Origin of the sequence: Exilibacterium tricleocarpae (assembly GCF_007004655.1) — a bacterium.
Taxonomy (GTDB): domain Bacteria; phylum Pseudomonadota; class Gammaproteobacteria; order Pseudomonadales; family Cellvibrionaceae; genus Exilibacterium; species Exilibacterium tricleocarpae.
In genome coordinates, this window is record NZ_ML660088.1 from 202,840 (window position 1) to 433,525 (window position 230,686).

The following is a 230,686-nucleotide window of genomic DNA, read 5'->3' on the forward strand; positions in this document are numbered from 1 at the left end:
GGGTTGGTGTTTTTTCATTCTTCCCCCTTCTTTTTTCTCAAAAAAAAACCCCCCCCCCCGACCCCTTCGAAGGGTACCACTCCCCTGTACCAATGGCACCGACAACCGCCGGCAAGCTGCCAATCAGCCCTGAAACAACTCAAACACTAAACAGCGCTTCGCCGTTGAGCCCCTGCTTCTCGAGAATATCCCGCAGTCGTTTCAATGCTTCGACCTGAATCTGCCGCACCCGCTCGCGGGTCAGGCCAATTTCCCGGCCCACCTCCTCCAGCGTGCTCATCTCGTAACCGCGCAGGCCAAAACGCCGGGCCACCACCTCGCGCTGCTTTTCAGTCAGCTCCGATAACCAGTCGTTGATACTGGCGCTTAAGTCACTGTCTTGCAGCAGTGCCGCCGGATCGGAAACATGTTGGTCGGGAATGGTGTCGACCAGCGCTTTCTCGGATGAGGGACCGATAGGCACATCGACGGACGCTACCCGTTCGTTGAGGCCGAGCATTTTTTCCACGTCCTCGACCGGCCTTTCCAGCAGGGTGGCGATATCGTCCGGCGTGGGTTCATGGTCGAGTTTCTGCGCCAGTTCCCGCGCGGCACGCAGATACACATTCAGCTCTTTCACCACGTGAATCGGCAGCCGGATGGTGCGCGTCTGGTTCATGATGGCCCGCTCGATAGTCTGGCGAATCCACCAAGTGGCATAGGTGGAGAACCGAAAACCCCGCTCCGGGTCAAACTTCTCCACCGCCCTGATCAAACCCAGGTTGCCCTCTTCAATCAGGTCCAACAGCGCCAGCCCGCGATTGACATAGCGGCGGGCAATTTTCACCACCAGCCGCAGATTACTTTCAATCATGCGTTTGCGGGCAGCCTCTTCACCGCGCAGTGCTTTACGGGCAAAGAAAACCTCTTCTTCGGCACTCAACAACGGCGAGAAGCCGATTTCGTTTAAGTAGAGCTGGGTGGCGTCGAGCGTTTTCTGAAACTTATCAGTCTCAATACGGCTGTTGCCGGGTTTAGGTTTGGCTCTGGTTTTTGCCTTGGGTTGCGGGGCGGGTCGTGCGGCGGCTTGTGCAGATGATTCAATTGCATCGGGGTCCACATCCTGATCCGTGCTTACTTCCACATCTAATTCCTGTACCAGGAACTTTTCTTCTATCTGGCTGTTGCTCTCTTCCCTACGTAATACTGCCATGTTGCTAGCCCTTTGAGTTATCGGTTGTGTGTCAATCCGGACCGGCAAACACGCCAGTCCAAATGCCGTACACCCTCTGTGGACCACTACTTTTTGATCGCTGCAGCAGTAGCAACTGCATGTAGTTTTTTATTGTGCGATCAACAACTCCATTTCTTGTTTCTTATCGTTTTGGCAGGTATTTAAGTGGATCAACCGGTTTACCATTACGACGTATCTCAAAATGCAGTTTGTTCCTGTCAGTGCCACTTGAACCTATTTCGGCAATTTTCTGTCCCGCTTTAACGCGGTCACCCTCTCTCACGAGTATTCTGCGACTGTGAGCGTAAGCACTCAGATACCGCTGGTTGTGCTTGACGATGAGTAAGTTGCCGTAACCGCGAACCCCGTTGCCGGCGTAAACCACCATTCCCGGAGCCGCTGAAAGTACAGGCTGGCCTAAATTTCCGACAATATCAATCCCTTTATTGAGGCCATTGTTAGGGGAGAAGCGCTGCAGTATTTTGCCCTGTACAGGCCATCGCCACCGCAATTGATTGTTTGACGGTTGCGGCGCCGGAACCACCGGCGCGGATTTCGTTTGACTTTTTGAACGCAATTTCGGTTTCGCCGGCGGCGGCTTTGCAACCGGTTTGAGTCTTACGTCCAGCGCCAGGCGCTGGCCGGGATAGATTCTGTACTCAGCGTCAATACCGTTGCGGCGCGCTAGGGCCTTGTAATCAAGACCATACCTCCAGGCGATCGAAAATAATGTGTCGCCCCGGGTCACCGTGTGGTGGGTCAGCTTCTGTGACGGCGGCGGTGAAAGGTCCTGAACGGGCGCTTCCTGCGGTGAACTACTACAGGCTGCAAGCCATAAAAGCGTGCTCAATATTTTGAACACCCCAGCCAGCCTACCGGCGGCTACTCGGGTAAATGTCCGCATGCCGACAACCTGGTTAATGTGAGTAAATGTTAGCAACCAATATGTACTTTTGTGCTTAATACCAAAAACTTATTAGAAATTTGTCTAACCTGCCCTACAAATTTTTACGAAAAAATCATTGCCAATTAGAAATTTCCGATTTTTTGTACTCTACCAATAGTAATAGCCTTTACAATTATAGGTCTTTAGACTGTCTATTTTCGCCGCCAGCAAGCCTCTCAAAACCCAAAACCACGACCATGCCCAATAATGCCAGCATTAGCGCCCAGCCGGTATGGGCGGCAAGGCCGGTGAGTTCGCTGTAGGTGGCGGGCCAGAGGTTTGACTGCACCAGCGGCACTTCTTCTCCGTGGCGATTCAGAGTCGTCTGCAAGGTCTGCTTCCAGGGCCAGATAATATTCAGGGAACCGACTAAGAACCCGGTCAGGAACGACAGCGTCAGGGTGTAAAAACGCCGCAGCAGCCACGACAGCACATGGGAAAACGCCAGTAGGCCACAGGCACAGCCAACACCGAAACTGGCCAACAACAACCAATCCAGGTCTTCGATGGCCCTCAGGATGGCACTGTACATACCCATCAACAGCAAAATAAAACTGCCAGATATGCCTGGCAGTATCATCGCGCAGATGGCAACACTACCGGCCAGCAACGCCATCCACCACTCGCCCGGCAGGGCGGCGGGTTTGGCCATGGAGATAGCCAGGGCAATGCCCGTGCCCAGCACCAGGGCCAGCAGTTCGCGCCGGTGCCAGGCACCGGTCTGGCGCACCATGTAGAAGATCGAAGCCAGAATCAGCCCGAAGAAAAACGACCACACATGGATCGGGTAATGGGTCAGGCAGTAATTGATCACCCGGGCAAGGGTCACCAGGCTAATGGCGATACCGGTAAACAGGGCCAGCAGGAAGTTGCCGTTAATGACTTGCCAGCAGGCCCCGATGCCGCGGCGGCGCAGCGTCTGCAAGGCCTCGAGATTGATGCTTCTGAGCGAGTCAATCAACTCTGAGTAGATACCCGAGATAAACGCAATGGTGCCGCCGGATACCCCGGGCACCACATCGGCGGCTCCCATGGCCATCCCCTTCAATACTAAAACCGGGTAGCGTGAACGCCCCATGGTCAACTCTCTCCTAGTGTTTTGTCCGGATGACTTGCATGATTTCGGAGCCCTTGGGAAAGGCCGCACAAAATGAAAGGTCGCACAAAACAATATGAGTTGCGCGGATAGCATTCGCTATATTGCCGAGGGAGACACCCAACGTGAGCGCGGCGCGGCGTATCAGCGCCGGCGGAGCACGCCAGCCAGGGCCGCCGGAGACCTTGTAATTGCCGGTGGTCGGTGAGGCAAGACCTGCCACCGGTGTTGGATGTTGCGTTGAAAGGATGCGCATCAAGCGGAGCGGACACTAGCGTGTGGTCCCGGATAACAGCGGCACGAATTTTACCGACTCGAGGGTTTGGGTAATGAAATTGTCCGTATCGTCCTCGCGCAGAATCAAGCGCAATTCCTGCGCGCCGGCCCCCACCGGAATCACCAATGCGCCGCCCGGCGCCAGCTGCGCCAGTAGCTCCCGCGGCACTTCGCGGGGCGCGGCGGTGCTCAAAATACCGTTAAACGGCCCCATCTCCGGCCAGCCGAGACCACCGTCGGCATGGCGCAGTTGCACATTGCGCAACCCCAGCCGCCGCAACCGATCACGGGCTTTGTCCTGCAGGGGTTTGATGCGCTCGACACTGAACACCTGCTCCACCATTTGCGCCAGTATAGCGGTCTGGTAACCGGAGCCGGTCCCCACCTCCAGCACCTTGTCCAACCGCCCGGCCGCACCGATCAGGACCTCGGTCATACGGGCGACGATATAGGGCTGGGAGAGTGTCTGGCCGTGGCCGATAGGCAGCGCCGTGTCTTCATAGGCGCGGTGGGAGAGCGCCTCGTCCAGAAAAATATGCCGGGGGGTATTGCCGATGATATCGAGCACCTGCAGGTCCGCCACGCCCTGCTCCTGCAGACGCTGAACCAGGCGTTCGCGCGTGCGCTGGGACGTCATGCCGACGCCCTCTAAATTTATACGGTTCACACCCTTCCCCCAAACAACAGCTACGGCTCCCGGATTAAAAAGCGCCAACTATATCACAGGAAACCCGCCCACCCGTCAACTCTCCAGCACCGCTATTTCCCGCAACAGCGAGGTCGCAAACTCACCCGGCGCCAGCGCGAACTCGAGCTGCAAGTCCGCCTCCAGCCAACGCCAGCGAAACTGTTGCGGTCGCAACACCGTGACACGCCGCGCCTGTTTTAACCCGGTGTGCTCCAGGCCGTGGCACCAGCCGTGCCAATCCGCCAGCGCCCGCTGTTCCAGCGCCGATGCGGCGCCGGTCGCCGGCGCGCGCCCCCGCCCCCACAGCGGTGCGGTGGGCTGGCCGTCGACGGCAGCCTCCCCATCGAGCAGGATGTTCCAACTGCCGTCACTGACCCGCTGTGCCAACACCAGATTAAACAAATAAGCGCGCGCCGCAGACAACAGCAGCCCACGCTGATGACGATCGCGCCCGGCCGCGGCCCGATCGACCAGTAGCCGCTCGGCCCGGCGCAGGTTATCGCCCTGGCGGCCAAAGCGCTGCTCGCCGAAATAGTTGGGGCAGCCGTCGTCGGCCAGGTGCCGCAGGCGCGCTTCCAGCGCCTGCGTTTCCCCCCGCAACTGGCGCAGGCACACCACAAAATGATTGCGCCGGTGCTGGCCGCGCCGCAATTTACTGCGGTGGCGGGTCTGTGCCAACACGGTCAAGCCCGCCGGCAGGTCGTGCCACCGGGGCTCGGCGGCAGCGGCAAGATAGACACTGAACCACTGCCGGGTGACCGCATGCCTGTCCTTCAAACCGCAGTAACCGACATCCAGACCGCGCACGCCCGCCAACTCGGCAAGCCGGGCCGCCACCCAGGCAGTATTCGCACCGCGCTTTTCGATATGCAGATAGGCATGTTCGCCACTGCCGTCGGGTTCCCAACCGAGCTCCTCGTCGACCCAGAAGTCCTCGGGCCGAGCCCGAAACACGGCCCGCACCGGCGGCTCGCCGCCAATGCGGGGAAAGTCCAGGAAAAAGTCATTCATCAGGGTGCGTCGGTCAACAGCACGACGGCATGAGCGGCAATTCCCTCCCGGCGACCGGTAAAACCGAGTCGCTCGGTGGTGGTGGCCTTGACGTTGACCTGGTCCACTTGCGCCTCCAGGTCGGCCGCTATATTGGCTGACATATGGGGGATATAAGTCGCCATTCTCGGCGCCTCGGCCACCAGGGTCAGGTCGGCGTTACCGAGCCGCAGGCCGGCGGCCTTCACCTTGGTAAACACCAGGCGCAGCAGCGTGCGGCTGTCGGCGTTGCGGTACTGCGGGTCGGAATCGGGAAAGTGCCGGCCGATATCACCGGCGGCTATGGCCCCGAGCAGTGCGTCGCAGAGCGCGTGCAAGAGCACATCGCCGTCAGAATGAGCAATCAGCCCCTGCGAATGGGGTATCACCACGCCGCCGATAACGATCTTATCACCGGCACCGAAGGCGTGAACGTCGTAACCGTGTCCGATTCTCACCGGCCGTTTTCCTCACCTGGCTGGAGCGCCTCACCCTGCTGGCGGGACAAAATCATGGCGGCCAGCGCCAAATCCTCCGGCCGGGTAATTTTTATATTGTCGCGACTCCCCTCCACCATCCGCGGGCAATAACCCAGGGCTTCCAGCGCCGAGGCTTCATCGGTCACCGCCCGTTTGTTCGCCGCCGCCTCTTCGAGCGCCTGGCGCAACAGGCCGTAGCGAAACATTTGCGGGGTCTGGGCGTACCAGAGCGCACGTCGATCCAGCGTCGCCTGGATACCGTAGTGTTCGTCGAGTCGCTTCAGTGTGTCGCTGACCGGCACGCCGAGAATACCGCCGACCAGGTGTTCGCGCAGCGCTTCACAGAGCGTGTGAATGGTCTCGGCACGCACGCAGGGTCGCGCCGCGTCGTGAACCAGCACCCAGTCCAGTTTGTGTGCCCGGGGCGCCAGTTGCCGCAGCCCGTTCAACACCGAGTCACAGCGCTCGTGGCCGCCGTCCACCGACTCGATTCTTGGGTCTTGGGCCAACGGCAACGCCGGCCACAGGTCATCGAAGGGGTGAATGGCAACCACCAAGCCCTCGATACCGGCCAGGCTCAGCAGGCGCTGCAACGTGTGCTCGAGCACTGTCTGCCCGAGCAGCGAGAGATATTGTTTGGGCTTGTCGGCACCCATGCGGGTACCGATACCCGCCGCCGGCACCACGACCCAGAATTTGGGCGCACCGGCGGCACTGGACTGATCAGGCAAGATGGCGGGTCCCGGTGTTATTGTTTATCGTCATCGACAACCATGTAGAAAGTCTCCCCGTTTTTGATCATCCCCATATCCTCACGGGCGCGGGCCTCGACACTGTCGAGCCCCGCTTTCAACTCTCCCACCTCGATCGCCAGTACCCGATTGCGCTCGCGCAGGCGATCGTTTTCGACGTGTTGCTGGCGAATTTCGCGCTCCAGGCGCGTCACTTCCGCAAAGCTGCCATCTCCCACCCAGAGCCGATACTGCAGCCCGAGCAGCAGCAAGAGTAAAATGCCAACAATCCACTTCATAGTCTGTCCCCGGTCCGCCGGCGGGTATCAGGCCTTAAACTCGGCGCGGCCGCGATAGGGTGCCTGCGCGCCCAGCTCCGCCTCGATACGCAAGAGCCGATTGTACTTGGCAACCCGGTCGGAGCGACACAGCGAACCGGTCTTGATCTGACCGGCGGCAGTCGCCACCGCCAGGTCGGCGATGGTGGTATCTTCGGTCTCGCCGGAGCGGTGGGAGATAACCGCGGTGAAGCCGGCATCTTTCGCCATCTTTATGGCATCGAGGGTCTCCGACAGCGAGCCGATCTGGTTGAACTTGATCAGGATCGAATTGGCGGTATTACTGTCTATACCGCGCTTGAGTATTTTGGTGTTGGTGACAAACAAGTCATCGCCCACGAGTTGCACTTTATCACCCAGCTTCGCCGTCAATGTCGCCCAACCGTCCCAATCGCTCTCATCCATACCGTCTTCAATCGACAGAACCGGGTAGCGGGCCGCCAGCTCAGCGAGGTAGTCGGCAAACTCCGCGGCAGAATACACCTTACCTTCGCCGGCCAGATCGTACTTGCCGTTTTTGTAAAACTCCGAAGCGGCGCAGTCCATGGCCAGGGTGATATCGTCACCGAGTGTGTAGCCGGCGTTGGCAACGGCTTCGGCAATCACCTCGAGCGCGGCTTCATTGGACGGCAGGTCCGGGGCAAACCCTCCTTCGTCGCCGACCGCGGTGCTGAGCCCGCGCTCCTGCAGCACTTTTTTCAGGGCGTGAAAAATTTCCGCGCCCTGGCGCAGGGCCTCGGCAAAGCTGTCGACCTTGACCGGTTGAATCATAAACTCCTGGATGTCGACGTTGTTGTCGGCGTGTTCGCCGCCATTGAGAATATTCATCATCGGCACCGGCAGGGTGTAGTGGCCGGCGCTGCCGTTGATCTCGGCAATGTGCTGGTACAGCGGTATTCCCTTGTCGGCCGCCGCGGCTTTCGCCGCCGCCAGGGAGACGGCCAACACGGCATTGGCGCCGAGTACGGATTTGTTTTCCGTACCGTCCGCCTCGATCATGGCGCGATCGAGGCCGCGTTGATCTGCCGCGTCCTTACCTACCAACAATTCTCTGATGGTGGTGTTGATGTTGGCCACCGCTTTCAACACGCCTTTGCCCAGGTAACGGCTCTTGTCGCCGTCGCGCAACTCCAGTGCTTCGCGCGAACCGGTGGAGGCGCCGGAGGGCGCGCAGGCGGAACCGACAACCCCCGACTCCAGCACGACGTCGGCATTGACGGTGGGATTGCCGCGGCTGTCGAGAACCTCAAAGGCTTTGATATCAACGATCTTACTCATGTTAAAAATAGCTCCAGGGTTGGTCTTGCTTGTCTTGTTTTATCTTGGTGTGCGACCTCCGCGCCGCCCCGGCGCCAGATCATCACGTAATCTCCAGCGGCGGCAAACACTTGACCATATCATCGACCGCTTTCATCTGTGCCAGGAAAGGTTCGAGTTGGTGCAGAGGCAGGGCGCTGGGACCATCACAGAGCGCCTGATCGGGGGACGGGTGCGCCTCCAAAAACAACCCCGCCAAACCCACCGCCATACCGGCGCGACCCAACTCCGCCACCTGCCGGCGGCGGCCGCCGGACGCCGCACCCAGGGGATCGCGACACTGCAGCGCATGGGTCACGTCGAAGATCAGGGGCGCGCCGCCGCTGGCCTCCGCCATGGTGCGAAACCCCAGCATATCCACCACCAGGTTATCGTAGCCGAAACAACTGCCGCGCTCGCACAACAGTAGCCGATCGTTGCCACATTCGCGAAATTTTTCCACGATATTACCCATCTGGGCGGGGCTGATAAACTGCGGCTTCTTGATATTGATCGCCGCACCGGTGCGGGCCATGGCCGCCACCAGGTCGGTCTGCCGGGCCAGGAAGGCCGGCAATTGAATCACATCGGCAACCTCCGCCACCGGCGCGGCTTGCTGCGGCTCGTGCAGATCGGTGATGACCGGCACCCCGAAAGTCGCCTTTATCTCTTCGAAAATCTTTAACCCCGCTTCTATACCGGGCCCGCGGTAAGAATGCACCGAGGAGCGATTAGCCTTGTCAAACGAGGCTTTGAAGATATAACCGATGCCCAGTTTGTCGGTGACTTCCTTATAAGCTTCAGCGGTCTGCAAGGCCAGGTCGCGGGACTCCAGCACATTCATACCTCCGAACAGCACAAACGGCCGGTCGTTGGCGATATCCATATTCCCGACAGTAACGGTTCTACACTGCATACCTAAACTCTCAATAACACTTTTAATGGAAGTTTCAATAAAGGGCCGACAACCTGTCTGCTGACATCACCGCGCCTGCACCGTTTATGCGCCGCGGTAATCAATGGCGGCCTTGACAAAAGAAATGAACAACGGGTGGCCATCGCGCGGGGTGGAGGTGAACTCCGGATGAAACTGACAGGCGACAAACCAGGGGTGATCGACAACCTCCACCACTTCCACCAGGGTGTCGTCGGCCGACCAGCCACCGACACGCAACCCCGCCTGTTGCAGCCGGTCGACGTAATTATTGTTGACTTCAAAGCGGTGGCGATGCCGTTCCACAATCACATCAGCACCGTAGATGGCGCGGGTATTGGCGCCGCTGACCAGACGGCACTCCTGGCCGCCCAGGCGCATGGTGCCGCCGAGATCGGAGCTTTCGTCCCGGGTTTCGACACTGCCCTCGGCAGTGGTCCACTCGGTAATCAAACCGATCACCGGGTGCGGGGTGCGCCGGTCGAACTCGGTGCTGTTGGCGGCCTCGAGCTTCAACACATTGCGGGCAAATTCAATCACCGCCGTCTGCATACCCAGGCAGATACCCAGGTAGGGCACCTTGTTTTCGCGGGCGTAGCGCACCGACATCAGTTTGCCGTCGAGCCCGCGCTCGCCGAAACCGCCGGGGACGAGGATGGCATCGGCGTCGGCGAGAATATCCACCCCCTGCTCTTCGACCTGTTCGGCGTTGATGTACCTGATATTGACCCGGGTCCGGGTATGGATACCGGCGTGCACCAGTGACTCATTCAGGGACTTGTAGGCGTCGAGCAAATCCATATATTTGCCCACCATGGCGATGGTGATATCGCGCTCCGGGTTCAGTTCACCGTCAACAACCCGGTCCCATGCCGATAAATCCGCCGGCGGCGCCTCGAGACCGAATTTATCCAACACAATCTGATCCAGGTCGTGTTCTTTCAGCAGCCGCGGTATGGCGTAGATAGTATCGGCATCGGGCAGCGGTACCACCGCGCGTTCCTCGACATTGGTAAACAGGGCGATCTTGCGCCGCGAATCCTCCGGCACCACCTGCTCGGAACGGCACAACAGCACATCCGGTTGCAGGCCGATAGAGCGCAGCTCCTTGACGGAGTGCTGGGTCGGCTTGGTCTTGGTTTCGCCGGCGGTGGCGATATAGGGCACCAGGGTCAGGTGAATCAACTGTGCCCGCTGCGCGCCCATTTCCACCTTCAACTGGCGTACCGCCTCCAGAAACGGTTGCGATTCGATATCGCCTACGGTGCCGCCGATTTCCACCAGCGCCACCTCCGCATCGCGGCCGCCCTCGACGATCCGGCGTTTAATTTCATCGGTAATGTGGGGAATGACCTGCACCGTACCGCCCAGATAGTCGCCGCGTCGCTCTTTTCGCAACACCGTCTCGTAGACCCGGCCGGTGGTAAAGTTGTTGCGGCGGGTCATCTTCGCGTGCAGAAAACGCTCGTAGTGCCCGAGATCGAGGTCGGTCTCGGCGCCGTCCTCAGTGACATAGACCTCGCCGTGCTGGAACGGGCTCATGGTCCCCGGGTCCACGTTGATATAGGGGTCCAGCTTTAAAATGGTGACGTTTAGCCCGCGGGCCTCCAAAATAGCACCGAGCGAGGCGGAAGCAATGCCTTTGCCCAATGAGGACACAACACCGCCGGTAACGAAAATATATCGCGTCATGTATAACCTTGCTGGTCAACAGATGTTTAATCGGAGCAGGTGGCAAGGATGTCGGCCAGGGGAAATAGGCAATTGACCCAGTCATGTTGACACGCGCTTTTGCCGGCACTCATATCCGCACTTTTACCCGAGCTTTTACCCGCACATTTGCTGGCGCTGCAGCTGGAACTTTTGCTAATAAATCAAAAACTTTCGCCGCTTTTGCAACTCGTTTCGAAACCCTGGCCGGGGTCCTCGAGATGGGGCGCCAGATTACCAGAAAGTCGGCTGCGCCTCAATCCAATGTGGTGACTGGCCGGAGCCACCCTGACAGTCGGCGCCGGCCGGCGACGGCTGCGGCAACCTAGTCAAAGCGCCAGTCAAGTTCGAGCCCGGGCTCACCGGCCTCTGCCACAAACCCGCGGCAAACCCACAGATCGCCCACCGCCGCCAACTTGCCGTCGACGTATATCAGCGGCACCCGATCCCGCAGCCAGGGCTCCAGCCGGCGTTCCTGGAGCAGTTTTTTCAGGGTCTGGGAGTGCCCGCGATCGTGGGGACGGCAGCGCTCACCACCGCGGCGCCGGCGCACCTCGACCCGGCTCACCGGGCGCAAGCGCCCGGCTCCGCCGGTCGCGCTCGACGCCGCCAGCAGCCCCCCGTCCGGCAGTAATAACACCGTGTCGGGACACCATTGCAGCACCCTGTCAGCGGGGGCCGGCAAGGACGGCAAACAATACAGGCGCTCGCCATAGCTGCGCACCTCCAGTTCACCCCAGGCCACGGCAGCTGCGGCGCTGGCGCGGACGTCCAGCAACTGCTGCTCGACTTGCTGAAGATGCACCAGGGCGGGTGTCGAGAGTTGCTGCGAGGCAAACCAGTGGCGCAGCACATTGTGGCGCCGATAGCCGGGCCAGGCACGCAATTGCGGCAGATCGATACTCTGCCCCAGACGCTCCCCACGCGGTTGCAGCGCGGCCAGATCCGCCTCCGCCTGGTCGCGGTTCAAGCGCTCTGTGGCGGCACACAGAGCCGCTGTCTGGTCCAGGCGCTGGCGGTAGTCGGGCCAGCGCGCGGCCAGCAGCGGCAACACTGAGTGGCGCAGGTAGTTGCGGTCAAAACGGGTATCGGCGTTGCTGCCGTCCTCAATCCAATCCAGGCCCCGCTCGCGGGCATAGTCGTGCAACTGGTCACGGCGCCAGGCCAGCAGCGGCCGCAGCAGCGTCCCCCGCCCCAGGTTCCGCTGCGGCCGTATACCCGCCAGCCCGCGCGGACCGCTGCCACGCAGTAGCCGCAACAACAGGGTCTCGGCTTGATCATCGAGATGATGGGCCTGCAGCAGGCAGTCGCCCGCCTGCAGAAACTGCTCGAAAGCCGCGTAGCGGGCATGTCGCGCCGCCGCCTCGGGACCCTCGCCGGCAGGCGTCACCGCCACGGTAACGGCGAAAAAGTCGATCCGCCAGCGGGCACAGGCGGCCGCGCAGTGTTGCTGCCACTGATCACTCTGCGCCGCCAGGCGGTGATTGATATGCAGGGCACAGCACGGAATGGCCGGCGCCAGTTGCGCGAGGGCGTGCAGGAGTACGCTGGAATCCAGGCCGCCGCTGTAGGCGACGACCCAGCGTCGCGGCGCCGGCTGTTGCTGCAGAGCGGCGGCGAGACTATCGGGTGAGAACGACAAAGACATTGGCCATGTGTAGAGAGTGCCTGGGGTCACAAGTACTTGGTTTAGAGAGTACCTCGATTAGAGAGTACCTGGAACAACAAGTATCCGAAAATGAGAAAGTACCTGGATCCAGAAAGCGTCTGGAGTAGAAAATGCCCGGGGTCGGCAAGGTCCGCAACATGCTTGCCGGGTCAGGCATTGCCGGGGGTAAATCGCCTGAGGAAACGGGCCGACGGCCGAAAACATCAAGGTCGCAATATCGGTCAGGGTACGCAAGGAAACCGCCGGGGTAAATTGCCGCAGCCCCGTCGAGCCGGCACCGCTGGTACCAATACCATTTAAGTCTGCCGCCGATGCTGCTAACTTTGTCCTTTTACCCCGCCACCCGGAAGGATACCCGCAAGCCCAATGAGTAAAATAACCGCCCCCTATGGTAGCTGGCCCTCTGCGGTTACCACTGAGTTGTTGACCGCCAAGTCTGTGCGCTTGTCGGAGCCGCAGCTGGACGGGACCGATCTCTATTGGATCGAATCCCGGCCCCTGGAAAAAGGGCGCAACGCCATTGTCCACCGCGACGCCGGTGGCATCACCCGCGATGTGCTTCCGCACCCTCTCAACGCCCGCTCGCGCGTACACGAATACGGCGGCGGCAGCTTTTGCGTCGACCGGGGTGTGCTGTATTTCGTCTTGTTCGACGACCAGCGCATCTACCGGCTCGACACCCGCCAATCAACACCCCTGCCGCAACCGCTGACACCGCTGGGCGCCTATCGCCACGCCGATCTGTGCCTGGACCGCCAACGCCGGCGCCTGATCTGTGTACGTGAAGATCACAGCGTCGATAAAGCGGAGCCGCGCAACACCCTGGTAGCGGTGCCGCTCGACGGCGAGCCGGCGGTCCAGGTTTTGGTACAGGGCGACGACTTCTACGCCAACCCGCGACTGTCGCCCGCCGGTGATCAGCTGAGCTGGCTGTGCTGGAATCACCCCGATATGCCGTGGGACAGCAGCGAGTGTCGCCTGGCATCCCTGGATACGACCGGCCGGCCCGGCCCGGCGCGCACCATCGCCGGTGGCGATGGCGAATCGGTATTTCAGCCGCAGTGGTCACCACAAGGACATCTCTATCTGGTCTCGGACCGCAGCAACTGGTGGAATCTTTACCGCTATATACCGGCAGCGGGGCCGGTGCGACTGGAACCGGTTGCGCCGCTGGCGGCGGAATTCGCTACCCCGCAGTGGAGCTTCGGCATGTCGACCTACGGCTTTCTGGGACAGGGCCGTGTATTGTGCTGCTACACCGCCGCCGGGCGCTGGCAGTTGGCTACGCTCGACCCGGTGGCCGGAGAGCTGACACGGATGGCCGAAGAATTGAGCGATATCTCGGCACTGTGCTGCAACCCGGAAGCCGCCGACGACCAGCCTCAGGCACTGTTCCTGGGCGCCTCGGCCACCTGCGGCGAGAGCCTCTGGCAGTGGCAAACCGACGGCGGCCTGCAACAGATCGCCACCGCCGGCGATGCCGCCCTGGAACCCGAGGATATCGCTGTCCCCCGCGCAGTTACCTTTGCCAGCGGCACCGCCCTTGCCCACGGTTTCTACTACCCGCCCACCAACGCGCGCTATCAGGGCCCGGCTCCTGAAAAACCACCGCTGTTGGTGTTTTGTCACGGCGGCCCCACCGGCGCCACAGAGTCTTCGCTGAACCTGAAGATCCAGTACTGGACCAGCCGCGGCTTTGCGGTACTGGATGTGAATTATCGCGGCAGCACCGGCTACGGCCGCGATTACCGCCGCCAACTCTACGGCAACTGGGGCATAACCGATGTTGAAGACGTCTGCGCCGGCGCTGCGCACCTGGTCGAGGAGGGTCTGGCTGACCCGGACCGGCTGGCGATCCGGGGCAGTAGTGCCGGCGGCTACACCGTGCTGGCGGCGCTGGCGTTTGCCGATACCTTTGCCGCCGGCGCCAGCCTCTATGGCATCGGCGATCTGGAAACCCTCGCGCGGGACACACACAAATTTGAAGCCCGCTACATGGACCGCCTGGTGGGTTCCTATCCGGCCGAGCGCGCACTTTATCGCACCCGCTCACCGGTTCATCACGGCGCGCGCCTCAATTGTCCGGTCATCTTTTTTCAGGGCTTGGACGATAAAGTGGTGCCGCCCAACCAGGCCGAGACCATGGTGGACATGCTGCGCCGGAGAGGCGTGCCGGTAAGCTATATTACTTTTGCCGGCGAGGGACACGGTTTTCGCCAGGCCGCCTCCATCAAGCGCGCCCTGGAGAGCGAACTGTCGTTCTACAGCCAATTGTTCGGCTTTACCCCCGCCGATGCGATAGAGGCGGTAACCGTGGTCGGGTTGGCGGCGGACTAAAGAATGAGGTTCATCGCTTGCGCACACCACTGATTACCCGGCAAGGCTACGAAAGCCTTCGCCAAGAACTTGACCAGTTATGGCGGATCGAACGCCCTGAGGTGACCAACAAGGTCGCCTGGGCGGCAAGCCTTGGCGATCGCAGCGAAAATGCCGACTATCAATACAACAAGAAAAGGCTGCGCGAGATAGACCGCCGGGTTCGCTACCTGCGCAAATGTCTCGAAAACCTCAAAATAGTGGACTACCGGTCCGAGCAAGAGGGTAAGGTTTTTTTTGGTGCCTGGGTGGAGGTCGAGAACGAGGCCGGCACTACGCTGAAGTTCCGGATTGTGGGCTACGATGAGATATTCAGCCGCAAAGACTACATCTCGATAGACTCTCCCATGGCCAGGGCTTTGTTGAAAAAAGAAGTCGACGACGAAGCCGTGGTAAAAACGGAAGCCGGCACTATCACCTGGTGCATCAACTCTATCGAATACGAAAAGTAATCTATTCACTGTGCCAACAAAAATAACTCGAACTATCCGCGTGCAGCGTCCGCCAGTCGAGTCTTGATTGGCCCGGCCCTGTCATTCAGACATACCAGTGAAGCAAAAGTGAGCACAATGACTACGGAGAATATCCGCAAACTTTTCGCGCCTTTAGCATCGTAGCTCTCCCGCCAAGCACCCCTTAAAAGAAAAGCGAACGTGTAAGTAGCCACGGATTTATGCACTAATTTCACGCCCATGCACGCAAGATACCTCGCTACCGCCAGCCTCAAAACAGTAAGGCAGACGGTACATTCTCGGCGTTCCGCCCAGGCCCTCTCAACCTTTACAAAATGTTAACAATATCCTAGCTTTTACAAATTAGTAACAAATAGGATATGTGTCAAATGCTAGTATTCCGCGCAACTATAAACTACCTGACTTATCTCTTGAAGGGGCAGCTAATGGACTACAATAAACGCCGTGGTGGCGTTTTCTCTTTAGTACTATTGATCAGTGCATTACTTTTCCAAAGTTCTACAACAATCGCCTCAACAAAAAACGAAAAAATGGTGGCGAGCCAGCTCAGCAAAATTGAGAGAACTTTTGACCGGCTGCAGAAAGCTACCGATAGCGCTGTAGTGGGAGTACCACTCACCGAACGGGAGCTGAAACGCACGCAAGGCTATCTGGATAATATCCTGAGATATAAGTCACGAATAGAAAAAATTGATCCCACTTATGACCTGAACGAAATCACTTCACGCTACGATTCCTTTATCACTTTCTTTGAGAACAAGAAAAAAGAGCCGGCTGGCAAACCCGCCGCAAAGGTGGCAGCCACGCCGGCACAAAAAACAGACGCAAAGACCGTCAATAAAAAGGTCGGCAGCGGCTCCGGTGCCGCACCAAAGGCGCTTTCCGCAGGCCAGGCAAAAATACTACAGGGGCAGGTCGACAAATTCGAAAGCAACCTTACCCGACTCGAGAAAATCGTTGACGCCAGCATAGTCGGCGTGCCGTTGACAGACAAAGAAATAAAGAACTCTGACAACTACTTCAAGAGAATCAGCGGTTATATCAAGAAGATCAAAAACATGGACCCCAGCTACAACCTGGATGAGCTTATTGCCCGCAAAGAATCCTTTGAGTCCTACTTAGATCACAAAAAACAAGAACCAGCCAGCACGGCCGCCGAAGAAATTAAATCCATATACACCACCTTGGCGAGTATCGAAAAAGGTGCGAGATTCAGAGCAAGACCTCAGTTTAGCTCCGATACCGATGTCACGAAAACCTCTTATTATTTCCTGTCGTCGACTTTTGTCACCGCCAAACAAAAAGACCCGAATTATGACTATTCGCAAATAATCGAAAGGTTTCAACCCCATGCCCGTGCCTTTGTCGAAGTAACGGGCCGCTTACTGCCGCATATGCCCGGCAGCGACGCAGAGGTCCGCGCCCTGGCAGCATTGGAACCGGCGATTAAACTTTCCCGGTGGCTGAGGAACGCCATGTGGGAATCCGGCGACGGCACTATGCCGGCGGCCGAAAAAGCGAAACTGGATCAGTATCTGGCAACCGCCGAAAAAGAACTCAAAGCAGCCAAATCTGCGGCACCGGAATACTACAAGCCACAACAAGCCCAAAACAGCATAGAGGCACTAAAGTATTTCTCAGTCGCCAGCACCCGCAATGAGTTTGAGTCGTACGATAAACAGGACACCGCCTGCCAAAAAGCCATAGTCGGAAAGGTTGCCTTCAGCAATGAAACTCTGGGTATAGAGTGTAGCGAAAAGGACTTTATATCCGCCTACGAACTGGGTCAGCCGCTGAATATTCGCGCCGGTTTCGCCAACTCGGCCGTCAACGAATATATCAAGATGCGCAACCATGAAAAGACATTGGGCGTCCCCGGAAGTATCGAAATCAAAGTGGTCTATGAGCTGGACGGCAAGAAAGTGTTTTCCTTTTCCCCGCGCAGCTTTATCAGCACCCAGCCGTACATCTACGTTGGCTTGCAAACAAAATATTTCCCCCAAACCAACCTGGACTACTATCAGGGCTTCAGGGATATCGTCTTGAAAATGGTCGATGAGAATATCCGCAAAGCGACATTCGGTATAAAAATCTATGCCCATAACAGTCACCAGGAAGTCGACCCGCAGTTAACGCAGGGGCCGCTGTTGGCACAGGGTCAGATACCGATCGACGCCTCCACGAAAGCGGCCAAACAGTTTATTTTAAAAGGGCAGGTCGGGGTTCCCGACCCCGGTCCGCTACACGGGCGATTTGCCAAAAACGCACAACGCGCAATGCAACGCAGCGAAATCCCCTTCGATGTGCTGCACATGACCAGCAGTGAAGCGACGGTGGTCAAAAACGGCCTGGGCCTTCCGTTGAAAATAGTCATGGCGGGGGTTGTGGCCAGTAAGCATGAAGACAACACCTGCTCATCTTACGTTCAGTGGTTTAAGCAGACCTACACCGGCGGTGGCAACTACTCGGCCGGCCTGTCGCTGGATAAAAAAGAAATCACAAGAACAGTACCCTGCATAGCGGTAGAACAGTATTTGTAGCAAGTTGCGCCGACTATAGATCGTATCGCCAAATACGGCCGCGGGCACTGAATACACAAAGTATCCGCGGTCACCACCTCGACCTAGTGCCTTCAACGAAAAGCACTGAGGCTTCACGGTTTGACTGGAACAGCCTTTAGAAAACTCACAACCTGAGCTACAGGCATTTACCCCACATGGATAAAATTGCACTTTTCATTTGTTTGGGCATAAGCTTTGCGCCGATAATTGGCCTGGCCGCGGGCAGTGACGATAAACAAGCGCAGTGGCAGGAGAAGCAGGCTCACTGGCAGGAGCAAAAAACGGAGCGTGCGTTCTCATCGCTGCGCAAGACACTCGTCACATTGGAAGTGTACCGCAAGCAGGCAATACCACAAGTACCGCTGCGGGGCGAAGTCCGAACCGTTGCACCCAGAGGGCTGAAACTGATCGCCTCAAGACTGCATATATTGCAAAACACAGACCTTCCTCAACCGCAAAAGCAGGAGATCGAACAGTTTCGCTTACGCTACGAAGCGCTCAAAACATTTTTTCAAGAGAAACAAGACGAAACACCGAGCCCGGCTCATCACCATATCCGGTTTCTGCACAGTGAACTGTATATGCTTGAACAACCCGACTACACATCCAGTAAATTTTTACTCGATCGGCGCCTGTCCATTATCCAGAGCCTCGGCTACAGGGCAGCAAGGATTCGCGAACAGGACCCGGATTATCAGCTCACCCCCCTGCTCGAACGCATGGAACCGCTGGCAAAAGAGTATGTCATCGCCAAACAGCGGTTGCTGGAGATTCAACCCGGTTACCGGGAGCTGGGCCGGGCGATGACTTACCTGCATTCAGCGGAAAGTCTGATAGGCTCACAGGCACCACCCCGTCACGAGCTTCTCAACACCAATGTCAAAAAAGCCGCGACTTATGCGGCTGCAGCAAAAAAGCTGGCGCCGGACTACTTCAATCCCACCCGCATGGAAAAAAGATTAGCCTGGGTACTCAAATACACAAAACAAGACAACGGTAGCGGGACGGCGGCACAAAACGCACCGGCAGATACCGGCGCAAAATCAGCGTCGCCGAACACCTAGACGACACAGGGCACCCGACAAGGCCCGGACAAAGACTGATGCCGTTGACCATGGCACTCGCTTATCGGGCCTGCATCCGGATACCGCCATCGAGCCGCAGGGTCTCGCCGTTGAGATAAGTGTTGCTGGCTATATGCACCACCAGGCTGCCGAATTCCGCCGGCAATCCCATCCGTTTCGGAAACTGTATGGCGGCAACCAGATTATCCTGCACCTGTTGCGGCGCGGCGCGCATCAACGGCGTTCCCATAATGCCCGGCGCTATGGTGTTGACGCGAATCCCCAGCGTCGCCAGGTCCCGCGCCATCGGCAGCGTCAGGCCGACGATACCGCCCTTGCTGGCGGCGTAGGCACACTGCCCCATCTGTCCCTCGTAGGCGGCAATCGAGGCGGTGTTAATAATCACCCCCCGCTCCCCCGCCTCGCCCTGGGGCGGGTTTTTTGCCATTTGCGCCGCCGCCAGCCGGGCGACATTAAATGTGCCGGTCAGATTGACAGCCAGCGTTTTCTCAAACGCCGCCAGCGGCAGCGGTTCGTTATCGCGGTTCAGCACTTTACCGGCGCTGCCGATACCGGCACAGTTGACACACAGGTGAATGGCACCGAACACATCGACAGTGTCGGCAATTGCTGTGGCCACCGACTGCTCATCGCTGACATCGACCCGCTGGTAACGAACTTTATCCGGCCCCAGCGCCTGCACCGCCTCCTGTGCCAGCTCCTCGTTGAGATCGAAGATGGCGACCTTGACACCCGCCGCCGCCAACTGATCACAGGCGGCCCGACCCAGACCGGACGCGCCGCCGGTTACCACGGCGACTTTGTTCTGTAATTCCATAGAATATCCTCAGCTTCTAAATGACACTCGCTGCATGCGCCTAATGTTGGCTCTTAAGAGGATTTGCACAATTTATCAAACCTCACTTTTTGCCGATCTTAATGAATAGTACCGGGGTAGGTCTGCCCCATCAACGCCGGCATCACAGCCGACACTGGGTTCAAATTAGAAACAGTTTACGGGTAATTGATTTCACTCAAAAGCTGGCGCGCAATGATAATACGCTGCACCTCGCTGGTACCTTCATAGATGGTGGTGATCCGGGCATCGCGGGCCAGGCGCTCGAGCGGATACTCCTTGATATACCCATAGCCCCCCAACATCTGCAGCGCGGCGTAACAGGCCCGGTTGGCTTTTTCCGAGGCAAACAACTTGGCCATCGAAGCCTGTTTGGCAAACGGCAGCCCGCCCTCTTTCAACGCCGCCGCGTTCAGCAACAGCAACCGCGCCGCCTCCATATCGGTGTAGTGGTCCGCCAGCATCCACTGCAACCCCTGAAACTCAGCCAGTGGCTGGCCAAACTGGCGGCGCTCGGTGAGATAGTGTCGGGCATAGTCCAGCGCCGCCCCGCCGAGGCCGAGCGCCAGCGACCCGATGCCGATACGCCCGCCGGCCAATTCGCCCACGGCGATTCGAAACCCCTGCTCCGGCGCGCCGAGCAGCCCCGAAATGGGCACCAGGCAATCCTCGAAATGCACGGTATTGGTGGTCGAAGCTTTCTGACCCATTTTTTCCTCGGCCTTGCCGATCCGCAATCCGGGCGTATCCCGATCGACGAGAAAACAGGAGATGCCTTTACCTTTACGCGCGCTCGGGTCAGTCACCGCCCAGACCACAAAGACGCCGGCATAGGCCGCGCTGGTAATAAACATCTTGCTGCCGTTAAGCCGGTAGTGATCGCCCTCGCACACAGCCGTGGTTTTCATGGCCGCCGGATCACTGCCCGCGTCAGCTTCTGTGAGACAAAAACTACCGGCCGGATATTCACCGCTGCACAGGCGCGGCAAGAACTGTTGCTTCTGGGCGGCATTGCCCACCGCCTGAATCACCTCCGCCACCATGTTGGTCACCGAGACGGTCACCGCGGTGGAGGCACAACCCCGCGCCAGCTCCGTGATGGCGAGGCTGAACGCAATACTGCCCGCCTCGGCACCGCCATAGTCGGCGTCGATGGCCAATCCCATAAAACCCAGCTCAGCCAGTTTGCGCAGATTGCCGGTAAACGCCGTCGGGTTTTCACCGCGATCGAAGCTGGCGGCCAGTGGTTCCAGTTCGGCTGCCGCAAACTGCCGCGCCGTGTCCTGGATCATCTGCTGTTCAGATGTCAGTGTGAAATCCATGTGGTTATCGCTCCTAACGCTTCCATCGATAAAGGTTTTTACCTAAAACGGAATTTGGTGCCCTTGGTCGACACGGTCTCAATCAGGGGGGCGCCTAGCCTACAGTCCTTCGGGACTCGCCGTGAATACCCGCAAGCGGGCCCAGCCCGAAATCATAGATTTCGGGCGTTCCGCGGGGCAAAGCAGCGCTTCGCTGTTTCCCGCTCCACCCCTGTAGGCTCCTCGCCAGCATCCATGCTGGCGAAGGTCCCGAAGGACTGTAGGCTAGGCGCCCCCCTGATCGAGACCTGAGTGCCACCGACGTGAAAATCTTTACAGGTCGAAGCACTACCTTCATCCAAACATCACCCTCAAGCAAAACTACCGCCTTTGAGGTTAGTAAACCCGTCGCACCGGCAGTTCACAAGACCGACATCACCGCACCGGTGACACGGTCGAGGTTGTGCCGACTCAGTCCGGCGATATTGATACGGCTGGAGCTGAGCATATATATGCTAGAAGCCTCCCGTATTTTCTGCACCTGCTCCGGTGCAATACCCAAAAATGAAAACATACCCTGCTGCCTGGCGATAAAATCGAAACGCCCTTCGGCCCCCTTTCGATTGAAGCTCTCTACCAGTTGGCGCCGCAGTTCGTTGATACGATCGCGCATTGCACCAAGCTCATCGGTCCACTGCCGGCGCAGCTCGACGTCGTTCAGGATAATATCCACAATGGCACCGCCGTGGGACGGCGGCATGGAATAGATACCGCGGATAACGCTGATCAACTGGCTGCGGGCGGCGCTCGCCTGCTGCGTATCGCTCGCCACCAGGGTGACCGATCCCACCCGCTCCCGGTAGAGACCGAAATTCTTCGAACAGGAACTGGCGACAAACAACTCCGGCACGGTGTCCGCGCACACGCGAATACCATCGGCGTCCTCGTCGAGCCCCCGGGCAAAACCCTGGTAGGCGATGTCGATAAACGGGGTAAGACCGCGTTTGACGGCCAGGGTCGCCACCGCCTGCCACTGCTCCGGCGTCAGGTCGGCGCCGCAGGGGTTGTGGCAGCAGCCGTGCAGCAACACCAGGTCGCCGGCCTCGGCCCGCTCCAGGGTAGCCATCATCTCATCGAAACGAATGCTGTTGGTGTTGCGATCGTAATAAGGATATTCGCGAATGGTAATTCCGGCATCCCCCAACAGGGGCACGTGATTGGCCCAGGTGGGATCGCTGACCCAGATGGTGGCGGCATCATTGCAGCGGCCGATCAATTCCGCGGCCACCCGCAGCGCGCCACAACCGCCAGGTGTCTGTACCGTGACCACCCGCCCGTCCCGCACTGCAGCGTGCTCCGATCCGAACAGCAGCGTCTGGGTGGCACTGACAAACCCCTCGGTGCCGGCGGGACCAATGTAGGCCTTGGTCGCCTCGGCTTCATGGTGGCGCTGTTGCGCCGCCTTGACACTGGCGAGTATCGGGGTGCGCCCCTGCTCGTCGCGATAGACACCGACGCCGAGGTCGACTTTGTTCGGGTTGGGGTCCTGCTGATGGAGCGCCATCAGACCGAGAATGGGATCGGCGGGCAGCACGTCTAACTGTTCGAACATATCGGGTCCTCTTGCTGTTCTCTTTTTACTGATCTCTGCAATGGGTTTGGGATACCGGGCAGGTCAGCGATTATAGCGCCGAATTTAGCTGACATGTAATTTAATTACCCGCTCCCGCACCGGCGGCAACCGCCTCAGCCGATAGTTGCGCTTTTTTGGAAATGCCGGCTAAGATTAGGATACAACCCTCACAATACTTGAGATATTTAGGATGAAATCCCCTGTTGAGCTGGACGAATTCGACCGCAAAATTCTGCGTGCCCTGCAGGACAGTGCCGACTATTCCATGGCCGAGTTGGGAGAGAAAGTCGGCCTCTCCCACACACCCTGCTGGCGGCGCATCAAGCGCCTGGAGGCCGAAGGCGTCATCCAGGGCAGGGTCACCCTGCTGAGCCCGGCAAAACTCAACCTCGGGGTGTCGGTACATGCTTACGTTACGATTAAAAGCCACGACGAAGCGTCGCTCAACGCGTTCGAGTCAGCGGTACACAACATCGATGAAATTGTCGAGTGCTACTCCACCACGGGGGAGCGCGACTATATGCTGCGCATCGTGGTCGACAGTGTCGACCAGTATGAAAAGCTGTTGAAGGGCACCATCGTCCACCTGCCCAACGTAGCCTCGGTGAATTCGACTTTCGCGCTGAAACAGGTCAAATATACGACCCAGTTGCCGCTGTAGTTGCGGGCAGTTACCGACCTCTTTCCGGCGTTATCAGAAACGGGCAAGCGCCCGGATAATCTCACCGATAATTCGCTCCGGCGTCTTGTCGTGACAGTCGACGACAATATCGGCGTGCTGTAGATACAGCGTCCGGCGCTCGGCGAACAGCGCCTCAAACGTCTGCCCCGGCCGCCGCGCGATGCCGCGCTCGGCGTAGTTGTGAATGCGCCGCTGCAAATCCGCCAGCGGCAGGTCCAGAAACACCGCCACACCATACTGCTTCAAATGCTGCATGCCCGCGTCGCTGTATACCGCGCTGCCGCCGGTGGCCACCACGTGAGCGGGCAAATGGGCGTCGAGCAGCGCCGCCTCCTCAATCTGGCGCAAATGCAGATAGTCTGCGCCGTCCATAATACTCTGCAGGGTCCGACCCTCGCGCACCTGAATCAGCACATCCGTATCGACAAAGTCTTTGGCCAATTCCTTGGCCAACATCACCCCAATGGTGCTCTTGCCCGCACCCGGCATGCCGATTAACACCACGCTACCCGCTGTTTTCTCTGCGCCTTTTGCCGCCATAACCGCTTTGCTACCCCCGATTGTTGCCAACTGCCTCTGCCACCCGTGCCCTTACGTCTCGCGCCGGGCAATATCAATCCACTGTTTGTGCAGGCGGCTATAGTGCTTGGGGGAGCGCCGCGCGGTCAACTTGATATCCTCGAAAAGGCTGGCGGCCAAGCTCAACTTACCCTGCCTCTTCAACAACAGCGCATAACGGCACTTGGCCTCGGGGCCGGGGTAGTACTGGGCCAGCGTCTCGTACTCGTGCAGGGCGCGGTCCACTTCGCCGAGGGACTCCTGCGCCCGCGCGTACAACAGGTGGCCGTCGGCGGATTTGAATTCCGGGTGCTGTTCGATCAATTGGTCCAGCGTGGTTACCGTATCGGCGAAGTGACTCGCGGCAAACTGGGCGCGCGCCAGGCCCAGCATCAATTTGGGGTCGAACTCGAACAGCCCGTGCATGGCGTCGCGGTAGGCCTGTATCGCCTCGTCATAGTGGCCCTTTTCCACACACTGTTCGGCAAACTCGATGACATTGTCGACATTGTTGGAAACCTGCAGGCGGTCGGTGGATTCACGCAACTGGCGATCGGGGTCGAGCTTATCGATCACAAACCGGTTGGCCCGGCGTGCAGTCCGGGAGTGGCGCAGTTCCGGCAATACCTCCGCCAGAATATAGGCCACACAGCCAATCATGGGCGCCAGCACGATAAAGTACAGCCATTTATTATCGCGTCCGGTTCTGACCGCGTGCACGGCGCAGGCGACTTGTAAGACAATCGTTAAAATAAATAATGGCATATCCCTATCACCTTTATCATCGCGCTGGCCGGAGCGGGATATTGTAGAGGGAGTCTGTATGGAAAACTACCGTCCGGCCGAGAATGGTGCCAGGAACACGTTATTCCCCTCTGCCATTGCCCCCTCCCTGGCAACGCAGATAGACTCGCGCTACCCTTGCCAAGATAGGGCTTTTTGCCGCCAGACCCTAAAAGAATTCAAGAGCCGTGAATCCAAACACCACCCCCACCGCGTCATAACCCAATGACTCGAGCCGCCCTCACGTTTTGACCAGCGGAATATAGACTTATGCAGCGATTGAAGACCTTTCTCACCACCACCACCCTGTATCTGCTACTGGCCCTGGCGACGGCCGGCCAGGCGGCGGCAGACGGTGCCAATAACGACCCCGATAACAGCGAGACAGTGACCTTGAGGGTCATGGAGAAATTACAGCAGCGGGGGCTGGTGGATGCACAGCAAGTCGAGGCCGCCAGGGAACAGGCGCGGAAAACCGCCGCCAGCCAGCCACCGGAGAGCACGGCGGACAGCGCCGCCGCACTCTACGCCATTGCCGCCGAATACAGACTCGAAGCCATTCTCGCCGCCATCACCGTGGTCGCGCTACTCAGTACGCCGGTATTGATCGTGGGGCTGGTCAGCATCAACCAGCACCGGCGCCGCAAACTGCTACACGACAATATCAACAAGATGATCGAAAAGGGCAGAGAGCTGCCGCCGGAACTGTTCGACCATCTGGAAAGCCGCCCCAGGCACCGGGAAACCGGCGTGAAATATATGGCCGTGGGACTCGGCACCGCTATCAGCTTGGCGATTATCGATGACCTCGCACTCGGCAGCCTGGGGCTGATTCCGCTGTTTCTCGGACTGGCCCACCTGCTGATCTGGAAGCTGAATCAACCGCCAGCCGGCACCGCACCCTGACACCCATGACAGTCAGTGACCTGGACCTGGTGCGACGCACGCAGCAACACCGCGACCACTACGCCTACTCGCAACTGGTGCGCCGCTATCAGTCGCGCCTGCGCACGTCGCTGCGGGGCTGGTGTCGCGGCGATCACGCCCTGGCGGAGGACCTGGCGCAGGAGGCATTTATCAAAGCTTACCAGGCGCTCGGGAATTTCCGCGGCGAGGCACAGTTCGGCACCTGGCTCTATCGCATCGCCTACAATGTGATGGTGAGTCAGCGCCGCAAACAGGCAACCGGCACCGGCGACACGGCCAGTGAGTTGCCCGAGGTACCCACCGAACCGCAGCGGGCCGATATCGCCCGCGATCTGGACACGGCCATGGCACAGTTGTCAGAACCCCAGCGGGTGGCCATCCATCTTTGCCTGCAGCGGGGTTTTTCACACCAGGAGGCGGCGCAAATCATGGACATTCCGCTCGGTTCGGTAAAAACTCACGTATTGAGAGGCAAGCAGAAACTGCAATCATTATTGGCTCCCTGGCGGGAGGTTGAATCCCATGTCTGAAAACGAAAAGTTTGAGAACAAACAGCCTGAAACCGAGAAGCTGGAAAATGAAAAAACCGAAAACGAACCCTGTAGCCGTGAGATACCCGCCGATGCGGCTTTCGATCGGTGGCTCGGCGACCAGTTGGAGCGCGGCGAAACCTATCTCGACGACAACGGCTTTACCGATACCGTCATGGCCCGCCTGCCCGGTGCGCGCCTGGGTGATAAAGCCGCGGCATTGATTCTCACCCTGACGCTGTTGATCACCTCGGCCGCGGTGCTATGGCAGTTACCGGTCCTGGGTATCCTGATCGATATCGGCATATCCCTGTCATTGCTGAGCGACACCTTCACCATCGGCGGCACACTGGCTTTTATCCTGCTCAGCAGTGGTCTGGGTATCTGGGCGCTAAAGCGAGACAGCGCGTAAGCCGGACTTTTTTTTCATCGGGTGAATCCAAATGCAAGTCCACCGGCGTCTATCCTGACACCAACACAACGATTCACTCTATTGAAAGGACTACTACCATGGCCTCGACCAATACTTCCCATTGCGGGTGGCAACGCATTTTACTGGCAGCGTTGACCCTTGCCTTCACCACGCTGTTCGCCCACGCATCCACCACCGAAACCCGTGACCTGAGCGGATTTACCGCCGTCAAAATGCTGGCCGCGGGCAACGTCAGCGTCAACGAGGGCGCGAATTTCGAAGTCACCGTGACCGGCCCCGCCGAGTTGCTGGACAGCGTCAAAACCCAGGTGCGGAACAAAACCCTGGATATTGCCATCGACAACAACGGGTCCGGCAACAAAAACATCGACGACTTACACATTGATGTCACCATGCCGCGCATCGATGGTATTCATTTGACCGGCGCCGGCGATATCGCGGTGGGACCGCTGGTCACCGTCGATCTCTCGGTGTCCATTACCGGCTCCGGTGACATCGTCATGGAAAGTGTCACCGCCCAGAATTTGTCCGTGGCCATCAAGGGATCGGGCGATATTGACATCGCCCAAGTCGAGGCCATCAACTCGGCCGCCACCATCAGCGGCAGCGGCGACATTGGGGTGAGCGGCGAAGTAAAGAACCAGCAAATCAATATTGCCGGTTCCGGCAGCTTCGACGGCGCCAACCTGAGCGCGAAAAACGTGAGGGGCTCCATCATGGGATCGGGGGACATAGAGATGGGTCGGGCCGAGCGGCGCGATATTCGCAAAACCGGCTCGGGCAGGGTAAGCTTCAGCAGCGATGGCGAAACCCTGTCGAGCCTGAGCCGCGATCACTACCTATTTGCCCTGCCGGAGGGGCGGCGCTTGCTCCGGTAAATTGTCTGGTGCTTCGACCAGAGAATACTCTCCCTCGTTGGCACTGAGGTCTCGATCCGGGGGGGGCCTAGCCCGTATCCCGAGGGGCTAGCCCCCCCGGATCGAGACCGTGTCAGCTAAGGAAACCAAAACCCGTTTTAGGTGAAAAACTTTATTTGTCGAAGCACTAGCGGTTGAACACTACCGTTTTATTACCGTTTAACAACACCCGGTGCTCGGCGTGCCAGCGCACGGCGCGGTTGAGTACCACAGCCTCGGTGTCCCGGCCGATTTCCACCAGCTCCTGCGGCGTATCGGCATGGGATACCCGCTCCACCGCCTGCTCGATAATCGGGCCTTCATCCAACTCCGCCGTCACATAATGGGCCGTTGCGCCGATCAGTTTCACCCCGCGATCAAAGGCCTGATGGTAAGGTTTGGCCCCTTTGAACCCCGGCAGAAAAGAGTGATGAATGTTAATGGCACGACCGGCGAGCTGCTGGCATAAACCGTTGGAGAGAATCTGCATGTAGCGCGCCAGCACCAGGAAATCACTGCCGGTGCGCTCCAGCAGTGCCAGCACCTGCGCTTCCTGCTCAGCCTTGTTGGCAGCCGTAACCGGCAGGTGGTGAAACGGTACGCCGTACCACTCGGTCAGCGAGCGCATATCCTGGTGATTGGAAAACACCCCCACCAGTTCCACCGGCAGGGTGCCGCGCTTCCAACTGTTTAACAGATTATTGAGACAGTGCCCCCACTGCGACACAGCAACCAGCATACGCGGCTTGTATACCCGGTCGTAGAGTTCCCAGTTCATGCCATAACGCTCGGCCACCGACAAAAATGCCGCTTTCACGGCTGCCAGTTGTTTCGGTCCCTCGACCGACTCCAGCACCGTGCGCATAAAAAAGCGGCCGGTCGACACATCTTCATACTGGGAGGATTCACGGATATTGAAACCCTGCAAGGTAAACAGACCGGCCACGGCAGCGACGATACCCGGCTGATCCCGGCAACTGAATTTCAGCACCAAATCGCTGACACCTGACATACTCGACCCACGCAGCTCGCCAAAAAGGCGCTATCTTACACCATTACGGGGTTCGAATAATGGCCTCAGGCGCGCCCACCATGGCCCGGTAAACATCCGCGTAGCTGTTGGCCACCGGTGTGTCCGCCAGCACTCCCTTGGCAGTCAGGAAGCGGTGCAGCGCCGCCAGCCGGTAGGGAGGCACCCCGGGCGCCCAGTGGTGTTCCATATGATAGTTGACGTGGTTGGGGGCAAACGTCAGCCGCTCCAGCCAATTCACATGGGTGGTACGGGCGTGCAGGCGCGGGTCGCGATCCAGCAGATCGGGGACATTGGCGTGCTCGGCGGCATTGCGCATACGCGCGAAAAACATGAACAACGTCAGATAGGCCAGCACCCACAAGCCGAAGAGATAGCCGTGCCCGGTGCTGTACAGCAGAACCCAGAGCCCGACATTGACCAGCACCGGCGCCCACAGGTTGCGCGCTAAATTGCCCATAATCGCCAGCGGTCCCGGCCGTTTGCGGGCACGGTGATGCTGGTAGGACATATCGTACTCGAGCAACCCCGCGTGCATTAACAGCACTGCATAAAACGTCTTCAACCCCGTATAGCCCACCAGGTCGCGCAACGTTTTGCGCACTACACTCATTTTGGTGACGGGGTAATTCTTGTAGTTGGGATAATCGGGATCGGCCGTGGTGCCGGCGTCGCGGTGGTGGCGCATGTGGTAGCGCCGGTAGCCGTCGAGATCGGCAAACACCGGGGCGGCACACAGCCACTTGCCCACCCACTGGTTCAGGCCGCGGGAGCGAAACAGCGCCTGGTGTGAGCAGTCGTGCATCAGTACGCTGATACCGAGTTGGCGGTTAGCCAGCACAATCACAGCCACCAGACAGGTCAGCAGGTTGGGCCAGAATGCGACCAGTGCAAACGCGGCGGCAATCAAGCCCCAGTTGCACACCAGCAGCCACAGGCCCCAGGCATCGGACTTCTGCAGGAAAGGCTCAAGCTCTTCCCGCGTCAGCAGCTTACGAAAGTCCATGTTCATCGCCCCTTATCGGTTATTTGCCGTCAATTACTTGTCGATATGCTAGATCAGAACGCCGCGACGGGTTAGCCCGTATCAGCCATTCGCTCTACACTTTCGGCCAGGTAGCGGTCAGGGATAGCACTCGGGCGGTATCGGGCTCATCCAATCGAAGCGGTCACTGCCGCGGCCCTCCTGGATATCCAGCAGCGCCTGGCGCAACTGCCGGGCCACGGGTCCCGGGGTGTCGGGCAGTTCGTAGACCTGGCCGTCGGCATCGCCGAGAACGCTGATGGGACTGACAATGGTGGCCGTGCCGCAGGCAAAAGCCTCGGTGCAGGTGCCGGACTTTATCAGCGCCAGCAGATCGTCAATGTCCATCGGGCGTTCGTGTACGGTGATATCGAGTGCCCGCGCGAGCTGTATCAGCGAATCGCGGGTGACGCCCGGCAGAATCGACCCGCTCAGGGCGGGCGTGTGCAGCTCGCCTTCCATCACCGCAAAAAAATTCATTCCCGACAACTCTTCGATATGGCGGCGATCGGAGGGATGCAGCCACAGGGTCTGGTCAAACCCCTTGGCCAGTGTGGCCTGCACCGACTGCAGCGACGCCGCGTAGTTGCCGCCGACTTTCTCCGCCCCGGTGCCGCCCACCGCAGCCCGGGAGTCGTTGCGCTCGACCAGTACCCGCATACTGCCGCTGTGGTAGACCTCCGACGGACTGGCGATTACCAAAAAGCTGTAGCTGTTGGCGGCGGCCACCGATAAATCCGGCTGGGTGCCGAACATAAACGGCCGCAGATACAGCGACTGCCCGCTGTTGCGCGGAATGAAGTCTTCACAGTAGGCGGTAACCGTCTGCACCGCCTGCATAAAAATATCACGCGGAATATCCGGCATACACAGGCGCCGGGCCGACAAATTCATCCGCTCCCAGTTCATTTGCGGTCGAAACAGGGCAGCCCGGTCGCGATCGACCCGATAGGCCTTCAGGCCCTCGAAAATCTCCTGTGCGTAATGTAAGACCTTGGCTGCGGGGTCTATTTGCAGCGGACCGTAAGGCATCAGCTCGGCGTCCCACCAGCGGCCGTCCTGGTATTGACAGCGGTACATGACCGGCGCCATCAAGACACCGAAACCGAGCCGTTGCGGCATTTCGAATGCGGCCAGGGCATCTGCAACACCGGTGTCAACGTGAATACTTCTCATTTTTCTCTCCTTTATCTTCTCTTTCTGAGATGGCGCTTGTTACAACATTCTGTGCGCCTAAAAACAATAGACGAACCTGTTAGTGTCGGCTCAAGCCGACCAATCTTTTCGCTATAAGCCAATCGCCACCCGACCTCGGGAACAGCGGAATCTCTATACTGATTTGCGATATCCAAATTCATTCTTATCTTCTTTTCATCTAATTAATATCAGGCAATTCCACAAGCTGGCCTGCGGTAACACCAAACCTTCGCAGCGGCGCACCACCCGGCACAGTTTTCGTCCCGCCGGAGCGGCAGCGGCCGGAAAAGCGGGAATCTGACACAGCATAATCGAAGCGGACTTGGCTATACTTGATGACATCGTTTTCTGTTGCGTGTCCATGTGTTTGCCTTGTGTCTAGGGCGCCGGTGGGGCGCCGGGCCGCCAGTCCCGGTTATTTCGCCAAACCGCTATTTTTGCTCGTCAAACTGTCAAACATGGCACGTATATTGAGTCTCTGTACGCTGGACCTATAGGCTATTTTCAGCCTGACGGGGCCATTGTAGAGTGCCGATCACGCAGTGTAGAGTGTCAATCTTGTAGAGTATCCATATAGGCATTCAATATGGCTGGCCAACCTGGGTAAGATAGACCGGAGACCCGGCAGATATATTGGCGAGCGCAACGGCAGAACAGAGACAGCAGTACTGGAGCAGGTCTTGGAGACAGTACCGCACACAGCACCGGAAATTTATGAGTTGTAAGGCAGCGTTCGTCCCAATTTATTGAGTTAACTGCAACCTTATCAGTCTTATACAGTATCAGGGTATGGGGACGCAGAGCCTGACCAAAGGGCGAATGTCAGTCTAAGTGAGTTTTCACTAACATCGAACCAGTTTATTGCCGGCACGCAGGGCAGTTGGAAGTACAGGGCGTGCAGGTGTCAAGGAGGCAAGGAACCCAGCGCATAGAATGGGCTCTAACCTTAGTTGTTGGGTCTTGTGTGTCAATCACTGAATAAAAACGCGGTTCAACTGTGCATACTCTAAATTGTTGTCGTTACTTCGATCGGGCTTACGCTGACATCAAGCACCTGGGTCGTAGCTGTTTGGGTCACAGGTTCCGGGGTAACAGGCTCCCCCAACCCAGCTATGGAAATCTCCACGACGCCTCCCGCGAAAACTCGGCCCCCGGCCGACAGCGGACCAAATCCTATACCGCTATCTGTCTGATTGCCGGACTTCCCCTTATGGCCGGCGCCCAGTCCCAGGGATCGGCGGTCACAGACTATCTGATCAGCCCCGGCGAAAAGGGCGAGGGCAGCAGCATCGCACGTATCGTCAGCGAGGAGGATACGAGGCCCAAAGTTCGCTCCACCAACGACTATCAGCTCGAAATCGATCGGGTCGAGACCGAACAGGGTGCCTATGGCAGCCAGTTGTCGGAACACCTGGTGGGCCTGGGTATCACCTATCAGACCGAGGGCGAACACGACGATGCCATCGAGGCGTTTAAGCGCGCCATGCATGTCAACCGGGTCAACGAAGGACTCTACAGCCTCAGCCAGGTACCCATCCTGGAGCGCCTGATCGAGAGCCACGTGGCGCGCGGTCAGTGGAGCGAGGCTAACGACCGCCATCAATACCTCTACTGGCTGCACCGCCGCAACTTCGGTACCGAGGACCCGCGCATGCTGCCGGTGATCGACAAATTGAGCGCCTGGCACCTGAATGCCTACGCCCTGGATATGGGGGCGGGCCTGTTCAACCATCTGATCAGCGCCCACAAGTTGTTCAATCTGGCGGTGGACATCATCGACACCAACTACGGCAAAAATGACCTGCGGCTGATCGACGCACTGCGCGGCATCACCGTCTCCAATTATTACCTTGCCACCTACAAGGGCGAAACCGAACCCAGCTTTCAACTGCGCGCCGGCAGCGAACCCACCAGCGCCGAGCAGAAAGCGCGCCTCGACCAGTACATTACCAACAGCTACAACAGCGGCAAGCGGGCCATCAGCCGCATGGTAAATGTCTACGCCAACAACCCCGACTCCCCGCCCTGGGCCGAGGCCAAAGCCAAGGTGGAACTCGGCGACTGGTACCTGTTGTTCAACAAGTGGCAGTCGGCGCTGGCAATTTACCAGGAGTCCCACGATGCGCTCAGGGACGGCAATATCGACCAGACCCAGATCGACCTGTTGTTCGGACAACCGGTGGCATTGCCCGACTTGCCCTTGGTCGATTCCTCAGTAGTGGAGGAGGATGAAGAGAACCAACCCTATGTCTTGGTGTCATTTGATGTAACCCCTTACGGCAGAGCACGAAATGTGGCCATAATAGAATCTATGCCGGAAGACAATGTGCGTATTCGCTCACGGGTACGCAAGGCACTGAAGTTGGCAAAATTTCGACCCCGATTTGAAAACGGGTCACCGACGCTGACGACGGGAATGACCCACAGATACTTATTTGCCGACGACTGACAACCACCCCAGGCGAGGGATTACCGGGGTTGAAGGGTCGGCTGACCATTAGAGACGCAACACTCTAAGGAAGGTGGAAAGATGAAGACCGTAAAAGTGATACCCCTGGTAGCGGCCCTGGCACTGTCGGCGGCGGCCCTGCAAGGCTGCAAGACACAACAGACGCAGCAGCAGAGCATGCCGCAGCCACCCTCGCCGTCGAGTTCCAGCTCGTCTTCCAGCAGCTCGTCCTCGAGTAGTTCTTCGTCCAGCAGTTCTTCGTCCAGCAGTTCTTCGTCCAGCAGTTCTTCGTCGAGCAGTTCAGGCCAGCAGTCCGGGTCTCCGAGTTCGGGCATGCCCTCTTCCGGTATGCCATCTTCGGGCATGCCCTCCACCGGCGGCCTGCCGAGTGCCGGCCTGCCCTCTTCCGGCATGCCCGGTATGCCGAGTATTCCGAGCGGTTCGTCACGGGGCGAGCAGGGCGACAGCCGCGCCGACGGGCGCCGCTCCGGCGAGCGTGACCGCGGCCGCACCGCCGATGGCGGCGCCACCGCCGAAAGCGGTGAACGCAGCGATGGCGAGCAGGTCTCCTACGGCGACTCGAATCAACCTTCCGAAGACATCAGCAGCGGCGAGCAGGGCCGCGACAGCGGCGATATCGATTTCTCTGAGGAGGAGTCCGGTGGCGGCCAGAGCAGCGCCAGCGATCAGTCCCAGGGCGGCCAATCCGGCGGCTCCCTTCCCAACGAAGCTGCCGCCACCGCGGCTGAGCGGGCCGCCGAACTGGAAGGCGAACTGGACGATTCCATCGCCAGCTACGACGGTATGATCCTGCGCGAGCGCGGCTATATCCTCAATCGCGGCAACCAGCAGGGCAGCGAAGAAGACCTGGAGCCGGCCGGCGGCGGCGGGGTCCCCTACGATGAGGGCGGCGACGGCGATCAGCCCCCGTTTGGCGGCGGCGCACCGGGCGGTGCTCCGCCCCGCTACGACTCCGACTCCGCCGGCGGCGGCTACGGCCCGGACTCGGCCCCCAAACGCTCGGGCGACTACCAGCACGACAATCAAACCGCGCCGCCACCACCGGACATCCCGGACGGTAGCGATGACGATGTCGTGGCCCGGCAGATTCGCGAGGCGGCCATGCGCGAGACCGATCCGGTGTTGAGGGAAAAACTCTGGGAGGAATACCGCAAATACAAGAATCAAAGCCAATAGGATTGATACCGATGAGACAACTGAACTTCGGCTACCTACTCTTCCTCGCAATGGCGCTGAGCCTGGCGGGTTGCTCCAGCCAGGTGGTCAAGACCACGGCCAACGTGCCCGTCATGCAGGAGACCGGTGAGATCGCGGAAGATCAACTGCTCGATGTGGGTATCATGACATTCGATGCCGGCCTCGACGACGCCGCCGACAGTGACGACGTGGTGATATTCCCGGAAATCCGCAAGGCGGAATCCCGCTTTATCGCCGTGCACCTGATGGAGACCATGCAGAGCAGCGCCGCCTGGGGTGCGGTGCGGGTCATACCCAACGAGCAGAGCGCTGTCGACGTCACCGTCGACGGTGTCATCCTGCAATCCGACGGCGAGTCGCTGGTGGTGGAGGTGACGGTGCGCGACGCCACCGGGCGGGAGTGGTTTCAAAAAGAATACCGCGAGCTGGCCAGCCGCTATGCCTACGACCCCAAGCGCACGATAAAGATCGAGCCGTTCCAGAATCTGTATAACAAAATAGCCAACGATATCCTTATTCACCGCCGCACGCTGGAGGCGGCGGATATCAGGAATGTGAGACTGGTCTCCGAACTGAAGTTCGCCCGCAGTTTTTCACCGGACGCCTTCGGCGATCACCTCGGTCAGGACAAGCAGGGGCAATTGCAGATCAAGCGCCTGCCCTCAGAGAACGACCCGATGCTGGACCGCATCCGCAGTATCCGCGAGCGCGATTATCTGTTTGTCGACACGCTGCAGGACTATTACGGCACCTTCGTCAAAGAGATGGCAGAACCCTACAAAGAATGGCGCCGCCTCAGCTACAGAGAAGTGATGGCGGTGCGGGACCTGAAAAAAGAGGCGCGCGCCCAGACCATCGCCGGGGTGGTGGCTATTCTCGGCGGAATCGCCGCGGCCGGCAGCGATAACCGCTCGGCCCGATCGGCCGGTACCATCGCCGTCGCCGGCGGCGGCTACCTGATCAAAGGCGGCTTTGACAAGCGCGCCGAGGCTCAAATTCACGTCGAGGCGCTGCAGGAACTCGGCGACTCGCTGGAGGCCGATATCGAGCCCCAGGTCATCGAGTTGGAAGATCGCACCATCACGCTGTCGGGCAGCGTCGAGAACCAGTACAACCAATGGCGCGAACTGCTGCGCGACCTCTATCGCCTCGACACCGGCGGTGTCGACCCGAGTGCCGGGGAACAAGACCCGGAAAAATAAATCAATGAGTACAGGACGCCGAGCCATGCCAGCGCGTGGCGGCATCCTGTTGACTTAACGACTCGGAGTGGCAACATAATTACTCCCATTGATCTGACGCCATCCGGAGCAAGAGGCGAGACCCAGCGTATATGAGCGACCCAACGGAAAAACAGTCCGGCCCTGAAGACGGCGCAGCGCCCGCTCCGAGCCCGGCAACCACTTCCCCTCCGGCCCCCGGCTCGCCGAACTCAGCGGCGGCGGCGCTGCCCTGGTGGCAGCACAAGCGCAACCAGGGCATTGCCTTTGCGGCCTTGATGCTGCTGGTGGTGGCGGTGGTATTCTGGCTGCCGAACGTGGTCGAACCCCCGCCCCCGCCGGCCGCCGGGGAGAGCAGCGCGCCGGTACCGCCGCCCAGCAAACCCATCGAGTCCCCCTGGAGTGATGCCCAACTGGCCAAAGAGCGCCGCGCCGCCCAGGACATACTGTCCGACATGCTGAAAAAACAGGAACAACTTGAAGATATGTCGGTTTCCCAATGGGCCGCCGCCGAATACCAGCAGGCGCTGGAGACGGCGACGGCGGGGGACACCTACTACCGCCAGCGCAAATTCGAGCAGGCCAGGGAGAACTACGAGAGTGGCCAGGCGCAGTTTGATCGACTGCTGCAGCAATCCGCGACTGTCTTCGACACCGCCCTCGAAGCCGGCACTGCGGCGCTGGAGGCAGGCCGGGCCGACGACGCCCTCGCCCAGTTCGGCCTCGCCGGCGCCATCCGACCGGACGACGACACCGCCCAACAGGGCCTGGCCAGGGCCCAGGTGCTGGAGCAGGTACTGGCGCTGCTGCAGTCGGCCACCGGGTTAAAGCGAGAACAGCAGCTGGAAGCGGCCCTCGAGGCCGTCGAGCAAGCGCTGGCGCTGGACGCGGCATCGTCGCCGGCGCAGACGGCACTGGCCGCTATCAAACAGGCGATTCAGGACCGCGACTTCTCCCAGGCCATGTCCGAGGGTTATGCCGCGCTCTACAGCAAACGCTTCACCCAGGCCAAACGGTCGTTCCAACAGGCGCTGACCATCCGGCCCGGCGCCGCCGAAGCCAACAACGCCCTGACCCAGGCCCGCAACCAGCACACCCAGACCCGTATCCAGGCGGCCTTGGCCGAGGCCGAGCGCCTCGAGCAAAAAGAACAGTGGGCGGCGGCCAATGACAGCTACGGCAAGGCGCTGGCACTGGACAGCAGCCTGGTCGCCGGCCGCATCGGCCAGATTCGCAGCAGTGCCCGGGCGACACTGGACACCACCGTTGAGAAACTGCTGGCCGATCCCCTGCGCCTGTCCGACCCGGCCGTGCACCGGCAGGGCCGCGCGACCCTCGGCGATATGCAGGCCATCGCCAACCCCGGCAGCCGCCTGCAGCAACAGACACAGCGCCTGTCTGCCCTGCTCACCGAAGCACAGCAGCCGGTGACCATCACTTTACAATCGGACAACCAGACCCAGGTCACCGTTTACCGGGTGGGCAATCTGGGTCGCTTCACCAACCGGGAGCTGTCGCTGAAGCCGGGCCGCTACACGGCCGTGGGTATTCGCGAGGGTTACCGCGACGTGCGCCGGGAGTTTTCGGTGACCCCCGGCGGCCAGACCGAGACCATCGTTATCCAGTCTGTGGAGAAGATATCACTGGATGGATAAGCAGCCCCTGACACCGCCGCCTGTCGAGCCCGGCGCCGCCGGGACCGGCCAGCCCGATGCGGGCAATATCATTCAACCGACGGCATTTACCCCGGCAAGCGGCGAGACGCGCCGGTCCCGCCTCGCCATCCGGCCGGTAACGGTGATACTCGGCAGCCTGCTGTTGGTATGCAGCCTGATCGCCTGGTTCCTGTTTACCGCCAAGTCCGTGTTGATCAACACCACCCCGGCCACCGCGCAGATAGACGTGTCCGACAAGCTCAACTTCAGGCTCGGCGAACACTATCTTATGCGCCCCGGCAGCGCCGGACTGACGCTGTCGGCACCGGGCTACTATCCACTGCAGACCGAACTGCAAATCTCCGCACAGCAAAACCAGACTTTTGACTATGTCCTGGAAAAACTGCCGGGCCACCTGACTGTCACCACCACCCCGGAGACCAACGCCCAGGTATCGATCGACGGCGAGGTAGTCGGCAGCGCCGGCAGCAAAATATCCGACATCAGCGCCGGCGAACACCTGCTCGAAGTTCGGGCCGAACGTTATCGGACGCACAGCCAGCCGCTGGTGATCGAAGGGCTCGATACCCACCAGCAACTGGCGCTCACGCTGGAGCCGGCCTGGGCCGAGGTCAGCCTCAGCAGCACCCCGGCCGGCGCCCGGTTACTGGTGGACGGCGAAGCAGCGGGCAGCACGCCGCTGACGGCGGAAATTCTCGAAGGAAAGCGGGACCTGATGGTTAAACTCGCCGGCTATAAGGCCTGGCAGACACAACTTGAGATCACCGCCGGCAACCCGGTGGAACTGCCTCCCATCGCCCTGGAAAAAGCCGACGGACTGGTGCTTTTGAGGTCCCGGCCCCAGGGGGCCGGGGTGACGGTCAACGGCCAATACCGGGGCCAGACACCACTGGAACTGACCCTGCCGCCGGGCCAGGATTACAAGTTCACCCTCTACAAAGACGGTTTTCAGCCCGCTCACCGGCAGTTGCAAGTGGTCTCCGGCGCAGACCAGAACCTGGATATCACCCTGCAGGCGCAACTGGGCCAGGTCGACATTCGCGCGCCACACGCCGATGCCCTGGTCTATATCGACGACCGTCTGATGGGGCGCGCCAACCAGGTGTTCTCCCTGCCCGCGCGCCAGCATCGGGTAGTGGTCAGGAAAGAGGGGTTTGTCGACTACCAGACCAGAATCCTGCCGCGCCCGGGGCTGGAACAGGTGGTGGTGGCAAAGCTCAGGACCGAGGAGGAAGCCAAGTGGGAGAATATAAAAACCGAAATCACCACCGCCGCCGGCCAGAAGCTCAAGCTGTTCAAACCCAACGAGGACTTTACTATGGGCGCCTCGCGCCGGGAGCAGGGACGCCGCGCCAACGAGGCGCAGCGACAGGTCGCCCTGACCCGGCCGTTTTATCTCGGGCTGACGCACGTCACCAACGCCGAGTTCCGCCGCTTCAGCAAATTTCACTCCTCCGGCCACGTCAAGGGCAACAGCCTCAACAACGACCGCCATCCGGTGGTCAACGTGTCCTGGCAACAGGCGGCCCTGTACAGTAACTGGTTGTCGGAACAGGAAAAACTGCCGCTGTTTTACCAGGTCGAAGGCGGCAAGGTGACGGGCTTCAACCCAGCGGCCAGCGGCTATCGGCTGCCCACCGAAACCGAGTGGGCCTGGGCGGCCCGCCGCCGGCAAAACACTATGCTGAAATACCCCTGGGGCAACAACCTGCCGCCGTCGAAAAACGCCGGCAACTATGCCGATCGCAACGCCGCCCCCCTGGTCGGCAATATCCTGGCCGACTACGACGACGGCTTCGCCGTCACCGCGCCGGTCGCCAGCTTTGCCGCAAACCCCAGGGGCCTGTACGACCTCGGCGGCAACGCGGCGGAATGGCTCAACGATTTTTACGGCATCAAAACCGGACTGTCACTGCAGAAAGAAGTGGACCCGATGGGTCCCGAAACCGGCGACTTTCACGTTATCCGCGGTTCCAGTTGGGCCCACGGTACGGTAACCGACCTGCGCCTGTCGTTTCGCGACTACGGCACCGAGGCCCGCAATGACGTGGGTTTTCGCCTGGCGCGTTTCGTCGATTGAGCAGGACCTAGGCCGAGAAGCGCACAAACTTGGGAGACTGAGCTATGGGCTATGTAAAGAGAATCAGACTATTGAGCGCAAGCCTGGCACTGGCGCTCGCCGCCGGCGCCGTGTCGCTGGCCGCCCAGGAGGATAAACCGGCCGCCGGCAAAGATGAAAAACAGGGCCAGGCCGAGGTGGCCCAGCCCCCTGCCGCAGCGCAGCAGGGCGAGGAGCAGGCCCAGAGCAGCGAGGACTTTATTCCGAGCGAGGAGATTTCAGAGGACCTGTCGGTATCGTTTCCGATTGATATCTAGCCGGCACTGCTTGCGACGCTTGTTCACGTTACTTGTTTACGGCTCTTGTTAACGACTTTTTTCATGACACAGGTTCATGACACAGGGCCACCCTACTAACAATAAAGGTCATTTATGAAACGCAGTTCAGGCTCAGATTTTATTTTCCAGGTATTCGCCCTGATTTTATCTTTCATTATCGTCCACGCCATCTACGTTGCCCTGATCCGCCCCAACGCCGACGCGCTGCTAAAGGAACAACTCGAGCGCCAGGCCGCCGGCGAAGCGTATATCGTACAGCGCTCGCTCTATATCGTTATGCGCGACTACGAGCAGGAGGCCTGTTTCGTACTGATGCTCTGGGCCATGGCCATTATGGGCTATAAGGCCAGGCGCTCGCTGCAGGAGCGGCGGATGCTGGACCAGTCCTTTCTCAACATCACCGAGGGCACCAGTATCCTGCCCGAGGACGCCCGGGAGTTTTCCCGCCCCCTGCAGGCACTGCCCGAACCCCAGCAGAACCTGCTGGTGCCGCGCACCCTGCTGACGGTGTTGCAGCGCTTCGGCTCCACCCGCAATGTCGCCGATGCCTCGGCTACGGTGAAGGAAGTTTGTGACACCGAGTCGGACCGGCTCGACAGCGAACTGGCGATGGTGCGCTATATCGCCTGGGCGATACCGTCGATCGGCTTTATCGGCACCGTGCGCGGTATCGGCGAGGCCCTGGGACAGGCCCACCGCGCCGTGGAGGGCGATATCGCCGGAGTCACGGTCAGCCTCGGGGTCGCGTTTAACTCGACATTTATCGCCCTGGTAATCAGTATTGTGATTATGTTCCTGACCCATCAACTGCAACTGCTGCAGGAGCGGCTGGTACTCGACACCCATACCTACTGCGACAACAACCTGCTGCGGCACTTGAATGTACATACTTAATTCGCCGGCATTATTGTAGGACCTAAGCGCGCGGCCAGGGGTCAAAGGGGCAGTGAGGGATGGCACTTCCTTAAGTAAAAATGTGCCAATTGACCGGTCTGCGGGCGGGTGGGGCTTTCAGAAACACGGACTAGGCGTCCCCCTGATGAACCCGTCCCTGGGAGCTTCCCGACAGCATCCCTGCTGTCGAGAGTTTCTGAAAGCCCCACCCGCCCGCAGACCTACCTCCGGTATCTTGATCGAGAAAGACTAACAGGCATGACAGTAGCAGTTATCGAATTAAACGACGCAGATGTGCGACTGTCGCGCGACGGCAAATTGCTGGCGCGCCAGCCCGGCTATGCCCAGATCAACGCCGGCGGGCTGCTGCTCGGGGAGGCCGCCCGGGAACAGGCGCGCATCCATCCCCTGCAAACCAACAACCAGTTCTGGCACCAGCTCAACCTGGATGATATCGCATCGCCCAACCCCAAGGTGAGACACCACGGGGACCTGGCCCATTTGCAACTGGACCAGTTGTGCGAAGGCCAGTCGCTTGCCGACGTCGTTTTCGCGGTGCCGGGCAGTTTCACCGGTGCCCAGCTGTCACTGCTGCTGGGTATCGCCCACCAGAGCCCGTTTACCACTGTCGGTATGGTGGACAGCGCCGTGGCGATCGCCGCCCAATGTGCGCCGCCGGGTCAGTTCACCGTCCTGGACATGCAACTGCACCAAACCGTCGTCACCCGGGTTGAGGTTGGCGACACAGTGGTGCGCAGGGACGTCGACAGCGTCGCCAATGCCGGCCTGCTGGCCTGTTATGAGCGCCTGGCAACGCTGGTGGCGGACCAGTTTATCCGCTTTACCCGCTTCAACCCGCGCCATGACGCCGCCACCGAGCAAACCCTGTTTAACCAATTGCCCGACTGGCTGACTCACTGCCGTACCGACAGCGACTACGAATTCGAGCTGGAGGGCAAATCGGTACAACTGTCGAGAAATCTGTTGCTGGAGTGCGTGGCGCCGGTGTACGAACTGTTGCGCCGGCGCGTGCAAAGCGCCGGCGACGGCATCCTGATGAATCCGGCGGCGGGTTCGCTGCCGGGGCTGGCCGAATCCTGGCCGGCCACCCACAGCGTTGACACCACCGCCGTCGCCACCGCCTGCCACCAGCTCCTGCCCCATATCCGCCAGGCGGCCGCCGGCATCAGTTTCGCCACCGAACTGCCGGCGACCCGGGCCCCGGTTACCCTGCAGCGTCATCGGGCCGGCGATCGGGCCACCCACCTGCTGCACAGGCACCGCGCCTATCCCCTGAGCCGGGGGACGCTCTATGTGGGCGGCGGCGAGCAGCCGGTGGTGGGTCCCCGGTTGAGCGCCGACAGCCGCTACGCCATCGCCGCGGCTGCCGGACAGTGGCACCTGCAGTTGATCGACGGCTATACGCCCCTGGTCAACGATAAACCGGGCACCGAGGGCGCTGTTTTACAGGTGGGCGACACCCTGCGGTCAGCGCGCGACGAGACCGCGATGACGGTCATCAGTGTGTTGCCCGATAGCGGCTATCTAAACGGGGGCTAGAGGCAGACCGACATGGCACGCAAACGCGGTTTCAGTACCTTCAGTCTATCGTTTCTCGACATCATGTCCTGTGGTTTCGGTGCGGTTGCGTTGATTTTTCTGATTATCAAACACGAGACCGACAACCAGGTCAAAGAGACCAACTTCGAACTGCAGGCCGAGGTGAACCTGCTGCAGGAAGAGGTGAACGACGGCGAAGAGCACCTCGTCAGGTTGCGCAATACCCTGTCGGCGCTGGACCAGCAGTTAGTCGACGCCCAGGGGCTGGCGCGGCGCATCAACGAGGATATCGAGGCGACCCGCAAGCGCATTGAAGACCTGTCTGACAGCGATGCCGACCAGGAGATTCGCGATCTGCAGGAAAAACTCCGCAGCCTCGACGAAGAGCGCCAGCGCATCGAGGATGAAAACGAGGAGCGCCGCAACGATGTGCGCCGCATCCTCGGCCAGGGCGACCGCCAATACCTGACCGGCCTGAAACTCGGCGGCAGCCACGTGTTGATACTGCTGGACAGCTCCGCCAGTATGCTCGACAACAGCCTGGTCAATGTGATCCGGCGGCGCAATATGTCCGACTCGGTCAAGCGCGCCTCGAAAAAGTGGCAGCGCTCCCTGGCCACGGTGGAGTGGCTGGTCGCCAAGTTGCCCCAGGGTGTCAACTACCAGATTTACACCTTCAACACCGAGGTCAAACCGGCGTTGAAAAACAGCCTGGCGCAGTGGCAAAATCTGGGCGATGCGGACAAACTGGATGAGAGCATTGCCAACCTGCGCCAGGTCATCCCCGCCGGCGGCACCAATCTGGAGCGGGCGTTTCGCGCCGTGCAGGGCCTGGACCCGATGCCGGACAACGTGTTCCTGATTACCGACGGCCTGCCGACCCAGGGCGCCAAGCCCGCCAAGCGCAATACCGTAAGCGGCACCGAGAGGCTCAGGTTGTTTGACCAGGCGGTGAAAATACTGCCGCGCAGTATTCCGGTCAATGTGATCCTCGCACCCATGGAGGGCGACCCCCTGGCCGCCGCCAAGTTCTGGCGGCTGGCACAAATCAGCCGGGGCTCGTTTCTCAGCCCCTCGGAGGACTGGCCATGAAACGTAAACGTCGCAACTCCGAAGAATTCAATATCTCTTTTCTCGATGTGATCTGCTGTGGTTTCGGGGCCATCGTGCTGCTGCTGATGATCACCAAAACTCTGGAGCCGATCATCCTCGAGAACAGCGCCGTGAACCTGGACGGACAGGTGGCGGATTTGCAAAAGAAACTGTTCGAGATTCGCGGTGAAACCAATATCCTCAACCGCGACCTAAACGCCAAGCACGAACAGATATCGCTCGAGACCCAGCGCATCGCCATCCTCAAGACCCGCAGTGATACGGTGGAGTCGGTCTATGCGGAGCTGGCCGCCGCCTCGGCCATCGACTCAACGCTGCAGGGCAAACTGGAGCTGGCACTGCAACAGCTCACCGAGGAGATGCAACGCCTGCTCGGCGAGGGCTTCCAGCGCAACAACGACCTGGTCGGCGGTATTCCGGTCGACAGTGAATACATTGTCTTCATTATCGACACCTCCGGCAGCATGTTCGACTACGCTTGGGACAGGGTCGTGGACGAATTGGTGGCGACGCTGGAAATCTACCCGCAGGTCAAGGGCATCCAGGTCATGAACGATATGGGCGATTACATGTTCTCCAACTACCGCGGCCAGTGGATACCCGATACCCCGGGCCGCCGCAGCGCCGTGATCCGGCGGCTGCGGACCTGGAACCCGTTCAGCAACAGCAGCCCGGTCGAAGGTATCCAACGCGCCGTGAGAACCTTCTACGATCCCAACAAGAAAATCAGCCTCTATGTCTTCGGCGACGACTTCCGCGGCCGCTCCATCCGCGAGGTGGTGAAAACCGTCGACCGGCTCAACCGCGAGCGCAAACCCGGCGAGCGAATGGTGCGTATTCACGCCGTGGGTTTTCCGGTACAGTTTACCCTGCCGCTGCATTTGCAGACCACCGGCTTTCGTTTCGCGGCACTGATGCGGGAGCTGGCTTACCGCAACGGCGGCACCTTTGTGGGGCTCAACGACTACCGGCCGCAACGCTGATCGAACCAGAACAACCAGACAGGCTAAGGCATGACTCACTATCTACGACCCGGCATTGTGCTTCCAACCCCGCTGCGGATAATGGTCCCGGCCCTGCTCCTGCTGCTGGGCGGCTGTACCAATACGCTGGTCGTGCAGGGCGAATTTCCCTCGCCGCAGGTCAACCAACTGCCTATCACCCTGGCCGTACACTACGACGAGGCATTTCGCGGGCACACCTACGAAGAGAAGAGCAAGGACCGGTCAAAATGGGTCATCACCAGCGGTCCGGCCCAGATGCAACTGTTTAACCGAGTACTGCCGCAAATGTTCGAGGCGGTGGTGGAAGTGAGCGAAATACCCCCGGCCGAGGCCGAGGTGGACCTGATCCTGGCGCCGGCAATCAAGGAATTCCAGTATGCGGTGCCTCGCGAAACCAAGGTCAATGTCTTCGAGGTCTGGATCAAGTTCAATATGCAGGTGTTCGACAAAAACGGCGAGCTGATCGCCGACTGGATACTGCCCGCCTACGGCAAGACGCCCACGGCTTTCTTAAAATCCAAGGAAGAGGCCATGAATGAAGCCGTGGTGGTGGCCCTGCGCGATATCGGCGCCAGCCTGTCCCTCGGCTTTACCCGGGTGCCGGAAATCAGAGCCTGGTTGGAACAGCACCAGCGCGCTATGCTTTAGTCAGGCCGGCGATCGGATTGAGCCGGCGATGGGATTGAATCAGGGATCGGATTGAATCAGCGATCGGATTGAATCAGCGATCGGATTAAAGGTTTATAAAACTACACAGAAGGTTATGAACGCGGCCGGGCTTGTAGTATCCTGGACCGCCAGACAATCGGCTGGCTCCTTAAAACCGCCGGCTATAAAGCGGGGTATACATCCACAGGCATAATGCATATCGGCCCTGTCTGTCCATCCCGTGACCCTGGAGACCGCCATGGTTACCCGCAACAACGACGTTACCTGCACTATCAAAACGGTTTTATTGCGCGTCCTCCTCCACCGTGTGTGGTTGCTCGGCGCCCTGCTGCTGGGCCTGCAGGCCTGTACCTCCGTTGTCATTGATGAAGACCGGCGCGGCACCACCGATCTGCAAGGCGATGAGTCGGTGGTGGTGTTGGGTCGGCGCCACGCCAGCGACTATGAAACCGAACCGGAACTCATCAGCTGCATCGGCAACACCCTGGCCGGCGGCGGCAGGGGTATCAATGTTATTTCCGAAGACGATTTTGTCGATCAGCTCTATCCCTGGTTCGAGCCACGCACAGCACCTATGAAGGTCAAGGACCTCGACCGCCTGTTGAAACAGGAGTATCTGGCCAAAGCCGTCGAGGACTATAAGGTACGCTACATTATCTGGGTCGACGGCAATACGGAAACCACCAACAGCGCCGGCTCCATCGGCTGTTCCATCGGCACCGGCGGCGCCGGCTGCTTCGGCTTCGGCACCTGGGACAAGGAGTCCGACTACGAGGTGACCGTCTGGGACTACAAAAACCTCAAAACCATGGGCAAAATCAGCGCCGATGCCTCCGGCACCTCCTACATGCCGGCGGTCGTGATTCCCATTCCGATCATCGCCCGCGTCCAGGCCAGTGCCTGTAAGGGTATCGGCCAGCAGTTGCGCTCCTTTCTGCAGCCGGAGGTGGCATCCACAGGGAAGTAAGTCCCCGCCAGCGCCTGCCCCGCTATGCAGAAAATTTCGGTTTTGGTTGTCTAACCCGCAAACTGTATCAGCAAAAAACGGCCTAACCTGAAAATAACACGAGGATGGAATTGTGCATGCCGCTCGGATAACCCTTATCGCCAGCCTGCTTGTGTCGGGGTTCTTACTGAATTCATGTGCTATCAACCCGGCTACGGGCACACCGAACCTGGTCCTTATGTCAGAAGCCCAGGAGATCAAAATCGGCAAGGAGATGCACGAGAAAATTCTCGAAACCACGCCCATCTACCAGGACGAAGCCCTGCAGGCCTATGTCGACAGCATCGGCCAGAAAGTGGCGGCCAACAGCGACCGACCCGACCTGAAATACTACTTCACTATCATTGACGAACCCAATATCAACGCCTTTGCCCTGCCCGGCGGCTATATATACATCAATCGCGGTCTGATGGGCTACCTCAACTCTGAGGCGCAACTGGCGGCGGTACTCGCCCATGAGGTGGGTCATGTCACCGCCCGTCATACTGTGCGGCAGAAGACCGCTGCGGCCGGTGCCGGGGTGCTGTCGGTGCTATCGGTGCTCGCCACCGGCAGCACCGTGGTCGGCGACGTCACCAATCTTTGGAGCAGTGCGGCGGTGGTGGGCTACGGTCGCGAGATGGAGCTGGAGGCCGACGGTTTTGGCGCCCAGTATCTCTACAACAGCGGCTACGACCCCAATGCCATGGCGGAGGTCATCGGCGTGCTGAAAGACCAGGAGAAATACGCACGGCGCAAGGCTCGCGAGGAAGGGAGAGAGATCAGGACCTACCACGGCGTCTTCTCCACCCACCCGCGCAACGACAAGCGCCTGAAAGAGGTCATCGCCAAAGCCGGTACTCTGCCGGAAAGCGAGCAGGCAGTGACTAACGAGGATGTGTTCCGCGAGAAGATCAACGGTCTCGTCTACGGGATCAACGTCCAGCCTGTTGCCGGCAAGCCCGGGGACAGCAACCGCTACACCCACAACAAACTGGGTTTTACCCTGGTGTTTCCGGAAGCCTGGAAAGTCGAAAATACCCGCACCGCCATTATCGGCGCCCCGGAAGATAAAAGTGCGGAGCTGCGTTTGGGGGTCGGCCGGGTCCAGGCGCAAACGCGGCCGGATCAATATATCCGCGACACCATGGGTATTCCCCTGCTGACCCAGTCCGAGCCCTTCGCCCAGGCGGGCCTGATCGGCCATATGGGCATCAGGCCCGCCGACAGCAAGCACCCGCACCCGAGCCGGATCGCCGTGCTCCTGCAGGGCAGCCGGGCCTATACCTTCGAGGGCCTGGTCACGGAACCCCAGGAAGACGTGAATTACGACACCCTGTTCGTCGATGCCATTCGCACCTTTCGCCCGGCCCGCAGCGTCCGCAACCGGCCCACCAAGGTGCGCAAGATAGAGTACGTCCGCGCCAACCAAAGCACCACCTACGCGGCGCTGGCGAAATATATCGGTATGGGCAACCAGGGCGAACAACAACTGCGCCTGCTCAACGGACACTATCCCCGCGGCGAACCCAAACCCGGGGACTGGATCAAGATCGTTCGCTAACCGCGGCGACCGGGACTGTCAGTGCCTGCCGCCGGTACTGACGGTAAACCCGGCAGCCTCTGTGCCAGCCCGCCTATTGCCAGGGTGTCGGGTCAATCGGTCTGTCGCTGCCGCCGGTCAACCCGGCAGCAGTTGCGCCAGAGTCTGGGCCATGGAGCCGGCACCCGCCTGGGCCCAACCGCCGTCAACCGGGATGACCGTGCCGCTGATATAACCGGCCAGCGGCGAGGCGAGAAACAGGCAGGCATTGCCGATATCATCCACCTCACCGAGCCGCCGCAGCGGCACGCTGGCCAGGGTCAGGGCCCGAATCTCCTCGGTAGGCGCCAGGCGTTTCATCCCCTCAGTGTTATCGATCGGACCGGGTGTCACCGAATTCACACGAATGCCCTCGGGGCCCCACTCCAGCGCCAGGCAGCGGGTGACCATATCCACGCCGGCTTTGGCGGCACAGACATGGGACTGGGCCTCCATGGCAATAAACGCCTGGGGGGCGGAGATGTTCACTACGCTGGCACCGGGCTTGCGCAGATAGGGATGGGCCGCCTGTAAGACGTGAAACGTACCCAGCAGATCGATATCCACCACGGCGCGGAAACCGTTCGGGGACATGCCCATGGCGCGAGCCGGAAAATTGCCCGCCGCGCCGGACACCAGCACATCGAAGTCGCCGAAGCGTTCATGGACGCCCTGAAGGCCGGCCTTTACCGCCGCCGCGTCCCGCACATCGGCGGCGAACCCGACCGCCTCGGCGCCCAGTTGCCGCAGTGCGGCAAGGGTGTCGTCCACTTTCTCCTGCGAGCGGCTGGCCACCGCCACCTGGGCACCGTGACGGGCAAACAGTTCGGCAATACCGCGGTTGATGCCGCTGGTGCCGCCGACCACGACGACGGTTTTAGCGGAAAAATCAAGTGTGATACTCATGGAATCATCTCCTGCCGGGACAGCGGCTTGAAAAACGCCCGCACCCTGGCGACATAGTTGGAAAAACCCGCAATATCATTGTGATAACTGACCAAACTGCACCACACGCAGTGATGATGGCAACCAGGCGAGAACCGCGGGCCCGTCACTGGGGCCGGGAATCGGGATCACGCAGGGGATTGCCGAACCAGGCGCCGAGCAGCTTGACACAGGCCAGCACCACAGCACCCGCCACAATCCCGCCCAGGGCGCTCAGCAGTGTCGGCGTCAGCGCCGCCAGCACTGCCCCGATAGCCGCCAGTTCCCGCACGCTGTCGGCCGCCTGCTGCAACAGCGCCTCGGCCCCGGGAATACCGTGCACCAGGATACCACCGCCGACCATAAACATGGCGGCGGTGCCGACCACCGACAGGGTTTTCATCAGGTAGGGGGCAAAGCGCAGAATACCGCGGCCCAGGCGGCGCTGCGCGGCACCCCAAAAACTGGCGGTGGAGACCCTGGCCAGATACAACCCGCCGTCATCCAGCTTGACGATCGCCGCTACCAGGCTGTATACCCCAAGGGTCATGATGGCGGCAATACTGATCACCGTCGCCACCTGCATAGTAAAGGCGGCCTCTTTCACGGTGCCCAGCGCAATCACGATAATTTCCGCCGACAAAATAAAATCGGTGCGTACAGCGCCTTTGATTTTCTCTTTTTCAAAGGCCACCAGATCCACCGCCGGATCGCTCAGGGCCTTGAGCTTGGCGGTGTGCTCGGCGCGATCCTGCGCCTCGCTGTGCAGGAATTTATGGGCGAGTTTTTCAAAGCCCTCGTAGCACAAAAAGGCGCCGCCCACCATCAGCAGCGGCGTGATCATCCAGGGCAGGACGGCGCTGATAGCCAGCGCCGCCGGCACCAGGATCAGCTTGTTTTTCGCCGATCCCTTGGCCACCGCCCATACCACCGGCAACTCCCGCTCGGCCCGCACGCCGGAAACCTGTTCGGCGTTGAGGGCCAGATCATCACCCAGCACACCGGCGGTTTTCTTGGCCGCCACTTTGGTCATTGCCGCAACGTCGTCAAGTACGCTGGCGATATCGTCGAGCAGCGCTAACAGACTGGTACCGGCCATACTGTCACTCCCTGATAATCGTATTCAACACGATCGAGGCCTCGGCAATAACCGGGCTAGGCCACCGTCAATAAAATGGGCTGGCCTTTGGTAATCACCATCGTGTGTTCAAACTGCGCCGTTAGATTGCCCCGTCCCGTCACCAGGGTCCAGCCGTCGTCGGCTTCCACCGCACAGGTGCTCTTGCTGGATAAAAACGGTTCGATGGTAATCACCAGTCCGTTGTGCAGTTGTCTGCGGTCACGCGGTTCATAGTACCCGGTGATCTCCGCCGGCTCTTCATGGAGTTGCCGGCCGACGCCGTGGCTGCAAAGATTCTTGACGATTTTTAGGCCGCTCTTTTTCGCCACCGTCTGAATCGCCTTGCCGATACCATTTAGCGGTTGTCCGGCCCGCGCCCTGCCGCAGGCCTCCCGCAAGGCCAGTCGGGTCGAGTGCAGGAGTCTCGCTTTCAACGGCGAGCCCGGCGGCACGACAAAGGAGCCGCCAGTATCGGCAAAATACCCGTTTTTTTCCGCCGACACATCGATATTGACCATATCACCGGCTTTGATGACCCGTGGCCCGGGCACGCCGTGGGCGGCCTCTTCATTGATACTGATACAGGTGTAGCCCGGAAATCCATAAGTGAGCCGCGGCGCCGAGTTGGCTTCGAATTTTTCCAGCAGCACCCGGCCGATGTCATCCAGCTCCGCCGTTGTCATCCCCGGCTCGGTCCGCGCGATCATTTCTTTCAGAACCCGGGCGACAATACCGCCGATCCCCTTTAACGCCTGCAAATCCCCTTCAGTTTCTATTGTCACGAGAATACCTATCCTCCATAAATTCTGGCATCCACATCATACGCTAACAGGCACACAAGCTGCACCTGTCAACACGATGATGCGGGCGCCGCCACACCGCCGTCGCCGATATGCCGAACAAAATTCGACCGGGACAGCAGGACCATGGCGGCGCCGGCAGCCCGCCAGACAGGGTCTTGACTTCCGCCACTCTTGGTAATAACGTCGCCACAACAAATAGTTAAAGGGAGTTAGCTATGCCCAGGATACGCCTTTCCATTCCATCTTGTTCCTCCAACCCGAGCCTGGCACCGGCCGCTTGGCGCCCCTGTGTCGGCGCGCCGGACACGCCGCCCGACCACTGAAATGCCGGCGATTGAAATACCAGCTATTGAAACATCAGCCACTGGAATAAGAGTAACCATGGAAGACACCGGCAACAACACCAACCAACTCGACTGGCGCTGCTATATCAACGCTGACAACTGGCTTGAACACCTGGATATGCTGTTTGAACAATTACTGGAAGTCGGCGACCGGCCCAGTTTTGCCGCCATCGCCACCGCCGTCGATATCTGGCTCGAACTTATGGGACTGATCACCGACCTGGCACCCCAAGAGCAGGAATTAGTCCAAGCGCAACTGGCACTTTTCCTGCCGCCGGAATGGCGCACCTGGGTGGACTTCACCCTCGATGCCACGACCCTGACCCAACCGGGTCTGACGCCCTTTGTGTGCAGCAAAACCCCGGTGCATTAACGCGCTGGCAGAACAGGGGAAGGCACTACTTACTAGCTGAAACGGGAAAAGTCCGCCGGCCGTTTCTCGAAAAACGCCGCTGCGGCCTCGGCAAATTCATCGGATTGCAGACCGCTGGAAAAATACGCCATCTCCCGCCGGATCGCCTGCTGACCCTGTTCCCCCAGCACCTCTTTCATCAGGCGCTTGGTATTGCGCACTGCGGCTGGAGGCAGCTGGGCGAGTTGATGGCAGCGCTGGCGAGCGTAGTCGAGCAGTTCAGCGGCGGCCACCTCCCGATTGACAATGCCGCAGGCGGCCGCCTCGGCGGCGCTGAAAGGCTCGCCCAACAGCAGCAACTCCGCCGCCTTTACATGCCCCATAATGCGCGGCAGGATCATGCTGGAGGCGTATTCGGGGCACAGGCCCAGCTTGACAAACGGCATCTGAAATCTGGCGTTATCGGCGGCGTAAACCAGATCGCAGTGCAGGAGCAAGGTGGTGCCGATTCCCACCGCATGGCCGTGTACGGCGGCGGCGACAGGTTTTTCCGTGTGGTAGAGCGCCTGCATAAAACGGGCGACGGGGCTGTCCTCGCCGGCCGGCGGGTTATTGACAAAATCCTCGAGGTCATTGCCGCCGGTAAAACCATCACCGGCACCACTGAGCAGAATCACCCGCACACCGGCGCCGGCACCGTCGATAGCAGCCGCCAGCGCCGAGTACATGGCCATCGTCAGGGCATTCTTGCGCTCCGGTCGATTGATGATCAGGTGTAATACACCGCCCTGTTCCTGCCGCACCTCGATTTGGTCGCTACCGGACATCAACTTCTCTCCCCTCATGCTGATTAAACAAACGCTCGTTTGATAGGGATTATAGGCGTTCGCCAGGGAAACAGAAGTGCCAAACAGGACAGGCGGGTCATATTCGACCGCTGCACAGCCGACGGCGTCCGGCCGGCAATGGCATTGGCCTTGCATCTGGCGCGCGCCAGGCTACAATCCCGCTACTTTGTTATTTGCCGGGTTGAAGTCCCGATACGGTCTGTCTATGAATATTCGCAAACTGCTGAGCGCCAAGGTGCAAGCGGCAATGGCGGCGGTCGGGATTCCCCCGGCCTGCGCCGCCCAGGTAGTGCCCAGTAAAAAGCCGGGGTTTGGCGACTACCAGGCCAATGGCGCCATGGGTGCCGCCAAAGCGATGAAAACCAACCCCCGGGAACTGGCGCAGGCCATCGTCGGGCAACTGTCGCAGGTCAGGGCACTGGAGGACATCGCCGAGAAAGTGGAAATCGCCGGGCCCGGCTTTATCAATATTCACCTGGCCCCCGCCTGGCTGGGACAGCAGGCGGGCCAGGTATTGGCAGCCGCGCGCCTGGGCATCGATGCCCAACAACCGCAGACAGTGATAGTGGATTACTCCTCGCCCAACCTGGCCAAGGAAATGCACGTCGGGCACCTGCGTTCCACCATTATTGGCGACGCCCAGGCGCGTATTCTCGAATTCCTGGGCCACCGGGTCATTCGCCAGAACCATGTCGGCGACTGGGGCACCCAGTTCGGTATGTTGATCGCGGAACTGGAGGAGCACCTGGGCAGCGGCGAGGCGGCGGACTTTGCGCTACAGGACCTGGAGACATTCTATCGCCAGGCGAAACAACACTTCGACAGCGACCCCGACTTTGCCGATCGCGCCCGCGACTATGTGGTAAAACTGCAGGCGGGGGACACCGATATCCTCGCCCTGTGGCAGCAGTTCCGCGAGGTGTCCCTGCACCACAGCGAAGCCATCTACCGGCGCCTGAACGTGACCCTGGCGCGCGACCACGTATGCGGCGAAAGCGCCTACAATGCCGATTTGCCGGTGTTGTTGGAAGACTTGCAGCAGCGCGGCCTGGTGATCGAAGACCAGGGTGCCCAGGTGATGTTTCTGCCGGAGCTGGCCGATAAGGAGGGCAACCCCTGCCCGGTCATTATGCAAAAGCGCGGCGGCGGCTATCTCTATGCCACCACCGATATGGCCGCTATGCGCCACCGGGTGACGACGCTGAAGGCAGATCGCATCCTCTATTTTATCGACGCCCGCCAATCGCTGCATATGCAACAGGTGTTTGCCGCCGCGCGCCGGGCGGGTTATGTCGGCGAGCAGGTCAGCCTCGAACACCACGCCTTCGGTACCATGATGGGGGAGGACGGCACGCCGTTTAAAACCCGCAGTGGCGACACCGTTAAACTGGCAGGCCTGCTGGCGGAAGCCGAACAGCGGGCCGCCGCCCTGCTGAGCGGCAAAGCCTCGGAGTTGACGCCCGCCGAACAGGCGGAGGTATCACGCAAGGTCGGTATAGGTGCGGTGAAGTACGCCGATTTATCCAAGACCCGTACCCACGATTACATTTTCAGTTGGGACGCCATGTTAAGCATGGACGGCAATACGGCACCCTATCTGCAATATGCCTATACGCGGGTGAAGAGTATCTTTCGCAACGCGGGTGTCGATCCGGCCTCGCTGGCGGGCGATATCGTCGTCAGCGCGCCGGCGGAAACGGCACTCGTCCTCAAACTGTTGCAGTTTTCTGAAGCCGTCGAACAGGTCGCCCGCGAGGCCTACCCGCATATTTTGTGCACTTACCTCTACGAGGTGGCCAGTCTGTATATGCGCTTTTACGAGGCCTGTCCAATCTTGAAAGAGGGGGTGGATGAGAAGACCCGGGCGAGTCGACTGCGTCTGTGTGACCTGGTGGCACAGACCCTGAATACCGGCTTGGATTTACTCGGCATTGAAACCATGGAAAGGATGTAGGCGCGCCACGGCGGATACTGCCGTGGAATCACCAACCTAAGAAGCCATTTCTACCCGCAGGCCTATGTCGGTATGATGCGGCTTGTGTGGCGTGTCACTCAGACAGTAAACAATGCCGGCAAGTATGATAATCTTGTCCGTGTTCTAATCGGCTATTCGATATTGTTCGGGCAGCTCGCTTCTTGCGTACAGTAGTACGTCGCAACCGCGGCGGCCAACCAACGGCTTGCCACCCTTCGTGGCGCCTTAGCTACCGCTGTTATCGACTTGCGTTGTCAATCAAACGGCGAGGATTTTAGTAAACGCCGCAAATTATAAATAAGGGAGTATCCAATGAAAAAAGTCGCACCTTTAGCGTTTATAGTAGTGGCTGTACTGGCAGGATGTATGGCAAACCAAAAACACCACATACGAGACCAACCCGCGACTGGGAGTAAAATTCCCCGCAAAGCAGTTACAGGGCCGATTCCTTTCAATAAGAATTATGAGGAACTGACAGATTCTGAGAAAAAGGCATTCACTCTAGTTTACGAAAACTTTCCCCCGCAAGATGAGCCGCCCTTTCCAATAGGAGGCTTAGAGGTTATCAGCAAGCCGATTCATAAAGCACAGGAAAAGCGTCTTGCGAGAGGCTCGCTCAGCATAATTGCAGTTGTCGATGAGCAGGGCGTCGTGAGGAAAGCTGAAGTTTATGAAAGCCCGGATAAGTACATAAGCAAGGTGGCCACCGCCGTGCTGTTCAGTACGAAATTCAAACCAGGCAAGTGCTCCGGCACGCCGTGTGTTATGGAATTTCCATTTTTTTTTAATTTTCTCGTCAAGTAGATCGACAAAGAAGCAAAAGCCATGGATCACTTCGAACCCGTCTCTTCGGGCGCTGTATATCGAACTCCGTGGCTTTAGCAGGGTAAATGGCCGGCATTACTTCTTCCCCATAGCTATCCATAGGCAACTGTTGCAGCTTGTAGTGCTATGACCATGAAATCCTTTCACCCGAAACAGATTTTCGTTTCCTTAAACAGCCCGAGTTCGATGCGGAAATCGCCCTTCGGGACCCGCCGTATATACCCGCAGGCGGGCCCGGCCCGAGATCATGGATTTCGGTCGTTCCGCGGAGCGAAGCAGTGCTTCGCTGGTGCCCGCTCCACCCCTGTAGGCTCTGCGCCGGCATCCCTGTAGGCGAAGGTTCCGAAAGGCGATTCCCGTAACGAGCTCTAAGTGCCAGCCAGGTAAGTATATTTTCTGGTCAAAGCAGTAGCGCAAACGGCATAGTCCTTTTGACAGATTGTCCCGCCAAGCAGTCCACAATATAGTCGCTATTAAAAGGCGGCAAATTTTTTATTTGCGACTACAAAAGGCAATGCTACCTGGGTCTTAAAATACGGCTTATGAAAATTAGACGCGGCGAGACAGAAATGCACTGGTACCGGGCCGACCGGTTTTTCAGTACCAGCGACGGTTGGTTTTTTCTGACACGAGAAGGGGAAAACGTCGGCCCCTTTGAAAATCGCCAGGAAGCTGAAAGGGCCGTAGTGCTGTACATCAGGTACTCCTCGAACGACCAGTTGAGCCACGACTATAGTGTGAAGTTGGCGAAACAAGGCATCTGGGCGCTAACACTGTTTCGATAGAGAATGCAACGGCAGTTGTCCTCGCTGTAGTCAGCACACTCATTGCAACTATTGCCATGGCGACTGACACCACCCGCAAACCGGTTTTTATACAAGCATCCTGGGGGAACAACGCCGGCCTCACCCGCCGGGCCGGACGGAGACGTCGATACGCAATTGCGGACCGCCCATCTGTACTCCCCCCGATAACGGATAAATCAAGGCAGTGAGAACCGCGATCGCACAAAAATATCCCGTTCACCGTTGACGTCGTTGTCAATCAAATTTGTCGCCTCTGAATCAAACGTTACACTGAAGCCGATCCAGTCGATGACCGGCCGGTTAAACACCGAAACAATACCGTCTTCCAGGCGCGTGACTATACCACTGCCAGCATCACCTTGGGTGCCATCTGCGGCCGTGCTCACGCGTTTGGTTTTACCCAAGAGGCGGTCGCGGACAAAAACGTCACTTACCGCATTGGTATCGCCGCCTACCAGATTATCCGCCTGCGAGCGAAAGACGACAAAACGCCCGCCGAAGGATATGGAGGCATAGGCACTGGCCGCATTACCCTCACCGCCATTAGCGGCGATACTGACCCGCTCAGTCTTATCCAGAACCAGATCGCGAACGAAAACATCGGTCTGTTCGTTGCTATCACCGACGACAAGGTTGGCGGCTTTCGAACTGAAGATCACGTAGCGCCCCGCCGGCGGCAGGCTTGCATCAAACACCAGGGACGTGGGGGCAACACCCGGCGGCAACTGTGCCTGCAAACCGTCATCGGCCGATATCGATGCCTGGCGGCTCTGCGAGCCAATAAACTGGCGGTTACTTTCATCCAAACTCACCCGTTTTATATCGGCACCGGCCTGCGCATACACGGCTGTTAGCAGACCCCAGGCGCCGGCTAACACGGTCTGTTTGATGCCGGCTGACAATCGGTAAAGTATTTCTTTCATGGCCTCCTCCGAGAGGTGTAGAGGTACTCTTGACTACCATACTCAGGCGATAACCAGCGCAACCTTTGAATTCGAGTAAATACCGACTGTATAAAAGGAAAGCACGAGTTATCGGCAAAACAATATGTAACGCTTAAATGAAGTTATAAAGACTTTTATTCAAATAGATCGAATATAGGCACTATAAACATTCTCTTTATTTTCGAGCCCTTTTTCACCGAACACCATGCGAGTACACCAAGCATCGTGCGAGTGCAATTATGACCGCCACCAGCCATCGTCAAAGAAATGTGTTTGCCCAAAAAAAGACAGATTGCTCGGCACTGTAAGGTTGGCTACTATCCCGTGGGACTGGCGCATCTGCCAACCGGCACTGCCTTTTGCTTTGCAAATCAGCTGAGGCGCTATGCCCTGGTGGCAAAAAAACTCGATAGTTGCCAGGTCGCACGGGGCGCCGGTTTCAGTTTCTCTGCGGCGATGCCGTGACCGCAGCGCGACCCGGTGGCGAATGTTCGCTGCAGTAAGGAAATTTGAGCTTGAGGACGAATTTACCGGTAGAAATATCTGTCCACATCGCGCACCAGTTGATCATTATCCGGTTGTAGGAAGATATTCACATCCAGGGGACCGGTTGCCGACATGGGTTTTAGTTTATAGCCATTGACAGCGGCCAGGGCCTCCATGGCATTTCTCGCAATGGCCATATTGCCCCCCTGGTACATATGGCTGCCCACAGTGAGCACCCCTACGCGAAGTATGGCCTCCTTTCGCTCCCGATCGCTTTTACTGTGGTCAATCGCCACCTGAAAGGCTTCTTCTATGCCTTTCTGAACTTTCACTATGTCGGCCAGTTTTGTGTTAAATCCCCAGTAAACCTCACCGCCGCTGCGGTTGACTGAGGTGGAAATCAAGGGTGTGACTTCGCCGGCAATGGTAATGGTGTTGTCGACCTTGGAGCTACCGCCTTCGGCGGCGGGAAAGGACTGGATAAATCTCGATGTATAAGCGGGATAGCGGGTGTTCAAAGACGTGCCCATCCCCCAACGACCTCAACGCTTTGGCAGAGCTGGGCGGGTGCGATGCGGGTGCCGCCGGTGCTTGTCTGACATCAATGGCCATAAAACTTTTCCCACAACCTTGAGCAACAGATTACAGGATTTGTTGATACTGCCAATATAGCGTAAGCCATAGTACCAACAGGCGATCCTTGCAATAGCCGATCTAACGCCCACCACCGAGAATACGATCAATACTCTCCAGCCTTTTGATCAGAACCCGGGAGTTTAATCCCATACCATTGAAATACTCCTGCGCCATCGGGGCAATGCCGCACTTGCGTGGCAAATCGAGTTCTTCATCTACCAACACATACATACGCGGCAGGAAAATAAACTGTAACCACTGCACAAACGTCAGGGTATCGATACAAAACGGCTGCACGCTGCTGAGTGCCTCGGCAGACGGCGGCTCGTCCTGCCACAACATAAGCTCGCGCAGTTCCTTTTCGATGTCCATCAGCACCGCGGCGATTTGCAGATGTCTATCACTCATGGCTCGCTCCCGGTTGGCGTCGAGTGCCGGCTTTTACCCTCGGCATTTGACGCCAGCCTTTGATTCTAACCTTCAGTTCTGATTTCTAACCGCAAGCTTCCAACCTCAGCTTTTTATCAAAGCTGTAAGCCGGGCCTATAAACCACAGTCATAAACCCGGCCCCTCAACCAAAATCCCGCTGGAACGGCGGCAGTGAGTTGAGAATGGCTTTGCCATAGCGGCGCGTCAACAAGCGCTTATCGAGTAAACTGATGGTCCCGGTATCGGCCTCGGTGCGCAACAGGCGGCCGCTGGCCTGGATCATTTTCAGCGCCGCATCGGGCACGGTGATTTCCATAAACGCATTGCCGCCGCGAGACTCCACCCATTCGGACAGGGCCGCCTCCACCGGGTCGTCGGGCACGGCGAAGGGAATCTTTGCCATCACCACATGGCGGCAGTAGGCACCGGGTAAATCCAAACCCTCGGCAAAACTCGCCAGGCCGAACAGCACACTGCCCTCCCCTTCATCGATGCGCTGCCGGTGCGCATTCAGGGTTTCCTGCTTGGAGCGCTCGCCCTGCAGGAGAATTTTCTCCTGCCACGCCGGCGCCAGCCCGTCGTACACATCGAGCATCTGCCGGCGCGAGGCAAACAGCACCAGGCTGCCCTGCTTCGCGTCGAGAATCTCCGGCAACAGCGTCACCAGTGACCGCGTGTGGGCGGCGGCATCGCCGGCATCCACCGCCGCCGCGGGAATGCGCACCACCGCTTTGCTGTAGTCGAAGGGACTGGGCACCACCTGGTACACACTGTCGGGCGGCGTCCCGGCGCGCATCTGGTAACGGTCGAATTTGCCGAGAGCGGTGAGAGTGGCGGAGGTCACCACAGCACTGCAGCAGTGACGCCAGAGGCTTTGCTCCAGCGTATTCGCGGCCAGTATAGGACTGGAGCAGACTTCAAAGTCCAGCGGCCCGGTCTGGTCCACCAGGGTCACCCAACGCGCCTTGGGCGGACCCCGATCGCCGTCCGGCGTGGCATAACTGACCCAGAGTGCGCGGTTGGCCTCAGCCCGGGCCAGCCAGGTGCCGATCACCGGATACCAGTTTTCCATATCGGCCCGGGGCACGCCGCAGTGGCGGTCTTCTATGGCCTCGTCCAGCTCCGCGGTGATCTTGCCGTACAGATCGGCGAGACGATCAAAACACTGTGCCAGTTCCTGCGCCAGGGCCTTTAGCCCGGACGGCACCAGCCCTCGCTCAAACCGGTAGCGTTGCGGCGGCTCCGCTTCACCGCCGGCATCCATCAGGGTTTCGACCAGCGGAAACGCCAGTTCGATGCGCTGTTTCACCGCGCCGATGGCGGCGGGCAACTGTTCGGTGTAGTGGTCGATATTGCCGGCACCACTCAACTGGCCGGACAGCGACGGCAGGGCTTTATTACACTGATCCAACCATTTGTTGGTGGCCAGCAAGCGGCTGTGATGGGCAAAATGATTCAGCGCCTTGGCCGGCAGGTGGTGGCCTTCGTCGAAAATATAAATGGTATCGGCGGGGGCGGGCAGAATGGCGCCGCCGCCCAGCGCCAGGTCGGCCAGCACCAGATCGTGGTTGGTCACCACGCAATCCACCGCGCCGAGATTGTCGCGGGACTTAAAAAAGCTGCAAGAAGAGACATTGGAACAGCGCCGGCCGGTGCACTGGCGGTGATCGGTGGTCACACGGCTCCAGGCCTCATTGTCGATGGCATCGGGCCAGTTGTCGCGGTCGCCGTCCCAACGGTTGGCCGCCAGTGCCTCCACCATGGTGTTGTAGATTTTTATGGATGTCTCACCCACCTGCGGCAGTTCGTCCTCGTAGAGCGGTCGGGTGGGATTCTGGGCGCTCTCGTGTTCCATCAGCAGCCGGTCGAGCTTCGACAGGCACAGGTAACGACCGCGCCCCTTGGCAAGCGCAAAGCTGAACTGCAGGCCGCTGTGCTCGCGCAGCTCCGGCAAATCCTTGTTGACGATCTGCTCTTGCAACGCCACGGTGGCCGTGGAAATCACCAGTTTCTTGCCCAGTGCCCGGGCTATGGGCAGGGCGGCAATCAGATAGGCCACGGTCTTACCGGTGCCGGTACCCGCCTCCACCACGCAGACATGCCCGTCGCTGAGTCGGGCGCCGTCATCCCCCAGGGTCAGGCCGCCAAGGGTTTTGGCCACCTCGGCAATCATCAGTTTCTGGCCTAAACGGGGCTTGAGCCCGCGGCTGTCGAGAAACTGGCTGTAGGCCTGTTGAATGGTCTGCTTGAGGTCGTCGGTGAGCATCGAGAATCCGCTGGGGAAAAGCCGCAATTCTAGCGGGATTCGGCCGCAAGTGCAGCTCTGTCGCAAGCGGATTTACGAGCCTTGATGGCACTCGCTTCAGGGGTCTATCTTTGGTGGAGCTTAAACGTAGGCGTGCCAATTGACCGGTCTGCCCCTGGAGGGGGCTTTCAGAAACACGTCGTGAACCCGTCCCTGGGGACTTCCCGACAGCATCCCTGCTGTCGAGAGTTTCTGAAAGCCCCCTCCAGAGGCAGACCTACCCTCAGTATTCTTAATCAAGACCAATAGAACCGGGGCAGTGATTAGTAAATTGGCGCAGAACCCTCTAAGCAACACTACCAAAAGTAGGCGCTCTAAGCGCAAGCAGGCACCTGAGACGAGTGCCATTATTTACAGCCCCTGAAATGAAAAGTTGATGCCCACGGCGACAAAAAACGGAATACCCTCCTCGTCGTCGGCCAGTACCGTGCCGGCACCACGTAGCGGGTATCGGCGCCGGGCCGCGTTTTCCCGATCGACCACATTGAGTATATCCACGTAATAGAGCACCTCGCCGAAACCGTATTGCGAGGTTTTCTCAACGCGAATATCGAGTCTGCTGTAGTCGCCCAGCCTCTCGCTGAAAGGCTCCCCAAACAGCGGCAGCGGTGCGCCGGTGTCCGGATCCGCCGTCATACCGGCCAGCGGCGTAAACGGATCGCCGCTCTGGAAACGGTATTTGGCGCCGAGCTTCCAGCCGTGGTCGAAGGCATAGGTGGCGGCAACGGTGGCGCTGACCGGCGGCGCGAATCGATTGTCAACCTCCAGACCCCGGCTCCGATCCGACACCGAGCCGTCGCTGAACGACAGTGCCGCCCAGCCGTAAAAGCGCGAGCCAATCGGTCTGGCCAGGAGTATATCAAGGCCGTAAGTTTCACCTTCAAACGCGCGCTGTAAGCCCGTGCCAATCAATTCGGTGCGCTCGAAATCTTTGAACCAGATTTCCGTCTGCAGGCGCCAGCCGTCGGCCCGGTCCCAGCGCTGTCCGATCAAAGCCTGAGTAGAGCGCTCACTTTGCTGCCGGTCAGCAAGTAAATTGAGAATCAACAATTCCTGCGGCTGTGGCGCCACATGGTGTTGCCCGGCCCGCGCGTAGAGTTCCCATTGATGGGTGGCGCGGTAGAAAACGTCGGCTCTCGGTTCAATAAAACGCTGGTCCAGAAAGTGGTCCTCGGCGGCGTGTAAACCCAGCCCCAGGTGCAGCCGATCGCTGATGGCAATACGGTCACCGGCATAGAGCTCAGTGTTTCGCAAGGTGGCATCGAAACGCGCCGGGACGGCGGCGAAGACGCCACCGCAGTTTTGCTCCAGGCGATCGCAGAGCGGAACCGAGCCGCGAAAATCGAGACGGTTATCCCCTCGAGCCAGGTTGACACCGGCGGCCAGTTGATGGCGCCCGGCGGTGTGAGACAGCTCGCTGCGCAGGGCGAGGACCTGCGCCTGCCGCCGGATAAAACTGCCGTTGACCTGGCGCCGGTGTGTATCGATATCGGAGTGGGACAGGGTAACGGCAAGCTCGGTGTGCTCAGACAGCTGCGAACGAAAACCCACTGCCCGGGCGTCCAGTTGCCGGGTTTCCTCTTCGCCCAGCACAGCAGACAAGTTCGACTCCCTGGCCACCTCCTCAGTGCGATCCCAAGCGCCGAGCGCCGTCAGCGTCAGGGCCGTGTGATTGCCGCGCCAGATAAGGCGACCGCTGTAGTCGTCGCTCCTCGGCATGCGAAACACAAGGGCATCGTTGCCCCGCTCGAATTCCTCGAGAAACAGATGCGCCAGGTTGCGCCGGTAGCTGCCGTAGACGGCAACGCTGTCCGTTACCGGGGTCTCCAGCAACAGGCCTGATTTCAACTGGCCCAGGTCGAGCTTGAGATGGCGCTCGGACGCGCTCGGATCGCGCAGCCCGATATCGATAACCCCGCCGGTGACATTGCCGTAGCGCGGCGCAAAGGCCGCAGCGTGCAGGTCGAACGTGCGAATGACATTCGGGCTGACAATCGAGTCGCTGAGTTCGTGAAACAGGTTCTCGACCGGAATACCGTCGATCAGAAACAGGTTGTCTGCCGGTCCACTGCCGCGCACCACCGGCGCATCGAGGTCGCCGCCGCCAAAAGTGATGCCGGGCAGCGCCAGCAGCGCTTTCAGCGGATCGTTGACATCGCCGGGCGTCGCCAGCAGGGACGCCGCGTCGGGGGCCATCAGCGAAGCATCCGCAGTGGTCTCGACCGCGGTGACAATGATTTCCTCAAGCTGTGGTGCCGTCGCCCCGGCGGCCACCGGCAGACTGCCACCACTCAGAGACAAAAGCAGTCCGGCGCAGCTCAGCGCCGTGCGGCGGCTGTTCTGGTTCATACTGTGATTCCTGTTTGGATGCTAAGCCGGCGGCGCTGCGGATTCAGTCTTCATCGGGTGTATCCTGAACAAACTCGAGGATATCGCCCGGCTGGCACTCAAGCACCTGGCAAATCTTGGCCAGGGTTGCAAAACGCACCCCCTTCACCTTGTTGGTTTTAATGGTCGACAGCGCCTGCTCGGTCAACCCGATCGCCGCCGCCAGTTCTTTCAGCCGCATTTTGCGCTTGGCGAGCATCACATCGAGATTGACAACAATCTTCACAGGCTCTCCGAGCGCCTACAAAAACGCGGCGTTTTCATCTTTTGCCTGCTTGCCCTCCGCAAAGACATGGGCGACGAACACCAACAACAGCCCCATAAAGAGAGCCTGTAATTCCTCACTGCCAAGGCGAATATCGAGGGTTCCTTGATGGGTTGGGTCACTCAACGAAAAGATGACAATCCAGCCCGTGCGCTGAACAATGCCGATAAATACCATCGCCAGAGTGACCCAGGCAAAACGTCGAAAACCGTTGACGGCGCGCGCCGACAGCGATCTGCCGGCCACCGCCTCCTGAAACGTCTGACGCAACCCCAACAGGCCGTAAGCCTGCACTACAGCCCCGAGCAGAGCCAGCGCAAACCCCGCCAGCCGTGCGCCGACACCGAGATGGGTGAGGTCGAAGGCATAGCCGAGGTTACCGGCGGCAAATGGCGCCAGTTTTGTCCAGAACAGCCAGATTGCCGCCGCTGACAACGGCAGGGCAATGGCCGCCAGGAGCGTTATTAAAGCGAGAAATTCGGCTAGACGATAACGAGCGACAGGCATAGACTTAACCTTGGTTTTACTTTTAAAAATTAAAGTAACACTTTAATTATTTAAACTCAAGAGTTAATTTTCTTGAAGCACTTTAGATCGCACCCAGCGCTGCACCGCCGCCATCAGCGAAGGCGGTACCCTAGTCGGGTGGTGCAGTGGATGGCGCCGGGCGTAAACACCACAAGCAAGCCTTGATTAAAAAAGTGCCGGACGAACGAACGGTTTTTTGACGAAGCAGTGCCAGCCGCGAAGGATCATTCAGAACCCTCACGGGACGCCTGCAACTTTGCTACTTGAGAGCACATTGCCGGGCTGGCACAACGCGGCAAATTTTAAGTAAGTTGCTAAATTGCAGGCGTCCCTCAAGACTGGGGGGAGGGCCATCCGGCACCACCCCGTCCCTGGTTGGGCAGATGCTGCAAGCTGGGATGTCGAAGCCCCCAAATAGTAGTGGCGCGGTGTAGGATCAACGCGCCCAGAGTTTACACTCCCTGTTACGGTTTTCTCGATACGAAACAAAATATGCAGGAGGTAAGGCCCGGCGAAGCACCAGGCCTTACGGCTCCGGTTCACAACTGAACATGGGCGGGTCGATACGCGTACTTTTACACTGTGGGCACTTGCCCGGCTTTTTTACCCGATGCCGCGATTCAAACACGTAACCACATTTGAGACACTGCGCCGGAATCACCTGCAGCGACTTGTACTTTTTCAAGCTCTCGAGATGATCGTACAGCTCCGCCTCGGATTTACCCATCTGTTTGGACAACTCACCAATCGTGAGTTCGCGGCCACCCAGCAGATTCACAATCTCCTGCCTGAGGGTTTCGCGCCGCTCCGGCGGCGCCTTTTCTCTATCGGCCACGCACCTAGGTTTCCCGCAAAGCCAGCGCCACCGGCATGCGCGCGGCTCGCACAGCCGGGAGGAGTCCCCCCAGCAGACCGATCAGCATGGCGACCATGACGCCCTGCACCACCAGTTCGCCGGTCACCGCAAAATCAAAGACCACCTGGCTGAAGCTGGCGCCGTTGATGGTCGATACCGTGTAGCCGTTAAAGATGACATACACCGCCGCCGCGCCCAGCCCGCCGCCGATCAGTGCCAGAATCAGGGATTCAATCAACGTCGATATCGCCACCGGGACGGCACCAAAACCCAACGCCCGCAAGGTGGCAATTTCCCGGGTGCGGGCCGACACCGAGGCGTACATGGTATTGATAGCGCCAAACACCGCACCGAGACTCATCAGCACCGCCAGCGGATAGCCCAGCACGCGGATAAACTTGCTCAGCGGCTCGGACTGCTCCGCCGAATACTCCGACTCCAGCTTGATATCCACATCCAATTGCGGATTCGCGGCCAGTGCCCGCTTCAGGGTCGGCAGCGCATCCGTGTCCGCCAGTTTTACCCGCACGCTCTGAAAAGAGTTGCCGCGGCGATAGGCCGGTTGCAAAACGCGCACATCGCACCACAACTCCGATTCGTTGACGCCACCGCCCGCTTCAAACACTCCCACCACCTGCCAGTCAAGCTGGCCGAAGGTAACCGTGGAGCCCACCTCGAGATTGGCAAACTGAGCCTGGGCACCCTTGCCCACAATCAGTTCATGACGGCCCGGTTCAAAATTGCGGCCCTCGATGATTTTCACATTCTCACGCACCGCAAAGGCACCCGGCTGCACACCGCGCAGAGGTACATTGGCAGAGGTGTTGGTCGCGCGTTTGGGAATATCGACGATAACGAACAGTTCCGCCGAGGTTATCGCGCGGCCGTCCTCGCGCAAAATGCCCGGGGCGTCGGCAATAAGTTGAGTTTGATCATAACCGAGACCGCTGTTGAGTTCCGCGGTGGCACCGGAGCGCATCACCAGTGCCACGTCGTCCGCCGTGGCACTGAGCATGGTTTTTTCAAAACCGGCCGCCATGGACAAAACCGCCACAAAAACACCGACCACACCGGCCACGCCGAACACCGCCACCGACGAGGCCCCCAGGCGCTGGCGAATATTGCCCAGATTCATCAGCGACATAACAACTAATTGAGATATCCAGTTAAACATGGCAATCAACGCCTCCCCAGTGCGCTGACGATACTCAAGCGCATTCCCTGTAACGCGGGAAATATTCCCGTGACAAAACCCAGCGCTACGCTCAACAGCGCACCGCTGAAAACAATAGAGGTGGGCATGGCAAAGCCCGGCAAAAACGCCTGCAGATTGGCCTGGGCACCGGAGATAAACAGCCAGGCCAGACCGACCCCGGTGAGACCGCCCGCCACCGCCAGCAGGATGGACTCCGCCAGCACCATCAGCAGGATGGAGGCACCCGAAAAGCCGATGGTCTTCATTACCGCCAGCTCCGGTATCCGCTCGCGCACCGACTGCGCCATGGTATTGCCCGCCACCAGCAACATGGTAAAGAACACCGCCGCCAGGATGGCGCTGACGATAGCACCGATATCGCCGAACTGCTTGGCAAACGATTCCACAAACACTTTTTCGGTGCTGGTTTTGGTCTCCGCCGAGGAGTTGGCAAACAGCATATCGATTTCATCGGCTACCCGGTTGGCCACCTCCGGGCTGTCCACCCGCAGGATAAGCCAGCCGACCGTGCCTTCGCCGAACGCCCGCGCCTCATCGAAATAGTCGTAGTGGAAAAACATGGTGCTGGTATCGACCACCTGCCCTTCCCTGGCCTCGTAGATACCCTCGATCACAAACTCCCAGACCCGCTCGCCGTCTTTTTTGTCGTAGAGCGCTTTGAGGGGAACCCGGTCTCCCACTTTCCAACCAAAGCGCTCCACCAGCGAGCGGCCCACCACCGCGCCGAGCCGGTTTTTGCGCCAGGCTTCCATCTGCTCCGGCGGCAATACAACCGTGTCGTACATGGCGAAGTACTCCTCCGCCACCACCGGAAATTGTGGAAACTGGTTTTTCGGGTCCTGGTAATAGCCGCCGAACCAGGTGGCGTGGGTGACATCGGCGACCCCCTCGACCGACCTCACCTTGTTGACATAACTGTAGGGCAACTGTTGTATCAGTGAGGTCTTGTGAATAGTGATCAGGCGGTCGGCGCCGGCCAGGTCCACACCCATGCTAAACGCGTAGTTCAGCGTCCCCAGGGCGGCATAGAGTATAAATGCCACCACGATCGACAATACAGTTAACAGTGTTCTGGTTTTTTTGCGCAGCAGATTGCGCCAAACAAAATATAAGTAAGCCATTTTTCTCCCTCCCCCGGCACTCGGTTTGAACGCGCGCCGCTGGCACGGCAGCCGTCAAACCGATTATCGGCTATCAGTGTTCCAGCGCGCCTTTGTTCAAATTGAGCGTGTGCTTGGCATGATCCGCCGCCTTGGGATCGTGGGTGACCATTATGATGGTCTTGTTTTGCTGTTCGTTCAAATCCCGCAGCAGGTCCAGAATTTCATCGGCCGTGGCGCGGTCCAGATCGCCCGTCGGCTCGTCGCACAACAGCAACGTGGGATCGGAGACGATGGCGCGGGCGATGGCCACCCGTTGCTCCTGGCCGCCGGACAACTCCGACGGATAGTGTTTGGCCCGATCCTGTAACCCCACCAGCGCCAAGGCCGTATCCACATGCTGTCTGCGCTGCTTCTTTGAGAGCTTGGTCAACAACAGCGGCAGCTCCACGTTGCGCTCGGTGGTCAACACCGGCATCAGATTGTAAAACTGGAAGATAAACCCGACATGTCGGGCGCGCCAGCGGGTGAGCTGACCCTGGCTGAGTTTGTCGATCTGATCACCGTCGATTCTGAGACTTCCCGAGGTCGGGCTGTCGAGGCCGCCGAGTAAATTCAGCAGTGTCGATTTACCGGAGCCGGAGGGCCCCATCAGGGCGAGGAAATCGCCGCGTTTTATTTCCAAATCCAGGCCCGACAGTACCTTCACTGTCTCTTTACCTTTGCGATAAGATTTTTCAATCTGCTTGAGGTCGACCAGAATATCCTGTTCCATGTTCACACCTTTTTTGCATCTGTTTTAATTTTGGTAAAGCCGCTCGTTCGCGACGCAGCTCTTTCAATAAGGCAGCCCTCCCGACGAGGCAACTGTGCCGTGCCGCCGTCAGTTTGGCGCCACCGCAGCGCCGTCATAAAGCGCCTCGGGTACTTCGACGACATAGCTCTCGCCGGGCTGCAATCCGGATAGCACCTGGCGCCGCCTGCCGTTGCGATCGCCGACGGTCACGGCGCGGCGTTCGGCCACATTCGCGCTCACCACATAGATCGCGTAACCGTCATCGTCGGTTACCAGCGCCGAGTCCGGCACCTGGATACCCTCGGGTTTGGCCGCCGGTGTCGCGGCACCGGCCGGCGCTGCCGGCTGGCTGCCGCGAAACGCCACCCTTACGCCCATATCCGGCAAAATACGCGGGTCCAACTGATCGAAACCGATGCGCACCCGCACCGTGGCCTTCTGCCGATCGGCGGTGGGGACAATGGCGATGACCTTGGCTGGAATTTTCCAATCGGGATAGGCCTCGAGGCTGGCCTCCACCACCTGCTTGGGAAATACCCGCTGAATGTATGCCTCGTTGACATCCACCTCGATTTCCAAAGAATCCATATCCACAATGCTGCAAATACCGGTGCGGGTAAAACCGCCGCCGGCGGACACCGGCGATATCATCTCGCCGGGTTGGGCGTTTTTGGTCACCACCACACCGGCAAACGGGGCCCGCAACATCAGGTCGTCGAGGTCTTGCTGTCGCAGCGCCACTTCCCGTTCAGCGGTGACAACCTCCGCCCGCCGCGTGGCCAACTGCGCATTGAGTGAATCGTATTGAGCCTGAGCGGCGTCGAGTTCTGCCTGGCTGGTCAGTTTGCGGCGGGTCAACTCCGCCACCCGGCGCAGGTTGAGCTGTGCTTCGGTGGCCCGGGCCCGCGCTTCCAACACCCGGGTCTTGGCCGTTGCCAGACTGGCGGTCGCCAGATCGAACCGGCGGCGCAGATTGACATCGTCGAGCCGGGCAACCACCTGTCCCTCCTCCACGGCCATGCCCTCTTCCACCAACACCTCCAGCACTTTGCCGGTGACTTTTGAGGAGACGGTAGCCTGGCGCCTGGCGGTGACATAGCCGGTAGCATCCAGCACACTGTTGCCACCGGTCTGTAACAGAGATACCCGCGCCATCTCGACATTCACCGCAATGACCTGCGGTCCGGAAAAAAACCAGTAGAGCAGTCCCGCCAGGACCAGCGCCAATCCGACCAGTCCTCCCCAGAGGCCATAGCGGGGGGAATCGGTTTCCGCGACGTCGCGATTGATGCGCAACTGAGAAAGCAACTCCGCGTTGTTATTCGCCATTACCAAACCATCTCCATAGGTAGCATTTTTTTACAACGTATCCCTGGCAAGCTTCCGCAGTAATCGTTCAGACTTGAATCGCACCTCTTTAACCAAATATGTGCGAATTGATCGGTCTGGCCTCCATGGGGACAATAACGCCGCCACGGCGCGCCCTGGCGACTCACACCAACCCGAGCAGATGGTAACGAAAGTACTGCACAAAGCAATACGTTTAACCTTTATTAACAGACTCACCGGCAACAGATTAGCGGTTTAACAGACCAGCGGTTACCCGCCCACTCCGTCAAGCCGGAATCACCCGGTAATACCCGTCGCGCTCAAGGACCCGCAGCGGCGTGCGGTACAACTCACTGAGTACGGCATCGGTCAATACATCCCGCTTACGGCCGCGCTCAACTACCTTACCCCCGGCCACCAAAACCACCGTGTCGACCTCGGGAATAATCTCTTCAATATGATGGGTCGCCAGCACCAGCGCGGTACCCGTGTCACTGAGCCGGCGCAGCGTGCGCAACAATTCGAATGCCGCGCCGATATCCAGACTCGCCGTCGGCTCGTCGAGAATCAGCGTTTGCGGTTCGTGGATCAGCGCCCGGGCCAGCAGCAACCGGCGCTGTTGGCCGGTGGACAGATGCATGAACATGCGCTCCCTCAGCGCGACCAGCCCCAGGCGTTCAAGCAGCGCCTCGACCCGCTGCAACTGCTCGGCACTCGGTTGCAAATGCCGGTACATACCCACCGATCCGAAAAAACCCGACACCACCACATCGAAGCCGGTTGCACAAGCCAGGTAGCCGGCTTGCAGATCATGGGAGACAAGACCGATGACTGAGCGCAGCCTACGGATGTCGATCAGTTCGCGACCCAGCACCCGGATATGGGAATCGGGCTGCACCACAGGGTAAACTTCCCGGGTGATCAGCTTCAACAACGTGCTTTTACCGGCGCCGTTGGGGCCCATGATAGCAACGTTTTCCCCCCGCTCAATATCCAGCGAGAGCCGCTCAAATACCCGGGTTTCACCCCGGTAAACAGTGGCGTTGACTATCTCCAATAACTTGTCGCTGTGCATGGGCGCCGCCCTCGTTGATCGCCGGTTTTGCGCGGCGTTTGAACCGTCCCTATTGTGACCAGGGGAATGAATAGGGTACTCTTTTACTCACCGCCCCTGTCACCCTGGAAGGATATAAGGGCAGCCTTATGAGGATTGAGTTTTTTAACCGCATCGCCTTCAAACTGATGCGTTCAAGCCTGGCTATCGCCCTGACCCTGGGGGTCATCGTTGCCCTGGTACAGGTCTACATGGACCTGAGCGACCAGCGCCACGCCATCGACAACAACATTCAGGAAATTTTTCGCGTTACCGAAAATCCCGCACAGCGGGCTGTTCATCTTTTGGACAGCACGCTGGCCGGCGAAGTCGTCAAGGGACTGGAATACTACAACTTCCTCACCTACGCCGCCATTCTCGATGATAAGAACCAAATCATGGCCGAACACCGCCGGGAGCCGGGCCCCTCAGGTACGCTGTGGCTCACGCAACTGCTGATGGACGAAATCAAACAGTATGAACTCGACCTGATTTATAGCGATGGCACCTACGAGGGACGCATTGTACTGCGTATCAGCAACGACCTGGCGCTGGCGCCTTTCTACGCCCGCTCCACCACTATTTTCATCTCCGGACTGCTGCGCAATATGAGCCTGGCGCTGGTGCTTATGGTGCTCTACCACTACGCGTTGACCCGCCCGTTGATCCAGATTTCCAACAAGTTCTCCACCATCCGCCCGGACCACACCGAGGGCCGGCGCATCGACCACGTCAAAGGTCACAAGTCGGACGAACTCGGGCAGATTGTAGAGGCCGCCAATGCCTTTATCGCCACCCTCGAGGAGCGCCAGACCGGACTGACCCAGAGCGAGCAGCAGTTGCGCATTATCCTGGACGCCAGTCCGAACCAGATCTTTGCCGTCAATAAAAGCGGCGAGTTTGTGTTCCTGAATATCGCCACCGAGAGGTTCTACGGCCAGGCGCACGGCAAACTGATCGGCAAAAACTACTACGGTATTCACAAGGCCATCAGTGACAAGGAGGCCAATGCGATCCTGATCAACATCAAGCGAGCCGATTCGGACAAGCGCAAAAGTCTCGACATGGAGCAACGCCTCACCGATGCCAAGGGCGTCGTCTTCGCCATGCAGATGTCGTATATCCCCTTCGACTTTTACGGCGAATCCTGCGTGCTGGTGATCGGTGCGGATATCACCGGGCGGGTCGAAGCGGAGGAACGGGTGGAACACCTGGCCTACTTCGACACCCTCACCGACCTGCCCAACCGCAATATGCTCTACGACCATTTGAAAATGGATATTTCCCGCTGCCGCCGCACCGGCTCCTACGGCGCGCTGCTGTTTATCGACCTGGACGACTTCAAGCGTATCAACGATACCCTCGGGCATTCGCTCGGCGATCAGTTACTGCTGCAGTTGTCGCAACAGATGCAGTCACAAAAACGCCAGACCGACACCCTGGCGCGGCTCGGCGGCGATGAGTTCATTCTCAGTCTGCCTGATTTGCACAACGATATCGATTTTGCCAAGCAGCAGGCGACGGAGCTGGCCAAGCGGCTACTGGACAGGATCAGCACCCCGATCACACTGGAAAACCGCGAGTTCATTATCAGCGCCAGCATCGGCATCGTCATCTATCCCTACGGCGAGAGCGACACGGAATCACTGCTGCGCTTCGCCGACACCGCCATGTACAAAGCCAAACAAAGCGGCCGCAATTGCTGCCAGATTTTCGAGGAGTCCATGGCCACCGAGGCCAACAACCTGGTGCAGTTGGAATCTGAACTGCGCACCGCCATTCAGAGCCAGCAGTTTGTGTTGCGGGTACAACCGATCATCGACGGCCAGTCCGGTAAGCTGGCGGCGGCCGAGGCGCTGATCCGCTGGAACCACCCCGAGCGGGGGATGGTGTCGCCGCTGGAGTTTATCGGCTTTCTCGAAAGCTCGGGCATGATCAGGGAAGTGGATCAACTCGTTTTTGTAGAGGTGTGCCAGTACATTCACGCCCTGCGCAGTACCGGTGAAATGCCCGAGGAGTTTCGCTTTTCGGTCAACCTCAGCGCCAGCACGCTGCACCGCTCCGATTTCGTGCAGCGGGTGGAATCCACGCTGGCGCAATACAACCTGCCGGGTACCTGCATCGAGTTCGAGATTACCGAGGGCGCCGCGCTGCAGCGACTCGATGAAGTCATCCAAAAACTGAAAGTCCTGCAACTGCAGGGCCTCACCTTTGCGCTGGATGATTTCGGCACCGGCTACAGTTCACTCAGCTATCTCAAGCGCCTGCCCATCAACAAAATCAAAATCGACAAGTCCTTCATCAAAGACCTGATCTTCGATCCCCAGGACGAGGCGCTGGTGGCGTCGGTCATCGCCATCGCCGATACGCTCAACCTGCGCGTGGTGGCCGAGGGCGTGGAGTCAGAGGATCAAGCCGCCTGGCTGAATTGTTACAGCGATATCTGGTACCAGGGCTACCTGTTCGACAGGCCGCTGCACCCGGAGGCGTTCAGGGAAAAATACCTGCAGCCGCAGCAAACCCCCAGGCTGGTGACCGATAACGTGCTCAAATACTGAGAATACCGAGCCGGCATTCGCATCAAAAATGATAACTCAGGCGCAGCCCCCACTCCCGCGGGCGGGCATAGTGGCCTTCAGAACCGCCGGATGCCGCCAGTTCGGTGGAGCCGCTCAACAGGTAGGTTTTGTCGGTGAGGTTGGTGACGAACACCTCCGCGCCCAGGCGCCCGCCCGCATCCTGCCAGCCGAGTGCGGTATTGACGAGTGTGAGGCCGCCCTGGGCGATCGCCTCGACATTGGTCGGGTCGTGGTAGACCTTGCTTTTATAGCTCGCATCCAGGGAGAACTGCACCGAGCCGTACTCACCCAGACCCCAACGGTAGCGCCCGCTCATGTAGATATTCCAGCGCGGGGTGCGCACCAGTTCCTTATTCCTGTCCACCGCCACACCCGGGTCCAGTTCTGTGTAACGTCCGTCCAGATAACCGGCGCCGGCCTGCACTGCCAACCCGCGGGAATTTTGCAGCGCAAGTTTTAACTCGGCGCCGGTAATGCGCGCCCTGGCAGCATTGTTAATCACCGGGATCAGCACACCGGTATCGCCGGACAAGACCGTAAACTGCATATCCTCGTAATTGCTGTCAAACAGCGCCGCCTCCAGCACCAGCCCGCTGTACCCGAGCCGGGCTTTGAAGCCCAATTCCAAGCTGGTGACAGATTCGGGGTCGAACTGGTCCACCGGACCGGGAAAGATCTGCCGCCCATTGTAGCCGCCGCTCTTAAAACCGCGGCTGGCACTCAGGTAGACCAGGGTATTGTCATTCCACTGATAGTCCAGACTCAACATGGGTGAAGTGTTAGTCCAACGATCGGAGACTTTAACGGGGCCGACAAACTGCACACCGGAAGCCAGGGCAAAGTTGTCGACCCGGAACACCTTTTTCTCGGTCATGGCGCGCAGTCCGCCGGTGAGACTGGCCCGGTCCGTCAACTGCCAGCTCAACTGCGAAAACAGCGCGCGGCTGTCGGTAACCTGATCATTGTTGACCTTAAAATCAAAATCCAGATCGGGTCTGCCGGTCGCCTGAAACAATCCGGAAAACAGAAAACCCTCCGTCAGGTTGACGCCGTGCTCGCGCAGGTAATAGGCGCCCGCCAGCCACTGCAGACGCCGCTCGAACGCCGCACCCGCCAGCCGCAACTCCTGTGAGAACTGCCTGTGGTCGTCGCGGTTGATGCTGTGGCCGTAGCGCAGCGGCGAATTATCCGGGTCTCTGGCGTAGTCGGCGTTGAGGCGCCGGTAACCGCTGACAGCGCTCAGTTGAGCCCAGTCCAAATCGTAATCCAGCGCCAGTGACAGACCCGTTATATCCAGGTCATCCCGGCTCGGTCCGGTCTGGAAAGTCGTGAACGGATCGCCGGTGAGCCAGCGCGCATCCCAGGCGGTGCCGAGGGGCGCGGCCACCACCGCATTGTAGAGGTCCTTCAACGGGGTGGAATCCACCACCGCCAGGAGACTTTGGGCAATGGCCTCCTGGCGCTGGTGAGTGTGGTCGATAAACAAACGGATATCGGCGCGTGCGGACGGTTGGTAGGCAAGACCGGCACGCAGGGTCCGGCGGTCGATATCGCCCAGGTCGGCGCCGCCCAGCAGGCGCTTTACATAACCGTCGCGGTGCTCCGACAACACACTCAGGCGACCCTGCAGATTATCAGCCAGGGCGCCCTCGACGGCGGCGTTGAAGTCCAGTCGATTGGCCTCACCGGAGATCAGTGACAAGTGCCCGCCCGCCTCAATGCCGGGGACCCGCGAATGGACGGAGATCGCCCCGCCGATGGTGTTTTTACCAAATAACGTGCCCTGCGGCCCGCTCAGCACCTCGACCCGATCGATGTCCACCAGTTCCAGCACACCGCCAATGGCGCGCGAGATATAGACGCCGTCGAGATAGATACCCACACCCGGATCTGTGGTCAGCAAAAAGTCATTCTGTCCGACGCCGCGAATAAAGACGGTGGCCGCATTGCTGCTGCCGGCCAGCGGCGCGGTAGCTGTAAAATCCATATTGGGAGTAAGTGCTCCCAAACCGGCAATATCATCCAGAGTCGGTGCCGCCAGTTGTTCACGGGTAAAAATGGTGAGCGCGACAGGCACCGCCAGCGGCTGCTCCTCGCGCTTGCGCGCGGTGACCACGACTTCCTCCAGCGCAGCAGCCGGTGGCGCACTGCGCGAGGCGTGGGAGGGCAACGGGACCGGCAGCAGCGCAAGACAGCAGACGCAGTAAGACGCAGCGAATACACTTTTTATTATCATGGCCATTTTTATCTATCACCCGCCCGGCATGGCGTCGGCAGAAGCATCGGGAGGTCGCTACGTTAGCACAGTATCGGCGGTGGGCCCATCATATTCCCCGCACGCGATCCCGACACCAGCCGCGCCAATGGATTTTTGGAAACACAAAAACGCTTTTTTCACAGTGAAGTTTTTCGCAATGTATAGGCTATCTTTATATTATTTAAGAATATAAAAACATTTTTTAATTTCATAAACGACGAAATGATTTTGATAATAGTAAGCGCTTACATTCCACGCCGGCCAAACCTAAAAAGGGGTATTGAAAATAAGTGCACTCAGCGGGTCACTGTGCCCCATGCAGATACTTAAAGGTAGCAGCTCGATCAACCCCAATGGCCACTTCGGACGGTGGCATGAAAAACAACATTAGTCTATATTTCGCGCTTTCCGCACCCAACGCGAAGGAACCCTCCTCTTCGAAGGCGTAAAAGCCATGCTGAAACCCGTTAAACACCCCCAAACCCCAACCCCGCAACGGCGGTCCGTTGTCACCAGACTGGAGCCTCAGGCAACGCCGGCCGCCGACGAAAGTACCTATGCCGACATGATTGTGGAGTATCTCGAACGGCTGCATATCGATACCGTTTTTGGCGTTCCCGGCGGCGCCATCGAACCCTTCCTGAATGCCCTGGCCCGCTCCGAGCGGCGCGGCGGGCCCAGACTGGTCGTCGCCCGGCACGAGTGCGGCGCGGCTTTTATGGCCGACGGCTACTACCGCGAAACCGGCAAACTGGGCGTAGTCTGTGCAACCACCGGTCCGGGGGCAACCAATTTAATCACCGGTATCAGCTCGGCGCTGGCCGATGAGGTACCGATACTGGCCATCACCGCGCAGACCCCGCTGCCCAAGTTCGGCAAGCGGGCGCTACAAGAATCCAGTTGTACCGCCATCGATACCGTGGCGCTGTTTCGTCACTGTACCCAGTTCAATACCCTGATCTCCCATCACGAACAGTTCGAGAGCAAACTGGTATCGGCCATCATGGCGGCCCACCGGCTCCCCAGGGGACCGGTCCATATCAGCATTCCATCGGACATCCTGCGCACACCGGCCCAGATCAGGCCCCACATACACTCAGATTTGCTGGTCCACGACTTTTCCGTCTCGGATGAAACAGCGATCGACCGCCTGTGCGAGAAGCTCGGCCAAGTGGACACCATCGCCATGTATATCGGCAGTGGCGCCGGCGCCGCCAGCAACCAGATCATGGCGTTTATAGAACTCACCGGCGCCGCCTTCGCCACCGGCCCCATGGGCAAAACCTGGGTCGATGAGACCCACCCGCAGTATCGCGGCGTCTACGGTTTTGCCGGCCACGACAGCGCCAAAAGACTGTTTCAAGATCACGAAGTCGACCTGGTTCTGGCAGTGGGGGCGGCGCTGGACGAACTGGGCACCAGCGGCTGGAACAGCGATCTGCTCAACACCAAGTTGGTACACATCGATTCGTCGGTCGAACACTTTACCCGCTCGCCCATGGCCAACCTGCACGTGTTCGGCAATCTCGATACGATTTTTTCACGGTTGCTTGAGAATGTCGCCACTGCGCGTCGCTGGGGTCGCACCTGGCGCACCTCGGCGGGCAGCGGCGAGGCAAACCTGCTGGGCAACTTCGTGACTCTGAAAGAGGCGGAAAAATGCCTGAGCGACGCAGTACCGGTTAAACCGCAACGCCTGATGTCGTATCTGACATTCAACCTGCCGACCCAGGCACGGGTGTTTGTCGACGCCGGCAATGCCTGGTCGTGGGCGACGCATTACCTGACCAGCCCCAGCAACCAGGGTTTTTACCGCCTGGCCATGGGCTATGGCTCCATGGCCTGGGCCATCGGCGCCGCCGTCGGCAGCGCCGCCGGTAATCCGAAGGCCCCGACTCTGTGCCTGGTGGGCGACGGTTCATACCTGATGGGTGCGCAGGAGATCACCGTGGCGGCACAACACAAGTTGGCGGTGGTGTTTATGGTGCTGAACGACGCCGCCCTCGGTATGGTGATGCACGGCCAGAACATGGGCGGCCAGGAATCCATCGGCTGGCAACTGAACCGCATCGACTATGCCGCCATGGCCGAGGCGATGGGCATTGAAGGTATTGTCGTCAACACCCCCCATGAACTGGAATCCCTGGATATCCATCGGCTGTTTGCAAAAAAAGGCCCGACCCTGATCGATGTGCGTATCGACAGAGACGAACAACCACCGATGGGTGATCGCATCAAAGGCCTGGCGGTAAACGGTTCGGCCACGCCGGGGGGATAAGTAAAAAGATGTCTTCGACTTCCGCCAATGTGCGCAGCCGCGGTGAAAAATTTACACCGCGTATCGAAACCAAAATCACCCGCGAAATACCCGCTGCTCACAACCCGTATCTGGTCCGGCAGTCCCGCCTTCACGGCTATGACCACCTCGAACTGATGCGCGATCACGAACTGTCCGACGTCATCTTTCTGCTGTTTCGCGGCGAGCTGCCCGATCACCACGAGCGCCAGCTGTTCCGGCGATTGATGATCGGACTGATCAATCCCGGTCCGCGCCATCCGGCCACCCAGGCGAGTATCACCGCCGGTGTCGGCAAGACCATGAGTGTCAATGTGCTGCCGATAGCGCTGTCCATTTTCGGCGGTGAATTTGACGGCGCGGCAACAGTGGAGGACGCAATGCGCTTTTTGCGCCGCGCCAGTCGCAAACCTGCACGCGACTGTGCTGAGTCAGATGCGACACAGCTGCCGGGCTTCGGTACTCTCTACGGCGACCCGGACCCCTACGCGGAAAAACTGCTTTACACGCTGGTCGATGAACAGGCGGGCAAAATACTCCGCTGGGCGGCGCAACTTCACGAAGCACTGCGATCGGGCCACCTCGGCATTTTGAAAAGCGGCCTGTGCGCGGCGGTGTTGGCAGACCTGGGCTTTCAGCCGCGCCAGGGCAATGGCCTGATGCAATTGATGGCCGCCCCGGGCCTGCTGGCTCACGGTGTGGAGTTCGCCAACAAGCCGCTGACCAGTATGCTGTTCGAGCCGGACGACTGCTACGAGGTTGCGTATGCGTGCACGCCTGCGCGCCAGTCCGCGGAGCCGACCTCGTGAATTATCAATCGTGGCAGCAACTGCGGGGCAGGATCAAAAGCAAGAAGGGTATGTGGCGCATCGGCGCGGGGGTGGAAAGCCACGGCTACGACCTGATCAATGAACTGGTCGGCCACTACTCCTATATGCAGGTGGTGGTGCTCAACGCCACCGGGCGCATGCCGAGTAAAGGGCTCGCCGACTGGTTCGAGGCGGTGCATATCTGCCTGAGCTGGCCCGATCCGCGCATCTGGTGCAACCGCATCGGCGCCCTAGGCGGGGCGAGCGGCGCCAGCGTGGTCGCCGCCACCAGCGCCGGCATTATGGCGAGCGACTCCCGCGCTTACGGTATACGACCCATTGTCGAGGGCATAGAGTTTATCCAGCGGGCCCGTCGCGAGGTGTCGGCACCGGCGTTGAGCGCGGCCGAGTTCGTGGCCCGGGAGGTAAAGAAACACAATGGTAAACCCTACTTAATGGGTTATGCCCGTCCGGTGGCCAAGGGTGACGAACGCATCCCTGCGCTCGAGCGGGTTGCCCGACAGCATCACTTCGAAACCGGTCCCCATCTGCGGCTGGCCTACGAAATCGAGGCACTTCTGAGCGCGCAGTTTGACGAGTCAATGAATATCAACGGCTATGTATCGGCGTTTTTATCCGATCTCGATTTCAGTGCGCAGGAGGTTTATCGCATTTTTTCCGCCGTGGTGTTCAGTGGTATCACCGCCTGCTATGTCGACACCGCCGATCGGGAACCGGGGCACTTCGCACCTCTGCAAGTGGCGGACATCGAGTACACGGGAAAAGAGGATCGGGAACTTGGCTGACCCGGCACCGGCGTGGTGATATCGCCGCTAAAGTACAACCTCGACATGCGGCCCCAGAATGTTACGCAGCTCGCCGGACTTTTTCAGTCTTTCGAGATACTGATCAAACTGCGCCACAAATCTGCGCGTCACCGGGCTCTCGTGACAAATAAGTGATGCGCCCTCATCGCGAAACAGCGCCAGTGATTCGTCGTAATGGGGTGGGGCCAGGGCCAGGGCATCGGCCGCCAGCAACACATCCGGCGTAAAACCCAGGATGGCATCGATGCGGCCCGCCTCCAGCATCCGCACACGGACTTCCTCGCTGGGTGTGGTTTCCACTTTGACGGTGAGCCCCTGCAAAAAAATCTCCGGATCGAGGCCGTTCCACAACGCCACCCGCCTGCCGTTTAACTGTTGGAGGTCGGTTATTTTGCCGGCCCCGGCACGGGTAAAAACTCTGAGACTGATCTGATCGACCGGCGCCGAAGCCACCAACGGCATGGACGCAAGGTGCGGCACCGCCATTTTTATCGCATTCATCGACGTCGGGAAAAAGCAACCGGAACCCTCGGCAAAGCGGCGCATTACCCGGGTCAGTGGCCGCACCACCAGTTCAAACTCCAGGCCCATGGCCGCCAATTGGTGGAACAATTTATTGTACTGCTCCTCGCCTCGTTCCTGAAGGCGATAGTTCAATGCGTGGCCGTAGATGCGCACCTTCGCTGCAGCCGCCTCGTTCGCCCCATGTACCTCACCTGTGTCCGGATTAACATCCGCATGCGCGGATCGAACAGCGGCAAGGCTGCAGACCAGAACCATCGCCATGGTCACGCTGAGGTATTTTATGGGCGTACGCTCTTGTGTGTACGACAAACTCACCACCGCTGAATTAAAATCGATCGATTTAGCTCGAAGAATCTACCGATCCCGTCTCAATAAATCAAATGACATTTCTTTTCTTAACACTGCAGTGCTGCACCCGTGATCGGTCCCGTCACCGCCATGTTCACCTGCGCGATGCCGGCTCAAACAACGGGCGACACGCCTGCGGGTGACCGTCTGTTTACCGCACCACTGGTGTAAACACGAACGGCGGTTTACTGAAGTCGCCCGAGCACCATTACCTCAGGGGTAATTGAGGCAACGCCAAAGTTTTATACCATTACCATTTCCAGCCTAAGCTCAATTAAAGGAACACCACTATGACCCGACGCAAATGGTTACTCGCAATCACCGGTGCCGCCAGCATACTGTTCGGCCTGTTCTCACTCACACTGCCGGGCAATCTGGCGGCAACGCTGCAACTCCAACCCCTGGCGCCGCCGGCTTTTATCGAGCTGCGCGCTGCCTATGGCGGCATGTTCCTGGGCCTGGGCCTGTTCTATCTGTGCGCGGCCTATCGCGCCCACTACCAACTGCCGGCGCTGTGGTCCGCCGCGGCGCTGATCGGCGGCCTGGCGGCGGGACGCGTGATCGGTTTTATCGCCGACGGCAGTCCGGACGCAGTGCAGTACGGGGCACTGGTTTTCGAAATAGTAGTGCTCAGTGTTATCGCCTGGAGCATGCGCGGCGATACCGCCGGCGACGGACACCACAGTGGCAACAGCCGCCGTGCTGTTACCACCTGAGCGCGGGGACACCGGCGTCGGGCTGGCCGGTAGCGGCAACACCCGACGCCTGAAACCAGACCCAAAGCCACGCCCGTAACAGTCGCCAAACCCTCAGCGGCAAATGATTTTTGCGCCACCCACCCGATCGGCGCCACTCGTCGCCGCCGTTCATTCTGAACTTCGGTGCTTTTTTATCTTGGTCTGCGCCGGCAAAACGCATAAACTGGACTACATATCGACAAAAATTTCCGCGCGTCCTGAATGAACGGATGGTCCGCTAACCGATAAATTGAGGTGTTTTGTTGCAACACTCCACCCACCTGTTGTTCCTCACATCCACCCGGTTTTGGGTGCGGTTGTCACTCCCGTTGGGCCTCGCCCTGTTGCTCAGCCTGAGCGGTTGCGTCACCAGCGGGCACGAGCGCGTGTCGTTTTTCCGGGCCGTCTCCACCCACGACGGCTACACACTGAGGGAATTGCAGGGTGAGGTCGAAATGGCCATTGAGGAAATCGGCTATGCGCCAGGCAGCGGCGGCAAATGGAAAAGCCGCGGCGGCGGCAACTACATTGTGCTGGAACGGGAAAACGCCCTGCAGCCGACTATCGATATTGCCGTCTATGCCGAGTCCCCCACCACCGGCCTGCGCGAAGTGCTGACAGAGGAGGTGTCGCTGGCCCTGACCACCAAGCTCGGCCGCCGCATGAAGCGCGGCGAAGTCAAAATACTGAAAGGCTTCAATAACACTTTTTCCAGTATTTGATTGCCAGATCTGCTATGGTCAATAGAGGTTCCATGCACCGTGGGACCTCCGTCCCACCCACTCAGGGAGGCATGCGACCCAGCATCATTGAAGGATGTTCGACCTAACCCCCAGACAGGCTGAGGAAATTCGTCATCAGCAGGTCCGCATACTGTATGACCGTTTCCCGCAAGCGCTTATCGCCACGGTCATTAACTCAGGACTGATCTCCGTCGCACTCTGGCAAGTTATCGCGCACCCGGTTTTGATCGGCTGGCTGCTGGGTCTGCTGGCGACCACACTCCTACGCCTGTTGCTATACCTGCAGTATAAAAAGCAACAACCGGCGGCATCCGCCGCCGTTGTTTGGGAACGGCGTTTTTTAATCGGCGTGATCGCCAGCGCCGTCATCTGGAGCAGCGCCGGCGTTTTGTTGTTTGCCCAGCACTCGGTATTACACCAGGTTTTTCTCGCCTTCGTGGTGGGCGGTATGAGCGTCGGCTCTGTAACCAGCCTGTCGTCCCGCTGGCCGATGGCACTGTTGTTTATTCTTCTGGCCACGACCCCGATCAGTATCCAGTTTCTGAACACCGATGACCGGGTATTGATCGTTATGGGTTTTATCTATGCAATTTTTTTCCTGTTGATTCTGCGCCTGGCGCGCGACTTTCACCTCAACACCAAAGAAAACATCACCTTGCAGGTACTCAGCACCGACCGCGCCCGGCAACTGGAAGTGGCAAAACAAAACGCCGAAGAAGCCAGCCAGGCGAAATCGACTTTTCTCTCACAAATGAGCCACGAATTCAGAACACCCCTGAACGCCATCATGGGTTTTGCCCAAATTATACAACTGGCCGCAGCCGACGATGAAAAACAGCGAGCGCGGCGCGAGCGGGCGGCCAAAGAAATACTGGTGGCCGGCGAATACCTGGAGCGCCTTATCGAAGACGTGCTCGACCTCGCCGCCGTAGAGAAACATCGGATTAAGGTGCAACTGGAACCGGTGGAGGCCTGCGCGCTGGTGCAGGAGTGCGCCGGCTTACTGGCACCGCTGGCGGAGGAGCACGGCGTGACGCTGATCGTCAACGAGTGCCCCGGCGTCGTGATGGCCGATCCGACCCGCGCGCGCCAGATACTGCTCAACCTGATCATCAATGCCATTCAATACAATCGAGATCAGGGTAGCGTTACCCTGCACACCCACTTCCTGGCAGATAAAAAAATCCGCTTCAGCGTCGCCGACAACGGCCCGGGTATTGAAGCTGCAGCCCAGGACAACCTGTTCGAGTCTTTTCAACACCTGGGAAAATCCGGGGCCAAGAGCATAGGCATCGGCCTGACCATAGCCAAATCCCTGACCGAACTGATGCATGGCAGCATCGGCGTCGATTCCACTGAGGGCCGGGGCAGCACCTTCTGGATCGATCTGCCGAGTGCCTCGATTGACTATTAGCGCCGGCCCCGGTAATCGAGTATTTCAAACCGCAGCGGCGGTTACCACCTCGAGCGCTTTATCCTGTAGCATAAAACACTATGAGTGAACTAAAGATTTGGGTAGATGCCGACGCCTGCCCCAAGCCCGTCAAAGAAATACTGTTTCGCGCCGCCGCCCGGGTAAAGGTGCTGACCACTCTGGTGGCCAACCAACCCCTGGCGATACCGAAGTCACCGTATATCCGCGCGCTGCAGGTCGGCAGCGGTTTCGATGTCGCGGACAACCTGATCGTGCAGGAAGTCGAGCCCGGCGACGTGGTGATTACTGCGGATATTCCCCTGGCGGCGGAGGTGGTCGAAAAAGGCGCGGTAGCGCTGAACCCCCGGGGCGAACGCTACACCAGCGAAAATATTCGCCAGCGGCTGCAAATGCGTGACTTTATGGAAGAGATGCGCAGTGCCGGACAGGTCTCCGGCGGGCCGCCGCCCTACGGCCAGACGGAGCGCCAGGCCTTTGCCAATGCCCTGGACCGACTGCTGGCGACCCGTATCAAAAGAAAAAATGCCTGATCGCCTGCAACACCAGCAGCAGCGCTATCAATGGCAGGATATACCGGCTCATTTTGCTGATATCGGCATCGGACTGCTTACCCCCGAAACGCTCGATCAAAGGCACCGCCACTATCAGCAACAAAAACAGAACCCCCAGAATAATCAGTAAATTTCCCATACGGTGTAATACTCCTGTGTTTTTGGTCCGCGCACTGGTACCAATAGTACCAGACCGATCGCATCCGGCGGCGCCGGCAGACCTGATACAACGATCAAATATAAAGGTATACCAATAGATCATTTATAGCGATAATCGCATAGTGGCTATCCGGCAGTTGGCTTTTGCCCGCCGGGCGGGCATGCTTGACGAAAAAAACAACTGACCGGCGCGGGCCGGCACCCGGTATCGCGATGGACACAAAAGTCGTATTGATCACCTTGGTGATCTACAAACTGGTACTTATCACCATTGGCCTCTGGGCGCAGCGCCGCACCAAAAGCCAGGAAGACTTCTTTTTGGGGGGGCGGGCCCTGGGGCCGGTAGTGGCCTCGATCAGTTATGCCGCCAGCGCCGCCTCCGCCTGGACCCTGCTGGGTATGAGCGGGGCCGCCTATATGCTGGGTCTTTCGGCCCTGTGGATTGCACTGGGTGTGGTGATCGGCTGCGCCATCAACTGGTGGTGGCTGGCGCCGCGCATGATGCGCTACAGTCACCGGCATCGGGTGCTGACGCTGACTGAATTCCTGGTTCACACCGCCACGCCGGACCGCAACCCCTTTCGCCCGCTCACCGTCAGGGTGGCTTCCCTGATCCTGCTGGTCTCCTTTCTTTTTTATATCGCCTCCCAATTCCAGGGTGCCGGCAACACCTTTGCCACCACTTTCGATCTGGGCATGGCCGACAGTATCCTCCTCGGCGGACTGATCATTATGATCTACACGTTGCTCGGGGGCTTTTGGGCGGTGAGTCTGACCGATACGTTACAGGGCCTGTTGATGGTGACGGCCGCCATCCTGTTGCCCTTGAGCGCACTGCTCGCCGTGGGTGGCTTCGAGGGTTTCGGCGCGGGCCTGGCCCGGTTCAGCAGCGCCGACCAGTTGAGTTGGACCGGCCGCCATACGGGGCTGCTGGCCATAGGTATCGTAGTGGGTTCACTGGCCACCGGCACCGGTACCTTCGGGCAACCGCACCTGCTCACCCGTTTTATGGCGCTGCGCGACGAGCGCGCCTGGCGCCAGGCGCGGCTGTTGGCGGTAGGCTGGTATGCCACAGTCTTTGCCGGCATGTGCTTTCTCGGCCTGGCGGGCCGGGTGCTGGTACCGGCAATCGACAACCCCGAAACCATTTTCATCCATCTCACCAGTGAATTGTTTCCGCCCCTGGTAAGCGCGATCGTGCTGGCGGCGGTACTGTCAGCCATTATGTCCACCGCCGACAGCATGCTACTGGTGGCCGCCTCCGCGGTATCCTACGACCTGGGTTTGAGCAAAGTCTTTCCCAACCGGCGCCTGTTGATCTCGCGCCTGGCCATCGGGGTACTGTGCCTGCTCGCGATAGTGGTGGCGATCGCCTTGCCGGCCAGTATTTTCGACCGCGTCCTGTTTGCCTGGATCGCCATAGGGGCGGCGTTTGGACCCCCCGTGTTTTTCCGCCTGGCCGGTGTCGAGGTAAAACCCGGGGCTGTCTTCGCCGCCATGTTGACCGGTTTCACATTGGCGGTGGTTTTCTATCTGTTGCCCAATACTCCGGGGGATATCGCCGAGCGTTTGTTGCCGTTTTGCGCCGGGCTGCTGGTGTTGTGGTTTGGGCGCCAGACGCCCGGGATGAAGCCTGCGGTCACAGACAATTTGGTGTCCACTAAGTAAATTGCGAATGCCCGGTAGCACTCAAAATGTATTGGGCCCGTGTTAGGCGGCACTCCCACTCGTTAAAAAACAATCATGATCGCGCCACTGCACGCAGCAGAGCGTATCGGTTATTTGACTCCGATACCGGATTGATGGCACCTTGCCGCCTGAACAATCTCTAACGCAGACGCTTATTCTATGCAGGCAAAAAAGAATCCTGAAACCACCCCCTCCACACCGAATACACCACTGGCAGGCTTTCGCGTGCTCGATATGAGCCGCGTACTGGCAGGTCCCTGGACGGGGCAGATACTCGCCGACCTCGGAGCCGAAGTGATTAAAGTGGAGCGCCCGCAAACCGGTGACGACACCCGCCAGTGGGGACCGCCGTTTCTCGACAACCAGCACGGCGACGACACCGAATCCGCCTACTACCTGGCCGCCAACCGCGGCAAGAAGTCCATCACCATCGATATCACCCAACCCGAGGGACAGGCACTGATCCGCCAGCTCGCCGGAAAGGTGGATGTACTGGTGGAAAACTTCAAAGTCGGCGGCCTGGAAAAATACGGCCTCGACTACCCGTCGCTGCAACCGCTCAACCCGCAACTGGTGTACTGCTCGATCACCGGCTTCGGCCAGACCGGTCCCTACGCCCGGCGCCCGGGCTACGACTTCCTGATCCAGGCCATGGGCGGCCTGATGAGCATCACCGGCCAACCCGACGGCAGCCCCGGCGCCGAGCCGGTCAAAGTCGGTGTCGCCATCACCGACCTGGTCACCGGCCTGTATGCAGCCATCGCGATTCAGGGCGCTCTGCTGGAACGGGTGCAATCGGGCCTGGGCCAACATATCGACCTGGCGCTGCTGGACACATCGGCAGCCATCCTCGCCAACCAGGCCACCAACTACCTGGTCGGCCATCAGGTGCCGCGACGACTCGGCAATGCCCACCCGAATATCGTGCCCTACCAGGCCTTTGCCACCGCCGATGGCCATATCATCATCGCGGTAGGTAACGACAAACAGTTTGCCAACCTGTGCCGGCTGTTAGGCATTCCCGAGTTGGCCACAGACCCCCGTGCCAACACCAACCCGCAGCGGGTGAAACACCGCGAATTCGTTATCGAGCAACTGGCGCCGGCGATGCAGCAACATACCAGCGAGGCACTGCTGAGTGCCTGCGAACAGGCTGATGTGCCCTGCGGCCCCATCAACACTATTGAGCAAACGTTCGACGATCCCTCAATCCTGGCGCGAGGTATGCGGCTGTCGCTGCAACACCCCCACAACGACGATCTGCAACTGCCGGGCAACCCCATTAAGATGAGTCGCAACCAACTGGTACAGAATCACCCGCCGCCTTTGTTAGGACAACATACCCGGGAAGTCTTGAGAACACTGCTCGACTGCGATGCCGAAACCCTGCAGAAGCTGGCAGACAAGCAAGTCATTTGACACCAGCATCATCACAGGCGCCGGGATTACACGCCGTTCTCCGATTTTTCGCGTCCTTTCCAGGCGGCATCATCACGGATTCCGGGATTACACACCACCGGCCCCACTATTGATGAAAGTGTCAATAGCCATGCCCGCCGGTTTGCCTTATCATAGCCCGGCACCAAGAGCTGTTCCGAAAACCCGCGCCAAACCGTCACGAAAACCTGCAACAGAGCACCGCATGCTGCAAACGACAGTTCGTCTGATCAGCCCTGCTATTCTGACATTGGTTGTACTCAGTAGTATCTGCGCCGCGGCGGCAACCGCAGCTCGACCGCTGTACGCCGTACCCGGCGCCGACGCACCGGAATTGGCTCACCGCGGCGAGTTCGCGGTGGGCGTGCGCCGGCTGGTACTGGTGAACCCGGATCAGGTGGACATCGCGCAAATTGACCGCGAGACCATGGCGGCACCAAAATCAGACCGCCGTCTTCCGGTACAACTCTGGTATCCCGCCATAAAAAATAAACCGGGACAGCGGGAGGAAACCACTTACCCGGGGACGTTTCCCCGCATATCGCCAACCGCTATGGCGTGGACCTGCACTACCCGACTCGGGCTCGAACTTCACCACCTGGCCCCCGGCGCCGGGAAAAAACCTTAACTGGAGCGCTGGGAGGCGACTATGACCTGGTTGTTCTTGCTGTTTGCACTGGCTTGCGGCTGGCTGAGCTACAACCTCTACCACCCGGTTTACCGGCACACCTACGGCGCTTCGGTGAGTTTTGTATTCGGCCTGTTGGCCGGTGAGCTCGCACCCCACGTGATAGCGTTGCAGGTGTTGATCACCGCGCTGTTTGCCGCCTTCGGCGCCCTGTCCGGCCTCGCGGGCACTGTGGGTCTGGTGGTAATGCTGGCGGCCTGGACGGCCATGGCCGTTCACTACGGCAGCAGCATGCGTCTGCCCGGACTGCTGCGCAACAGCTTGGAGCGGGACCTGGGCCCGAACTACCGCGACGCGATAACCCAGCCGCCGCGCAACACCATCGACCGGCGGGCCCTGCTGCGGCCGCTGGCCTCGATGATTAAAAGCACCGAATACCACCCCGAGGTGGAGTGCCTGAAAAATATCATTTTTCACCGCAGCAACGGTTTGAACCTGAAGCTGGATATACGCCGGCCCCGGTCCGTCACCTCGCCCCGGCCGGTGTTGTTACAGATTCACGGCGGTGCCTGGACGTATAAACTCGGCAGCAAAGACCGCCAGGCGCTGCCGCTGATGAACCACCTGGCCGCCCACGGCTGGGTGTGCGTGGCCATCTCCTACCGTTTAAGTCCGCTGGCGACTTTTCCGGACCATATTATCGACTGCAAACGCGCCCTGGCCTGGGTGAAAACCCATATCGCCGAGTACGGTGGCGACCCGGACTTTATTCTGGCCACCGGCGGCTCGGCCGGCGGCCACCTGAGCGCGCTGCTGGCGCTGACACCGAACCAAACACAGTGGCAACCGGGCTTCGAAGGCGCCGACACCCGCGTGCAGGGGTGCATACCCTTCTACGGCATCTACGATTTTTGCAACAGCAACCGGCAGCAGTTGAACAACGGACTGGAGAGCTGGCTGGAGCGCATGGTCATCAAGTCGCCGACGCAAGAGTCACCCGATACCTACCGGCTGGCCTCGCCGATCGTGCACGTGCACCCCCAGGCGCCGCCGTTTTTTGTGATCCAAGGCGATACCGACACCCTGGTGCCGGCGGCCGAGGGTCGCCACTTCGTCGATGCCCTGCGCGCGGTCTCAAAGCAGCCGGTCGTCTACGCCGAAATACCCCGGGCCCAACACGCATTCGATCTGTTCCCGTCGCTGCGCACCCAGCGGGTGGTGCACGCCGTCGAGGAGTTTGCCGATTGGGTCTACGCCGGCCACCGGCGCGAGACCGGCGCCGGGACCCGGACCTGACTCTATTCGCCCATTGCATTTGGGAGTAAAGTAACCAACCTGACCGATGAGGAGACGACCTATGTTGGAAAAACTATTTGACCTGTCCGGACGCACGGCGCTGGTGACCGGAGGGTCCCGCGGCATTGGCGAGATGATCGCCAGAGGCCTGGTGGAAAGCGGCGTTAAAACCTATATCTCCTCGCGCAAAGGCGACGCCTGTGCCAGCCTGGCCGATGAACTCAGCGCCTCGGGCGAGTGCATCGCACTGCCGGCGGACCTGTCACAAATGAGTGAGATAGACCGGCTCGCGGCCGCACTCGGCGAGCGCGAGCAGCAACTGGACATTCTGGTCAACAATGCCGGCGCCGCCTGGGGCGAACCCTACGACGAGTTCAGCGAAGGCGGCTGGGACAAGGTGATGAACCTGAACCTGAAGTCGGTGTTCTTTTTGACCCAGAAGTGCACGCCGTTGTTGCGGGCCGCAGCGACGGCCGAGCGGCCTGCCAAGGTGATCAATATCGCCTCCATCGACGGTATTCGCGTACCGGACCTCGAAACCTATTCCTACTCGGCCAGCAAGTCCGGCCTGATCCATCTCACCCGGCGCCTGGCGAAGCGTCTGATCGAGGACCGTATCATCGTCACCGGTATCGCCCCGGGCGCGTTCGCTTCATCGATGAACAAGATGGCCCGCGATCAGGCCGACGAAGTCAGCCAGTGGGTGCCGGCAAAACGTATCGGCACGCCGGAGGATATGGCGGGCACGGTGATCTTCCTCGCCTCGCGCGCCGGCGACTATGTTGTCGGTTCCACCATTGCCGTGGACGGCGGCGTAGCCTATGCCATGTGACAACCGTGGAGCAACACCATGTAGTAAAATCATGTAGCGAAAACATGCCAGCAAACAAGGTAACGAAACCCGCTAACGAAACTCACGCACACAGAGAGGCTCGGCGTTATGACCGCTAAACGGGCAAGTTTCAAAAATTTCAAAGACAGCACAGCGGAGGACTGGCAGCTTATCGCCGCTGAGTACATAGAGTTTGCCGCCCGCCTGCCGCAGCGGGTGCTGGACCACTTGCGGTTGCTGGAAGGCGACTACGGCGGTTTTCCGGTGGACCGCCTGGAACACTGCCTGCAAACGGCAACCCTGGCCCATCGGGGCGGTGAAGACGAGGAATATGTGGTCTGCGCGTTGCTTCACGATATCGGCGATACACTGGGTTCATACAACCACGCCGATGTCGCCGCGGCTATTCTGCAACCCTTTATCAGCGAGGAAAACCACTGGCTGATCAAACACCACCAGATTTTCCAGGGCTACGATTACTTTCACCACCTGGGCATGGACCGCAACGCCCGCGACCGCTTTAAAGATCACCCCTGCTACGAACGCACCAAACGCTTCTGCGATCTCTATGACGGCCCGGCCTTCGACCCCGAGTTTGAATCGCTGCCGCTGGAATTTTTCGAACCGATGGTAAAGCGGGTATTGGCCAGCCCCAAACACGGCTTCCTGGCACAGCGAGACTAGCGGGAATTTCACAACTGCCGGGTACTGCCGCGCACCACCAGTTCGTGCGGCAGTATATAGCGCGTTTTCTCCAGGGTCTCGCCGTTCATCACTTTCAGCAGCAGCTCCACACAGTAGGTGCCGATGGCCTCCACGGGCTGTGCGACAGTGGTAAGTGGCGGGGAAAAGTGCCGCGCGTAGCGAATATCGTCAAAACCCATCACCGACATATCGGCGGGCACGCGAAAACCGTGTTCCTGCAGCGAGGAATAGCAACCCAGTGCTATTTCATCGCTAAAACAGAAGATGGCGCTGGGCCGGTCGCGGCGCAACAACAACTGATTAGTACTGGCCTGGCCGTTCTCGACCGTGTATGCGCCGTGGATAACATGGCGTTCGTTGATCGCCAGCCCGGCCGCCTGCATGGCCTGGCGAAAACCCAGCAGACGATCCTGGCTGCTGGGACTTTCCATATCGCCGGTAATCACCGAGATATTCCTGTGCCCATAGCCGATCAAATGGTCGACCGCCTCGCGGGCGGCGGCCACATTGTCGATGGTGACCGTGGGAATACCGGGCACCGCCACCGGCTCGCAGGAATTCACCAGCGGCGGCATTTGTTGCGCGGCCGGCTGTTGCGGATCGATATCAAACGGCAGGTGTTGGGAAAATAAAATCACACCATCGGCGTGGCGCGATCGCACCATCTCCGCATAGGCCCGCTCGCGCTCCTGGGAGCCGTGGGTATCGCCCAACAGCACCGAATAGCCGTGGTTGTTGGCCGCTTTTTCGATGGCGCGGATAACACCGAAGTTAAACGAATCACCGACATCGGGAATAATGGCGACAATATTGCCGGACTTTGCCGTGCGCAGGCTGACCCCGAGTTTATTGGGTGTGTAGCCGGCCTCGCTGACCGCGGCCAGGACGCGCTCGCGCGTCGCCTTCGACACCCGCCCCGGATTGCGCAGCGCGCGGGACACCGTAGTGATGGAAACTCCGGCTATCGCGGCAACGTCTTTAATACCGATGGACGACATACCTCAGGTTTACACTCCCGTTTGACTTCGACTATCAACCTCGATTATCAACCTCGACTATCGACCCCGACCATCGACCTCGACCATCGACCTCGACTACCGAGCCGCCGCGTTGATGGCCTAGTATAAACCAAAACCCGAGAAGAAAACCCCCGGCGGAGATACTCCGCCGGGGGAAAACCTCACACTTGCGAGGCGAGAGAAGCTCGTTCCCGGTCCCGGGGCCAGACAGCGGGCGTCGACATCGGCACCATCGTTTACAACGCCGGATGGTCGATGGTCAAAAACTGGTCCGCCGGTATGTCGTTGAGCAGCGTATCGGGTGCCGGATCGCTGCCGATAACCCGCGGCCACACCACCCTGACCTGATCGATGGTAGCCGCCTGCCCCAGGCCGAAATGCTGTTCGACGGGATTGTTGGAGGCGTAGTTACCACCTAGCATCACCTCCCGCATTTGGGTTTCCTGCCCGAGGGTGATATAGATACGCGCACCCACCGCCGCGCGGTTGGGATCGATACCGTTCAGGCGCACACCCAGGTAGTGGTTATCGCTGTCCTCGGAATCGTTGCGGTAGTAGACCACGGAGTTTTGGCCATCAGGGTTGTTATTGGTAATCAGAATGTCGACATCGCCATCCACGTCGAAATCCGCACAGACCACGCCGCGCCCGTGACCGGTATCGTCCAGGCCCACCCGAGACGCAACCTCGCGGTAACTGCCGTCGCCTTCCGCTAAAAACAGCCGCACCTGATCAGTTTCGTAGTTATCGCCGTCGGCTTCGTTGTCCCAACCGTTGGTATGGAACAAATCCAGCAGGCCGTCGTTATCGAAGTCGGCCATACAGGCGGCCCAACCCCAGCCGCCCCGATCGACACCGGCGGGGGTAACGGTAACATCAGTAAACTCGCCGTTGCCGAGGTTTTTATAAAGCCGGTTGCCGATACTGAGCACATTGCCGCCGTCGGTGACATTGAAAATGGCGGTCACAAACCAGTCCAGGTCGCCGTCGTTATCGATATCACCGATGGCGCTGCCCATACCGTTCCTGTCTTTGATCACATCATTGGTGACATTGCGAAACGTGCCGTCCTGATTGTTGAGAAAAACCTGGGTCTGGGAAAAATCGGAGACCATCGCCAGATCCGGAAAGCCGTCGTTGTTCAAATCCGCAAATGTGGGGGTAAAGCTGTAGTCGATATCGTCATCGCCGAGAACACCGTTCTGAGACTCGCCGACGATAGTCGCGGCAATACCGGTGGCAACGCTGGCGCTGGCGAAGGTGATGGCCCCGCCGCCGCTGGTGTTTTCCCAGATATGCTGGGTATCGGCCTGTTTTTGTGCGCCCCAATGAGCCAGCGCCAAGTCCAGGTCGCCGTCGAGATCATAGTCGCCGCAGGCGGCAGAAATCGTATTGGCCACGGTAACCGTCAATCCCGACGTGGCGGTCACATCGTTAAATGTATCGTTGCCGGCGTTTTGCAACAGGTAATTCGGATCGCCCTCGACGCCACCGACAAAAATATCCTCCAGACCGTCGCCGTCGAAGTCACAGAAGATAGGCCCGCTGCCTTTCATAACCAGGCTGTCGATGCCGGTGATCTCGACGAAGCGATTGTCACCTTGATTGCGAAACAGGCGGTTGGCTTCGGTATCGCCGGCGGCAAAATACAAATCCGTCAAACCGTCGTTATCGAAGTCCCCCGCCCCCACACCGCCGGCAAACATTTCCGGCATGGAGTTGGCGGTGGGATTCTCGATGCCCCAAGCATGCATTAGACCGGTATCGGCCGACATATCGGTAAAGCTGAACCGCAACTCTCCTCCACTGTCCACATTGTTGCCGTTATCGACCGCGGTACCGCCGCCCCCACCGCCGCCACAGGCGGCGAGGCAAAAAACACAAACCGGTAAAATAAACGTCAGTAGTGATTTCACGGGAAAGTCCAACCTGGTTAGTTACGTCGTCAGAAGTTTAATGAAGTCAAAGTTCTACTGACCTCACGCCCGTGACACAGGGGCCCGGCACGGACCCCTGCGCCTGTCACCGCTTATTCAAAAGCGGCTTTGAAGGTGACGCCTGCAGTGCGCGGCGGCAACAACTGCCCCACCAGGCCGTCGGGAGTCACGAAGCCGCCGGCATCGGTGCGGACCACCTCATCGGAGGCATTCTTCACCCAGGCTTCAATGCCCCAACCGCGATCGGACTCGTAGCGCAGACTCAAGTCCCACATTTCGTAGCTCTCCTGAATGGACAGGTTTCTCGCTCCCGCCGCCTGGCCGAATTCACCGGCATCGATATCGCCGCGGTTGAAATCATCGAGAAAGTAATCATCCACCACCCGCAGCGTCACCTGCGGCGTCAGGGTGCCGCCGGCCAGCTCGATATCGTGGGACACGATAGTGGTAAATTCAAAGTCGGGCGCGCGCTTGGGTGTATTGCCGTTGAGATTGTTCGACGTCAGGTCCGGGATCGGATTACCGTTGTTGTCCAACAGCGGCACGCTCGGGTTGAAGCGGTCGCCAAACTGGCCGTCCGATCTGATATAATCGCCGAACTCCGCATCCATGATATTGCCGACCAATTGCAGGCGTGTGGCATCGGTAATGGCCCAGAGAAATTCGAACTCGAAGCCCATCACATCCAGGTCCGAGGCGTTCAATATCTGCTGGCTGCCCTGGGAGTCGACAATGCCGTCACCATCGGTATCGACCAGATTCGTGGTAGCCACCTGATAGCCTTCGTAGTCCATCGTATAAAACGCGGTATTCAAACGCATGGCACCGCCGAAAAAGTCCGTCTTCATCCCCACCTCCAGGGACTCGACCTCTTCAGGATCGGCAATATTAAACTCGTCCTGGATGTGGCCCGATTTAAACCCGGTGCCGGCGGAGGCATAGGCCATGAAGTCACCGCTCAAATCCATCTCGTAGCGCAGCAGCCAGGTGACCTTGTCCCAGTCGGCTTCCTTGTCATTGACCTGCCGCACCCAACAGGGCTCGCCGTTATTGCCGGCGTTGGTGCCGTTGTCATAGGGCAGTCCGGCAGCGATGGCCGCCGCGGCGCCGGCGTCGGCAAAGATCTGGCTGGGCAGCGGGCGCGTCGCATTGAGCGCATTGTTCCTGTCGGGCACCCGACCAAACAACTCACAGTTGATCGAGCGGCCGCCGCTGTCGGATTTTTCGTCCTCCAGATATCTGAGACCCACCGTCAACCGATTCGAATCGTTGATATCGTAGGTGCCCTGGGCGAAGGCGGCAGTGGAACTCAATTCCCGCTGTGGCTGAATAAAATAGGCGGCGCCGGCACCGCCGTTGGCACCGCCGCCGATCCAGCCGCTGGTATTGCCGTCCTCGTCGAAGGCGGCAAAATCGATCACAAAATTGATTTCGTTATCTTCCTCATTGTTGAAAAATCCCAACAACCAGCGAAAGCGGGCATCGTCGGAGTTCTTCAACTGGAACTCGTTCATGTAAGACTCAAAATTCGACGACTCGGTACGGTTTTCCTGAAAGCTGTTGGAGGTGCCGCCGTCGGCGTCAAAGACCTGGCTGCGCTGCATTTCCGAATAGCCGAATACGTGGGAAAAGGTCAGGTCGTTGCCGAAGGTATAGTCGATACGCGACCGGTAAGTGGTGGTGGTCAAATCGGTAAAAATATTCGAATCGATCACCTGCACCCGATCCCCCCTGTCGGCCAGAAACGGGTCCAGTTGCGGGCTGCCGGTGCTGTTGTCCTCATAGCGTTCGGCACTTAAAAACCAACTGAGATTTTCATTCGGCTGCCACAGGCCGCTGAGACGCCAGGACTGGCGATCATCGGACTCGGGCCCCTCGCCGGTATAGGTCGAGAACTGTGTTTCCGGGGTGAGATCGGCCACGGTGGCGCCGTAGTGGGGGCCGCGGCCGGCGTAATTGCCAATAACCTTGGTGTAACCGCCGCGATTGACATTGATACCCGCCACCCGCAGGGCCAGGGTATCGGAAACCGGCAGATTCACAGCCCCTTTTACCTCGGTCAAGTCATAGGTGCCGGTGGTAACGGACAGGTTGCCGTTGTACTCGCCGATTTCCGGCTTGTTCGTATGGATATTGATACTGCCGACGGTGGCGTTGCGGCCAAACAATGTGCCCTGGGGTCCGCGCAGCACCTCTACCCGATCGACGTCGTACATCAGGGTGGCAGCCCCCTGCACGCGCGGGGCATAGACGCCGTCGACGTGAAAGGCGACGGTGGGGTCGGCGAGTTCGGTGTTACTGTTGCCACCGATTCCGCGCAGGGTGACGAACAGCGCTGCCGAATCGGAGTGGTTCGAGACCATCAGCGACGGCACCAGGTCGGTCAACCCGCGTAAATCCTTGATTTGATGCCGATCGAGCGCGTCCTGGCTGAACGCCGACACGGCGATCGGGGTGTCCTGCAGATTGGTCGCGCGCTTGGTGGCGGTGACCACCACCTCCTCCAGCACAGCGCTGCCATCCTGGGCCAGGGCGACCTGACTGCAGACAACGGCGCCTATGACTAGCGAAAGACAAGACCTGTTTAACATACATCCTCCCATCCGACTGACTTAGTGTTGTGTGTTTATTGCTTGGTGGTAAATGCTTTTCAGTAACCAAACGCCTGAACAGCAAACCCGCGGGATATAAAAACTGCCGCGACGGCAAACCGGCGCGAGCGGCAACCCCTGGATCAACAATCACTTGATCGGCAACTCGCTGGCCGCACTGGACAGCGGCCGATATTTCCAAGCAAATGGAAATCGTTTTCCATCAAAAGGAAAATTTTTCCCCTCCGGTTGTATCGCAAGCAGTCAAAATCTCGACAATGATACTGACTGCACTGTTTCCGTCGATAAAACACGGGGCTATGCAGCAGCCAGACACTGGCTAGCTCACCGGCCATGCTCGTTTTTATCAAATCCGGCCAAATCGCTGACTATCTGTGGGTTAGCTGTTCGCTAATGGTCGACTGCATCATCACTTGGTAATTATTTATAAATCTTTTATAGAAAACGTTTTCCAATTTCGCCGATTATTCAAAAAAAACTTGAAAGCGTCAACAGCAAAACCGGGCCAATCTTTAAATATATGCCAAAAATATCTTTATCTACTTGTTTTTAAAGAATTTTCAACCTAAAAAAAATCAAATAATTATTTGTGATAACACGTTATCGTCAAATTACTCAACGTTTATGATGATTCTGATGAGTTAACTTTTTAGAATACAAAAATCATTACCTGCTTGTTTTTATTGAAATTATTCTACTGCCACGACTGAATTTCGTGCCCTGGCCGGGCAAACTCTGCTCAAGTATCTTTACAAACCAAATGGAAAACGTTTACCATTCTTGAGTAGTTACCTAAGAGCCTCAGCCCCCTGAATCAGGAACCTCAGCGCCCTGAATCAGGAGCCTCAGCCCGGTAACCATAGAACGGTACAGTGCCAGCTACGAACAGCCCGGCCCACGGTATCGGCACGCTGGCAGCGCACGAAACCGCACCAGTAAAACCACAGCATGAGAAGTAGTAAGACCCTAAAAAGTAAGACCCTAAAAAAACAAAACCATAAAATATACGGCAACCCAGAATAATACTTACCGAAGAGCGTGGCGATGCAACTTCACACTATAGACCTGTGCATTATCGGGCTTTACCTGCTGTCGACCGTGATAGTGGGCCTGGCCCTCAAACGCCGGGCCGGCAAAAACCTCAAGTCCTACTTTCAGGGCGGTAAACGCCTGCCGTGGTATATGCTGGGGCTGTCCAACGCCTCGGGCATGTTCGATATTTCCGGCACCATGTGGCTGGTGACCCTGTGTTTCGTCTACGGCATGAAAAGTATCTGGATTCCGTGGCTGTGGCCGGTGTTCAATCAGGTATTCCTCGCCGTGTTCCTCTCGATCTGGCTGCGTCGCTCCAACGTGCTGACCGGTGCCGAGTGGATACGAACCCGCTTCGGCGATGGCCCGGGCGGCCGCCTGTCCCATATCGTGGTGGTGGTTTTCGCCGTTATCAGTGTGCTCGGCTTTCTCTCCTACGGTTTTGTCGGGGTCGGCAAATTTATGGAGATTTTCATTCCCTGGGAAGTGGTCAGTCCCTACCTGCCGTTCAGCGTTGCGCCGCAGTACATACCTCATGTGTACGGCATCTTCTTTACGCTGATTGCCACCTTCTACGTGGTGATGGGCGGTATGCTCAGTATCGTCTGGACCGATGTTATTCAATTTACCATCATGACCGCCTCGGCTGTCGCCATCGGCCTGATCGCCATGAACAACGTCAGCCATGCCGATCTCCAGGCCGCGACGCCGCAGGGCTGGAGCAATCCGTTTTTCGGCTGGACGCTGGACCTCGACTGGGAGGCGCTGATTGCCGAGGTCAATACCAAAATAGTCGCCGACGGTTACTCGCTGTTCAGCATCGTCTTTATGATGATGCTGTTCAAAGGCATTCTGATCAGCGCCGCGGGGCCGGCGCCCAACTACGATATGCAGAAAATTCTCGCCACCCGCTCGCCCCGCGAAGGCGCGCTGATGAGCGCATTCGTCTCCGTCGCGCTGATGCCGATTCGCTATTTTATGATCGCCGGGTTTGCGGTGCTGGCGGTGGTCTACTACGAGCGGCTGGATTTAATGTCGGGCGGCCGCCTGGATTTTGAAAACATACTGCCGTCGGCCATTCTGCAGTTCGCGCCTACCGGTATTCTGGGTCTGTTGCTGGCGGGTCTGCTGGCGGCGTTTATGTCCACCTTCGCCTCCACCGTCAATGCCGCGCCCGCCTACCTGGTCAACGATATCTACCGGCGCTATATCAACCCGCAGGCGAGCAACAGGCGCCTGATTTACGCCAGTTACCTGGTCTCCTTCCTGGTGGTGGTTATCAGCACCTCAATCGGCTTTTTCGTACAGAGCATCAACAGTGTGCTGTTGTGGCTGGTGTCGGGGCTCTGGGGCGGTTATGTGGTTTCCAATGTGTTGAAATGGTACTGGTGGCGGTTGAACGGCTATGGTTTTTTCTGGGGTATGGCGGCGGGGATTATCGGCGCCCTGTCGTTCCCGGCTGTTTTTTCCGGGCTGCTGCCGGGGGTGGCCTCCGATATTCTGCCGCTGTACCTGTTTCCGGTGTTGCTGCTGTTCTCCGGCACCGTCTGCGTGGTGACCAGTCTCACCACCGAGCCCGATGACGAGGCGGTATTGAAGCACTTCTATCGCACGGTCAGGCCCTGGGGCTTCTGGCGGCCCATCCACGACAAAGTGGTGGCCGAACACCCCGAGTTTGAGGCCAACCCGCATTTTAAACGGGATATGGTCAACGTCCTGGTAGGCACTATCGCCCAGACCACCCTGGTCGCGCTGCCCATATTTATTGTTATTCGGGAATCCAATTCCGTGATCGCCACCGCCTGCATCCTGGTGGTCAGTGCGGTGTTCCTGAAGAAAAACTGGTACGACAACCTGGACAGCGAACCGGCTGGCCAGACCGATGCACCGTTCACCGCTGTAGATGGTAACAATGAAAATTACTACTTCGAAAAAGATGCCAGAGAAGCCGCCAAATAAGCAGACCGAATTCGGGTATTTCGACGATGAGCATAAGGAATATGTCATCATCGATCCGAAAACGCCTTACCCCTGGATCAACTACCTGGGTAACGACGGTTTCTACTCGCTGATATCGAACACCACCGGCGGCTATACGTTTTACAAGGATGCAAAATTTCGCCGCCTCACCCGCTATCGCTACAACAATGTGCCAGTCGATTCCGGCGGCAAGTACTTTTATATCAGAGAAGGGGGGTGTGTCTGGTCACCCGGCTGGAAACCGGCGCAGGCGCCGCTGGATCAGTACCAGTGCCGCCACGGGCTGGGGTACAGTCGGTTTTTGAGCAGCAAACGCCAGGTGCACTGTGACCTGACCTGCTTCGTGCCGCTCGGCACCCGCGCTGAAGTCCAGCGCCTGCGCCTGAGCAACCGCACGGAAGCACCGAAAAAACTCCAGCTCTATTCCCTGCTCGAGTGGTGTCTGTGGAACGCCGAAGATGATATGACCAACTTTCAGCGCAACTTCTCCACCGGCGAGGTGGAGGTGGACGGTTCGCATATCTATCATAAAACCGAGTACCGCGAGCGCCGCGATCACTATGCGTTCTATTCGGTCAACAGCGAGATTCAGGGTTTCGACACCGACCGCGAAGCCTTTTTGGGCCTGTACAACGGTTTCGAAGCGCCGGAGGCGGTCACCCGGGGCCGCGCCGGCAACAGTATCGCCCACGGCTGGTCACCGATTGCCTCGCACTTCCTCGAGTTCGAACTCGGCCCGGGGGAAACCAAAGAATGGATTTTTGTTTTGGGCTATGTCGAAAATCCCGCTGGCGAAAAATGGACGGCCGACGGCGGCCTCAACAAAACCCGCGCGCTGCAGATGGCGGCGGATTTTGACAGCGGTGAAAAAGTCACTCGGGCACTGGCGGCACTGGCGGACTATTGGCAAAACCTGCTCGACGCCTACCAGATCAGCGGCCCGGACACTCGCCTGAACCGCATGGTGAACATCTGGAACCAATACCAGTGCATGGTCACCTTCAACTTTTCCCGCAGCGCGTCTTTCTTCGAGTCCGGCATCGGCCGCGGCATGGGGTTTCGCGACTCCAACCAGGACCTGTTGGGCGTGGTGCATATGATTCCGGAACGGGCCCGCGAGCGCATTCTCGATATCGCCGCCACCCAGTTCGAGGACGGCTCGGCCTATCACCAGTATCAACCGCTGACCAAGCGCGGCAACGCCGCCATCGGCAAGAATTTCAACGACGATCCGCTGTGGTTGATCCAATCGACGCTGGCCTATATCAAAGAAACCGGTGACTTCGACATTCTCGAGGAATCCGTGCCTTTTGATAACGATCCCGCCAAGGCCAACAGCCTGTTCGCGCACCTGACCGCCTCTTTCGACCATGTGGTAAATAACCTGGGTCCGCACGGCTTGCCATTGATCGGCCGCGCCGACTGGAACGACTGCCTGAACCTCAACTGCTTTTCCCAGGACCCCAACGAATCTTTCCAAACCACTGAAAACCGCGCCGGCGAGGTTGCCGAATCCGTTATGATCGCCGGCATGTTCATCGCGTTTGGCCGCGACTACGTCGCTCTGTGTCGCCATCGGGGACACACAGAGGAAGCCGAGCGGGCCGAGCGACACCTGCAGGCTATGGCGACCGCCATCGACCGCCACGGCTGGGACGGCGACTGGTTTCTGCGCGCTTACGACGCCGCCGGCAAACCCATCGGCAGCCACGCCAACCGCCAGGGCCGGATTTTTATCGAGCCCCAGGGTTTTTGTATAATGGCCGGTGTCGGCCTGGACGACGGCCGGGCCCGGACCGCGCTCGATTCGGTCAACAAGCTGCTTGCCTACGAACACGGTATCGTCCTCAACTACCCGGCCTATACCCAATACCACCCCGAGTACGGCGAGATTTCCACCTATCCCCAGGGTTACAAGGAAAACGGCGGCGTTTTTTGCCACAGCAACCCCTGGATCATGATCGCCGAAACCCTGGTCGGCAACGGCGACCGCGCGTTCGACTACTACACCCGGCTGGCACCGGCATTTCGCGAAAAGCACGCGGCGCTGCACAAAACCGAACCCTACGTCTACGCACAGATGATTGCCGGCAAGGAGGCCGCCACCCCGGGCCAGGCCAAGAACTCCTGGCTGACCGGCACCGCCGCCTGGAACTACTACGCCGTCACCCAGTTTATTCTGGGTGTGCGACCGACGTTCGACGGCCTGCTGATCGATCCCTGCATTCCCGCGGCGATGAAAGGGTTTCAGATTACCCGCAAGTTTCGCGGCGCCACTTATGAAATCAGCGTCGCCAACCCCGCCGGGGTCAGCCGGGGCGTCCAGCAGATGTGGGTGGACGGCACCGCGGTAGCGGGCAATCTGTTGCCGGTATTTGCCCCGCGGTCTTATCACCGGGTGGAAGTTTTATTGGGGTGAGTTTTCCTGCGCTGTCCCCTCAAGTCGCCCTGCCGGCAATGGGGCCGGTGCCGGACTGTAGCGTTCTCGGAAACGGGGCCCGCGCGGAGCTGTAGGACTTTCGGCAACCAGCCCGTGTAGAACTGCAGCTCTTTTGGCAAATAGGGCCCGTGTGGGGCTAACGGCTGTCAGGCCTTTGTCCAGCCGGTAATCCATAGGCCTGCTGCCCCCTTTGCCCTTTGTATTAAACCTCTACTGTTTCGAGTGGCACGCAGTTTGGGCGCCACTCTCCCATTAGATGCTTGTTTTTGTTTAAAGGCGCTTAGCGTTGATGGTAGTCGTGCTTGAACGGATCAGTGCCAATCGATCCGGTCCTAACCCGGTGTGGGGGTTCGAGACACGTTGCAAGTACGTCCCTGTAAACTTCCCGACAGCATCCCTGCTGTCGAGAGTCTCGAACCCCCACACCGGGTTAGCACCTACCACCGCGGTACTATCGATATTAATTAAGAATACCGAAGGGAGGCCTGTCTCTGGGCGGAGCTTTCAGAAACTCTCGACAGCAGGGATGCTGTCGGGAAGTCCCCAGGGATGGGTTCACGACGTGTTTCTGAAAGCTCCGCCCAGAGACAGGCCGGTCAATTGGCACTTTTTAGATACTACTACCATCAACGCTAAGCGCCTTTAAACAAAAACAGGCACCCAAAGCAAGTGCCATTCCAGCCCGGCATCTCTTTACCCCCAACCATCGGCTGCTAACCCCCGACCATGGACACGTTGTATACTTGAGGCCCTACGCCTGACAATCGTCATAGCTGCACAGTTTTGACCTCGCGGTTCAGTGCACTTTCTCAACCGTTCACTGTCATTTTCTTAAGGCTTACAAAAGACAGCCTGACCTGATAAGAACAGACAACCGGGCCCGCTACCTATGAACCTGACCCGCACCTCCATCGACAACCCCGCCGCCATCGCCGTGCTGGTGGCCCTGGTGCTGACTTTCGGTGTCGTCAGTATCACTAAACTGCCGGTGCAGTTGCTGCCGGATATCGAACGCCCGCAAATCACCATATCCACCGGCTGGCGGGCCGCAGCGCCGGAAGAAATGGAAGCGGTCATTATCGAACCCCAGGAAAACGTGCTGAAAAACATCAGCGGCATTTCCCAGATCACCACCGAGATTCAGCCCGGACGCGGCTTTATCAACCTCACCTTTGAAATCGGCACCGATATGCAGGAGGCACTGCTGGCGGTCATCAACAACCTCAACCAGACCCCGCCGCTGCCCCTGGATGCCGATGAGCCGCAGGTCACCGCCGGCGGCGGCGGTGGTGGTGGCGGCCGCGACACCGCCGCCTCACTGCTGGTCAAGGCCATGCCCGATAGCGGCATCGAGGATATCGCGCCCTACCAGGACATCATTGAGGATATCGTCGAGCCCCGCCTGAGTCGCATCTCGGGGGTCGCCAGGGTCAACCTCAACAGCCGCCGGCCACAGGAGCTGCGGATTGACTTCGACCCCTACCGCACCGCGGCGCTGGGCCTGCAACTGGGCGATATCAGCAGTGCCATCGCCCGCGCCACCGACGCCTCCGGCGGTTTCGCCGATGTCGGCAGGCGCCAGTACACGGTCCGGTTCGCCGGCCAGTACGATGTCGGCAGCCTGGAGCAGATGATTATCGGCTGGAGCGACGAACGGCCCATCCACCTGCAGGACGTGGCGACGGTGGCAGTCACCTTCGCCGATTCCACCGCCTTCAACCTGCGCAACGGCGACCCCGCCTACTACATCACCATCAGCCGCGCCAACAAAGCCAATACCGTGGAGCTGCTGGATGCCATCAACCTGGCACTGCGCGAACTGAATGAGGAGGTCCTCAACCCCCTGGGGCTGGAGATCGATCTCAGTTTCGACGCCTCGGTGCATATCCGCAATGCGGTTGCCATGGTGCAGAGCAACCTCGGCCTCGGGGTCATCCTGGCGCTGTCCATTCTCTGGTTCTTTTTGCGCGGCTTGCGCCCGACACTGATTATCGCCAGCACCATCCCGCTCTCGATTATGGTCGCGTTTATCGCCCTCAGTGCCTTCGGCCGCAGCCTGAATGTCATCTCCCTGGCGGGCCTGGCATTTGCCGTGGGCATGGTGCTGGATGCCGCTATCATTGTGCAGGAGAATATCGTGCGCCTGCGCCTGGAGGGCATGGCCAATCGCAAAGCCATTTTCAAAGGCACACTACAGGTCACCGGCGCGCTGTTCACCTCCACAGTGACCAGCGTCGCCATTTTCCTGCCCATCCTGTTTATGGAGGGGGTCGAGGCGCAACTGTTCTCCGACCTGGCCATCGCCCTGTCGATCGCGGTGATTGCCTCGATGGTGGTGGCCATCACCGTGCTGCCGGTGGCGAGTCAGTTCTGGCTGCGCGACGAAAAACGCGAGGATGCCTTCGGCGCCTACTGGGACCGACTCACCGGCTTCGTGATGCGTCTGACCGACACCCCGGCGCGGCGCCTGCTGTGGGCCGGCGGCCTGCTCGGCGGTGCGGTGCTGATTACGGCGCTGTTGATGCCAAAAGCGGACTTTCTGCCGCGGGTCCCCACCGACGGCTTTTTCTTCTCCCTCGACCTGCCGCCCGGCGGCAACCTGGCGTTTGTCAAACAGGAGATTGCCGAGCGGGTCAAGGAACGCATCGAGCCCTTTATGCATGGCGACAGTGAGCCCCCTATCAAAAGCTACAACTTCTTCAGCTCCCGCGGCAACACCGGCGGTTTTATCTACTCGGCGGACCCGCAGCGCACTGCGGAGCTGATGGCGGTGGCCCGGGAAGAAATCTTTGCCGGCATCCCCGATTCCATTCTCTACATGTTTCGCGGCTCCATGCTCGGTTTCTCCGGCGGCGGAGGCCGGGTTATCTCTGTTGATCTGCAAGGGCCCGATATCGAGGCCCTGATCAATGCCGCCAATACCGGTATGGATGCCTTTGCCCGCGCCATGCCCGAGGCGATGGTGCAGCCGCATCCGGGCCTGAGTCTGGCGGAACCGGAACTGCGCCTGGTACCGGACGACCGGCGTATCACCCAGGCCGGCCTCGACCGTCGCACCGTAGCCAACGCCGTGCGCGCCATGACCGACGGGCTGTTTGTCAGCGAGTATTTTGACGGCAACGAACGTATCAACGTGATACTGCGAGGCAGCGACTGGCAGACCCCGGAGGAACTGGCCGATCTGCCGCTACACACACCGCTGGCCGGCGTACAGCACCTCGGTGAATTGACCAGCATTCAGCGGGTCGTCGGTCCCAGCCAGTTGCGTCGCGTCAACGGCAAACGCACTATCACCCTCGAGGTGACGCCACCGGCCACCATGCCCATGCAGGTCGCTATGGATATCATCAAAAACCAGGTCGGCCCGGTAGTCCAGGCGGCGCTGCCGGGGGATTCCGGTATGCAGATGAGCGGTCGGGCCGATCAGTTGGCGGGGGCGATCACCGATATGGCGCTGAATTTCGTCATGGCACTGCTGATTCTGTTCCTGATCATGACCGCCCTGTTCAAGTCGCCGAAAGACAGTCTGCTGGTGCTGCTGGTGATGCCACTGGCGCTGGCCGGCGGTATGATATCGCTGGCACTGTTGAACCTGGTCACGTTCCAGTCACTCGATCTGCTGACCATGATCGGTTTTATCATTTTGCTGGGTCTGGTGGTCAATAACGCCATTTTGCTGGTAGACCAGACCCGCAGCGCCGAGCGCGCCGGCCTCGACCGCTGCGCGGCGGTGGCCCAGGCGGTGCGCATTCGCGCGCGGCCGGTCTATATGAGCACCCTGACCAGCCTGTTCGGTATGCTGCCGCTGATGCTGGTACCGGGGATCGGCTCCGAAATATACCGGGGCCTGGCCACGGTGATCGTCGGTGGCATGGCGGTCAGCGCCACCTTCACCCTGGTGCTGCTGCCAAGCCTGCTGCGGATGGGGGAACCTCGGCACCGCGAACCAGTCACAGACAATGTTATCGACCTGGCCTTCGAAAAAAGCGCCGCCGGGCACCAGGACTAAAGGGAGTACAGTATGCAAACAAGCGGGAGAAGCAGCGCCACCCTGTCATCACGACAACGACTTCAACTGACGGCCGGCATCGTCCTCGCGGCGGTCATCTACGCCGTGTCGACCACACCCGCCCGGGCCCAGACCGAGCCGGCGGCGGTGCAGGTCCAGATCGACCGCGTCAAGGAATTCTCCGTCCAGCCGAAGGTCAAGGTCGCCGGCACCCTGCACAGCCGCAACCGGGTGGCGATAAACGCCGGTATCGACGGCCAACTGGAATGGGTGGCCGAGCCGGGCACGGCCATTGCGCAGGGACAGAATATCGTCAAGTTCAACGCCCGACCGCTGGCGCTGCAACTGGCGGAACAACAGGCCATTATCAAGCGCAACCAGGTGCAATTGCAGTACCTCGGGCGCGAAGCAAAGCGCATCGAGGCCCTGAGACAGAACAATAATGCCTCTCTCGATGAGCTGGAACGCATCCAGTCGCGGCGCGATCTGGCGGCCGGAGATCTGGCAATCGCCCGCGCCCGGGTCGAGCAGATCAAGGAGCGGCTCGAGCGCACCGAGATCAAAGCGCCGTTCAACGGCACCGTTACCGAACGCCTCCATCGCGGCGGCGAGGAAGTCAATCGCAAGGACCTGATCGCCCGCTTTCTCGACACCGATCACCTGGAACTGCGGGTGTTCGTGCCGGTAAAACATTTTTCACAGGTGGCAGTGGGCGACACGCTGACGTTGAGCAGCGGCGACACCACCTATGACGGTCACAACGTGGTGTTCGAGGGCAAGGTGCGGGTGATCGTGCCCAACGCCGATGTCCGTTCCCAGACCTTCGAGGTGCGCATCGACGTTCCCGTACCCGCCACTCGCCACTGGACCGCCGGGCAACTGGTGGAAACCGCGATCCCGCTGAAGTACGGGAAAAACGCGCTGGCGGTGCCGCGCGACGCCCTGCTGCTGCGCCGCGACGGCACCTACGTGGTGTTGATCGACAACCAAAACAAGGCCCACCGCGTAAAAGTGACGGTCGGCAATGCGCAGGACCAGTGGGTATCGGTCTCGGGTCGGCTCGCCAAAGGCGACCGGGTGGCGGTGCGCGGCGCGGAACGCCTGAAAGAAGGGGATAAGGTTACTGTTACGGAACCGGCGGCCTGAATCGGATCAGTTTGAGTTGCCTGATGAGATCGCAAGCAGCACGATAGAGTTTAAGGCCGATCCAACGGCGGCACGGTGCGGGGACGTAACTTTAGTTGCGTCCCCTTCGAGGAGAACCACGCCACCCTCAAACCGCACCGCCTCCGGCGGCACAGTGCCGCAAAAAGCATCATCACTTGCTCACAACATCACTGGGAAACAAAAGAAAACCGCAGTACACCGGGCAGGTGTTCTTAAGGAAGGGGAGTGGCACCATTCTAAGGGGACGCAACTAAAGTTACGTCCCCGCACCGTGCCACCGGAAGTGGTGCCTACTGCCCAAGGACACATCAACCTTACTTGCGTATGCCTTCAACCGTCAAAAACAATTCGACCTGGCCGGACTCCGGCCCCAACTGCTCGATCATCTTGATACCGAATTCGTCGGGCATAATAACCGCACGGCCTTCAAAACCATGGCGGTAGCCACCCCAGGGATCGACGCCGCCGCCGATGTGCTCCACCGCAATAGTAACCGGCCGGGTCACCCCATGCAGCGTCAGGTTACCGGTGAGTTCGCCGGTACTTTTGCCGGTCGGTTTGTAGGCGGTGCTTTTGAACGTCGCTTTGGGAAATTTATCGGTGTTGAGAAAATCCGACGAGCGCAGGTGCTTGTCCCGCTCGGCATGGTTGGAATCCACACTGGAAGTGTCTATCTCCAGCGAAATCCTGCTGGCTTCGGGTCGCTTCGGGTCGTACCTGAAATCGCCGGAGAATTTGTTGAAGCGGCCGTACAGCCAACTGTACCCCAGGTGTTTGACGCGAAACTGGACGAACGCGTGCATGCCCTTGGTGTCGATCACATAATTGTCCGCCTGTGCGCCGGCGCTCAGCAGAACAGCCCCTGACAAGGCCATGACGGTCGTCAAAATACCCGCTAGCTTTTTCATAGTTACTCTCCGTTACTTCCATCACTCAAAGATCGGGGAACAAGCATACGCAACAACGTGTTGTCGCGGTCAATGAAATGGTGCTTTAACGCCGCCAGACCATGGGCTGCACCCAGCCCGATAACAGTAAATGCCAGTATCTCGTGCACATCGCCGGCGATATCCTCCAAGTTGTCTATTCCGGTAATGGTGGCCGGCAGGATAAACCAGTCGAAGACCGATATCCCCTGGCCTTTCGCCGTGGTAATCAGATAGCCGCTGGCGAACATCGCCAACAGCAGAATATAAAACAGTGCGTGGACCCCGCGGGCAACAGCTTGCTCCCAGACGCGATGGCTCGGCAACGGCGTTGGTCGCGGGTTGCCGAGACGCCACAGCAAACGCAGAATGACCACGGCAGCCAGCAGCACACCAATGCTGCGGTGCAGGTCCGGACCCCGCTGATACCAGGCATCATAGTAGGTCAAGTCCACCATCCACAGCCCCAGCGCGAACAGACCGACAACGGTTAGTGCGGTCAGCCAGTGGAGGACAATGGCTACCGAGCCATAGGCCGTTGGCGTGTTTTTCAACATGAAACTGAACACATCCCCCTGTTCACACCTGCCGGCAACAGGCTTTAACCGATACCAAGCTGCAATACTACAGCACTGAGGGCGCTTAGGAAAAAGCATGACGCCTGGGTCATCCGTGATATCGGCGCGGCGGGATGGGTATACACAAAAAAACCACCCCGGCGTTGCCGGGGTGGTTACAAGGCCAACACTGGTGAGAGCGCTGGTATACTTCCGGATCGGTGGGTTTACTTCTTCTCGGCGGTCTTCGCCTCGGCCAGCTTGGCCACGATCTCGGTCAGGGCGTCGACTTTAGCGCTCAATTCATCCAGTTTGGTGGCTTCTTCGCTCTCGCTGAGACCCAATTTGCTGCGTACCTGGTTGACACTGCTTTCAAACGCCTGGGTGGACTGCACGCGCGCCTCTTCCAGCTTGGTGCGGGTCACGGCTTCTATCTCAGCGCCCTTATCCACCAACTCGCCGAACAGTTGTGATGTCTTTTCGTTGATTTGCTTGTACTGGTCCAACGCCTCGTCAAAACTGCGACCGTAGGCCCCCAGACCTGCCAGCCAGATTTTCTTGGCCAGTGATTCTTTCGCTTCGGTGCTAGTTTCCGCTTGTGCTTCTTTCGCCGCCATAGTAGCCTCCGGGACTGTAGTAAAAAGTAAGTTAAAGAAATAAACTCAACAAATTAGAAAAATTCAAAAAATACCAATAAAAATACACGATAAGAACTGCCGCTGAATCTGGTGAGAACGATACCGATAAAAATTAGAAACCGCTTACTAATACTCGGCAACACATAGACACATATCGAATATTAGCGGCGCCAGTAAGAATCTTCCGAAATATGGTAGTTCGTACTAGAGATCGTATCGCCCTGACCGCCCGCGAATTGTTCAACCTGGAAGGCGAACAGAATGTCGCGATGGTGGACATCGCCATGGCGATGGATATCAGCCCGGGCAACCTTTACTACCACTACCGCGGCAAAGAGCAACTGATACCGGCACTGGTCGACCTGTTCGAGCGGGAAATCGAGCAACTGCTGCACGCGCCACTGGACAACCTCGACTCCCTGGGCGACCACTGGAGCTATCTTTACCTGCTGCTCGAAGCGATTCACAACAACCGCTTTATCTACAACAATCTGACCGACATCAGCCAGAGAGATAAATCCCTGGCGCGCCGCTTCGCCCGCACTCTCGCCCTGAAACGCAAAACAGTCGGGGCACTTTGCACTAAACTTTCCAAACAGGGACACATAACGCTGGACGCCCCGAGCCGCGATAACCTGCTAGATACGCTGGTGCTGACGCTGACCTACTGGCTCAACTACGCCGCACTGCAGTACCCGAATGAGGACTTATCGATCCGGCTGCACCGGGGGGTATATCGACTGGCCACGCTGTTGGCGCCGTATATGAATGACCGGCAGGCATTTGCCGAGCACTGCCGGCTACTCTACCAATCGCAGTTACCGATAAAACCGACCGGCGCCATAGCGCCGGCCTAGAATAACAAGCGCATTGAGGCGAGGAGGGAAACATCATGTCAGATGACAGTTCCGCAAAACAAAACAACCGGGAGCTGATAGATAAACTGTTGGGCACCGTCAAAGAACTCGATGCCGCCATCAAATACCTCGACGCCGACGTCGCCAAGGAGGTGCGGGATAAACTGGGACACCTGGTCGCCGGCAACAAGCCCCACAATACCCAAAAGGAGGCCGGCGAAAGGGCCACTGAGGCGATCCTCGGCCCCAACCCCATGGTCGGCCTGAGCGGTCGCGACATCGGCAATGCCGCGGTGGACGTCGCCAAACAGGCGCTGGCCAATCCCGGCAAAACCCTGCGCAGCGCCGGTCGCCTGGGCCGGGAAGTGCTCACAATCCTGGCCGGCAAATCGCAGCTCAAGCCGGAGCGCGGCGACAAGCGCTTCCTCGACCCGACCTGGACCCAAAACCCGGTGTACCGGCGCCTGATGCAGGCCTACCTGGCCTGGACCCGACAGATGCAGGCACTGTGCGACGACATCATGGAAATGGAGGACGATAAAAAGCGGGCGCGCTTTATCATGGCGTTGCTGACCGACACTTTCTCGCCCACCAACACGCTCGCCAACCCGGCTGCCATCAAGCGGCTGCTGGAGACCGGCGGCATCAGCCTGGTCAAAGGCTTTCAACATTTTCTCGACGACATGCGCAACAACGGCGGCCTGCCGTCCCAGGTGGATACCTCGGCGTTTGAGGTGGGCGAGAATATCGCCACCTCCGCCGGCGCCGTGGTGTTTCGCAACGAGTTGCTGGAGTTGATCCAGTATGCGCCAACGACCGACAAGGTGTACAAGCGCCCGCTGCTCACCATCCCGCCGCAGATCAATAAATTCTATGTACTCGACCTCACCCCCGACAAAAGCATGGTGAAGTTTCTCACCGACAGCGGCTTTCAGTATTTCGTCATCAGTTGGCGCAACCCCACGGTGCGCCATCGCGACTGCGGCATGAATGAATATGTAGCCGCCGTGATTGAGGCAATGGATGTCGTGCGCGAGATTACCGGCGCCAAGGATATCAATATCACCGGGGCCTGCTCGGGCGGTATCACCGCGGTGATTAGCCTGGCCCACCTGGCCGCCAAAAAACAAAAAAAAGTGCACACCGCGACGCTGATGGTCAGTATGCTGGATACCGTAACCGAAGCCGAGGCGGCCCTGTTCGCCACCGAGTCCACGGTGGAATTCGCCAAACAGCGCTCCCACAAAAAGGGCTACGTCGACAGCCGCGAGATGGCCAATGCCTTTGCCTGGCTCAGGCCCAACGACCTGATTTGGAACTATTGGGTCAACAACTATCTGATGGGCAACAATCCGCCGGCGTTCGATATCCTCTACTGGAACAACGACGCCACCCGTCTCTCGGCGGCGCTGCACCGGGACTTCATCGATATTTTCGCCCAGAACGCCCTGGTGGAAGACCAGGGCCTGGAGATACTGGGCACTCCCATCGACTTAAACGCTATCGCAGTCGATTACTACTGCGTCGCAGGCATCACCGACCATATCACTCCCTGGAAAACCTGTTACCGCTCGCAAAAACTGCTCGGCGGCAAGGGCACTTTCGTGCTCGCCAACAGCGGCCACATCCAAAGTCTGGTGAATCCGCCGCTCAACCCCAAAGCCAAGTTTTTCAGCAACGACGATCTGAGTCTGGAGCCGAACGCCTGGCTCGAGGCCGCCAGCCTCCAGCAAGGCTCCTGGTGGGTGCACTGGGGCGAATGGCTGGCACAGAAATCCGGCAACCAGGTCGCGGCGCCGGCGAACCTGGGCAGTGCGACCCACGAGGTTCTGATGGAGGCCCCCGGGCGCTATGTGTTTGAATAGGTTTCAGTTACGAGAGGTAGTGGCAGTCAATGCGTTATTTTACATTGGAAATCGATGCTCAACAGTTGCGGGTCGGCGTCAAAGCGGGTAGCGGCGGCCAAACACCGCTGTTGCTGTTCAACGGTATCGGCGCCAATCTGGAGCTGCTGGAACCCTTTACCCTGTCGCCGGAGATGGCGGACACTGAAATCATCACCTTCGATATTCCCGGCACCGGCGGTTCGCCAAACCCCAGCAAGCCCTACCGTTTTCCGGGTATGGCAAAAATGGCGTCGCGCCTGCTCGACCAGTTGTCCTACGGCCAGGTGGATGTGCTGGGTCTTTCCTGGGGCGGCGCACTGGCACAACAATACGCCAAGGATCATCCCGACCGCTGCCGGCGCCTGGTGCTGGCCGCCACCAGCACCGGCATGATTGCGGTGCCGCCCAAGCTCGGCGTACTGCTGCGCATGGCCACGCCGCGGCGCTACCTGCAGACGTCTTATATGCAGCGCATCGCCCCTTCCATTTACGGCGGACGGTTCCGCCGCGACCAAAAAAGCATCACCGAGCACCGTAAAAAAGTTATCGCACCGTCGATGATGGGCTATGCATGCCAACTGTTTGCCGGCTATGGCTGGACCAGCCTTCCCTGGCTGCGCCGGATCAGGCAACCGACACTGATCATGTCCGGCGACGATGATCCGCTGATTCCGCTCGCCAATGCGAAAATCCTGCACCGCCTGATCCGCAACAGCCGCCTGGAAATCATGCCCTGCGGACACCTGTTTATGTTGACCATGGCCGCCCAGACCGCGGAGCTGGTGCGCGAGTTCTGTGCCGAACAAAATCACGGTGTACTGCGCCCGTCACGAGCTGCCAGTGGCCAAACCGGGTAACGCCGAAAATAAAAACCGATAACGATGGACGACGACAGCAACCAGCGCTTCGACAAATGAAGATTTTCACCCAAAGTGGGTTTTGATGTCCTAGCCGACACGGTCTCGATCCGGGCCGAGCCCTTCGGGACACGGACTAGGCGTCCCCCCGGTACATACATCCCTGTAGGCTCTACGCCAGCATCCCTGCTGGCGAAGGTCCCGAAGGGCTCGGCCCGGATCGAGACCTCAGTGCCACCGAAGTGACAATGTTTTCTGGTCGAAGTACTGGATAGCAACAGCCGTTGGCAGTAATCGACAGCAACAACAGTTTGCAATGACATATTAGGCACAAAACATAGGCTGACTCGACGCAGGAGAAAACATCATGCAACAGCTCTCGGGGATGGACGCATCCTTTCTCTATTTTGAAACCGCAAACATGCCGATGCATATCGGCGGCCTGCAGATTTATGATCAGTCGACGGCGCCGGACGGCCAAGTGGGTTTCAAAGACATACTGCGTTTTTTCGAAAGCCGCCTGCACAAAGCACCGAGTTTTCGCCGGCGCGCGGTACGGGTGCCGCTGGGTGCCGACCACCCCTACTGGATCGAGGACCCGGAGTTCGACCTGGAATTTCACGTGCGCCACGTCGCTCTGCCCAGGCCCGGCGACTGGCGCCAGTTGTGCATCGAAACCTCGCGCCTGCTGTCGCGGCCGCTGGATGAACGCAAACCGCTGTGGGAGGCATACATTATCGAGGGGTTGGACAACGTGGAAGGCATGCCGAAGGGTGCGTTTGCCATGCTGACCAAAATTCACCACGCCTGCGTCGACGGCCTGTCGGGGGCGGAGATTGCCAAGGCCATCCACGACACCGCCCCCGGGGTGACGGTGGAGCCGCCACAGCGACCCTGGGTGGCCGAGCGCCTGCCCACCGGCATGGAGCTGTTCGGTCGCACACTGGTGAGCGGCATCAAGCGTCCGTTCCAGTTTGCCCGCCTGGTGGGCACCAGTATTCCGGTGGTGAAAAACGTCGCCGAGGGTTTTATCAAGCGGGAGTTGAAGCTGAATCTGCGGGTACCGCGCACGCGTTTTAACGAAGCCGTGTCGCCGCACCGGGTCTTCGACGGGCGCAGCTTCGACCTCGAGGAAATCCGCGCGATCAAGACCGCCGTTGCCGGCGCCACCGTCAATGACGTCGCCGTCGCCGTGTGCGGCGGCGCTCTGCGCAAATACCTGCAGGCAAAGAATGAACTGCCGGCGCAAACCTGTGTCGCCATGGCGCCGATCTCGGTGCGTACCGAAGCCCAGCGCCACGATGCCGGCAACCTGGTGTCGGCCATGAGTTTGCCGATTCGCTCCGATATCGAAGACCCGCTGGAGCGGTTGCGGGCGGTGCACGAGGAATCGCAACAGGCGAAAAAGCTGGCCGCCACCGTGGGCGGACAAATGGCGGTGGAGGCGGCGCAGTTCCTGCCGGCGGCGGTGGTACCACTGGCGGTGCGCGCCTACGAACGCAGCGGTTTGAACAAGCGTGTGCCGGCACTGGTGAACTGCATCATCACCAATGTGCCGAGCGCCAACTTTCCTCTTTACTCCATGGGCTGTGAAATGGTGGCCCACTTCGGCCTCGGCCCCATCACCCACGGTGTCGGTCTGTTCCAGCCGATCGTCAGCTACAACGGCCGGGTCACCATCAGCGCTGTCTCCTGTCGCGATATGATGCCCGACCCGGCATTCTATATGGAGTGTCTGGAGGCGGCTTACGATGAACTCAAGCTTGCCGCCATCGGAGAGCCTGAAGTTGCGGCGGAGAAAAAAAGCGCGCCGAAGAAAAGAGCGGCGCGCAGGCCGACAAAAAAATCGGACCCGGCGCCTTAGGAGATCACTTCAACAGCGTCGAGGCCCAGAAGCCGTGCTTTGCCAGTCTGGCCCCGTAGGTACCGCTGCCGGATTCGTTGTTGGTGTATTTGATATAGAGTTTCACCGCGGTCTCCGCAACGCTGCGGGACACAAACGGCCCGACGTTTTCGCCTTCGCGGGTGGAAAAAAACCAGCCGTCGCTGGTATTGTAAAACCGATCGAACCGATACCACCGCTGTTCGACTTCGCCAACTCTGCATTTCATAGACTTTAACTTCTCCTCTGCCGGTGCGGTCGGCGACCGCACCGGCACCGGACATTGAGCCCTCCCCCGGTGTGCCGCGCCGGCAATAACGGGGGAGTGCAGTTAACCTTGGACTCTGCGTCAATTTTCCGTCGACCAGAGTCCGGTAAAACCAGGTCCCTTGTGCAAGTTCCCTTGATGTAGTTCCTTTTAATAAAGTTTCCTTGTCTAACTTCCCTTGGGTAAGAACACAGGCGATTTTCGTACCAACATAAAAATTTCTTTTAAAAACAGAAAGTTATGTTTAGGAGTTAACTATCATGTAAAAAATTGCGACAAAAATACGTCAGAATCACCGGTGGCACTTCTCGCGGTGGCACGGTGCGGGGACGTAACTTCAGTTGCGTCCCCTTCGAGCGGGACCACGCCACCCTCAAACGGCACCTCTACCAGTGGCACGGTGCAGGTAACAACATCGGCGGAACTATTTTGCGGCGAAAAGTATCGTCACTCGCTCAAAACTCAGAGGGAGAGATAAAAAAGAAACCGCAGCACACCGGAAAGGTGCCCTAATAGAGGGGAGCGGCACCCCGACCCCACACCGTGCCGAAGGAGGAGGTGCCGATAACAATCCGAGAGGATTTCGGCAGGTCGCAGCCCCTACACGGTTTTTAATATTTCACTGTACAACCATAAGCCCGCGTCACAGGCTTACTGATAACGGCACCGGCCAGCAGCTCAGTCATGCCCTGCTCCACATAATTGGTGGCCCGCTCGATATCGGCCACATTCGCGGAATTGATACTGTCAATAGCCCCCATATACCGCAAAGTTCCCTTACTATCGATAATGTACATGTGCGGCGTGGTCTTGGCCGCATAGAGACGCCCCACTGTTCCCGCCGCATCCATCAACACCCGCGAAGGTTTGGCCGCGCGGCTGGTCGTCAGGCGATCAGCTTCTTGCGCACTGACATGCCCCTGCTTGCCCGGCGCCGAAGAAATCACCGACAGCCACACTACCCCCTCCCCGGTATACTTCTCCTGCAGGGCCTGCATATTGCCACTGGCGTAGTGCTTTTCCACAAACGGACACAGGTGATTGGTCCACTCCAGAATCACCACCTTGCCGGCATAGTCGTCCAGACTGACCTGGTTACCACGGGTATCGGCGACAGAAAAAGACGGCGCCGGCTGACCGATAACCGGCTTGGCACTGCTCAAACCGCTACCGATAACAGCGGCCACTACCACGATCCACAACGTCAGGGTTTTCATAATATAAGGCTCTCCAGAAGTCCATCCATCAGGGTTTGAATTTGACCAGCCAGGCCCGGCGCCGGTCGACGACCAACAACCCCTCGACACTGTCCGGCAAACGGGTAAACGTCAGGGCCCGGGGCTGCTCGATACTCAACCGGTTTTTCTTCCAGCGCAGCTTGGCGGGCTCCCCGTACTCCACCAGGTCTTCGGTGGCGGGAATAAACTCCACCCGCTGCGCCCCGTCGAAGACCGGCTGGGTGGCATAGATATCAATGGCGATCGCCTCACCGCCCGCCACCGCCGAGGCGCCCAGCAGACCCAGTGGTTGGGGTTGGCGCTCGCGGGCGCGGCGAAACAGCGGCGCCACCTGCGCGTCGACCACAGCGGCGCCCGCCCGTACCGGCAGCGTCAACTCGAGCCGCGCTGAACCCGGCACACAGGTCTCCTTACACACCAGCCAACTGGCTTGCGCGACCAGCGACACCGGACCCGCCGGCACCGACTCGGCAACCCGGACCGCCACCGGCAACAGCACCTGGTCGTGGTAGCCGAAGTTCATCAAATGTTGTACCGGTATGGGTTGCGGGAACGGCCATTGAATGGCACCCATATCGATACCGGCAGGCGTATCCCAGTTCAATCGGGGCGGCATACCTGAATCGCCCGGGTTGCGCCAATAGACGTGCCAGTCCGGATCGGGTTGTAACAACAGCCCGACGGTTACTGTCCCGCCGGGTATCAGACTGTCGACCTCACTGACCAGGCTGGCGCGGATATGGGGCTGGCGCACCGGTTCGGTGGTCAGCGCCTGCAGCGGCAGCGACAGGCAGGCGATCGCCAGCCATCCCATCCAGCGCCAGTATCCCCCTTTACCATCGCCCATTGCGGCTCCCACTCATTTTTTGTCAACGGCAAGTTTGGACCGGCGAATGGCCGGCGAGTTCGCCCCTGTTGTTCGATATCTTCATCTGCCCGGCTTCCCACCCCTACTCCCATCGAGCAAAACCCCCTAAGATTGGCCGTTCGCAGTTACCAGCGGGAGTAAACCCATGATTTTCAGGGCTTTGAGCGCCACCTGTCCTGCGGGGGCGGGCCTGTTGTCGGCGGTGACAGTCTCGATGGTGATAATGGCAATCGACGCCCGCGCAACCGCCGCCGACTACACCACACTGCTCGCGGATATCGATACTATCCGCAAAAACTACGGCGTGCCCGCAGTGGGCTTCAGTCTCACCGATAAGAATCGAGTACTGTGGTCCGGCGCCCTGGGCGTAACCGATATCAAAACCCGCCGGCCGGTAACCCCGCAAACGCGATTTCGCATCGGCTCCATCACCAAAGCGTTTACCGGCCTGGCGGCACTGGCGCTGCAGGAGGACGGCAAGCTGCGCCTGTCCGACCCGATCGCCCGCTGGGTACCCGCCGGTCTCTACCACAATCCCTGGGCGCAGACACACCCGATCCGCGTCGCACACCTGCTGGAACATACCGCGGGCTTTACCGATATGTCGCCGGCAGAGTTTGACCACAACATTCCCATCGCCGCCTTGCCGGCGCTGGCGTTGCACCCGCAATCGCGCCGGGCGCGCTGGCCGCCGGGGTATCACGCCTCCTACTCCAACTCCGGCGCCGGTCTGGCCGGCCTGATTATCGAGCAGTTGGCGGACCAGTCCTATGAAACCTTTGTAGAGCGACGGTTACTGCAACCGCTGGCGATGGCAAACACCGGGTTTTCCCCGCACCGGCAACTGGCCCAGGGCTATCAGGCCGACGGCATCGAGCCGATTCCCTACTGGCACATTTTGTTTCGCCCCGCCGGGGCCATCAACAGCACCCCGCGGGATATGGCGGCATTTGTCAGACTGCTGCTCAACAATGGCCGCCACCGCGGCCGCCAGCTGCTGGCGCCGGCCTCCGTCGCCCGAATGGAAAAACCCGCCACCACCCTGGCCGCCAAGTCCGGCCTCAACCACGGTTACGGACTCGGTGTTTACCAATGGCTGCACAATGGCTTTCGCTTCCATGGCCACGGCGGCGACGGCGACGGTTATCTCGCCCACTTCGGCTACAACCGCGACAGTGGTCTCGGTTACTTCGTCGTGGTGACGGTTTTCAATCACCGGCCGTTGCGGGAGATTCGCACTAAAATCGAAGATCATATTGTGCGCAACCTGCCCGCGCCGGTAAAACCGATAGCTGCCGACAGTGCTGTTCCACTCAAACGCTATGAAGGCAGCTACCACCCGGTCACCTATCGTTTCGGCGAGCGACCCGAGCGCGACGAAAAGCTAAAGGTATTTTTGCGCGACGGCAAACTGCACACCCGGATCAATAAGCGCCGCAGCCGGCCGTTGATTGCCGTCAACGGCGGCCACTTTCGCCGCCCGGGTGACACCGTCGCCACTATGGCTTTTGTGGAGGCGCAAGGAGAAATGTATCTGCAGGCGGATTTCGGCAACTACCGGCGGGAGCGATAGCCCGCATATTGCCCGGGTGTCGAACCAGGAACAGCGGGCAACCTGCAACAAATAAATTTGCGTATAACAGTTCATTATTCGTCTTCAGGTGTGGAGAGGGACAGGTGCTATAAGCAAGCTCAAAAAAGTACCAAGGCAGAGCGTTGCACACCATCAGTACACAAACGCAATAGGAACTTCCAATGACCATCAGAGAGTTATTCATCATAATAACCGCCGCAGCCTTATTGACAGCCTGCTCCGATAACGGCCGGCAGGTGGCGAGCGAAACCCAGACCGCGCCTCAGGCCACCGTCACCCGCGCCGAGATAGATACCCTGGTAGACACCCACACACTGGCATTTATGCAATCACAACCGGTGTTATCGACATTGCTGGATATCGATGAGAAGCTGGTCGGCGGTAAGTACAACCACCGCCTGCCGGACTATTCGCCGGACGGTATGAACGCCGTACAAAGCGCTATGGCAGCCGCCGCCGCGCAGTTGGACGCGGTCAACCGCGACGGGCTGTCCGCCAAAGACCGGCTGCACCTGGATGTAGTTGCCGTCATCGACCGCTACTACGCCGGCCACCAGCCTTTCAGCGCCGGTTATATCGATACCTGGGGCGGACATCTGCCCTACATCGTCAACCAGATCGCCGGGCCGCTGATCGATATTCCCAAAGCCATGCAGGTCCAGCAGCGCATTGCCAGCCTCGAGGATGCGCGGGACTATCTGGCGCGCCTGCAGGCCTTTGCGCCGTTTACCGAGCAGGTGCTCGCCAAGCTCAAAGCCGATGAAAGCGCCGGTGTAATCCTGCCGAAAAAACTGTTCGGCAAAACCCTGACTTACTTCGACAACTTCCTGGCCGCCACGCCCGCCGAGCACGCCCTGGTAACCACCTTCAGCACACGGCTGGAGAAAGTCGACGCCCTCTCCGCCGCACAACGCCAGCAGTTAACCCAGCAGGCAATCGATAACGTCAACGCTGTGGTTTACCCGGGTTACCAAAAGATTGCGGCTTTTATGCGCGAACAGGAACAGCGCGCGCCCTCAAACGACGGCATCTGGGCCCAGCCCGGCGGCGCGGATTACTATCTCCACGCCATTCAATTCCTTGGGGACTCCGCCCTCAGTGCCGCCGCCATTCACACCACCGGTGTCAATGAAGTGCAGCGCATCACCACCGAGATGGACGGCATTCTCAAAGCCAACGGCTTGACCGACGGCAGCGTCGGCGAGCGGATGATGGCGCTGAACAGCGATCCGCGTTTTCTCTATGAGGACTCCGATGCCGGGCGGGCGCAGCTACTGGCCGATCTCAACACTCAGGTGGAAGAAGTGATGGCAAAGGCGCCGGCCATGTTTGCCACTTTACCCGACGCCGATATAGAGGTCAGGCGCATCCCGGTGGTCTCCCAGGCCGGTGAGGCGGGCGGATTCTATACCGCCCCCTCCCTGGACGGCAGCCGGCCCGGTATCTATTGGATCAATCTGCGCGACATGAAGGCCAACCCCAGCTATAGCCTCAAGACGCTCACTTACCACGAAGCCGTACCCGGACACCATTTTCAAATCGCTTTGAATATGGCCCAGACCGATATCGGTCTGTTGCGCCAAAATGCGCCGTTCAATGCCTACGTCGAGGGCTGGGCGCTGTATTCGGAACTGCTGGCAAAAGAAATGGGCATGTACCAGGACGACCCCTGGGGAGACCTGGGTCGTTTGCAGGCGGAACTGTATCGCGCCGTACGCCTGGTGGTGGATACCGGTCTGCACGCCAAGCAGTGGACCCGGGAACAGGCCATCGATTACTTTTACCAGACCACCGGCAACCCCATCACCGATGTGATCGCCGAAATCGAGCGCTATATGGCCTGGCCGGGCCAGGCACTCGGTTACAAACTGGGTATGCTGCAATTTGTGGAGCTGCGGGCCAAAGCCCAGACGGCTCTCGGCGAGGCCTTCGATCTGCGGGAATTCCACGACCTGATTCTGCTGCCCGGCGCGCGCCCGATGGCTGCGGTGCAACGGGATGTGACCGCCTGGATCGCCGCCAAACAAAGCGGCTAGCCGCTGCCGGTTTCTTCACCTACACTGAAAGAAGCCGGGGAGCAGGATGGACGAGGGGCCGGATCAGACGCCGGTACACCATGCAGCAAATCGACGTAATCAAGATATACAGCACCAAAAAGTGCCTGATCATCGATGACTTCACAGAGGTGCGCGGTTCCCTCAAACGCATGTTGAAGGCATTTGGCGCCTCTCATATCGACACCGCCGCCAGCGGCAGGGATGCCATCCACATGTGCCAGGCGCGCACCTACGATATCGTCCTGTGCGACTACAACCTGGGTACCGGTAAAGACGGCCAACAGATTCTCGAGGAGCTGCGCTACCTGCGCGCACTGACCAACACCAGCCTGTTTGTGATGATCACCGCCGAGTCCTCCCGGCAGATGGTGCTCGGCGCCCTCGAATGCCAGCCCGACGACTACATCACCAAGCCGATTACCCAGGCCTCCCTGCGCCTGCGCCTGGACAAGGCGTTGATCAAGCACCAGGTTTTTTTCGATATCAAACAGGCCATCGACAACCGCGACTACCACCGCGGCCTGGCATTGTGCGACCAGGTCATGGACGGGCACAGAAGATACGCCGCCGACTGTTTGCGGATAAAGGCGCAACTCCACTACCTGCTGAACCAGCACGAAGAGGCCATCACCCTCTATCGGGAGACACTGGCGGAGAAGCCTCACACCTGGGCCAAACTGGGACTGGGGAAAACCCTGCTGGCCACCGGTGAACTCGATGAGGCGGAGGCGTTGCTGCTGGCTGTGATCGAGGAAGACACCCGCTATGTGGAAGCCCACGATTTACTGGCCGAACTCTACGCGGCGAGAAACGATACCCTGACCGCCCAGGCGTACACAACCCAGGCCACGGAGGTGTCGCCAAGATCGGTGGTGCGCCACCGTCAGCTGGCCGCGCTGGCCGAGCAAAACCACGATGACGACGTCTGTATCGGCTCTCACCAAAACGCCATCAAATGGGGGTTGGACTCCTGCCATGAATCTGCGCAGGACACGTTTAACTACGCCCGAAAAATCGCCGAGGTGGTCAACGGCGACACCTCGGCCGAGGGCAGGGCGAAAGCCAAGCAGGCCATGAAAAGCCTCGACCGGGTGGTGAAGCGCTTTGCCGAGGACAGTGCGGTAGCCCTGCAGGCCAAGCTGGTGGAGACCCAGGTGCACGCCAGCCAGAAAGACACCGAGGCGGCGGCTGCAGCCGCCGCGCAGGCGCACGCCCTCTATGAAGAAACAGAGGACCCCGCAATCGAGACCAGCCTCGATTGCGCCCGCGCCCTGCTGGCAACCGGTCGCCACAGGGAAGCCCAGATACTGCTGGTGCGCCTGGCGCGGGAACACCCGGACGATGCCGACCTGATCGCCAAGATCGACGCCCTGGCACAGGAGCCGGTCAGTGAGCCCGGCAAAAAACTCGCCGGCGATCTGACCCGCCAGGGTATCAGCCAGTATGAGGCAAAACAGTACCGCGAGGCGATCGACACGTTTACCGAGGCGATCGGCCTGTACCCGAAGCATATCGGCCTGAACCTCAATCTGGTCCAGGTAATACTGGCTGAGGCCAAGGCCAGGCAAAACCTGGGCGAATACACCAGCCTCTACCGCCGCTGCCTGCGCCAGGTGACGGGTATCGGCGCCAATCACCCGCAGTTCGAGCGTTTCAGCTACCTGCAGCGACAGATAAAAAAGCTCGAAGCCGCCACCACTAGCGACTCATCCACAACCACTGCCCAACTACCAGAATAAACAACAGTGCGGTCACCAATTGCCAGAAGCGAGTCGGGTTGCGCTCCAGCAAGGGCGCGCTTTCACTGCGCTCGAGCGCAGCCCGATTGGGGGTGCACAGGTCCTGCAAAAACTCTGATAACGCCTGGTAGCGGCGCGCCGGCTGGGGCCGGGTGGCACGGCGCAGCGCCAGGTCAACCCACACAGGCAGGGCCGGGCACACCAGGCGCGCTGAACGGTAGTGCCACTGATCGAAGCGCACCGGCGGGCGCCGGTGCACATTCGACATCGCAAAAGGCACTCTGCCGGTCAGCATTTCGTAGACGACAACACCCAGCGAAAAGATATCGGACTGATGGGTGCCGCGCTGCCCGAGCAGGTATTCCGGCGCGATATAGTCGACCGAGCCCACCGGATACTGCTCGTGCAACGGTGCCGCGATTTCCTCCAGGCCGCCCACCTGCACAGTGCCAAAATCAATTAGTTTGATCTGGCCGGTCGCCGTGACCATGATGTTTTCCGGTTTCAAATCGCGGTGCACCATGCCCATACGTTGAAACACCCGCAGCGCTGTGATCACACCACGGGTCACATCCCTCACCTCGGTCAGCGATGGTTGCGGATGATCAAACATCCACTGTCGCAGCGTTTGTCCTTCAATATATTCACACAAATGGTAGAGAAACGGGCTGGCCGGCGGCGCATACATTTTCATCACCCCGCGGTGATCGATCCGCTGCCCGACCCAGCGCTCGCGGATAAAACTTTCCAGGTATTGCGGATCGTCAGCAAAATTCGGCGACGGCGCCTTCAGCACTTTGAGGTCGTCACCGGCGGGGTCCCGAACCAGATAAACGTGGCTGCGGGTGCCGTTGTGCAGCACCCGCAAGACCTCGTAACCATCCAACTTCATGCCCTCCTCCAGCGCCGGCGGAATAGCCAGTTGGGTGAGCTTGCGGTGCACTTCGTCGATATCTTCAAGCGGCACCTGGTTGACGCGCACCAACAGACAGCTGAGATTGTCATCACTGCCGCGGGCCAGCGCCCGCTCGACAACCCGGGTCGCCAGCGCTTCCAGGTTCGCATCCGGGTCGCCGAGCCCCGCCCGCAACAAGTCGCCGAGTGCCTTGAGTGGCAACACACCGTGCACACCGTCGGAGGTCAATATCAATATATCTCCGGACTGCACCTCCTCGCCGTGATAGTCCACTTCTAAATGGGTATCCATACCCAGGGCGCGGATCAGGCAACCGGCATCTTCCGCGCGGGTGTGATCGCGGGTCAGCAGTTCGAGCGTCGAGCCGCGCAAGCGGTAGATACGACTGTCACCGACATGCAGCAGGTGCGCGGTGTTGGATTTGACGATAGCGGCGCTGAACGTCGTCACCAGACTGTTGTGCGGCAGCGTCTGCTGGCGCCCGTGGTGATAGAGCCAGGCATTGAGAGCCGCCAGCACCCGCGCTGCCGCGGTTTTTACCGGCCAGGTGTCAGGGGTGCTGTAGTAGTCCTCGATAAAGTGGGTCACGCTGGTCTGGCTGGCCAGTTGAGCGTTGTCGCTGCTGCTGACCCCATCGGCGATACAGGCGACGACACCTTTTAACTGCCGCGCACCGGCAGCCGGCTGGTGGGCGGCAAAGGCATCCTGGTTCTCCGCCTTGCGCCCCGCTGCCGTGTAGCCGCCGAACTCCACGTCCAACCGCCTCTGACTCTGTGCGGCGGTGCCGGTTGGCACCATATCGACCGGGCGTTTGTGGTCAACCCACATTGATCAGTTCCACGGAACCGTCTTCGCGCACTTCGGCTATATGACCCTCGGGTTCTTCCATAAACAACAACGTGATAAATCCCAATACCGCGGTGGCGGCAATAACCAGAAAGAAAGTAGCGTAGTCAACAAACGACAACACCGTCAGGTAAGTCACCGCACCCACATTGCCGTAAGCACCGGTCATACCGGCAATCTGCCCGGTGAGACGGCGTTTGATCAGCGGCACCACCGCAAACACCGCGCCCTCGCCGGACTGCACGAAAAAAGAACAGACCATAGCTGCCAGCACCGCCGCCCAGAGCGCCCACTGGCTGTCGACCAGCGACATGGTGAAGTACCCCAGGGCCAGGCCGCCGGTCAAAATCAACAACGTGGGTTTGCGGCCGCACTTATCGGAAATCCAGCCGCCGGCCGGGCGCGACATCAGATTCATAAAGGCGTAAGCAGAGGCCACCATGCCCGCCATCACCGCACTCAGTTCAAAGGTTTCAGCAAAAAACAGTGGCAACATCGACACCACGGCCAACTCCGAACCAAACGTGGCGAAATACAACACGTTCAGCACAGCCACCTGTTTGAACGGGTAGCGATGCAGCGGGGCCACCGGTTTGACGAAAATATTGCGGTTGACTTTCCAGACCTGGGACACCTCGTACAGGTACAGTGCTGCCAAACCCAGATAAATTCCGTAAACCGCGCCCTGGCTGACCATATCGACACCGGCGGGCGACAGCTTCCAGGCCAAGCAAGCGAGGGCCGCGTACATGGGAATCTTCATCAACAGCAGAAAGAAAAAATCGCCCTTGCTGGTCACCTCCATAGCCATGCTGTTTTTGGGTTTAAAATACGTGGAGCCTTTGGGCGTATCCGTAACATTGGCATAGTAGATAAACGAAAACCCCAGGCTCAGCAAACCGGTGACGCCGATCGCATAGCGCCAGCCGTTCTCGCCACCAAACAGCAGCGCCAGCGTCGGCAACGTAAAAGCCGCCGCCGCCGAACCGAAGTTACCCCAGCCGCCGTAGATGCCCTCGGCCGTACCCAGTTCGCCGGCCGGAAACCACTCGGAGACCATGCGGATACCGATAACAAAACCGGCGCCGATAAAGCCGAGCAAAAAGCGGGAAATGGCCAGTTGGGTAAAGTCATCGGCCAGCGCAAACATAAAACAGGGTACCGACCCCAGCGCCAGCAGCGCGGAGTAAACCAGGCGCGGGCCGTAGCGATCGGTCAACATGCCGATCACGATACGCGCCGGTATCGTCAGGGCCACGTTGAGAATCAGCAGTGTTTTAACCTGGTCGGCTTGCAGTCCGAGGCTGGCGGCTATCGCCTGCAGCATGGGAGCGTGGTTGAACCACACTACAAACGTAATAAAAAACGCGATCCAACTGAGGTGCAGCACCTTCATTTTTCCTGTAAAGGACAGCAGGTTGAACTTTTCCACAGACATAGTCGTCCCCTCGATGCTCAGGCATCTTCATTAGTCATAGAATTGAAAAAAACGGGCGGACGTGCCGCCCTGCTTAGGGCCTGTTAACCCTCTTTCAGTTAGCTCTGTTGGGCCTGACAAAGCGCCAATCTAGGCGCGAGGAGCGTGGTTTGGTACAACCAAATGAGTGACGAGCAACGACGAGTGGCGCTTTGTCAGGCCCAACCCGAAGGGCCGGGGCTGTATTGCCGCCCAGCGGCGTTATCAGTCGCTCATTTGGTTGTACCAAACCACGCTCCTTCTGCCTTGCTGGGCGGCAATACAGCCCCGGCAGAGCTAACTGAAAGAGGGTTAACAGGCCCGAGTGCAGAGAACAACTAAAAAACGGTTTGCACCTGAATCTCTCCATCGTGTATGCGCACCGGATAAATTTTTAGCCGATGTTCGGCCTGTTCCAGGCAGGCGCCGGTCAGCAGGCTGAAGTGCTGTTTATAAAGCGGTGAGGCGACCACCACTTCATCGTCAATCGACCCCAGGATGCCGCGCGACAGGACATTCGCCCCGCCAATAGGGTCGTAGTTGGATATCGCGTAGACGCTGCGGGAGCGGCTCTCATTAAAAATCGCCACCTGTTCGCCATTTACCAGGGCGCAGACTCCGGTATCCGGTGCCAAATCCGCCGCCCGGCATACACTGACCCATTGATCTCTGGCCGGCGCCGGTTGCTGCCGGCGCTGCCGCATTACTGCTTCGCTCATATTGACTCTCTATAACACGTTTATTGTTTTAATCGACTCTTCTCGATCTGCCGGCCGGCGCTGGCCGCGCTCCTGCACATAGGCGAGCTTGTCGTCGGTGGCACCGGAGTTGATAAAGTGGCTGAAGCGCTTGAGTTTGCGGGGATTGCCGAGTGTGGTTTTCCACTCGCATTGATAGGTACCCACCACCTTGGTCATTTCAGCTTCCAGTTCTTCGCAAATACCGAGTGTGTCGGCAATCACAACCTCGCGCAGGTACTCAAGGCCGCCCTCGAGCTTCTCCAGCCAGACCGATGTACGCTGCAGGCGATCGGCGGTGCGGACATAAAACATCAGCAATCGGTCGATATAGCGCACCAGGGTTTCATCGTCGAGATCGATGGCAAATAAATCCCCGTGCCGCGGCCGCATACCGCCGTTGCCGCAGACATAAAGGTTCCAGCCTCTCTCCGTGGCAATTACCCCGACATCTTTCGACTGGGCCTCGGCACACTCGCGGGTACACCCCGACACCGCCATCTTGAGTTTGTGGGGCGAACGCAAACCCTTGTAGCGGTTTTCAAGCGCAATTGCCATGGCGACGCTGTCCTGCACACCGTAGCGACACCAGGTGCTGCCGACACAGGATTTCACCGTGCGCAGCGCTTTACCGTAGGCGTGACCGGTCTCAAAACCGGCATCGATCAATTTGCCCCAGATCGCGGGCAGCTCGTGCAACTGGGCGCCGAACAGGTCCACCCGCTGCGCGCCGGTAATTTTGGTGTAGAGTTTGTACTCATCGGCCACCTGACCCAGGGCAATCAGTTTCTGTGGCGTGATCTCACCGCCGGGCACACGCGGCACCACCGAGTAGGTGCCGTCTTTCTGCATATTGGCGAGAAAAATATCGTTGGTGTCCTGCAGGCCGATATGATCGTCCGTTAACACATACTCGTTTTCATAAGACGCCAGGATGGATGCCACCGCCGGCTTACAGATATCGCAGCCCAGACCGCTGCCGCACTGATCCAGCAACTGTCCGAACGTGGCCAGTTTTTTCACTCTGACGATATCGGCCAGTTCGCGACGCGAATAGGCGAAGTGTTCGCAGAGATGGTTGTTCACTGCCACCCCCAGACTTGCCAGCTCGCTGTCCATAACCTGTTTGGCCAGTGCCGCACAACCGCCGCAGCCGGTGGAGGCACTGGTTTGCGCCTTGAGTGCGCCCATATCTGCACAGCCGTTTTGCACGGCGCCGCAGATATCGCCTTTGCTGACGTCGAAACAGGAACAGATCTGTGCGGTGGCGGGCAGCGCATCCACACCCTCGGCAGCGACGGCCCCTGGTGATACCGGCAGAATCAGTCCCTCGGGATTGTCCGGCAAGGCCATATCGTTGAGTTTGAGTTGCAGCAAGTTGCCGTAGGCTTCAACATCGCCGACCAGTACCGCCCCCAACAGCCGGCTGCCGTCTGCGGAGACAATCAAGCGCTTGTAAAGCTGTTCGACCTCGTCGATATAGGTATAGCTTTTCGCACCCGGGGTCTGAGCCCGGGCATCGCCGATACTGGCGACGTCGACACCCAACAGCTTCAACTTGGTGCTCATATCCGCACCGGTAAAGCTGGCATCCGCGCCGGCTATATGCGCCGCCGCCACCTTCGCCATCTGGTAGCCGGGCGCTACCAGGCCGAAGATCCGACCGTCCCAGAGCGCGCACTCGCCAATGGCGTAAACCGCGTCTGCGGAAGTCCGGCAGTAATTATCGATAACAATACCACCGCGCTCGCCCACCGCCAGCCCGTGCCGGCGCGCCAGTTCGTCCCGCGGGCGAATACCGGCGGAAAACAAAACCATATCCGTTTCCAGATGGGAACCGTCGGCAAAGTTCATGCGATAGCGGTGGCGGTCGCCGGCGACAATGGCCCGGGTGTTTTTTTCTGTGTGCACCTCGACACCCAGCGCCTCGATCTTGCGGCGCAGCAGTTCGCCGCCATCGGCGTCCAGTTGTACCGCCATCAGGCGCGGTGCAAATTCAACCACATGGGTTTTTAAACCGAGTTCTTTTAACGCGTTGGCCGCTTCCAGACCAAGCAGCCCGCCGCCGACCACAACACCCACCGCGCTGTCCCGGGCCGACGCCGTAATAGCCTCCAGGTCCTCAATGGTGCGGTAGACCAGGCAGTGAGGTCGGTCGGCACCCGCTATCGGCGGCACGAATGGCGACGATCCGGTTGCCAGTACCAGCTTGTCGTAGGTGGCGCGGCGCCCGGCGGTGGTGGTCACCACCCGTGCTTGCACATCGATCTGCTCCACCTTGTCGTCGAGCACATAGTTGACGCCGCTGTTGCGGTAAGTATCCGTATCTGCCAGCGCCAGATCGGCGGCGGTGGAACCGGCAAAGTAGGTACTCAATTGGACCCGGTCATAGGCCAGCCGCGGTTCCTCGGAAAAGGTGGTAATGTCATAGCCGTCGCCCGACTGCAACAACGTCTCGATAAACCGATGCCCCACCATCCCGTTACCGACGACGACAATGCGTTGTTTACTCATATAAACGGCTCCTTCCCCAATCCCTGACTAGGCTGATAATTGTTTTAATACAGTGGCGGAGAAGAGTTCTCCGCCATCGGGTTCACATTGCCCGAACCAATGCAGTTGATCCGCGAGCGCCACGACGTCCCCCACCACGATCAGCGCCGGTGAACGCACAGCCTCGCGCTGTACCAGCGACGCCAGTTCATCCAACCGGCCGCGCACAACGCGCTGCCCCGCGCGACAACCGTTTTCGATCAGCGCCACCGGCACCTGCGCTGACATCCCGGCGTTGCGCAACTGCGTGCTGATCAAGCCGGCCTTGCTGAGACCCATATAAAACACCAGGGTGTGGCCCGCTTGCGCCAGGCTGGTCCAGTTGACCGACAATGCTTTCTCGCCATGTGCCGTCACCAGCGTGCAGCCCTGAGATACACCGCGATGAGTCAGTGGGATGCCCGCATAACTGGTGCAACCGGAAGCGGCAGTAATACCCGGCACCACCTCGACGGCGATACCCGCCTGGCGCAACGCCAACATTTCCTCGCCGCCGCGGCCGAATACAAATGCATCTCCACCTTTCAGCCGGCAGACGTTAAACCCCCGCAGCGCTTTGGCGATCAGCAGCCGATTGAGCCGGTCCTGGGGCACGCTGTGGCAACCTTTGGCTTTGCCGACATAAAGGGCCCGGGTGCGCGGGGGAAACAACGCGCGGATCTCCGCGCTGACCAACCGATCAAACAAAATCAAATCCGCCATTTGAATGCAGCGCAACGCCTTTACCGTCAACAGCTCCGGATCGCCGGGTCCCGCTCCCACCAGAGCGACACGGCCGCGACCGGCGGTGTTGGAGCAGGCGGGTAAAGGGGTCACGCTCATAACGGCTACCTCAATCAAATACGTTCGACTAAAAAAATCTGCTGCAATCGACAACCCCCGCGGGCACCAGGCATAAACAGTTGCCGACAAGGGCTGGTGACAGCAAGGACGGTGCCAGCTTTCCCGCAATCTGAACATTGCTATGAAAATCAACAGGATAAATATAAGAAGCGCCATTAAAGTGCACGCGTCTCGATAAAAAACGCACGCCGTTAACGCACAACCGGGCAACTGAGAACCACATCGGCGCACAAACAATCAAAAACAACAGCTCCGCTATCGCGAAAAAACACCGGCGAGTCTCACCAAAATAGTGCACAAAATATTAACTGTTTGTTTTCAAGACGCTTTTCCGGCTCGGTGGTAAATCGGTTGGGACCTTGGTTTGATTATTGCTGAGGTTTAGGCGCTGGAGAGATTTAGTGATTACCGGAGTTTGCTTACCGGTGACGCTCAACAGACGTTTACCAACAGGTAAAGTTTCACCACTACCGGTGTCGAAACGGGCGCGGTCGCCGCAGCCGCCCCGATCATCGCCACCCATTACACAGGCAACGTTATGCTATTTGGTCGCAACGATCGCAAACCGATCGTCATACCACAAAAAAAAGTCAAACAGTGGAAGTACACCACCTGTAACTATTGCTCGACCGGTTGCGCTATCCAGATCGGCCTCGACGCGGCCGGTCGGGTCGTGACCAGCCGCGGCCACGCCGGAGCGGACGTCAATCGCGGCAAACTCTGTATCAAGGGTATTCTGGAACACGAGCTGTTCGACTCGCCGGGCCGCGGCGCCGAGCCGCTGTGGCGGGACAAACTTCACCAGCCCTGGCAACCGGTCGATTGGGATACCGCGCTGGATCACACCGCCGCGCGCATCAAAGCCATCCAGGCCGAGCACGGCCGCGACAGCTTCGCGGTGGTCTCCACCGGCCAGTTGTTAACCGAAGAATTCTATACCCTGGGCAAACTGGTGCGCGGCTGTATCGGCACCAATAACTACGACGGCAACACCACCTTGTGTATGGCCTCCGCGGTCTCCGGCTACAAGCGTTCGTTCGGTGCCGACGGTCCGCCCGGCTGTTACGACGATTTCGAGCACACCGATTGCCTGATCGCGTTCGGCTCCAACCTGCCGGAACAGCACCCGATCATTTACTGGCGCCTGAAAGAGGCGCGCGAGCGGCGGCGCTTCCCGATGATCGTGGTGGACCCCAGGGTCACCATGCTGGCCCAGTTCGCCGATATTCACCTGCCCATCACCCCGGGCACCGACTGCGTGCTGATCAACGCCATGCTGCATGTAATTTTCGCCGAAGGTCTGGAAGACCGCGCTTACCTGCAGGCCCACACCAATAACCTGCCGCAACTGCAGGCGCTGGTTGCGGAATATGATCCGCAAAGTGCCCAGCACATCTGCGGTATCGACGAGGATATGATTCGCACCGTGGCCCGGCTCTATGCCGGCGCCGGCACGGCCATGAGTATCTGGACCATGGGCATCAACCAGAGCACCCACGGCTCGGACGGGGTCGCCAATATCAATAACCTCAACCTGGTGACCGGCAATATCGGCAAGCCCGGCGGCACCAGTCTGTCGATCACCGGCCAGTGCAACGCCATGGGCACCCGCGAGTGGTCCTCCTGTTCGGGCCTGCCCGGTTACCGCCAACTGGAAAACCCCGAGCACCGCCGCCAGGTCGCCGACTACTGGGGCGTAGACCCGGACTTCTTTCCCGAGCGGCGCGGCCTTACCCAGACCGATATTTTTCCGGCCATCGAAACCGGGGCCATCAAAGGGCTGTGGTTGGTCGCCACCAATCCGCTCACATCGATGCCGAACCAGCCGCGCATTCGCAAGGCGATGGAGAAACTCGATTTCCTGGTGGTGCAGGATGTCTACGAGGATGTTGAAACCAACCAGTATTCACACGTCTATCTGCCGGCTGCGGTGTGGGCGGAAAAAGAAGGCTGTCACACCAACACCGAACGCCGCGTCAATCTGGTTCGCAACGTGGTGCAGCCGTACGGCAATGCCAAACCCGACTTCTGGATCTTCCGGAAGCTGGCCGAGCGCTTTACCGGCAACAGTGGAATCAGCTTTGCCGAAACGCCGGAACAGACCTTCGAGGAAATGAAACAACTGTCGACCGGCGCCGGGCGCACGCTCGATATTTCGGGTATGACTTACGCCAATATCGAAGCGGCCCGCGGCATTCAGTGGCCGTTTACGCAGGCGCATGCGCAGCGTCCAGCTACCGACCCCGACTATTTAAAAGGCGAACCCCGCCTGTATACGGACGGCAGGTTTCAGACTCCGGACGGCAAAGCCAACCTGATCCCGGTGCGTTTCGTCAACAACAACGAATGCCCGGACGACGACTACCCGTTTTGGCTCAACAGCGGCCGCGTGGTGGAGCATTTTCACACCCGCACCCGCACCGGCAAGATCGGCAACTGCAATAAATTCAGCCCGACCCCCTATATGGAAATGAACCCGGACGCCGCCGCCGAGCAGGGCGTGCAACACCAGCAGTACGTGCGCCTGACCTCGCGCCGCGGCGACGCCGTGGTAATGGTGCAACTCACCCACCGGGTGCCGCGCAATATGGTGTTTATCCCGTTTCATTTTTACGACTGTGTGAATCGTTTAACGCTTGGGTTGCTGGACCCGTACTCACGCCAGCCGGCGTTTAAGCAGAGCGCCGTGAGGATTGAAGCGGTGGATCAGCAGGAGGCGGCGCGGATTAATGCTGAGAGGCGGGCTTATTGATTGTGTTTTAAGGGCGGTGGCAACCGATCCGGTTTGACTTGCGGTAAAGCCGCTGGAAACACGGACTGGGCGTCCCCCCGATAAACCCATCCATGGGGGCTTGCCTGCCGCATCCCTGCGGCAGACAGTTTCCAGCGGCTTTACCGCAAGTCAAACCTACCATTGCAGTTTCTAAAGGAGCTTCGGAACTACGGTATTAGGTCTTTGTTCAGTGCAAAGTAGTCGAGACTGTCTGTCGCTGGATGATAGCAGACAATTTCCAGCAAGTTTGCTGCAAGCTAAACCCACCACGGCAGTTTCTAAACTGACTTTAGGACTGCGATGGTAGGTTCTTGTTCGGTGCAGAGTGGTCGAGACTGTCTGTCGCAGGGATGCGACAGGCAAGCCCCCAGGGGTGGAGCGGAAACAGCGAAGTACGGCTTCGCTCCGCGGCACGCCCGAAATCTATGATTTCGGGTTGGACCCGCTTGCGGGGGTTTATCGGGGGGACGCCCGGTCCGTGTCTCGACCACTCTGCACCGAACAAGAACCGGATCGGATAGCACCAACCAGATCAATGCAAAAAGTGAAACCAAAAACCAAACCAAGAGCCGTCGGAACAACACCTATGCTTAAACCAAGCCAAACACTGCACAATCACCTCGAAAAAATCCCCGGCGACGATCTTAACGGCGTAAAAACCTTCGACCCCGTTGTCGACCGCGCCGCCGCCGAACAGAGTACACTCTGGGAAGTACGCACCGAAGAACAACCCTACGCCTTTCTAAGCGATCCCACAGTCGAAGAAAAAAACCGCTATGGACAAAAAATCGATCTGCTCGACCTGAGCGGCCTGCCCGCCGAGCGCTCGCTCTATATCAACGACAACCCCGAGGTCGGTGCCAATCCCAACCGCAATAAGCAGCACGGTTTCTTTTTCACCGCCGACAACTGCATCGGCTGTCACGCCTGTGAAGCGGCCTGCGCCGAGAAAAACGAAACCCCCGCCCACCTCGCCTTTCGCTCGGTGGGCTATGTGGAAGGCGGCAGCTTTCCCGATTACCAGCGCCTGAATATCTCCATGGCCTGCAACCACTGCGACGATCCGGTCTGCCTCAAAGGCTGCCCCACCCGCGCCTATACCAAACACGCCGAATACGGGGCGGTACTGCAGGACCCGGATACCTGTTTCGGCTGCGGTTACTGTACCTGGGTCTGCCCCTATAACGCGCCGCAACTGGACCCCATCGAAGGCCAGGTATCCAAGTGCAATATGTGTGTCGACCGCCTGGAGGTGGGATTAAAACCCGCCTGTGTATCCGCCTGCGTCGGCAATGCGCTGGATTTCGGGGTTATCGAAAATGTACCTCACAACCGCGAACAGGCCGAGGCCTCCATTCCCGGTTTTCCCGACCCGACCATCACCCACCCCAATATCCGTTTCCAGCAGACGCGGGGACTGCCGGACGAGATGAAACGCACCGATAGCGCTCCGGTCAAATACCGCAAGGCGGCATCCGGCCGCTATGAACCGGTGGTGGACAGGAGCAAAGACGCGACGACAGGCGGCTCCACCCGTCACTGGAACCTGGCGCGCTTGAGTTCCCGGGAGAACCCGCTGGTACTGTTCACCCTCGCCACCCAGGCCGCCGTCGGCACCTTTGCGCTGGCGTTTCTGGGGGACCAGTTCGGCATCGAGGCGCTGGTGCGTTTCAATCAAGGCCCGGCCTACGTGCTGCTGGCCACGCTGAGTTGGCTGCTGGCCGCCGGCGGGCTGTTTATGTCGACCCTGCACCTGGGCAAGCCGCTGCGCTTCTATCGCGGCTTCAATAACCTGCGCCACTCGCCGGTTTGTCGCGAAGGTCTGGGCATCGCCTTATTTCTCGGCGCGCTGGCACTGCACATACTGTTTTCACTACCGGCCAACGGCTGGATACAAAGTCTTTACGCCGGCCTTTTCGGCGCCGCCATCAACACGCTGATCGCGCCTGCCACGGCGGCCGCCATTGCCGCTGCCTGGGGCGCGCTCGCCATTGCCGGAGGACTGGCGGGGCTGTACTACATGAACCGCTGCTACCGTATCAAGGCCCGGCCGTTCTGGGATCACTGGCAGGTAGCCAGCAGTTTTTTCGGTACCGCCCTGTCTCTCGGGGCGCTGCTCGGTGGTGCTGTGATGATAGCCGCCCTCGCCCTGGAGGGCGCTGCCTATAGCGAGATTATCCTGCTGGCCGGCACAGTGCTGAGTCTCGGACTGGCCATCGAGGGGCTGGGCCTGCTGGCCCATGCGCGCGCCATGAATGCGGCGCAGCACGAGGGCGCAGCGTCCCACTACGTCCAGCGCACCACTTTCGGCAACACCTATCGGCTGCGCAACCTGCTGCTCGGCACCGGTCTGCTGGCGGCTGTGGCCCTGGTGATCAGCGGCGCCAGCAGTCCCTGGGCGCTGGCGGCCTGGGGGGTACTGGGAGCGGCACTGCTCGCCGCCAGCGCCATCGGCCGCGCCCTCTTCTACGTACTGGTGATCCCGACCACCATGCCCGGCGCTTTCTTCTGGAAAAACAAAGGCTTTGAGGAACACGCCCGCGCAATCGGACTGGCTGCCATGCCCCAGGTCGGTGTAGTGCCCCAGGGTCATTGAAACGAGCGGCGCCGATATCAAAACGGCGGGTTTTCTGGTAACTTTGGTCATCCAAATCCGGTGAGCACAGTTGCCTATGTTGAAAGACGGTTTCGGGTTGAAAGACGGTTTCGGGTTGAAAGACGGTTTCGGGCGCGAAATCACTTACCTGCGGCTGTCGGTTACCGACCGCTGCGATTTCCGCTGCGTTTACTGTATGGCAGAGGAGATGACATTCCTGCCCCGGGCCAAACTCCTGACCCTGGAGGAACTGACCACGGTGGCCGCGGCTTTTGTCGACCTGGGTGTCAAAAAAATACGGGTCACCGGCGGTGAGCCCCTGATCCGGCGCAATATCATGGCGCTGTTCGAGCAGTTGGGACGCCTGCCGGGCCTGGAAGAACTGACGCTCACCACCAACGCTTCACGACTGGCGGACTTGGCCAAACCCCTGCGCGAGGCGGGGGTCAAGCGTATCAATGTCAGTCTCGACAGCCTCAACCCGGCGCGCTTTCGCGAACTTACCCGTCACGGCGACCTGCACCAGGTGCTGCGCGGCATTGAGGCCGCCCGCAGTGCCGGTATCGAACGTATCAAACTCAACAGCGTAGTGTTGAAAAACCGCAATGCCGATGAGGTTGAAGACCTGGTCGCCTTTGCCCTCGGCCACGACCTGGATATCAGTTTTATCGAGGAAATGCCCCTTGGCGCCATCAGCGAACACTGCCGCGACGAGGAATTTGTCAGCAGTGCCGAGCTGCGCCGGCAACTGGCGCAGCGCTACTCCCTGCAACCCCTGGAAGTGGAAACCGCCGGCCCCTCCCGCTATTGGGGTATCGCCGGGCAGCGCTCGCGCATCGGCTTTATCTCACCTCACAGCGAAAACTTTTGCGGCACCTGCAACCGCGTGCGCCTGAGTGCCGAGGGCCGCCTGTTGCTGTGCCTGGGCAACGAACACGCCGCCGACCTGCGCGCTGTGGTGCGCAACCACCCCAATGACGGTGAACGCCTGCGCCGGGCCATTGTCGAGGCCATGACCCTGAAACCCGAACGCCACCATTTCGATCTCGCCGCAGAACCGCAGATAGTGCGTTTTATGAACGCCACGGGTGGCTGAAACCACTCCCAAACAGATAGGCAGAAGATGAAAGTTTTCGGCATTACCGGATGGAAAAACAGCGGTAAAACCACGCTGGTGGCAGACCTGGTGACGCGGTTCAGGCAGCGGGGGCTCAGCGTCTCCACCGTCAAGCACGCCCATCACAATTTTGATATCGACAAGCCCGGCACCGATAGTTACAAACACCGCCAGGCCGGCGCCAAAGAGGTATTGATCAGCTCCGCCAACCGCTGGGCCCTGATGCACGAAACCGTCGGCGACCGCGAACCGGAGCTGGAAGCGCTGCTGGCAAGGTTGTCGCCGGTGGACCTGGTGCTGGTGGAGGGCTTTAAGCGCAGTGATCACCCGAAGCTGCAGGTGATTCGTGCCGGCAACAATACGGAGCCGCTGCCTGCCAGTGCGCAACCGCTGGTGGCGATCGTCAGTGATGGGGATTTGAATCCGTCGGACTACAATTGCAAAGGGCCGTTACTGCCGTTGGAGGATACGCAGAAGATTGCTGATTTTATTCTTGCGTATTCTGGGTTGGAAAAAGAGGTTGTGTAGCGAGGCGGGTGATAAATGGCGCTTGTTTTTGGTGATGGTTGTACTTAACAAGTTCTCGACCGCTGCTAGAAAGAACTTTCAGTATTGGCCCCTGTCCCAGTGGCACGGTGCGGGGACGTAACTTCAGTTGCGTCCCCCTCGAGGGGAACCACTCCCCGTTAACGAGGGCACCTCTCCCGGCGACACGGTGCGGGGACTGAGCGCCTGAATTTTGACCAGGCTTTTTCTGGTCTAAATTCAGGCACTCTGTCCCCCTCGAGGGGAACCACTCCCGGTCAACGAAGGCCTCTTTTCCGGTGGCAAGTGGTGCCATAAAAAAGTGAAGTGGCACCATTCTAAGGGGACGCAACTGAAGTTACGTCCCCGCACCGTGCCACCGGTGGTGGTGCCTTAAGAAAAGGGAGTGGCACCATTCTAGGGGGACGCAACTGAAGTTACGTCCCCGCACCGTGCCACCGGTGGTGGTGCCTTAAGAAAAGGGAGTGGCACCATTCTAAGGGGACGCAACTGAAGTTACGTCCCCGCACCGTGCCGCCGGAGGATCGACCCCGGCTGACACCGTGCCGGCATTGGTTAAGAAATCAGCCAGCACCGTTTTCAAAAATACCTCCCTACTATAGATTGACACCAACATAGACCGACACCAACCAGAGATTCCACAATGAGCAAAGAGTTTACAGCCCTCAACTGCGCCGTGCTGACCGTATCCGATACCCGCACAGAAACCACCGACAAATCCGGCGCCTTACTGGCAGAAGCACTGCAGGAAGCCGGCCACCGGCTGGCGGAAAAACACATCGTCAAAGACGATGTCTACCAGATTCGCGCCGTCGTCTCGCGCTGGATTGCCGACCCTGAAGTACAGGCAATCGTACTGACCGGGGGCACCGGTTTTGCCGGCCGCGACAGTACCCCCGAGGCCGTGGCCCCCCTGTTCGACAAAGAAGTGGTGGGCTTTGGCGAGCTGTTCCGGCATATCTCCATCGAGCAGATCGGCAACGCCACGGTACAATCCCGCGCGCTGGCCGGGCTCGCCAATAAAACCGTGATCTTCGCCCTGCCCGGCTCCACCAATGCCTGCCGCACCGCCTGGGACGGTATTCTGCGCGACCAACTCGACAGCCGCCACCAGCCCTGTAACTTCGTCGAATTACTCGTCTAACCTGAGTTGATGACCATGTTGACCGTTGCCCAAGCCCGGCAAAAAATACTCGCCGCACTGCCGGCACCACTATCGGAAACCGAGACGCTGCCGCTGCAGGAATGCCCCGGCAGAGTACTGGCCGAACCGCAAAACGCCGGCGTCGATGTGCCCCCCGCCGACAACAGCGCCATGGACGGCTACGCCGTCGACACCGCCAGCCTCACGGCCGGCGAGGAGACCTGGCTGCCGGTGTCGCAGCGCCTGCCCGCCGGCATCGCCCCGCAACCGCTACAGCCACACACCGCGGCGCGGATTTTTACCGGCGCGGAAATTCCCCCCAATGCCAACGCCGTGGTTATGCAGGAAAAATGCGAAACCGACGGCGAGCAGGTGCGACTGCCGGCGGATGTCGCGCCGCAACAGAACATTCGCCTCCGCGGCCAGGACATCCACAGCGGGCAACAAATCCTGGCCGCGGGCCAGTTGCTGCAGCCCCAGGATATCGGTCTGCTGGCATCGGTAGGTATCGCCGAAGTCAACGTGTTGCGCCGCCTGCGCATCGCGGTTATCTCAACCGGCGACGAGTTGGTCAACCCGGGCCAGCCCCTGGCGCCGGGGCAGATCTACAATTCCAACCGTTTCCAGCTCAGCGCCCTGCTGCAAAAACTGAATATGCAAACCGTCGATCTCGGCAATATCGCCGACGATCCGGCCTCCACCCGGGCGGCGCTGATTGCCGCAGCGGCACAGGCCGACTGCATTCTCACCACCGGGGGCGTATCCGTCGGCGAGGAAGACTATGTCAAACAGGCGGTGGCGGACCTGGGCCGGCTCGAGCTGTGGCGGCTGGCGCTGAAACCGGGCAAGCCCCTGGCGTTCGGCGACGTGCAGGGCACACCGGTGTTCGGGCTGCCGGGCAATCCGGTATCGACGTTTGTGACATTTATGATTTTCGTGCGCCCCTACCTTTTGCAAATGCAGGGACTGGACTACCAGGAGCCCCGGCCCGAACAACGGCGGATCAACTTCGCGGTAACAAAAGCCAGTTTTCGCCAGGAGTACAAACGGGTGCGCATCAACGACGCCGGCACCCTGGACGCCTACGCCAATCAAAGCTCCGGCGTACTGTCTTCCATTGCCTGGGCCAACGCCTTTGCCGTAATTCCCCCCGACACCACCCTGGCACCGGGAGATGAGGTCGCCACCTTGCCTTTTGCCAGCCTGTTTTTATAGGGTGAGTATGATAGATTTGTCTTTGACATCAATGACACTTACCTTTAGCGAAGAAGTGCTAATTGACCGGTCTGCCTCTGGATGGGGCTTTCAGAAACACGGACTAGGCGTCCCCTCGATAAACCCCTCCCTGGGGACTTCCCGACAGCATCCCTGCTGTCGAGAGTTTCTGAAAGCCCCATCCAGAGGCAGACCTACCCTCGGTATTCTTAACCAAGATCGGTAAAGATAGCGTGAAGGTCGTTAAATTGTGCAAATCTTCTTGAGAAAGTGCCATTTATCCCTGACACCACGTTTTCGAGAACCACTATGGACCAGCAAACCCGCACCGAACTTGAAGCCGCCACCTTCCGCCGCCTGCTCCAGCACCTGGATCAGCGCAAGGACCTGCAAAATATCGACCTGATGAACCTGGCGGGCTTTTGCCGCAACTGCCTCGGCAAGTGGTATCAGGCCGCAGCGGCGGAACAAGGGCTCGAACTCGACCGCGACCAGGCCCGCGAGATCATTTACGGCATGCCCTACGAACAGTGGAAAGCCAAGTATCAAACGCCGGCAACACCGGAAAAGCTACAACAGTTCGAACACAACAAGCCGGAATAAAACCCGCGCCTCGATAACAACCCGACACAGAAAAGGCCCAGCAGGTGAGTGACACAGTAACCGTAACCGGTTTATACATTTACCCCGTCAAATCGCTCCGCGGCATAGCGGTAAACCACCACCGCCTGCTACCCACCGGCCTGGAATTCGATCGCCGGTGGATGCTGGTAATGCCCAACGGCCGCTTTGTAACCCAGCGGCAGATGCCCAAAATGGCCACCATCACCACCGAGTTAACCGATGAATCTCTGGTGCTCAGCGCCGCCGGCCACGGCTCCATAAAAATTTCCAAAGACGCCGCTGAAAATGAGGATATTTGCGATGTCACCATCTGGCGCGATGACTGTGAGGCCACAGAGGCAGGCGCAGAGGTATCGGCCTGGCTGACCGCAGCGCTCGAGAGTCCGAAACCCCTGCGCCTGGTGCGGTTGCGCCCCGACTTCAGCCGCCCCCAGTCAAAACCGGAATTGATGGGGCCGGCCACCACGACCCACTTTGCCGACGCCGCACCCTATCTGGTGGTCAACCAGGCATCGATCGACCAACTCAACCGGGAGCTGCTGGACAGGGGCCTGGCACAGGTCGACCACCGCCGCTTTCGCCCCAATATCCTGGTGACCGGCCCGGCGCCGTTCGCCGAACACAGCAGCGCCGGCCTGTCCGAGATCGACGGCCGCTACCGGCTCAAACACTGCTATCCCTGCGAACGCTGCATCATGACCACCATCGACCAGGATCACGGCACCCGCGACCCCGATATGCAGCCGTTTAAAACGCTGATCGCGCTAAACGAAATGCCGGGCAACCCCCAGGCGCCGGCGTTCGGTGAGAACACCACCTTGACCGAAGGCAGCGGTAACCGTATTGCACTCGGCGATCGGCTGCACATAGTGCCGGCGGCGGCCGGCTAAACTGGATAGTGCGTCCATGTCCAATGGCATTACCTTAGGCGTATTTACATCGGTTTATCGGTCACCGCTTCATTCACATCGGCTTCGATTAAGCGTACTGAGGGGAGGTCTGGCTCCGGCCGTGTCAAAAAGGCCAGACCAACGGCACCAGCAGCACGGTTACCACACCCACCGCCACCGTCAACGGCAAGCCGATTTTTAAAAAATCCACAAACCGGTAACCGCCCGGGCCGTAGACCATCAGGTTGGTTTGATAACCGATAGGCGTGGCGAAACAGGCGGAGGCGGCCACCATCAGGGTGACCGCAAACGGTGTGACATCGACCCCCAGTTGTTGGGCCGCCGACAGCGCCACCGGAAACAACAGCACTGCCGCTGCCAGATTGGAAATGATCGCAGAAAAACCCGCCGTCAATGTAAACAACAACGCCAGCGTCAGCCAGGGCGAAGCGCCGCCCAGGCCGATCAGGGACTGGGCGATCGTCTGCGCCGCGCCGGTCTTCTGCAAAGCGCCCCCGAGCGCGATGGCGGCGGCGATTACCAGCAAGACCTGCCAGTCGATACTGCGCCTGGCCGCCTGTACCCCCAGGCAGCGTCCCACGATCATGGCGCCGGCGGCCAGGATCGCCGCCTCGAACATGGTGGTCAGGCCGGCGGCGACGGCGGCGACCATGGCCAACATAATCGCCGCCGCCAGCAGGCGCCTCCTGTGGCGCAGCGGCTCTGAGTTTTCTATGCGGCTGACCAGTAAAAAATCTCTCGAGTAGCTCTGCTGGTCCACAAATTCCTCGTGGCACTCCAGCAACAGCGTATCGCCGGGTCGCAGGACCATATCGCCGATCCGGGATTTTATGCGCTCGCCGCCCCGCGCCATGGCGATAATCACTGCACCGTAATGCTTGCGAAAACCCATATCGCGGACGGTTTTCCCCAGTCCCGGAAAGTTGGGTGACACCACCACTTCCACCAGGCAGCGTGAGTACTCGCTTTCCGACAGTTTGAAAACCTGGTCTTCAGAGACGCGCAACCCGTGAATATTTTTCAGGTCGACCACCGACCGCACATCGCCGGCAAACACCAGGTGATCGCCGGCCACCAGTTTTTCGGTGGGCGCCACGGCGGTCATCAAGTGGCCGTCGCGCTCAACTTCAATCAGAAACACACCGGGCAACTGCCGCAGTCCGGCCTTTTCTATCGACAGCCCCTCGAGCGGGCTGTCTTCCTCCACCTCCATCTCGAGAATATACTGGCGCGCATCTTCAAACCGGCTCCCCTGCAGCTCCGTGCGATTCGGCAACAACCAGCGACTGGCGATGACGACAAAGACCATTACCACGAGTACGCAGGGAATACCGACCCAGGCCAAATCAAACATCGACAACCCCGGACCCGTCGTGGCCTCGATCAGCATACCGTTGACCACCAGGTTGGTGCTGCTGCCCACCAGCGTGCAGGTACCGCCTACCACCGCGGCGTAACTGAGTGGAATCATCAACTGCGACACGGAGAAGCCGATGCGTTTGGCCCAGTTCTCCACCGCCGGCACCATCATCGCCACCACCGGTGTATTGTTCAGCACCGTGCTGAGGGCCGCCACCGGCGCCATCAGTCGCAACTGGGCACCGGCCACCGAGCCGGGCCGCCCCAGCAGCGTCTGGGCAATCCAGCCCACCACGCCGGTATCCACCAGCCCCCGCGCCACGATAAACAGGACGCCGACGGTCGCCATGCCTTCGTTGGCCAGACCGGCCAGCGCTTCGGGTGCGGTGATCACGCCGAGCAACAACAACAGGGCAACGCCGCCCACCAGCACCAGATCGGCCGGGAGTCGCGAAAAAACCAACAGGGAAAAACACAGGGCAATAGTGGCGAACGTCAGCCAGGCGTCGGGGCTAAACATCATAGGGGCTTGAAGCTTTATCTGCAGTTGGCGACGATCATAGCAAACCCTGACCAAAAATAGTGCCGTCCCCTTGGTCAAGTTCACACTAAGCGTTAAAATGCACGCCCCGACAGGCCGCCGCTGCCCCTTTACCATGATTCCAAGACTCCGCGAAACCACCGCCGTGCAAGCCCGCTACCTCGATTTTATCGAGGCGCTGAAGGCCGGCGGTTTCGAGGGCGACCTCAACCCCGATTACGCCAATCGCACGGTGTTGGCGACGGATAACTCGATTTACCAGGTGCTGCCCCAGGGCGTGGTCTATCCGCGCCACCACGCCGACCTGCAGCGGCTGGCGGAATTGAGCAACAGCAAACCGTTCGCGGATATCGTGCTGAGCCCCCGCGGCGGCGGTACCGGCACCAACGGCCAGTCACTGACCGATGGCCTGGTGGTCGATCTGTCCAGGCATATGAATCAAATCCTGGAAATCAACGCGCAACAGCGCTGGGTCAGGGTGCAGACCGGGGTGGTCAAGGACCAGTTGAATGCGGCGCTGAAACCGCACGGCCTGTTTTTCGCGCCGGACCTGTCCACCAGCAACCGCGCCACTATCGGCGGCATGATCAACACCGATGCCTCCGGCCAGGGCTCCTGCCGCTACGGCAAAACCCGCGATCATGTGCTGGAGCTGCGCACCGTGCTGCTCGACGGCAGCGAATGGACGTCGCGGCCGCTGACCGGGGAGGAACTGGCGGCGGCCTGCGAACGGCAGGATCGGGCCGGCCTGATTCACCGCCTGGTCGACAATATCCAAAAAGAACACGCCGGGACCATAGCCGCCACCTTTCCACCCCTGAACCGCTGCCTGACCGGCTACGACCTCGCCCATATCCGCGACGAACAGGGCCGTTTTGATCTCAACAGTATTCTCTGCGGCAGCGAGGGCACCCTCGGTTTTATCACCGAGGCCAAGCTCAACGTACTGCCGATTCCCAAGTGCACGGCCCTGGTCAACGTCCTCTACCGCGACTTCGATACCGCCCTGCGCGATGCCACCGACCTGATGACCGCGCAGCCGACATCGATAGAGACAGTCGACTCCAAGGTGCTGGGGCTGGCCAAGCGCGATATCGTCTGGCATTCGGTAGCGGAATTTTTTCCCGCCGACGGCGGTGGTGAGATTGCCGGTGTCAACCTGGTCGAATACACCGCCGACGACGAGCCCACTCTGCAGGCCGAGGTGCAAAAACTGCGCGACCATCTGGACGGGGTACAGGGCCGGGACGGCAAGTCGGTGGGCTATACGGTAGCCTGGGGTCGCGCGGCGGTCGAGCGCATCTGGGGCATGCGCAAAAAATCTGTCGGCCTGCTGGGCAACACCCGGGGCGAGGCGCGGCCGATTCCGTTCGTGGAGGATACGGCGGTGCCGCCGCAGCACCTGGCCGACTTTATTCGGGACTTTCGTCAAATCCTCGACAGCGAGGGCCTGGAGTACGGCATGTTCGGCCATGTCGATGCCGGCGTGTTGCACGTGCGCCCGGCGCTCGATATGAAGGACCCCGAGCAGGAGAAATTTATCCGGCCCATTACCGACCGCGTTGTCGCCCTGGTGCAGCGCTATAACGGCCTGCTCTGGGGCGAGCACGGCAAGGGCGTGCGATCGGAGTATGCACCGGCGTTTTTCGGCGATCTCTATCCGCAACTGCAGCGAATCAAGGCGTGCTTCGATCCCCGCAACCAGCTCAATCCCGGCAAGATCGCCTCGACCGGCGCGCACACGGAACTACTTAAAATCGATGCGGTACCGACCCGCGGACAACAGGACCGGCAGATACCGGCGCAGGTCTGGGACGGTTATGCCGAGGGCGTCCACTGCAACGGTAACGGCCTGTGCCACAACTGGAATTACGACGACCCCATGTGCCCGAGTTGGAAGGGGACCCGCGAGCGCATCCACTCACCCAAGGGGCGGGCCTCACTGATGCGCGAGTGGCTGCGGCAACTGAGCCGCCGCGGCGTCGACCCGGTGGCGGAGCAGCGGCGGCTGGGTACTGTTTCTTTTCGTCAGACGCTGTTGCCGCGCCTGCGCAACAGTTGGCGCAAACTGCGCGGCGAGTACGACTTTTCCCACGAGGTGCACAACGCCATGAGCGGCTGCCTGGCGTGCAAGTCCTGTGCGGGACAGTGTCCGATCAAAGTGGATGTGCCGGAGTTTCGCAGCAAGTTCCTGGCGTTGTACTACAGCCGTTACCTGCGGCCGCTGAAAGATTATTTCATCGGCGGCCTGGAGTTTATACTGCCGAGCCTGGCCAAAGTGCCGCGTCTCTATAACGGGTTGCTGCGACCGCGCTTTATGCAGCAGTTGCTCGGCGCCACCACCGGCATGGTCGACAGCCCGCTGCTGAGTGGCGTGACGCTGGACCAGGCCCTGCCGGATATGGGTATCCGCTACGCGACCCCCGACGCTTTGCAAAGCCTGAGCGAAACGGAAAAACAACGCGCCGTAATTGTGGTACAGGATGCTTTTACCAGTTACTTCGATACCCAAGTGGTTATCGATCTGCTGCAACTATTGCAGAAGCTGGACTTTGTGCCGCTGGTAACGCCGTTCAAACCCAACGGCAAACCCCTGCACGTGCACGGTTTTCTGGCGCGTTTTGCCGACACCGCCCGCGACAATGCCCGGATGCTCAACGCCGTCGCCGCCAGCGGCGTACCGCTGATCGGCGTCGACCCCTCCATGACCCTGACCTACCGGAGCGAGTACCGCAAACTGCTGGGCGAGGAGGCGCCGGCGGTGGAACTGATGCAGGAATGGCTGGCCAGGCAGACACAGCACCTGGAGCAGCATCGCTACCTGTTCCAAAGAGGCGCCTACAAACTGCTCGGGCACTGCACGGAAAAAACCAACGCCGCCCCGGCGATGCAAGCCTGGCAGACGGTGTTCGAGCAACTGGAACTGGAATTGACACAGGTGGAGACAGGCTGCTGTGGTATGGCCGGTACCTACGGTCACGAAGCCGCTAATCTCGCCACCTCAAAAACCATCTACGCGCAGTCCTGGGGCCCGGCAATCGCCGCCGGGGTTGGCGGCGAACGGTTGATGGCAACCGGCTACTCCTGCCGCTGCCAGGTAAAACGTATCGACGGACAGCAGTTACCGCATCCGGTGCAGGCGCTGCTGCAGGCGACCTCCGGCAAGCTGGCTGGCGGCTGACTCGAGTGGCACTCGCTATAAGCACCTACTTTCGGTACATAAAAAATTTGCACTAAGTTATCGATTCCCGCCCAGTCGTGTCGGTATTGATTAAGAATACTGTGGTTAGGTCTGTCTCTGGGTGAGGCTTTCAGAAACTCTCGACAGCAGGGATGCTGTCGGGACCACCAAGAGTAGGCGCCTTAAGCGAAAGTAGGCGCTTTAGGCGAGCCCCCATGGACGGGTTCACGGCGTGTTTCTGAAAGCCCCATCCAGAGATAGACCGGCCATTTAGCACGCCTTCGCCTACGTAAGTGCCGTCAGCAGTTTCCCCCGATAGTGCCAGAGCGACGCAGGGCAATGAATCTGAAACCTCTCTCGTAACAGGAACCGCCCTCACGGCTTTCCCCAGCCTTCACGTCAGCCAGTCGAGAAACGGAATTGGCACTTTTGCAGCCACCGGGTTTACCGACGTGCGGCAAGCGTGGAGGCTATAGATCAGTCCTCCACAATACTCACAATAAACAACAAATCACCACTGGATACCTGTTGGCCGTTGGTATTGTTAACCCGCTCGATCCGATAACGCTTATCAGCGGGATATAACTCCACATCCGCGCGATTGAAGTCGCTGAGGTTGACCTGGCGAAACATTTTCATCGCTTCCATCACCGCCAGGGTCTGGGTGGAGGTGACGATATCGCCGGGCTTGACGAAATCCGGGTCGGCCGGCGACGAGGCGGTATAAAATATGCCGGCACTGTCGGCAAAGACTTTCAATTCGTGACTGTCGTCGACCCGAATCGCCTCCTTGCTCAAGCCCTGACTGGCACTGCTGGCGGCCGCTTCGGTCTCGGCAATCAAGGCGCCGGCATCCAGCGTCGCCATAAAGGCCGGCAGATAGTTGGTATCGTAGTTGCCTTTATTGAAGGTCTCGTCTTTTAAAATGCGTTTGAGCAGTGGAATATTGGTGGCAATGCCCTCTATCACCACCGAATCCAGGTAGCGGTAGAGTTTCTCGATAACATCGTCGCGACTGCTGCCGCGGCAGATAATCTGCGCGATCAGGCTGTCGTAAAACGGCGACACCTCGATATCGGAGGCGGCGATGGAAATCACCTCCACGTCCTCGCGCTCGGGCATCTCGCAATGCGTAATCAACCCCGGGTTGGGCGCCAACTGCATAACACCGTCGCTGTCGAGCACGATTTTTTCCGCCGTGACCCGCACCTCTATGGCGTACCCCTGTTCCCGCGGTTGCAGTTGCTCGATGCTGGCGCCGGCGGCTATTTCAAACTGGGTTTTGACGATATCCACACCCGATGTCGCCTCGGTTACCGGGTGCTCAACCTGCAGGCGGGTATTCATTTCCATAAAGTAGACGGCGTTGGCGTCCAGGTCGTAGATAAACTCCACCGTGCCCGCCCCCGTGTAATCCACCGCATCGGCAATCGCGAGGGTGTAGTCGAAGACTTTTTGCTGCAGCTCTTTTGGCAGCAAGGTCGAGCCCGATTCCTCCACCACTTTTTGATTGTTGCGCTGCACGGAGCAGTCGCGCAGTCCCAACACCCGGCTGTTGCCCAGGCTGTCGCGCAGCAACTGCACTTCGATATGGCGCATCGATGTTACGAACTTCTCGAGGTACAAGTCACCGTTGCCGAATGCCGAGCGCGCCTCGGTGCTGATCTGGGTGTAGTAGTGAAACATCTCCTCGCGCGAGCCCACCACCTGGATGCCCTTGCCACCACCGCCGTGCACCGCTTTGAGCAGCACCGGATAGCCGATCTCCTCGGCGATATCAACCGCCTGGTCGACGCTGGCGAGAATACCGTGACTGCCCGGCACCACCGGCACCCGGCATTCCTGGACGGTCTGGATCGCATTGGATTTGTTGCCCATGGTCATCATGCTGTGCGCACTGGGGCCGATAAAGTTAATCCCGTTATTGACACAGAGGCTGGCAAACTGCGGTGTCTCCGACAAAAAGCCGATGCCCGGATGCAGCGCGCCGACGTTTTCATACTCGGCAATCTTCAACACCGACTGGGCATTCAAATAACTTTCGTCAGACGAGTTGCCGCCCAGGCATACCAGCTTGTCACTGGACCGCAACATCAACGCCGGCACCGCTTTCATATCCGGGTCCGATGCCACCAGCACGACATTGATACCGCTTTCATGCGCCTTGCGGATAAGTTTGACCGCGGTACAACCGCGGGCGTGGACCAGGACCTTTTGTATCGGCCGCATCAGCGACTTGGGATCGGTGTGCCGGGTAGTGGTCTCCGCCGGATAGCTCGGCACGACACTGGACAGCGCCTGGGCGATGACCTGCTGCACCGTGGTATCCGGCAGGGGGATGCGGGCGTCGATATCGCGCAGTTTGACGTCCAGTTCCGGCGCAAACGGATGCTTGACCAGGCCGTCCATGGAGCCGGCCACTACCGACAGGTAATTGGATAACGTGGACGTCGAAGGCAGGTAGGACGGCACCACCATCTGACCGGCAAACGGCATATTGGTGCCGGAAAAATAGTAGGTCTGCACCAGCGGATGGGTGACAAAACTGGCCTGGGCACCGCCGGTGCAATCGCCGAAACCGAAGACCACCACCGGCAGTTCGTTATCGCGCACAAAACGGGTCAGGCGGTCATTGACCACCGCCATGGAAAACAGTGCGGCCGCCCCCTCTTTGGTCTGCATGCCGCCGGAGCTGATAAAGCAGACCACCGGCAGGCGCTGCTTGGCGGCCTCCACCAGTAAGCGGCAAAACTTTTCCGCACTGGCCATATCGAAGGCACCGGCCTGAAAATTCATATTCGACACCGCCAGGGCCACACGCCTGACGCCGGCGTTTTCCGCCGGGTTTTCAACACCGGCGTCACTGAGATCGATGGCACCGATGCCGGTCACCAGCCCGCAGGCACGGATTCCCTGTTCGAGCGCCTGCTCGATGGACTGGCGAAAGCCCGGAAATTCCACCGGGTTGGCGCTGGTCTTATCGGCATCCAACTCGTTAAACTCAGTGCACAGTGCGGCGATCATGGCATCGGGGCCGGTGCGGTTACTCTTCTTTTCACCGGCCAGCAGTCGCTGAATCAACAGGTCGCGGTAACCCATGGTCAGGCGATTCCAGAAGTCTTTGCGCCGGCCGATGCGAAACGGGTTGATCGCACCTTTGAAACTGCCGGAATCCTCGCTCTCGAAATAGGCCGGCAGCAGGCGCTCGAAATAGTAAGTCAGTATGACAAACAAACTGTCATTCATCTGTGGAAAGCCGATGCTCTTCCACTGTTCAACCTTGACCAGCAGCACGCCCCGATGTCCCTGGGCGAGAAAATAGCGCAACCAGGGCTCAAAACCGGCATCGGTTTGCTCGCCCTGTTGGTCCTGTTCACTTTGCCGGTCCCGTTCCCCCTGCGGGTCCTGCTCACCCTGTAGATCCGTGGCCGGCAGCCCGCCGGCCTTACCGTCGCCAAACTTCTTCATCACCGACCCGAGGGAGCTGTCGAGCAGCGCGGCGACCGATTCCCGCGACAGGGCTTTGTGATCCATCGCCTCTTTGGCGATGGAGGCCAGGTTGGCGATAACATTGTCGTAGAGCGCATCGAAGATAAGGACATTGCGACACTGGGTAATAAACGGCTCGCGCAGCTCTTGATGCTGCACCACATCGATCACCGTCACTTGACTGGTGGCGGGCCAGGTCGTGGTGACCGGACACTTTTTTTCGTCTTTCAACAGCCGGATCAAGGCGTCAAAATTATGCACGGCGGTGTTCTTCCAGCGGTTGTAGAGTGAAAAACTCAACTCGAACAGCAGCGAATGGACCGCCTTATCGTAGTTCTCTTTGGGCTCGCCCAGAATAAAGCGGGTCAGCGAATTGCGCTCCGTGTCAACCTCCTCGCGCTTGGCCAGAAAGTGCTTCCAGGCTTTTGCCAGGCGTTCCTCGTAAACCAGTTTGTCGGGATTGTCGAGCCAGTTGTCAAACGCTTTGGACTGCTCGTGCCGCAGCCGCTCCTGCAAGTCTCCCTGCGGTTGTGTCAGTTTGGAGAGCCGCCCGATTTCCCCGACCGCCACCGAGTGAATCCGACCGCGCAACGTCAGATACCGCATGTAGCGGTAACACAAACCGAAGATATTCGGGTGCGCGGTGGGTGTGCTGGACAAGTTCATGGCCGAGTGGTTCTGCAGCGCCCGCTGGTAGTCGGTGGGCTCGATATAGCGGGCCAGGCTGCGCTGGTAGTGTTCCATCAAATCCGGCGTCTGTTTGACAAAATCGACCGCGGCCCTCTCCACCGCCTCGATACTCGACACTATGGCTTTTTGCAGGTTGAGTTGGCTGCCTTCACTGTCCATGGGCGAATAGTCGATAATACCGTCCAGGCAACCCTGGGCACACAATTCTTCGGGGGAGACGCCAACCCCCTTGGCGCACTCCTGCCACGACAGGTTGAACTTGCGGGCAATGCTCTGCAGGCCGTGGGGTTGAATGGTATTGAAAATACCGTCCCTTACTGAAAGCAGTATATTGGCGGTGGCGAGCGGTATTGCCCCGCCCGAATAGCCCACCCCGATAACAATCCCCACCGTCGGCACATCGACGTTGGCACTTTCGGCAATCATTTTGGAAATACTGTGGGCCTGGTTGGTGCTGTTGGCCTCTTCCCCGGCGTCGGCGCCGGGGGTATCGATCAGGTAGACGATCGGCAACGACAACTCGGTAAACCGGTCCAGGGCCAGACAAGCCAGCTCGTGATGCTCCGGCATCCAGGTGCCGTTGGCGGCACTGCGCTCCTGGGCGATGATGCCGATCCGGCGCGGCCCCGCGGGAAACGCCAGTTCGAGTTCAGCGCTGAAAAAAGGTCCTTTTTCTTCACTGTTAAGTATGCGCCCATTCAGCGTCGCCACTATGGCTTTGGCACCCGGTCGCCGGGTGTGCTGGGCGGGCAGTACAGTCTGTTCAATATACGCGTCTACGTCCAGTTTTCGAATGGTTTTGAGCCGTGCCGCAATGGCACTATCGTCCATCAGGCCCTGTAGCTGTTCGGCGACGGAGAGGACCTTTTGTGTAGAAAACCTTTTTCCCGAATGCTTTTCACCGGAAAACACCGAAAAATCCGCCGCCAGTTGCTCGGCCTGTAAAAACAGTGGATCGACGTCGGCGGTGCTTCCCAAATTCGGTTTTGCTGTCATAATTCACTCACCCGGGGGTTGGTTTATTGTCATCGGTTTGTTCTGGTTGGATTTCTTCCAGGGTGGGACATTATCGCGATTCCCCGCAACAAGGGTACCCTCGCGGCTCGAACGCTCCGTTTCATTTGTGCAACGCTCAGCGCAACCGAGCAAATGACCGGATATGATGGAGGTACAGACACCAGTGATAGACCTGAACGCGATGATCATGTTCGCCAAGGTGGTGGAGGCACAGAGCTACACCCAGGCGGCGCGGGAGCTGGGGATCCCCAAATCCACGATCAGCCGCAAAATCTCCCAGATAGAGGAACAGCTGGGTGTGCGTTTGTTGCAGCGCAACTCACGCAGCCTCAGCTTGACGGAACTTGGTTCCCGGGTTTACGAGAACTGCGTCACCATTCTGCACGAAATGGAATCGGTTCAGGCAACGATTGAAAATTCGCGGCAACAGGTATCCGGCGCGTTAAAAGTCGCCGTGCCCATCTCGCTCAACCAGGACGTTATCGCCACTCTGTGCGCCGGTTTTTTGAAAAAACATCCCAAGGTCGATCTGGATATTCAGTTCAGTGACGGCAATGTCGATTTGATTCGCAGCGGCTACGATATCGCGGTGATGTTCGGCCCCCTGACCAGTTCCGATCTGGTGGCGCGGCTGCTGTTCGAGCGGGCTATGATCCTGGTGGCGAGCCCGGCCTACCTGCGCACCCGGGGCCGCCCCCATGCGCCGCAGGAACTGAGTCAACACCAGGGCATTCTGCTGGGCAGTCACAGCAGCGCCCCCATCTGGCCGCTCGGGACGGGCAATCAGAAGAGCCTGGTCAGTTTCCGGGCCAAGGTTTGCGCCAACTCCTCCACCACGGTCAAGCAGATGGCGGTAGCGGGGCTGGGTATCGCGATGATGACCGAGGCCCAGTGTCGCCGGGAACTGCAAAACGGCACCCTGGTGCAGGTCTTAAAGGAGTGCCCGATTGAACCGCTGAAAGCCTACGGACTCTACTCCAGCCGCTATCAACTGGCACCCAAGATAACCGTGTTCCTGGACTATTTCGCCCGCCATATCGACAACCACGAGTCCCAACAGCCGGTGCAGTTGACCCCGGTGCGGGCGGTCCCGCGACCTTAGAGGGACTAAAACGTCAGTACCCCGGAGGCCTCGCCGATACCCGCTTCGGTAACCTGCACCCGCACCGGCTCGCTGATCACCGACATATAAACCGGAAAGCCCACCACGTAGGAGGTGCGGTAGTAATAGGTGCCGGGGGGTTTTGAGAATTCCATAAACGCCGGCGCATTGGCAAAGCTGCTGATCACCTGCCAGTTGATCCCGTCGGTGCTCTCCTGCAGATAGTACAGATTCCAGCTCACGGTGTAATTGCCGTTGCTGATGGCGGGCGCCGAGGGCGGCGGCCCCTCGATCTGTGCAGTTGCGGCCGCAGCCAGCAGCAAGGCGGCAACGATGATGACAATTCGGGATAAGATGGATCGATTTACCAGGCCCATGACACTCTCCTGCCCAATGATATTGTTAAACACTTGTTTGGTCCCGACGACAATGGCGACTGCAGTTTAACCCGGCCGCTGCCCGGCAGCGATGGCCGAAACGCCAAGAGCGGCATTGGTTCACAAACCGACTGACGGCACAGAACACCGCTATTATGACGCGCAAGTTTGCCTTAGGCCATACTTTTAACCCCTAGCTGAGGCTAATATTTGCCGCGGTGACGACATCCACTGCGAATGAATGGTGCGCCTGGGGATTTTCCGGGGCTCTGGCGGCTGTAACTGCCGGTGACGATTGGCACTAGGCTCAGGCGGCTACTTTCTCCTCGGGGTACCTCCTTCTGGTGGTGGTACTTAGTAGGGGCAGTGCCAATCGATTCGGTCTTAACCCGGTGTAGGGGTTCGAGACACGTTGCAAGTACATCCCTGTAAACTCGCCTAAAGCGCCTACTTTTGGTCCCGACAGCATCCCTGCTGTCGAGAGTCTCGAACCCCTACACCGGGTTAGGACCTACCACCGCAGTACTGTCTATATTGATTAAGAATACCGAAGGGAGGTCTGCCTCTAGGCGGAGCTTTCAGAAACTCTCGACAGCAGGGATGCTGTCGGGAAGTCCCCAGGGATGGGTTCACGACGTGTTTCTGAAAGCTCCGCCTAGAGGCAGACCGGTTTATCGGCACGCTCTCGCTTAAGCACCACCACCAGAAGGAGGTACCCCGAGGAGAAAGTAGCCGCCTGAGGCAAGTGCTATTACTTTTCATGACCGATTAACGCTTTCTAGTCCCGCCTGACACGCAGAAAGCTCGCAAACCGAGGCACTCCGTTTTTGCTGGTGCCGTAGAATTTGTAGGTAATCACACTGCCCACCGGCGGCGGCCGGCGGCGCTCGGCATCGGAAAACCCGCTGCCCACGGCAAACCGCACACCCGCCGGCGTCTCCACCACCAGGGCTCCCAGCATACCGGCATATTTACCGCGGCCGGGCGTATGGGCAATAACTGTCGCCTCGGCGTCGGTGTGGCGTTTCAGCTTCAACAGATCATCCGAGCGACCGCCAGCATACAGGGAGTCACCCCGATGCAACATCAACCCTTCCCCGCCGCCGTCCACAACCCGCTCAAGCAGGATCATAAGCTCAGCGTGATCGGCAACCCGGCGCTGCGCCACGGCGTCGATATAAGGTGACTCCAAACCCTCGAGCAGTCGCTTCAAGCGCAGCAGGCGCCGGTCGAAAGTGCCGGCGGCCGCGGGCAGGTCGAAGACCATATACCGGATTCGGCGCCACTGGCGGTCATCGGGAATCTGGCGCCGCACGGCGCCGGACAGCTCCGCAAAGGTGTCGCGCCCCATCCACAACTCACCGTCCAGCGGCGTGGCCGGGAACCCATCGGTAAACCAGGCCGGCGCCGCAAAGACGTTGCCCCGCCTGGACAGCAGTTGGCGACCATCCCAGTAGGCCCGCACGCCGTCGAGTTTTTCGCTGACCCAGTAATCCTCGAGCGCGATGCCGCGTTCATAAACATTGGCGAGCAGCAACCCGGGGGCAGGCGTTTTGGCCTGGCTTGTGGCCAGGTAGAGAAAAGAACCGATAAGGGAGAGAAAAACGACGGACAGCAGGGAAACAATAAAACGCGGCATGATTTATCCTCCTTGATAAAACCGAGCCGGCAAAGTCTATTAAATCGAAGAGGTTGTTTCAAGAACCGGCGATGCGACTCTGGCTGATCAAGCAGTACAATGGCCAATATGAAGATCGGGGTTGGGTCGGGCTTTCCCAGACCGTGTGCGGCAGGGATGCTGCGCTCGAGCCCCCAGGGGTGGAGCGGGAAACAGCGAAGCACTGCTTCGCCCCGTGGAACGCCCGAAATCTATGATTTCGGGCTGGGCCCGCTGGCGGGGGTTGAGGGGGGGCGCCTAGTCCGGGTCTGGGAAAGCCCGACCCAACCTCGAGCGCCCCGCTCTCAAACAGAATAGTGCTCTAAAACAAACCATTGTGGGAATTAGAGAGCCTTACACTCCGGCCACCCGCCGCACCCTCAACCGGTATTGGCACCTGGAGGCGTTCGCTTCACTTCGCGATGACCGGCCCGCTTGGGGTCGCGCAATGAAAACCTATCCGGCTGTCTATCCATATGGGGGAAAAACTTGGTGTCTTTGTAGGGCAGCTTCATAAAGCCCGATACCCCAAGGCCGCGAATCAGGTGCAGGTTTTCGAGTATGGCGTCGAGACAGCCCTGAAATTCGTCCCGGCGCGCCGGGTCCAGCAGTTTCAGGTAGTTGTGTATCTTCAGGTCGTACTCCAGGCTCTCGAAAATAATACAGCCGGTGTGGTGAATGGCGTTCATGGTGGCCAGGGTATCGCGGATGACGTTCGGCAGTTCCAGCATTTCGTCGGGATCGTCACCGTCTTCAAAATACGAGTGCAGGCGGCTCTCGTCCTCGAGCACCGGTGCTTCGCTGATCTCAAACGGAATCCGCATCTCAGCGGTCACCGCAAACGCTTGGTCCTGGTGGGCGCGCTCCACATGCAGCGTCTTGCGGGCATCGAACATACAGCTTTTGAATACCCCGGTTTTGCAAATCGCCTGGCCCAGGTAAACCATGTTGTTGACCGCGCTCACGAAGGCCGGCAACAAACTCTTGTCGTATAGATTCAAACTGGAATCGATATAAATACCGCCGTGATCCCAGTGAATCGCCAGGCCGCCAACCACCGGATAATCCCCCAGGCGACTGACCGCCGTGATGAACGCTTTTTCGGTATCGCCCATGCCGCTGAGATAGTTTTTGTAGTAGCGGTCCAACTCGGTGGCATCGATATCGGCAAAGACTTTTTCGTCCATCTCGCGGCGTAAGAACGATTTGCGCGAGCTGTAAACCACGGTATCCAACGCCTGGTATTCGGCACTGAGCCAGACCGGAATCAGCGGCACGGCGTCGTTGCGTTCCTCAGACCCGGTAACGATATGGCGCATATAGCGCATATTTTTGAGGAAGTAATCACCGGCCTCCTCGCGCCGTTTTTTGTCTTCCGCCAGCATGCCGGACAACGTCTTGGCAAACTCCACCGGCAGTCTCAGGGAATTGGCGGTGATAACCTTGCTGCCAAAGCGACTCGATTGTGCAGAGGCCAGCGCATAGAGCGTGCCCGCCACCCCCTGCTCGTCGAAACGCGGCGTCGACAAACCGCCCTGCAACTGGTCGGCACCGATAAAATAGATATCCCCCAATTTGGCATTGGTCTGGTAAAGGTCGTTCGACAGCGTGTTGAGACCGGCGGCGGCGTAGTGCTGGCCCCGCTCATCTATCTGTGCAAACACCGCCGCGCCCCAGTCGATCAGGCCGATGCGTTCGGTCTGCGGATTGAATACGATATTGGAGGGTTTGATATCACCGTGCACTACCGGCGCGCGCCCGGCAGCCCGCGCAGCGGCCCGCACCTGCAACAGAATATCGGCCAGCTGCGCGGCGATCTTCAACAACAGCCGCGCCGGCAGGCGGCCCCGCTCGCGGGACAGTTGTTCCAGGTTGATCCCGCTGACCCGCTCCATCATCAGGATCGATTGACCCCGCACACACTGGAATTCAATAAAAGCCGGAATGTTGGAATGCGGCACCTGGGACAGCATATAACCCTCTTCCTCCAGGCGTTCCTGAACATGCCTGGGCAGGGTTATGCGGGAAAACTTGAACACATACTCGCAGCCGTTGGCGGCATTGGCGGCAAATACAAAGGCGTAGGCGCCCTTGCCGATCAGCTCGATATCGCTGTAGCCGAGCCGCGCCAGTTGCGCCTCGCAGAGATCGAGCCAGTCCTTGAGTTTCTGCGCATCGCGGTGGCTCAGCAGATAGATGGACTGCTCTTCATTGATGTAGAAATGGTGAAGATGCCGACTTTCCATACTAGACCTCAGTGGCACTCGCTTCAGGGGTCTGCTTTCGTTTAAAGCGCCCCTACTCTCGCTTTAGGCGCCTACTTTAAGGCGCCTGGATAGTTTAGCGTTCTAAACTTTTTATGTGCCACTCCACGACCCGGCGGGGGTGCGCGGTCCCGATCGGGCGCAAGCTTGCCTGTCGCCCCGGCGGCTGCGGAACTCAACAGCAGTGTTGAGGGACGCCTGCAACTTAGCAACCAACTAAAATTTGCTGCGTTGTGCCACCCCGACGATGCACACTTAAGTAGCAAAGTTGCAGGCGTCCCCCGAGGGCGGACGCAAACCGGCCCTTGTCTTCAGCTCATGGCAACCAGCATCGATGCCGGCTGTTCCAGATACTCCTTCCACTGGTTGCAAAAACGCGCAATAGTACCGCCATCGATAACCCGGTGATCGCCGGACCAGCTAACAGTCATAATCTTGCGGGCCACCACTTGCCCGGCGGCATCGAAACGCGGCAACTCCTGCACCTTACCGAGGGCAACAATAGCCACCTCCGGTTTCGTGATCAGCGGGGTGGCCGCAGTGCCGCCAATCGCCCCCACATTGGAGATGGTAATGGTGCCGCCCTTTAAGTCTTCCGGGCTGACCCTACCGGCCCTGGCCACTTCGGTCAACCGCGTGACTTCGGCAGCTATCTCCAATATTGACAGGTTTTGTACATTTTTTACGTTGGGTACCAACAGGCCAACTTTAGCATCTACCGCCATTCCAATATTGTGGCTGGCCTTGTAATACAGTTCGGTAAACGCTTCATTGACCTGGCTGTTGATGATCGGGTATTCCTTCAGCGCCAGGGACAGCGCTTTCATAAACAGCGGCATCATCGTCAGTTTGATGCCCTCGGCGGCGTATTTTTCTTTCAATTGTAACCGCAGCGCCACCAACTCTGTGATATCCACTTCATCGACATAGGTGAAATGGGGAATCGTCGATACCGACTCCACCATGCGTTTCGCCATCACCGCCTTGATGCGCTGAATCGGCTCCACCCGGTCCCGTGCCTGATCCGTCACCGGGGTTGCCACCTCCGGCTCGAGCGGCGCCGTGCCGGCACCGGCGGCTGCCGGGGTGCCGGCGCCAGCGATATAGTTCAACACATCTTCTTTTAGAATCCGGCCGTTTTTGCCGGTGCCGGGTACCAGACTCAGGGTAATGGCGTTTTCCCGGGCGATACGCCGCACGGCGGGTGTGGTCAGGACCTTGTCCCCACCGGCAGCCGACTGCTGGTGCGCCGCCGCGGGCTTGTCGATCGCCGTCGCCGGCTGCGCGACCGCGGCCGCCTGCGGCGCCTCGGCAACAGCAGCAGCACCCTCGCCGCCGCTTCCGTTGCCGCCTTTGTCGCCGTTGCCACCCTCGTCGATATCGATGGCAAACAGCGGCGAATGCACCTTGGCGATATCGCCCTGCTCGTAATAGAGCTTGACCACCCGACCGTTGTGCATGGAGGGAATTTCAACCACCGCCTTATCGGTGCTGACATCGGCTACCGGTTGATCCTCTTCAATCAGGTCGCCCTCTTTCACCCGCCACTCGATAATTTCACATTCGACGATGCCCTCGCCGATATCGGGTAAGATAAAGTCTTTACTCATTATGTCCTCTCCTCACTGCGCCAACGGTTGCAGCAACCATCACCACCGCCTCGTTCAGTAGGAAACCGTCGCCTTGATGGCTTCATAGACTTTCAGCTGATCGGGCAGATATTCTTTTTCGTGTACCAGCGGAAACGGGGTGTCGAGACCGGTGACCCGGCAGATGGGCGCCTCCAGCGACAAAAAGCAGCGCTCTTGAATCGCCGCACATATCTCACCGGCGAAGCCGCCGGTGCGCGGCGCCTCATGGCTGACAATCAGACGCCCGGTTTTGCTGACCGAGGCGGCCAGGGTTTCTTCGTCCCAGGGCAGCAGGGTGCGCAAATCGATCAGCTCGCAGGAGATACCGTCGGCCTCGGCCAGTTCCGCCGCCTGGCGCAGGTAGTCCATCTGGGCGCCCCAGGCGACCAGGGTGATATCGTCTCCCTCGCGCACAACTTCGGCACGCCCCAGGGGCAATTCGTAATCGTCCTCCGGCACCTCGCCCTGCGCTGCCCGGTACAGGCGCTTGGGTTCGAAGAACAGAATCGGGTTGGGGTCCCTGATGGCCGCCAGCAGTAACCCCTTGGCCTGGTAGGGCGTGCTGGGCACCACCACTTTGAGACCGGGGGTGTGGCAGAAGTAGGACTCCGGCGACTGGGAATGGTAGAGCCCGCCGGCAATACCGCCGCCGTAGGGAGTGCGGATGGTCAACCCCGCCACATTGAATTCGTTGCCCGAGCGATAGCGAAACTTTGCCGCCTCGTTGACGAGTTGATCGAAGGCCGGAAAGATATAATCGGCGAACTGAATTTCCGCCACCGGCACTGAACCCTGGGCGGCCAGGCCAATGGCAAAACCCGCAATGCCCTGTTCGGTCAGCGGTGTATTGAAACAGCGTTCGCGGCCGTACTTTTCCTGCAGGTGGCTGGTGGCCCGGAAGACGCCGCCGAACTTGCCCACATCCTCGCCCAGGCAGATCACCCGCCGGTTGTCGGCCATGGCGATATCCAGCGCGTTGTTGACAGCCTGTAACAAATTCATCGTCGCCATCGTCTACGCCCCCCGACTGGCCGGATAGTGATCCGGGTACTTGCGCAGGTGTTCACCGAGACTGTCGTACTGGGCCTGCAAATGGGCCGGCACCTGATCGTAGACGTCGGTAATCAGCTCTTCAAGGGCCGGCGGCGACAGTTTTTCCTGGCGCTTCAAGGTGTCCAGGACTTCTTTGCGGTAGGCCTCGAGGCTGCGGGTGTCTTCTTCCTCAGACCACCACTGCTGCTTGATCAGCCAGTTTTTCATGCGCTCGATCGGGTCCTGCTCGCGCCACTTGTCCTCCTCTTCCCGACTGCGGTAGCCGCTGGGATCGTCGGAGGTGGAATGGGCCCCGAGCCGGTAGCTCATGGTTTCGATCAACACCGGCTCGTTGGTTTCTATGACAATTTTTCTCGCTTCCACCGTCGCCGCGTAGACCGCCAGCAGGTCGTTGCCGTCGACCCGGATACTCTGCATGCCGTAACCCACCCCCCGCGAGGCGATACCGTCGCCGGCGAACTGTTCCTCGGTGGGCGTGGAAATCGCATAGCCGTTATTGCGGCATACGAAGATCACCGGCGCCTTTAACACCGCGGCCATATTCAGGCCGGCGTGAAAGTCGCCCTCCGATGCCGCGCCTTCGCCAAAGTAGCAGAGGGTGCAGGCCTGTTCACCGTCGAGTTTTTGCCCGTAGGCATAGCCGGCCGCCTGGGGGATTTGGGTCGCCAGCGGTGAGCTGATGGTCATGTAGTTGAGTGCGCGGGTGCCGTAGTGAATGGGCATCTGCCGGCCCTTGCCCAGATCTTTTTCGTTGCTAAGCATCTGGTTCATAAACTGCTCGGTGGTAAAGCCGCGAAAGCGCAGGGCACCCTGCTCCCGGTACTGCCCCATAATCATATCCGCCGGCTCGCAGGCCGCGGCGGCGCCGATAACTGCCGCCTCTTCGCCGGTGCAGGTGAGGTAAAAGCTCAGTCGCCCCTGGCGCTGGGCGGCCACCATGCGTTCATCGAGCACGCGAATATAGATCATGGTCTGGTAAATTTTGCGGGCCAACGCCTGCTCGAGCGCCGGTGGCGCCGCCCCCGCGTGCAGGGTGCCGTCGGCTTTGAGAATCTCCAGTGTCGGTATCGGTAGCTGCTTCGCGGCGATAAACCCGGGTTTGTGTACTTTGTTGTTATTCAGGTCGTTACTGATGTTGTTATTGATAGCGTTATTCGCGTTCATCACGTCGCCTCTGCGCCAGCTCCGGCCCTTGTCACGGCCCTGTTTGGATTCGTCTGCGGTTACGGAAAATTAGCATAAGCGGCACCAAGAAATCCTACCAAACTGGCAGCGCCCAAACAGCCAAAACGAGCATTTATTGCTCTATGATAGAATTTATTAGCGATTTATTGTGTGTTTTCGAAAAAAGGACGAAATTACACCAATTTGTGACGGTTACTTGGCACTACACTTTACAAGCGCAGACGAATTCGCCAATCTTGCGGCACAGGCGCCACCACAGACGGCTACCCCACGACAACTACACCACAACAACTACGCCACGGCCACCTGGCCACAGCGACCGGACCCCGGATAAGCCCTATGACAGAATTCAAGCTGGATGCCATCGACCGCAAAATCCTGGAGATTCTGCAGGCCGATGCCGGCACTCCCAATATCGAGCTGGCCGAGCGGGTGGCGCTGTCGCCTTCACCCTGCTCGCGGCGGGTGAAAAACCTGGAGGACCAGGGCTATATCAGTCGCCGGGTCACGCTGCTGGACCCCGGCAAAGTGGGACTGCCGGTCAGTGTCTTTATCCAGGTGACTCTCAACCACCAGATCAAGAAGCAGCTCGAGGGCTTTGAGCGCGAGATCGCCAAGTGGCCGGAGGTCATGGAGTGTTACCTGATGGCGGGAGACGTGGATTACCTGATTCGCCTGGTGGTGCCGGACCTGCACGCCTACCAGGAGTTCCTCGACCAGAAGCTGACCCAGCTGGAAGGCATTGACCATATCAAAAGCAGCTTTTCCCTAAAGCAGGTCAGGTACAAAACGGAGTTTCCACTGGACCATCTGGCACCGGACTAACGGCTTATTAAATTACCCGCCAGTCCAGCACAGCCACTGTGGATCGACCTTGACGCACATCAACCTGCCGCCGCCGTTTTTCTTTTAAACTGTACGCCTTTAAAGATAAAAACGGTATAACGACAATGGCAATCGGCGGCAGCTCGGCCCACGAGCTCTACAATAAAAATGGTCATGAATGTCTGGTGTTTACCAGCCTGGTGGAGGGACACGGCATACAGTCCAATCAGTTCCTGCTAATCGATGGCGACCACGCCGCGGTTATCGATCCCGGCGGCGACCTGACCTACACGGCACTGTCAATCGAACTCAGCAAACACATCGATATCAGCAGCCTCGACTATGTGTTTGCGAGTCACCAGGACCCGGACATTATCGCCTCGCTGCCGCGCTGGCTGATGCACACCCGCTGCCATGTGGTTACCTCGCGACTGTGGGGGCGCTTCCTGCCCCACCTGGCCTCCAGTTTCGTCACCAACAAATTTTCCAGCGATATGGAAGAGCGCATTATCGAGGTGCCCGATGAGGGGATGTCCATCGCTTTCGGCACCTCCACCATCAGGGCGGTGCCGGCGCACTTTCTGCACTCGGTGGGCAATTTCCATTTCTACGACCCGGTCAGCAAGATTCTGTTTTGCGGCGATATGGGGGCGTCGATGGTAGACGACCACGCCGACGAGCCGGTGACCGATTTCGCCGCCCATATTCCCTATATGGAGGGCTTTCACAAGCGCTATATGGGCAGCAACAGGGCCTGCCGTCTGTGGGCCAATATGGTCAGTAAAATGGACGTGGAAATGCTGGTGCCGCAACACGGAAAACCGTTTGTGGGCAAGCCGATGGTAGCAGAATTTTTAAAATGGATAGCCAGCCTGCAGTGCGGTATAGATTTGCTGTCGGAGAAGGACTTCAGCTTCCGCTAGCCTGGAGATTGCCGCGGTATCGGGCCGCCCGGGTGGCGCGAAGGTAACGGGTCTAAAATGCCATTCAATCCACACTACAAACAACAAACACCAATTTTGGCGCGCACTAATTCAATCCCCGAGCCAGCTCGGGGATTGCCGGGATGTCGGACTAACCCATTGCCTGTCATTGCGCGTTGAATTCGCACTTGTCGGTGCGGTGGGACGGGCGGACCAAAGTGGCCGCCGGCATAACCACAGCTAAAGCGGCGCGGGACCGCATGCCGGTGCAGTAACCGCGTTGACCGGCGGTCCCGGTTTAACGCAACCGGAACCGCTCCTCCGCCATCCGATCTGCCACGACACTGGTCGGTAATTGGTCCCGTTCGCTGCGCTGAAAAATTTCCAACAAGGTCTGTTCGATGGTTTCCACATGCGCCTTTAGCTGCTCTGCGGAACCGCCGTGGCGCTGGTAGTAGGCGTCCATAATGCCGCCGGCGTTGATCACATAGTCGGGCGCATAGAGTATTTCTTTTTGCCGCAGCATATCGCCATGTGCCTCACTGGCGAGCTGGTTATTGGCCGCCCCGGCAACGATCGGCGCCCGCAGCCGTTCGATGGTGGTATCGTTGATTACCGCCCCCAGGGCGCAGGGCGCAAACACATCGACGTCGAGGTCCCACAGCCCCTCCTCGCTCACCGCCGTGGCACCCAGCTCGGTGACGGCTCTGTCGACATTTTGCGCAAAGATATCCGTTACATAAAGTTCGGCGCCGGCGTCGCGGAGGTGTTGCGCCAACCGGAAACCGACATTGCCGACCCCCTGCACCGCCACCTTGAGACCACTCAGGTCACTTTTGCCGAAGCGGTGTTCGACCGCCGCCTGTAAACCGACAAACACGCCGTAAGCGGTGGTCGGCGACGGGTCGCCGCCGTGCTCGCTGCCCTGTACCAGTCCGGAGATATGCGCGGTGCGTTCGGCTATCTTGGCGATATCGGCCACCTTGGTGCCGGAGTCCTCTGCCGTGATGTAGCGCCCGCCCAGGCTCTCGATAAAATCGCCCATGGCGTGCAGGAGGGCATCGGTTTTCCCGCTGCGCGGATCGCCGATAATCACCGCTTTGCCACCGCCGAGCTTGAGGTTGGCGATGGCGGATTTATAGGTCATACCCCGCGACAGGCGCAGCACATCGCGCAGCGCTTCCTCGTCACTGGCATAAGGCCACATGCGACAGCCGCCCAGCGCCGGCCCAAGCTGGGTATTGTGGATGGCTATAATGGCTTTCAAACCGCTGCTGCGGTCGTAGTGAAAGGCTACATGCTGGTGGTCGCGGTACTCGGGATGGGAGAAGACTGACATCGCCTGGCCTCTGTCTTGTTATCGTAAGACCGATATTCTACTGCCGCTATCCCCATTAAAAATTGCAAATTACGACGCGGTTTGCGCCGGTCAGGCATTTTTTCACCAATATTTCGCCTCAAAGTTACCAGTTATGCCAAGGACTCCATTTACACAAGCAACGCCCGGCTATCGCTGAAAGCTATCGGCCGGATTTCAACTTTGCCGGCCTGGATATGGGGGATGCGCTCGGCATAGTCGATCGCCTGCTCCAGGGTATCGCACTGAAAGACGTAAAAGCCGGCCAGCACTTCTTTGGTCTCCGAGAAAGGACCATCGGTGACCGTCACCTTGCCGCCCTCCTTGTTGACGGTGATCGCGGTGGCCGAAGGCGTCAACTTGACTGCTGCGCCGAAAGTCCCCTGCTGTTTGGTGTGCTCCTGCAACGCGCCGTGCTTACCCAGCAGCGCTTCCTGCTCCGCGGCTGACAACGCCTCCCAAAGCCCCTCTGCCTGATATATCAATAGTGCGTAATGCATGGTTCTCCCCCCGTGGTAGTTGATCTGTTAAAGGTGTCGATAAAATTAGTGTGGCGTTGAAACTCAGAGTATCACTGCAATTCCTGGTTGTAGCGGAATCAAGACTGCCCCCCACGACCGGCGGCTTTGCGCAACTGCCGCTCGAGGTAATCCCTTTCAACCTGGTTGCTGGACAATTGAATGGCGCTTTTATAGGCCTCGATGGCCGCTTCAGTAGCGCCGACCCGCTTCAACATATCCGCCCGCGCCGCGTGATAGGGCTGGTAGCGGTGCAGCTCTGTCTGCAATTGCTCCAGCGCCCGCAGTCCCGCCGCCGCACCGCGGTGAAACGAATGGGCCACCGCGGCGTTGAGTTTGATAACCGGCGACGGCTGCAACTCGTACAGCTTGTCGTAGAGCAAGGTAATCTCGTGCCAGTCGGTGTCGGCGAAGGCCGCCGCCCGGGCGTGGACGGCGCTGATGGCAGCCTGAATCTGGTAGGGACCGGGGCGGCGTAAAGACAGCGCCGTATCGAGGTAGGTGATACCGGCGCGAATCCGCCCCCGATCCCAGCGGTCGCGATCCTGTTGCTCCAGGGTCAGGTAGCCGCCGTGGCCGTCGACCCGGGCCTCGCGCCGGGAGTCGTGCAACAGCATCAGCGCCAGCAGGCCGGCCGCTTCCGGCTCGCCCTGTAACAGCCGGGTCAGCAGTTGCCCCAGTCGTATCGCCTCACCACACAGTTCCTCCCGGGTCAGGCTGCCGCCTTGGGTCGCGGTATAACCCTCGTTGAAAATCAGGTAGATAACCGCCAGCACCGAACTCAGGCGTTCCTGCCACTGATCCGGGTCCGGTACCTTGTAGGGAATATTGGCGGCTTTGATTTTGCGTTTGGCCCGCACCAGGCGCTGAGCCAGGGTGGTCTCCGGCAACAGGAACGCCCGCGCTATCTCGGTGGTGGTCAATCCGCCCAGGGTTCTCAGGGTCAGTGCCACCCGCGCCTGTTCGCCCAGCGCCGGGTGACAGCAGGTAAACACCAGTTTCAGCCGCTCGTCGGGGAAGGTATCGTCGGTAGTCATTTCCCCCTCCTGCCGCTCGAGTTCCAGCAGCACCTCCAACTCGGCAGCTTTGGCGGCAAAGTTGCGCCGCCGGCGGATACGGTCGATGGCCTTGCGCCGCGCCGTTTGCAGCAGCCAGGCGCGGGGGGATGCCGGCACCCCCTCCCCGGGCCAGTGTTCGAGCGCGGCGACCAGCGCCTCCTGCAGGACCTCCTCGGCGAGATCGAAGTCATTGAGGTACTTCACCAGACTCGCGTAGAGGCGGCCCCATTCGTGCTTTACGGTCTGTGCGATAACGGCTTGTGCCGGGTCCACTATAACCACCCCGCCGCCGGCGCCAACCCTCTGTGTGGCCGGCGCCTAGTCAAATACCATAACCGGCCTGATCTCGATCGAGCCCAACTCGGCGGCGGGAATTTTGGCGGCATATTCAATGGCTTGGTCCAGGTCCTTACAATCCAGCAGATAATACCCCCCCAGTACCTCCTTGGTTTCGGCAAAGGGCCCGTCGGTGGTGTCCACCTCGTTTTTTCGCACCCGGACCGTGGTTGCGGTGTTTACCTTCTCCAGGGCATCGCCGGCTACGAACAATCCCTTGTCTTTAACCTCCTGGGTAAATTCCATGTAACGCTGCATATAGGTGCCGAATTCCGCGGTGCCCGGGGCCGGCTCAGTGGTATCGTCGGTATAGATTAATAGCATATATTGCATAACGCATCTCCTAATGTAGTCGTGCCGAAATAACAGTGGTTTCGGTGCCTGCTTATCCAGACTCCACTATAGAGACGATCGGGGGATTGGCAAATCGACAACCGGCAAAAAATACCGGGGGCAGGCCGGCCCGCTAGGCCAGCCTGCGTTTGAGACCGCGCTCCCGGCGGGCCAGTGAGCGGCGCGAGCGACGTCGATACCAGACGCTGATACCGGTTATCGCCAGCACCAGCGGTGCGAGCCCGGCCAGGCACCAGAGAATACGGGTGAACAGGCCGCCGAAGGTGCCGAAGTGCAAGTGCCGGAAGCTATCCACGGTCTTGGTCCAGAGACCGGCGTCGCGGATATCTGCCGCGCTCAACAACTCGCCCTTGAACGGGCTGAAGGTCACATAACTGGCATACTGACTCAACAAAATATTGCCGGTGGGAACCTGGCCGAAGAAGGTCATAGGGCCATCAGGCTCGTGGGGAAAGGAAATGTAGCGCGGTACAAAGCCATCAATCCGCGCTGCCGCGCGCGCGCTCAGCGTCTCCAGCGACACTGTATCGCTGTACATACGCTCCGCCATAACGAAGGATGCGTGGGCGGCGGTATGCTCGAACTCTTCGTGCACAAAATGGACAATGTTCCAGTAAGCACCGGTGATACCCACCAGCAAAAACACCGGTGTGAACACAACCCCGACCATCTTGTGCAGATCGGTAAAAAAGACCGTCATGCGACTGTTCCAGCGCAGTGTGAAAAAACGTTTCCAGAACTTGCGGTAAATAACCAGGCCGCTGATCCCGAGCAGGCACAGCACCGTGGAGACCAGGCTGGCCAGCAGCAGCCCGGCGTGATCCAGCAATAGCGTAGCGTGCAGGTCGAGCAGCCAGTCGGTCAGGTAGTGGCCCAGGGGATAGGCATCGGCGAGAACAGCACCCGAGTAAGGGTTCAGAAACGTATACGACCACGCCTGGCTGCCGCGCGCCATCAAAAACACTACATCGGCGCGCTGCGGGTCGGCGAACAGCGTCCAGCCCACGACTTCATAACGGTCGAAGCGCGCATTGACTGCCTCCAGCAGGTTATCCAGACTGCGCCGCTCGCCGGCGGCATCCACCGCCACCCGGTCCGCGATCAACAGCGCGTCGATTTCGTGTTTGAACACCAGCAGACTGCCGGTCAGGCAGATCAGCAACAGCGGCACCGCCAGCACCAGCGCCAGCCAGGTATGCACTTTGACAAGTGTTTTATTCATCGGTTAAACCAGCGCTAACGCAAACATCAAAAGTTGTAACGCACGCCGGCCGTTACCGTGCGTCTTTCACCGATAAAGCAATCGCCGCGGGAGAGGCAGGTGGAGATATATTCCCGGTCACTCAGGTTGCGCAGATTCAGAGCGAAATCCCAGTTTGCCATTTCGTAACCGATCATCAGGTCGGCCAGGGTATACGAGGGCGTCGTCAGGGAATCGGTGCCGTTGTTGCTCTCGCCGACATAGCGCAGACCCAGTCCGGCCTTGAACCCCTGCCAGACCCGGCTGGGTCGATAGCCGATCCAGGTCGAGGCCTGCAGTTCAGGCACACTGGCAAACTGGTAGCCGTTGGCGTTCTCCGTGTCGAGGTAGCTGAGGTTCGCCTCGACGGTAAAATCAGCCAGGGTCGCCACCCCCTCGATCTCAGCTCCTTTCACCTTGGCGACACCCTTCTGCTGTCCGAAACTTCCCCCCACAGCGTCGGGGTCGGCCAGATTGGTCTGCTCGATATCGAAATAGGCGAAGGTCACGAACGCCGACGAGCCGGGCGGTTGATACTTGACCCCCACCTCGTATTGCCGGCCTTCCTGGGGGTCCAGCAATTCGTCTTCGTTGGTGCCGACCACCGGCTGAAATGACTCGGCAAAGCTGGCGTAGGGAGACAGACCGTTTTCGAATTGATAGAGCACCCCCACACTGGTGCTGACGGCATCGTCGTCCTGGTCCTTCACGCCGTTATCGCTGCTGACATCGTCGACCCGGACACCGAGGGTGAAACGCCAGTCGGCGTAACTGATCTGGTTGCTGATGTAAAGTCCGCGATCCTTGGTGTTGGCCGGTAAGCCATCGCGCAGGAACCGGTCGATAATCTCCTGCGGTGGCACCCTGCCGTAAACGGGATTGAAGATATCGATCCAATAGGTATCGCCCAAGATATTATCGGGGCGTCCGGTTTCCAGGTCATAACCCAGGGCATAGGCATAGGCGCGATCATCTTCGGTGGTAACGTCCTGGTACTGCGCTCCCACCAGCACCTGGTGCTCGACGGCACCGGTGTCGAAATTTGCCCGCAGGCGCACATCCACCGCCTGTTGCTCGGAGGTCGCAAAGCTGTCGTAGAAACTGCGCGGTACGCGCCCGCCTTCATAGAGAGAACCGTCGTCGTTATAGACAAACCGGTCGCCGCCAATCAGCGCCGTCCAGGCCTGCTGGTAATCGGCCTCGCCATCGGTGTAGCGGGCCGTTGCCTCAAGGCTCCAGGTATCATTCAGTTGGTGATCGGCCAGCAGGGTCAACGAGGTCGTCTTGGTATCGTAGCGGTTGAACGAGGGTTCCCCGGCATAAAAGTCGAAGTCGATCCGGCGGCCGTTGGGCGCCCGGTTCAGGGTTCCCGCGATAGGCAGAAACTGGGCGCCGGCATCGCTTTCGGTTTCCTGGTAGCTCGCCAGCAGGGTGATATTGCTGAGCTCGGTCGGCCGCCAGGTCAGGGAGGGGGCAAACAGGCGGGTATTGTCTTCGATAAAGTCCACTTGGGTGTCGCTGTCGCGGTAGACGCCGATAAGGCGGTACAACCAGCGCCCGCTGTCGTCAATGGACCCGGTGAGGTCGGCGGCCACCTGGGTGCGATCGAAATTGCCGTACTCCAGCACCAGCTCTCTCTCGGTGCGCTCTTGCGGGCGCTTACTGACGATATTCACCAGACCGCCCGGAGACCCCTGGCCATACAAGACGGAAGCCGGCCCCTTGAGGATTTCCACCTGCTCGACGGTGTAGATTTCCGGGCGCGTGTTGTTGTAGTTGCTGAACAGCGCCTGCAGGCTGTCGCGGTACTCCGGCACATCGAGGCCGCGCACCCGCAGCCAGTCGCCGCGGGTGGCGAAGCCAAACGCCTCCCCGGTGACACCCGCGGAGTAGACGTAAGTGTCAGCCAGGTTGAGCGCGCCTTTATCAATGATTTGTTGCAGTGTCTCGATGGAGACGGAGCGCGCGGTTTCCAGGATTGGGGTATCGGACTTGGTGGCTGAATAGCGCGTCAGATGGCCTTGTACCAGGACCTCTTCCAGGATATCGGCACTATCAGCGGTACTCTCAGCGGTACTCTCAGCGGCACTCTGCCCGGCATCCGGTTCGGCCGCCGCTACCGGCAGTGACAATGCCATAACCAGCCCGCCGAGGTAGTGATACAGGCGTTTTAGCCGAGCACCGCCGGCGTCTTGAGGCAGTGTTGCAGTCATGTTCTCCCCTTTTATTGTTTGGCTTTATCAAATAATCGAGCGGCGCCGCCCGGTTTGGGTCCAGCACCGGCCTCATCTATGAAAAGCGAAATATATACTAAATGCAAATAATTTGCATTTAGATTAGCAAAAAAAATACTTCACCTGGGTGGATTGATTGGTTTCCGGGCCGGGTTTTACCTGGATTCACTGTATCCCTGTCTTCCGGATGACAAGTTTATGCTCGCGCAGCGATTGGACCAGGAGCGTCAGGACGAGCATCACCGGCATCAAAGCCAGCACGCCGGCTGCCTGCAACTGCTGGTAGCCCAGCCACCCCATTCCCCAGCAGATCAACACCCACTGAATCACATACAGGGAGGTCACCCGCTTACTGCAATAGCAAAGGCAGTCAAACAGCCGGTTGGGGCCCACGGCTTCCGCCAGCCTGTGGATGGCCCACAGGCCCATCAGGTTGAGACCGGCCAGATACAGGGCGCCGCCCGGTCCCAGATGAAAGAAATTGCCAAAATGGTAGTCGGCGTTCCACAGGCACAGGGCACCGCCAAGCACGGCAAACCCCGCGCCGAGGGGTAACATCCCGCCGAACACATGACCATAACGACGGCGCTGCTCGCCGAACCAGGCACCGAGAAACATACCCAGCAGAATAAAAGCAAGCCACGGAAATACCGGAAAGTAAACCTGGTAACTCTCGCTCCAGAAGAGCCGGAGAACATAATCCAGGACGGCATTATCGTTCTCTACGGCGCCGGCCAGCCGCGCCGAGAACATCACCACCACAGCACCGGCCAACAACCCATACTTGTTTTTCACATAATGGCGAACCACGGCCAACACGATCAAAGAAAGCCCCGCCAACTGCAGGATATCCCCTGTCAGCACCAGGTACAGCAATTGCCCGGACGTCAACGGAAAATCCCAGCCGTAGGCGGCGGCGAACTCCGGCGGCATGGTTCCGAACACGCTTATGGGTACCAAAAACTTCAGTGTGTTCATAGCATAACCCAGCGCCAGCACCCCTATCCCGCGCCGCACTGCGCCGGCCACGCTTTGATCGCGCGAGAGCATAAACGATATGCCCATCGCAACCAGAAACACCGGCGTTCCCTTGCCAATCATATGCACGGCGGTACCCAACAGCGACTCGGTTTGGGTCTCTACATCGGCATACATCCAAAGTGTGTGAACGGTGACCATCAGTACCACACTGAGCCCGCGCGCCAGGTCCACCGCTAAAATTCTGTCGGCATCAACACTCATGCTTTACCCTTTCCTTTCTGTCAATCGCCTTGTCGACTCAATAACACTGGCCGGCGACAGGCGCTTACGGCGGGGTCGTCAGGAACCGGTGGCTGGCGCCGATACGGAGTCGCCGTACCTGTAACCCGCAATCGGGTTGGTCAGGTTACCGGCAAACTTAAGATTTTTGGCCGGATCGGCAAGGTCAACCATCTGCCGGTTATTGCTCAGTTGCAGCCGGTTCAGACAGGAGAGCAGAAATTCATCGGCAAACAGATCGTGGCGATCAAACTTGTCCTGCAAATGTGGATTGGCGGCCTGGTAAGCGTTTATACACTGGGCAACCAGGCGCCAAAACGCTTCCTGGGAATAGTCGGCCCGGGCCACAAGTATCTGCACCAGGAAACGAAAGAAACAGTCGAAGACATCGGTAAAAATCGACAAAATCTCGAGTTCCTCCGGCATGGCAACTGCTATTCTGCGTACCGACTGCGGCAGCTCGAGATCGCTGTTGAGCAGGCAGACCTCCTCCCCGATATCTTTCATGATCGCCTTTACCGGCACGTAGTTTTCCAGCACCAGTATCACGTTTTCACCGTGGGGCATAAAAACCAGGCTGTGCCGGTAGTAACAGTGCAGCAGTGGGCTCAAGTAGCAGTCAAGGTAGCGCGACAACCACTCGGTGGCACTTAAGCCCGAGGCCGCAATCAATGCCGGCAGCACGGCCTCGCCCTCCCGATCGCTATGCAGCAGGGCCGCCATAGTCATCAGGGTTTGTCCCGGTTTCAACAAGTTGACCGGGCTTTCACGCCACAGGGCGGCCAGCATTTTCCTGTGAGGGCCGTCGGCCATTGCTGCGGTGTCGTAGTGGGGATTGCTGTAACCCACCGCCGCCACTTCGCGAAGAATACTGAAACCTTTTTCGCGGAGATAGGCGTCGCCTTGCACGAGATCATTGACCCAGTCGTTGATCGCCGGCGTAGTGCGCATATAGTAGGCGGACAACCCCCGCACAAAACCCATATTCAGGATCGACAGCGCCGTTTTCACGTAGTGTTTGTGCGGGTGACTGATATTGAAGAAGGTGCGAATCGACTGTTGGGCCAGATAAGCATCGTCGCCATAGCCGAGACACACCAGATCACGGGCGGCGATGTCCGCCGCAAAAATACTCGCCAACTTGTTGAACCACTGCCAGGGGTGAACCGGTATCAAAAGGTAGTCTTGTGGCGCCAGGCCCTGCTGCTGTAATTTCCGGGTAAACGAGACACGGGTTGTCGGGTCTATCTCCCCGCGCAGAAGCGCATCGTATTCCAAATCCGTGGTGGCGGAAAATGACGCCCGCCGTTTGTGTGCCGCCAGCCAGATAAGTTTCACCGGACAGCCCGCCTCCGGCGCATAGGCGCGGTAGTCAATCGCGTCGAACCCAATACGACCGTTATTGGCGATAAAACACGGGTGGCCCTCCGCCATGGCGATTTCCACCTCCTGAAAACCGGCATCGATCAATTGCCGGGCACTCAACGAAGGCCGCGTATCTTTGTAGGCACTGCCGTAGAGCGTGCTGGCGATTTCCTCTAGATAGGTCGGCAGCATGTGCGAATCGATGCCCAGGCGGCCGCTGAATTCAATCACAAACTTGATGGAATCAAGCGGCTCGAGACGATTGTTGTCGAACTTCAACATCGAGTCCGGGTCGATAAACCAGTGCTGCAAACTCAGAATCCGGGCTCGAAAGCGATATTCGACGCCGGTCTGCTCCGCACGTAACGCATAATTGCCCCAGACCCCATCGCGATTTTTCAGCTCCGGTTCAATTAATCGCTCGTGAGCCAACTCGCTAACGGCCTTGCAAAGATGCAACCTGTTGACCCGGGTCCAGGTATCAGGCTGAAGTGCTTCGACGGCCGTCTCCGGTTGTGTCGACCGGCCGGCAACAAGATTGCTCTCCCATTTGCAGGCGATCTCATAACGCTCCCTGTCGCAGAACGCCAGGTAAGCAGCCTTGTCGTCGATTTGTATCACTTGTTCGTGCCGAAAGCCCGCGCGCCGGTTCAGCCGATGTATCTTGACATTGCGGCGATCCGGCTCGACGACGATGCGTCGCACATGCGTGTCGTCGAATAAAAAGTCCATTGCCACGGTAAAAACGGCATAGGTAAAGTTTGCCAATTGGCGATCGGCAGGCGCGACGAGTAGGTGCATACCGCGATCACCCTGCTCCACAGCATAGTGTTTGCCGACGGCGGCCTGGCGCGGATCGTAGTGTTCGAGCAAAAAGACCGCCTGCCCCTGATAAAAACCGAGACACGCTTCGGTATGGCCGCTGTCCTGCAACTCGGTATAGAAATCTTTCACAGCATCCAGAGAGTGGTTCTGCATTCCCCAAAACCTGGCATATGGGCGACTGACCCAACTGTGGACCACCGCAGCATCTTCCGGCATCCGCAGCCGGCGCAGGCAGAACTCCCCCAGACCGGGTACCTGCTTGGCAAAACGGGTGGTCAATGTCTCCACTGTTCTTTGCTTACTCTTCATTTGTTTTCAACTCTTTTGTTCTTGAAAGCTGTGTTCCATTTGCCAGGCACAACAGTGCGCAGCCGAGTGGTAAACAGCGCCGCTGCCACCCCTTGGGTATGAGCAGTTGCTAGCCTCTTCCCGCCATCAGATCACTACCGGCAACAGCATCGCCTGTTCCATCGGCTTCGGCCGGCAACAGGCGGTAAAACAACAGCGCGGTGACAAGCAACCCGAGACAGGCAAACACAAAGGGGAGCTGCAGGCCGAAAGCGGCCACAATCGCGCCACCGGCAAAAGCGGAAAGCAATACGCCAATATTCTGGAACAGGTGTATTTTGCTGAAGTCGGTGGCATAGGACTCGGGCGTGCTGATATTGAACAGCAAAACCTCCAACCGCACTGTCGCCTGAAACATGGCCCAACCGAACAGACAACGCCCTGCCAATACGATCAGCTCCTGTTGGGTGCCTTGCAGAAACAAACCCAGAACACCCAACAGAAAAGCAGACATAATGTGCCGCTGTCGCGGCGTGGCACGGGTCGACCGGCTATTCAGCCACAACCCTGCCAAAGCGGCCCAGGCCGGAATCGAGTAGACAAATCCGGTCAGTATTTCCCCGCCGAGGTCGGATATGGATTCCCAATACAGCGAAAAAAACGGACGGATCAAAAAAGCGCTGAAGTAAAATACCGCCGTCACCAAACCCAGCCGGTACACCAAAGATCCGAACGGGTGGCGTGGTCGCCGCGGTAAAGCCGGGTCCGGCGCGACGTCGCCCGGCTCACGCTTGGCGGGCACTTGGTGCCTTTTGATCAGATAAAGACAGACGAGCACCTGTAACGCATCGCCGGCGGCCATAATCAGATAGACATCGCGCGGTTCAAATACCTGCAATGTCAAGCCGCCCAACAAGGCACCGCCAATACCGCCAAAGTGCATCAACACGGAAAACAGGCCGACCATCCCCAGGTGTTTGTCCTTTTCTTCCAGCCTCATAACAAACGGATAAATCAGCAGGTAACTGGCCTTGAAAACCAGCATGGTTTGCGAAATTACCCAAAAGGCGGGCAACGACGTTGCGAAAAAGCAACCGATACCCAAAATACCGGCGGCAATCTGGGTGTACACCCACAGATGTAACTCGTGCACGCTTTTCGCCACTCGCGCCCAAACGGGAAAAGCCAACATAACAGTGATGCAACAGGCGGCAATATACATCCCCACATGGCGCGGATCATCCTGCCCGAACGTCTCGGCAAAGAACTGCGGGTAAAACGGCAACAGCAAAGTATCGCAAACCACCGAAACCACCGTGAGCAAAATAAGCGCGTGTTTTATCTTCATACCGAGGCCGGGGCAGTGCTGTTTAATGTCGCCAACGGTGCGGCAAACCGTTGGAAGGCGATGCGCTGCTCGAGCGGGTAGTGCTCCACGCCGGTTATCTCCCTGATGATATAAGCGTTGCGGTAACACGCCATACCCAAGTCCGGGGTGACGAAGCCATGGGTGTGCAACTCGGCGTTCTGGACAAATATTTCACAGCCGTCGCGGTCGATGGTGTAGTTTCTGTGGGTATCAAAACGACCGTTGCTATCCCAGCGGATACGCCGGTTTATCCCCGCGAGAAAGTCCGGCAGCCGGTAGGTATAACCGGTGGCCAATACAAGACCCGCGGTGCTGATACGGTAGTTATCGCCCTGCTCCCGCTGTTGAAACGTCAGATCAAACAGGCACTCGCGCGCGCGGTACTCGGCCTGTATCAGCTCTGAATTGGTGAGGAGATTGGCGCGCAACTCGCCGTGCAGACGCTTCACATACATCAGGTCATAGATCTCATTAATCAGGCTGCTGTTAATGCCTTTGTACAGAGACTTCTGGCTGTGAACGAGTTGAGTCCGTTGTGCGGCGGGAAGACTGTAGAAATAATCAACATACTCCGGTGAGGTCATCTCCAATGTCAGCTTGCTGTACTCAAGCGGAAAGTAACGTGGCGAGCGGGTGACCCAGTTCAGCTCATAACCGCAGTCATGAATATCCTGCAACAGATCATAGTAGATCTCGGCGGCGCTCTGTCCGCTTCCCAAGATGGTAACCGACCGCTTCTCCTGTAACCGTTTTTTATTGGCGAGATAGTCGGAGGAATGCGTGGCGTACTCCAGCAACGGCTGGCAACACTCAGGCACGTAGGGTACCGGACCGGTACCCAGCACCAGCTTTTTCGCTCTATAGGTTTTAACAGCGCCGCCGGCCGCACAAGTGGCCCGCACAATGTAAACTCGCTCACGCTCGCAATAGTCAATGTGATCAACGCAGGTACCAAACTCAATCGTCGACAGCTTATCGGCAGCCCATTGACAGTATTGGTTGTATTCGCTGCGCACCAGGAAGAAATCTTCCCTGATATAAAACGAGTAGATCCTGCCCTGCTGCTTTATATAATTCAGGAAACTCAACGGATGGGTGGGGTCGGCCAGGGTTACCAGGTCGGACAGAAAAGGCGTCTGCAAAGTGGCCCGCTCAAGCATCATGCCCGGATGCCAATCGAACCTCTCGTGACGCTCGAGAAACACCCCGTTAACCGCATCGATAGGCTCGGTCAGACAAGCCAGCCCCAGGTTAAACGGACCCAGGCCAATCGCCACAAAATCGTATACGCTCTCACTCATTGTCTGCTCCCCGTTGTGTTTGCACGGACGGTGTCGACTCAGGCTGCGCCAGGTATTGCCGTCCATAGGCTATAATCAACTCCACAACCGCTTCGATGTCGGCAAGCGTGGTGGCAGGATTGAGTATGGTGAATTTCAGGTATCGACGAGCGCCGACCTTGGTGCTGGCAATAACCGCTTGCCCCGACCGAAAAATCGCCTTGCGAATAAATTCGTTGGCCGCATCGATCTCCGATGCCGAGTGGCTTTCATTGGGCCGGTAACGAAATACCAGCGTGCTCAACTCGGGTCGGTGAAGGACATCAATACTGCTCTGTGCATCGAGCAGGCAATAGGCCTGGCGGGCCAGCGCCGTCACCCGCTCAAAAACGTCGCCCAGTTTCCCGGGGCCCATGATGCGCAGGGTGAGCCACAGCTTCAGGGCGTCGAAGCGCCGGGTGGTCTGGATACTTTTATCAACCAGGTTCGGTGTGCCTTCCCGGCGTTGACTCAAGGGATTTAGATACTCGGCATGATGCGTTACCAGCGCCAGATCGGCCCCGTCCTTGACAAAAAAAGCACCGCAGCTAACCGGTTGGAAAAACGACTTGTGGTAGTCGACAGTTACCGAATCCGCCCGCTCGATGCCGCCCAGCAGATAACGTAGGTTCTGCGCCACCAACAGGCCACACCCGTAAGCGGCGTCCGCATGCAGCCACAGGCCGTACTCCTCGCAAAGGTCGGCAATCTCATCCAGTGGGTCGATACTGCCGAAATCCGTAGTGCCGGCGGTGGCGACCACGGCCATGGGTATATGCCCGTCTCCCAGGCAGGCGACAATGGCCCGGCGCAATTGGGCGATATCCATTTTGAAGCGCCGATCACAACTTACCGGCACCACCGCGTTGTGCCCCAAGCCTAAAATAGCCGCGGACTTTTGTACGCTGAAGTGACTGACTTGAGAGGTAAAAATCCGAAACCGGTGCGCCTCTTGCGGCAAGCCGTCTGTCTTGTTGCTATGGCCCGCACAGCGAGCAGTGCTGAGACTGTCGCGCGCCAGCAACAGTGCCATCAGGTTGGACTGGGTACCGCCACTGGTAAACACGCCGTCCGCCGCCGCGCCGTAGCCGATTTTATCGGCACACCAGTCAATCAACTTTTGCTCGATAAGCGTGGCGCCGGCGCTTTGATCCCAGGTGTCGAGAGACGAGTTGACGCTACAGAGAATTAACTCAGCCAGAATGGCCGGGTATACAATCGGACAATTCAGGTGAGCGAGATACTTAGGATGGTGGAAATAGATGGCATGGTCGAGATACAAGCGCTCAACTTCGCTGAGCACCTCTTGCATCGACCCGAGAGGGCGGTCGAGATCGATAGGCGCAAACGCCTGTGCCAGTTCGCCGGGTGACACGCCACTGTGAGGACGTGCCACCTCGGCAAGTTTGCGCTGGAGCAGATCAATGCTTTGCTGCAAGCCGACTGCAAAGGCCGGCAGATTATGAGAATTGAACAGGAAACCGTCGCCCCGCTCCCTCGCGCCTGCTGCCGCCGTTACGGCGGGTTCCAAATCCGGATCTTTCAGCATAACTACACCCTTGATGTCATCTCTTTATTGTTCACGGTCCCTGCGTGGTTGGCGTCGGAATAAAGCCTGTCAGTCGACAACAACCGCATGGGCTTATGGCGGGCTCAACGCACAGATGCAAATATAAATGATTATGATTATCATTTCTATATTGAATAAGATGATATACCGGCCAGTAAGTCGATAAACAGGACAATTTCGCAACTTTAAGCCGCTAGGCTCACCGGATACGGGGACAGGTCGGATTGAGTAGACAGGAAACTGTAAACCGCAGGCCGCCCAATAATCGGGCCCGCGGCTTTTTTGCAGGAGTCCGGCAGACGCAACCTTGCGCCTGCTGTCGGGTAGACCGGTCTGATAGACAGTCAGCTATCGGATCGATCAACTGGCAGGTCAATCAGGTTTTCGGCAAAGTGACGCCCGTTTGTCCGAGGTACTTGCCGCCGCGGTCTTTGTAAGACGTCTCGCACACCTCGTCGGACTCGAAAAACAACATCTGCGCCACCCCTTCATTGGCATAGATCTTCGCCGGCAGCGGTGTGGTATTGGAGAATTCCAGTGTCACATGACCCTCCCACTCCGGCTCCAGGGGCGTGACGTTGACGATAATACCGCAACGGGCATAAGTGGATTTGCCCAGGCACATGGTCAACACATTGCGCGGAATCCGAAAGTACTCCACGGTACGCGCCAGGGCAAAAGAGTTCGGCGGGATAATACAGACATCGTTGGTCACGTCGACGAAACTGTCCTGATCGAAATTCTTCGGGTCCACCGTAGGAGAGTGTACATTGGTAAAAATCTTAAACTCATTAGCGCAACGCACATCGTAGCCGTAGCTGGAGGTACCGTAAGACACCAGGCGCTCACCGCCCTCGTTATAGCGCACCTGACCCGCCTCGAACGGCTCGATCATGCCCGCCTCCTGCGCCATACGGCGAATCCATTTATCGGCTTTGATGCTCATGCTGCTCCCCGCAATTTTCTGTGTGACATCAGTCGCTTGATATAAAGGGGCGCATAATAATCGTTTTACCGCCGGGAGTCTCTAGCCTCGACCGGGCCGCCGCGTCAATCGTCGGTAATGACAATATCCGGCCCGGCGGTCCGACTGCCCTGGAGCCAGAGGGTTGCTGCCATGCGGCGGGCAATCTCGCGGTACTGCCGGCTGACGGGCGACTCGGGGTCGGCCGCCACCGAGGGATTGCCGCCGTCGGCCTGCTCGCGAATACTGAGCGCCAAAGGCAGTGAGCCCAACAGTTGGGTGTCGTACTCCCGGGCGATACGCTCGCCGCCGCCGGCGCCGAAAATGGGCTCCTGGTGACCACAATTCGAGCAGATATGGGTGGCCATATTTTCCACCACCCCGAGAATGGGAATATTGACTTTGCGAAACATTTCAATGCCTTTCTTGGCATCGAGCAGCGCAATGTCCTGGGGGGTGGTGACAATGACCGCGCCGCTGACCGGCACCTTTTGCGACAGGGTCAGTTGAATATCGCCGGTGCCCGGCGGCATGTCGACGATCAGGTAGTCGACGTCCTGCCAGCGGGTCTGGGTCAGCAACTGTTGCAGCGCGCCGCTGACCATGGGGCCGCGCCACACCATGGGTGTCTGTTCAGTGACCAGATAGCCCATGGAGATGGACTGCACGCCGTGGGATTCCACCGGCAGCATAAACTGATTGTTCTCCACTTCCGGCCGGCGGTTGGCCACACCCAGCATCTGCGGCTGGCTCGGGCCGTAGATATCCGCGTCCAACACCCCGACCCGGGCGCCCTCCGCTGCCAGAGCCAGGGCCAGATTGACGGCGGTGGTGGACTTACCGACACCGCCCTTACCGGACGCCACTGCAATAATATTTTTTACGCCGGCGATCGCATCGCTGCCGGTGCTGGCTTTGCCCCCGGCGATCAGCCAGCCGATATCCACAGAAACGGCGTCGACGCCGGGCAGGTCCTTGAGCGCCCGCCAGACCTCGCCGCTGATGGTTTCCTGTAAACCGGCCGCCGGGTAGCCCAGTACCAGCACCACATCGATCTTGCCGCCATCGATACGGATGTCGTCCACTGCGCCAAGGCTGACCAAATCCCTGCCGGTGGTAGGGTCGGACACTTGGGCTAAGGTTTGCTTGAGGGCTTCGGGAGTGAGAGTGGACATAGGGGCTCCTTAAACTGGTCAGTCAACACGGCAAAGACCCATAATAGTGGCATTGAGCAAAAAACCAAGCATTTCACTAAGGTATTTCCTTCCGATGGCGCTACCGGCACCTCTTCCGGCGGCACAGTGCGCCCCTCGAAGGGGTCGGGGTGCTTGCATTTTAACCAGAAAAGGCCTGGTCAAAATGCAAGCACCCCGACCCCGCACCGTGGACCCGGCACCGCGACCCCGCACCGCGCCGCCGGAGGCGGTGCCAATCCAACAGAACCTTCAGCAAACCCGCCGAAGTGCCTGATATACCTATGAAAAAATGCTATAGTTGCGCGCCTGTCCCGGGCCCCGCGCCAACTGATGCCAGAGGCCCCGACAGCTAATTGCTACCAACTTCCAGAGAGTATCCACAACCCCCTATGACTGAACGCCGTAATATCCTGGTCACCAGCGCCCTGCCCTACGCCAACGGCGCCATCCATCTCGGGCACCTGGTGGAATACATTCAAACGGATATCTGGGTCCGCTTCCAAAAAGAACGCGGCCACGAATGCACCTATGTCTGCGCCGACGACGCCCACGGTACCGCTATCATGCTCAAGGCGGAACAACTGGGCCTCACACCGGAGCAGCAGATAGCGGCAGTCAAACAAGAACACGAAACCGATTTTGCCGGCTTTTTCGTTGCCTTCGACAACTTCCACTCGACCCACTCCGAGGAAAACCGGGTGCTGAGCGAGATGATCTACAACCGCCTGCTGGCCAAAGACAAGATCGCCCGCCGCACCATCACCCAGGCCTACGATCCGGAGAAACAACTGTTTCTCGCCGATCGCTATATCAAGGGCTCCTGCCCGCGCTGCAAAGCGGAGGATCAATACGGGGATAACTGCGAAGTCTGCGGCGCCACCTATGCGCCGACGGAGCTTATCGACGCGAAATCTGTACTCTCCGGGGCAACACCGGTAGCCAAGGAGTCAGAGCACTTCTTTTTCAAGCTGCCGGAGTTTGAAGATTTCCTGCGGCACTGGACCCGCGCCGGACACCTGCAGGAAGAGGTTGCCAACAAACTGGCCGAATGGCTCGACACCGGGCTGCAGGAATGGGATATTTCCCGCGACGCTCCCTATTTCGGCTTTGAAATCCCCGGCGAACCCGGCAAGTTTTTTTACGTCTGGCTGGATGCCCCCATCGGTTATATCGCCAGCTTTAGACACTATTGCGAATCGCCGGCCGGGCGCGCCCGCGGTCTGGATTGGGAGAACTATTGGCGCAAGGACTCCGACACGGAGGTGTATCATTTTATCGGCAAGGACATCGTCAACTTTCACGCGCTGTTTTGGCCCGCCATTCTCGCCTGTGCCGACCTGCGCACGCCGACGCAGGTCTGCGTGCACGGCTTTCTCACCGTCAACGGCAAAAAAATGTCGAAGTCCCGCGGTACGTTTATCAACGCCCGCACCTATCTGGACCACCTGGACCCGGAGTACCTGCGCTACTACTTCGCCGCCAAACTGACCGGCGGGGTCGACGATCTGGATTTGAACCTGGATGATTTCGTCCAGCGGGTCAATGCCGACCTGGTGGGCAAGGTCGTCAATATCGCCAGCCGCACGGCAAAATTCGTTGCCAAACACGGCGGTGTGCTGGCGCCGGCGCCGGCCGACGAGACACTTTGGCAAGGTTTCACAGAGCGTGGCGACACCATCGCCGCACACTATGAAAACCGCGATTTCAGTAAGGCCATGCGCGAAATCATGGCGCTGGCCGACGCCGCCAACGAGTATATCGCCGCACAGGCACCCTGGACCCTGGCCAAGCAGCCCGGCAACGAACAACAGGTGTTGGATATCTGCTCGCTCGGTATTAATATGTTCCGCGCGTTGATGACGTACCTGAAACCGGTGCTGCCGCAGATGGCCGCGAAGGCTGAAGCCTTCCTCGGCGAAACGCTGAGTTGGGCAGAGCCTGTCGCCTACCGGGGCGGTGTTGCCATCAATAAGTTTGAACCACTGCTGCAACGGGTGGATAAAGACAAGGTCGAAGCCATGGTGGCAGACAGCCGCGAAGAGACCGCGCAAGCCGCTGCTGCATCGCAGGCGACTGTTTCGAGTGCTGGTGCTGGAGCATCGAGTACTGAAAAATCGGGTACTGGAGAGTCGGGCACTAGAGAGTCGAGTGCTAAAAAACCGAGTGCTGACGAGTCCGCAGCTGAAGGACCCGCTATCGCAGAACCGATAGCCCCGGAGATAGGCATTGACGACTTTACAAAAGTCGACCTGCGGGTCGCCAGGATTATCAAGGCCGATACCGTGACGGGAGCGGACAAGCTGTTAAAACTCACCCTGGACCTCGGCGGCGAAACCCGCAGTGTCTTCTCCGGCATAAAAGGCGCCTATAAGCCACAGGACCTGGAGGGCAGACTAACGGTGATGGTCGCCAATCTGAAGGCCCGCAAGATGAAGTTCGGTGTCTCCCAGGGCATGGTGCTGGCGGCGGGCCCGGGCGGCAAGGAGATTTACCTGCTCGACCCCGATGCCGGCGCACAACCCGGCATGCGGGTGATGTAAACGGCCGGCGGTTGCCTGCGGGCCGCGAGAGGTTTTGCTATGACTGACTTTGCCGTTATCCTGATCGGCACGATCTTGGTCAACAATTTTGTCCTGGTGCAGTTTCTGGGGCTGTGCCCGTTTATGGGCGTCTCCAACAAACTGGAGACCGCCATTGGTATGAGCGGCGCCACCACCTTTGTGTTGACGCTGGCGTCGATCTGCAGTTACCTGGTTCATACCTGGATTCTGGCACCGCTCGGACTCGAGTACCTGCGCACCATCTCGTTCATCCTGGTAATTGCCGTCGTCGTGCAGTTTGCCAAGATGTTTATCGAAAAAACCAGCCCGCTGCTGTATCGCGTGCTCGGCGTATTCCTGCCGTTGATCACCACTAACTGCGCCGTGCTGGGCGTGGCCCTGCAGAACACCACCAAGGCCCATTCGTTTTTCGAGTCCACCCTCTACGGCTTCGGCGCGGCGCTGGGCTTTTCCCTGGTGCTGGTCTTGTTTTCAGCCATGCGCGAGCGCCTGGCCGCCGCCGATGTGCCGGCGCCGTTCAGAGGCGCCGCCATCGGCATGATCACCGCCGGTCTGATGTCGCTCGCTTTTATGGGCTTTGGCGGTCTGGTCTAAGATGCTGGAATTTTTCACTCAATACCCGATTGCCGGTGCCGTCATCGCGCTGGGCTCACTGTCTCTGGTGTTCGGCGCCATCCTCGGTTTCGCCGCCATCCGCTTCAAGGTGGAAGGCGACCCGGTGGTCGAGCAACTGGACGCGCTGCTGCCCCAGACCCAGTGCGGGCAGTGCGGCTACCCCGGCTGCCGCCCCTATGCCCAGGCCATCGCCAACGGCGACGCTATCAATAAATGCCCGCCCGGCGGCCAGGCCACCATCAACGCCATTGCCGATCTGCTGGATGTCGAGGCGCCAACGCTCGATGCTGAACACGGCGAAGAATCCGAAGTAAAGAAGGTGGCCTATATTCGCGAGGACGAGTGCATCGGCTGTACCAAATGTATTCAAGCCTGCCCCGTGGACGCCATTCTCGGCGCCGCCAAACAAATGCATACCGTCATTATCGACGAATGTACAGGTTGCGATCTCTGTGTTGAGCCCTGTCCGGTCGACTGTATCGATATGGTGCCGGTAGCGGCCACCGTGGAACACTGGAAATGGGATACGCCAGCGGCTTCGGGTGCGCCGGCCATGGAGCTGATCGCCACCGATAAAGACCCGGCGCCCGACACAAAACCGCCGTCTCAATCCGACCGGGGAGAAGCGGCGTGAGGAAAACCTGGGACATACCCGGCGGTGTCCACCCACCGGAGAACAAAAGCCAGTCGCTGCAACAGCCGCTCGGTGAAGTGGGTCTGCCGGCGGAGCTGGTGCTGCCGCTGAATCAGCATATCGGCGCGGCGGCCGAGCCGGTGGTGGCGGTGGGCGATCACGTGCTTGCCGGCCAACAGATCGCCGCCGCCATCGGCCTGGTCAGCGCACCGGTGCACGCCTCCACCTCCGGTCACATCGTCGCTATCGAGGAGCGCCCGATACCCCACCCGTCCGGCATGCAGGACTTGTGCATCGTGCTGCGCCCGGACGGGAAAGACCGCTGGATCGAGTTGGAGCCCTGCGAAAACTACACGCAACTTTCTCACGCGGCACTGCTCGAGAAAATTCGCGCTGCGGGCATTGCCGGGATGGGTGGCGCCGGCTTTCCCACCGCGGTCAAGCTCAACCCGCGGGCCAACTACGATATCGATACGCTGATCATCAACGGTACCGAGTGCGAACCCTATATCACCGCCGACGATATCCTGATGCAAACCAGCCCCGCGGAAGTGATTGCCGGAACCCGACTGCTGGCCTACCTGCTCAACCAACCCAAGCAGGTGTTGATCGGTATCGAGGACAATAAACCGGATGCCATAGCGGCACTTGAGCGAGCAGTCGCCGAACTGAACGACGACGATTGCCGCATCGAAATCTGCACCTTCCCAACCAAGTATCCGTCCGGCGGCGAAAAGCAGTTGATCCAAATCCTGACCGGCCGTGAGGTACCCAGCGGCGAGCTGCCGGCCGCCGTGGGCGTGATCAGCCAAAATGTCGGCACCGCCGTTGCCGCCTGGCGGGCGGTGCGCTACGGAGAGCCGCTGCTGTCGCGCATCACTACCGTCGTCGGCACGGCGCTGGCCACACAGCGCAATGTCCGGGTGCGCCTGGGCACCCCCATCGAACATGTATTGACGCAGCACGGCTTTGACCCCCAGCGCTGCCCGCGCCTGGTGATGGGTGGTCCCATGATGGGGTTTACGCTGCCCTCAGCACAGGTGCCGGTGATAAAAACCACCAACTGTATCCTCGCGCCCAGCCGCGAGGAATTGCCGCCACCGCCGCCGGCCCAGGCCTGTATTCGCTGCGGCCTGTGCGCCGAAGCCTGCCCGGCGAGCCTGTTGCCGCAGCAACTCTACTGGTACGCCCGGGCGGAGGACTATGAAAGACTGACAGCCCACAGCCTTACCGATTGCATCGAATGCGGCGCCTGTGCCTATGTCTGCCCGAGCAATATCCCACTGGTGCAGTATTACCGGGCAGCCAAAGGCACTATCCGCCAAATGGAAATTGAAAAAGAAAAATCCGATCGTTCGCGGCAGCGCTTCGAATTTCGCAAGGAACGTGTTGCCAGGGCCGAAGCGGAAAAAGAGGCGAAGCGAGAGGCGCGCAAAAAAGCGGCCGCAGTGGCGAAAAAGAAACTGGCGGCAGCGCAGGCCGGCGCGCAACAAGACAGCCGCCCGTCCGGTAAACAACAATCCGGCGCACAGCCCCATGAAGGACTAGCGGGCGATCGACAGACCGGCGCCCAGCCGGATATGGTCGCCGCAGCCATGGCCCGCGTTCAGGAAAAACAGCTCGCGCCGCAACAGCAACGGGAAAAACTCCAGCGCGCGATTGCCAGTGCGGAAAGTCGCCTGCAAAAGGCGCAGCAACGCCACGTCGAGGCCAGCGCCGAGCACCAGGGAAAAATGCAGGCCAGGGTGAGAGAAGCCGAGGTCAGACTCGCCGACGCCCGGCAAAAACTCGCAGCGCTGGACACCGCCACACCGGCGCCAGCGGAAAATGCTGACCCGGTGGCGGCAGCCATTGCCAGGGCGCAGGCAAAAATGGCGCTGTCGCCCACCGAGAAACTGCAGGGAAATCTGACCTCGCTGCAAAAACGCCTGGCGACCGCCAGAGAAAAACTCGCCGCCGCCGAAGCCGAAGGCAGCGACACAGCGGCGGCGCTGGCAACCGGTGTGGCAAAACTCGAAGAAAAAATAGCCACAGTACAAACCGAGTTAAACGCAGCGCCGGCACAGGTGCCGGGCCCCGCCGCCGCCACAAAAACCGCAGCAACAGACGCCGCCGCCGTCGCTATCGAGAAGGCCAAAACCCGGGCGGCGGCACAGGCGGATATGAGTGCGGAGGAGAAGCTGCAAAAGCAACTGGATTCACTCCAACACCGGCTGCAAAAAGCGCGCTTGCGCCTGGAGCAGGCAGAGGCCGACAACGATGCTCACATTGATGCGTTGCGCAGCGGCGTGGAGAAACTTGAGGCCAAGTTAGCCCAAACCCGGGCCCAACTGGAAGATACAGCCAGTCCCTAGTGGTCTGACACCGGCGGTTTGACAGCCGCAAACAGAGAAAGCAACCATGGCCCTGATGCGAATCACATCCCCTCATGCCCACAGCCCCGGCGACACCGGCGATGTGATGCGGCAGGTGATTTTCGCCACCATTCCGGGCTTGATCGCACTGAGCTACTTCTTCGGTCCCGGCAGCCTGATGAATGTCATCATGGCAAGTTTTACCGCGGTGGTATGCGAAGCGGCGGTGATGAAACTGCGCCGCCGCCCGATAGCATTCTATCTCAACGACTACAGCGCCGTGGTTACCGGTGTGCTGCTGGGCCTGGCGCTGCCGCCGTATTGTCCCTGGTGGATCGTGGCGGTGGGCACCGCCAGTGCCATTCTGGTGGCCAAGCACCTGTACGGCGGTATGGGCTACAATCCGTTCAACCCGGCCATGGTCGGCTATGTGGTGGTGTTGATTTCGTTTCCGGTGGAGATGACTCAGTGGGCCGCGCCGCGCACCGCCCTGACCGAGGGGCAGTCATTGCTGGGACCCTTGGCCGCACTGCAAACCATCTGGCTGGATGCTGCAATCGACGGCTACACCGGCGCCACCCCGCTTGATGTCTTCAAACAAAACAACAGTCAACTGGTGCAGCACCTCTACGCCACCGAACCGGTATTCGCCAGCGGCCGCTGGGCCGGTGCCGGCTGGGAGTGGGCTAACATCGGTTTCCTGCTGGGCGGCGCCTATCTGTTGTATCGGCGGATCTTCACCTGGCACGCCCCGGTCGCCACGCTGACCGTACTGATCGTGCTGTCGACACTGTTCTACGACGGCGGCAGCTCCACCAGCGGCGGCTCGCCGCTGCTGCATCTGCTGTCCGGCGGCACCATGCTCGGCGCATTTTTTATTGTTACCGACCCGGTGACCTCGGCGGTCAGCAATCGGGGGCGCTTGATTTACGGCGCCGGTGTCGGGGCGCTGATTTACATTATCCGCACCTGGGGCAACTACCCGGATGCGGTGGCGTTTGCGGTATTGTTGATGAACTTTGCCGCGCCGTTTATCGACTACTACACCCTGCCGCGCACCTACGGCCACGAAAAACCCCGTCGCGCCACCGAGACGGAAGAATAGGACACAGAGATACCGCTTATGCTGGGCACTTCTATCGGCAGCAACAGTTTAATCCTCGGTGTCTTCGCCCTGGCCACCGCGGCGCTGTTATCCGGTACTTATCAGGGCACCAGGGATCGCATCGCCAGCGAGGAGCGCAAAGCCGCGCAAAAGGCGCTGTTGGAAATCGTACCCAGCAGCCGCCACAACAACGATCTGCTGATGGATACGCTTGCCGTTCCCAAGGTCCACTGGGAATTGCTGGGGCTGAAAAACGGCGGCGATATCAATATCGCCCGCGACGGCGACCAGCCGATCGCCGTGATCATCCCGGCGGTGGCGCCGGACGGCTACAGCGGTGCAATCAAGCTGATCGCCGGCGTCAATCGCGACGGCACGCTGGCGGGAGTGCGGGTGCTCGCCCATACCGAGACACCGGGGCTCGGTGACAAGGTGGATTTAAAGAAAAGCGACTGGATACTCGGCTTCAACGGCACGTCATTGCAAAGTCCAATGCCCGACCAATGGCAAGTCAAAAAGGACGGCGGTGACTTCGACCAGTTCACCGGCGCCACCATTACGCCCAGGGCAGTGGTTAAACAGGTGCGCAAAGTATTAGAATTCTACCAACTCAACCAGACCTTGCTGTTTGAAGCCGAGCCCGCGCCGCAATCCGAGGAACCGGTCAATGAATAACCCCGTCAACTATCCGGAAATCACCAAAAACGGCTTGTGGAACAACAACCCGGCGCTGGTACAGTTGCTGGGTTTGTGTCCGCTGCTGGCCGTCACCGGCTCGGTGGCCAACGCACTGGGCCTGGGACTGGCAACGCTGCTGGTGCTGGTGGGTTCGAACATTGCGGTGTCTATGATTCGCAAGGCCGTCAGCGACGCGATCAGGCTGCCCGCCTTCGTGATGATTATCGCCACATTTACCACCTGTACGGAACTGCTGATGCGGGCCTTTACGTTCGAGCTGTATCAGATTCTCGGCATTTTTATTCCACTGATCGTAACCAACTGCTCGATTCTGGGCCGCGCCGATGCGTTCGCCAGCAAGAACCCCGTTATCCCCTCGGCCGTGGACGGTTTTATGATGGGCCTGGGCTTTGGCCTGGTATTGCTGGCCGTGGGCGCGATACGCGAGGTACTCGGCAACGGCACCCTGTTTGCCGATATGCACCTGCTGTTCGGCGAGGGGGCCAGGGACTGGACTGTGCACCTGTTTGGTGACTACAGTGGCTTTCTGATTGCGGTGCTGCCGCCCGGCGCCTTTCTGGCAACCGGTTTTCTGATTGCGCTGAAAAATATTATCGACACCGAACTCAAAAAGCGCGCCGATGCACGCAAAGCCAGACCCGTGCAAGGCAGCAAGCGGGTCAGGACCACCGGCGCCATTACCTGAGGCAGGTCGAGCACCCACGCTCAAACCCCCGCGCGCAACACAGACCCGACTATTTTCCCGGCACGGGTTGTGATATAACACGTCGACCAGGTAAGTCACAGATTGACCCTCGCTCGAGAGGGATCGACTCAAGCTGTAGTGACAGCATTTCGTAGACAGTCATACCGAAACAAAAACCCGACCTGACACAGGTCAATGCAGGTGCGGGCGCTGCTGGTCAATACTCTGACGGGATCGGCCACCAGTAAAACTGGATACCGGTGGGACCGAACAAATTTATAGGAGGTGAAGGTTGTCACTGCTGATTTTTGGACTATTGATATTTGTTGCCATACATATGATTCCCTCTGCACCGGGCTTGCGCAGCTCGCTGTTGGCCAAGTTGGGACCGATCGCCTACAAGGTGCTTTTCAGCCTGCTCTCCCTGGCCGGACTGGTTATGATTGTCAACGGCCTGAAGGTGGCACCTTTCGAACCGCTTTACCAGCCACCGGACTGGGGTCGCCATCTGGCGATGCTGCTGATGTTACCGGCCGTCTATCTGTTTATTTCCAATTCCGCGCTGCCGGTTCACTCCTTTGCGCAGACAGTCACGGCTCATCCCGTTAACTGGAGTGTTATTATCTGGTCGGTGGGGCATTTACTGGCCAATGGCGACCTCGCTCATGTTCTGCTGTTTACCAGCCTCGGCCTGTTCGCCGTTGCCAGCATTATCACCGGCAATGCGCGCGGTCTGAAGCCTAGGCAGGAACGGCCATCCGCGGTTAAAGAGGCGGTTATGATCGCGCTGACCCTGGTGGTTTACGTCGGCCTGTTTGGCGGGCACCGCTTTTTTACCGGTATGCCGCTTGTCTCCTGAGAACCGGTGCCTGATAAATGCCATGTCATTAGTGTAGAAAATAGAACACTGCAAATTCAGCTTGATGTCTTTTCATCACTCTAGAGACAGAGAGAGGGAATATTACCGGCAGATTATGTGTGAATTGTCATTGCCACAAACAGATGGACGACAGTTGTGCATAACACCGCGCCACAACCGTGGCAGCAGCCGGGCCGTCAACTGTCATCCCACCTCGACCGGAGTCTGCGCCGTCGCCGCGGTTTCCTGGGGCAACACAAACCAGCGCAGTAACTCGGCCGCCGGCGGCAGTTCGATACTGAAGCGCCTGCCCTGGCGCGATGTGCGCGTCAGCTCCTGTTGCGCCAGGGCCAGGCACGTTGCGAGCGATGGCGGCGCGACAGGCTTGCCCAGGGTGCTCTGCGAGGCAAAGTAATCGATGTCGCTCAAACGCGTCTGCAACGCCATGTCCTCGCCCTGATAGCGCCACACACCGCTTTCCGATTGATACCGATAGTAGGGCAACAGACGCCAGCCGTGCGCGGCCACCAGCTCTACCGCGGCCACCAGGTATTCAAACATCTCATCGCTGATAAAGTAGTTGAAGTTAACTCGCACCCAGCCTGGCCGCATAATCATATGGCCTGCGAGCAACTGCGCCTCAAGCGCTTTGCTGTAATCCATATCCATACCGAGCAAAGTGTGACCGTAGGGGCCGGCACAGGAACACCCGCCACGGGCCTGGATACCGAACAGATCGTTCAGCAGTGCCGCCACAAAGCCGTAGTGCAGGTCCTTTTGTTTATACTTGATCCGCAGAGCGACAATCGAGAGTCGGGGCGCCGTGGTATTGCCCAGCACCTCGATGGTGTCACAGGCAGACCAGCGCGCCAGCGCCCGGCGCACCAACGCCGACTCGCGCTGCTCGATCATATCGGTGCCGACATCCTGCTGCAGTTTGAACACCAGGCCGGCGCGAATCGACTCGACAATGGCGGGGGTGCCCCCCTCCTCCCGCCGCTCGGGATCGGCGCTAAACCGATGGTCTTCAGGCGTTACGTAGACGACGGTGCCGCCCCCCGGCACCGCCGGCACCCGATTGGCCAGCAGGTGCTGTTTGACCACCAGCACGCCGGGCGTACCCGGTCCGCCGATAAACTTGTGCGGAGAGATAAACACGGCGTCCTTACTGCTGTCACCGCCTCGAGTGTGTTCTCCCGTCATATCGATGCCGACGTAGGGCGCCGCCGCGGCGTAGTCCCAAAAGCCGAGCGCACCGTGGCGATGCAATAACCGCGCAATTTTATCGACATCGGTTTTGATACCCGTGACATTGGAAGCGGCGGAAAAACTGCCGATTTTAAGCGGCCGCCCGGCATAGTCATGCAGTTGCTGCTCCAGGGCATCCACATCCAGTAAACCGTCGCTGTCGAGAGGTATGACCACCAGTTCGGCAATACTCTCGCGCCAGGGTATCTCATTGGAGTGGTGCTCATAGGGACCGATAAAAACCACCGGCCGGTCGGCGTCGGCAAGCTGGCGATCAAACCGGTAGCGCCGGTTTAAATCCGCCGGCAGGCGCAGGTTGAGAATATCGATCAACTTGTGAATGGCGGCGGTGCTGCCGGCGCCGCAGAAGATGACCCGATCATCCTCGCCGCCGTTGACACTGCGGTGAATAAGCTGCCGCGCCTGCTCCCGCAGGGCCGTGGTCTGGCTGCCGGTAAAGGAACTCTCGGTGTGGGTGTTGGCGTAAAACGGCAACACCCGCTGGTGAATATAGTCCTCGATAAAACCCAGGGCGCGGCCGGAGGCGGTATAGTCGGCGTAAACCAGCGGCTTGGGTCCGAACGGCGTTTCGATGCCGGCGCCCTCGCCGATTACCGAGTCCCGGATTCTGTCTATCAGTGCAATCTTCTCTACCATAAGTCCCCATCACCACCGTGTAAAAAAGGCTCTCATTGTACGATTGACTCGCTTAAACAATGTCTCTATTTGGGTCGAATATTATCGCCATATAAAAACAATGTTCCTTTAAACATATATTTAACGTAATATCGTTTCACTTATCACCCTGAAGAAAGTACAAACTCAACTATGATCAGCAAATACGACAGAGCCATTTTGGAACTGCTGCAACAGGACGCCACCCTGTCGGTGGGGGAAATAGCCGAGCGGGTGGCACTGTCCAAATCCGCCTGCTGGCGGCGCATTCAAAAGCTGGAACAGGACGGGGTGTTGCGGGAGCGGGTGGCCATTATCAACCAGGACAAGGTCAATCTGCCCCTCACGGTATACATTTCGATTCGCACCAACCAGCACAACGACAACTGGTCGGCAAACTTCAAGCGTCTGGTGGAGACCATCCCCGAAGTGATGGAGGTGTACCGGATGAGCGGCGAACTGGATTATCTGATGAAGGCCGTGGTCACGGATATGCCGGGTTACGACCGGCTTTACAAGGAAATCATCAAAGCGGACTTATTCGATGTCAGCTCCAGCTTTGTGATGGAGACCATGAAACAAACTACGCGCCTTCCGTTGCATCATCTACAGAGCGAATAGCGATCAGTCTGGGGGCATCACCTCTGTGGTCGATGACTCATGACACTTGCTTCAGGCACCGACTTTCGCCTCAAGCGCCTACTTCCGGTGGTGGCGGTAACTAAAAGGATTTGTGCTAATTTACCGTTTCCTGCTATCTGTTACTGGCTTCGCGCGCCTCGTCACTGCATTTTTGCAGTGGCGAGGAGTATTCCTAGCTTAGACTGCCCTATTTTGGTGATCGTAGGTGCTTTTAAAGTTTTGAAGTTCTTTAACTACGCAAATATCTGACTCAGTCTCTATCATGTTTTTTCATTCTTGAATAACAATAAAGCATTCATGATTTTAGCCTGCCTCACCGAACAGGCTGAGCAAATTTCAATTTAATAGATCTTATTTATTGCCTCTCAGCCGCCTTTAGCCAATCATTGATGGAACTTGCACCCAACGACAATAGTGAATCCTGGACTGAGACCACGCGCCTGAGCATCTCGCCACAATCTGATTCTTCTCTTTCTTCCGCTTCGGCAAAGAGCCTCGTGGTAAGCTGGACAAGCTGATTATCATGGTCATAAAAATATGGCCGGCCGCGCTTGATATAGGCCAAGTATATCTCTAGCGATGCCAGGGCAGCTCCAGGATCACGCTGCGCGGTAGTGTTGAGCCACGCATCAAATCCAAACACCTTTTGACCTTTATTCTCACGATCACTTTCAAGTACATTGAAGCAGAGACGAATCAGGTTTATTGGCACGACAACCGTATGCGCGCTGTCCCTGAAAATACTGTTCATCTTACTTGCGACCGCCATTGCATGGGAAGTTTCTGCATTCAGCCCCGTTTCTATACCTGTAAGGCACTGTTCACGATGATGTTTGATATTCTCAGGATGACTCCAAACGCTTGCCGCCCCTTTCCATGCCTCGGTAAGATTCAGCGCACTCAAATCGTTAACAAATTCGACAGAATCAATATGTCCAGTCAGGGCGGCTAAAGCTGAAATCCGCCCCCAAATTTCCATATCTTTGTCATTTCCCTCGCCGCGAATTCGATCCAGCGAGGGTGCAACCTTATCGAAATGATCGCGATAAGCGTAATATAGGCAGCGTCCTGCATTCCTCCAAAGCCCCGCAGCATTCTGCGTGGCCCGATGAAACAACTCCCAACCTAATTCTGGATTTTTACTCTGGAGATACGGCAAGCGTCGTAGAATCAATGCGCGGATCGCAGGATGCTCGTTGCTGGAAAACAGACATAATACATTCGGCATTAATTCGGGCAGCCCAACACCCTGCTCATGAAAGTTGCAGGTTAAGATCATCAGAGCTTCAGCAACTTTTCCACTCGTCATGTTGATACCCTTATTAGTCCAATCATCCGAGTCATCTTGAAGGACACTTTTCTCTCTAAAATTCAAGTAGCCCATTGCCAAAAACACCAGTCGATCAGCCTCCTGAGTGTCCAGAATGACGTGTGCGCAAGATTCCAATGCATTGGCAGCAGAACGATTTAGCCGCCAGTGTGCAGAATGTCTTTCCAGCTCATCCAGTGTTTGATTAGCCAATATTGGACCATCTGGTACCTCAACTGGCTCCCAGTTATTGTTTGCTCTCAAGTTACCATAGCGATGCGCCAGATAGCTGGCAACTCCGTCCATAATTTCATCGCTAAAACCCTCCGATATATCTTCCCATCTCGATGATAGCAAATCTAAGAATCGCGATGGATGGCGAGACGAAGCCTCGCGTAGTTGCCAACCGACTTCTCTCTCTCCTCCGATTCCAAGATTATCGAAATCCCAATCATATCCCGTATAATGCGCCAATAAGTCAACCACACCATCATCACTGGCCTCCAGAAATACCTCATATGAAAACGGGGCCGATACCAAGCCACCGCGCATACCGATGGACGGTAGTCTGAAAAATGTGCCACCTATTTTTTCACAAGCATCCAATATCTTTTGGAGTTCCACTGATCGCAGGTGACATGGAATTGCAGATATATATTCAGCTCGCTTCCTCAATATCCAGAAACGTGTATCCCTATCTTCTGTAGGTTCTTCCCATATAGTTTGCAATACCTCCAACACCCCATCTTGTGTGGCATCATCAAGGTACACAAATGTTGATCGAATTAATGTACCCAGTTCAAAAGAGAGTTCGAACTCTAGGAAATCCTTATCGCACAATAGACGTCCAATCAAATCCAGGTTGGAGGCTGGTGAATTTGTTAAGGCAAGGACGGCGAAGTAACACAGTGCGCCCTCGTGGTTAAAGCACAGGCGCTCTCGGTTCTTCTGCCACCAATCAGAATTGCTCTTAGCATGATTGAGGATAGCTGCCTCAATTGCATTCATCAGAACTCGATCACTATCTATATGTTGATCATCGGTCTCAGAATGGGTGTCATGGTATGAGGTTTCTCCGAGAAACCCATAACGATAGCCGACTCTGGTCTCTCCATAGCAAGCAGATTGTATTTGACTCCACTGCTCAACTGCCTCCAACGCCAGATCAAGCAAAGCTGTTGACCGCACCATCCTTTGTGTCAGGAAGTTATCGTTCTTATCTCCAAAGTAATGGGGCTCACAATGCAGTTTGTTGTCAAAATGAAATTTCGTTATATCTTCCTCACTGATTTCGCCAGCGATGTATTGCCATAAAAGCTTGTCATCTACAACGCCCTCTGTGATACAGCGTGCAATTATTCGCCCCAGAAAGATACGCCTGCCTTCAAGCATTGGCATACTCAGCAACTGCTCTATTAAGGGCACAGCCAACGACAAATCCTCTGTTTCAAGTTCTGGTAACGAAAGAATCAGTTGCTCTGCGATTCTATTGCTATCCAGCCAATCCAGCGACAGCATGTCCGTCCAAAACCCCAGCACCCCCTCAGCATCTTCATTAATCCACTGCGTTATCCTATGGGCATGGGTCGTTAGCCCCTCCGCATCATTCACGCCTCTCAACTCTGGAACCAAATAAGAAAACCAGAAACGGTGCCACTCAATCAATGAAGCTTGAGTGTAGACCACCTGAAATACCTCGCGATACTGGTTTCGCAAGTCTCGTATCAGCGGCCAGTCAGCATCTTGTGGCACCTGCTGTGCAAACAATTCGGCGATCAGGCGGCGAATGTGAAAGACGGTGTTGCTTGTCAATACCGTTCGAAGTTGCTTTCGAAACTCGCGACGCTCTCCCATCGCCAACTGGGCGAAAAAGCTGCGTATGCTCGGACGCACAAAGGGCACGGGGGGCAACCCCTCGATGAACTCATTGAGAGAAACGCCCTGACGTATGGCTCTACTAACCACCAATGCATCCAGTAGAGTCTGATGACCAAACATCAGCCTACCATCATGGGTATCTTGCAGCACATTGAGGCTTTTCAGTTGTCGCAAGATGTCTTGTGGCGCATTAAAACGCTGATTTGGAATCGACAAGCTGCGAGACCTCAACATTTCATCTGCGACATCCTCAATTATCTGCATCGCGGCATCCCCCAACGCAGAGTCATTTTGCACGATGGCGTTGAGGTAGCGCTGTGTCAGTGCTTGGCTGGTTACTACACTAAAGCTACCTTCATGCTGGGCCAGTTCAACAAACAGGGCGAGTTCGCGTGGGTTTCGGATCAACTCACGGGTAACTTCATCAATAGCCGTTAAATCGATCCCGAGCATATCGAGCAACGGTGCAATTTCGGTATCCCAGTTTAATGGTAGGCACTGAAATTCGCAGTCCCACTGCCTAGTAGCGATACGTCTATCATACTTACGATCGAAGTCACGACAAGCTGTCACAACAGTGACATTGGGAATCAGCAGTAACTGATCGACTTGCGCGAGGAAATACGTAAGAACACTGTGCTCACGAGCAATGGACAAGACATCCAGCGAATCAATGACTACAACTACATGCGTCTCCTCCGCCAAACGAGCAGCTTGCGCCACCCATTGCTCTGGCAATCCTTGTGCTTGGCGTTCCTGCGCCGTTGCCAAGTCAGCAAATTCACGCGACTGGATGAAGAGTGGAACCAAGTCTCCCCAGGCTTTCATGCGCTGCTCAAGTTTTTCTTGCAAGCTCAGCATTACGCAGGTTTTGCCAGACCCTGGAAGGCCTGTCAGCAAGATCGCACGTTCCTTGGCATCGATAGCAGACAACAGTCCATTCACAGTTGGATTAATAATACGCCGACCAGCAACGTCGCGATGCCAGCTCCTGCCGATAGCCGATGTATTGGAAAATGATGTTCTCACTTGTGCAGTGGACATCACAGGAACTAGCATTGCTCCCGCGTGGCGGAGAATTTCTTTGAGGTCTTCCTTAGTTAGGCGATACATGCTGGAGGCAGCCAGATTGCCATCTCCCATGTGTCCACCAAGTTTATCTAGGGTTGTCCAGAGAGCGTTGTAGGCGGCATCTGAATTGCTCGCTATTTGACGCAAACGCTCACGAAGCAACATATCCATGCGATCAAAATTTAAGCCGCCTTCAAAAGAGGTTCGACTGAGGAATTCATAGGTGGAGAGGCCAGGAGCATGATCGGCAATGCGAGTGGCCAATATCTCATTTGTCTTAGTATGCTCTGTAGTGAGATTCGCAATATAATCAGTCTCATTGCTATAAAGAGCGCTGTATTCACACAGTTTGGCGACTGAACCAAATTCACTACGCGAATAGAAACGGACTTTGGCTTGTGGGGTTCTTGAAAGTTCTACAGCGGCTTTATCCAGCTCCTCTCCAAGATCAGAGATTGACCATGATTTGAAATCAGTTTGGTTCTTCTTGCACTGACAGCAGATCAGGGAGCCGTCGGACTTGCCAATTACGACATCATCTACTTTAGAGGTCGTTGAATCCACTTCTAGCCACTGATACTCTGGATCAGACAAGATGGTCAATGCCCAGTCAAAAGCAATCAAGGTTTGATAAATATCGCCGCGATTGGAACGTTTCCCTGCCTCACTCATAAGGCAATCCCTACTTATAATTAGCTTTTATTTCCCCCAAGGCACTTGATCAACCTTTTCTGTAAGTCAGAGCGCTTGGCTGGGTTTTTCTCTTTAAGTTTCCGGAGATTGTGCAACTTCCATTGGATTGCGGGCATAGACTCCAGCCCATTCACTGGGCATATGGACCAATCAGGGTCTCCAGTTGTAAAGCTAATAAAGAACTCCTTGTCCCGATCAGACAGCCGGTCATTCACTCTACTTACGAGGTTTTCTCTGGTAGTCTCGAAATCCTCATAAGTAAAAGGTCGGGTAGCCATCCCTTCAAACTTGGTTTTAAATGCTGCTCTTTGATCTTTTAAATTAGGCTGTAATAGCTCATGTAGTGGTTTGTTACTTCCTAACAATGACGCGATAAATCCTAGCCTAACTTGCTCGGTAATCCCCTCCTCGTCGAGAAGTATCTTGATGTCAAAAAGGTCTCGTGGATGCTGTCTGTCCAGTGCAGCACATATTTTTCCGCCGTACAGCTCACCTTTCGAGACAATCCTTATCGCAGCAAACCGTTCAAACTCATCCTGCACAGCGTCAACCACTGCCATTTCCACAGGCTCCCACAGGTATCCGCGTAGGGTCGTATTGACCTCTACCTTTATATCGGTGCGGCCAAGCTGGCACAATAGTTTTGCTTCAGCCCCATCACTTTGGGGTAGCTTTGTAACTCTTATTCCCTGAATAGCGCCTTCGAGCGCTTTTTGGATACGACCAAGGCCATCAGAAATGCCCTTCATTGCCGTTTTACGGTCTTCTTTTGGCAGATAGGTGAGGTCGATATCAACAGATAGCCGTGGAAAATCTCTGTGAAAGAGATTGATCGCCGTCCCCCCTTTTAGGGCAAAGATCCCCTCTTCAGCCACATAAGGTAAAACCTGCAAAAGAAGCCCGACCTGCTCCTTGTACTCGGAAGGCTTCATCCTGATTCCAGCTCCTTGGGTATGCTTATTTTATATTTTGCCACATAGGTTCCATTTGGAACTATGACGCGATCACCTTCACCAAGGCTTATGCCACCTGTCTCGACATACTTCAACCATTTATGACTCGCCTTATCTGCCATGTATAAAAACAGTCTTTTGACTTTTACAGACCGGCAGTCTTCGAGAAGTCCCTGTACGACTTTAGGGCGAAGATTAACAAGGCCCTCCAGTATTTCATAGATCTCTTCAAGACTGTGAAATTTTGGGGCAAGATAAAGGCATTCAAGTATCGCCCTTTCAGGGCCGGATATTTTCAGGTTAAACGGAGACGAGGGCGAGGCAAGCCCCATTTTGATGACATCGCCTATGCCCAGCTCTTCAGGCAAGAACCCTGTTTTGACATGCTCTATTCTTGCACCCCAGTCATGCGTACTAAACCAGGCAGGAAACTTTACTTTGAGAGGAGTGAACAGAAAAGCTGTCTCCTCACCAAACCTCATATACTGATTTGAACCTTGCTTGGTTAAGGCCGTTAGCCCCCCGACATGCACCTGCAACCCGGCTTGTTCTTTCAGGGCGTACACTCCCCCTTCCCACTCCACATGATCGCCCGGCCTTTTATAGGCGCCGCGGCCAAATGGCGCTAGCCACCCTGCTCTCCGGTAGTATTTCTGCAAGTCATAAGAGATGCCCTGCTTCTTCAACCAGGATGCCAAACAGAGCGTTCCTGGCTTATGCAAGCTCATCAACTTCATTACTTTTGTTCTATTTACGGTAGTTAAGCTCACTATAATAAATTATTTTTAATGAATAAAAACAGTATCTGTGGTTCATTTCAGTAAATATATTGTAAAATAGGGAGCATTACTACCTTATAGAGACTATTTATAATGTCCAGAGAGTGAGAAAACCAGTTTTTGAAGTCACTTAGCTGCGACTTCCGGTGAGCCACTGGCAATTTGCTACCCACACGTTTCGCCAGCGGGTCAGGAGCGCAAGGCTGCGCTCTAACTCTCCAGAAACTCTCGACAGCAAGAATGCTGTCGGGACCACCACCAAAAAGTAGGCGCTCCAAACGAAAGCAGGCACCCAAAGCAACTATCCTCGCAGCCCGCGACTTCAATGCATATGCTGATAATACTCAACAGTATCCGGCGTACAGCTAATGGTGGCGTGATCGGCATCTTCCATCAGACGCATAAACTCGTCGTGGCCGATATGGATCAAATGACGATGATCGCCCCCCTCGAAATACACTTCATCGGCATGACGCAGTGTATTGTCCCAGACCACATGCAGGCCGTAGGCCTGGCCCAGCGGCGGCACGGCGCCGGCTTCACAGTCGGGAAACAGCTTCGCCAGTTCGTCTTCGGTGGCGAGCCGGTAGTGGCCTTTATAGTCCGTATCGACCCAGTTCATAACCAGGATATGCGAGGCCGGTAACACACACATCATATAGCGGTCCTGATCCCTGACGACGACGGCCTTGGCCAGTTGCGCCGGAGTTACGTGGGCGGCATGGGCAGTCTGCATGGAGGTGGTGGAGCGGGGGTGCTCCAGGACATCGAAAGGTATATCACTTTGACTCAAATAGGATTCTACAGCCGGAGATAAGCTCATCGGAGGGTCCTCCTCTGTCATGACAAGGGGGTATAGTTGACCCGATTCCGGCCCTAAAAGCTAAGAAGATATCCGTCTAACCGGCCCGCCTGTTAGGACCGGTGATCGGTGACCGCCCGGATATTACCCATATGTCGGATCAACCGGTTGGCGCAACATCCGGGTTATGCCAGCACATCTGTCGCCACATGATAATTCGGGTCCTCCCAGACATTGACTTCACAGAGATCGCCAGCGCGCTTCAGCAAGCGGCGACACTCCGGACTCAGATGGCGCAGATGCAGGGTTTTGCCGGCATTCTGGTAGCGCTCGGCCAGCACATCCAGCGCCTCGATGCCGGAGTGATCGCTGACGCGGGAGCGCTGGAACTCGATCACTACATGCTCGGGATCGCCCTTGGGGTCGAACAGTTCTTTGAAATTGGCTACCGAGCCAAAAAAGATGGGGCCGCGCAGGGCGTAAACCTTATAGCCATTGGCATCGATATAGGTATCCACATTGATATGTTTGGCGTGCTGCCAGGCAAACACCAGCGCCGATACAATCACCCCCACCACCACAGCGACGGCCAGGTCGGCAATCACGGTAACGGCGGAAACCAGCACCAGAATAAACGCGTCAGACCGGGGAATCTTGCGAATAATACGGAAAGATGACCACTCGAAGGTTCCCAGTACCACCATAAACATAATGCCCACCAGTACCGCCAGTGGAATCATTTCAAGGTACTTGGCGCCAAATAGAATAAATCCCAGCAGCACCAGCGCCGCGGTGATACCGGACAGCCGGCCACGCCCGCCGGAGTTAATATTGATCATACTCTGCCCGATCATGGCACAGCCGCCCATGCCACCAAAGAAACCGTTGGCGGTGTTGGCAATCCCCTGCCCCAGGCATTCGCGATTGCCCTGACCGCGGGTGTCGGTAATCTCGTCGATCACAGTCAGCGTCAGCAGCGATTCGATCAGGCCGATGGCGGCAATAATCAGTGCATAGGGCAAAATAATGCGCAGCGTCTCCAGGTTGAAAGGCACGTTCGGAATGGCAAAGTGCGGCAGCTCACCTTTCAGCGTAACGCCGGCGGCCTGGTCGGCGGGCACCATATCGCGCACGAAATCGATCACCGTGCGGGCCTCCAGGTTCAACCCCAACACCGCCAGCGTGATCACCACGATCGCCACCAGGCCGGCGGGAACCGCGGTGGTGAACTTGGGCAGAAAATGGATGATCAGCATGGTTGCAGCAATCAGCGCACCCATGGTGTAGAGCATCTCGCCCTGCATCCAGTCCATGGCGCCGGCGCTGTCCCTGATCTGAAACTGCCCGAGTTGGGCGAGAAAAATCACAATGGCCAGACCGTTGACAAAACCCAACATCACTGGGTGAGGCACCATGCGGATAAACTTGCCGAGCTTTAGCACGCCGGCGGCGACCTGCACCAGACCCGCCAGTACCACCGCAGCAAACAGGTACTGCACGCCGTGCTCAGCCACCAGTGACACCATCACCACCGCGGTGGCGCCGGTCGCGCCTGAGATCATCCCCGGGCGGCCGCCGAATATAGACGCCAGCAGGCCCATCATAAAGGCCGCATACAGCCCCACCATGGGCTCCACCCCGGCGACAAAGGCGAAGGCGACCGCCTCGGGTACCAGGGCCAGGGCCACGGTAACACCGGAGAGCAGATCATTTTTCAGATTGGCTTGATTGGGGTTGATCAGATTAAACATCGACGACTCGCACCTGACTCTCGTACCTAACTATCGTCCCTGACCACAGGAACTAACAGAAACTACAGGACTGCACTGCCGCAACCGTGTCCGGGGGCACGGCGGTGGGCGCAAAAGGCCGGCGATACTAACAGATTGGCGCGGCAGAAGCGAATGCCGCCGCGCGCAGGGATCAAGAGGCGGCGCTACTGAGGTGGCAGGGTTGGCTGCGGGCATACTCCACCAGCAGTGCATCGGCTCGATGCAGACGCCGGCTGGCTTCGCGGGCGATATTGAGGGTCAGCAGTCCAAACAGCTCCTTGTCGGCGGCGAAAATCGACATCAGCGCTTCGCGCGACATTGCCGCCAGTTCGGTATCCTCCACAGCAATGGTTGAAGCGCAGTGGGCCTGAATACCGATAACGGAGGTTTCGCCAAAGGAGGCACCGGGTGCAAACTCGGTTTCTGACAGCGGATGCTGCTGCAGATCGAAGGCAAGGCGCACCTTACCGCTGACAACAATGTAGATGTAAGACGGCCGATCACCCTGTTTGAAGATGGTCTCTCCGGCCCGGTAACGCACGCTTTTCAACAACGGAAAGACGCTGTGCAACTGCAGGTCGGACAGGCCGCCGAACAGGGAAATCCGGTCCATGATCGGCCGTATTTTCTCGACATTCAACAATGGCTCGTGGGGAATACGTTCGGCCATAGCGTTCTACCTCTGGTAAAGCCGACGGATCACAGCCACCGGTGGGCGACTGTTCCGAGTGCTGTGTTGCCTCCACTGCCAGCCGCGGGCCGCACAGCGGGGTTCATTTTCATTGCCGTTAAAGTCTTCGACAAATACCGGCCGGCGAGTTCCCTTGATCACCGACCGTATCGCACTACACGACCTTCACTTAAATCATAGCCGCTAACTCGGGAACCGGCCATTAAACACACGGGTATTAATGCCAATGACGGTGCACCCGGCGACAATTTTTATAGGGCCAACAGCGGTGATCGCGATAGAAGCGTTTATCGCGGTAGTACCGCGGCTTGTGGTGATAAGGTTTGGAGTAATAGCGCCAGTATTTATCGCGGTAGCGCCGGTGTTTGGCACGGTGGCGATCGTAATGGCGGTCGTAGCGTCTATCGCGGTGTTTGTCATAGTGCCGCTTCCAGCGCTTGCGCTCCCAGTGGTAGTCGCCGTAGTGCCAGTCGTGACAATAACGCTTGCCTTTTTTATGGCGCCGGTCGTCGTCATCAGCGAACGCACTTGCCGCCGGCAAGAGAGCAGCGAGTAACAGGCTCGAGATTATCAACAGTCGTTTCATAGCAGCACTCCTGGTTATCGCAAAACCGCCGCAGCGGCCGCATTCATAGGATGTAGCTGCAAGGGTAGACAGCTGTCACTGAATGCAAACTGAATGCGAGAGAGCTGCCAATACCGGCAGTCGATGCTCAGAGCGTCGGGATGTTTCCTGACAGTTTTTTATCTGACGGGCATGGCGGGACGCGGGATATAATGGCGCTTTCAAGATATTTAGCACCTTCACTGTCCCGGTGGCCCGACGGTCATACAACAGTTGTTAGTGATGGTGCTGATGAGAAGCGTCGCCAGCGGCAGCGGCAGTGTGTCCCATATGGGCCAGGGGCGCCCACAGCGTCCAGACGCCAAAACCGATAATCGCGAGTGCGAATAACTGCCGCACCCGATGCCGCTGCAACAGCGCCTGTAAACGCTCGGCCAACACACCACTGGCAAACACCGCCGGCAGGGTGCCGAGTCCGAAGGCGAGCATGATAATGCCGGCATCGATAGGATTGGCACTGACCGCCGCATAGGCCAGGGCGCTGTACACCAGCCCGCAGGGCAACCAACCCCACAGGGCGCCCAGCGCCAGGGCCTGCAACGGCGATTGCACCGGGGTAAACCGCTTGCCCAGCGGCTGGATGTGACGCCAGAGCGCCGCCCCCATCCGTTCGAGGTAGGTCAGGCCGCGCCACCAGTTGGCCAGATACAATCCCATGGCAATCAACAGCAGACCCGCCACTATGCGCAGCACACCGCCGCCGTGGCCGCCGGCCGCCAGACCGCCCAGGACACCCAGCGCCACCCCCATCAAACCATAGCTGCCGATGCGACCCAGGTTGTAGCACAGCACCAGCCACAGGCGCCGGGCCGTCGCCTGGCTCGGCAGCGAAAATGTCAGGGCGGCCATGATGCCCCCGCACATTCCGATGCAATGGGCCCCGCCCAGTAACCCCAATACGAAAGCGGCGGCGTAACTCCCCAATTCCGGCATTATCTAACCTTTGCAGTTCCCAGTTTTCCGTGTGTCATCCCGTTCAGGCGGGACTGTCAGTCGCACTGTTCACAGTGCGCAGCACGGCAAATATCGAAAAAAGTGAATGTCCGTCCCTGTGGCAGTGCTGGACGGTGGCGGTGCTGGACGGTGACGGCGTTAATGCTCAATGACGCCGCCAATCCAATAGAATCTCAACTGTCGCTTTCCCGGCGTTGCGCGTCCTGCTCCGCCTCCCCCTCACTGTCCCGGCGCGGCTGTCGCGGTTTGATATCGTCGAACAAGATTCGGTGCGCCTCGGTATCCAGATCGTCATACTGCCCGCTTTTCACCGCCCAAAACAAAACCTTGATCGCGATAGCGACAAAGACCAGTGCGATGGGAATCAGTAAATACAGACTTTCCACCGCCCTCTCCCCCGCCAACTAGCGCCGGCCGAGACGCAGCGCATTCAACACCACCACCAGCGAACTGGCGGACATACCCAGCGCCGCCGCGTAGGGCGGCACCCACCCCATGGCGGCCAGCGGCAGCGCCAGGCCGTTATAACCTGCCGCCCATCCCAGGTTCTGGCGGATTGTCCGCCGCGCCCGGCGCGCAAACACCAGCGCTGCGGGCAACTGTTCCAACTGGCCGTTCAACAGAATACTGTCGGCGCGGGTCTGTGCCAAATCCGAGGCCGAGCCCATGGCCACGGAGACATCGGCGCCGCTCAATACCGGAATGTCGTTGATGCCGTCGCCGACCATCATCACCACATCGCCGTAGCGCTGGCGCGCCTGGATATAGTCGAGCTTGTCCTGGGGTGTCGCCCCGCCGCGATAATTAGCGATGCCGACCGCGGCGGCGACCTCCGCCGTAGCGCTGGAGCTGTCGCCACTGAGCAGCACCACCTCGAGTTGCAGTTCTTCCCGCAGTGCCGCCACGGCAGCCGCGGCCCGCTCGCGCACCTGGTCACGCAGTGAAAACCAGGCCAGCAGTTGTACGCGTCCGCTGGTTGCATCCGTCACCGACAGCGCCAGCCACTGGCCGGCACCGGCCGGTGGCGGTGCCCCGGCGGCGGCGAAGTCGGCGGTGCCCAGGCGGTAGTCGCGCCCGTCAATGCGACCGCTCACACCACTGCCGGTGACTGTCTCAATCCCCTCCGCAAACACCGTGCCACTGTAGTCGGCAAACGCCCGCGCCAGGGGATGGTTGGAGCCCGTCTCCAACGCCGCCGCCACTGCCAGGCACCGTTGCCGCGACAGCTCTCCGGTAACGACCACATCTTCCACCCGCGGCTCGCCCTGGGTCAGGGTGCCGGTTTTATCGAAGACCACGCAGGTGACCTTCTCCAACCCTTCCACCACATGGGCCCGGGTCACCAGCAGCCCGCGCCGGCGCAGCGTATCGATCGCGGTCGTCAGCGCCGTGGGCGTGGCCAGCGACAGCGCGCAGGGGCAGGTTACCACCAGCACTGAGAGACAAATCCAAAAAGCCTGCTCCGGCGCCTGGTGATACCAGAACCACCCCACCAGGCCGGTAACGATCAACACCACGCCGACAAAATACCCGGCGACGCGATCGGCCAGCGCCACCTGTGAGGGTTTCTCCTGTTGCGCCTGCTCCACCAGCTGTTCGATTGCCGACAACTGCGTGTGTTGACCCAGCGCCTTGACCTCCACCAACAGACTGCCGTCGGTGTTGAGGGTGCCGGCCGACACCCGGTCGCCCGGCTGTTTCAACACCGGCTCGGCCTCGCCGGTCAACATCGCCTCGACGGCGCCGCTGCGCCCTTCCAGCACCTCGCCGTCGCAGGCAAACGTCTCGCCGGCACGCACCCGGATGCAGTCGCCAACCTGCAATTGTTTTACGGCCACATCGGCGATCTCCTCGCCGGCCTCGCTGCGCCGCACGCGCCTGACACTGAGCGGCAACAGGTGCGCCAGGCGACCGCTGGCCGCGGCATTGCGATGGCGCGCCCGCATCTCCAGGTAGCGCCCGAGCAACAGGAAAAATGTGAACATGGAAACAGAGTCGAAATAAACCTCGCCACCGCCGAACAACGTCGCCCAACAACTGGCGGCGTAGGCGCCGCCTATCGCCATGGCGACCGGCACATCCATGGACAGATGGCGGGCGCGCAGCACCCGCAGCGCACCGCTGAAAAAGGGCCGGGCACTGTAGAACACCACCGGTGTGGCAATCAACATACTGACCCAGCGCAGCAAGTGTTCCCAGGTTTCGCCGATACCCTGCAGGCCGCCGGCATAGAGGCCGATAGCGACCATCCCCACCTGCATCATGCCGATGCCCGCCACACCCAGGCGCAACAGGGCCTGGCGACTCTCCCGGCGCTGCAGGTCCTGCAGGCGATCGTCGGTGGCGGGCATGGGCCGGTAGCCGATCGCGGCCAGCGCCGCCATCAGGTCACTCAAGCGCCCCGCCTCGGGCTGCCAGTCGACAACACAGCGATGGGTATGGGCATTGACTTTTACCCCGGTCACGGCCCCATAGCCATCGAGATAATGCTCGATCAGCCACACACAGGCCGCACAGGTAATACCCTCGATCAGCAACTGCGCCCGGCGGGTGCCGTCGTCCAGTTGTTGCACGAACGACTGCTGTAACTCGGGCGTGTCGTATATCCGGTAGTCCTCGGCGTCGACCTCGGCCTCGGCGCGACTGTTGAGTTCCGTGCGAAACTGGTAAAAGTTACCCAGGCCGCCGGCAATAATAGCGCCGGCTACCGCACGGCAGGCGGGACAGCAAAACGGCTGCCGGTCGCCGTCGATCTCTAACTGAAAGTCACAGCCCGCCGGTACCGGCAACCCGCAGTGGTAGCAACCCTGGGCGGCCTGTCCGGCGGTAACGCTGGTCAGATCATCGGAAAGATTTTTCTTCAGCGCAACGGTCATGTCTAATGCGGCACCAATACCAGGTCGTCGGTCAAGTCAAAATCGAGTTCACCCAACAGGCGCCACTGCGCCTGACTGCGCTGGGCCCGCTCGGCGACCGGCATGACATAAACATACCAGCGATGGGCCAGCGAGCGGGTCAGCTCGGCGCGATAGCGACCCGGCGCCAGCGATTGCAGCCGCAGGGTCTTATCCCTGCCCGCAATTGCGGGGTGGTCCAGCAGCAACAGCAGGTCTTCGGGCAGCACCCCGTCATCGTGGGCCTGCAAAGCCAGGTGCACTTCGCCCAGGGAGAAATCAAACCGCAATGTGCCCTCGAGGCCCAACTCGGCGGCGCGCTGGTCCTGCTCGAAGCGCTGATTGATCATGCGGCCTTCCTTGTAGTAATTGTCCATCACCACATCGTCTTTGTGGCGAAACGCCAGGGAAACCATAATGCTGCAGGAAATAATCACCACGATCAGCGGGGTCAGAATAAACCACGCCCAAAACTCTTTGTACCAGGGCAGCCGGGGCAGGGGTTGGGCGTCTTTTGCGTACATGGGTTTGCGTACCTGTTTTCACTACTGTTTTAACTACTGCGCCGATCACTCGGAGCTGTTAACGGATTTAGGGCCGATAAAACTGGTTTTCTGGGTCGCTGTAATCGTATCATCATCGGCGGCGGTTACGGTTATTTCGATCTCATTGGTCGGGGATGTCAAGGCCGACCGGTCGACCGATATCCGCACCGGCACGGTGAAAATCTCCCCTTCGTCCAACTCCACTACCCGCAGTCCGCGCAACCGGTACTCGTGTTCACCGCTGACCCTGATATCGTAGGTATGCGCGCGCCGGTCCATATTGTTGATTTTCACGGTATAGACGTTTTGCACCTGGTCGCCGGTGACGCGGTAAAGCCTGGCACCGCGATCGCGAATGACGTCGACAGACACCGGCAGGCGATGTGAAACCGCGTAGACGAACACCCCCACCATCGCAACCAGCACCAGGGTGTAGCCGAACAGGCGCGGGCGCCAAAAGCGCGTGCGCCCGGTCTCGAGTGCATCGGCCGAGGTAAAGCGGATCAGCCCGCGCGGATATTCCATCTTATCCATTACCGTATCACAGGCGTCGACGCACAGGCCGCAGTTGATACACTCATACTGCAGGCCCTCGCGAATATCGATATCCACAGGACAGACCTGTACACACCAGGAACAGTCGATGCAGTCGCCCAGCCCCGCCGCTTTGTAATCCTCATCGTGCTTGCGGGGCCCGCGCTTCTCCCCCCGGCCGGCATCGTAGTGCACGGCCAGGGTTTCCCGGTCGTACATCACCGACTGAAATCGCGCATAGGGGCACATGTACTTACATACCTGCTCGCGCATCCAGCCGGCGTTGAGGTAGGTCATGCCGGCGAAGAAAAACGTCCAGAAAGCCGCCGCGTAGTGGATATCCCAATAGACAAATCCGGTGGTCGGGTCGCGATTCGGCCACAACCCGAGCAGCAGCTCCCGAATGGGGGTAAAGTAGCCGACAAAAGTAACGCCGGTAATAAACGCTATGGTAAACCAGAGAAAGTGTTTACTGCTTTTGCGAAAGAGTTTGTTCGCCGTCCACGGCTGCCGGTCCAGCTTGATGCGCTGGTTCCTGTCGCCTTCACAAAAATGTTCCACAGAGATAAACATCAGCGTCCAGACAGTCTGCGGGCAGGTAAAACCACACCAGACCCGTCCCACCAACACGGTAACCGTAAACAGGGCAAACGCGCTGATGATCAACACCCAGGCGAGAAACATGCCGTCCTGGGGCCAGAACGTCATCCAGAATATATGGAACTTGCGCTCGGGCAAGTCGAACAGCATCGCCGGACGCCCGTCGATAACCAACCAGGGTATCAGCAGGTAAGCCGCCATCAACGGCAAGCCGGTATAGCGGCGCAGCTTCTGAAAGAAACCGGTAATCTTGCGCGTGTAAACTTTGTGGTCGGATTCGTAGAGATCGACGTAGTGCACAGCGCTCTGCGAGTTGCTATCGCTGGCTATGACCGCTGGCTCTACAGACTCCACTTTTGAATCTGCAGACTGTTTTTTCGCGGAATGCTTCTCACTCACAAGTCAAACCTCAGCATTGAGTGAATCGGGGGGCGGGCGGTCCGGCGGCCTGAAAGCAGCCGCCGGCAATAGGGAACTATTCGGAATCGTCTAGGGAAAGGCTGTAGACGTACGCCGCCAGCAGGTGGATTTTTTCCTCTCGCAGTTTATCGCTTTGCGCAGGCATATTACCGAAGCGGCCGCTGCGAACCGACTGGCGAATACCGGCGGCAGTGCCACTGTAGAGCCAGATATCATCGGTCAGGTTCGGCGCGCCCACGACCTGATTGCCGGTACCGTCGGCGGCGTGGCAGGCCGCACAGTTTTGCGCGTAGACCTGGGCACCGGTGGCAAGCTGGGTCTCATCGTGCGGTTGTCCCGATAGAGACAACACATACTCAGACACCGCAATCACATTTTCCTCGCCGATAATATTATCCCAGGCGGGCATCTGGCCGACGCGCCCTTGCACCAGCGAGTGCAGGATTTGTTCGGGCGAACCGCCGTACAGCCAATCGTCATCGGTGAGATCGGGAAAACCGAAGTTGCCACCGGCATCCGCGCCGTGACAGACTGCGCAGTTGTTGCCAAACAGCCGCACACCGATTTTCACGGCGGCCGGCTCCCGCGCCACCTCTTCAATCGGCATACTCATGTATTTGCCGAAGACGGTATTGAAATTTTCAGCTGCCTTTTCCTGCTCCCGCTCCAGCTGATTAATCTGGGTCCAGCCCAACAACCCCTGCCAGGAACCCAGGCCGGGGTACAGGGCCAGGTAGATGATGGTAAAAATCAGAGTGCCCAAAAACATCTGAAACCACCACTTCGGCAACGGATTGTCGTATTCCTCGATACCGTCATAAACGTGGCCGGTTTTTTTGTTCTCGGGGTCCTCATCGTCACTGACGGCGACTTTTCGGTTGGCCATCAGCACCCAAAAAATCAGGATCAGGTTGACGACGGTCAGGATAATAATCCAAAGGCTCCAGAATGTACTCATAGTTTTTCCTGCCTTGCTGCATCGGAGGAATGAAGTTGTTGTGGGTTCTCATCTTGTCGCTCGGCGCGTCGATCGCCGGCATGCGGCGGCACATCGCCCCCAACGGCATCGTCGTCAAACGGCAGGTTAGCGGCTTCTTTGAAACGCTGCTTGCGCCTCGGTGAAAAGGCCCACCAGCACACGCCCACAAAGGCGATCATGACAAGAACCGTGGAGAGACCTCGCAGTGTATTGATATCCATCATGTCTACCGTTTTTGCTGCAATAAAACGCCGAGTTGCTGGAGATAGGCAACCAGCGCATCAACCTCACTGACCCCTTTTACGGCCTCTTCCGCACCCGCTATATCTTCATCGGTATAAGGCACGCCGACAGCTCTCAGCGCCGACATTTTTGCAGCGGTGTCCTTGCCGTCGAGTATATTGTCAAACAGCCACGGGAACGCCGGCATATTGGACTCGGGCACGACATTGCGCGGGTCGAACAGGTGCGCTTTGTGCCAGGCATCGCTATAGCGGCCACCCACCCGCGCCAGATCGGGACCGGTGCGCTTGGAACCCCACAGGAACGGGTGTTCATAGACGAACTCACCGGCGACGGAATAGTGCCCGTAGCGCTCCACCTCGGCCCGCAACGGACGCACCATCTGCGTGTGGCAAACGTGGCAGCCTTCACGGATATAAATGTCGCGCCCCTCCAGCTCAACCGCTGCCCAGGGCTTCAGGCCCTCTACCGGTTCGGTGGTTTCCTTGATAAAAAACTGCGGCACAATTTCCACCAGGCCACCGAAACTGATAGCCACCAGGATCAGCACCACCATCAAGCCAACATTCTTCTCTACTATGTCATGGTTTTTCACAGTCGCTTCTCCTTATTGGGCCGGTTGCGGCTGCGCCGGCGCCGCGGCTTCATCTTCAGGCGCCGCCACGGTGCGGTAGCAGTTATACATCATCAACAACATGCCAAGGAGGAAAAAGGCTCCGCCCAGGACCCGCACAAAGTAACCGGGACCACTGGCTTCCACCGACTCCACGAACGTGTATGTCAGGGTGCCGTCGGCATTGAAAGCCCGCCACATAAGTCCCTGCATAATGCCGTTGACCCACATGGATGCGATATAGAGCACGGTGCCCACGGTCGCGAGCCAGAAATGCGTGTTGATCAATTTCACCGAGAACATTTCTTTGCGGTTATACAGCACCGGCAGCAGGTGATAGACGGCGCCGATGGAGATCATCGCCACCCAGCCGAGCGCGCCGGAGTGCACGTGGCCAACGGTCCAGTCGGTGTTGTGTGACAGCGCGTTGACGGTCTTGATCGACATCATGGGACCTTCGAATGTCGACATACCGTAAAATGACAGCGATACCACGAGAAAACGCAGGGTGGGGTCGGTGCGCAACTTATGCCAGGCACCGGACAGGGTCATAATCCCGTTGATCATGCCGCCCCAGGACGGCGCCAGCAGCACCAGCGACATCACCATGCCCAGACTCTGGGCCCAGTCGGGCAGTGCCGAGTAGTGCAGGTGGTGCGGTCCGGCCCAGATATACAGCGATATCAGCGCCCAAAAATGCACGATCGACAGTTGGTAAGAGTACACCGGACGACCCGCCTGCTTGGGTACGAAGTAGTACATCATGCCGAGAAAGCCGGCCGTCAGGAAGAAGCCCACCGCGTTGTGACCGTACCACCACTGCACCATCGCGTCGGCGGCACCGGCGTAGGCGGAGTAGGATTTAAACAGCGTTACCGGCACCGCCGCGCTGTTGACGACGTGCAACATGGCAACGGCAATGATGAAGGCACCGAAAAACCAGTTCGCTACATAAATGTGGGATGTCTTGCGCTTGATGATGGTGCCAAAGAACACAATCGCGTAGGACACCCACACCAGCGTGATCAGGATATCGATCGGCCACTCGAGTTCCGCGTATTCCTTGGCGGAAGTATAGCCCATGGGCAGGGTAATGGCGGCGGCGAGGATAACGATCTGCCAACCCCAAAACGTAAACGGCACCAGAAAACCACCGAACAGCGGCGCCTGGCAGGTCCGCTGCACGACATAGTAGGACGTGGCAAACAGGGCGCAACCGCCGAAGGCAAATATCACTGCGTTGGTGTGCAGCGGTCGCAGACGCCCGAAATGGGAGTAGGGCTGCAACAGATCGTTCAGCGCGGGCCAGTATAATTGGGCCGCGATCAGCACCCCCACCGCCATGCCCACTACGCCCCAAACGACGGTCATGATGGTAAATTGGCGGACTACCCGATAGTCGTAAGCGGGTGTGTCGTACACCGGTGTATCGCCGGTTGCTGCCAGGTTACTACTCATAGTGACTTTCCTAGTAGATTTGTAATTGAGGAAGTATTAAAGACAGAAATCGTTACCGCCATTTCATCAATGGACTCCAAGACAACCTGCACCCCACGGACAACCCGGTACCCGTGCACCGACGCCCGACCCTATTCCGCGACCACCGGATCACGACCACCGGCGCTGCCGGCGGGGTGGTTTCCGGCACATAGGGAATTGTGCGCCGTGATGACCATCAATAAGTTGATTCGAATCAACTAAATGCAACTCACGCTAAACCGCTAGAACCCTAGCGCCAGTGTAGATCAGGTTTTACCTGTTTGCCGCGGGGCCGCAGCCCCGCCTTGGTTACAGCAGATTGCGGCCTTTGCCGGCCGCGATGCGCATGCGCAGGGCATTGAGTTTGATAAAGCCCTCCGCATCCTTTTGGTGATACGCACCGGCATCATCTTCAAAGGTAGCAATTTTTTCATCAAAGAGGCTGTCCGCAGATCGTCGACCCACCACAGTGACCGCACCTTTATAGAGTTTCAGGCGCACCTCACCGTTGACCACCTGCTGCGACTCATCGATGGCGGCTTGCAGCATTTTGCGCTCCGGACTCCACCAATAGCCGTTGTAGATCAATTCGGCGTATTTGGGCATCAGTTGGTCTTTCAGGTGGGCTACTTCCCGGTCGAGCGTAAGCGACTCGATACCGCGGTGGGCCTTCAGCATGATAGTGCCGCCAGGCGTTTCGTATACGCCGCGGGATTTCATCCCCACATAGCGGTTCTCGACAATATCCAGCCGACCGATGCCGTTGGCACCGCCGAGCCGGTTGAGTTCGGCCAGTACCGCCGCGGGCGTCATCGACTGCCCGTCAATGGCCACAATATCGCCGCGGGCATAGGTCAATTCGACATAGGTGGGCGTATCCGGCGCCGCCTCGGGTGAGACGCTCCAGCGGTACATATCGTCGTCGGCCTCGCACCAGGGGTCCTCCAGATTGCCGCCCTCGTAGGAGATATGCAGCAGATTGGCATCCATCGAGTAGGGGGATTTCTTCTTGCCGCCGGCGAAATCCACCGGGATATTGTGCTGCTCGCAGTAGGCCATCAGGGTCTCGCGGGAGCTCAGTTCCCACTCGCGCCAGGGGGCGATCACCTGAATGCCCGGCTTCAATGCGTAGGCCCCCAACTCGAAGCGCACCTGGTCGTTGCCCTTGCCGGTGGCGCCGTGGGAGATGGCATCGGCGCCCGTCTGGTTGGCAATCTCGATCAGGCGCTTGGCGATCAGCGGGCGGGCGATGGAGGTGCCCAGCAGGTATTCGCCCTCGTAGAGGGTATTGGCGCGAAACATCGGAAATACGAAGTCCCGCACAAACTCCTCGCGCAGGTCATCGATAAAGATTTCTTTGATACCCAGCGCCTCGGCTTTGGCGCGCGCCGGCTCCACTTCCTCGCCCTGGCCGATATCGGCGGTAAAGGTCACCACTTCGCAGTGATAGGTCTCCTGCAACCATTTGACAATCACTGAGGTGTCGAGGCCGCCGGAATAGGCTAACACGACCTTGCTGACATTCGGGGTTTGACTGGACGACATAGACCTCTCCGCACAAGACAGCGTTGAAGAAGTGGCGGTGACAATAGCGGCCCGGTCTGTTGCGACCTCTGAGCCGACTTCACCACCAGAAATCAGGCGCGCGCATTGTATATCTAAAAATCGGAAAATTGTAGGTAAATCTGGTCACTATGGCGATTTTCCGATACGGAGCACCCAAGCAGATGCGAGCCGCCGCGGGTCTGGCGATGGCAAGGAACCAGTGACAATGCTCTTGGGGCACCGAGCAGCCGGAGGGACAACACTACTAGGTCGAAGGCAGCTCAAGTTCACCCTTATCCAGACGAATAGTCACACGGCGGTTCTTGGCGCGGCTCTTGCGGTCCCGGTTAGTGCTCACCGGATAGCGCTCGCCGTGCCAGCGGGTGGCAATCTTCTCCCGATCCACCCCTTTGCCAATCAGGTAGCGGGCCACACCCTCAGCCCGCATCCGGGACAGCTCCAGGTTGTCTGAGCGCCTGCCGACACTGTCGGTGTGGCCGTCAATCACGTAGGCGACAACCGCGGGATCGGCCTGAATATACAGCGCCACCCGATCCAGCTTGCGGGTCTCAGTGGGGCGCAGCTCGTCGCGGCCGGAGGGAAAGTAAATGGCGGTACGGGCCACCTGATCATAGTTAACCGGCAACAGCCCGGTCAGGCAATCCAGGTACTTGGCGTAAGCCAGCGCAAAATTCACCGGCGTGAGTCCCACATCCACGGATTCCCGGCCGCCATACCAGGGCGCCCGGGTAAACACCACTTCCATACCCCGATGCAGCTCCGCTAACATCTGCTCCGCCAGCACCCGCTTCAACGTCACCGGGACCCGACCCTGCTTCACCGGCACCAGACCGAGTTTGCGCGCATCCGCCACCGGCTTCCAGACCGGCGTTTTCGCCTGCAGCCGCGCCTGGCCGGTTTTCAGCCGACTGCTCTTTGAACGCAGTAAAAAATGTGATTGCTCGCCCGCCCGGCGCAGGAACACCCCCTCGCCATAGTAGGGAATGGGCTGACTTAGACGACATTCGAAGACCGAGGCCTCCACCTGCCACTGGGCCTCGTTGGGACGCGGCTTGTAGGTGACACCAGCGGCATCAGCCGCTAACAACGACGGTCCACACAATAGAAGTATGCACTTACTAATAGTCTTCAACATAGCCCTGCAACACGGCGCGGCACAGCGGCGGCCGGGGTCGCCGCCAAACAGTGTCCACTTAAGGAGTATATCGGCATTTTGGGACTGTGCTTTAACGTCCAATTTCGGTAGCATGCGCTGTCCCGGAGACAGTGGCAGGCCAAGCACAGGCACGCGAGCGATGCGCAACTGAGTTTCGACCTCCCCACGACCACCTGAAATAGTTGAACATCATGAACCGACAACTGATTCTCACCCGCCCGGATGACTGGCATATCCACCTGCGCGACGGCGCCGCCCTGGCCACTACTGTGGCCGATGCAGCGCGCAGCTTTCGGCGGGCGATCGTTATGCCCAACCTGGTGCCACCGGTCACCACCGCAACCCAGGCCCTGGCCTACCGCGATCGCATTCTGTCCCAATGCCCCGCCGGCAGCCGTTTCGAGCCGTTGATGGTGCTTTATCTCACGGACAACACCACCCCCGGGGACATCGCCGCCGCCAGGCGCGCCGGCGTAGTGGCCGCGAAGCTTTACCCGGCGGGGGCAACCACGAATTCGGATGCCGGCGTCACCGATATCGACAACCTCTACCCGGTCCTCGAAGCGATGCAGGAGCAGGGACTGCGGTTTCTGATTCACGGCGAGGTAACCGATGCCGATATCGATATCTTCGACCGGGAAAAAGTCTTTATCGACCGGATTCTGGTCAAGCTGGTAGACGCCTTTCCGGCACTCAAACTGGTGCTGGAACATATCACCACCAGCGATGCCGCCGAATTTGTCAGCGCCGCCGGACCCAATGTCGCAGCCACCATTACCGCCCATCACCTGCTCTACAACCGCAATCACCTGCTTGCCGGGGGTATTCGCCCGCACTATTTCTGCCTGCCCATCTTAAAGCGCGACAGCCATCAGCGGGCGCTGATTGCCGCCGCCACCAGCGGCGATCCCAAGTTCTTCCTCGGCACCGACTCGGCACCCCACGCGCAGGACAAAAAAGAGGCCGCCTGTGGCTGCGCCGGCTGCTACACCGCCTGTGCCGCGCTGGAACTCTACGCCGAAGCCTTCGACAGCGCCGGTGCACTGGACAAGCTCGAGGGCTTTGCCAGCCACTTCGGCCCGGACTTTTACGGCCTGCCGCGCAACGACGACACGGTAACCCTGGTCAGAGAGCCCTGGCAGGTGCCCTCGCAATTGCCCCTGGGGGATGCCACACTGGTACCCCTGGCCGCCGGCGAAACCCTGCAATGGCGCCTGCAGAACACCGTTCAAGCATAAGAGACTGGCTGTGACCTCAGACCCCCTAGAAACGGACGTCCTCGCGACAAAAACCCTGATGGCACAGCGGTTTCGCGGCTTTTTACCGGTCGTAATCGATGTCGAGACCGGCGGCTTTAACGCCGCCACCGACGCCCTGCTGGAAATCGCCGCGGTGACCCTGAAAATAGACGACGACGGCGTGCTGTGCCGCGACCAGACTTTTGCCTATCACGTCGACCCCTTTGAAGGCGCCAACATCGAACAGTCGGCGCTGGACTTCACCGGTATTATGCTGGAAAGCCCGGAGCGGGCATCGCAACCGGAGCCGGTCATCCTCGGCGACCTGTTCAAGGCAGTGCGCAAATCGATCAAGGAGGCGGTCTGCACCCGGGCCGTGGTGGTCGGTCACAACGCTCACTTCGACCTCGGTTTTCTCAACGCAGCGGCCAATCGCTGCGAAATCAAGCGCAACCCCTTTCACCCCTTCTCCTGTTTCGATACCGCCACCCTGGCGGGACTGGCGTTCGGCCATACGGTGCTGGCGCGGGCCTGCCAACTGGCCAATATCGAGTTCAGCAATGCCGAGGCCCACAGCGCTGCCTACGACGCCGAGAAAACCGCCGAGCTCTTCTGCACCATCGTCAACCGCTGGCGGGAGCTGGGGGGTTGGCCGGTCGCCGCTGAGTAGTAGATACGACGGCCCGGTATGCAGTCGCCTGCCGCGAACGCCGCTGTAAGGGGACTGGCCCGGGAACCAGGGCCCAAGCACTGCGCCCTGAACCCAGGCATCGCGTCCTAAACCCAAGCACCGCGTCCTAAACATTGTGGCCTGATAAGCCTACTCCGAGCTCTGCGGAGCAAAAAAAACCCGGCGCCGGGGCCGGGTTTTTCGAGCGGTAAAGCCGCGTCAGCGGTTACAGACTGTCGGCGTTCTCACTCAGGTAAGCCGCCACACCATCAGGGGAGGCCGTCATACCCTTGTCGCCCTCCTGCCAGCCGGCCGGACAGACTTCGCCGTGCTCCTGGTGGAACGCCAGGGCATCCACCATGCGCAGCATTTCATCGACGTTGCGGCCGAGCGGCAGGTCGTTGACCACCTGGTGGCGCACCAGGCCGGCCTCGTCGATCAGAAAGGAGCCGCGAAACGCTACACCACCCTCAGATTCCACATCATAGGCCTGACAGATAGCGTGGGTAACATCCGCTACCAGCGTGTACTTGACCGGTCCTATGCCCCCTTCACTAACGGGGGTATTGCGCCAGGCATTGTGGGTAAACTGGGAGTCGATGGACACACCGATCACCTCCACGCCGCGCTTTTGAAACTCTTCGACCCGGTGATCGAAGGCCAGCAGTTCCGAGGGACAGACAAAGGTAAAGTCCAGCGGGTAGAAAAAGACAACAGCTTTCTTGCCTTCGATAGCCTGGGACAGGGTAAAGTTGTCGACAATTTCACCGTTGCCCAACACGGCCGCGGCGGTAAAGTCGGGTGCGGATTTGCCTACTAATACGCCCATTTGAAAACTCCGTTAAGATCAGTGATCTGCAATATTGAGGATTGACGATAAGCCCCGTGATGGAGTCGTCTCCATCGGCGGAAAATAACGATAATGACCGCAAGGTTACCTATATCAGGAACCCGACGATGATAGGAGCCGGCTATGATACACATTTGCCCGAAGGTGTCTCATTAAATTTTTATATGGCGTTCATAGCATCATCTTAACCATCGACGTGGCATCTGGGCTTCACTCGAATCAAAAAAATCCAATAAAAATAATACGTTAGACTTTAGACAGCGGGATGCCGGCGACTGCATACAAATAAAAACCATTCCCAGCCACCGTTGACAATAATTCTCATTACAGTTAAGATTCAGCAACTTTCTGCCGGAATAACGCTATCCGGATGGCTTCTTACCCGAGCCCTGGCAGAGAGAGCTGCCGGGGCGCCGTCGTGGAGCTACCGGCAAAACCTTGCTAAAAACTGTGTTAAATCCAAGCATCGAGAAGTTATACCCACGCCATGTACGTCTGTCTCTGCAAAGGTATTACCGACAACCAAATCAAGGACGCGGTCTGTGGCGGCGCCACCACCCTGCGCAAGGTCCGCAATCAACTGGGCGCCATGTCCCAGTGCGGTAAATGTGCCATGCTGACCAAGGAAATCGTGGAAGACACGCTGGCTCAACAACACTACGACGCCACCGAATCCGTATTCTACGCTGTCAACTGACACCTCCTCCTGCGCCCTGCACTTGTTTTCACACCCGGCGAACAGCGGGTTTTCCTGTCTAGACTATTTCGCTGTGACCTTCCCATCTCCGCGGCCCGGGGCTCGCCCGGCTCAAGGTTTCCCCGCCCGCGACCCGAATCGTAAACCACACTGATTCGCACTCTTATTTATATTTATTTTTTCTTGAAAATCAATAAGTTAACTTGACTAGCCGATAAATCCGGCGCACACTTGCGCAACATTGAATACGCCACGCAGACCTGTACAGGAGAAGAAAATGAAGGGCGATGCCAAGGTTATCGATATTCTCAATAAAGTCCTGGCTAATGAGCTGGTGGCCATCAACCAGTATTTTCTACATTCGCGCATGTACAAAGACTGGGGGCTGAAGGAGCTGGCGGAGTACGAGTACGGAGAGTCCATCGATGAAATGAAACACGCCGACCACCTGATCGAGCGCATTCTGTTTCTGGAAGGTATTCCCAATCTGCAGGACCTGGGCAAGCTGTTTATCGGCGAAAACACCGAAGAGATGCTCAAGTGCGACCTGAAACTGGAAATGATAGCCATCCCCGATCTGCGCGAGGGCATCGCCTACTGTGAGTCGGTGAAAGACTATGTCAGCCGGGAACTGCTCGAGGACATCCTGGAAGACGAAGAGGAACATGTCGACTGGCTGGAAACCCAACTGGAACTGATCAATAAGATCGGCCTGCAAAATTACCTGCAGTCGAAGATGAATTCCTGAGCGCGCCTCAGTTAAGCAACCCGTAAACCCCGAGCGAGTAGGCGCGGCGGCTTTTCGCACCATCGAGTGCCGCCGCCGGCACTACAGCACCCAGCCCGATATCCGTTGCCATAAAGCGCGTGTCGCCGGTGCCGGTGTCGAAACTGACCGAGGTGGCCTGGGGAAAGTAGTAGGCCACCACATCGCCTTTCTCCACCCCCACGGCAACCGGAAAATTAATTCTGGTAAGCCCGGGTTCGGTAATCGTCAGGGGTTTGCTCTCCCAGATCACCACCTTCTGCTGATCGACGGCGCGCAGCACTTTGACCGTCAGCGTGGTCGGCTTGGTGAAATGTCCGCCCAGGCCGGTGAGGGTACCGCTGCCCGGCACTGTATTGGCCAGGTCCACCAGCAGCAACGGCTGTTCGTCGACACGGCTGCGGGCGACCAACTCGCCGCCGACATAGTCGAGCAGGTTGCCGCGCACCAGAAACTCTCTGAGTAAATCGATCTGCTGCAGCACAAAACCCCGCACCTGGCCGCGCAGATTAGAGGACTCCAACACCCGCGAACTCTTTTCCGTGCCCAGCACACCGATCACCCGATTGAGTTCATCGGCATCCTCCCGCAATTGAGCCTCGCGCCCCTGCAGCTCGGCGATCTGCCGATTCGCCTGCTGTAATTGTTGCTGCAGTGCCCGGTTCTGATCCTGTACCTCTTTGATAACCGGCGGGGCCTGGCAGCCGGCCAAAACCAGTGCCGCCAGCGCGGCCAATATCCCTCTGCGACTCATAGTCTGATCCCCACAGTGCTTACTCCCGTAACCCTCAATACCCACTCCCTCATCGTCGAGCGCAGGCCGGGGCGCCGGCTCAAGGGATAGGGGCGCCGCTTTCCACTTTGAAAGCTGCCGTGGTCAGACGGTCGCCACCCAACAGAAGGTCGATGTTGTAGCCGCCCTCGGCAAACCCTGCCACCGGCCGGTCGATGCGAAAAAAGGTGACGCCCTCGTTACCGCTGACAATCACCGGCACCTGGGCAATCTGTAAACTGCGGGCACCGTCGTAGAGTATAGCCTGCACCACCGAGGTGGCCTGGGCAAAGTTCTGGTAGCGAAAACCGATATGAATGGTGCGGTCGACCTGCAGGGTATCTGCCTGGCGCGCGGTGATGCTGGTCAGCTCGGCATTGCTGACGATCACTTCGGGAATTTTTGGCAACTCCGCCAGCGCCTTGGACTCGAACGCCAGTTCCAGCTCCACCTGCAGGGTCTGCAGGGCGGTGGCGCCGGTGAGACGGCTCTGCGCCTCGACCAATTGCTGGCGGGCGCTCTCGAGTTCCCGCGCCTCTATTTGCGTGGCGATACGCTCCACCAACAGTCGCTCGATATCCTCCAACCCCCGCTGCGCGGCGGGATCGCCGGGGTGTTCCGCCAACACGGCCCGGAAGAGATCGAAGGCGCTGGCCTGACGCGGTGTGATCAGGCGCCCCTGATCCATCAGTTGTCGCGCTTCGGCCACCTGCTGCTGCCGCTGCCGCAGCGCCCGCCGCTGGGCGGCCACCGCCTGTGCCAGCTCCTGCAATTGATTATCGTCCGGCATCACGGCCAGCCCGCGGTCGAGCAGACTGCGGGCCCGCTCGAACTCGCCGGCCCGCAGTTGCCGCTGGGCCAGCACACCGTAGCGCGCCGCCACCGCCTGTAAGCCCTGCTGCGCCTGGCGGTTGTCCGGGTCCGCCGCCAACACGGCCCGGAAGCGCTCGAGGGCATTGGCGCCGGCCGGCGCACCGAGCGCATCCTCAGCCAGGTACCGGTTGCCCTGTTCGAGCCACTGCCGGTGCTGCTCGGCCTGTTCCAACTGTGCGATCAGGCGCTGGTATTTGTCATCGGCCTCGACCGCCGCGGGAAAGCTGGCCCTGGCGGAATCCAGGTAGAGTCGCACCCGGGGCAGGTCTCCGGCTTCCAGTGACTGGCGCAGCTGGCGTTGATGGTAATCCTGCAACTGTTTCAGCCCCCAGCGCGCCTGCTGGTTGTCCGGTGCCGCCTCGAGAATGTCCCGGTACACCTGCGCCAGTTCGGGCGCAACAGACAAATCCTGCTCCAACTGTTTTCGCAATTCCCGCACCCGATCGGCCACCGGACCCACTGCCGCAGTGCCCGCCTGGATAGTCGCACCGGCATTGCCGGCAGACCCGGTGGCAACTGCCAGCGTCGAGTCAGCGGGCGTCGCCGGGGCGGTGCCTGGCTGCTCTCCGCCCCTCTCACCGTCTGCCACCCCGGCAGTTGCCTCTTGAACTCTGTCGGCAGGTTCCGGCACGGCCACCGCCGGCGCGGAGTCCGCCTCCCGGCTGACCGCCACCGCCGGCGCCGCAGCTACCGGCTGCGGCTGCGGGTCGGCGTCAGTCCACAACGTATCCAAGACCTGCGGGTGATTTTGCTGAACATAGACAAAAGTCGCCACCGCCACGGCTACCAGCCCGCCAGCGAGCCACGGCAGGATTGGGGAGTGTTCGCGGGGGTGGTGAAAATCCGCGCGGTGATCGGCAGCGGCAGCACCGGAGGCAGCTGCTGCTGTAGCCGCTGGCGGAGGCGGTGTAGAAGACGCTGCGGAAGCGGGGGCGGCAGCGGCCCTGGGCGATTTGGATTCGGGTAGTGCCCGCGACCTGGGCGATAGCGCCCGCTTGGTGTCCGGGGCGGGTTTCTTCTTCGCTTCGGCGACGGCTGCCGCTGTCCCGCTGACAACCGTGGGAGCGGTGGTATCGACATTGCCCAGCGGCGGCTCCGGCGGTCGCTGGTCCGCCGCCATAGCGGCAAGCTCGGTGTCGGTAATGGTGTTGAGATCGGCAATAAACTGGGCGCCGTTTTGATAGCGCTGCTCCGGGTCCTTGGCGAGCACCCGATCAATGACCCGCTGAAAGCGCTCCAACGCATCGGGCAGCCGCGGAATGGGATCGGCGACATGTTTGATACCCACCGCCACCGCGGAGTCGGCGTCAAACGGCACGCGCCCCACCAGCAGCAGGTACAGCACCACCCCAAGACTGTAGAGGTCGGAGCGCAGATCGACGGGCTTGCCCTTGGCCTGCTCGGGGCTCATATAATGAGGCGTGCCGATAGCCGTGCCGGTCTGGGTCATACCCGAAGCGGTATCTGTGGGGCGGGCGATACCGAAATCCATCAGCACGGCGCGCCCGTCCTCCTCGTGCAGCATGATGTTTTCGGGCTTCACATCGCGGTGCACATAGCCCTTCTTGCCGGCAAAATCCAGCGCCCGGGCGACGTCCTTAACCACGCGCACAGCGTCGCGGTGCGACAGGCGCTGGCGTTTTTGCTTGAGATCCTGACCCGGCACATATTCCATGGAAAGAAAGTGCTGGCCTTCGTGCACCCCAACATCGTAGACGGTCACTATATTGGGATGCACCAGGCGGCTGACGATCCGCGCCTCGCGGCTGAAACGCTCGCCGAATGCCGGATCGGCCGACAGGGCGGGCGACATCACTTTCAGCGCAACTTCCCGCTCGAAGCTGACCTGAATGGCCAGATACACGGTGGCCATGCCACCCTGGCCCAGTGTGCGTATGATCTTGTAGCCGGGAATATCTGTTTTCAACGTGCTCCACCCGCCCGTATCACCCTGCGCCGATATCGGGATGGCGTCGCGCCGGCATGGCCGGAGACCCTTTTTTGCGCACCTGCTTCAAGCATTTGATTATTAAGTATTAATTACTTTTTAGTTAGGGCTTCTTTATGCCCCTTTAGCCGGGTCAAGTCAACTTGCACAGCGCCTTACTGGCCGGTTTTGATAAGTCTGTACCAACCCGTTACCCCGGCAGCCGGGATCGGGGCCGGCCCACCTTGACAAACGGCGCATCGGCGCCGAAAAGCTGTGTTGCCATTGTCCGCGCGACAACTGTCCGGACCCTGGCGCAAACCTGTCGGTTTATGTGAGCAATTCCCGAACGCGGGAGCCGCCCGGCAGGTATCTTAATCGATACCTGCGGCATCAACATGACAGCCTGTGTGGGGGATCTGTCCGACTGTCAGTTTTTTGCAGGTAAAGCCGTGCGGGCGACATGTGTGTCGGACATTCAGCGCCGGCCAGCGAGTGAGACGGTGGAAAGCGAGTACCACTCTCACCGGCAGCGACGGGAAACGCCGGCGATAACGGCACCCGTCAGTGTTTCCGGTACCGGCAGCCCCACCGGAGTTAGCACATCCGGGCTGCCGACGGGACAGCTCAATAAGCGGGTTTGAAGACTAGCTCTGCTGAGTCTGCTCCACAGCCGTGTCCAACAGTTGCTTCAGTTCGCCCTGCTCGTGCATTTCGGTAACGATATCACAACCGCCCACCAGTTCACCGTTGACCCAAAGCTGAGGGAAGGTAGGCCAGTTACCGTACTGGGGCAGGTTGGCGCGGATTTCAGGGTTGGACAGCACATCGACATAGGCAAAACGCTGGCCGCAGGCCATCAGCACCTGGGAGGTGCGCATCGAAAAACCACATTGCGGGGCATTGGGAGAGCCTTTCATATATAAGATGATGGGGTTCTCTTCAATTTGCTGTTTGATGGTTTCCATAATTTCCATGGTGACAATTCAACCTCTTGCGCCAATTGAAACGGCTGTTGCGGGTCTGTGGGGGATGAAAAACCAAGTTTTTCACTCAGGTATTCGCGGCATTTTACATGAGTCGGACGGGAATGTGAAAAGCACTTTCAGGCGCCGCCCCAACCGCCCCCACCGGGGGTGGCCAGGGTGAGCACCTGCCCCGCCGTCACCTGCAGACTGCACTTGCCCGGCAGCGGCCGATCGTCGAGGCGGTTGACGCCGGCCGCCCCGTAACCGCCACCGGCCAGTCCCCAGGGCCGCCGCCGCCGGCGCTCAGTCAGCAAGGTCACCTGCGCCGGTGCCAGGAATTGAAATTCACGCACAATGCCAAGCCCGCCCGCGCGGCGCCCACTGCCGCCGCTGCCGGGCCGCAGGGCGTAACGCAGGATGCGCAGCGGATAGTGCTGCTCGAGGCTTTCGATCGGCGTGTTGAGGGTGTTGGTCATATGGGTTTGCACGCCCGACCAGCCGGCGGCGGCCGGCCCGGCCCCCATACCGCCACCAATGGTTTCGTAGTAATCCCAAGCCGCCCGGTCCGCGGTTGCCGCTGCCCCCATGGCGATATTGTTCATAGAGCCGTGACTGGCGGCCGGTATTCGCTCGGGCAGGGCTTGGGCCAGGGCGCCGAGCACGACATCGACAATGCGCGTGGAAGTCTCCACGTTACCGGCGGCCACCGCTGCCGGGCGCTCGGCATTGAGCAGGCAGGCGTGCGGCGCCCGCAGTCGCAGCGGCCGGAAGCTGCCCGCGCAGGCCGGTGTATGGGCCGGCATCAGGCATCGGAACACGTAGTAAACGGCCGCCGCCGCAACTGACAGGGGACAATTGATATTGCCCTTTACCTGTGCCGCGGTACCGTCGAAATCAATCTCGACCCGCTGCCCGCGCACCCGGATACAGACGCTGATGGCGATATCCTCGCCTCCCACGCCATCGTCATCCATAAAATCGGTAAAGGTATAATCGCCGTCCGGAATTGCCGCCAGCGCCGCCGCCGCCAGCCGCTCACCATAGTCATTGAGCGCCACCAGCGCCGCCTGAAAAGCATTCGCCTTGCCCATAGCCGCAATCAACTCCGATAACCGCTGCACCCCCAGTCTGTTGGCACTGATCTGGGCGGCGAAATCACCTTCGGCGGCGGCCCCCTCGCGCCCGCCGCACAGGCGCGCCATCACCGCCGGTCGGGGCCGGCCATCGCGCTGGATAAAAGTCGGGGCGATCACCACGCCCTCCTCCTCCAATGCCGTCGAAATCGGCATGGAGCCGGGACTCGCAGCGCCGATATTGGCGTGGTGAGCCCGGTTGGCGACAAAGCCCTGCAGGCGGGCCTCGACAAAAACCGGTGCAATCAGGGTGACATCGGGCAGATGGGTGCCGCCCAGGTAAGGGTCGTTTACCACCACCATATCGCCCTCCCGCCAGGCCATGCGGCCGACAATATCCGCCATGGCATACGCCATGCTGCCGAGATGGACCGGAATATGCGCCGCCTGCGCGCACAGGTTCCCCCCGGCATCGAACACAGCGCAGGAAAAATCCAGCCGGTCTTTGATATTGGGAGAGAACGCCGCGCGTTTGAGCACCGCACCCATCTCTTCACAGACCGATTCAATGCGGCTGGAAAAAACACTCAGTTCTATCGGATTCATCTCTACCTCCCACGTCTGCGCGTATTTTGCCCCAGGGCGGCCGGTAAAGGGAAATTGCCAAGTGTCCTGTTTGCTTATACTATTAACGGTTCCCCAGGCAGCAGCGGCTGCCTGTTTTGTTTTCAGCGCAGGGAAAGCGAGCAAAAGCAGGGAAAGCGAAAGTGCGTTAGGAAGAAAGTGCGTTAGGAAGAAAGTGCATCAGAAACAAAAGGGAGTTTGAGCGAGAGACGAGTTAGAAACAAGCGATGAGTTAGAGGCGAGAGATGAGTTCGACGGCCTTAATGAATACCTACGGTGACAGAACGACGACCCTGGTAAAGGGCGAGGGCGCGCGCCTGTGGGATGATCGCGGCAACTGCTTTCTCGACGCCCTGAGCGGCATTGCCGTGTGCGGCCTGGGCCACTCCCACCCCGCCGTCACCCGGGCCATCAGCGAGCAGGCAGCCACGCTGGTGCACACCTCCAACCTGTTCAATATCGAGCCCCAGCAGCGCCTGGCGCAAAAGCTCCGGCAGGTGTCGGGCATGGATAACGCGTTTTTCTCCAACTCCGGTGCGGAGGCCAACGAGGCGGCCATCAAGCTGGCGAGGAAATACGGCAATGACCGGGGGATCCCGGCGCCCGCTATCGTGGTGATGGAGAACAGCTTCCACGGCCGCACCCTAGCAACGCTGAGCGCCACCGGTAACCCCAAGGTACAGCACGGCTTCGAACCGCTGGTGACCGGCTTCGTGCGGGTCCCCTTTAACGACATCACCGCCATCGAAACAGTGGCCGCCGACAACAACAGCATAGTCGCCGTATTGGTTGAACCGATACAGGGAGAGGGCGGGGTGCGGGTGCCCGCCGGCGATTACTTGCAGCGCCTGCGCCAGCTCTGCGACCGGCATCGATGGCTGCTGATGCTGGATGAAATTCAAACCGGCAATGGTCGCACGGGAAAGTTTTTTGCCTTTCAGCACAGCGGCATCACCCCGGATGTCGTGACCACGGCCAAAGGCCTCGGCAACGGCGTGCCCATCGGCGTCTGCCTGGCGGCCGGCGCGGCGGGGGGGATTTTTCAGCCCGGCAACCACGGTTCCACCTTCGGCGGCAACCCACTCGCCTGCCGGGTCGCTGAAACCGTGATCGATACGCTGTTACAGCCGTCGCAAGCAGGAGGCAACCTGATCGACCGGGCAAACCAACTGGGCGGACAGATGCTCGCCGGATTGCGTGAGGCACTTGGCGGCTGCGCGACCGTAGCCGATATTCGCGGCCGCGGTCTGATGTTGGGGATCGAACTGAAACGCCCCTGCGGCGAGTTGGTGGAGCGGGCCAGGCAACACGGCCTGATTATCAATGTGACCGCCGGCAACACCGTGCGGCTGTTGCCGCCGTTTATACTGAGCGACGCCGAGGCGGGCGAGATTGTCGAGAAGGTATCGGCACTGGTGAAGGCTTTTTAGCCGTTGCGTTTCTCTTCACTTTCACCGGTTTTATTTTTACATGTGTTTTATTTTTGTTGATTTTTTAATGGGGTCCGCAGCATGTCTGTCAGGCACTTTTTAACGTTACTGGATCTATCGCCCGAAGAGCTGCACGGTGTTATCGAGCGCGCTGTCGAGATGAAGGCGCTGCACCGCCAGGGCGCCGCCGGCGAGCCGTTTCACAACAAAGTGCTCGGCATGATTTTCGAAAAATCATCTACCCGCACGCGCGTGTCCTTTGAGGCGGGCATGGCGCAGTTGGGTGGCAAGGCGCTGTTTCTGTCGCCGCGCGATACCCAACTCGGGCGCGGCGAACCCATCGAGGACGCCGCCCGGGTGATGTCGCGGATGCTCGATATCATTATGATTCGCACTTTTGCCCACGAGAAACTCGAACGCTTTGCCGAACATTCCCGCGTACCGGTGATCAATGCGCTGACCGACAGCTACCACCCCTGCCAGTTACTGGCCGACATCCAGACCTTTGTCGAACACCGCGGTGACCCCCAGGGTAAGGTAGTGACCTGGATCGGCGACGGCAACAACATGTGTCACTCGTATATCAATGCCGCCCGCCAGTGCGATTTCGAATTGCGCATTGCCTGCCCTGAAGGTTTTGAGCCGGACGCCGATCTGGTGGCGGTCAACAGCGACCGGGTCGCGCTGGTGCGGGACCCGAAAAGCGCTGTAAAAAATGCCGATTGGGTCGCCACCGATGTCTGGGCGTCGATGGGGCAAGAGGACGAACAGGCGCACCGGGAAGCGCAGTTCGCCGGTTATCAGGTCAATCATGAGTTGATGAGTTACGCTCGCAGCGACGCGCTGTTTATGCACTGCCTGCCCGCCCACCGCGGCGAGGAGGTCAGTGCCGAGCTGCTCGAGGACGAGCGCGTGTCGGTCGTTTGGGATGAAGCGGAAAACCGCCTGCACGCGCAGAAGGCACTGATGGAATTTTTGCTGCTCAGCGACTGACGACAGACACCCGCCATGCCCAGCCTACTCGAAGTCGATGCGATTACCTGCCGGTACGACCTGCAACCGGTGGTGGAAAACCTCAGCTTTGATCTCGACACCGGCGCCATCGCCTGCCTGTTGGGACAGAGCGGCTGCGGCAAGACCACGGTGTTGCGGGCTATTGCCGGTTTCCAGCCGGTTGCGACGGGACGCATCGCGCTGCAGGGCAAGAACCTGTCGGCCCCCGGCTTCACCCTGGCGCCGGAAAAGCGCCGTATCGGTATGGTGTTCCAGGACTATGCGCTCTTCCCTCACCTCAGCGTCAGTGACAATATCACCTTCGGTCTCAACGGGCTCGACCCGCGGGCGCGGCAGAGCGCCTGCGCGGAACTGCTGGAGTTGGTGCAACTCACCGGCTTTGCGCGGCGCTATCCCCACGAACTGTCCGGCGGACAACAACAGCGCGTGGCCCTGGCCCGCGCGCTGGCGCCGCAGCCGACGCTACTGCTGCTGGACGAGCCCTTTTCAAGTCTGGATGTGGATTTGCGCCGGGCGCTGGCGCTGGAGGTCAGAGATATCCTGAAAGCGCGGCAGATCAGTGCCGTGATGGTCACCCACGACCAGGAGGAGGCGTTTGCCTTCGCCGACCAGATCGGTGTCGTCGACCGCGGTCGCGTGGAGCAGTGGGATACGCCGTTTAATCTCTACCACCAGCCGGTCTCGCGCTTTGTCGCCAACTTTATCGGCCAGGGCGTGCTGTTGCCGGGCCGGGCCCTGAGCGCTACTGCGGTGGCCACGGAGTTGGGCCGGATTACCGGCAAGCATCACTACGAATGGCTGGCCAATACGCCGGTGGAAGTGCTGTTGCGTCCGGACGATATTATCCACGACGACGGCAGCGACAAGCGCGCTCGCATCGTCAGCAAGGTATTTGCCGGCACCTCGACGCTTTACACGCTGCAACTTCCCACCGGCGGCGTGATTGAATCGGCGTTTCCCAGTCATCACGATTATAAAGTTGGCGACAACGTGGGTATTCGCGTCGAGGCCGAACACCTGATTGCGTTTACTTGCGCACAACCCTGAGCGAAGGTCATGGTTTGGGGTGGGGTCCGCTTCCTGAAAGCAAATATGTGCTAACCGATCGGTCTGGCATTGACTGGGGCTTTCAGAAACTCTCGACAGCAGGGATGCTGTCGTGACCAACAGTAGGCGCTTTAGGCGAGCCCCCAGGGACGGGTTTACGGCGTGTTTCTGCAGGCCCCACCCGGTGGCAGACCGATCAATTAGCACATTTTTACTTAAAGAGGTGTCATTCTGTTCCGACCCCACATCGAACCAAATTAGGAGCGCGCCATTTGCACCACTCGCTCAAAGCTTTTTGTGGGAACCGTCACACACAGGCGCGCGATCCGACTGCTTGCAGGCACAGAAAAATACCCGCCGGCTGTCAGCCGCTTCATAGCGCTGTGGCGCAAAACCGGTATCCTTATGGGAGCCGTCACAAAACGGCTGCTTGCTGCTGCGACCACAAGCACACCACCAATACGTCTTGCCCGCCTCCACCTCCACTGCAATCGGCACGGACTGCGCCACCATCGGTTTTTCCATCATGCTTCTCCAAAAAGTTTCAACTGATCAGGTTGGCGAGCCACCGCAGGCACAAGTGCGGAAAAAAACACCACCCCAGGGTTCACACTAAGGTTACCCACGCATTATCCCCGCAAGGTTTGGCATCTGGCTATAGTTGGGCCACGACTCTAGATGAAAATATTATAATGTGTGCTTTTTAAGCAACTAAAGGGTATACCCTAGTAGCTGTGCAGAGTAGCGGATTAGTGGTCACTGACATGCTGACTTACCCACATTTTATCCACAAGAACTCATCACACTATTTACCTTGCAATAACCGGAAAACCGCATTATCTTGTATGTCAACTCCAAAACACCCCAACATATAGGGGTGTTGTAGTTTAGCAAGGCACCTGCTAATTCAACTGTCAGACTGATAAATACTATATGCCGAGCGCTATCGCGAGCGATAGAAGACCCGGCAGGTAGAGGCTAAATCGCAAAATCAGGGTTTTTAAAACTGGAGTCTCAACGGGCTTCTAACCAGAGTCTCAACGGGCTTTTAACCAGAGTCTCAACGGGCTTCTAACCAAAGTCTCAACGGGCTTCTAAAACCAGCGGCTCAACGAGCCGAGACCCAAAGCATAGAGACTCAAAAAACAGAGACCCAAAACGTCGTCAAGAGGCATTCGACACAACAATAATGAAGATCGATTGGACATCGCAAATATCGCCGGCAACCGGCACTGCGCATCTGTTCAGCAGAGCCACCGGCAGCGGCGTCTCACCCAGTGACACAAAAAACCTCTTTTTCTGTGACCTGCGCCACCAAGCCTCACGCAACACTTCATGTAAGGGCAACACACATCGCCACCCCCACTACCGGTGCGATGGTAACCATTTATTACTGGCATAACACACACGTACGCGGAGACGTTCATGCACACCGAAACCACTGTAAGTCAATCACGGTCCGCCAGCCCGGAACCGGCAGCGCTCAGCAGCAGCACGACTGTCTCAGCGACGGCGCCCGGTCAATTGCGTGTTATCAAACGCAATGGCACCGTAGTGCCTTACGATGACAGCAAGATCGCTGTCGCCATGACCAAAGCTTTCCTGGCCGTCGAAGGCGGTACAGCAGCCGCCTCGAGCCGAATACACGAAACCGTCAACGCCCTCACCAAGCAGATTTCGGCAACCTTCCAACGCCGGATGCCGTCCGGGGGCACTATTCATATCGAAGATATCCAGGACCAGGTCGAGCTGGTGCTGATGCGCTCGGGTGACCAAAAAGTTGCCCGCGACTACGTGCTCTACCGGGAGGAGCACGCGCGCCTGCGTGCCGAAAAGCAACAGGCCCAACCCGACCCCGATTACCCCAGGCTGCAGGTGACGCTCGCCGACGGCAGCCGCCGGGACCTGGATATGGGACGCGTGCGCACCGTGGTTGAGGAGGCCTGCGCCGGGCTCAAGGACGTTGAGGCCAAAACCATTCTCGACGAAGCCATGCGCAATCTGTACGACGGCGTTTCGCTCGACGATGTCAATACATCGCTGGTCATTACCGCCCGCACCCTGGTGGAGCAAGAGCCCAATTACTCATTCGCCACCGCGCGCCTGCTGTTGGATAAACTGCGCGCTGAGGCCCTGTCGTTCCTGGGCGTCGCCGAATCCGCCACCCAGGCCGATATGAGCGAGTACTACGCCCAGGCCCTGCCCGCCTATATCCGCAAAGGGGTCGAATTGGAGCTGCTATCGCCGGAACTCCTGCAGTTCGATATGGCGAAGCTGGCCGCCGCACTGGACGCCGAACGCGATCTGCAGTTCACCTATCTGGGGCTACAGACTCTCTATGATCGCTATTTTATTCACAGCGATGAGGTGCGCTTTGAGCTGCCGCAAATCTTTTTTATGCGCGTGGCGATGGGACTGGCGGTCGAGGAACCCGAAAAAGAGGCGCGCGCGGTCGAGTTTTATCAACTGCTGTCGTCTTTCGACTACATGAGTTCCACCCCGACCCTGTTCAACGCCGGCACCCTGCGACCACAGCTCTCCTCTTGTTACCTCACCACGGTACCCGACGACCTGCGCGGTATCTACGGCGCCATTCAGGACAACGCCATGCTGTCGAAATGGGCCGGCGGCCTCGGCAACGACTGGACCCCGGTGCGCTCGCTCGGCGCCTACATTAAGGGCACCAACGGCAAGTCCCAGGGCGTGGTGCCGTTTCTCAAAGTCGCCAACGATACGGCGGTGGCGGTCAACCAGGGTGGCAAGCGCAAAGGTGCCGTCTGCGCCTACCTGGAGACCTGGCACCTGGATATCGAGGAGTTTCTGGAACTGCGCAAAAACACCGGCGACGACCGCCGCCGCACCCATGATATGAACACCGCCAACTGGGTGCCCGACCTGTTTATGAAGCGGGTCTTCGAAGACAAGGACTGGACGTTGTTTTCCCCCAACGACGTTCCGGATTTGCACGACCTCTACGGCCAAGCTTTCGAGCAACGTTACGAAGAATATGAACACCAGACCAGCACCGGTGAGATGAAACTGTTCAAGCGTATCCGCGCCCAGGAACTGTGGCGCAAGATGCTCGGCATGCTGTTCGAAACCGGACATCCGTGGATTACCTTCAAAGACAGTTGCAACCTGCGCAGCCCGCAGCAACACGCCGGGGTGATCCACTCGTCCAACCTGTGCACCGAAATTACCCTGAACACCAAATCGGATAAGGAAATTGCGGTGTGCAACCTGGGTTCGGTGAACCTGGCCCAACACGTAGTCGACGGCGCCCTGGATACGGACAAGCTGCGCCGCACGGTAAAAACCGCCGTGCGTATGCTCGATAACGTGATCGACATCAACTACTACTCAGTGCCGGCGGCGCGCGCCTCCAACCTCCGCCACCGCCCCATCGGGCTCGGCATTATGGGGTTTCAGGATTCACTCTACAAACTGCGCATCGGCTACGGCTCCGATGCCGCGGTGGAGTTTGCCGATCGCTCCATGGAGGCGATCAGCTACTACGCCATCGAGGCCTCCAGCAACCTGGCGACCGAGCGCGGCAGCTATATCAGTTACGAGGGGTCGCTGTGGAGTAAAGGCACGCTGCCGATCGATTCCATTGAGATTCTCAGCAGGAACCGCGGCGAGCAGTTTATCGAAGTCGACCGCAGTCAAACGCTCGATTGGGACGGCCTGCGCGTGCAGGTAAAAAACAACGGTATGCGCAACTCCAATGTGCTCGCCATCGCGCCGACCGCCACCATCGCCAATATTACCGGTGTGTCTCAATCCATCGAGCCGACCTATCAGAACCTCTATGTGAAGTCGAACCTGTCCGGTGAATTTACCGTGGTCAACCCCTACCTGGTGCACGACCTCAAGGATCGCGGCCTGTGGGATACGGTGATGGTCAACGACCTGAAATACTACGAGGGCTCGGTGCAGAAAATCGATCGCATTCCGGCAGACCTGAAACACCTGTATGCCAACGCCTTCGAGGTGGAG

182 protein-coding genes (1 of these 182 cut by a window edge) are annotated in these 230,686 nt (G+C 58.8%); 81 read left to right on the plus strand and 101 right to left on the minus strand.

What is annotated here, in order from left to right:
* Positions 1-139 precede the first annotated feature (139 nt).
* The 12 genes from rpoS to tilS form a co-directional block, all read right to left on the minus strand.
* Entirely contained in the window at positions 140-1,192 is a 1,053-nt protein-coding gene (rpoS, locus tag FKG94_RS03510; RefSeq protein WP_246124901.1) for an RNA polymerase sigma factor RpoS, read from the minus strand.
* 163 nt (positions 1,193-1,355) lie between these two features.
* Positions 1,356-2,117: a peptidoglycan DD-metalloendopeptidase family protein gene (locus tag FKG94_RS03515; protein ID WP_142902809.1), complete on the minus strand. Its 762-nt coding sequence runs from the start codon at positions 2,115-2,117 to the stop codon at positions 1,356-1,358.
* A gap of 175 nt (positions 2,118-2,292) precedes the next feature.
* Complete coding sequence (locus tag FKG94_RS03520; protein WP_246124905.1) at positions 2,293-3,237, minus strand: polyprenyl-phosphate transporter; 945 nt, start codon at positions 3,235-3,237, stop codon at positions 2,293-2,295.
* Positions 3,238-3,526: 289 nt separating this feature from the next.
* A complete protein-coding gene (locus tag FKG94_RS03525) occupies positions 3,527-4,168 on the minus strand; it encodes a protein-L-isoaspartate(D-aspartate) O-methyltransferase (protein WP_142903045.1) in 642 nt (213 codons plus the stop codon).
* 105 nt (positions 4,169-4,273) lie between these two features.
* Entirely contained in the window at positions 4,274-5,230 is a 957-nt protein-coding gene (truD, locus tag FKG94_RS03530; RefSeq protein WP_142902810.1) for a tRNA pseudouridine(13) synthase TruD, read from the minus strand.
* Positions 5,230-5,706, minus strand: coding sequence for a 2-C-methyl-D-erythritol 2,4-cyclodiphosphate synthase (ispF, locus tag FKG94_RS03535; RefSeq protein ID WP_142902811.1), 477 nt, complete (start codon positions 5,704-5,706; stop codon positions 5,230-5,232). Before ispF ends, truD begins: the two co-directional genes overlap by 1 nt.
* Positions 5,703-6,458, minus strand: a complete 756-nt coding sequence (ispD, locus tag FKG94_RS03540) for a 2-C-methyl-D-erythritol 4-phosphate cytidylyltransferase (RefSeq protein ID WP_142902812.1) — start codon at positions 6,456-6,458, stop codon at positions 5,703-5,705. The genes ispF and ispD overlap by 4 nt, the downstream gene beginning before the upstream one ends.
* 17 nt (positions 6,459-6,475) lie before the next feature.
* Positions 6,476-6,757, minus strand: coding sequence for a cell division protein FtsB (gene ftsB, locus FKG94_RS03545; protein ID WP_142902813.1), 282 nt, complete (start codon positions 6,755-6,757; stop codon positions 6,476-6,478).
* 27 nt (positions 6,758-6,784) lie between these two features.
* The gene (gene eno, locus FKG94_RS03550) at positions 6,785-8,074 is read right to left on the minus strand and encodes a phosphopyruvate hydratase (protein WP_142902814.1); all 1,290 of its coding nucleotides are present in this window, start codon (positions 8,072-8,074) and stop codon (positions 6,785-6,787) included.
* 82 nt (positions 8,075-8,156) lie between these two features.
* The gene (kdsA, locus tag FKG94_RS03555) at positions 8,157-9,008 is read right to left on the minus strand and encodes a 3-deoxy-8-phosphooctulonate synthase (protein ID WP_142902815.1); all 852 of its coding nucleotides are present in this window, start codon (positions 9,006-9,008) and stop codon (positions 8,157-8,159) included.
* An 84-nt stretch (positions 9,009-9,092) separates the two neighbouring features.
* Complete coding sequence (locus tag FKG94_RS03560) at positions 9,093-10,718, minus strand: CTP synthase (protein WP_142902816.1); 1,626 nt, start codon at positions 10,716-10,718, stop codon at positions 9,093-9,095.
* Positions 10,719-11,061: 343 nt separating this feature from the next.
* Positions 11,062-12,378, minus strand: coding sequence for a tRNA lysidine(34) synthetase TilS (gene tilS / locus FKG94_RS03565; protein WP_425460027.1), 1,317 nt, complete (start codon positions 12,376-12,378; stop codon positions 11,062-11,064).
* Positions 12,379-12,771: 393 nt separating this feature from the next.
* Here tilS and FKG94_RS03570 point away from each other — a divergent pair, with 393 nt between their 5' ends.
* The 4 genes from FKG94_RS03570 to FKG94_RS03585 all read left to right on the plus strand — a co-directional run bounded on the left by FKG94_RS03570 (position 12,772) and on the right by FKG94_RS03585 (position 18,879).
* Positions 12,772-14,742 (plus strand): S9 family peptidase, encoded by a 1,971-nt coding sequence (locus tag FKG94_RS03570; RefSeq protein ID WP_142902818.1) that lies wholly within the window; start codon positions 12,772-12,774, stop codon positions 14,740-14,742.
* Positions 14,743-14,759: 17 nt separating this feature from the next.
* Entirely contained in the window at positions 14,760-15,233 is a 474-nt protein-coding gene (gene greB / locus FKG94_RS03575) for a transcription elongation factor GreB (RefSeq protein ID WP_142902819.1), read from the plus strand.
* A 446-nt stretch (positions 15,234-15,679) separates the two neighbouring features.
* The gene (locus tag FKG94_RS03580) at positions 15,680-17,794 is read left to right on the plus strand and encodes a hypothetical protein (protein ID WP_142902820.1); all 2,115 of its coding nucleotides are present in this window, start codon (positions 15,680-15,682) and stop codon (positions 17,792-17,794) included.
* 176 nt (positions 17,795-17,970) lie between these two features.
* The gene (locus FKG94_RS03585) at positions 17,971-18,879 is read left to right on the plus strand and encodes a hypothetical protein (protein ID WP_142902821.1); all 909 of its coding nucleotides are present in this window, start codon (positions 17,971-17,973) and stop codon (positions 18,877-18,879) included.
* A gap of 61 nt (positions 18,880-18,940) precedes the next feature.
* On the opposite strand, the gene FKG94_RS03590 is transcribed toward FKG94_RS03585, so the two are convergent.
* The 3 genes from FKG94_RS03590 to FKG94_RS03600 form a co-directional block, all read right to left on the minus strand.
* Positions 18,941-19,717 carry an SDR family NAD(P)-dependent oxidoreductase gene (locus tag FKG94_RS03590; RefSeq protein WP_142902822.1) on the minus strand — a complete coding sequence of 259 codons (777 nt, stop codon included), beginning with the start codon at positions 19,715-19,717 and terminating at the stop codon, positions 18,941-18,943.
* Between the two features lie 176 nt (positions 19,718-19,893).
* Positions 19,894-21,057, minus strand: coding sequence for an acyl-CoA dehydrogenase family protein (locus FKG94_RS03595; RefSeq protein WP_142902823.1), 1,164 nt, complete (start codon positions 21,055-21,057; stop codon positions 19,894-19,896).
* 400 nt (positions 21,058-21,457) lie between these two features.
* On the minus strand, positions 21,458-22,648 hold the full coding sequence (locus tag FKG94_RS03600; RefSeq protein ID WP_142902824.1) for an amino acid aminotransferase: 1,191 nt from the start codon (positions 22,646-22,648) through the stop codon (positions 21,458-21,460).
* A 211-nt stretch (positions 22,649-22,859) separates the two neighbouring features.
* On the opposite strand from FKG94_RS03600, the gene FKG94_RS03605 reads away from it, so the two are divergent.
* Complete coding sequence (locus tag FKG94_RS03605) at positions 22,860-23,330, plus strand: Lrp/AsnC family transcriptional regulator (protein WP_142902825.1); 471 nt, start codon at positions 22,860-22,862, stop codon at positions 23,328-23,330.
* Between the two features lie 33 nt (positions 23,331-23,363).
* Here the strand turns inward: FKG94_RS03605 and FKG94_RS03610 are convergent, their stop codons facing one another.
* Together FKG94_RS03610 and FKG94_RS03615 are read right to left on the minus strand one after the other, a co-directional pair.
* Entirely contained in the window at positions 23,364-23,891 is a 528-nt protein-coding gene (locus tag FKG94_RS03610; RefSeq protein ID WP_142902826.1) for a shikimate kinase, read from the minus strand.
* Between the two features lie 51 nt (positions 23,892-23,942).
* Complete coding sequence (locus tag FKG94_RS03615) at positions 23,943-24,674, minus strand: tetratricopeptide repeat protein (RefSeq protein ID WP_142902827.1); 732 nt, start codon at positions 24,672-24,674, stop codon at positions 23,943-23,945.
* 288 nt (positions 24,675-24,962) lie between these two features.
* Between FKG94_RS03615 and FKG94_RS03620 the strand changes: the two genes are divergently transcribed.
* The 4 genes from FKG94_RS03620 (at position 24,963) to FKG94_RS03630 (ending at position 27,460) form a co-directional block, all read left to right on the plus strand.
* Positions 24,963-25,598, plus strand: a complete 636-nt coding sequence (locus FKG94_RS03620) for a DUF6249 domain-containing protein (RefSeq protein WP_142902828.1) — start codon at positions 24,963-24,965, stop codon at positions 25,596-25,598.
* Positions 25,599-25,603: 5 nt separating this feature from the next.
* A complete protein-coding gene (locus FKG94_RS03625; protein ID WP_142902829.1) occupies positions 25,604-26,149 on the plus strand; it encodes an RNA polymerase sigma factor in 546 nt (181 codons plus the stop codon).
* Positions 26,142-26,561, plus strand: a complete 420-nt coding sequence (locus tag FKG94_RS28655; RefSeq protein ID WP_179957476.1) for a hypothetical protein — start codon at positions 26,142-26,144, stop codon at positions 26,559-26,561. The genes FKG94_RS03625 and FKG94_RS28655 overlap by 8 nt, the downstream gene beginning before the upstream one ends.
* 98 nt (positions 26,562-26,659) lie before the next feature.
* Positions 26,660-27,460: a head GIN domain-containing protein gene (locus tag FKG94_RS03630; RefSeq protein WP_179957477.1), complete on the plus strand. Its 801-nt coding sequence runs from the start codon at positions 26,660-26,662 to the stop codon at positions 27,458-27,460.
* A 166-nt stretch (positions 27,461-27,626) separates the two neighbouring features.
* Here FKG94_RS03630 and purU read toward each other — a convergent pair whose 3' ends face one another.
* The 3 genes from purU to FKG94_RS03645 form a co-directional block, all read right to left on the minus strand.
* A complete protein-coding gene (purU, locus tag FKG94_RS03635) occupies positions 27,627-28,490 on the minus strand; it encodes a formyltetrahydrofolate deformylase (RefSeq protein WP_142902831.1) in 864 nt (287 codons plus the stop codon).
* Positions 28,491-28,533: 43 nt separating this feature from the next.
* Positions 28,534-29,514, minus strand: coding sequence for a fatty acid desaturase family protein (locus tag FKG94_RS03640; protein WP_179957478.1), 981 nt, complete (start codon positions 29,512-29,514; stop codon positions 28,534-28,536).
* A gap of 117 nt (positions 29,515-29,631) precedes the next feature.
* Positions 29,632-30,708 (minus strand): branched-chain amino acid aminotransferase, encoded by a 1,077-nt coding sequence (locus tag FKG94_RS03645; protein WP_142902833.1) that lies wholly within the window; start codon positions 30,706-30,708, stop codon positions 29,632-29,634.
* A gap of 1,231 nt (positions 30,709-31,939) precedes the next feature.
* Between FKG94_RS03645 and FKG94_RS03650 the strand changes: the two genes are divergently transcribed.
* On the plus strand, positions 31,940-33,178 hold the full coding sequence (locus FKG94_RS03650) for a tetratricopeptide repeat protein (protein ID WP_142902834.1): 1,239 nt from the start codon (positions 31,940-31,942) through the stop codon (positions 33,176-33,178).
* Positions 33,179-33,198: 20 nt separating this feature from the next.
* On the opposite strand, the gene FKG94_RS28660 is transcribed toward FKG94_RS03650, so the two are convergent.
* Entirely contained in the window at positions 33,199-33,543 is a 345-nt protein-coding gene (locus FKG94_RS28660) for a hypothetical protein (RefSeq protein WP_179957479.1), read from the minus strand.
* On the opposite strand from FKG94_RS28660, the gene FKG94_RS28665 reads away from it, so the two are divergent.
* The 12 genes from FKG94_RS28665 to FKG94_RS03710 all read left to right on the plus strand — a co-directional run bounded on the left by FKG94_RS28665 (position 33,527) and on the right by FKG94_RS03710 (position 47,478).
* Positions 33,527-34,375 (plus strand): hypothetical protein, encoded by an 849-nt coding sequence (locus FKG94_RS28665; RefSeq protein ID WP_179957480.1) that lies wholly within the window; start codon positions 33,527-33,529, stop codon positions 34,373-34,375. The two genes, FKG94_RS28660 and FKG94_RS28665, sit on opposite strands and share 17 nt — an antisense overlap.
* 11 nt (positions 34,376-34,386) lie before the next feature.
* A complete protein-coding gene (locus FKG94_RS03660; protein WP_142902835.1) occupies positions 34,387-35,598 on the plus strand; it encodes a hypothetical protein in 1,212 nt (403 codons plus the stop codon).
* 131 nt (positions 35,599-35,729) lie between these two features.
* Positions 35,730-37,271, plus strand: a complete 1,542-nt coding sequence (locus FKG94_RS03665; RefSeq protein WP_142902836.1) for a tetratricopeptide repeat protein — start codon at positions 35,730-35,732, stop codon at positions 37,269-37,271.
* Positions 37,264-39,372: a PEGA domain-containing protein gene (locus tag FKG94_RS03670; RefSeq protein ID WP_142902837.1), complete on the plus strand. Its 2,109-nt coding sequence runs from the start codon at positions 37,264-37,266 to the stop codon at positions 39,370-39,372. Before FKG94_RS03665 ends, FKG94_RS03670 begins: the two co-directional genes overlap by 8 nt.
* Positions 39,373-39,416: 44 nt before the next feature.
* Entirely contained in the window at positions 39,417-39,668 is a 252-nt protein-coding gene (locus FKG94_RS03675; protein WP_142902838.1) for a hypothetical protein, read from the plus strand.
* A gap of 114 nt (positions 39,669-39,782) precedes the next feature.
* Entirely contained in the window at positions 39,783-40,583 is an 801-nt protein-coding gene (locus FKG94_RS03680) for a MotA/TolQ/ExbB proton channel family protein (RefSeq protein ID WP_142902839.1), read from the plus strand.
* Between the two features lie 258 nt (positions 40,584-40,841).
* The gene (locus FKG94_RS03685) at positions 40,842-42,143 is read left to right on the plus strand and encodes a hypothetical protein (protein ID WP_142902840.1); all 1,302 of its coding nucleotides are present in this window, start codon (positions 40,842-40,844) and stop codon (positions 42,141-42,143) included.
* Positions 42,144-42,155: 12 nt separating this feature from the next.
* Positions 42,156-43,235 carry a vWA domain-containing protein gene (locus FKG94_RS03690; RefSeq protein WP_142902841.1) on the plus strand — a complete coding sequence of 360 codons (1,080 nt, stop codon included), beginning with the start codon at positions 42,156-42,158 and terminating at the stop codon, positions 43,233-43,235.
* Positions 43,232-44,239, plus strand: a complete 1,008-nt coding sequence (locus FKG94_RS03695) for a vWA domain-containing protein (RefSeq protein ID WP_142902842.1) — start codon at positions 43,232-43,234, stop codon at positions 44,237-44,239. The genes FKG94_RS03690 and FKG94_RS03695 overlap by 4 nt, the downstream gene beginning before the upstream one ends.
* Before the next feature lie 30 nt (positions 44,240-44,269).
* Positions 44,270-44,908: a hypothetical protein gene (locus FKG94_RS03700; protein ID WP_246124907.1), complete on the plus strand. Its 639-nt coding sequence runs from the start codon at positions 44,270-44,272 to the stop codon at positions 44,906-44,908.
* A 259-nt stretch (positions 44,909-45,167) separates the two neighbouring features.
* A complete protein-coding gene (locus tag FKG94_RS03705; protein ID WP_246124909.1) occupies positions 45,168-45,896 on the plus strand; it encodes a hypothetical protein in 729 nt (242 codons plus the stop codon).
* Positions 45,897-46,113: 217 nt separating this feature from the next.
* On the plus strand, positions 46,114-47,478 hold the full coding sequence (locus FKG94_RS03710) for a M48 family metalloprotease (protein WP_142902843.1): 1,365 nt from the start codon (positions 46,114-46,116) through the stop codon (positions 47,476-47,478).
* A 117-nt stretch (positions 47,479-47,595) separates the two neighbouring features.
* On the opposite strand, the gene FKG94_RS03715 is transcribed toward FKG94_RS03710, so the two are convergent.
* The 3 genes from FKG94_RS03715 to map all read right to left on the minus strand — a co-directional run bounded on the left by FKG94_RS03715 (position 47,596) and on the right by map (position 50,322).
* A complete protein-coding gene (locus tag FKG94_RS03715; protein WP_142902844.1) occupies positions 47,596-48,402 on the minus strand; it encodes an SDR family oxidoreductase in 807 nt (268 codons plus the stop codon).
* A 145-nt stretch (positions 48,403-48,547) separates the two neighbouring features.
* The gene (locus tag FKG94_RS03720) at positions 48,548-49,519 is read right to left on the minus strand and encodes a DUF808 domain-containing protein (protein WP_142902845.1); all 972 of its coding nucleotides are present in this window, start codon (positions 49,517-49,519) and stop codon (positions 48,548-48,550) included.
* Positions 49,520-49,575: 56 nt separating this feature from the next.
* The gene (gene map, locus FKG94_RS03725) at positions 49,576-50,322 is read right to left on the minus strand and encodes a type I methionyl aminopeptidase (protein ID WP_142902846.1); all 747 of its coding nucleotides are present in this window, start codon (positions 50,320-50,322) and stop codon (positions 49,576-49,578) included.
* A 402-nt stretch (positions 50,323-50,724) separates the two neighbouring features.
* Here map and FKG94_RS03730 point away from each other — a divergent pair, with 402 nt between their 5' ends.
* Entirely contained in the window at positions 50,725-51,060 is a 336-nt protein-coding gene (locus tag FKG94_RS03730; RefSeq protein WP_142902847.1) for a hypothetical protein, read from the plus strand.
* Between the two features lie 32 nt (positions 51,061-51,092).
* On the opposite strand, the gene FKG94_RS03735 is transcribed toward FKG94_RS03730, so the two are convergent.
* The gene (locus FKG94_RS03735) at positions 51,093-51,866 is read right to left on the minus strand and encodes an enoyl-CoA hydratase (protein WP_142902848.1); all 774 of its coding nucleotides are present in this window, start codon (positions 51,864-51,866) and stop codon (positions 51,093-51,095) included.
* Positions 51,867-52,092: 226 nt separating this feature from the next.
* Here FKG94_RS03735 and argS point away from each other — a divergent pair, with 226 nt between their 5' ends.
* The 3 genes from argS (at position 52,093) to FKG94_RS03750 (ending at position 55,472) form a co-directional block, all read left to right on the plus strand.
* Positions 52,093-53,841 carry an arginine--tRNA ligase gene (gene argS, locus FKG94_RS03740; protein ID WP_142902849.1) on the plus strand — a complete coding sequence of 583 codons (1,749 nt, stop codon included), beginning with the start codon at positions 52,093-52,095 and terminating at the stop codon, positions 53,839-53,841.
* A gap of 333 nt (positions 53,842-54,174) precedes the next feature.
* On the plus strand, positions 54,175-54,666 hold the full coding sequence (locus FKG94_RS03745) for a hypothetical protein (RefSeq protein ID WP_142902850.1): 492 nt from the start codon (positions 54,175-54,177) through the stop codon (positions 54,664-54,666).
* Between the two features lie 563 nt (positions 54,667-55,229).
* Positions 55,230-55,472, plus strand: coding sequence for a DUF6316 family protein (locus FKG94_RS03750; protein ID WP_142902851.1), 243 nt, complete (start codon positions 55,230-55,232; stop codon positions 55,470-55,472).
* A 197-nt stretch (positions 55,473-55,669) separates the two neighbouring features.
* Here the strand turns inward: FKG94_RS03750 and FKG94_RS03755 are convergent, their stop codons facing one another.
* The 13 genes from FKG94_RS03755 to FKG94_RS03815 form a co-directional block, all read right to left on the minus strand.
* Positions 55,670-56,416: a hypothetical protein gene (locus FKG94_RS03755; protein ID WP_142902852.1), complete on the minus strand. Its 747-nt coding sequence runs from the start codon at positions 56,414-56,416 to the stop codon at positions 55,670-55,672.
* A 548-nt stretch (positions 56,417-56,964) separates the two neighbouring features.
* Positions 56,965-57,453 (minus strand): hypothetical protein, encoded by a 489-nt coding sequence (locus tag FKG94_RS03760; protein ID WP_142902853.1) that lies wholly within the window; start codon positions 57,451-57,453, stop codon positions 56,965-56,967.
* 184 nt (positions 57,454-57,637) lie between these two features.
* On the minus strand, positions 57,638-57,967 hold the full coding sequence (locus FKG94_RS03765; protein WP_142902854.1) for a YqcC family protein: 330 nt from the start codon (positions 57,965-57,967) through the stop codon (positions 57,638-57,640).
* A 164-nt stretch (positions 57,968-58,131) separates the two neighbouring features.
* A complete protein-coding gene (dinG, locus tag FKG94_RS03770) occupies positions 58,132-60,255 on the minus strand; it encodes an ATP-dependent DNA helicase DinG (RefSeq protein ID WP_142902855.1) in 2,124 nt (707 codons plus the stop codon).
* Positions 60,256-60,645: 390 nt separating this feature from the next.
* Positions 60,646-62,643 carry a TonB-dependent receptor plug domain-containing protein gene (locus tag FKG94_RS03775; protein WP_142902856.1) on the minus strand — a complete coding sequence of 666 codons (1,998 nt, stop codon included), beginning with the start codon at positions 62,641-62,643 and terminating at the stop codon, positions 60,646-60,648.
* Between the two features lie 43 nt (positions 62,644-62,686).
* Positions 62,687-62,908: a helix-turn-helix domain-containing protein gene (locus FKG94_RS03780; RefSeq protein ID WP_142902857.1), complete on the minus strand. Its 222-nt coding sequence runs from the start codon at positions 62,906-62,908 to the stop codon at positions 62,687-62,689.
* A 15-nt stretch (positions 62,909-62,923) separates the two neighbouring features.
* The gene (locus FKG94_RS03785) at positions 62,924-63,454 is read right to left on the minus strand and encodes a DUF2975 domain-containing protein (protein ID WP_142902858.1); all 531 of its coding nucleotides are present in this window, start codon (positions 63,452-63,454) and stop codon (positions 62,924-62,926) included.
* Positions 63,455-64,001: 547 nt separating this feature from the next.
* Positions 64,002-64,310 carry an ArsR family transcriptional regulator gene (locus FKG94_RS03790; protein ID WP_142902859.1) on the minus strand — a complete coding sequence of 103 codons (309 nt, stop codon included), beginning with the start codon at positions 64,308-64,310 and terminating at the stop codon, positions 64,002-64,004.
* Between the two features lie 4 nt (positions 64,311-64,314).
* Positions 64,315-65,505, minus strand: a complete 1,191-nt coding sequence (locus tag FKG94_RS03795) for an ABC transporter permease (protein WP_142902860.1) — start codon at positions 65,503-65,505, stop codon at positions 64,315-64,317.
* A 5-nt stretch (positions 65,506-65,510) separates the two neighbouring features.
* On the minus strand, positions 65,511-66,668 hold the full coding sequence (locus FKG94_RS03800) for an ABC transporter permease (RefSeq protein WP_142902861.1): 1,158 nt from the start codon (positions 66,666-66,668) through the stop codon (positions 65,511-65,513).
* A 73-nt stretch (positions 66,669-66,741) separates the two neighbouring features.
* Positions 66,742-67,422 carry an ABC transporter ATP-binding protein gene (locus FKG94_RS03805; RefSeq protein ID WP_142902862.1) on the minus strand — a complete coding sequence of 227 codons (681 nt, stop codon included), beginning with the start codon at positions 67,420-67,422 and terminating at the stop codon, positions 66,742-66,744.
* Between the two features lie 108 nt (positions 67,423-67,530).
* Positions 67,531-68,772 carry an efflux RND transporter periplasmic adaptor subunit gene (locus FKG94_RS03810; RefSeq protein WP_142902863.1) on the minus strand — a complete coding sequence of 414 codons (1,242 nt, stop codon included), beginning with the start codon at positions 68,770-68,772 and terminating at the stop codon, positions 67,531-67,533.
* Positions 68,773-69,058: 286 nt separating this feature from the next.
* Positions 69,059-69,847, minus strand: coding sequence for an ABC transporter ATP-binding protein (locus FKG94_RS03815; RefSeq protein WP_142902864.1), 789 nt, complete (start codon positions 69,845-69,847; stop codon positions 69,059-69,061).
* 128 nt (positions 69,848-69,975) lie between these two features.
* Between FKG94_RS03815 and FKG94_RS03820 the strand changes: the two genes are divergently transcribed.
* Positions 69,976-72,423, plus strand: coding sequence for a putative bifunctional diguanylate cyclase/phosphodiesterase (locus tag FKG94_RS03820; RefSeq protein ID WP_142902865.1), 2,448 nt, complete (start codon positions 69,976-69,978; stop codon positions 72,421-72,423).
* Between the two features lie 22 nt (positions 72,424-72,445).
* On the opposite strand, the gene FKG94_RS03825 is transcribed toward FKG94_RS03820, so the two are convergent.
* Positions 72,446-74,686, minus strand: a complete 2,241-nt coding sequence (locus tag FKG94_RS03825; RefSeq protein WP_142902866.1) for a TonB-dependent receptor — start codon at positions 74,684-74,686, stop codon at positions 72,446-72,448.
* 469 nt (positions 74,687-75,155) lie between these two features.
* On the opposite strand from FKG94_RS03825, the gene FKG94_RS03830 reads away from it, so the two are divergent.
* The 3 genes from FKG94_RS03830 to FKG94_RS03840 are packed head-to-tail and all read left to right on the plus strand — an operon-like array spanning position 75,156 to position 78,612.
* A complete protein-coding gene (locus tag FKG94_RS03830; protein ID WP_142902867.1) occupies positions 75,156-76,979 on the plus strand; it encodes a thiamine pyrophosphate-binding protein in 1,824 nt (607 codons plus the stop codon).
* Positions 76,980-76,987: 8 nt separating this feature from the next.
* Positions 76,988-77,806 (plus strand): citrate synthase family protein, encoded by an 819-nt coding sequence (locus FKG94_RS03835; RefSeq protein WP_142902868.1) that lies wholly within the window; start codon positions 76,988-76,990, stop codon positions 77,804-77,806.
* Positions 77,803-78,612 carry a citrate synthase family protein gene (locus FKG94_RS03840; RefSeq protein WP_142902869.1) on the plus strand — a complete coding sequence of 270 codons (810 nt, stop codon included), beginning with the start codon at positions 77,803-77,805 and terminating at the stop codon, positions 78,610-78,612. Before FKG94_RS03835 ends, FKG94_RS03840 begins: the two co-directional genes overlap by 4 nt.
* A gap of 27 nt (positions 78,613-78,639) precedes the next feature.
* Here the strand turns inward: FKG94_RS03840 and FKG94_RS03845 are convergent, their stop codons facing one another.
* The gene (locus FKG94_RS03845; protein WP_142902870.1) at positions 78,640-79,467 is read right to left on the minus strand and encodes a type 2 periplasmic-binding domain-containing protein; all 828 of its coding nucleotides are present in this window, start codon (positions 79,465-79,467) and stop codon (positions 78,640-78,642) included.
* A gap of 329 nt (positions 79,468-79,796) precedes the next feature.
* Between FKG94_RS03845 and FKG94_RS03850 the strand changes: the two genes are divergently transcribed.
* The 4 genes from FKG94_RS03850 to FKG94_RS03865 all read left to right on the plus strand — a co-directional run bounded on the left by FKG94_RS03850 (position 79,797) and on the right by FKG94_RS03865 (position 82,951).
* Positions 79,797-80,222, plus strand: coding sequence for a DUF4345 domain-containing protein (locus FKG94_RS03850; protein WP_142902871.1), 426 nt, complete (start codon positions 79,797-79,799; stop codon positions 80,220-80,222).
* A 284-nt stretch (positions 80,223-80,506) separates the two neighbouring features.
* Positions 80,507-80,965 carry a hypothetical protein gene (locus FKG94_RS03855; protein ID WP_142902872.1) on the plus strand — a complete coding sequence of 153 codons (459 nt, stop codon included), beginning with the start codon at positions 80,507-80,509 and terminating at the stop codon, positions 80,963-80,965.
* A 94-nt stretch (positions 80,966-81,059) separates the two neighbouring features.
* The gene (locus tag FKG94_RS03860; protein WP_142902873.1) at positions 81,060-82,400 is read left to right on the plus strand and encodes a sensor histidine kinase; all 1,341 of its coding nucleotides are present in this window, start codon (positions 81,060-81,062) and stop codon (positions 82,398-82,400) included.
* 80 nt (positions 82,401-82,480) lie between these two features.
* A complete protein-coding gene (locus FKG94_RS03865) occupies positions 82,481-82,951 on the plus strand; it encodes a YaiI/YqxD family protein (protein ID WP_142902874.1) in 471 nt (156 codons plus the stop codon).
* Here the strand turns inward: FKG94_RS03865 and FKG94_RS03870 are convergent.
* Complete coding sequence (locus FKG94_RS03870; protein ID WP_142902875.1) at positions 82,932-83,111, minus strand: hypothetical protein; 180 nt, start codon at positions 83,109-83,111, stop codon at positions 82,932-82,934. The two genes, FKG94_RS03865 and FKG94_RS03870, sit on opposite strands and share 20 nt — an antisense overlap.
* A gap of 233 nt (positions 83,112-83,344) precedes the next feature.
* On the opposite strand from FKG94_RS03870, the gene FKG94_RS03875 reads away from it, so the two are divergent.
* From FKG94_RS03875 to FKG94_RS03900, 6 genes are all read left to right on the plus strand, one after another.
* Positions 83,345-84,799 carry a sodium/proline symporter gene (locus FKG94_RS03875; RefSeq protein ID WP_142902876.1) on the plus strand — a complete coding sequence of 485 codons (1,455 nt, stop codon included), beginning with the start codon at positions 83,345-83,347 and terminating at the stop codon, positions 84,797-84,799.
* Between the two features lie 180 nt (positions 84,800-84,979).
* Positions 84,980-86,239, plus strand: coding sequence for a CaiB/BaiF CoA transferase family protein (locus FKG94_RS03880; protein WP_142902877.1), 1,260 nt, complete (start codon positions 84,980-84,982; stop codon positions 86,237-86,239).
* A 223-nt stretch (positions 86,240-86,462) separates the two neighbouring features.
* Complete coding sequence (locus FKG94_RS03885; protein WP_142902878.1) at positions 86,463-86,885, plus strand: hypothetical protein; 423 nt, start codon at positions 86,463-86,465, stop codon at positions 86,883-86,885.
* A 21-nt stretch (positions 86,886-86,906) separates the two neighbouring features.
* Entirely contained in the window at positions 86,907-88,181 is a 1,275-nt protein-coding gene (locus tag FKG94_RS03890; RefSeq protein ID WP_142902879.1) for an alpha/beta hydrolase, read from the plus strand.
* 61 nt (positions 88,182-88,242) lie between these two features.
* Positions 88,243-89,013 (plus strand): SDR family oxidoreductase, encoded by a 771-nt coding sequence (locus FKG94_RS03895; protein WP_142902880.1) that lies wholly within the window; start codon positions 88,243-88,245, stop codon positions 89,011-89,013.
* A gap of 108 nt (positions 89,014-89,121) precedes the next feature.
* Positions 89,122-89,697 (plus strand): HD domain-containing protein, encoded by a 576-nt coding sequence (locus FKG94_RS03900; RefSeq protein WP_142902881.1) that lies wholly within the window; start codon positions 89,122-89,124, stop codon positions 89,695-89,697.
* 8 nt (positions 89,698-89,705) lie between these two features.
* On the opposite strand, the gene FKG94_RS03905 is transcribed toward FKG94_RS03900, so the two are convergent.
* The 3 genes from FKG94_RS03905 to FKG94_RS03915 form a co-directional block, all read right to left on the minus strand.
* Complete coding sequence (locus FKG94_RS03905) at positions 89,706-90,716, minus strand: LacI family DNA-binding transcriptional regulator (protein ID WP_142902882.1); 1,011 nt, start codon at positions 90,714-90,716, stop codon at positions 89,706-89,708.
* A gap of 257 nt (positions 90,717-90,973) precedes the next feature.
* The gene (locus FKG94_RS03910; RefSeq protein ID WP_142902883.1) at positions 90,974-92,653 is read right to left on the minus strand and encodes a CRTAC1 family protein; all 1,680 of its coding nucleotides are present in this window, start codon (positions 92,651-92,653) and stop codon (positions 90,974-90,976) included.
* A 113-nt stretch (positions 92,654-92,766) separates the two neighbouring features.
* Positions 92,767-95,265, minus strand: a complete 2,499-nt coding sequence (locus FKG94_RS03915) for a TonB-dependent receptor (protein WP_179957481.1) — start codon at positions 95,263-95,265, stop codon at positions 92,767-92,769.
* Positions 95,266-96,330: 1,065 nt separating this feature from the next.
* On the opposite strand from FKG94_RS03915, the gene FKG94_RS03920 reads away from it, so the two are divergent.
* The 4 genes from FKG94_RS03920 to FKG94_RS03935 all read left to right on the plus strand — a co-directional run bounded on the left by FKG94_RS03920 (position 96,331) and on the right by FKG94_RS03935 (position 105,893).
* Positions 96,331-98,277 (plus strand): sodium:solute symporter family protein, encoded by a 1,947-nt coding sequence (locus FKG94_RS03920; protein WP_142902885.1) that lies wholly within the window; start codon positions 96,331-96,333, stop codon positions 98,275-98,277.
* Positions 98,231-100,717, plus strand: a complete 2,487-nt coding sequence (locus tag FKG94_RS03925; protein ID WP_246124911.1) for a glycoside hydrolase family 94 protein — start codon at positions 98,231-98,233, stop codon at positions 100,715-100,717. Before FKG94_RS03920 ends, FKG94_RS03925 begins: the two co-directional genes overlap by 47 nt.
* A gap of 910 nt (positions 100,718-101,627) precedes the next feature.
* On the plus strand, positions 101,628-104,747 hold the full coding sequence (locus tag FKG94_RS03930) for an efflux RND transporter permease subunit (RefSeq protein WP_142902886.1): 3,120 nt from the start codon (positions 101,628-101,630) through the stop codon (positions 104,745-104,747).
* A gap of 12 nt (positions 104,748-104,759) precedes the next feature.
* Positions 104,760-105,893 carry an efflux RND transporter periplasmic adaptor subunit gene (locus tag FKG94_RS03935; RefSeq protein ID WP_142902887.1) on the plus strand — a complete coding sequence of 378 codons (1,134 nt, stop codon included), beginning with the start codon at positions 104,760-104,762 and terminating at the stop codon, positions 105,891-105,893.
* 335 nt (positions 105,894-106,228) lie between these two features.
* Here FKG94_RS03935 and FKG94_RS03940 read toward each other — a convergent pair whose 3' ends face one another.
* The 3 genes from FKG94_RS03940 to FKG94_RS03950 form a co-directional block, all read right to left on the minus strand.
* Positions 106,229-106,789 carry a YceI family protein gene (locus tag FKG94_RS03940; RefSeq protein ID WP_246124931.1) on the minus strand — a complete coding sequence of 187 codons (561 nt, stop codon included), beginning with the start codon at positions 106,787-106,789 and terminating at the stop codon, positions 106,229-106,231.
* Between the two features lie 35 nt (positions 106,790-106,824).
* Complete coding sequence (locus tag FKG94_RS03945) at positions 106,825-107,397, minus strand: cytochrome b (RefSeq protein WP_142902889.1); 573 nt, start codon at positions 107,395-107,397, stop codon at positions 106,825-106,827.
* 227 nt (positions 107,398-107,624) lie between these two features.
* Complete coding sequence (locus FKG94_RS03950) at positions 107,625-108,014, minus strand: phasin family protein (protein ID WP_142902890.1); 390 nt, start codon at positions 108,012-108,014, stop codon at positions 107,625-107,627.
* Between the two features lie 212 nt (positions 108,015-108,226).
* Here FKG94_RS03950 and FKG94_RS03955 point away from each other — a divergent pair, with 212 nt between their 5' ends.
* From FKG94_RS03955 to FKG94_RS03970, 4 genes are all read left to right on the plus strand, one after another.
* Positions 108,227-108,892, plus strand: a complete 666-nt coding sequence (locus FKG94_RS03955; protein WP_142902891.1) for a TetR/AcrR family transcriptional regulator — start codon at positions 108,227-108,229, stop codon at positions 108,890-108,892.
* A 35-nt stretch (positions 108,893-108,927) separates the two neighbouring features.
* Positions 108,928-110,757: an alpha/beta fold hydrolase gene (locus tag FKG94_RS03960; RefSeq protein WP_218943424.1), complete on the plus strand. Its 1,830-nt coding sequence runs from the start codon at positions 108,928-108,930 to the stop codon at positions 110,755-110,757.
* Positions 110,758-110,786: 29 nt separating this feature from the next.
* On the plus strand, positions 110,787-111,635 hold the full coding sequence (gene phaZ, locus FKG94_RS03965) for a poly(3-hydroxyalkanoate) depolymerase (protein WP_142902892.1): 849 nt from the start codon (positions 110,787-110,789) through the stop codon (positions 111,633-111,635).
* Between the two features lie 367 nt (positions 111,636-112,002).
* Entirely contained in the window at positions 112,003-113,499 is a 1,497-nt protein-coding gene (locus FKG94_RS03970) for a WS/DGAT/MGAT family O-acyltransferase (protein ID WP_142902893.1), read from the plus strand.
* Positions 113,500-113,503: 4 nt separating this feature from the next.
* Here the strand turns inward: FKG94_RS03970 and FKG94_RS03975 are convergent, their stop codons facing one another.
* The 3 genes from FKG94_RS03975 to FKG94_RS03985 form a co-directional block, all read right to left on the minus strand.
* The gene (locus tag FKG94_RS03975; protein ID WP_142902894.1) at positions 113,504-113,746 is read right to left on the minus strand and encodes a DUF6316 family protein; all 243 of its coding nucleotides are present in this window, start codon (positions 113,744-113,746) and stop codon (positions 113,504-113,506) included.
* A 650-nt stretch (positions 113,747-114,396) separates the two neighbouring features.
* Positions 114,397-115,002: a redoxin domain-containing protein gene (locus FKG94_RS03980; RefSeq protein ID WP_142902895.1), complete on the minus strand. Its 606-nt coding sequence runs from the start codon at positions 115,000-115,002 to the stop codon at positions 114,397-114,399.
* 28 nt (positions 115,003-115,030) lie between these two features.
* Positions 115,031-115,870: a protein-disulfide reductase DsbD domain-containing protein gene (locus FKG94_RS03985; RefSeq protein ID WP_142902896.1), complete on the minus strand. Its 840-nt coding sequence runs from the start codon at positions 115,868-115,870 to the stop codon at positions 115,031-115,033.
* A 166-nt stretch (positions 115,871-116,036) separates the two neighbouring features.
* Here FKG94_RS03985 and FKG94_RS03990 point away from each other — a divergent pair, with 166 nt between their 5' ends.
* The 3 genes from FKG94_RS03990 (at position 116,037) to FKG94_RS04000 (ending at position 121,281) form a co-directional block, all read left to right on the plus strand.
* Positions 116,037-117,464 carry a serine hydrolase domain-containing protein gene (locus tag FKG94_RS03990; RefSeq protein ID WP_142902897.1) on the plus strand — a complete coding sequence of 476 codons (1,428 nt, stop codon included), beginning with the start codon at positions 116,037-116,039 and terminating at the stop codon, positions 117,462-117,464.
* Between the two features lie 182 nt (positions 117,465-117,646).
* Entirely contained in the window at positions 117,647-119,521 is a 1,875-nt protein-coding gene (locus tag FKG94_RS03995) for a DUF885 domain-containing protein (protein ID WP_142902898.1), read from the plus strand.
* Positions 119,522-119,601: 80 nt separating this feature from the next.
* Positions 119,602-121,281: a response regulator gene (locus tag FKG94_RS04000; RefSeq protein ID WP_142902899.1), complete on the plus strand. Its 1,680-nt coding sequence runs from the start codon at positions 119,602-119,604 to the stop codon at positions 121,279-121,281.
* Here the strand turns inward: FKG94_RS04000 and FKG94_RS04005 are convergent.
* The 5 genes from FKG94_RS04005 to cobA form a co-directional block, all read right to left on the minus strand.
* Complete coding sequence (locus FKG94_RS04005; RefSeq protein ID WP_246124913.1) at positions 121,241-123,025, minus strand: bifunctional protein-serine/threonine kinase/phosphatase; 1,785 nt, start codon at positions 123,023-123,025, stop codon at positions 121,241-121,243. The genes FKG94_RS04000 and FKG94_RS04005 overlap by 41 nt on opposite strands.
* Entirely contained in the window at positions 123,015-124,481 is a 1,467-nt protein-coding gene (locus tag FKG94_RS04010; protein WP_142902900.1) for a NarK family nitrate/nitrite MFS transporter, read from the minus strand. Before FKG94_RS04010 ends, FKG94_RS04005 begins: the two co-directional genes overlap by 11 nt.
* A gap of 356 nt (positions 124,482-124,837) precedes the next feature.
* A complete protein-coding gene (gene nirD / locus FKG94_RS04015; RefSeq protein ID WP_246124917.1) occupies positions 124,838-125,218 on the minus strand; it encodes a nitrite reductase small subunit NirD in 381 nt (126 codons plus the stop codon).
* 9 nt (positions 125,219-125,227) lie between these two features.
* Positions 125,228-127,750: a nitrite reductase large subunit NirB gene (gene nirB, locus FKG94_RS04020; RefSeq protein ID WP_142902901.1), complete on the minus strand. Its 2,523-nt coding sequence runs from the start codon at positions 127,748-127,750 to the stop codon at positions 125,228-125,230.
* A gap of 27 nt (positions 127,751-127,777) precedes the next feature.
* The gene (gene cobA, locus FKG94_RS04025) at positions 127,778-128,611 is read right to left on the minus strand and encodes a uroporphyrinogen-III C-methyltransferase (protein ID WP_142902902.1); all 834 of its coding nucleotides are present in this window, start codon (positions 128,609-128,611) and stop codon (positions 127,778-127,780) included.
* A 559-nt stretch (positions 128,612-129,170) separates the two neighbouring features.
* Here cobA and FKG94_RS04030 point away from each other — a divergent pair.
* The 8 genes from FKG94_RS04030 to FKG94_RS04065 all read left to right on the plus strand — a co-directional run bounded on the left by FKG94_RS04030 (position 129,171) and on the right by FKG94_RS04065 (position 139,537).
* Positions 129,171-131,384, plus strand: a complete 2,214-nt coding sequence (locus tag FKG94_RS04030; RefSeq protein ID WP_142902903.1) for a molybdopterin oxidoreductase family protein — start codon at positions 129,171-129,173, stop codon at positions 131,382-131,384.
* Positions 131,385-131,991: 607 nt separating this feature from the next.
* A complete protein-coding gene (locus tag FKG94_RS04035; RefSeq protein ID WP_142902904.1) occupies positions 131,992-134,001 on the plus strand; it encodes a DmsC/YnfH family molybdoenzyme membrane anchor subunit in 2,010 nt (669 codons plus the stop codon).
* A 76-nt stretch (positions 134,002-134,077) separates the two neighbouring features.
* Complete coding sequence (gene moaA / locus FKG94_RS04040; protein ID WP_142902905.1) at positions 134,078-135,097, plus strand: GTP 3',8-cyclase MoaA; 1,020 nt, start codon at positions 134,078-134,080, stop codon at positions 135,095-135,097.
* Between the two features lie 27 nt (positions 135,098-135,124).
* Positions 135,125-135,646: a molybdopterin-guanine dinucleotide biosynthesis protein B gene (gene mobB, locus FKG94_RS04045; protein ID WP_142902906.1), complete on the plus strand. Its 522-nt coding sequence runs from the start codon at positions 135,125-135,127 to the stop codon at positions 135,644-135,646.
* A 661-nt stretch (positions 135,647-136,307) separates the two neighbouring features.
* Positions 136,308-136,808, plus strand: a complete 501-nt coding sequence (moaB, locus tag FKG94_RS04050; protein WP_142902907.1) for a molybdenum cofactor biosynthesis protein B — start codon at positions 136,308-136,310, stop codon at positions 136,806-136,808.
* Positions 136,809-136,823: 15 nt separating this feature from the next.
* Positions 136,824-138,023 carry a molybdopterin molybdotransferase MoeA gene (locus FKG94_RS04055; RefSeq protein ID WP_142902908.1) on the plus strand — a complete coding sequence of 400 codons (1,200 nt, stop codon included), beginning with the start codon at positions 136,824-136,826 and terminating at the stop codon, positions 138,021-138,023.
* 309 nt (positions 138,024-138,332) lie between these two features.
* The gene (locus FKG94_RS04060) at positions 138,333-138,626 is read left to right on the plus strand and encodes a DUF1244 domain-containing protein (protein ID WP_142902909.1); all 294 of its coding nucleotides are present in this window, start codon (positions 138,333-138,335) and stop codon (positions 138,624-138,626) included.
* A 44-nt stretch (positions 138,627-138,670) separates the two neighbouring features.
* On the plus strand, positions 138,671-139,537 hold the full coding sequence (locus FKG94_RS04065; protein WP_142902910.1) for an MOSC domain-containing protein: 867 nt from the start codon (positions 138,671-138,673) through the stop codon (positions 139,535-139,537).
* 124 nt (positions 139,538-139,661) lie between these two features.
* Here the strand turns inward: FKG94_RS04065 and FKG94_RS04070 are convergent, their stop codons facing one another.
* On the minus strand, positions 139,662-141,440 hold the full coding sequence (locus FKG94_RS04070) for an SLC13 family permease (RefSeq protein ID WP_142902911.1): 1,779 nt from the start codon (positions 141,438-141,440) through the stop codon (positions 139,662-139,664).
* Positions 141,441-141,573: 133 nt separating this feature from the next.
* Here FKG94_RS04070 and ydiJ point away from each other — a divergent pair, with 133 nt between their 5' ends.
* Entirely contained in the window at positions 141,574-144,639 is a 3,066-nt protein-coding gene (gene ydiJ / locus FKG94_RS04075) for a D-2-hydroxyglutarate dehydrogenase YdiJ (RefSeq protein ID WP_142902912.1), read from the plus strand.
* Between the two features lie 477 nt (positions 144,640-145,116).
* On the opposite strand, the gene FKG94_RS04080 is transcribed toward ydiJ, so the two are convergent.
* The gene (locus FKG94_RS04080; protein ID WP_142902913.1) at positions 145,117-149,814 is read right to left on the minus strand and encodes an ATP-binding protein; all 4,698 of its coding nucleotides are present in this window, start codon (positions 149,812-149,814) and stop codon (positions 145,117-145,119) included.
* Positions 149,815-149,977: 163 nt separating this feature from the next.
* On the opposite strand from FKG94_RS04080, the gene FKG94_RS04085 reads away from it, so the two are divergent.
* On the plus strand, positions 149,978-150,937 hold the full coding sequence (locus FKG94_RS04085) for a LysR family transcriptional regulator (protein WP_246124919.1): 960 nt from the start codon (positions 149,978-149,980) through the stop codon (positions 150,935-150,937).
* Positions 150,938-150,942: 5 nt separating this feature from the next.
* Here FKG94_RS04085 and FKG94_RS04090 read toward each other — a convergent pair whose 3' ends face one another.
* From FKG94_RS04090 to FKG94_RS04115, 6 genes are all read right to left on the minus strand, one after another.
* Complete coding sequence (locus FKG94_RS04090; RefSeq protein ID WP_142902914.1) at positions 150,943-151,314, minus strand: hypothetical protein; 372 nt, start codon at positions 151,312-151,314, stop codon at positions 150,943-150,945.
* Positions 151,315-152,092: 778 nt separating this feature from the next.
* Positions 152,093-152,953 carry a DNA ligase gene (locus tag FKG94_RS04095; RefSeq protein WP_142902915.1) on the minus strand — a complete coding sequence of 287 codons (861 nt, stop codon included), beginning with the start codon at positions 152,951-152,953 and terminating at the stop codon, positions 152,093-152,095.
* A 398-nt stretch (positions 152,954-153,351) separates the two neighbouring features.
* Positions 153,352-155,217: a protein kinase domain-containing protein gene (locus FKG94_RS04100; protein ID WP_142902916.1), complete on the minus strand. Its 1,866-nt coding sequence runs from the start codon at positions 155,215-155,217 to the stop codon at positions 153,352-153,354.
* A 329-nt stretch (positions 155,218-155,546) separates the two neighbouring features.
* Positions 155,547-156,845 carry a 2-oxo acid dehydrogenase subunit E2 gene (locus FKG94_RS04105; protein ID WP_142902917.1) on the minus strand — a complete coding sequence of 433 codons (1,299 nt, stop codon included), beginning with the start codon at positions 156,843-156,845 and terminating at the stop codon, positions 155,547-155,549.
* A 54-nt stretch (positions 156,846-156,899) separates the two neighbouring features.
* Complete coding sequence (locus tag FKG94_RS04110; protein ID WP_142902918.1) at positions 156,900-157,877, minus strand: alpha-ketoacid dehydrogenase subunit beta; 978 nt, start codon at positions 157,875-157,877, stop codon at positions 156,900-156,902.
* A gap of 3 nt (positions 157,878-157,880) precedes the next feature.
* Entirely contained in the window at positions 157,881-159,083 is a 1,203-nt protein-coding gene (locus tag FKG94_RS04115) for a thiamine pyrophosphate-dependent dehydrogenase E1 component subunit alpha (protein ID WP_142902919.1), read from the minus strand.
* A 360-nt stretch (positions 159,084-159,443) separates the two neighbouring features.
* Here FKG94_RS04115 and FKG94_RS04120 point away from each other — a divergent pair, with 360 nt between their 5' ends.
* Together FKG94_RS04120 and FKG94_RS04125 are read left to right on the plus strand one after the other, a co-directional pair.
* Positions 159,444-159,929: an Lrp/AsnC family transcriptional regulator gene (locus FKG94_RS04120; RefSeq protein ID WP_142902920.1), complete on the plus strand. Its 486-nt coding sequence runs from the start codon at positions 159,444-159,446 to the stop codon at positions 159,927-159,929.
* 125 nt (positions 159,930-160,054) lie between these two features.
* Positions 160,055-160,852, plus strand: a complete 798-nt coding sequence (locus FKG94_RS04125) for an oxygen-binding di-iron domain-containing protein (RefSeq protein WP_142902921.1) — start codon at positions 160,055-160,057, stop codon at positions 160,850-160,852.
* Between the two features lie 298 nt (positions 160,853-161,150).
* Here the strand turns inward: FKG94_RS04125 and FKG94_RS04130 are convergent, their stop codons facing one another.
* From FKG94_RS04130 to apbC, 13 genes are all read right to left on the minus strand, one after another.
* The gene (locus FKG94_RS04130) at positions 161,151-162,191 is read right to left on the minus strand and encodes a Glu/Leu/Phe/Val dehydrogenase dimerization domain-containing protein (RefSeq protein ID WP_142902922.1); all 1,041 of its coding nucleotides are present in this window, start codon (positions 162,189-162,191) and stop codon (positions 161,151-161,153) included.
* A gap of 149 nt (positions 162,192-162,340) precedes the next feature.
* Entirely contained in the window at positions 162,341-162,709 is a 369-nt protein-coding gene (locus tag FKG94_RS04135) for a YciI family protein (protein ID WP_142902923.1), read from the minus strand.
* Between the two features lie 98 nt (positions 162,710-162,807).
* Positions 162,808-164,058 (minus strand): RNA polymerase sigma factor, encoded by a 1,251-nt coding sequence (locus FKG94_RS04140; protein WP_142902924.1) that lies wholly within the window; start codon positions 164,056-164,058, stop codon positions 162,808-162,810.
* Positions 164,059-164,103: 45 nt separating this feature from the next.
* A complete protein-coding gene (locus FKG94_RS04145; RefSeq protein ID WP_142902925.1) occupies positions 164,104-164,454 on the minus strand; it encodes a YciI family protein in 351 nt (116 codons plus the stop codon).
* Between the two features lie 133 nt (positions 164,455-164,587).
* The gene (locus FKG94_RS04150) at positions 164,588-165,697 is read right to left on the minus strand and encodes a PepSY-associated TM helix domain-containing protein (protein WP_142902926.1); all 1,110 of its coding nucleotides are present in this window, start codon (positions 165,695-165,697) and stop codon (positions 164,588-164,590) included.
* Positions 165,698-165,723: 26 nt separating this feature from the next.
* A complete protein-coding gene (locus FKG94_RS04155; protein WP_218943426.1) occupies positions 165,724-167,928 on the minus strand; it encodes a TonB-dependent siderophore receptor in 2,205 nt (734 codons plus the stop codon).
* Between the two features lie 186 nt (positions 167,929-168,114).
* A complete protein-coding gene (locus tag FKG94_RS04160) occupies positions 168,115-169,191 on the minus strand; it encodes a heparan-alpha-glucosaminide N-acetyltransferase domain-containing protein (RefSeq protein WP_142902927.1) in 1,077 nt (358 codons plus the stop codon).
* Positions 169,192-169,269: 78 nt separating this feature from the next.
* A complete protein-coding gene (locus tag FKG94_RS04165) occupies positions 169,270-171,708 on the minus strand; it encodes a GNAT family N-acetyltransferase (RefSeq protein ID WP_281284207.1) in 2,439 nt (812 codons plus the stop codon).
* Between the two features lie 109 nt (positions 171,709-171,817).
* The gene (locus FKG94_RS04170) at positions 171,818-173,035 is read right to left on the minus strand and encodes an MFS transporter (protein WP_142902928.1); all 1,218 of its coding nucleotides are present in this window, start codon (positions 173,033-173,035) and stop codon (positions 171,818-171,820) included.
* Entirely contained in the window at positions 173,032-174,357 is a 1,326-nt protein-coding gene (locus tag FKG94_RS04175) for a lysine N(6)-hydroxylase/L-ornithine N(5)-oxygenase family protein (RefSeq protein ID WP_142902929.1), read from the minus strand. Before FKG94_RS04175 ends, FKG94_RS04170 begins: the two co-directional genes overlap by 4 nt.
* The gene (locus FKG94_RS04180; protein WP_142902930.1) at positions 174,350-175,924 is read right to left on the minus strand and encodes a pyridoxal phosphate-dependent decarboxylase family protein; all 1,575 of its coding nucleotides are present in this window, start codon (positions 175,922-175,924) and stop codon (positions 174,350-174,352) included. The genes FKG94_RS04175 and FKG94_RS04180 overlap by 8 nt, the downstream gene beginning before the upstream one ends.
* A 397-nt stretch (positions 175,925-176,321) precedes the next feature.
* Positions 176,322-176,891: a dCTP deaminase gene (gene dcd, locus FKG94_RS04185; RefSeq protein WP_142902931.1), complete on the minus strand. Its 570-nt coding sequence runs from the start codon at positions 176,889-176,891 to the stop codon at positions 176,322-176,324.
* Between the two features lie 104 nt (positions 176,892-176,995).
* Positions 176,996-178,084 carry an iron-sulfur cluster carrier protein ApbC gene (gene apbC, locus FKG94_RS04190; RefSeq protein ID WP_142902932.1) on the minus strand — a complete coding sequence of 363 codons (1,089 nt, stop codon included), beginning with the start codon at positions 178,082-178,084 and terminating at the stop codon, positions 176,996-176,998.
* 410 nt (positions 178,085-178,494) lie between these two features.
* Between apbC and metG the strand changes: the two genes are divergently transcribed.
* The 8 genes from metG to FKG94_RS04230 all read left to right on the plus strand — a co-directional run bounded on the left by metG (position 178,495) and on the right by FKG94_RS04230 (position 187,617).
* The gene (gene metG, locus FKG94_RS04195) at positions 178,495-180,645 is read left to right on the plus strand and encodes a methionine--tRNA ligase (RefSeq protein ID WP_142902933.1); all 2,151 of its coding nucleotides are present in this window, start codon (positions 178,495-178,497) and stop codon (positions 180,643-180,645) included.
* A 39-nt stretch (positions 180,646-180,684) separates the two neighbouring features.
* The gene (gene rsxA / locus FKG94_RS04200; RefSeq protein WP_142902934.1) at positions 180,685-181,260 is read left to right on the plus strand and encodes an electron transport complex subunit RsxA; all 576 of its coding nucleotides are present in this window, start codon (positions 180,685-180,687) and stop codon (positions 181,258-181,260) included.
* Position 181,261: 1 nt separating this feature from the next.
* Positions 181,262-181,915: an electron transport complex subunit RsxB gene (rsxB, locus tag FKG94_RS04205; protein ID WP_142902935.1), complete on the plus strand. Its 654-nt coding sequence runs from the start codon at positions 181,262-181,264 to the stop codon at positions 181,913-181,915.
* Entirely contained in the window at positions 181,912-184,269 is a 2,358-nt protein-coding gene (gene rsxC / locus FKG94_RS04210; protein WP_142902936.1) for an electron transport complex subunit RsxC, read from the plus strand. The genes rsxB and rsxC overlap by 4 nt, the downstream gene beginning before the upstream one ends.
* A 46-nt stretch (positions 184,270-184,315) precedes the next feature.
* Positions 184,316-185,374 carry an electron transport complex subunit RsxD gene (rsxD, locus tag FKG94_RS04215; RefSeq protein ID WP_142902937.1) on the plus strand — a complete coding sequence of 353 codons (1,059 nt, stop codon included), beginning with the start codon at positions 184,316-184,318 and terminating at the stop codon, positions 185,372-185,374.
* 18 nt (positions 185,375-185,392) lie between these two features.
* Positions 185,393-186,049, plus strand: coding sequence for an electron transport complex subunit RsxG (rsxG, locus tag FKG94_RS04220; protein ID WP_142902938.1), 657 nt, complete (start codon positions 185,393-185,395; stop codon positions 186,047-186,049).
* Positions 186,042-186,758 (plus strand): electron transport complex subunit E, encoded by a 717-nt coding sequence (locus tag FKG94_RS04225; RefSeq protein WP_142902939.1) that lies wholly within the window; start codon positions 186,042-186,044, stop codon positions 186,756-186,758. The genes rsxG and FKG94_RS04225 overlap by 8 nt, the downstream gene beginning before the upstream one ends.
* 292 nt (positions 186,759-187,050) lie before the next feature.
* Positions 187,051-187,617: an NnrU family protein gene (locus FKG94_RS04230; RefSeq protein WP_142902940.1), complete on the plus strand. Its 567-nt coding sequence runs from the start codon at positions 187,051-187,053 to the stop codon at positions 187,615-187,617.
* 204 nt (positions 187,618-187,821) lie between these two features.
* Here FKG94_RS04230 and FKG94_RS04235 read toward each other — a convergent pair whose 3' ends face one another.
* On the minus strand, positions 187,822-189,522 hold the full coding sequence (locus tag FKG94_RS04235) for an aminotransferase class V-fold PLP-dependent enzyme (protein WP_142902941.1): 1,701 nt from the start codon (positions 189,520-189,522) through the stop codon (positions 187,822-187,824).
* Between the two features lie 171 nt (positions 189,523-189,693).
* On the opposite strand from FKG94_RS04235, the gene FKG94_RS04240 reads away from it, so the two are divergent.
* Positions 189,694-190,161 (plus strand): Lrp/AsnC family transcriptional regulator, encoded by a 468-nt coding sequence (locus FKG94_RS04240; RefSeq protein ID WP_142902942.1) that lies wholly within the window; start codon positions 189,694-189,696, stop codon positions 190,159-190,161.
* A 376-nt stretch (positions 190,162-190,537) separates the two neighbouring features.
* Here FKG94_RS04240 and FKG94_RS04245 read toward each other — a convergent pair whose 3' ends face one another.
* The 18 genes from FKG94_RS04245 to FKG94_RS04330 form a co-directional block, all read right to left on the minus strand.
* Positions 190,538-195,112, minus strand: coding sequence for an AAA family ATPase (locus FKG94_RS04245; protein ID WP_142902943.1), 4,575 nt, complete (start codon positions 195,110-195,112; stop codon positions 190,538-190,540).
* Between the two features lie 20 nt (positions 195,113-195,132).
* Complete coding sequence (locus FKG94_RS04250; RefSeq protein ID WP_142902944.1) at positions 195,133-196,065, minus strand: nucleotidyl transferase AbiEii/AbiGii toxin family protein; 933 nt, start codon at positions 196,063-196,065, stop codon at positions 195,133-195,135.
* Positions 196,062-196,823 carry a type IV toxin-antitoxin system AbiEi family antitoxin gene (locus FKG94_RS04255; protein WP_142902945.1) on the minus strand — a complete coding sequence of 254 codons (762 nt, stop codon included), beginning with the start codon at positions 196,821-196,823 and terminating at the stop codon, positions 196,062-196,064. The genes FKG94_RS04250 and FKG94_RS04255 overlap by 4 nt, the downstream gene beginning before the upstream one ends.
* A gap of 364 nt (positions 196,824-197,187) precedes the next feature.
* Positions 197,188-197,688 (minus strand): aminoacyl-tRNA deacylase, encoded by a 501-nt coding sequence (locus FKG94_RS04260; RefSeq protein ID WP_179957482.1) that lies wholly within the window; start codon positions 197,686-197,688, stop codon positions 197,188-197,190.
* Positions 197,689-197,852: 164 nt separating this feature from the next.
* Entirely contained in the window at positions 197,853-199,418 is a 1,566-nt protein-coding gene (locus FKG94_RS04265; protein WP_142902947.1) for a SulP family inorganic anion transporter, read from the minus strand.
* 172 nt (positions 199,419-199,590) lie between these two features.
* Positions 199,591-200,109, minus strand: coding sequence for a cyclic nucleotide-binding domain-containing protein (locus FKG94_RS04270; RefSeq protein WP_142902948.1), 519 nt, complete (start codon positions 200,107-200,109; stop codon positions 199,591-199,593).
* A 238-nt stretch (positions 200,110-200,347) separates the two neighbouring features.
* Positions 200,348-200,716 (minus strand): hypothetical protein, encoded by a 369-nt coding sequence (locus tag FKG94_RS04275; protein WP_142902949.1) that lies wholly within the window; start codon positions 200,714-200,716, stop codon positions 200,348-200,350.
* A gap of 255 nt (positions 200,717-200,971) precedes the next feature.
* Positions 200,972-201,688 (minus strand): sulfite exporter TauE/SafE family protein, encoded by a 717-nt coding sequence (locus tag FKG94_RS04280; RefSeq protein ID WP_142902950.1) that lies wholly within the window; start codon positions 201,686-201,688, stop codon positions 200,972-200,974.
* 194 nt (positions 201,689-201,882) lie between these two features.
* On the minus strand, positions 201,883-202,095 hold the full coding sequence (ccoS, locus tag FKG94_RS04285; protein WP_142902951.1) for a cbb3-type cytochrome oxidase assembly protein CcoS: 213 nt from the start codon (positions 202,093-202,095) through the stop codon (positions 201,883-201,885).
* 18 nt (positions 202,096-202,113) lie between these two features.
* Positions 202,114-204,585 carry a heavy metal translocating P-type ATPase gene (locus tag FKG94_RS04290; RefSeq protein ID WP_142902952.1) on the minus strand — a complete coding sequence of 824 codons (2,472 nt, stop codon included), beginning with the start codon at positions 204,583-204,585 and terminating at the stop codon, positions 202,114-202,116.
* Between the two features lie 2 nt (positions 204,586-204,587).
* Positions 204,588-205,127 carry a FixH family protein gene (locus FKG94_RS04295; protein WP_142902953.1) on the minus strand — a complete coding sequence of 180 codons (540 nt, stop codon included), beginning with the start codon at positions 205,125-205,127 and terminating at the stop codon, positions 204,588-204,590.
* 45 nt (positions 205,128-205,172) lie between these two features.
* Positions 205,173-206,636 (minus strand): cytochrome c oxidase accessory protein CcoG, encoded by a 1,464-nt coding sequence (ccoG, locus tag FKG94_RS04300; protein ID WP_425460030.1) that lies wholly within the window; start codon positions 206,634-206,636, stop codon positions 205,173-205,175.
* Between the two features lie 121 nt (positions 206,637-206,757).
* Positions 206,758-207,660: a cytochrome-c oxidase, cbb3-type subunit III gene (ccoP, locus tag FKG94_RS04305; RefSeq protein WP_179957483.1), complete on the minus strand. Its 903-nt coding sequence runs from the start codon at positions 207,658-207,660 to the stop codon at positions 206,758-206,760.
* Complete coding sequence (locus FKG94_RS04310; RefSeq protein ID WP_246124922.1) at positions 207,657-207,905, minus strand: cbb3-type cytochrome oxidase subunit 3; 249 nt, start codon at positions 207,903-207,905, stop codon at positions 207,657-207,659. The genes ccoP and FKG94_RS04310 overlap by 4 nt, the downstream gene beginning before the upstream one ends.
* A 2-nt stretch (positions 207,906-207,907) precedes the next feature.
* A complete protein-coding gene (gene ccoO / locus FKG94_RS04315) occupies positions 207,908-208,519 on the minus strand; it encodes a cytochrome-c oxidase, cbb3-type subunit II (RefSeq protein ID WP_142902955.1) in 612 nt (203 codons plus the stop codon).
* 12 nt (positions 208,520-208,531) lie between these two features.
* Complete coding sequence (gene ccoN / locus FKG94_RS04320; protein WP_142902956.1) at positions 208,532-209,995, minus strand: cytochrome-c oxidase, cbb3-type subunit I; 1,464 nt, start codon at positions 209,993-209,995, stop codon at positions 208,532-208,534.
* Between the two features lie 330 nt (positions 209,996-210,325).
* Positions 210,326-211,561, minus strand: a complete 1,236-nt coding sequence (locus tag FKG94_RS04325) for an argininosuccinate synthase (RefSeq protein WP_142902957.1) — start codon at positions 211,559-211,561, stop codon at positions 210,326-210,328.
* 265 nt (positions 211,562-211,826) lie between these two features.
* A complete protein-coding gene (locus FKG94_RS04330; protein WP_142902958.1) occupies positions 211,827-212,669 on the minus strand; it encodes a flagellar protein MotY in 843 nt (280 codons plus the stop codon).
* 260 nt (positions 212,670-212,929) lie between these two features.
* Between FKG94_RS04330 and pyrC the strand changes: the two genes are divergently transcribed.
* Together pyrC and rnt are read left to right on the plus strand one after the other, a co-directional pair.
* On the plus strand, positions 212,930-213,976 hold the full coding sequence (pyrC, locus tag FKG94_RS04335; RefSeq protein ID WP_142902959.1) for a dihydroorotase: 1,047 nt from the start codon (positions 212,930-212,932) through the stop codon (positions 213,974-213,976).
* A 58-nt stretch (positions 213,977-214,034) separates the two neighbouring features.
* Positions 214,035-214,646: a ribonuclease T gene (rnt, locus tag FKG94_RS04340; protein WP_142903057.1), complete on the plus strand. Its 612-nt coding sequence runs from the start codon at positions 214,035-214,037 to the stop codon at positions 214,644-214,646.
* Between the two features lie 226 nt (positions 214,647-214,872).
* Here the strand turns inward: rnt and FKG94_RS04345 are convergent, their stop codons facing one another.
* The gene (locus FKG94_RS04345; protein WP_142902960.1) at positions 214,873-215,475 is read right to left on the minus strand and encodes a peroxiredoxin; all 603 of its coding nucleotides are present in this window, start codon (positions 215,473-215,475) and stop codon (positions 214,873-214,875) included.
* Positions 215,476-215,983: 508 nt separating this feature from the next.
* Between FKG94_RS04345 and FKG94_RS04350 the strand changes: the two genes are divergently transcribed.
* Both FKG94_RS04350 and bfr read left to right on the plus strand, forming a co-directional pair.
* Positions 215,984-216,193 carry a bacterioferritin-associated ferredoxin gene (locus FKG94_RS04350; RefSeq protein ID WP_142902961.1) on the plus strand — a complete coding sequence of 70 codons (210 nt, stop codon included), beginning with the start codon at positions 215,984-215,986 and terminating at the stop codon, positions 216,191-216,193.
* Positions 216,194-216,470: 277 nt separating this feature from the next.
* Positions 216,471-216,941: a bacterioferritin gene (gene bfr, locus FKG94_RS04355; protein WP_142902962.1), complete on the plus strand. Its 471-nt coding sequence runs from the start codon at positions 216,471-216,473 to the stop codon at positions 216,939-216,941.
* A gap of 7 nt (positions 216,942-216,948) precedes the next feature.
* On the opposite strand, the gene FKG94_RS04360 is transcribed toward bfr, so the two are convergent.
* Positions 216,949-217,713, minus strand: coding sequence for a hypothetical protein (locus FKG94_RS04360; protein WP_142902963.1), 765 nt, complete (start codon positions 217,711-217,713; stop codon positions 216,949-216,951).
* Between the two features lie 79 nt (positions 217,714-217,792).
* Positions 217,793-220,531 (minus strand): protein kinase domain-containing protein, encoded by a 2,739-nt coding sequence (locus FKG94_RS29150; RefSeq protein WP_142902964.1) that lies wholly within the window; start codon positions 220,529-220,531, stop codon positions 217,793-217,795.
* Between the two features lie 467 nt (positions 220,532-220,998).
* Between FKG94_RS29150 and FKG94_RS28670 the strand changes: the two genes are divergently transcribed.
* A complete protein-coding gene (locus FKG94_RS28670) occupies positions 220,999-221,175 on the plus strand; it encodes a hypothetical protein (protein WP_179957484.1) in 177 nt (58 codons plus the stop codon).
* 3 nt (positions 221,176-221,178) lie between these two features.
* Here FKG94_RS28670 and grxD read toward each other — a convergent pair whose 3' ends face one another.
* Entirely contained in the window at positions 221,179-221,508 is a 330-nt protein-coding gene (grxD, locus tag FKG94_RS04370; protein ID WP_142902965.1) for a Grx4 family monothiol glutaredoxin, read from the minus strand.
* A 128-nt stretch (positions 221,509-221,636) separates the two neighbouring features.
* The gene (locus FKG94_RS04375) at positions 221,637-223,178 is read right to left on the minus strand and encodes a hydantoinase B/oxoprolinase family protein (protein WP_142902966.1); all 1,542 of its coding nucleotides are present in this window, start codon (positions 223,176-223,178) and stop codon (positions 221,637-221,639) included.
* Positions 223,179-223,441: 263 nt separating this feature from the next.
* Between FKG94_RS04375 and FKG94_RS04380 the strand changes: the two genes are divergently transcribed.
* From FKG94_RS04380 to FKG94_RS04390, 3 genes are all read left to right on the plus strand, one after another.
* On the plus strand, positions 223,442-224,626 hold the full coding sequence (locus FKG94_RS04380; protein WP_142902967.1) for an aspartate aminotransferase family protein: 1,185 nt from the start codon (positions 223,442-223,444) through the stop codon (positions 224,624-224,626).
* Positions 224,627-224,707: 81 nt separating this feature from the next.
* Positions 224,708-225,619: an ornithine carbamoyltransferase gene (argF, locus tag FKG94_RS04385; RefSeq protein WP_142902968.1), complete on the plus strand. Its 912-nt coding sequence runs from the start codon at positions 224,708-224,710 to the stop codon at positions 225,617-225,619.
* Between the two features lie 15 nt (positions 225,620-225,634).
* Positions 225,635-226,687: an ABC transporter ATP-binding protein gene (locus tag FKG94_RS04390; protein ID WP_142902969.1), complete on the plus strand. Its 1,053-nt coding sequence runs from the start codon at positions 225,635-225,637 to the stop codon at positions 226,685-226,687.
* Positions 226,688-226,972: 285 nt separating this feature from the next.
* On the opposite strand, the gene FKG94_RS04395 is transcribed toward FKG94_RS04390, so the two are convergent.
* Complete coding sequence (locus tag FKG94_RS04395; protein WP_142902970.1) at positions 226,973-227,215, minus strand: CDGSH iron-sulfur domain-containing protein; 243 nt, start codon at positions 227,213-227,215, stop codon at positions 226,973-226,975.
* 897 nt (positions 227,216-228,112) lie between these two features.
* Here FKG94_RS04395 and FKG94_RS04400 point away from each other — a divergent pair.
* Positions 228,113-230,686, plus strand: the 5' portion of a protein-coding gene (locus FKG94_RS04400) for a ribonucleoside-diphosphate reductase subunit alpha (protein WP_142902971.1). The gene runs 285 nt beyond the window's last position; 2,574 of the gene's 2,859 nt are visible here — the first part of the coding sequence; its start codon is at positions 228,113-228,115; its stop codon lies off the right edge, out of view.

Excerpts from the sequence above, each read along its gene's own strand:
- rpoS (WP_246124901.1), bottom strand. The coding sequence starts at position 1,192 with ATGGCAGTATTACGTAGGGAAGAGAGCAACAGCCAGATAGAAGAAAAG.
- FKG94_RS03515 (WP_142902809.1), bottom strand. The coding sequence starts at position 2,117 with ATGCGGACATTTACCCGAGTAGCCGCCGGTAGGCTGGCTGGGGTGTTC.
- FKG94_RS03520 (WP_246124905.1), bottom strand. The coding sequence starts at position 3,237 with ATGGGGCGTTCACGCTACCCGGTTTTAGTATTGAAGGGGATGGCCATG.
- FKG94_RS03525 (WP_142903045.1), bottom strand. The coding sequence starts at position 4,168 with ATGACGTCCCAGCGCACGCGCGAACGCCTGGTTCAGCGTCTGCAGGAG.
- truD (WP_142902810.1), bottom strand. The coding sequence starts at position 5,230 with ATGAATGACTTTTTCCTGGACTTTCCCCGCATTGGCGGCGAGCCGCCG.
- ftsB (WP_142902813.1), bottom strand. The coding sequence starts at position 6,757 with ATGAAGTGGATTGTTGGCATTTTACTCTTGCTGCTGCTCGGGCTGCAG.
- eno (WP_142902814.1), bottom strand. The coding sequence starts at position 8,074 with ATGAGTAAGATCGTTGATATCAAAGCCTTTGAGGTTCTCGACAGCCGC.
- kdsA (WP_142902815.1), bottom strand. The coding sequence starts at position 9,008 with ATGCAGTGTAGAACCGTTACTGTCGGGAATATGGATATCGCCAACGAC.
- FKG94_RS03560 (WP_142902816.1), bottom strand. The coding sequence starts at position 10,718 with ATGACGCGATATATTTTCGTTACCGGCGGTGTTGTGTCCTCATTGGGC.
- FKG94_RS03570 (WP_142902818.1), top strand. The coding sequence starts at position 12,772 with ATGAGTAAAATAACCGCCCCCTATGGTAGCTGGCCCTCTGCGGTTACC.
- FKG94_RS03580 (WP_142902820.1), top strand. The coding sequence starts at position 15,680 with ATGGACTACAATAAACGCCGTGGTGGCGTTTTCTCTTTAGTACTATTG.
- FKG94_RS03585 (WP_142902821.1), top strand. The coding sequence starts at position 17,971 with ATGGATAAAATTGCACTTTTCATTTGTTTGGGCATAAGCTTTGCGCCG.
- FKG94_RS03590 (WP_142902822.1), bottom strand. The coding sequence starts at position 19,717 with ATGGAATTACAGAACAAAGTCGCCGTGGTAACCGGCGGCGCGTCCGGT.
- FKG94_RS03595 (WP_142902823.1), bottom strand. The coding sequence starts at position 21,057 with ATGGATTTCACACTGACATCTGAACAGCAGATGATCCAGGACACGGCG.
- FKG94_RS03600 (WP_142902824.1), bottom strand. The coding sequence starts at position 22,648 with ATGTTCGAACAGTTAGACGTGCTGCCCGCCGATCCCATTCTCGGTCTG.
- FKG94_RS03605 (WP_142902825.1), top strand. The coding sequence starts at position 22,860 with ATGAAATCCCCTGTTGAGCTGGACGAATTCGACCGCAAAATTCTGCGT.
- FKG94_RS03610 (WP_142902826.1), bottom strand. The coding sequence starts at position 23,891 with ATGGCGGCAAAAGGCGCAGAGAAAACAGCGGGTAGCGTGGTGTTAATC.
- FKG94_RS03615 (WP_142902827.1), bottom strand. The coding sequence starts at position 24,674 with ATGCCATTATTTATTTTAACGATTGTCTTACAAGTCGCCTGCGCCGTG.
- FKG94_RS03620 (WP_142902828.1), top strand. The coding sequence starts at position 24,963 with ATGCAGCGATTGAAGACCTTTCTCACCACCACCACCCTGTATCTGCTA.
- FKG94_RS03625 (WP_142902829.1), top strand. The coding sequence starts at position 25,604 with ATGACAGTCAGTGACCTGGACCTGGTGCGACGCACGCAGCAACACCGC.
- FKG94_RS28655 (WP_179957476.1), top strand. The coding sequence starts at position 26,142 with ATGTCTGAAAACGAAAAGTTTGAGAACAAACAGCCTGAAACCGAGAAG.
- FKG94_RS03630 (WP_179957477.1), top strand. The coding sequence starts at position 26,660 with ATGGCCTCGACCAATACTTCCCATTGCGGGTGGCAACGCATTTTACTG.
- purU (WP_142902831.1), bottom strand. The coding sequence starts at position 28,490 with ATGTCAGGTGTCAGCGATTTGGTGCTGAAATTCAGTTGCCGGGATCAG.
- FKG94_RS03640 (WP_179957478.1), bottom strand. The coding sequence starts at position 29,514 with ATGGACTTTCGTAAGCTGCTGACGCGGGAAGAGCTTGAGCCTTTCCTG.
- FKG94_RS03645 (WP_142902833.1), bottom strand. The coding sequence starts at position 30,708 with ATGAGAAGTATTCACGTTGACACCGGTGTTGCAGATGCCCTGGCCGCA.
- FKG94_RS03650 (WP_142902834.1), top strand. The coding sequence starts at position 31,940 with ATGGCCGGCGCCCAGTCCCAGGGATCGGCGGTCACAGACTATCTGATC.
- FKG94_RS28665 (WP_179957480.1), top strand. The coding sequence starts at position 33,527 with ATGCCATCTTCGGGCATGCCCTCCACCGGCGGCCTGCCGAGTGCCGGC.
- FKG94_RS28660 (WP_179957479.1), bottom strand. The coding sequence starts at position 33,543 with ATGCCCGAAGATGGCATACCGGAAGAGGGCATGCCCGAACTCGGAGAC.
- FKG94_RS03660 (WP_142902835.1), top strand. The coding sequence starts at position 34,387 with ATGAGACAACTGAACTTCGGCTACCTACTCTTCCTCGCAATGGCGCTG.
- FKG94_RS03665 (WP_142902836.1), top strand. The coding sequence starts at position 35,730 with ATGAGCGACCCAACGGAAAAACAGTCCGGCCCTGAAGACGGCGCAGCG.
- FKG94_RS03670 (WP_142902837.1), top strand. The coding sequence starts at position 37,264 with ATGGATAAGCAGCCCCTGACACCGCCGCCTGTCGAGCCCGGCGCCGCC.
- FKG94_RS03675 (WP_142902838.1), top strand. The coding sequence starts at position 39,417 with ATGGGCTATGTAAAGAGAATCAGACTATTGAGCGCAAGCCTGGCACTG.
- FKG94_RS03680 (WP_142902839.1), top strand. The coding sequence starts at position 39,783 with ATGAAACGCAGTTCAGGCTCAGATTTTATTTTCCAGGTATTCGCCCTG.
- FKG94_RS03685 (WP_142902840.1), top strand. The coding sequence starts at position 40,842 with ATGACAGTAGCAGTTATCGAATTAAACGACGCAGATGTGCGACTGTCG.
- FKG94_RS03690 (WP_142902841.1), top strand. The coding sequence starts at position 42,156 with ATGGCACGCAAACGCGGTTTCAGTACCTTCAGTCTATCGTTTCTCGAC.
- FKG94_RS03695 (WP_142902842.1), top strand. The coding sequence starts at position 43,232 with ATGAAACGTAAACGTCGCAACTCCGAAGAATTCAATATCTCTTTTCTC.
- FKG94_RS03700 (WP_246124907.1), top strand. The coding sequence starts at position 44,270 with ATGACTCACTATCTACGACCCGGCATTGTGCTTCCAACCCCGCTGCGG.
- FKG94_RS03705 (WP_246124909.1), top strand. The coding sequence starts at position 45,168 with ATGGTTACCCGCAACAACGACGTTACCTGCACTATCAAAACGGTTTTA.
- FKG94_RS03710 (WP_142902843.1), top strand. The coding sequence starts at position 46,114 with ATGTCAGAAGCCCAGGAGATCAAAATCGGCAAGGAGATGCACGAGAAA.
- FKG94_RS03715 (WP_142902844.1), bottom strand. The coding sequence starts at position 48,402 with ATGAGTATCACACTTGATTTTTCCGCTAAAACCGTCGTCGTGGTCGGC.
- FKG94_RS03720 (WP_142902845.1), bottom strand. The coding sequence starts at position 49,519 with ATGGCCGGTACCAGTCTGTTAGCGCTGCTCGACGATATCGCCAGCGTA.
- FKG94_RS03730 (WP_142902847.1), top strand. The coding sequence starts at position 50,725 with ATGGAAGACACCGGCAACAACACCAACCAACTCGACTGGCGCTGCTAT.
- FKG94_RS03735 (WP_142902848.1), bottom strand. The coding sequence starts at position 51,866 with ATGTCCGGTAGCGACCAAATCGAGGTGCGGCAGGAACAGGGCGGTGTA.
- argS (WP_142902849.1), top strand. The coding sequence starts at position 52,093 with ATGAATATTCGCAAACTGCTGAGCGCCAAGGTGCAAGCGGCAATGGCG.
- FKG94_RS03745 (WP_142902850.1), top strand. The coding sequence starts at position 54,175 with ATGAAAAAAGTCGCACCTTTAGCGTTTATAGTAGTGGCTGTACTGGCA.
- FKG94_RS03750 (WP_142902851.1), top strand. The coding sequence starts at position 55,230 with ATGAAAATTAGACGCGGCGAGACAGAAATGCACTGGTACCGGGCCGAC.
- FKG94_RS03755 (WP_142902852.1), bottom strand. The coding sequence starts at position 56,416 with ATGAAAGAAATACTTTACCGATTGTCAGCCGGCATCAAACAGACCGTG.
- FKG94_RS03760 (WP_142902853.1), bottom strand. The coding sequence starts at position 57,453 with ATGGGCACGTCTTTGAACACCCGCTATCCCGCTTATACATCGAGATTT.
- FKG94_RS03765 (WP_142902854.1), bottom strand. The coding sequence starts at position 57,967 with ATGAGTGATAGACATCTGCAAATCGCCGCGGTGCTGATGGACATCGAA.
- dinG (WP_142902855.1), bottom strand. The coding sequence starts at position 60,255 with ATGCTCACCGACGACCTCAAGCAGACCATTCAACAGGCCTACAGCCAG.
- FKG94_RS03775 (WP_142902856.1), bottom strand. The coding sequence starts at position 62,643 with ATGAACCAGAACAGCCGCCGCACGGCGCTGAGCTGCGCCGGACTGCTT.
- FKG94_RS03785 (WP_142902858.1), bottom strand. The coding sequence starts at position 63,454 with ATGCCTGTCGCTCGTTATCGTCTAGCCGAATTTCTCGCTTTAATAACG.
- FKG94_RS03795 (WP_142902860.1), bottom strand. The coding sequence starts at position 65,505 with ATGTTTAACTGGATATCTCAATTAGTTGTTATGTCGCTGATGAATCTG.
- FKG94_RS03800 (WP_142902861.1), bottom strand. The coding sequence starts at position 66,668 with ATGGCTTACTTATATTTTGTTTGGCGCAATCTGCTGCGCAAAAAAACC.
- FKG94_RS03805 (WP_142902862.1), bottom strand. The coding sequence starts at position 67,422 with ATGGAACAGGATATTCTGGTCGACCTCAAGCAGATTGAAAAATCTTAT.
- FKG94_RS03810 (WP_142902863.1), bottom strand. The coding sequence starts at position 68,772 with ATGGCGAATAACAACGCGGAGTTGCTTTCTCAGTTGCGCATCAATCGC.
- FKG94_RS03815 (WP_142902864.1), bottom strand. The coding sequence starts at position 69,847 with ATGCACAGCGACAAGTTATTGGAGATAGTCAACGCCACTGTTTACCGG.
- FKG94_RS03820 (WP_142902865.1), top strand. The coding sequence starts at position 69,976 with ATGAGGATTGAGTTTTTTAACCGCATCGCCTTCAAACTGATGCGTTCA.
- FKG94_RS03825 (WP_142902866.1), bottom strand. The coding sequence starts at position 74,686 with ATGGCCATGATAATAAAAAGTGTATTCGCTGCGTCTTACTGCGTCTGC.
- FKG94_RS03830 (WP_142902867.1), top strand. The coding sequence starts at position 75,156 with ATGCTGAAACCCGTTAAACACCCCCAAACCCCAACCCCGCAACGGCGG.
- FKG94_RS03835 (WP_142902868.1), top strand. The coding sequence starts at position 76,988 with ATGTCTTCGACTTCCGCCAATGTGCGCAGCCGCGGTGAAAAATTTACA.
- FKG94_RS03850 (WP_142902871.1), top strand. The coding sequence starts at position 79,797 with ATGACCCGACGCAAATGGTTACTCGCAATCACCGGTGCCGCCAGCATA.
- FKG94_RS03860 (WP_142902873.1), top strand. The coding sequence starts at position 81,060 with ATGTTCGACCTAACCCCCAGACAGGCTGAGGAAATTCGTCATCAGCAG.
- FKG94_RS03865 (WP_142902874.1), top strand. The coding sequence starts at position 82,481 with ATGAGTGAACTAAAGATTTGGGTAGATGCCGACGCCTGCCCCAAGCCC.
- FKG94_RS03870 (WP_142902875.1), bottom strand. The coding sequence starts at position 83,111 with ATGGGAAATTTACTGATTATTCTGGGGGTTCTGTTTTTGTTGCTGATA.
- FKG94_RS03875 (WP_142902876.1), top strand. The coding sequence starts at position 83,345 with ATGGACACAAAAGTCGTATTGATCACCTTGGTGATCTACAAACTGGTA.
- FKG94_RS03880 (WP_142902877.1), top strand. The coding sequence starts at position 84,980 with ATGCAGGCAAAAAAGAATCCTGAAACCACCCCCTCCACACCGAATACA.
- FKG94_RS03885 (WP_142902878.1), top strand. The coding sequence starts at position 86,463 with ATGCTGCAAACGACAGTTCGTCTGATCAGCCCTGCTATTCTGACATTG.
- FKG94_RS03890 (WP_142902879.1), top strand. The coding sequence starts at position 86,907 with ATGACCTGGTTGTTCTTGCTGTTTGCACTGGCTTGCGGCTGGCTGAGC.
- FKG94_RS03895 (WP_142902880.1), top strand. The coding sequence starts at position 88,243 with ATGTTGGAAAAACTATTTGACCTGTCCGGACGCACGGCGCTGGTGACC.
- FKG94_RS03900 (WP_142902881.1), top strand. The coding sequence starts at position 89,122 with ATGACCGCTAAACGGGCAAGTTTCAAAAATTTCAAAGACAGCACAGCG.
- FKG94_RS03905 (WP_142902882.1), bottom strand. The coding sequence starts at position 90,716 with ATGTCGTCCATCGGTATTAAAGACGTTGCCGCGATAGCCGGAGTTTCC.
- FKG94_RS03915 (WP_179957481.1), bottom strand. The coding sequence starts at position 95,265 with ATGTTAAACAGGTCTTGTCTTTCGCTAGTCATAGGCGCCGTTGTCTGC.
- FKG94_RS03920 (WP_142902885.1), top strand. The coding sequence starts at position 96,331 with ATGCAACTTCACACTATAGACCTGTGCATTATCGGGCTTTACCTGCTG.
- FKG94_RS03925 (WP_246124911.1), top strand. The coding sequence starts at position 98,231 with ATGAAAATTACTACTTCGAAAAAGATGCCAGAGAAGCCGCCAAATAAG.
- FKG94_RS03930 (WP_142902886.1), top strand. The coding sequence starts at position 101,628 with ATGAACCTGACCCGCACCTCCATCGACAACCCCGCCGCCATCGCCGTG.
- FKG94_RS03935 (WP_142902887.1), top strand. The coding sequence starts at position 104,760 with ATGCAAACAAGCGGGAGAAGCAGCGCCACCCTGTCATCACGACAACGA.
- FKG94_RS03940 (WP_246124931.1), bottom strand. The coding sequence starts at position 106,789 with ATGGCCTTGTCAGGGGCTGTTCTGCTGAGCGCCGGCGCACAGGCGGAC.
- FKG94_RS03945 (WP_142902889.1), bottom strand. The coding sequence starts at position 107,397 with ATGTTGAAAAACACGCCAACGGCCTATGGCTCGGTAGCCATTGTCCTC.
- FKG94_RS03950 (WP_142902890.1), bottom strand. The coding sequence starts at position 108,014 with ATGGCGGCGAAAGAAGCACAAGCGGAAACTAGCACCGAAGCGAAAGAA.
- FKG94_RS03955 (WP_142902891.1), top strand. The coding sequence starts at position 108,227 with ATGGTAGTTCGTACTAGAGATCGTATCGCCCTGACCGCCCGCGAATTG.
- FKG94_RS03960 (WP_218943424.1), top strand. The coding sequence starts at position 108,928 with ATGTCAGATGACAGTTCCGCAAAACAAAACAACCGGGAGCTGATAGAT.
- phaZ (WP_142902892.1), top strand. The coding sequence starts at position 110,787 with ATGCGTTATTTTACATTGGAAATCGATGCTCAACAGTTGCGGGTCGGC.
- FKG94_RS03970 (WP_142902893.1), top strand. The coding sequence starts at position 112,003 with ATGCAACAGCTCTCGGGGATGGACGCATCCTTTCTCTATTTTGAAACC.
- FKG94_RS03975 (WP_142902894.1), bottom strand. The coding sequence starts at position 113,746 with ATGAAATGCAGAGTTGGCGAAGTCGAACAGCGGTGGTATCGGTTCGAT.
- FKG94_RS03980 (WP_142902895.1), bottom strand. The coding sequence starts at position 115,002 with ATGAAAACCCTGACGTTGTGGATCGTGGTAGTGGCCGCTGTTATCGGT.
- FKG94_RS03985 (WP_142902896.1), bottom strand. The coding sequence starts at position 115,870 with ATGGGCGATGGTAAAGGGGGATACTGGCGCTGGATGGGATGGCTGGCG.
- FKG94_RS03990 (WP_142902897.1), top strand. The coding sequence starts at position 116,037 with ATGATTTTCAGGGCTTTGAGCGCCACCTGTCCTGCGGGGGCGGGCCTG.
- FKG94_RS03995 (WP_142902898.1), top strand. The coding sequence starts at position 117,647 with ATGACCATCAGAGAGTTATTCATCATAATAACCGCCGCAGCCTTATTG.
- FKG94_RS04000 (WP_142902899.1), top strand. The coding sequence starts at position 119,602 with ATGCAGCAAATCGACGTAATCAAGATATACAGCACCAAAAAGTGCCTG.
- FKG94_RS04005 (WP_246124913.1), bottom strand. The coding sequence starts at position 123,025 with ATGTGGGTTGACCACAAACGCCCGGTCGATATGGTGCCAACCGGCACC.
- FKG94_RS04010 (WP_142902900.1), bottom strand. The coding sequence starts at position 124,481 with ATGTCTGTGGAAAAGTTCAACCTGCTGTCCTTTACAGGAAAAATGAAG.
- nirD (WP_246124917.1), bottom strand. The coding sequence starts at position 125,218 with ATGAGCGAAGCAGTAATGCGGCAGCGCCGGCAGCAACCGGCGCCGGCC.
- nirB (WP_142902901.1), bottom strand. The coding sequence starts at position 127,750 with ATGAGTAAACAACGCATTGTCGTCGTCGGTAACGGGATGGTGGGGCAT.
- cobA (WP_142902902.1), bottom strand. The coding sequence starts at position 128,611 with ATGAGCGTGACCCCTTTACCCGCCTGCTCCAACACCGCCGGTCGCGGC.
- FKG94_RS04030 (WP_142902903.1), top strand. The coding sequence starts at position 129,171 with ATGCTATTTGGTCGCAACGATCGCAAACCGATCGTCATACCACAAAAA.
- FKG94_RS04035 (WP_142902904.1), top strand. The coding sequence starts at position 131,992 with ATGCTTAAACCAAGCCAAACACTGCACAATCACCTCGAAAAAATCCCC.
- moaA (WP_142902905.1), top strand. The coding sequence starts at position 134,078 with ATGTTGAAAGACGGTTTCGGGTTGAAAGACGGTTTCGGGTTGAAAGAC.
- mobB (WP_142902906.1), top strand. The coding sequence starts at position 135,125 with ATGAAAGTTTTCGGCATTACCGGATGGAAAAACAGCGGTAAAACCACG.
- moaB (WP_142902907.1), top strand. The coding sequence starts at position 136,308 with ATGAGCAAAGAGTTTACAGCCCTCAACTGCGCCGTGCTGACCGTATCC.
- FKG94_RS04055 (WP_142902908.1), top strand. The coding sequence starts at position 136,824 with ATGTTGACCGTTGCCCAAGCCCGGCAAAAAATACTCGCCGCACTGCCG.
- FKG94_RS04060 (WP_142902909.1), top strand. The coding sequence starts at position 138,333 with ATGGACCAGCAAACCCGCACCGAACTTGAAGCCGCCACCTTCCGCCGC.
- FKG94_RS04070 (WP_142902911.1), bottom strand. The coding sequence starts at position 141,440 with ATGATGTTTAGCCCCGACGCCTGGCTGACGTTCGCCACTATTGCCCTG.
- ydiJ (WP_142902912.1), top strand. The coding sequence starts at position 141,574 with ATGATTCCAAGACTCCGCGAAACCACCGCCGTGCAAGCCCGCTACCTC.
- FKG94_RS04080 (WP_142902913.1), bottom strand. The coding sequence starts at position 149,814 with ATGACAGCAAAACCGAATTTGGGAAGCACCGCCGACGTCGATCCACTG.
- FKG94_RS04085 (WP_246124919.1), top strand. The coding sequence starts at position 149,978 with ATGATGGAGGTACAGACACCAGTGATAGACCTGAACGCGATGATCATG.
- FKG94_RS04090 (WP_142902914.1), bottom strand. The coding sequence starts at position 151,314 with ATGGGCCTGGTAAATCGATCCATCTTATCCCGAATTGTCATCATCGTT.
- FKG94_RS04095 (WP_142902915.1), bottom strand. The coding sequence starts at position 152,953 with ATGCCGCGTTTTATTGTTTCCCTGCTGTCCGTCGTTTTTCTCTCCCTT.
- FKG94_RS04100 (WP_142902916.1), bottom strand. The coding sequence starts at position 155,217 with ATGGAAAGTCGGCATCTTCACCATTTCTACATCAATGAAGAGCAGTCC.
- FKG94_RS04105 (WP_142902917.1), bottom strand. The coding sequence starts at position 156,845 with ATGAGTAAAGACTTTATCTTACCCGATATCGGCGAGGGCATCGTCGAA.
- FKG94_RS04110 (WP_142902918.1), bottom strand. The coding sequence starts at position 157,877 with ATGGCGACGATGAATTTGTTACAGGCTGTCAACAACGCGCTGGATATC.
- FKG94_RS04115 (WP_142902919.1), bottom strand. The coding sequence starts at position 159,083 with ATGAACGCGAATAACGCTATCAATAACAACATCAGTAACGACCTGAAT.
- FKG94_RS04120 (WP_142902920.1), top strand. The coding sequence starts at position 159,444 with ATGACAGAATTCAAGCTGGATGCCATCGACCGCAAAATCCTGGAGATT.
- FKG94_RS04125 (WP_142902921.1), top strand. The coding sequence starts at position 160,055 with ATGGCAATCGGCGGCAGCTCGGCCCACGAGCTCTACAATAAAAATGGT.
- FKG94_RS04130 (WP_142902922.1), bottom strand. The coding sequence starts at position 162,191 with ATGTCAGTCTTCTCCCATCCCGAGTACCGCGACCACCAGCATGTAGCC.
- FKG94_RS04135 (WP_142902923.1), bottom strand. The coding sequence starts at position 162,709 with ATGCATTACGCACTATTGATATATCAGGCAGAGGGGCTTTGGGAGGCG.
- FKG94_RS04145 (WP_142902925.1), bottom strand. The coding sequence starts at position 164,454 with ATGCAATATATGCTATTAATCTATACCGACGATACCACTGAGCCGGCC.
- FKG94_RS04150 (WP_142902926.1), bottom strand. The coding sequence starts at position 165,697 with ATGAATAAAACACTTGTCAAAGTGCATACCTGGCTGGCGCTGGTGCTG.
- FKG94_RS04155 (WP_218943426.1), bottom strand. The coding sequence starts at position 167,928 with ATGACTGCAACACTGCCTCAAGACGCCGGCGGTGCTCGGCTAAAACGC.
- FKG94_RS04160 (WP_142902927.1), bottom strand. The coding sequence starts at position 169,191 with ATGAGTGTTGATGCCGACAGAATTTTAGCGGTGGACCTGGCGCGCGGG.
- FKG94_RS04165 (WP_281284207.1), bottom strand. The coding sequence starts at position 171,708 with ATGAAGAGTAAGCAAAGAACAGTGGAGACATTGACCACCCGTTTTGCC.
- FKG94_RS04170 (WP_142902928.1), bottom strand. The coding sequence starts at position 173,035 with ATGAAGATAAAACACGCGCTTATTTTGCTCACGGTGGTTTCGGTGGTT.
- FKG94_RS04175 (WP_142902929.1), bottom strand. The coding sequence starts at position 174,357 with ATGAGTGAGAGCGTATACGATTTTGTGGCGATTGGCCTGGGTCCGTTT.
- FKG94_RS04180 (WP_142902930.1), bottom strand. The coding sequence starts at position 175,924 with ATGCTGAAAGATCCGGATTTGGAACCCGCCGTAACGGCGGCAGCAGGC.
- dcd (WP_142902931.1), bottom strand. The coding sequence starts at position 176,891 with ATGAGCATCAAAGCCGATAAATGGATTCGCCGTATGGCGCAGGAGGCG.
- apbC (WP_142902932.1), bottom strand. The coding sequence starts at position 178,084 with ATGTCCACTCTCACTCCCGAAGCCCTCAAGCAAACCTTAGCCCAAGTG.
- metG (WP_142902933.1), top strand. The coding sequence starts at position 178,495 with ATGACTGAACGCCGTAATATCCTGGTCACCAGCGCCCTGCCCTACGCC.
- rsxA (WP_142902934.1), top strand. The coding sequence starts at position 180,685 with ATGACTGACTTTGCCGTTATCCTGATCGGCACGATCTTGGTCAACAAT.
- rsxB (WP_142902935.1), top strand. The coding sequence starts at position 181,262 with ATGCTGGAATTTTTCACTCAATACCCGATTGCCGGTGCCGTCATCGCG.
- rsxD (WP_142902937.1), top strand. The coding sequence starts at position 184,316 with ATGGCCCTGATGCGAATCACATCCCCTCATGCCCACAGCCCCGGCGAC.
- rsxG (WP_142902938.1), top strand. The coding sequence starts at position 185,393 with ATGCTGGGCACTTCTATCGGCAGCAACAGTTTAATCCTCGGTGTCTTC.
- FKG94_RS04225 (WP_142902939.1), top strand. The coding sequence starts at position 186,042 with ATGAATAACCCCGTCAACTATCCGGAAATCACCAAAAACGGCTTGTGG.
- FKG94_RS04235 (WP_142902941.1), bottom strand. The coding sequence starts at position 189,522 with ATGGTAGAGAAGATTGCACTGATAGACAGAATCCGGGACTCGGTAATC.
- FKG94_RS04240 (WP_142902942.1), top strand. The coding sequence starts at position 189,694 with ATGATCAGCAAATACGACAGAGCCATTTTGGAACTGCTGCAACAGGAC.
- FKG94_RS04245 (WP_142902943.1), bottom strand. The coding sequence starts at position 195,112 with ATGAGTGAGGCAGGGAAACGTTCCAATCGCGGCGATATTTATCAAACC.
- FKG94_RS04250 (WP_142902944.1), bottom strand. The coding sequence starts at position 196,065 with ATGAAGCCTTCCGAGTACAAGGAGCAGGTCGGGCTTCTTTTGCAGGTT.
- FKG94_RS04255 (WP_142902945.1), bottom strand. The coding sequence starts at position 196,823 with ATGAAGTTGATGAGCTTGCATAAGCCAGGAACGCTCTGTTTGGCATCC.
- FKG94_RS04260 (WP_179957482.1), bottom strand. The coding sequence starts at position 197,688 with ATGAGCTTATCTCCGGCTGTAGAATCCTATTTGAGTCAAAGTGATATA.
- FKG94_RS04265 (WP_142902947.1), bottom strand. The coding sequence starts at position 199,418 with ATGTTTAATCTGATCAACCCCAATCAAGCCAATCTGAAAAATGATCTG.
- FKG94_RS04270 (WP_142902948.1), bottom strand. The coding sequence starts at position 200,109 with ATGGCCGAACGTATTCCCCACGAGCCATTGTTGAATGTCGAGAAAATA.
- FKG94_RS04275 (WP_142902949.1), bottom strand. The coding sequence starts at position 200,716 with ATGAAACGACTGTTGATAATCTCGAGCCTGTTACTCGCTGCTCTCTTG.
- FKG94_RS04280 (WP_142902950.1), bottom strand. The coding sequence starts at position 201,688 with ATGCCGGAATTGGGGAGTTACGCCGCCGCTTTCGTATTGGGGTTACTG.
- FKG94_RS04290 (WP_142902952.1), bottom strand. The coding sequence starts at position 204,585 with ATGACCGTTGCGCTGAAGAAAAATCTTTCCGATGATCTGACCAGCGTT.
- FKG94_RS04295 (WP_142902953.1), bottom strand. The coding sequence starts at position 205,127 with ATGTACGCAAAAGACGCCCAACCCCTGCCCCGGCTGCCCTGGTACAAA.
- ccoP (WP_179957483.1), bottom strand. The coding sequence starts at position 207,660 with ATGAGTACATTCTGGAGCCTTTGGATTATTATCCTGACCGTCGTCAAC.
- FKG94_RS04310 (WP_246124922.1), bottom strand. The coding sequence starts at position 207,905 with ATGATGGATATCAATACACTGCGAGGTCTCTCCACGGTTCTTGTCATG.
- ccoN (WP_142902956.1), bottom strand. The coding sequence starts at position 209,995 with ATGAGTAGTAACCTGGCAGCAACCGGCGATACACCGGTGTACGACACA.
- FKG94_RS04325 (WP_142902957.1), bottom strand. The coding sequence starts at position 211,561 with ATGTCGTCCAGTCAAACCCCGAATGTCAGCAAGGTCGTGTTAGCCTAT.
- pyrC (WP_142902959.1), top strand. The coding sequence starts at position 212,930 with ATGAACCGACAACTGATTCTCACCCGCCCGGATGACTGGCATATCCAC.
- rnt (WP_142903057.1), top strand. The coding sequence starts at position 214,035 with ATGGCACAGCGGTTTCGCGGCTTTTTACCGGTCGTAATCGATGTCGAG.
- FKG94_RS04345 (WP_142902960.1), bottom strand. The coding sequence starts at position 215,475 with ATGGGCGTATTAGTAGGCAAATCCGCACCCGACTTTACCGCCGCGGCC.
- FKG94_RS04350 (WP_142902961.1), top strand. The coding sequence starts at position 215,984 with ATGTACGTCTGTCTCTGCAAAGGTATTACCGACAACCAAATCAAGGAC.
- bfr (WP_142902962.1), top strand. The coding sequence starts at position 216,471 with ATGAAGGGCGATGCCAAGGTTATCGATATTCTCAATAAAGTCCTGGCT.
- FKG94_RS04360 (WP_142902963.1), bottom strand. The coding sequence starts at position 217,713 with ATGAGTCGCAGAGGGATATTGGCCGCGCTGGCGGCACTGGTTTTGGCC.
- grxD (WP_142902965.1), bottom strand. The coding sequence starts at position 221,508 with ATGGAAATTATGGAAACCATCAAACAGCAAATTGAAGAGAACCCCATC.
- FKG94_RS04375 (WP_142902966.1), bottom strand. The coding sequence starts at position 223,178 with ATGAATCCGATAGAACTGAGTGTTTTTTCCAGCCGCATTGAATCGGTC.
- FKG94_RS04380 (WP_142902967.1), top strand. The coding sequence starts at position 223,442 with ATGAGTTCGACGGCCTTAATGAATACCTACGGTGACAGAACGACGACC.
- argF (WP_142902968.1), top strand. The coding sequence starts at position 224,708 with ATGTCTGTCAGGCACTTTTTAACGTTACTGGATCTATCGCCCGAAGAG.
- FKG94_RS04390 (WP_142902969.1), top strand. The coding sequence starts at position 225,635 with ATGCCCAGCCTACTCGAAGTCGATGCGATTACCTGCCGGTACGACCTG.
- FKG94_RS04395 (WP_142902970.1), bottom strand. The coding sequence starts at position 227,215 with ATGATGGAAAAACCGATGGTGGCGCAGTCCGTGCCGATTGCAGTGGAG.